The sequence below is a fragment of the Paracoccus mutanolyticus genome, assembly GCF_003285265.1.
GTDB lineage: Bacteria > Pseudomonadota > Alphaproteobacteria > Rhodobacterales > Rhodobacteraceae > Paracoccus > Paracoccus yeei.
On sequence record NZ_CP030239.1, the window covers coordinates 1068424 to 1295430 of the forward strand.

General features: G+C 68.8%; 186 protein-coding genes, 5 tRNA genes, 66 pseudogenes and 1 riboswitch (1 of these 258 only partly in view). Of the genes and pseudogenes, 103 read left to right on the top strand and 154 right to left on the bottom strand.

The window, feature by feature from the left end:
- Positions 1–123 precede the first annotated feature (123 nt).
- From mutS to DPM13_RS24875, 3 genes and pseudogenes are all read left to right on the top strand, one after another.
- Positions 124–1621 (top strand): annotated as a pseudogene (gene mutS, locus DPM13_RS24865) (DNA mismatch repair protein MutS); the annotation flags it as partial.
- 82 nt (positions 1622–1703) lie between these two features.
- On the top strand, positions 1704–2051 hold the full coding sequence (locus DPM13_RS24870) for a hypothetical protein (protein ID WP_262983381.1): 348 nt from the start codon (positions 1704–1706) through the stop codon (positions 2049–2051).
- A gap of 8 nt (positions 2052–2059) precedes the next feature.
- Positions 2060–2766, top strand: a pseudogene (locus DPM13_RS24875) (MutS-related protein).
- Here DPM13_RS24875 and DPM13_RS05795 read toward each other — a convergent pair.
- The 8 genes and pseudogenes from DPM13_RS05795 to DPM13_RS05830 all read right to left on the bottom strand — a co-directional run bounded on the left by DPM13_RS05795 (position 2755) and on the right by DPM13_RS05830 (position 10773).
- Complete coding sequence (locus DPM13_RS05795; RefSeq protein WP_189654855.1) at positions 2755–3327, bottom strand: glycosyltransferase 61 family protein; 573 nt, start codon at positions 3325–3327, stop codon at positions 2755–2757. The pseudogene DPM13_RS24875 and the gene DPM13_RS05795 overlap by 12 nt on opposite strands.
- Before the next feature lie 832 nt (positions 3328–4159).
- Positions 4160–4885, bottom strand: a complete 726-nt coding sequence (locus DPM13_RS05805; protein WP_028718395.1) for a proteasome-type protease — start codon at positions 4883–4885, stop codon at positions 4160–4162.
- 170 nt (positions 4886–5055) lie between these two features.
- Positions 5056–5853 (bottom strand): annotated as a pseudogene (locus DPM13_RS25805) (transglutaminase family protein); the annotation flags it as partial.
- A 13-nt stretch (positions 5854–5866) separates the two neighbouring features.
- Positions 5867–6835: an alpha-E domain-containing protein gene (locus DPM13_RS05815; protein WP_112887636.1), complete on the bottom strand. Its 969-nt coding sequence runs from the start codon at positions 6833–6835 to the stop codon at positions 5867–5869.
- Positions 6836–6848: 13 nt separating this feature from the next.
- Entirely contained in the window at positions 6849–8255 is a 1407-nt protein-coding gene (locus tag DPM13_RS05820) for a circularly permuted type 2 ATP-grasp protein (protein WP_112887637.1), read from the bottom strand.
- A 427-nt stretch (positions 8256–8682) separates the two neighbouring features.
- A pseudogene (locus tag DPM13_RS26710) lies at positions 8683–9033 on the bottom strand (calcium-binding protein); the annotation flags it as partial.
- A 4-nt stretch (positions 9034–9037) separates the two neighbouring features.
- Positions 9038–10402 (bottom strand): annotated as a pseudogene (locus DPM13_RS22350) (M10 family metallopeptidase); the annotation flags it as partial.
- A 26-nt stretch (positions 10403–10428) separates the two neighbouring features.
- Positions 10429–10773, bottom strand: a complete 345-nt coding sequence (locus DPM13_RS05830) for a hypothetical protein (RefSeq protein WP_112887639.1) — start codon at positions 10771–10773, stop codon at positions 10429–10431.
- A gap of 214 nt (positions 10774–10987) precedes the next feature.
- Here DPM13_RS05830 and DPM13_RS05835 point away from each other — a divergent pair, with 214 nt between their 5' ends.
- Entirely contained in the window at positions 10988–11347 is a 360-nt protein-coding gene (locus DPM13_RS05835; RefSeq protein ID WP_080621058.1) for an STAS domain-containing protein, read from the top strand.
- Between the two features lie 56 nt (positions 11348–11403).
- Positions 11404–11925, top strand: a complete 522-nt coding sequence (locus DPM13_RS05840) for an ATP-binding protein (RefSeq protein WP_223252381.1) — start codon at positions 11404–11406, stop codon at positions 11923–11925.
- An 18-nt stretch (positions 11926–11943) separates the two neighbouring features.
- Here DPM13_RS05840 and hspQ read toward each other — a convergent pair whose 3' ends face one another.
- From hspQ to DPM13_RS05860, 4 genes and pseudogenes are all read right to left on the bottom strand, one after another.
- Positions 11944–12276 (bottom strand): heat shock protein HspQ, encoded by a 333-nt coding sequence (hspQ, locus tag DPM13_RS05845; protein WP_028718399.1) that lies wholly within the window; start codon positions 12274–12276, stop codon positions 11944–11946.
- A 72-nt stretch (positions 12277–12348) separates the two neighbouring features.
- Complete coding sequence (locus DPM13_RS05850) at positions 12349–13095, bottom strand: metallophosphoesterase (RefSeq protein ID WP_112887640.1); 747 nt, start codon at positions 13093–13095, stop codon at positions 12349–12351.
- Positions 13096–13165: 70 nt separating this feature from the next.
- Positions 13166–14747: pseudogene (gene serA / locus DPM13_RS05855) on the bottom strand (phosphoglycerate dehydrogenase).
- A gap of 128 nt (positions 14748–14875) precedes the next feature.
- A pseudogene (locus DPM13_RS05860) lies at positions 14876–16018 on the bottom strand (phosphoserine transaminase); the annotation flags it as partial.
- A 207-nt stretch (positions 16019–16225) separates the two neighbouring features.
- Between DPM13_RS05860 and serB the strand changes: the two are divergent.
- The 3 genes and pseudogenes from serB to DPM13_RS05875 all read left to right on the top strand — a co-directional run bounded on the left by serB (position 16226) and on the right by DPM13_RS05875 (position 19362).
- Positions 16226–17100: pseudogene (serB, locus tag DPM13_RS05865) on the top strand (phosphoserine phosphatase SerB).
- A gap of 106 nt (positions 17101–17206) precedes the next feature.
- Complete coding sequence (locus DPM13_RS05870; RefSeq protein ID WP_223252383.1) at positions 17207–17899, top strand: CDP-alcohol phosphatidyltransferase family protein; 693 nt, start codon at positions 17207–17209, stop codon at positions 17897–17899.
- A complete protein-coding gene (locus DPM13_RS05875) occupies positions 17896–19362 on the top strand; it encodes an ABC transporter substrate-binding protein (protein WP_112887641.1) in 1467 nt (488 codons plus the stop codon). Before DPM13_RS05870 ends, DPM13_RS05875 begins: the two co-directional genes overlap by 4 nt.
- A gap of 107 nt (positions 19363–19469) precedes the next feature.
- On the opposite strand, the gene DPM13_RS05880 is transcribed toward DPM13_RS05875, so the two are convergent.
- From DPM13_RS05880 to DPM13_RS05895, 4 genes are all read right to left on the bottom strand, one after another.
- The gene (locus DPM13_RS05880; RefSeq protein ID WP_112887642.1) at positions 19470–20381 is read right to left on the bottom strand and encodes a lytic transglycosylase domain-containing protein; all 912 of its coding nucleotides are present in this window, start codon (positions 20379–20381) and stop codon (positions 19470–19472) included.
- 60 nt (positions 20382–20441) lie between these two features.
- Positions 20442–20933, bottom strand: coding sequence for a hypothetical protein (locus tag DPM13_RS05885; protein ID WP_080621065.1), 492 nt, complete (start codon positions 20931–20933; stop codon positions 20442–20444).
- 112 nt (positions 20934–21045) lie between these two features.
- A complete protein-coding gene (locus DPM13_RS05890; protein ID WP_112887643.1) occupies positions 21046–21894 on the bottom strand; it encodes a L,D-transpeptidase in 849 nt (282 codons plus the stop codon).
- Positions 21895–22068: 174 nt separating this feature from the next.
- Entirely contained in the window at positions 22069–23370 is a 1302-nt protein-coding gene (locus DPM13_RS05895) for a D-amino acid dehydrogenase (protein ID WP_112887644.1), read from the bottom strand.
- Positions 23371–23613: 243 nt separating this feature from the next.
- On the opposite strand from DPM13_RS05895, the gene DPM13_RS05900 reads away from it, so the two are divergent.
- From DPM13_RS05900 to DPM13_RS05920, 7 genes and pseudogenes are all read left to right on the top strand, one after another.
- Positions 23614–24966, top strand: coding sequence for an MFS transporter (locus DPM13_RS05900; RefSeq protein WP_262983264.1), 1353 nt, complete (start codon positions 23614–23616; stop codon positions 24964–24966).
- Positions 24966–25250, top strand: a complete 285-nt coding sequence (locus DPM13_RS24895) for an MFS transporter (RefSeq protein WP_262983265.1) — start codon at positions 24966–24968, stop codon at positions 25248–25250. The genes DPM13_RS05900 and DPM13_RS24895 overlap by 1 nt, the downstream gene beginning before the upstream one ends.
- A gap of 49 nt (positions 25251–25299) precedes the next feature.
- Positions 25300–25749, top strand: coding sequence for a hypothetical protein (locus DPM13_RS26715; RefSeq protein WP_397245826.1), 450 nt, complete (start codon positions 25300–25302; stop codon positions 25747–25749).
- Positions 25750–25842: 93 nt separating this feature from the next.
- Positions 25843–26151 (top strand): annotated as a pseudogene (locus tag DPM13_RS26720) (ABC transporter permease); the annotation flags it as partial.
- A gap of 70 nt (positions 26152–26221) precedes the next feature.
- Positions 26222–27034, top strand: a complete 813-nt coding sequence (locus DPM13_RS05910) for an ABC transporter permease (RefSeq protein ID WP_112887645.1) — start codon at positions 26222–26224, stop codon at positions 27032–27034.
- Positions 27031–28607: pseudogene (locus tag DPM13_RS05915) on the top strand (dipeptide ABC transporter ATP-binding protein). Before DPM13_RS05910 ends, DPM13_RS05915 begins: the two are co-directional and overlap by 4 nt.
- Positions 28608–28678: 71 nt before the next feature.
- Positions 28679–28903: a hypothetical protein gene (locus DPM13_RS05920; RefSeq protein ID WP_028718414.1), complete on the top strand. Its 225-nt coding sequence runs from the start codon at positions 28679–28681 to the stop codon at positions 28901–28903.
- 219 nt (positions 28904–29122) lie between these two features.
- Here DPM13_RS05920 and DPM13_RS05925 read toward each other — a convergent pair whose 3' ends face one another.
- Positions 29123–30079 carry an L-malyl-CoA/beta-methylmalyl-CoA lyase gene (locus DPM13_RS05925; protein ID WP_105291468.1) on the bottom strand — a complete coding sequence of 319 codons (957 nt, stop codon included), beginning with the start codon at positions 30077–30079 and terminating at the stop codon, positions 29123–29125.
- A 160-nt stretch (positions 30080–30239) separates the two neighbouring features.
- On the opposite strand from DPM13_RS05925, the gene DPM13_RS05930 reads away from it, so the two are divergent.
- Positions 30240–31100 carry a D-amino-acid transaminase gene (locus DPM13_RS05930; protein ID WP_028718416.1) on the top strand — a complete coding sequence of 287 codons (861 nt, stop codon included), beginning with the start codon at positions 30240–30242 and terminating at the stop codon, positions 31098–31100.
- A 37-nt stretch (positions 31101–31137) separates the two neighbouring features.
- Here DPM13_RS05930 and DPM13_RS05935 read toward each other — a convergent pair whose 3' ends face one another.
- The 60 genes and pseudogenes from DPM13_RS05935 to DPM13_RS24920 form a co-directional block, all read right to left on the bottom strand.
- The gene (locus tag DPM13_RS05935) at positions 31138–31980 is read right to left on the bottom strand and encodes a calcium-binding protein (protein WP_112887646.1); all 843 of its coding nucleotides are present in this window, start codon (positions 31978–31980) and stop codon (positions 31138–31140) included.
- Positions 31981–32154: 174 nt separating this feature from the next.
- Positions 32155–32931: pseudogene (locus tag DPM13_RS05940) on the bottom strand (amino acid ABC transporter ATP-binding protein).
- Between the two features lie 10 nt (positions 32932–32941).
- A pseudogene (locus DPM13_RS05945) lies at positions 32942–34385 on the bottom strand (amino acid ABC transporter permease).
- A 1-nt stretch (position 34386) separates the two neighbouring features.
- Positions 34387–35634, bottom strand: a pseudogene (locus DPM13_RS05950) (amino acid ABC transporter permease).
- Between the two features lie 105 nt (positions 35635–35739).
- Positions 35740–36693: pseudogene (locus DPM13_RS05955) on the bottom strand (amino acid ABC transporter substrate-binding protein).
- Positions 36694–36881: 188 nt separating this feature from the next.
- Entirely contained in the window at positions 36882–37616 is a 735-nt protein-coding gene (locus DPM13_RS05960) for an ATP12 family chaperone protein (protein WP_112887647.1), read from the bottom strand.
- The gene (locus DPM13_RS05965; RefSeq protein ID WP_223252384.1) at positions 37613–38125 is read right to left on the bottom strand and encodes an HAD family hydrolase; all 513 of its coding nucleotides are present in this window, start codon (positions 38123–38125) and stop codon (positions 37613–37615) included. The genes DPM13_RS05960 and DPM13_RS05965 overlap by 4 nt, the downstream gene beginning before the upstream one ends.
- A gap of 150 nt (positions 38126–38275) precedes the next feature.
- A pseudogene (locus tag DPM13_RS05970) lies at positions 38276–39316 on the bottom strand (RluA family pseudouridine synthase).
- On the bottom strand, positions 39313–39681 hold the full coding sequence (crcB, locus tag DPM13_RS05975) for a fluoride efflux transporter CrcB (RefSeq protein ID WP_028718425.1): 369 nt from the start codon (positions 39679–39681) through the stop codon (positions 39313–39315). Before crcB ends, DPM13_RS05970 begins: the two are co-directional and overlap by 4 nt.
- A complete protein-coding gene (locus tag DPM13_RS05980; protein ID WP_112887648.1) occupies positions 39678–41009 on the bottom strand; it encodes a replication-associated recombination protein A in 1332 nt (443 codons plus the stop codon). Before DPM13_RS05980 ends, crcB begins: the two co-directional genes overlap by 4 nt.
- 55 nt (positions 41010–41064) lie before the next feature.
- Positions 41065–41655, bottom strand: coding sequence for an acyl-homoserine-lactone synthase (locus DPM13_RS05985; protein WP_112887649.1), 591 nt, complete (start codon positions 41653–41655; stop codon positions 41065–41067).
- A 66-nt stretch (positions 41656–41721) separates the two neighbouring features.
- Positions 41722–42333 carry an autoinducer binding domain-containing protein gene (locus DPM13_RS05990; RefSeq protein WP_028718428.1) on the bottom strand — a complete coding sequence of 204 codons (612 nt, stop codon included), beginning with the start codon at positions 42331–42333 and terminating at the stop codon, positions 41722–41724.
- Between the two features lie 327 nt (positions 42334–42660).
- Positions 42661–43098, bottom strand: a pseudogene (gene rplQ, locus DPM13_RS05995) (50S ribosomal protein L17).
- 157 nt (positions 43099–43255) lie between these two features.
- Positions 43256–44273 (bottom strand): annotated as a pseudogene (locus tag DPM13_RS06000) (DNA-directed RNA polymerase subunit alpha).
- Positions 44274–44393: 120 nt separating this feature from the next.
- Positions 44394–44783, bottom strand: coding sequence for a 30S ribosomal protein S11 (rpsK, locus tag DPM13_RS06005; protein WP_028718431.1), 390 nt, complete (start codon positions 44781–44783; stop codon positions 44394–44396).
- A 12-nt stretch (positions 44784–44795) separates the two neighbouring features.
- A complete protein-coding gene (gene rpsM / locus DPM13_RS06010) occupies positions 44796–45164 on the bottom strand; it encodes a 30S ribosomal protein S13 (protein ID WP_112887650.1) in 369 nt (122 codons plus the stop codon).
- A 154-nt stretch (positions 45165–45318) separates the two neighbouring features.
- A complete protein-coding gene (locus tag DPM13_RS06015) occupies positions 45319–45981 on the bottom strand; it encodes an adenylate kinase (protein ID WP_028718433.1) in 663 nt (220 codons plus the stop codon).
- A gap of 26 nt (positions 45982–46007) precedes the next feature.
- On the bottom strand, positions 46008–47381 hold the full coding sequence (secY, locus tag DPM13_RS06020; RefSeq protein WP_028718434.1) for a preprotein translocase subunit SecY: 1374 nt from the start codon (positions 47379–47381) through the stop codon (positions 46008–46010).
- A 103-nt stretch (positions 47382–47484) separates the two neighbouring features.
- A complete protein-coding gene (gene rplO / locus DPM13_RS06025; protein WP_028718435.1) occupies positions 47485–47982 on the bottom strand; it encodes a 50S ribosomal protein L15 in 498 nt (165 codons plus the stop codon).
- A gap of 136 nt (positions 47983–48118) precedes the next feature.
- Positions 48119–48862 (bottom strand): hypothetical protein, encoded by a 744-nt coding sequence (locus tag DPM13_RS06030; protein WP_112887651.1) that lies wholly within the window; start codon positions 48860–48862, stop codon positions 48119–48121.
- 160 nt (positions 48863–49022) lie between these two features.
- Positions 49023–49211 carry a 50S ribosomal protein L30 gene (gene rpmD / locus DPM13_RS06035; RefSeq protein ID WP_011747117.1) on the bottom strand — a complete coding sequence of 63 codons (189 nt, stop codon included), beginning with the start codon at positions 49209–49211 and terminating at the stop codon, positions 49023–49025.
- A gap of 12 nt (positions 49212–49223) precedes the next feature.
- The gene (rpsE, locus tag DPM13_RS06040; RefSeq protein WP_028718437.1) at positions 49224–49790 is read right to left on the bottom strand and encodes a 30S ribosomal protein S5; all 567 of its coding nucleotides are present in this window, start codon (positions 49788–49790) and stop codon (positions 49224–49226) included.
- A gap of 115 nt (positions 49791–49905) precedes the next feature.
- Complete coding sequence (gene rplR / locus DPM13_RS06045) at positions 49906–50265, bottom strand: 50S ribosomal protein L18 (protein ID WP_036761961.1); 360 nt, start codon at positions 50263–50265, stop codon at positions 49906–49908.
- Positions 50266–50277: 12 nt separating this feature from the next.
- Positions 50278–50811, bottom strand: a complete 534-nt coding sequence (gene rplF, locus DPM13_RS06050; protein WP_028718439.1) for a 50S ribosomal protein L6 — start codon at positions 50809–50811, stop codon at positions 50278–50280.
- Positions 50812–50822: 11 nt separating this feature from the next.
- Positions 50823–51221 (bottom strand): annotated as a pseudogene (gene rpsH, locus DPM13_RS06055) (30S ribosomal protein S8).
- A gap of 9 nt (positions 51222–51230) precedes the next feature.
- Positions 51231–51536, bottom strand: coding sequence for a 30S ribosomal protein S14 (gene rpsN / locus DPM13_RS06060; protein ID WP_028718441.1), 306 nt, complete (start codon positions 51534–51536; stop codon positions 51231–51233).
- Between the two features lie 18 nt (positions 51537–51554).
- Positions 51555–52115 carry a 50S ribosomal protein L5 gene (rplE, locus tag DPM13_RS06065; protein WP_036761963.1) on the bottom strand — a complete coding sequence of 187 codons (561 nt, stop codon included), beginning with the start codon at positions 52113–52115 and terminating at the stop codon, positions 51555–51557.
- Positions 52115–52420, bottom strand: a complete 306-nt coding sequence (rplX, locus tag DPM13_RS06070; RefSeq protein WP_028718443.1) for a 50S ribosomal protein L24 — start codon at positions 52418–52420, stop codon at positions 52115–52117. The genes rplE and rplX overlap by 1 nt, the downstream gene beginning before the upstream one ends.
- Complete coding sequence (gene rplN, locus DPM13_RS06075; RefSeq protein WP_010400243.1) at positions 52420–52788, bottom strand: 50S ribosomal protein L14; 369 nt, start codon at positions 52786–52788, stop codon at positions 52420–52422. The genes rplX and rplN overlap by 1 nt, the downstream gene beginning before the upstream one ends.
- Before the next feature lie 65 nt (positions 52789–52853).
- Positions 52854–53105 (bottom strand): 30S ribosomal protein S17, encoded by a 252-nt coding sequence (rpsQ, locus tag DPM13_RS06080; RefSeq protein WP_028718444.1) that lies wholly within the window; start codon positions 53103–53105, stop codon positions 52854–52856.
- 12 nt (positions 53106–53117) lie between these two features.
- Positions 53118–53324 (bottom strand): 50S ribosomal protein L29, encoded by a 207-nt coding sequence (rpmC, locus tag DPM13_RS06085; RefSeq protein ID WP_028718445.1) that lies wholly within the window; start codon positions 53322–53324, stop codon positions 53118–53120.
- Between the two features lie 191 nt (positions 53325–53515).
- Entirely contained in the window at positions 53516–53929 is a 414-nt protein-coding gene (rplP, locus tag DPM13_RS06090; RefSeq protein ID WP_028718446.1) for a 50S ribosomal protein L16, read from the bottom strand.
- 12 nt (positions 53930–53941) lie between these two features.
- A pseudogene (gene rpsC / locus DPM13_RS06095) lies at positions 53942–54657 on the bottom strand (30S ribosomal protein S3).
- Positions 54657–55052: a 50S ribosomal protein L22 gene (gene rplV, locus DPM13_RS06100; RefSeq protein ID WP_036761965.1), complete on the bottom strand. Its 396-nt coding sequence runs from the start codon at positions 55050–55052 to the stop codon at positions 54657–54659. Before rplV ends, rpsC begins: the two are co-directional and overlap by 1 nt.
- 5 nt (positions 55053–55057) lie before the next feature.
- Positions 55058–55336, bottom strand: coding sequence for a 30S ribosomal protein S19 (rpsS, locus tag DPM13_RS06105; RefSeq protein WP_028713570.1), 279 nt, complete (start codon positions 55334–55336; stop codon positions 55058–55060).
- 3 nt (positions 55337–55339) lie between these two features.
- Positions 55340–56175: pseudogene (gene rplB / locus DPM13_RS06110) on the bottom strand (50S ribosomal protein L2).
- A gap of 94 nt (positions 56176–56269) precedes the next feature.
- Positions 56270–56566, bottom strand: coding sequence for a 50S ribosomal protein L23 (locus tag DPM13_RS06115; protein WP_112887652.1), 297 nt, complete (start codon positions 56564–56566; stop codon positions 56270–56272).
- Positions 56563–57183 carry a 50S ribosomal protein L4 gene (gene rplD, locus DPM13_RS06120; protein ID WP_028718451.1) on the bottom strand — a complete coding sequence of 207 codons (621 nt, stop codon included), beginning with the start codon at positions 57181–57183 and terminating at the stop codon, positions 56563–56565. Before rplD ends, DPM13_RS06115 begins: the two co-directional genes overlap by 4 nt.
- Positions 57180–58048 (bottom strand): annotated as a pseudogene (gene rplC, locus DPM13_RS06125) (50S ribosomal protein L3). Before rplC ends, rplD begins: the two are co-directional and overlap by 4 nt.
- 11 nt (positions 58049–58059) lie before the next feature.
- Positions 58060–58368 carry a 30S ribosomal protein S10 gene (gene rpsJ / locus DPM13_RS06130; protein WP_010400227.1) on the bottom strand — a complete coding sequence of 103 codons (309 nt, stop codon included), beginning with the start codon at positions 58366–58368 and terminating at the stop codon, positions 58060–58062.
- A gap of 1030 nt (positions 58369–59398) precedes the next feature.
- The gene (gene tuf / locus DPM13_RS06135) at positions 59399–60592 is read right to left on the bottom strand and encodes an elongation factor Tu (RefSeq protein ID WP_189654856.1); all 1194 of its coding nucleotides are present in this window, start codon (positions 60590–60592) and stop codon (positions 59399–59401) included.
- Between the two features lie 68 nt (positions 60593–60660).
- A pseudogene (gene fusA, locus DPM13_RS06140) lies at positions 60661–62783 on the bottom strand (elongation factor G).
- A 17-nt stretch (positions 62784–62800) separates the two neighbouring features.
- A complete protein-coding gene (gene rpsG, locus DPM13_RS06145; RefSeq protein WP_028718456.1) occupies positions 62801–63271 on the bottom strand; it encodes a 30S ribosomal protein S7 in 471 nt (156 codons plus the stop codon).
- A 12-nt stretch (positions 63272–63283) separates the two neighbouring features.
- Positions 63284–63655 carry a 30S ribosomal protein S12 gene (gene rpsL, locus DPM13_RS06150; RefSeq protein WP_022705687.1) on the bottom strand — a complete coding sequence of 124 codons (372 nt, stop codon included), beginning with the start codon at positions 63653–63655 and terminating at the stop codon, positions 63284–63286.
- Positions 63656–63901: 246 nt separating this feature from the next.
- On the bottom strand, positions 63902–64405 hold the full coding sequence (locus DPM13_RS24900) for a putative rhamnosyl transferase (RefSeq protein ID WP_262983266.1): 504 nt from the start codon (positions 64403–64405) through the stop codon (positions 63902–63904).
- A 34-nt stretch (positions 64406–64439) separates the two neighbouring features.
- Positions 64440–64754 (bottom strand): annotated as a pseudogene (locus DPM13_RS24905) (glycosyltransferase); the annotation flags it as partial.
- Positions 64751–65695 carry a DMT family transporter gene (locus tag DPM13_RS06160; RefSeq protein ID WP_112887653.1) on the bottom strand — a complete coding sequence of 315 codons (945 nt, stop codon included), beginning with the start codon at positions 65693–65695 and terminating at the stop codon, positions 64751–64753. The gene DPM13_RS06160 and the pseudogene DPM13_RS24905, both read right to left, overlap by 4 nt.
- A 214-nt stretch (positions 65696–65909) precedes the next feature.
- Positions 65910–70112: pseudogene (gene rpoC, locus DPM13_RS27625) on the bottom strand (DNA-directed RNA polymerase subunit beta').
- A gap of 53 nt (positions 70113–70165) precedes the next feature.
- A pseudogene (gene rpoB / locus DPM13_RS06170) lies at positions 70166–74302 on the bottom strand (DNA-directed RNA polymerase subunit beta).
- A 254-nt stretch (positions 74303–74556) separates the two neighbouring features.
- The gene (gene rplL, locus DPM13_RS06175) at positions 74557–74934 is read right to left on the bottom strand and encodes a 50S ribosomal protein L7/L12 (RefSeq protein ID WP_028718461.1); all 378 of its coding nucleotides are present in this window, start codon (positions 74932–74934) and stop codon (positions 74557–74559) included.
- Positions 74935–75001: 67 nt separating this feature from the next.
- Entirely contained in the window at positions 75002–75517 is a 516-nt protein-coding gene (gene rplJ / locus DPM13_RS06180; protein ID WP_028718462.1) for a 50S ribosomal protein L10, read from the bottom strand.
- A gap of 248 nt (positions 75518–75765) precedes the next feature.
- Positions 75766–76464 carry a 50S ribosomal protein L1 gene (rplA, locus tag DPM13_RS06185; protein ID WP_028718463.1) on the bottom strand — a complete coding sequence of 233 codons (699 nt, stop codon included), beginning with the start codon at positions 76462–76464 and terminating at the stop codon, positions 75766–75768.
- A 3-nt stretch (positions 76465–76467) separates the two neighbouring features.
- Positions 76468–76919, bottom strand: a pseudogene (gene rplK, locus DPM13_RS06190) (50S ribosomal protein L11).
- A gap of 89 nt (positions 76920–77008) precedes the next feature.
- On the bottom strand, positions 77009–77548 hold the full coding sequence (gene nusG, locus DPM13_RS06195; RefSeq protein WP_028718465.1) for a transcription termination/antitermination protein NusG: 540 nt from the start codon (positions 77546–77548) through the stop codon (positions 77009–77011).
- A 194-nt stretch (positions 77549–77742) separates the two neighbouring features.
- Entirely contained in the window at positions 77743–77964 is a 222-nt protein-coding gene (gene secE, locus DPM13_RS06200; RefSeq protein ID WP_223252385.1) for a preprotein translocase subunit SecE, read from the bottom strand.
- Positions 77965–77986: 22 nt separating this feature from the next.
- Positions 77987–78889, bottom strand: coding sequence for a hypothetical protein (locus DPM13_RS06205; RefSeq protein ID WP_112887654.1), 903 nt, complete (start codon positions 78887–78889; stop codon positions 77987–77989).
- A gap of 59 nt (positions 78890–78948) precedes the next feature.
- Positions 78949–79024: transfer RNA gene (locus DPM13_RS06210), tRNA-Trp, on the bottom strand.
- Positions 79025–79087: 63 nt separating this feature from the next.
- A pseudogene (locus tag DPM13_RS06215) lies at positions 79088–80334 on the bottom strand (glycerate kinase type-2 family protein).
- A 94-nt stretch (positions 80335–80428) separates the two neighbouring features.
- Positions 80429–81051: pseudogene (locus DPM13_RS24910) on the bottom strand (isocitrate/isopropylmalate family dehydrogenase); the annotation flags it as partial.
- Positions 81052–81087: 36 nt separating this feature from the next.
- Positions 81088–81541 (bottom strand): annotated as a pseudogene (locus DPM13_RS24920) (isocitrate/isopropylmalate family dehydrogenase); the annotation flags it as partial.
- A gap of 146 nt (positions 81542–81687) precedes the next feature.
- Between DPM13_RS24920 and DPM13_RS06235 the strand changes: the two are divergent.
- Positions 81688–82490, top strand: a pseudogene (locus tag DPM13_RS06235) (uracil-DNA glycosylase).
- Here the strand turns inward: DPM13_RS06235 and DPM13_RS22355 are convergent.
- Positions 82487–82648 (bottom strand): hypothetical protein, encoded by a 162-nt coding sequence (locus tag DPM13_RS22355; protein ID WP_223252386.1) that lies wholly within the window; start codon positions 82646–82648, stop codon positions 82487–82489. The pseudogene DPM13_RS06235 and the gene DPM13_RS22355 sit on opposite strands and share 4 nt — an antisense overlap.
- On the bottom strand, positions 82609–83265 hold the full coding sequence (locus DPM13_RS06240) for a protein-disulfide reductase DsbD domain-containing protein (protein WP_223252387.1): 657 nt from the start codon (positions 83263–83265) through the stop codon (positions 82609–82611). Before DPM13_RS06240 ends, DPM13_RS22355 begins: the two co-directional genes overlap by 40 nt.
- A gap of 109 nt (positions 83266–83374) precedes the next feature.
- On the opposite strand from DPM13_RS06240, the gene DPM13_RS06245 reads away from it, so the two are divergent.
- Positions 83375–83947 (top strand): YqgE/AlgH family protein, encoded by a 573-nt coding sequence (locus DPM13_RS06245; protein ID WP_112887655.1) that lies wholly within the window; start codon positions 83375–83377, stop codon positions 83945–83947.
- A gap of 7 nt (positions 83948–83954) precedes the next feature.
- Here DPM13_RS06245 and DPM13_RS06250 read toward each other — a convergent pair.
- Positions 83955–84903 (bottom strand): annotated as a pseudogene (locus DPM13_RS06250) (L-threonylcarbamoyladenylate synthase).
- Between the two features lie 113 nt (positions 84904–85016).
- Between DPM13_RS06250 and DPM13_RS06255 the strand changes: the two are divergent.
- The 4 genes and pseudogenes from DPM13_RS06255 (at position 85017) to DPM13_RS06270 (ending at position 88602) form a co-directional block, all read left to right on the top strand.
- Positions 85017–86706, top strand: a pseudogene (locus tag DPM13_RS06255) (acyl-CoA dehydrogenase).
- Positions 86703–87724: pseudogene (locus tag DPM13_RS06260) on the top strand (MBL fold metallo-hydrolase). Before DPM13_RS06255 ends, DPM13_RS06260 begins: the two co-directional pseudogenes overlap by 4 nt.
- A gap of 61 nt (positions 87725–87785) precedes the next feature.
- Positions 87786–87938, top strand: a complete 153-nt coding sequence (locus tag DPM13_RS06265) for an aa3-type cytochrome c oxidase subunit IV (protein WP_080621092.1) — start codon at positions 87786–87788, stop codon at positions 87936–87938.
- A 16-nt stretch (positions 87939–87954) separates the two neighbouring features.
- Entirely contained in the window at positions 87955–88602 is a 648-nt protein-coding gene (locus tag DPM13_RS06270; protein ID WP_028718477.1) for a hypothetical protein, read from the top strand.
- Positions 88603–88605: 3 nt separating this feature from the next.
- Here DPM13_RS06270 and DPM13_RS06275 read toward each other — a convergent pair whose 3' ends face one another.
- Together DPM13_RS06275 and DPM13_RS06280 are read right to left on the bottom strand one after the other, a co-directional pair.
- Positions 88606–88932, bottom strand: a complete 327-nt coding sequence (locus DPM13_RS06275; protein ID WP_028718478.1) for an AzlD domain-containing protein — start codon at positions 88930–88932, stop codon at positions 88606–88608.
- Positions 88929–89706, bottom strand: a pseudogene (locus DPM13_RS06280) (AzlC family ABC transporter permease). Before DPM13_RS06280 ends, DPM13_RS06275 begins: the two are co-directional and overlap by 4 nt.
- A 78-nt stretch (positions 89707–89784) precedes the next feature.
- On the opposite strand from DPM13_RS06280, the gene DPM13_RS06285 reads away from it, so the two are divergent.
- On the top strand, positions 89785–90384 hold the full coding sequence (locus DPM13_RS06285; RefSeq protein ID WP_112887656.1) for a GNAT family N-acetyltransferase: 600 nt from the start codon (positions 89785–89787) through the stop codon (positions 90382–90384).
- On the opposite strand, the gene DPM13_RS22360 is transcribed toward DPM13_RS06285, so the two are convergent.
- Entirely contained in the window at positions 90366–90749 is a 384-nt protein-coding gene (locus tag DPM13_RS22360) for a hypothetical protein (protein WP_223252388.1), read from the bottom strand. The genes DPM13_RS06285 and DPM13_RS22360 overlap by 19 nt on opposite strands.
- Before the next feature lie 107 nt (positions 90750–90856).
- Between DPM13_RS22360 and DPM13_RS22365 the strand changes: the two genes are divergently transcribed.
- Entirely contained in the window at positions 90857–90994 is a 138-nt protein-coding gene (locus DPM13_RS22365) for a hypothetical protein (protein ID WP_223252389.1), read from the top strand.
- Between the two features lie 398 nt (positions 90995–91392).
- Here the strand turns inward: DPM13_RS22365 and greA are convergent, their stop codons facing one another.
- Complete coding sequence (greA, locus tag DPM13_RS06295; protein ID WP_028718482.1) at positions 91393–91863, bottom strand: transcription elongation factor GreA; 471 nt, start codon at positions 91861–91863, stop codon at positions 91393–91395.
- 272 nt (positions 91864–92135) lie between these two features.
- Between greA and DPM13_RS06300 the strand changes: the two are divergent.
- The 11 genes and pseudogenes from DPM13_RS06300 (at position 92136) to DPM13_RS06350 (ending at position 104210) form a co-directional block, all read left to right on the top strand.
- Positions 92136–93781: pseudogene (locus DPM13_RS06300) on the top strand (4Fe-4S dicluster domain-containing protein).
- Between the two features lie 92 nt (positions 93782–93873).
- Positions 93874–95727 carry a tetratricopeptide repeat protein gene (locus DPM13_RS06305; RefSeq protein ID WP_223252390.1) on the top strand — a complete coding sequence of 618 codons (1854 nt, stop codon included), beginning with the start codon at positions 93874–93876 and terminating at the stop codon, positions 95725–95727.
- A gap of 27 nt (positions 95728–95754) precedes the next feature.
- On the top strand, positions 95755–96543 hold the full coding sequence (locus tag DPM13_RS06310) for a 4-(cytidine 5'-diphospho)-2-C-methyl-D-erythritol kinase (RefSeq protein WP_112887658.1): 789 nt from the start codon (positions 95755–95757) through the stop codon (positions 96541–96543).
- A 29-nt stretch (positions 96544–96572) separates the two neighbouring features.
- Positions 96573–97307, top strand: a complete 735-nt coding sequence (locus tag DPM13_RS06315; RefSeq protein ID WP_028718486.1) for a pyridoxine 5'-phosphate synthase — start codon at positions 96573–96575, stop codon at positions 97305–97307.
- A 43-nt stretch (positions 97308–97350) separates the two neighbouring features.
- Positions 97351–97773 (top strand): holo-ACP synthase, encoded by a 423-nt coding sequence (acpS, locus tag DPM13_RS06320; protein ID WP_112888709.1) that lies wholly within the window; start codon positions 97351–97353, stop codon positions 97771–97773.
- A gap of 54 nt (positions 97774–97827) precedes the next feature.
- Complete coding sequence (lepB, locus tag DPM13_RS06325) at positions 97828–98619, top strand: signal peptidase I (protein WP_112888710.1); 792 nt, start codon at positions 97828–97830, stop codon at positions 98617–98619.
- A gap of 41 nt (positions 98620–98660) precedes the next feature.
- The gene (gene rnc / locus DPM13_RS06330; RefSeq protein ID WP_080621102.1) at positions 98661–99350 is read left to right on the top strand and encodes a ribonuclease III; all 690 of its coding nucleotides are present in this window, start codon (positions 98661–98663) and stop codon (positions 99348–99350) included.
- Positions 99347–100256, top strand: a pseudogene (gene era / locus DPM13_RS06335) (GTPase Era). Before rnc ends, era begins: the two are co-directional and overlap by 4 nt.
- An 8-nt stretch (positions 100257–100264) precedes the next feature.
- Positions 100265–100600: a DUF1491 family protein gene (locus DPM13_RS06340; RefSeq protein WP_112887659.1), complete on the top strand. Its 336-nt coding sequence runs from the start codon at positions 100265–100267 to the stop codon at positions 100598–100600.
- A gap of 253 nt (positions 100601–100853) precedes the next feature.
- On the top strand, positions 100854–103292 hold the full coding sequence (gyrB, locus tag DPM13_RS06345) for a DNA topoisomerase (ATP-hydrolyzing) subunit B (protein ID WP_112887660.1): 2439 nt from the start codon (positions 100854–100856) through the stop codon (positions 103290–103292).
- A 219-nt stretch (positions 103293–103511) separates the two neighbouring features.
- Positions 103512–104210 carry an outer membrane protein gene (locus DPM13_RS06350; protein WP_112887661.1) on the top strand — a complete coding sequence of 233 codons (699 nt, stop codon included), beginning with the start codon at positions 103512–103514 and terminating at the stop codon, positions 104208–104210.
- 58 nt (positions 104211–104268) lie between these two features.
- On the opposite strand, the gene pdeM is transcribed toward DPM13_RS06350, so the two are convergent.
- The 7 genes and pseudogenes from pdeM to DPM13_RS06385 form a co-directional block, all read right to left on the bottom strand.
- On the bottom strand, positions 104269–104937 hold the full coding sequence (gene pdeM / locus DPM13_RS06355) for a ligase-associated DNA damage response endonuclease PdeM (protein ID WP_112887662.1): 669 nt from the start codon (positions 104935–104937) through the stop codon (positions 104269–104271).
- Positions 104934–107290: pseudogene (locus tag DPM13_RS06360) on the bottom strand (DEAD/DEAH box helicase). The gene pdeM and the pseudogene DPM13_RS06360 overlap by 4 nt, the downstream one beginning before the upstream one ends.
- Positions 107242–108864: a cisplatin damage response ATP-dependent DNA ligase gene (locus DPM13_RS06365; RefSeq protein ID WP_223252391.1), complete on the bottom strand. Its 1623-nt coding sequence runs from the start codon at positions 108862–108864 to the stop codon at positions 107242–107244. The pseudogene DPM13_RS06360 and the gene DPM13_RS06365 overlap by 49 nt, the downstream one beginning before the upstream one ends.
- Positions 108861–109853: a ligase-associated DNA damage response exonuclease gene (locus DPM13_RS06370; protein ID WP_112888711.1), complete on the bottom strand. Its 993-nt coding sequence runs from the start codon at positions 109851–109853 to the stop codon at positions 108861–108863. The genes DPM13_RS06365 and DPM13_RS06370 overlap by 4 nt, the downstream gene beginning before the upstream one ends.
- A gap of 98 nt (positions 109854–109951) precedes the next feature.
- A pseudogene (locus DPM13_RS06375) lies at positions 109952–110859 on the bottom strand (DMT family transporter).
- Positions 110860–110996: 137 nt separating this feature from the next.
- Positions 110997–111296 carry an HU family DNA-binding protein gene (locus DPM13_RS06380; RefSeq protein WP_028718499.1) on the bottom strand — a complete coding sequence of 100 codons (300 nt, stop codon included), beginning with the start codon at positions 111294–111296 and terminating at the stop codon, positions 110997–110999.
- Positions 111297–111446: 150 nt separating this feature from the next.
- On the bottom strand, positions 111447–112877 hold the full coding sequence (locus DPM13_RS06385; RefSeq protein ID WP_374384647.1) for an AMP nucleosidase: 1431 nt from the start codon (positions 112875–112877) through the stop codon (positions 111447–111449).
- A gap of 150 nt (positions 112878–113027) precedes the next feature.
- Here DPM13_RS06385 and DPM13_RS06390 point away from each other — a divergent pair, with 150 nt between their 5' ends.
- Entirely contained in the window at positions 113028–114029 is a 1002-nt protein-coding gene (locus DPM13_RS06390; RefSeq protein WP_080621108.1) for an LLM class flavin-dependent oxidoreductase, read from the top strand.
- Entirely contained in the window at positions 114026–114880 is an 855-nt protein-coding gene (locus tag DPM13_RS06395; RefSeq protein ID WP_112887663.1) for an SDR family oxidoreductase, read from the top strand. The genes DPM13_RS06390 and DPM13_RS06395 overlap by 4 nt, the downstream gene beginning before the upstream one ends.
- Here the strand turns inward: DPM13_RS06395 and DPM13_RS06400 are convergent.
- From DPM13_RS06400 to dapF, 7 genes and pseudogenes are all read right to left on the bottom strand, one after another.
- Entirely contained in the window at positions 114877–115707 is an 831-nt protein-coding gene (locus tag DPM13_RS06400; protein WP_223252392.1) for a COG3650 family protein, read from the bottom strand. The two genes, DPM13_RS06395 and DPM13_RS06400, sit on opposite strands and share 4 nt — an antisense overlap.
- Before the next feature lie 110 nt (positions 115708–115817).
- A pseudogene (gene dxs, locus DPM13_RS06405) lies at positions 115818–117743 on the bottom strand (1-deoxy-D-xylulose-5-phosphate synthase).
- A 24-nt stretch (positions 117744–117767) separates the two neighbouring features.
- Positions 117768–118630 (bottom strand): annotated as a pseudogene (locus DPM13_RS06410) (polyprenyl synthetase family protein).
- Complete coding sequence (locus DPM13_RS06415) at positions 118630–118866, bottom strand: exodeoxyribonuclease VII small subunit (protein WP_028718506.1); 237 nt, start codon at positions 118864–118866, stop codon at positions 118630–118632. The pseudogene DPM13_RS06410 and the gene DPM13_RS06415 overlap by 1 nt, the downstream one beginning before the upstream one ends.
- Positions 118863–119773, bottom strand: a pseudogene (locus DPM13_RS06420) (histone deacetylase family protein). The gene DPM13_RS06415 and the pseudogene DPM13_RS06420 overlap by 4 nt, the downstream one beginning before the upstream one ends.
- 146 nt (positions 119774–119919) lie before the next feature.
- Positions 119920–121167 (bottom strand): annotated as a pseudogene (mtaB, locus tag DPM13_RS06425) (tRNA (N(6)-L-threonylcarbamoyladenosine(37)-C(2))-methylthiotransferase MtaB).
- A 5-nt stretch (positions 121168–121172) separates the two neighbouring features.
- The gene (dapF, locus tag DPM13_RS06430) at positions 121173–121988 is read right to left on the bottom strand and encodes a diaminopimelate epimerase (protein WP_028718509.1); all 816 of its coding nucleotides are present in this window, start codon (positions 121986–121988) and stop codon (positions 121173–121175) included.
- A 97-nt stretch (positions 121989–122085) separates the two neighbouring features.
- Here dapF and DPM13_RS06435 point away from each other — a divergent pair.
- Positions 122086–122161: transfer RNA gene (locus DPM13_RS06435), tRNA-Lys, on the top strand.
- 187 nt (positions 122162–122348) lie between these two features.
- On the opposite strand, the gene DPM13_RS06440 is transcribed toward DPM13_RS06435, so the two are convergent.
- On the bottom strand, positions 122349–122999 hold the full coding sequence (locus DPM13_RS06440; protein ID WP_028718510.1) for a carbonic anhydrase: 651 nt from the start codon (positions 122997–122999) through the stop codon (positions 122349–122351).
- A 140-nt stretch (positions 123000–123139) separates the two neighbouring features.
- On the opposite strand from DPM13_RS06440, the gene DPM13_RS06445 reads away from it, so the two are divergent.
- The 5 genes and pseudogenes from DPM13_RS06445 (at position 123140) to DPM13_RS06465 (ending at position 128154) form a co-directional block, all read left to right on the top strand.
- Positions 123140–123517, top strand: coding sequence for a hypothetical protein (locus tag DPM13_RS06445; RefSeq protein WP_028718511.1), 378 nt, complete (start codon positions 123140–123142; stop codon positions 123515–123517).
- Between the two features lie 126 nt (positions 123518–123643).
- Positions 123644–125044: pseudogene (locus DPM13_RS06450) on the top strand (leucyl aminopeptidase family protein).
- On the top strand, positions 125041–125886 hold the full coding sequence (locus DPM13_RS06455; protein WP_112887664.1) for a C40 family peptidase: 846 nt from the start codon (positions 125041–125043) through the stop codon (positions 125884–125886). The pseudogene DPM13_RS06450 and the gene DPM13_RS06455 overlap by 4 nt, the downstream one beginning before the upstream one ends.
- Before the next feature lie 9 nt (positions 125887–125895).
- A pseudogene (locus DPM13_RS06460) lies at positions 125896–126769 on the top strand (saccharopine dehydrogenase); the annotation flags it as partial.
- A 215-nt stretch (positions 126770–126984) separates the two neighbouring features.
- Positions 126985–128154 (top strand): PQQ-dependent sugar dehydrogenase, encoded by a 1170-nt coding sequence (locus tag DPM13_RS06465; protein ID WP_112887665.1) that lies wholly within the window; start codon positions 126985–126987, stop codon positions 128152–128154.
- On the opposite strand, the gene DPM13_RS06470 is transcribed toward DPM13_RS06465, so the two are convergent.
- From DPM13_RS06470 to DPM13_RS22385, 11 genes and pseudogenes are all read right to left on the bottom strand, one after another.
- On the bottom strand, positions 128151–128522 hold the full coding sequence (locus DPM13_RS06470; RefSeq protein WP_028718515.1) for a DUF3775 domain-containing protein: 372 nt from the start codon (positions 128520–128522) through the stop codon (positions 128151–128153). The genes DPM13_RS06465 and DPM13_RS06470 overlap by 4 nt on opposite strands.
- A gap of 44 nt (positions 128523–128566) precedes the next feature.
- Positions 128567–130371: pseudogene (gene mutL, locus DPM13_RS06475) on the bottom strand (DNA mismatch repair endonuclease MutL).
- Between the two features lie 44 nt (positions 130372–130415).
- The gene (locus tag DPM13_RS06480) at positions 130416–131729 is read right to left on the bottom strand and encodes a M16 family metallopeptidase (protein ID WP_112887666.1); all 1314 of its coding nucleotides are present in this window, start codon (positions 131727–131729) and stop codon (positions 130416–130418) included.
- Positions 131726–133196: pseudogene (locus DPM13_RS06485) on the bottom strand (M16 family metallopeptidase). Before DPM13_RS06485 ends, DPM13_RS06480 begins: the two are co-directional and overlap by 4 nt.
- Before the next feature lie 94 nt (positions 133197–133290).
- The gene (locus tag DPM13_RS06490) at positions 133291–133857 is read right to left on the bottom strand and encodes a DUF3035 domain-containing protein (protein WP_028718518.1); all 567 of its coding nucleotides are present in this window, start codon (positions 133855–133857) and stop codon (positions 133291–133293) included.
- 31 nt (positions 133858–133888) lie between these two features.
- Positions 133889–134428: a signal peptidase II gene (locus DPM13_RS06495; RefSeq protein WP_189654857.1), complete on the bottom strand. Its 540-nt coding sequence runs from the start codon at positions 134426–134428 to the stop codon at positions 133889–133891.
- 226 nt (positions 134429–134654) lie between these two features.
- The gene (gene purH, locus DPM13_RS06500; RefSeq protein WP_112887667.1) at positions 134655–136244 is read right to left on the bottom strand and encodes a bifunctional phosphoribosylaminoimidazolecarboxamide formyltransferase/IMP cyclohydrolase; all 1590 of its coding nucleotides are present in this window, start codon (positions 136242–136244) and stop codon (positions 134655–134657) included.
- A gap of 38 nt (positions 136245–136282) precedes the next feature.
- Positions 136283–136858: a heparinase II/III domain-containing protein gene (locus tag DPM13_RS25815; RefSeq protein ID WP_317616437.1), complete on the bottom strand. Its 576-nt coding sequence runs from the start codon at positions 136856–136858 to the stop codon at positions 136283–136285.
- Between the two features lie 26 nt (positions 136859–136884).
- Positions 136885–137916 (bottom strand): annotated as a pseudogene (locus DPM13_RS25820) (heparinase II/III domain-containing protein); the annotation flags it as partial.
- 40 nt (positions 137917–137956) lie between these two features.
- Positions 137957–138724, bottom strand: coding sequence for an RsmB/NOP family class I SAM-dependent RNA methyltransferase (locus DPM13_RS22380; protein WP_223252394.1), 768 nt, complete (start codon positions 138722–138724; stop codon positions 137957–137959).
- Between the two features lie 126 nt (positions 138725–138850).
- Positions 138851–139051 (bottom strand): hypothetical protein, encoded by a 201-nt coding sequence (locus DPM13_RS22385; protein WP_223252395.1) that lies wholly within the window; start codon positions 139049–139051, stop codon positions 138851–138853.
- A gap of 294 nt (positions 139052–139345) precedes the next feature.
- Here DPM13_RS22385 and DPM13_RS06515 point away from each other — a divergent pair.
- The 12 genes and pseudogenes from DPM13_RS06515 to DPM13_RS06535 form a co-directional block, all read left to right on the top strand.
- A pseudogene (locus DPM13_RS06515) lies at positions 139346–139432 on the top strand (DUF1674 domain-containing protein); the annotation flags it as partial.
- Between the two features lie 125 nt (positions 139433–139557).
- A complete protein-coding gene (locus tag DPM13_RS22390; protein WP_223252396.1) occupies positions 139558–140214 on the top strand; it encodes an efflux RND transporter periplasmic adaptor subunit in 657 nt (218 codons plus the stop codon).
- Positions 140190–140432, top strand: a complete 243-nt coding sequence (locus DPM13_RS22395) for a hypothetical protein (RefSeq protein WP_223252397.1) — start codon at positions 140190–140192, stop codon at positions 140430–140432. Before DPM13_RS22390 ends, DPM13_RS22395 begins: the two co-directional genes overlap by 25 nt.
- Positions 140360–140764, top strand: a complete 405-nt coding sequence (locus DPM13_RS22400; RefSeq protein WP_223252398.1) for an efflux RND transporter periplasmic adaptor subunit — start codon at positions 140360–140362, stop codon at positions 140762–140764. Before DPM13_RS22395 ends, DPM13_RS22400 begins: the two co-directional genes overlap by 73 nt.
- A gap of 40 nt (positions 140765–140804) precedes the next feature.
- Positions 140805–141476: an efflux RND transporter permease subunit gene (locus tag DPM13_RS25825; protein ID WP_317616396.1), complete on the top strand. Its 672-nt coding sequence runs from the start codon at positions 140805–140807 to the stop codon at positions 141474–141476.
- A gap of 29 nt (positions 141477–141505) precedes the next feature.
- Positions 141506–141736: an efflux RND transporter permease subunit gene (locus DPM13_RS25830; RefSeq protein WP_317616438.1), complete on the top strand. Its 231-nt coding sequence runs from the start codon at positions 141506–141508 to the stop codon at positions 141734–141736.
- Positions 141733–141927: an efflux RND transporter permease subunit gene (locus DPM13_RS25835; RefSeq protein ID WP_317616397.1), complete on the top strand. Its 195-nt coding sequence runs from the start codon at positions 141733–141735 to the stop codon at positions 141925–141927. The genes DPM13_RS25830 and DPM13_RS25835 overlap by 4 nt, the downstream gene beginning before the upstream one ends.
- Positions 141928–141929: 2 nt before the next feature.
- Positions 141930–142817: an efflux RND transporter permease subunit gene (locus DPM13_RS25840; protein WP_317616398.1), complete on the top strand. Its 888-nt coding sequence runs from the start codon at positions 141930–141932 to the stop codon at positions 142815–142817.
- Positions 142751–143535 (top strand): annotated as a pseudogene (locus tag DPM13_RS25845) (efflux RND transporter permease subunit); the annotation flags it as partial. The gene DPM13_RS25840 and the pseudogene DPM13_RS25845, both read left to right, overlap by 67 nt.
- 115 nt (positions 143536–143650) lie before the next feature.
- Positions 143651–143842 (top strand): efflux RND transporter permease subunit, encoded by a 192-nt coding sequence (locus DPM13_RS25850; RefSeq protein ID WP_317616439.1) that lies wholly within the window; start codon positions 143651–143653, stop codon positions 143840–143842.
- Positions 143839–144882 carry a selenide, water dikinase SelD gene (gene selD / locus DPM13_RS06530; RefSeq protein WP_112888714.1) on the top strand — a complete coding sequence of 348 codons (1044 nt, stop codon included), beginning with the start codon at positions 143839–143841 and terminating at the stop codon, positions 144880–144882. Before DPM13_RS25850 ends, selD begins: the two co-directional genes overlap by 4 nt.
- Before the next feature lie 100 nt (positions 144883–144982).
- Positions 144983–145357 carry a hypothetical protein gene (locus DPM13_RS06535; protein WP_112887668.1) on the top strand — a complete coding sequence of 125 codons (375 nt, stop codon included), beginning with the start codon at positions 144983–144985 and terminating at the stop codon, positions 145355–145357.
- 152 nt (positions 145358–145509) lie between these two features.
- On the opposite strand, the gene DPM13_RS06540 is transcribed toward DPM13_RS06535, so the two are convergent.
- Together DPM13_RS06540 and DPM13_RS06545 are read right to left on the bottom strand one after the other, a co-directional pair.
- On the bottom strand, positions 145510–145947 hold the full coding sequence (locus DPM13_RS06540) for an RbsD/FucU family protein (RefSeq protein WP_028718526.1): 438 nt from the start codon (positions 145945–145947) through the stop codon (positions 145510–145512).
- A gap of 214 nt (positions 145948–146161) precedes the next feature.
- Positions 146162–146995 (bottom strand): aldo/keto reductase, encoded by an 834-nt coding sequence (locus DPM13_RS06545; protein WP_112887669.1) that lies wholly within the window; start codon positions 146993–146995, stop codon positions 146162–146164.
- Between the two features lie 116 nt (positions 146996–147111).
- Here DPM13_RS06545 and DPM13_RS06550 point away from each other — a divergent pair, with 116 nt between their 5' ends.
- Both DPM13_RS06550 and DPM13_RS24930 read left to right on the top strand, forming a co-directional pair.
- Positions 147112–148185 (top strand): zinc-binding metallopeptidase family protein, encoded by a 1074-nt coding sequence (locus DPM13_RS06550; RefSeq protein WP_112888715.1) that lies wholly within the window; start codon positions 147112–147114, stop codon positions 148183–148185.
- Between the two features lie 161 nt (positions 148186–148346).
- A pseudogene (locus DPM13_RS24930) lies at positions 148347–148529 on the top strand (PaaI family thioesterase); the annotation flags it as partial.
- 129 nt (positions 148530–148658) lie between these two features.
- Here the strand turns inward: DPM13_RS24930 and DPM13_RS06560 are convergent.
- Positions 148659–149357 carry a fumarylacetoacetate hydrolase family protein gene (locus DPM13_RS06560; RefSeq protein ID WP_099648226.1) on the bottom strand — a complete coding sequence of 233 codons (699 nt, stop codon included), beginning with the start codon at positions 149355–149357 and terminating at the stop codon, positions 148659–148661.
- 113 nt (positions 149358–149470) lie between these two features.
- On the opposite strand from DPM13_RS06560, the gene DPM13_RS06565 reads away from it, so the two are divergent.
- The 9 genes and pseudogenes from DPM13_RS06565 (at position 149471) to DPM13_RS06600 (ending at position 159569) form a co-directional block, all read left to right on the top strand.
- Entirely contained in the window at positions 149471–150124 is a 654-nt protein-coding gene (locus tag DPM13_RS06565; RefSeq protein WP_028718530.1) for a protein-L-isoaspartate O-methyltransferase family protein, read from the top strand.
- A gap of 25 nt (positions 150125–150149) precedes the next feature.
- Positions 150150–151547 (top strand): annotated as a pseudogene (locus tag DPM13_RS06570) (TolC family outer membrane protein).
- Positions 151548–151573: 26 nt separating this feature from the next.
- Positions 151574–152338: a hypothetical protein gene (locus DPM13_RS06575; RefSeq protein WP_112887670.1), complete on the top strand. Its 765-nt coding sequence runs from the start codon at positions 151574–151576 to the stop codon at positions 152336–152338.
- Positions 152339–152545: 207 nt separating this feature from the next.
- A pseudogene (locus tag DPM13_RS06580) lies at positions 152546–153918 on the top strand (mannitol dehydrogenase family protein); the annotation flags it as partial.
- 33 nt (positions 153919–153951) lie between these two features.
- A pseudogene (xylB, locus tag DPM13_RS06585) lies at positions 153952–155375 on the top strand (xylulokinase).
- A gap of 93 nt (positions 155376–155468) precedes the next feature.
- A pseudogene (tpa, locus tag DPM13_RS06590) lies at positions 155469–156844 on the top strand (hypotaurine--pyruvate aminotransferase Tpa).
- 150 nt (positions 156845–156994) lie between these two features.
- Positions 156995–157810 (top strand): annotated as a pseudogene (locus DPM13_RS26740) (aminotransferase-like domain-containing protein); the annotation flags it as partial.
- Between the two features lie 386 nt (positions 157811–158196).
- Positions 158197–158337: a hypothetical protein gene (locus DPM13_RS25855; protein WP_317616400.1), complete on the top strand. Its 141-nt coding sequence runs from the start codon at positions 158197–158199 to the stop codon at positions 158335–158337.
- Between the two features lie 210 nt (positions 158338–158547).
- Positions 158548–159569, top strand: a pseudogene (locus DPM13_RS06600) (AbrB family transcriptional regulator).
- Here the strand turns inward: DPM13_RS06600 and DPM13_RS06605 are convergent.
- Entirely contained in the window at positions 159566–161467 is a 1902-nt protein-coding gene (locus DPM13_RS06605; protein ID WP_028720003.1) for a potassium transporter Kup, read from the bottom strand. The pseudogene DPM13_RS06600 and the gene DPM13_RS06605 sit on opposite strands and share 4 nt — an antisense overlap.
- Before the next feature lie 194 nt (positions 161468–161661).
- Between DPM13_RS06605 and DPM13_RS22410 the strand changes: the two genes are divergently transcribed.
- From DPM13_RS22410 to DPM13_RS06615, 3 genes are read left to right on the top strand one after another with little or no spacing between them, the layout of a single operon-like run.
- The gene (locus DPM13_RS22410) at positions 161662–162378 is read left to right on the top strand and encodes a DUF4118 domain-containing protein (RefSeq protein WP_223252399.1); all 717 of its coding nucleotides are present in this window, start codon (positions 161662–161664) and stop codon (positions 162376–162378) included.
- Positions 162375–163130 (top strand): sensor histidine kinase, encoded by a 756-nt coding sequence (locus tag DPM13_RS22415; RefSeq protein WP_223252400.1) that lies wholly within the window; start codon positions 162375–162377, stop codon positions 163128–163130. Before DPM13_RS22410 ends, DPM13_RS22415 begins: the two co-directional genes overlap by 4 nt.
- Positions 163127–163807, top strand: coding sequence for a response regulator (locus DPM13_RS06615; protein WP_112887672.1), 681 nt, complete (start codon positions 163127–163129; stop codon positions 163805–163807). Before DPM13_RS22415 ends, DPM13_RS06615 begins: the two co-directional genes overlap by 4 nt.
- On the opposite strand, the pseudogene DPM13_RS06620 reads toward DPM13_RS06615, so the two are convergent.
- From DPM13_RS06620 to DPM13_RS25860, 3 genes and pseudogenes are all read right to left on the bottom strand, one after another.
- Positions 163804–164814: pseudogene (locus tag DPM13_RS06620) on the bottom strand (LLM class flavin-dependent oxidoreductase). The gene DPM13_RS06615 and the pseudogene DPM13_RS06620 overlap by 4 nt on opposite strands.
- Positions 164811–165479: a substrate binding domain-containing protein gene (locus tag DPM13_RS06625; protein ID WP_223252401.1), complete on the bottom strand. Its 669-nt coding sequence runs from the start codon at positions 165477–165479 to the stop codon at positions 164811–164813. The pseudogene DPM13_RS06620 and the gene DPM13_RS06625 overlap by 4 nt, the downstream one beginning before the upstream one ends.
- Before the next feature lie 187 nt (positions 165480–165666).
- Positions 165667–165876 (bottom strand): annotated as a pseudogene (locus DPM13_RS25860) (hypothetical protein); the annotation flags it as partial.
- Here DPM13_RS25860 and DPM13_RS06630 point away from each other — a divergent pair.
- A pseudogene (locus DPM13_RS06630) lies at positions 165875–166814 on the top strand (ring-cleaving dioxygenase). The pseudogenes DPM13_RS25860 and DPM13_RS06630 sit on opposite strands and share 2 nt — an antisense overlap.
- Before the next feature lie 33 nt (positions 166815–166847).
- Here the strand turns inward: DPM13_RS06630 and DPM13_RS06635 are convergent.
- On the bottom strand, positions 166848–167540 hold the full coding sequence (locus DPM13_RS06635; protein WP_028720009.1) for a gamma-glutamylcyclotransferase: 693 nt from the start codon (positions 167538–167540) through the stop codon (positions 166848–166850).
- 245 nt (positions 167541–167785) lie between these two features.
- Here DPM13_RS06635 and DPM13_RS06640 point away from each other — a divergent pair, with 245 nt between their 5' ends.
- Positions 167786–169414 carry a hypothetical protein gene (locus tag DPM13_RS06640; protein WP_145963317.1) on the top strand — a complete coding sequence of 543 codons (1629 nt, stop codon included), beginning with the start codon at positions 167786–167788 and terminating at the stop codon, positions 169412–169414.
- 168 nt (positions 169415–169582) lie between these two features.
- Here the strand turns inward: DPM13_RS06640 and DPM13_RS06645 are convergent, their stop codons facing one another.
- From DPM13_RS06645 to trpA, 3 genes are all read right to left on the bottom strand, one after another.
- A complete protein-coding gene (locus tag DPM13_RS06645) occupies positions 169583–171118 on the bottom strand; it encodes a VOC family protein (RefSeq protein WP_112887674.1) in 1536 nt (511 codons plus the stop codon).
- A gap of 10 nt (positions 171119–171128) precedes the next feature.
- Entirely contained in the window at positions 171129–171746 is a 618-nt protein-coding gene (locus DPM13_RS06650) for a glutathione S-transferase family protein (RefSeq protein WP_028720011.1), read from the bottom strand.
- 111 nt (positions 171747–171857) lie between these two features.
- Positions 171858–172655 (bottom strand): tryptophan synthase subunit alpha, encoded by a 798-nt coding sequence (trpA, locus tag DPM13_RS06655; RefSeq protein ID WP_028720012.1) that lies wholly within the window; start codon positions 172653–172655, stop codon positions 171858–171860.
- Between the two features lie 129 nt (positions 172656–172784).
- Between trpA and ychF the strand changes: the two genes are divergently transcribed.
- The 3 genes and pseudogenes from ychF to DPM13_RS06670 all read left to right on the top strand — a co-directional run bounded on the left by ychF (position 172785) and on the right by DPM13_RS06670 (position 175364).
- A complete protein-coding gene (gene ychF, locus DPM13_RS06660; protein WP_080621141.1) occupies positions 172785–173882 on the top strand; it encodes a redox-regulated ATPase YchF in 1098 nt (365 codons plus the stop codon).
- A 138-nt stretch (positions 173883–174020) separates the two neighbouring features.
- Positions 174021–174533, top strand: coding sequence for a c-type cytochrome, methanol metabolism-related (locus DPM13_RS06665; protein WP_028720014.1), 513 nt, complete (start codon positions 174021–174023; stop codon positions 174531–174533).
- Positions 174533–175364, top strand: a pseudogene (locus DPM13_RS06670) (quinoprotein dehydrogenase-associated putative ABC transporter substrate-binding protein). Before DPM13_RS06665 ends, DPM13_RS06670 begins: the two are co-directional and overlap by 1 nt.
- Positions 175365–175377: 13 nt before the next feature.
- On the opposite strand, the gene DPM13_RS06675 reads toward DPM13_RS06670, so the two are convergent.
- Both DPM13_RS06675 and DPM13_RS06680 read right to left on the bottom strand, forming a co-directional pair.
- A complete protein-coding gene (locus tag DPM13_RS06675) occupies positions 175378–176301 on the bottom strand; it encodes a YncE family protein (RefSeq protein ID WP_112887675.1) in 924 nt (307 codons plus the stop codon).
- On the bottom strand, positions 176298–176825 hold the full coding sequence (locus DPM13_RS06680) for an SRPBCC family protein (RefSeq protein ID WP_028720017.1): 528 nt from the start codon (positions 176823–176825) through the stop codon (positions 176298–176300). Before DPM13_RS06680 ends, DPM13_RS06675 begins: the two co-directional genes overlap by 4 nt.
- A 174-nt stretch (positions 176826–176999) precedes the next feature.
- On the opposite strand from DPM13_RS06680, the gene DPM13_RS06685 reads away from it, so the two are divergent.
- The 12 genes and pseudogenes from DPM13_RS06685 to DPM13_RS06735 all read left to right on the top strand — a co-directional run bounded on the left by DPM13_RS06685 (position 177000) and on the right by DPM13_RS06735 (position 185278).
- A complete protein-coding gene (locus tag DPM13_RS06685) occupies positions 177000–178205 on the top strand; it encodes an ABC transporter substrate-binding protein (protein WP_112887676.1) in 1206 nt (401 codons plus the stop codon).
- Positions 178202–179169: pseudogene (locus DPM13_RS06690) on the top strand (PQQ-dependent catabolism-associated beta-propeller protein). Before DPM13_RS06685 ends, DPM13_RS06690 begins: the two are co-directional and overlap by 4 nt.
- A 12-nt stretch (positions 179170–179181) precedes the next feature.
- On the top strand, positions 179182–179613 hold the full coding sequence (locus DPM13_RS06695; protein WP_112887677.1) for a cupredoxin domain-containing protein: 432 nt from the start codon (positions 179182–179184) through the stop codon (positions 179611–179613).
- Positions 179614–179737: 124 nt separating this feature from the next.
- Complete coding sequence (locus DPM13_RS22425; protein ID WP_223252403.1) at positions 179738–179878, top strand: hypothetical protein; 141 nt, start codon at positions 179738–179740, stop codon at positions 179876–179878.
- A gap of 49 nt (positions 179879–179927) precedes the next feature.
- Positions 179928–180635, top strand: coding sequence for an ATP-binding cassette domain-containing protein (locus DPM13_RS06705; protein WP_262983267.1), 708 nt, complete (start codon positions 179928–179930; stop codon positions 180633–180635).
- Positions 180632–181432 (top strand): ABC transporter permease, encoded by an 801-nt coding sequence (locus tag DPM13_RS06710; protein ID WP_223252404.1) that lies wholly within the window; start codon positions 180632–180634, stop codon positions 181430–181432. The genes DPM13_RS06705 and DPM13_RS06710 overlap by 4 nt, the downstream gene beginning before the upstream one ends.
- Entirely contained in the window at positions 181432–182037 is a 606-nt protein-coding gene (locus DPM13_RS06715; RefSeq protein ID WP_105291475.1) for a hypothetical protein, read from the top strand. The genes DPM13_RS06710 and DPM13_RS06715 overlap by 1 nt, the downstream gene beginning before the upstream one ends.
- 263 nt (positions 182038–182300) lie before the next feature.
- Entirely contained in the window at positions 182301–182792 is a 492-nt protein-coding gene (locus tag DPM13_RS20520) for a hypothetical protein (RefSeq protein ID WP_189654858.1), read from the top strand.
- Positions 182684–183580, top strand: a complete 897-nt coding sequence (locus DPM13_RS20525) for a sensor histidine kinase (protein WP_189654859.1) — start codon at positions 182684–182686, stop codon at positions 183578–183580. Before DPM13_RS20520 ends, DPM13_RS20525 begins: the two co-directional genes overlap by 109 nt.
- Complete coding sequence (locus DPM13_RS06725) at positions 183580–184272, top strand: response regulator transcription factor (RefSeq protein ID WP_080621148.1); 693 nt, start codon at positions 183580–183582, stop codon at positions 184270–184272. Before DPM13_RS20525 ends, DPM13_RS06725 begins: the two co-directional genes overlap by 1 nt.
- Positions 184269–184928, top strand: a complete 660-nt coding sequence (locus tag DPM13_RS06730; protein WP_112887681.1) for a hypothetical protein — start codon at positions 184269–184271, stop codon at positions 184926–184928. Before DPM13_RS06725 ends, DPM13_RS06730 begins: the two co-directional genes overlap by 4 nt.
- Positions 184929–184930: 2 nt before the next feature.
- The gene (locus tag DPM13_RS06735) at positions 184931–185278 is read left to right on the top strand and encodes a hypothetical protein (RefSeq protein WP_112887682.1); all 348 of its coding nucleotides are present in this window, start codon (positions 184931–184933) and stop codon (positions 185276–185278) included.
- A 73-nt stretch (positions 185279–185351) separates the two neighbouring features.
- Here DPM13_RS06735 and DPM13_RS06740 read toward each other — a convergent pair.
- The 8 genes and pseudogenes from DPM13_RS06740 to DPM13_RS06770 form a co-directional block, all read right to left on the bottom strand.
- Positions 185352–187155, bottom strand: a pseudogene (locus tag DPM13_RS06740) (methanol/ethanol family PQQ-dependent dehydrogenase).
- Positions 187156–187251: 96 nt separating this feature from the next.
- Positions 187252–188436, bottom strand: coding sequence for a BatD family protein (locus DPM13_RS06745; protein ID WP_112887683.1), 1185 nt, complete (start codon positions 188434–188436; stop codon positions 187252–187254).
- The gene (locus DPM13_RS06750; protein ID WP_223252405.1) at positions 188430–188915 is read right to left on the bottom strand and encodes a tetratricopeptide repeat protein; all 486 of its coding nucleotides are present in this window, start codon (positions 188913–188915) and stop codon (positions 188430–188432) included. The genes DPM13_RS06745 and DPM13_RS06750 overlap by 7 nt, the downstream gene beginning before the upstream one ends.
- A gap of 76 nt (positions 188916–188991) precedes the next feature.
- Positions 188992–189873, bottom strand: a complete 882-nt coding sequence (locus tag DPM13_RS06755; RefSeq protein WP_223252406.1) for a VWA domain-containing protein — start codon at positions 189871–189873, stop codon at positions 188992–188994.
- A 74-nt stretch (positions 189874–189947) separates the two neighbouring features.
- A complete protein-coding gene (locus DPM13_RS06760) occupies positions 189948–190889 on the bottom strand; it encodes a VWA domain-containing protein (protein WP_189654987.1) in 942 nt (313 codons plus the stop codon).
- Positions 190886–191260, bottom strand: a complete 375-nt coding sequence (locus DPM13_RS20530; RefSeq protein ID WP_189654988.1) for a hypothetical protein — start codon at positions 191258–191260, stop codon at positions 190886–190888. Before DPM13_RS20530 ends, DPM13_RS06760 begins: the two co-directional genes overlap by 4 nt.
- Positions 191257–192141, bottom strand: a complete 885-nt coding sequence (locus tag DPM13_RS06765) for a DUF58 domain-containing protein (RefSeq protein WP_223252407.1) — start codon at positions 192139–192141, stop codon at positions 191257–191259. The genes DPM13_RS20530 and DPM13_RS06765 overlap by 4 nt, the downstream gene beginning before the upstream one ends.
- Positions 192135–193097: an AAA family ATPase gene (locus tag DPM13_RS06770; RefSeq protein WP_397246297.1), complete on the bottom strand. Its 963-nt coding sequence runs from the start codon at positions 193095–193097 to the stop codon at positions 192135–192137. The genes DPM13_RS06765 and DPM13_RS06770 overlap by 7 nt, the downstream gene beginning before the upstream one ends.
- 437 nt (positions 193098–193534) lie before the next feature.
- Between DPM13_RS06770 and DPM13_RS06775 the strand changes: the two genes are divergently transcribed.
- Positions 193535–193624, top strand: a tRNA-Ser gene (locus DPM13_RS06775).
- Positions 193625–194379: 755 nt separating this feature from the next.
- Here DPM13_RS06775 and DPM13_RS06785 read toward each other — a convergent pair.
- A pseudogene (locus DPM13_RS06785) lies at positions 194380–195467 on the bottom strand (THUMP domain-containing class I SAM-dependent RNA methyltransferase).
- 262 nt (positions 195468–195729) lie between these two features.
- Here DPM13_RS06785 and DPM13_RS22430 point away from each other — a divergent pair.
- Positions 195730–196143 (top strand): VOC family protein, encoded by a 414-nt coding sequence (locus DPM13_RS22430; RefSeq protein WP_223252408.1) that lies wholly within the window; start codon positions 195730–195732, stop codon positions 196141–196143.
- Between the two features lie 444 nt (positions 196144–196587).
- Here the strand turns inward: DPM13_RS22430 and DPM13_RS06795 are convergent, their stop codons facing one another.
- Both DPM13_RS06795 and DPM13_RS06800 read right to left on the bottom strand, forming a co-directional pair.
- Positions 196588–197376, bottom strand: coding sequence for a metallophosphoesterase family protein (locus tag DPM13_RS06795; protein WP_028720036.1), 789 nt, complete (start codon positions 197374–197376; stop codon positions 196588–196590).
- Complete coding sequence (locus DPM13_RS06800; RefSeq protein WP_099648293.1) at positions 197373–198320, bottom strand: diacylglycerol/lipid kinase family protein; 948 nt, start codon at positions 198318–198320, stop codon at positions 197373–197375. The genes DPM13_RS06795 and DPM13_RS06800 overlap by 4 nt, the downstream gene beginning before the upstream one ends.
- 336 nt (positions 198321–198656) lie before the next feature.
- Here DPM13_RS06800 and DPM13_RS22435 point away from each other — a divergent pair, with 336 nt between their 5' ends.
- From DPM13_RS22435 to DPM13_RS06815, 4 genes and pseudogenes are all read left to right on the top strand, one after another.
- Complete coding sequence (locus tag DPM13_RS22435; protein ID WP_223252409.1) at positions 198657–199127, top strand: hypothetical protein; 471 nt, start codon at positions 198657–198659, stop codon at positions 199125–199127.
- Positions 199028–199855: an isochorismate synthase gene (locus DPM13_RS06805; protein WP_223252540.1), complete on the top strand. Its 828-nt coding sequence runs from the start codon at positions 199028–199030 to the stop codon at positions 199853–199855. The genes DPM13_RS22435 and DPM13_RS06805 overlap by 100 nt, the downstream gene beginning before the upstream one ends.
- A gap of 104 nt (positions 199856–199959) precedes the next feature.
- Positions 199960–200501 (top strand): annotated as a pseudogene (locus DPM13_RS06810) (isochorismatase family protein).
- Positions 200492–201256 (top strand): SDR family oxidoreductase, encoded by a 765-nt coding sequence (locus DPM13_RS06815; RefSeq protein WP_112887686.1) that lies wholly within the window; start codon positions 200492–200494, stop codon positions 201254–201256. Before DPM13_RS06810 ends, DPM13_RS06815 begins: the two are co-directional and overlap by 10 nt.
- A 4-nt stretch (positions 201257–201260) precedes the next feature.
- On the opposite strand, the gene DPM13_RS06820 is transcribed toward DPM13_RS06815, so the two are convergent.
- From DPM13_RS06820 to DPM13_RS06825, 3 genes and pseudogenes are all read right to left on the bottom strand, one after another.
- Complete coding sequence (locus DPM13_RS06820; protein ID WP_112887687.1) at positions 201261–201497, bottom strand: phosphopantetheine-binding protein; 237 nt, start codon at positions 201495–201497, stop codon at positions 201261–201263.
- Positions 201498–201521: 24 nt separating this feature from the next.
- Positions 201522–201743 carry an AMP-binding enzyme gene (locus DPM13_RS25865; RefSeq protein WP_317616440.1) on the bottom strand — a complete coding sequence of 74 codons (222 nt, stop codon included), beginning with the start codon at positions 201741–201743 and terminating at the stop codon, positions 201522–201524.
- 264 nt (positions 201744–202007) lie between these two features.
- Positions 202008–203140: pseudogene (locus tag DPM13_RS06825) on the bottom strand (AMP-binding protein); the annotation flags it as partial.
- Between the two features lie 190 nt (positions 203141–203330).
- Between DPM13_RS06825 and DPM13_RS24935 the strand changes: the two are divergent.
- Both DPM13_RS24935 and DPM13_RS06830 read left to right on the top strand, forming a co-directional pair.
- The gene (locus DPM13_RS24935) at positions 203331–203789 is read left to right on the top strand and encodes a condensation domain-containing protein (RefSeq protein WP_262983268.1); all 459 of its coding nucleotides are present in this window, start codon (positions 203331–203333) and stop codon (positions 203787–203789) included.
- The gene (locus DPM13_RS06830; RefSeq protein ID WP_262983326.1) at positions 203759–204751 is read left to right on the top strand and encodes a hypothetical protein; all 993 of its coding nucleotides are present in this window, start codon (positions 203759–203761) and stop codon (positions 204749–204751) included. The genes DPM13_RS24935 and DPM13_RS06830 overlap by 31 nt, the downstream gene beginning before the upstream one ends.
- Here the strand turns inward: DPM13_RS06830 and DPM13_RS06835 are convergent.
- Together DPM13_RS06835 and DPM13_RS06840 are read right to left on the bottom strand one after the other, a co-directional pair.
- Positions 204693–205112, bottom strand: coding sequence for a hypothetical protein (locus DPM13_RS06835; RefSeq protein WP_112887688.1), 420 nt, complete (start codon positions 205110–205112; stop codon positions 204693–204695). The genes DPM13_RS06830 and DPM13_RS06835 overlap by 59 nt on opposite strands.
- A 7-nt stretch (positions 205113–205119) precedes the next feature.
- On the bottom strand, positions 205120–205734 hold the full coding sequence (locus DPM13_RS06840; protein WP_112887689.1) for a DUF5671 domain-containing protein: 615 nt from the start codon (positions 205732–205734) through the stop codon (positions 205120–205122).
- Positions 205735–205919: 185 nt separating this feature from the next.
- Here DPM13_RS06840 and DPM13_RS06845 point away from each other — a divergent pair.
- Positions 205920–205994: transfer RNA gene (locus DPM13_RS06845), tRNA-Gly, on the top strand.
- 81 nt (positions 205995–206075) lie between these two features.
- On the opposite strand, the gene DPM13_RS06850 is transcribed toward DPM13_RS06845, so the two are convergent.
- Both DPM13_RS06850 and DPM13_RS24940 read right to left on the bottom strand, forming a co-directional pair.
- Positions 206076–206699 carry a LysR substrate-binding domain-containing protein gene (locus tag DPM13_RS06850; protein ID WP_262983269.1) on the bottom strand — a complete coding sequence of 208 codons (624 nt, stop codon included), beginning with the start codon at positions 206697–206699 and terminating at the stop codon, positions 206076–206078.
- A 162-nt stretch (positions 206700–206861) separates the two neighbouring features.
- A pseudogene (locus DPM13_RS24940) lies at positions 206862–206987 on the bottom strand (helix-turn-helix domain-containing protein); the annotation flags it as partial.
- 163 nt (positions 206988–207150) lie between these two features.
- On the opposite strand from DPM13_RS24940, the gene DPM13_RS06855 reads away from it, so the two are divergent.
- Positions 207151–207924 (top strand): SDR family oxidoreductase, encoded by a 774-nt coding sequence (locus DPM13_RS06855; protein ID WP_112887691.1) that lies wholly within the window; start codon positions 207151–207153, stop codon positions 207922–207924.
- Positions 207925–208008: 84 nt separating this feature from the next.
- On the top strand, positions 208009–208773 hold the full coding sequence (locus tag DPM13_RS06860; RefSeq protein ID WP_028720048.1) for an SDR family oxidoreductase: 765 nt from the start codon (positions 208009–208011) through the stop codon (positions 208771–208773).
- 202 nt (positions 208774–208975) lie between these two features.
- On the opposite strand, the gene DPM13_RS06865 is transcribed toward DPM13_RS06860, so the two are convergent.
- The 6 genes from DPM13_RS06865 to DPM13_RS06890 form a co-directional block, all read right to left on the bottom strand.
- Positions 208976–209650, bottom strand: coding sequence for a Crp/Fnr family transcriptional regulator (locus DPM13_RS06865; protein ID WP_112887692.1), 675 nt, complete (start codon positions 209648–209650; stop codon positions 208976–208978).
- A 641-nt stretch (positions 209651–210291) separates the two neighbouring features.
- Complete coding sequence (locus DPM13_RS06870; RefSeq protein ID WP_223252410.1) at positions 210292–210744, bottom strand: hypothetical protein; 453 nt, start codon at positions 210742–210744, stop codon at positions 210292–210294.
- Positions 210745–210852: 108 nt separating this feature from the next.
- The gene (locus DPM13_RS20535) at positions 210853–210999 is read right to left on the bottom strand and encodes a hypothetical protein (RefSeq protein ID WP_189654861.1); all 147 of its coding nucleotides are present in this window, start codon (positions 210997–210999) and stop codon (positions 210853–210855) included.
- Between the two features lie 76 nt (positions 211000–211075).
- On the bottom strand, positions 211076–212152 hold the full coding sequence (locus DPM13_RS06880; RefSeq protein ID WP_112887694.1) for a TfuA-like protein: 1077 nt from the start codon (positions 212150–212152) through the stop codon (positions 211076–211078).
- Entirely contained in the window at positions 212149–213390 is a 1242-nt protein-coding gene (locus tag DPM13_RS06885; protein WP_223252411.1) for a YcaO-like family protein, read from the bottom strand. Before DPM13_RS06885 ends, DPM13_RS06880 begins: the two co-directional genes overlap by 4 nt.
- Positions 213387–213881 carry a GNAT family N-acetyltransferase gene (locus DPM13_RS06890; protein ID WP_112887695.1) on the bottom strand — a complete coding sequence of 165 codons (495 nt, stop codon included), beginning with the start codon at positions 213879–213881 and terminating at the stop codon, positions 213387–213389. Before DPM13_RS06890 ends, DPM13_RS06885 begins: the two co-directional genes overlap by 4 nt.
- Before the next feature lie 164 nt (positions 213882–214045).
- On the opposite strand from DPM13_RS06890, the gene DPM13_RS22440 reads away from it, so the two are divergent.
- From DPM13_RS22440 to DPM13_RS06900, 3 genes are all read left to right on the top strand, one after another.
- Positions 214046–214957 carry an adenylate/guanylate cyclase domain-containing protein gene (locus tag DPM13_RS22440; protein ID WP_223252412.1) on the top strand — a complete coding sequence of 304 codons (912 nt, stop codon included), beginning with the start codon at positions 214046–214048 and terminating at the stop codon, positions 214955–214957.
- On the top strand, positions 214957–215808 hold the full coding sequence (locus tag DPM13_RS22445) for a tetratricopeptide repeat protein (RefSeq protein ID WP_223252413.1): 852 nt from the start codon (positions 214957–214959) through the stop codon (positions 215806–215808). The genes DPM13_RS22440 and DPM13_RS22445 overlap by 1 nt, the downstream gene beginning before the upstream one ends.
- A gap of 214 nt (positions 215809–216022) precedes the next feature.
- Positions 216023–217603 carry an amidohydrolase gene (locus DPM13_RS06900; protein ID WP_223252414.1) on the top strand — a complete coding sequence of 527 codons (1581 nt, stop codon included), beginning with the start codon at positions 216023–216025 and terminating at the stop codon, positions 217601–217603.
- A gap of 85 nt (positions 217604–217688) precedes the next feature.
- Here the strand turns inward: DPM13_RS06900 and DPM13_RS06905 are convergent, their stop codons facing one another.
- Positions 217689–217916 (bottom strand): aldehyde dehydrogenase family protein, encoded by a 228-nt coding sequence (locus tag DPM13_RS06905; protein ID WP_112887696.1) that lies wholly within the window; start codon positions 217914–217916, stop codon positions 217689–217691.
- Between the two features lie 88 nt (positions 217917–218004).
- On the opposite strand from DPM13_RS06905, the gene DPM13_RS06910 reads away from it, so the two are divergent.
- Positions 218005–218241 carry a recombinase family protein gene (locus DPM13_RS06910; RefSeq protein WP_262983327.1) on the top strand — a complete coding sequence of 79 codons (237 nt, stop codon included), beginning with the start codon at positions 218005–218007 and terminating at the stop codon, positions 218239–218241.
- 93 nt (positions 218242–218334) lie between these two features.
- Here the strand turns inward: DPM13_RS06910 and DPM13_RS19645 are convergent, their stop codons facing one another.
- Positions 218335–218538, bottom strand: coding sequence for a hypothetical protein (locus DPM13_RS19645; RefSeq protein WP_145963319.1), 204 nt, complete (start codon positions 218536–218538; stop codon positions 218335–218337).
- Between the two features lie 71 nt (positions 218539–218609).
- Between DPM13_RS19645 and DPM13_RS06920 the strand changes: the two genes are divergently transcribed.
- Positions 218610–219697, top strand: a protein-coding gene (locus DPM13_RS06920) for an IS3 family transposase (RefSeq protein WP_105291570.1) whose coding sequence is annotated in 2 segments (ribosomal slippage) — positions 218610–218859 and positions 218859–219697 — 1089 coding nt in all. Because the reading frame shifts where the segments join, the coding sequence is not laid out codon by codon here.
- A gap of 234 nt (positions 219698–219931) precedes the next feature.
- A complete protein-coding gene (locus tag DPM13_RS06925) occupies positions 219932–221311 on the top strand; it encodes a recombinase family protein (protein WP_112887499.1) in 1380 nt (459 codons plus the stop codon).
- A gap of 140 nt (positions 221312–221451) precedes the next feature.
- On the opposite strand, the gene DPM13_RS06930 is transcribed toward DPM13_RS06925, so the two are convergent.
- The 5 genes from DPM13_RS06930 to DPM13_RS06950 form a co-directional block, all read right to left on the bottom strand.
- Positions 221452–221527: transfer RNA gene (locus DPM13_RS06930), tRNA-Ala, on the bottom strand.
- A gap of 113 nt (positions 221528–221640) precedes the next feature.
- On the bottom strand, positions 221641–224472 hold the full coding sequence (gcvP, locus tag DPM13_RS06935; RefSeq protein ID WP_112887698.1) for an aminomethyl-transferring glycine dehydrogenase: 2832 nt from the start codon (positions 224470–224472) through the stop codon (positions 221641–221643).
- A 142-nt stretch (positions 224473–224614) separates the two neighbouring features.
- Positions 224615–224971 carry a glycine cleavage system protein GcvH gene (gene gcvH / locus DPM13_RS06940; protein WP_036763534.1) on the bottom strand — a complete coding sequence of 119 codons (357 nt, stop codon included), beginning with the start codon at positions 224969–224971 and terminating at the stop codon, positions 224615–224617.
- Positions 224972–224981: 10 nt separating this feature from the next.
- Positions 224982–226094, bottom strand: a complete 1113-nt coding sequence (gcvT, locus tag DPM13_RS06945) for a glycine cleavage system aminomethyltransferase GcvT (RefSeq protein WP_112887699.1) — start codon at positions 226092–226094, stop codon at positions 224982–224984.
- A gap of 132 nt (positions 226095–226226) precedes the next feature.
- Positions 226227–226315, bottom strand: a riboswitch (glycine riboswitch).
- Between the two features lie 37 nt (positions 226316–226352).
- A protein-coding gene (locus tag DPM13_RS06950) for an SDR family oxidoreductase (protein ID WP_080621170.1) crosses the window boundary here: on the bottom strand, positions 226353–227007 show its 3' portion. It continues 128 nt past the right edge of the window; the window shows 655 of its 783 coding nt (coding positions 129–783); its start codon lies off the right edge, out of view; the stop codon is at positions 226353–226355.

Here is a 227007-nt window from a genome sequence, read left to right on the forward strand (position 1 = left end):
GTTTTTGTCCACGATGCCGCAAGACGGCAATCCTGTCACCGTGAATTTATGGTCTGGTTTCGGGCGGCTTGCATCGCGCCGGTCATCGCCTAGAAGGGCTGGGCCGGCAGGACAGGGCAGCGCATGAACGACCAACCGACCCCGATGATGGCCCAGTATCTCGCGATCCGCGAGGCGAACCCCGGTGCGCTGCTGTTCTATCGCATGGGCGACTTCTACGAGATGTTCTTCGAGGACGCGGTGGCCGCCTCGGCGGCGCTGGACATCGCGCTGACCAGGCGCGGCACCCACCTGGGACAGCCGATCCCGATGTGCGGCGTCCCGGTCCACGCCGCCGAAAGCTATCTGCTGACGCTGATCCGCAAGGGCTTCCGCGTCGCCATCGCCGAGCAGATGGAGGACCCGGCCGAGGCCAGGAAGCGCGGCGCGAAATCCGTCGTCGCCCGCGACGTGGTGCTGGCTTGTCGACCCCCGGCACCCTGACCGAGGAATCCCTGCTCGAGGGCGGCGCCACAACTTCCTGGCGGCCTTTGCCACGGTGCGCGACGATTGCGCGCTGGCCTGGGTCGACATCTCGACCGGAGAGTTTCGCGTCATGCCCTGCCCCGGCCGCGGCTGGCCCCGGAACTGGCGCGCCACGCCCCGCGCGAATTGCTGGTGCCCCAGGGCGCCCGGCTGACCGAGATCGCGTCCGAGGCCGGGGCCGCGCTGACCGAACTGCCGCCGGGCAGTTTCGACAGCACCGCCGCGACGCGCCGGCTGGCCGCGCTGTTCGGGGTCGAGACGCTTGAAGGGTTCGGCAGCTTTTCCCGCGCCGAACTGGCCGCGATGGGGGCCATCGCCGATTACCTGGACCTGACGCAGAAGGGCCGCATGCCGCTGCTGCGCCCCCCGGTGCGCGAGGCGGCGGGCGGCGCCATGCAGATCGACGCGGCGACCCGGCGCAACCTGGAACTGACCCAGGCGCTGTCGGGCGGGCGCGAGGGATCGCTGCTGGCGGCCATCGACCGGACGGTGACAGCGGGCGGTGCGCGCCTGCTCGAACGCCGCATCAGCGCGCCGTCGCGCGATCTGGCGGTGATCCATGCCCGGCAGGCGGCGGTGGCGCATCTTGCGCGCGATCCGCGCCTGACCGCCGACCTGCGCGAAGCGCTGCGCCGCGCCCCCGACATGGACCGTGCCCTGTCCCGGCTGGCGCTGGATCGGGGCGGGCCGCGCGACCTGGCCGCGATCCGCGCCGGTCTGACCCAGGGCGCGGCCATCGCCGCCCTGCTGGGCGACGACAGCGTGCAGGTCCTGGCCGAGGCCGCGCGCGATCTGACCGGACATGACGCGCTGATCGACCTGCTGGACGACGCCCTGGTGGCCGAACCGCCGCTGCTGGCGCGGGACGGCGGCTTTGTCGCGACCGGCCACGACGCGGTTCTGGACGAAACCCGGCGCCTGCGCGACGAGGGGCGCGGCGTCATCGCCGCGATGCAGGCCGACTATATCGCGGAAACCGGCGTCACCAGCCTCAAGATCAAGCACAACAACGTGCTGGGCTATTTCATCGAGACCACCTCGACCCATGCCGAGCGGATGCTGGCGATGCCCGACCGCTTCATCCACCGCCGACTCATCGCGAACCGATCCGCTTAACACCGTTGCGCTGTCGCCGCTGGTTACGCGGCATCGAACGGTCCGCCTCCAGCCAGCCCTCGATGATCGGGATGAAAGGATCAAGCTTTGGCCGCCTGACCTCGGCCGTCCGTCGGTACCGCGCCGGACCCAACGGCCAGGCCGCCCGGGCACTGGCCGAGATCGACCTGACCGCGGGATTTGCCGATATCGCCGCGGGCGAGGGCTGGGTGCGCCCCGAGGTGGACGACAGTCGGGCCTTCCTGGTCGAAGGCGGCCGCCACCCGGTCGTGGAACACGCGCTCAAGCGCAAGGGCGAGGCGTTCGTGGCCAACGACTGCGCGCTGACCACCGGGGCCACGCCCGCCATCTGGCTGCTGACCGGGCCGAACATGGCGGGGAATCGACCTTCCTGCGCCAGAACGCGCTGATCGCCATCCTGGCGCAGGCCGGCGCCTTCGTCCCGGCGACGCGCGCCCAGTCGGGCTGGTCAGCCAGCTGTTCAGCCGGGTCGGCGCCGCCGACGACCTGGCGCGGGGCCGTTCGACCTTCATGGTCGAGATGGTCGAGACCGCCGCCATCCTGAACCAGGCCGACGACCATGCGCTGGTGATCCTGGACGAGATCGGGCGCGGCACCGCGACCTGGGACGGGCTGTCGATCGCCTGGGCGGTGATGGAGCATCTGCACGCGAAAAACCGCTGCCGGGCGCTGTTCGCCACCCATTACCACGAGATGACCGGCCTTTCCGCCAAGCTGCCGGGGGTCGAGAACGCGACCGTCGCCGTGCGCGAATGGGAAGGTGAGGTGATCTTTCTGCACGAGGTCAGGAAGGGCGCGGCGGATCGCAGCTATGGCGTGCAGGTGGCCCGGCTGGCCGGCCTGCCTGCGTCGGTGGTCGAGCGCGCCCGCGACATCCTGCACCAGTTGGAAAGCGGCGCGCGCGAAGGGGCGCGCCCGGTGGCCCTGCTGGATGACCTGCCGCTGTTTCGCGCGGCGCCGCCCGCCCCCCCGGCCCGCGCGCGGCCCCAGCCCGCCTCGGCGGTCGAGGAGCGGCTGCGCGGCCTGAACCCCGACGAGATGACGGCCCGCGAGGCGCTGGACCTGGTCTATGAACTGCGGGGGATGCTCGGCTCAGCCGGTTGAGGCGCGGGCCGTCTGCTTGCGGCGACGACGCTCCAGATCGCGGTCGATCAGCCGGATGATGCGGTCCGTCGCGCGCCGCCCCACATGCACCCCCAGCAATCCCTGGGAGATCGGCGGCACGGCATCGGGGTCCCCTGCCCCCGCGATATCGGCAAAGACCGTCGTGTAGTTGCAGCGCGAGACATGGGCCAGGGGCAGGAAGTCCCCCCAGCGGTACAGCTGGGTCTGGCGGTGGCCGATCTCGATCACGGTGGTGTCGGGGCGGGCATAGGCCATGTTGGCAAGCCCCGCCCCGTGCGGCGCGATCACGATGTCGGCACCCTGCATCGCCGCCACCTGTTCCAGCGGCCCCAGATGTTCGAAATTTACCACCTCGAACCCGCGGGCGCAAAGCTCCTCCAGCAGCGGCTCGTGCCCGGTCAGCGGGCGCAGCCGCGCGGCCTGGCCCGAGCTGTCCCGGCCCATCCAGACCAGACGGGGCATCGTGGCGGCCAGCCCAGCCGGAACCCGGCGCAGCGCATGGTCTCGCAGCAGGCGCAGGCTGCTGTCGAACGAGGCCATCGACACGGCCTTGCGATACATGGTTTCCGACGCAGCTCGGTCCGCGCGGATCCAGCGCCTGCGCCGTCGCCTCGCCTTCGGTGTCGCGCACATGGAACAGGTAATGGCGTGGTATAGCCGACCGGACCGCAGCGTAAGGCTGCGGCGCATGGACCAGGCGCACCCTGGGCGCGAGTTCGGGAAAGATCGCGGCGATGAAGCGGCCGACAAAACCGCGCAGCTCGCCCTCGGGCAGGTGCAGGTTGATGGGGCGGTCGCCTTGGTCCCGGGCGAAATGGGCCAGGCTGCCCAGCGTCTCGGCCGTGAAATGGAAGTAGTTGAAGCCGTTCTTCAACTGGATCGCGATGTCCAGATCGCCACTGTCCTGGCGCCAGACCGGAATCTGGAACGAGGCGCCGAACTGCGCGTGGCGAAAGGCGATGGTCGTGCGTTCCTGCCGCGCCTTGCCGGGATTGGCCAGGTCGTATTTCATCCGCAGCCGGTCGCCCGAGGCGCCGTTCAGCCAGTAACGGCCGGCGATCCGGGCATAGCTGCCCCAGAACTCGGCCCCGGTCAGCACGACGGGGCTTGCGTTGATTTCCATGGCGCTGCCCAGCAGGCGCGCCTCTTGCCCGTCGATGGTCGATTGCTGCAGTTCCAGCAGGGCGTTGCTGTCGCTGGCAGCGAACAGGCGCAGGCTGGCGGCGGGGGCGGGGCGGATGATCCAGCCCGGACGCGGCGGCAGGTAGAAGATGCCCGGATGCAGCGAAGGCATGTGGAATGCCTCCATCGGGGGACGGGCCAGATCCAATGCCATGAACGCCTTTCCTTGCTCGCCGCCCGGCCGGACCCCCTAGATCGTCACCTTCACGAAGCTTTCCCGCAGGGCCGCAGACCACGCGGCCGACATTTCCATGAAAGCGGGGTCGCCGTCCAGTATCCGGCGGCGGTGGGTCAGCCGCAGGTCGTCCCGTTCGATCACCGCAAGATCCAGCGGCATCCCCACCGACAGGTTCGACCGCAGCGTCGAATCCATCGACAGAAGCACCGCCTTTTGCGCATCGGCCAGCGAGGTGTCGGGCGTCACCACCCGGTCCAGGATGGGCTTGCCGTATTTGTGCTCGCCGATTTGCAGAAAGGGCGTGTCCTCGGTCGCCATGATGAAATTGCCCTGCGGATAGATCAGGAACAGCCGCATCTCGCCGCCCCGGCGCTGGCCGGCCAGGATCATGCTGGCGCTGGCCTGCTGTTCAAGGTCGCGGGTCTGTTCGGCGATCTCGCGCCGGGTGCGGTTCAGCGTGTCGCCGATGATCGTCGCCACCTGCAGCATCGAGCCGGCCTTCATGATCGAGGTGGTCTCGTCCGCCTCGGGGTCGTCGATCGCCTCCTGCAGGCGGCCCAGCGTGGTCTGGGTGACCGACAGGCTGCCCGCCGTCATGATGGCGATGATCCGGTCGCCGGGTTGTTCAAAGAAGAACATCTTGCGATAGGTCGAGATATTGTCCAGCCCGGCGTTGGTCCGCGTGTCGGACAACAGCACCAGCCCCGCCTTCAATTTCAAGCCCACGCAATAGGTCATCGCCCGCACCCTCCGGAATGGGCGACTGATAGGTCCGCGGGCGGTCCTTGGCAACCGGGCGAAAACGCCTATTGCTGGCGCTGGCCCGACTGCTGGTCCTGCCACTGGGCCTGGTCCTGCGACGCGCTTTCGCCCTGGCCTTGGGACTGGGCTTGGCCGGGGCCGGGGGGCACTTCCTCGACATGGACGCGGACGGCCAGCGCCTCGACACCCTGGCCGAAGGCCATGCCGCGCACCGGCGCCGCGTCCTGCGCATCCAGGCCCGAGCCCAGCCGCCATAGCGGTCGTCGGGGCAGCAGGCATTGGCCGCGTCAAAGCCCACCCAGCCCAGCGAGCCGACATGGATTTCGGCCCAGGCATGGGCGGCGTCGTGCGGCTCGCCATCCTCGCGCGAATGCAGATAGCCCGAAACATAGCGCGCGGGCAGGTTGCGGACGCGGGCGCAGGCGATCAGCGCATGGGCATGGTCCTGACAGACCCCCTGCCCCAATTCCAGCGCCTGCGCGGCCGAGGTCGCGGCCTCGGTCACGCCGGGGCGGTATTCGATGACCTGGTTCACGGCGGCGCAAAGCTTGTGGGCCAGGTCCAGCGCATCCTCGCCCTCGTCGCGAACGGGCCAGGGCGCGCAGCGCGTCGTCGGGCCGGGTGGCGGGCGTGTCGCGCAGATAGACCAGCGGATTGACCCATTCGCGGTGGCCGCGCAGCACGCCCGCCGTGTCGCGCGTCTCGACCAGCCCGTCGATGGTCACGGTCACAACCTCGACCGGGCCGCGCACGGTCCAGCCCTCGATCCAGTCGCCCGCCCCGTCGCGAAAGGCAGCGCCGCGCTGTCCCCCCGAAACCGAGATCTGCCAGTCGCCGACCCGCTGGCCTTCATAGACCGATGGCGTCAGCCGCAGGCTTTGGACCAGCGCCTGCACCGGGGTGTCGTAGCTATAGCGGGTTTCGTGGGTGATCTTCAGCTTCATGACGCTCCCCCCCTTACATTCGGCCGCTGAAATAATCGTCGTGCACCGCGTCCGAGACGGCGCCGATTTCGCCGATGAACCAGGTCAGGAATTCGTGCAGCCCTTCGTCGAAAATGGCGTCGATGTCGCGCGCCATCAGCGATTCCAGCGTCTGGCGCGCCTTGACCGAGGCGGTGGCCGGAACCCCCTCGCCATAGCGGCGCACCAGCCCGTCGAGGTTCCAGACCGCCTCGTACAGCGACGTCAGCAGAGACCGCGGGCTTTCTCCGTTCAGGATCAGGAAATCCGCGACCTGCTGGCGGTGATGTCGCCACCATAGGGCCATGGAACGACCCGATGCCCCGACAGCATCCGCAGGATCACCTGCGCATCCTTCGGATCGTTCTTGTCCCAGCTGTTGTGCAACGCCTCCCGCGTGCGAGCGAGCGACGAAATACTTGACGACCAGCAGCCGCGATGTGGCGTCCGCCCGTTCCAGCGAATAGCCCAGGTTGATGAAATGCCACCCGTCGCTGCGCAGTTGCGTGGCATTGATCGCCCCCCGCACGGTCGAGCCGTGGCGGGTGGTGAAGTCGGTCAGCATGGCGGTGTCCACCGTCTCGCGCGGCTGGCGGTTGAGATCGCGCAGCTCCTGATAGGCGGTGTTCAGTGCGTCCCAGACCTGGCTGGTCAGGGCGGTGCGCACGATCCGCCCGCCCTCGCGCGCGCGTTCGATGCAGGACGCGACCGAGGACGGGTTGTCGCAATCGAAGAACAGCCAGGAAACGATATTGTCCTGGTTGATCGCATCGCCATATCGGCTGGCGAAGGCGCCCCGGGCGCCCGCCGACCGCAGCAGCGATTCCCATTCGTTGCGATAACCTTCCTCGGTGTTCGGCAGCAAGGTGATGCGCTGGCCCACGTCCAGCAGGCGGGCGGCGGTTTCGGCGCGCTCCAGGTGGCGGCCCATCCAGAACAGGTTGGCGGCAGTGCGGCTGAGCATTGGCTGACCCTCCTTATTCCGACAGGACCCAGGTGTCCTTGACCCCGCCGCCCTGCGACGAGTTCACCACCAGCGACCCTTCGCGCAGGGCCACGCGCGTCAGCCCGCCGGGCACCAGTTCGATCCGGTCGCCGCACAGGCAATAGGGGCGCAGGTCGACGTGGCGCGGCGCGATGCCTTCGTCCACAAAGGTCGGGCTGGTCGACAGCGCCAGCGTGGGCTGGGCGATGTAGTTGCCGGGGTTGGCCTTGATCCGCTCGGCGAACTGGGCGATTTCCTCGGCGCTGGATCGCGGGCCGATCAGCATGCCGTAGCCGCCCGAGCCGTGCACCTCCTTGACCACCAGATCCTTGAGATTGGCCATGACGTATCGGTAATCCTCGTCCTTCCACAGGGTCCAGGTCTGGACGTTTTGCAAAAGCGGCTCCTCGCCCAGGTAAAAGCGGATCATCTCGGGGACGAAGGTATAGACCGCCTTGTCGTCGGCCACGCCCGCGCCGGGGGCCGAGGCGATGGAAACCCCGCCCGAGCGATAGACATCCATCAGCCCCGGTACGCCCAGCATCGAATCCTTGCGAAAGCACAAGGGGTCCAGGAACGGGTCGTCGATCCGGCGATAGATCACGTCGACGCGCTTCGGCCCCTGGGTCGTGCGCATGTAGACGAAGCCGCCGTCCACGAACAGGTCGCTGCCCTCGACCAGTTCGACGCCCATCAGATTGGCCAGGAAGCTGTGTTCGTAATAGGCGCTGTTGTAATGGCCCGGCGTCAGGATGACGATGGTGGGAGTACCGTCGCATTTCGCGGGCGCCACGCTGGCCAGGGTGCGGCGCAGCAGCTCGGGATACTGGTCCACCGGCTCGATCCGGTTGTTGCGGAACAGCGCCGGGAACATGCGCATCATGATTTCCCGGTTCTCCAGCATGTAGCTGACGCCCGAGGGGGTGCGGCAGTTGTCCTCGAGCACATAGAAATCGTCGCGGCCGGTGCGCACGATGTCGATGCCGACGATATGGGAAAACACCCCGCGCGGCGGCACGACGCCGACGACGGCCTTTTCATAGGCCTCGTTCTGATAGACCAGCCGGGCGGGGATGCGGCCGGCGCGGACGATCTCGCCCCGCGAATAGACGTCGCGCAGGAAGGCGTTCAAAGCCCGCGCGCGCTGCTTGATGCCGCGTTCCAGCTTGCGCCATTCGCTTTGCAGAAACACCCGCGGCATCATGTCGAAGGGGATCAGCCGGTCGGGGTCGCCCCCCTCGCCATAGACGGCAAAGGTGATGCCGATGCGGCGGAACAGCGCCTCGGCCTCGGCCTGCTTCATCTGGCGGATTTCGCGGGGCATCGTCTCGACCCAATCCGAGAGCATGGCATAGGGCGCCCGCACCTGCCCGCCTTCGATCATCTCATTATAATACATTCTATCCCCGGCTTCCCTCACCACTGCCCATGATGTTCGCAGTCGGGCAGACAGTGTCCACAGGGGCAACAGAAGTCCTGAGGTTCCAGTTCCTTAATGCCCGCGCGAAAGGCAGCCGTGCCTGAACAAAATGCAAGGCAAGGGGCGGCACAGAGATCCCGCCCCTGCCCCCGTCTCAGACGATGATCAGGTCGTCGGCGAGAAGCCCGGGGCGGGCAAGATCGGCGACGGTCAGCCGGTGCCCGCCGCCGAAGTCAAGGACCAGGTCGCCATCGCACACCGTCGCCATCCGCAGGACCTGCGCCACGCTGCGCGCCGCGCCGCCCCACAACGCATCGTCCACCCGGATCGTATCCAGATTGTCCTGGAAATCCAGGATCACGTCGGCACCGTGGTTGAAGATGAAATTGTCGGCCTCGGCCCCGCCGCTCAGCAGGTCCGAACCCAAGCCGCCCGACAGGATGTCGTTGCCGGCCCCTCCGAACAGGTGGTCGGCGCCCTGCTCTCCCGCCAGCCTGTCGGCACCGTTGCCGCCCCGCAGCGTGTCCGCGCCGCCGCCGCCGCGGAGGAGGTTGGCCAGGTTGTTGCCCGTCAGCACGTTCGCCAGCCCATTGCCGGTGCCGTCCCGGGCCGCGGCGCCGGTCAGGACCAGGTTCTCGAGATTGGCGCCCAGCACATAACTGCCGACAGGCGCTGACGGTGTCGCGCCCGCCGCCCGCCGCCTCGAGGATGGCGTCCTGCGCCTCGGCGACATAGGTGTCGTTCCCGGCGCCGCCATTCAGCGTGTCGCGCCCCGCGCCCCCCGACAGCCAGTCGTCGCCCAGCGCGCCCCACAGGCGGTCGTTCCCGGCGCCCGCCCAGATCCGGTTGTTTGCGGCGTTGCCGGTCAGCATGTCGTTGCCCGATCCCGCTGCCAGGTTCTCGATCACCGTGCCGGCCATGATCGAGATGTTCCCGCGCAGCCCGTAGGCATGGGATATGCCGCCCGAGACCAGGGTGACGACCTGGTTCGTGCTGTCCCCCGACAGGTCCAGCGTGTCCACGCCGCCCGTGTCGACGATGGTGAAGGCGATCTCGCGGCGCGCGCCGGTTTCCAGCAGGTTGGACACCCGCTGGTAGTTGCCGCCCGCAGTGCTGTTCTCGCCATAGATGGTATTGCCGGGTCGCAGGCTTGCCGCGCCGTAAAGCGTGCGCATGGCCGCGATGTCGGCCATCATCGGCGTCATCACCCAGGCGAAGCTGGCATCGACGAAGGTGTTCTGGTCCTGGTGGAAATAGGACATGATCGAGGCCTGCCAACTGTCGTTGACGTAAAGGTTGTCATACCCGTATTCGGCCCAGCCGTTGTAGTTGCCGGCATGGCCCAGGCCCAGGGCATGGCCGATCTCGTGGATGTAGGTCTGGAAGGAATAGCTGGCAAAGCCGGTGCCATAGGATGCCAGCCAGTCCTGCCCGACGTTGACTGACGAGCTTTCGATATCCCCGCCCAGCGTGAACGACTGCGAATAGGCGCCGCTGCTTGCATCATCCAGCGTGATGTGGACGGGCTGGCCGGCCGCCGGCGTGGTGTCGAAGCGGATCCCGGTCACGTCCGTCCACGCCTCGAGCGCGGCGCGGGCCAGCCGTTGCCCCGGCCCGTCCAGGCCCGAGATGTCCACGTTCAGCACCTGCCCCGGGGCAACGTCGAACGCACGCCGCGACGCCCCGATCGACTGCCAGTATCCGTCGGTCAGCTGCTGCGCGATCTGCGGGATGGTGTAAACGGCATCGGTCATCTTCAGGCTATAGGCCCCCGCTCGGCTCGCCTCATAGGACCCTGCCTCCAGATAATAGGTGCCGGCGGTGGCCACGGTCACCGTCAGGCGCGAATTCAGCCCCGAACCCGAATCGTCGTCCTGGGCGACAAGGGTGCCGCTGGCGTCGTAAAGGCGCAGGTAGGGGTCGCTTAGGGCCTGGGGGTCGGCGCCGTCAAGGGTGGCGATATAGGTGCCCGCCCTAAGGTCCACCCGCACCCAATCAGCGTCGCCCAGACGCAGGCTGCCCTGGAATTCGTCCCCCAGGGTCATGCGATAGGGCGTTCCGGCATGGGCCGGCGCATCCGCAACTTCCCGGTGCAGGGCCCGGGTCTGTGCTGTCGAATTGGTCATGAAAATGATCCTTGTCCATGGTTAACCTACAATCCCGCCCCCTTCAGCAGGGTGGCGGCAAAAGTCTCGATGCTGTCCTGTGGGATCGGCGTGCGATCCATGATCGTCAGTTCGGCCGGTCCGCGGGTCCAGGAACGACCGTCGCGCAGGATGGTCAGCGTGGCGCGCAAGTGGTTCGGGGCCACGTCCTCGGCCGTCAGGGTCAGCACGGCGGGCTCCTCGATCTGCCGGACGATCCCGGTCAGGGCATCGCACAGCCTGGTCGCCGCCGGCCCCGAGCTCTGACATCGCAGCTCGGCCGGATCGCCGGCCAGGGCCGCCCCCGCCGACAGGCAGGCCAGCGCCACGAAGGACAGATCGGCAGAGCGCATGAACCCCCCAGCGCCCGCCCCGAAAAATGCGGGACCGGCCCCTCTATACTAAGCCCCCGCGACAGGGGGATCAACGGACAACCCCAAAGCGGGCAGGCGGATAAAAGGCAAGGCATTTTCTGCTCGTCCCAAGGAAAAACTCGGGCCAGGCTTACGGAATGCTAACCTTTCACCCCTAAGCCTTGGACATGGAACAAGGACCCGGATCTTAACGATGCAACTGACCCTGCTGCCCCGTGAAAACGGCGTGATCATACGCGTCGAAGAAAAGCGCCTGGATGCCGCCGTGGCCACCGCCTTCAAGGACCGCGTCAGGAACCTGGTCGCCCATGCCGGGCCCTGCGTGACGCTGGACCTTGGGCCGGTGGACTTCATGGACAGTTCCGGCCTGGGCGCGGTGATCGCGATCTACAAGGCGATGCCGCCGGGCAGTTCGCTCGACCTCGTGGGCGTGACCCCGAACGTCGAACGCGTGTTCCGCCTGACCCGGATGGACACGATCCTGACCATTCATCTTGCCCCGCCCCCGGTCCCCGGGGCCGCGCCGGGCCATGTGGCGGGGCCGGCCGAATGACCCTGCGCCCTGAACATTTCCGGCATCTGCGCAGCGTGCCGCCAGGGCGCCATCCGATGTTCCATCACATCTTCCGGGCCGACCCCCTGACGGTGCGCGACGCGCTGGTCTACATGCGCCAGCGCTTTCTGGGCAGCGCCGCCGAGGAGGTGATCGCCAAGGTCGAACTCGCCCTGGCCGAGGTGCTGAACAACATCTGCAAGCACGGCGGCCAGGATGACGCCCCCCGCCCGGGCAGCGCGCTCCATCCGCCGTTGATCCACCTGTGCATCGTGCGCCATGTCGGCGGCATCGCCTGCGCGGTGACCGACGACGGCAAGCCCCTGCCCCCGCAGTGCCTCGACCCCCGCGACCTGCCCTTCGTCGGCGACGATCCCGCCGCACCCGAGGCGACGTTCCTTTTGCCCGAAGGAGGATTCGGCTGGTACCTGATCCAGGACCTGACCGCCTCGCTCAGCTACTTCCGCGAAGGCCGGCGCAACTTCCTGGCCTTCATCGTCCCCGTGGGCGACCCGCAGGGCGGCGAACCCGCGACCCCTGGATGGAAGGATGCCGTCCACACCGCCCGACCCAGCTGACGCGACGCGGCACGGCCGTCAGTTCAGCCCGAACTGCAGCGGATAGCGGCCATCCTGGAATTCGCCGAACATCTCGTCGACCTCGGGATGCTCCAGAGGCTCGCCCGAGATGTCGGGGACCAGGTTCTGCTCGGACACATAGGCGACGTAATAGGTCGCCTCGGTTTCGGCATACAGATGATAGAAAGGCTGGTTGCGGGACGGGCGCGATTCCTCGGGAATGGATTCGTACCATTCCTCGGTGTTGGCGAATTCGGGATCGACGTCGAACACCACGCCCCGGAACGGATGTTCGCGGTGCCGTACGACCTGGCCCAGACTGTATTTCGCCGTTTTGGACGGAATGCGCATCTCGATATCCTGCTTCGCCGCGCTCATACCCCGAAACGCGGGGGCCTGTCCACCGCGGGCGCGACGCCCCGTTCAGGCCGGCAGCGCCGTGCGATGGATCGGGACCCGGCCCTCCTCGGTCAGGTCATGCAGGCCGTCGTCGTCGAAAACGACCGCGCTCAGCGCCCCGCCATAGGCGGCGCCCGTATCGACGGCCAGACGATTGCCGAAATGGGTGACGCGGTCGACCGGGGAATGGCCATGCACGACCAGAACCCCGTGATCGCTGGCATCGTCCAGGAACCCCTGCCGGATCCAAAGCAGGTCATGCTCGGTCTGGCGCTCCAGCGGAACGCCGGGCCGCATGCCGGCATGAACGATCACCGCCTGCGGCAGCCTGTGGAACAGCGGCAGTTGGTCCAGCCAGCGCAGATGCGCCTCGGGCACCGCCTTCAGCGTGTCCTCCAGCACCGCGGCATGGGGCCTGTCGCCCCGTTCGACCCCATAGGAGGCCAGCGTCGGCCCGGCCCCCAGGGTCGTATGATCCAGCCAGTGCTGCCCCGAGGCCAACCCCGGGTCGATCCAGTCCGGCTGGGCCGCAAAGCGCGGCAGAAAGCGGTCGTGGTTGCCCTTGAGCACCGTCCAGGGCCGCCCCGCCATCTGGCCCCGCATCAGGTAATCGACGACCCCGCGCGAATCCGGCCCGCGGTCGATCAGGTCGCCGACATGGACCAGATGGCCGCCCCCGCCCCGGGCCGCGTCGTCGCGCGCGATCCGTTCGTGCAGGGCCTTCAGCAGTTCAAGCTGCCCGTGGATGTCGCCGATGACATAGGTGCGCATGATATCCCCCAAAAGAACGGCCCCCGGGACGTTACTCCCGGGGGCCACGAGTGCAAGCCGCAAGCCGCGCTCAGACCTCGAAGCTGATCGGACGCACCTGGATGAACTTGCCGGTCGCGTTCAGGGCGTCGACCACCTCGGGCTTCAGCGGCTCGTCCAGATACAGGATGGCGATGGCGTCGTCCCCCGACTTGGTCCGGCCCAGGGTAAAGTTCGCGATGTTGACGCCCAGATCGCCCAGCGTCGTCCCCAGCGCACCGATGACGCCCGGGACGTCCTTGTTGCGGGTATACAGCATGTGCTCGCCGATCTCGGCGTCGATGTTGATACCCCGGATCTGGATGAAGCGCGGCTTGCCGTCGCTGAAGACCGTGCCCGCGATCGAGCGCTCGCGCGTGTCCGTGACCATGGTCACCTTGATGTAGCCGTCGAACACGCCTGTCTTGGCCTGGGTCGTGGTCGCGACCTGAACGCCCCGCTCGGCCGCCATGACGGGTGCCGAAACCATGTTCACGTCCGGGTTCGTGGCCTTCATCACGCCCGCGATCACCGCGGCGTTCAGCGCCTTCAGGTTCATCTCGGCCGCCGTGCCGTCGTAAAGCACGTTGATCGCCTTGATCGGCTCGTCGGTCATCTGGCCGACGAAGGTGCCCAGGTGCCCGGCCAGCTTCAGCCACGGCCCCATGGTCGCGGCCTCCTCGGCCGTGACCGAGGGCATGTTCAGCGCGTTCTGCACCGCCCCGGTCAGCAGATAGTCCGACATCTGCTCGGCGACCTGCAGGGCGACGTTCTCCTGCGCCTCGGTGGTCGAGGCGCCCAGATGCGGCGTCACCACGACATTCGGCAGGCCGAACAGCGGGCTTTCGGTCGCGGGCTCGGTCGCGAAGACGTCCAGCGCGGCGCCGGCGACATGGCCCGACTTCAGCAGTTCGGCCAGCGCCTCCTCGTCGATCAGCCCGCCGCGCGCGGCGTTGACGATGCGCACACCCTTCTTGGTCTTGGCCAGGTTCTCGCGCGACAGGATGTTGCGGGTCTTCTCGGTCAGCGGCACGTGCAGGGTGATGAAATCGGCCTTGGCCAGCAATTCGTCCAGTTCGACCTTCTTCACGCCCAGTTCCTTGGCCCGCTCCTCGGACAGGAAGGGGTCATAGGCCAGCACCTTCATCTTCAGCCCCAGGGCCCGGTCGATCACGATCGAGCCGATGTTGCCGGCGCCGATGATGCCGAGCGTCTTGTTGAAGACCTCGACGCCCATGAAGCGGTTCTTCTCCCACTTGCCCTCATGGGTCGAAACGCTGGCCCGCTTGCCCGAGGGCGAACATCAGCGCCCGGTGATAGTTCCCAGTCGTGACCGAGTTCCCGAACGGCGTGTTCATCACGATCACCCCCTTTTTCGAGGCGGCCGGAATATCGACGTTGTCGACCCCGATGCCGGCGCGGCCGATCACCTTCAGATTGGTCGCGGCCTCCAGCAGCTTCGCCGTCACCTTGGTGGCAGAGCGGATCGCCAACCCGTCGTACTGACCGATCACCTCGGCCAGCTTTTCCTTGTCCTTGCCGAGATCCGGCAGGTAATCCACATCGACGCCGCGATCGCGAAAGATCTGGACGGCGGTTTCCGACAGCTTGTCCGAAACAAGAACCTTGGGCATCTTCTCTATCCTCTTGGATATGCGGGAACAGGCGGAGGCAAGACCGCCCCACGCACCATGTTTCTTTCTTCTAAATATCCCGGGGTCCGGTGGGCAGCGCCCCCGGTCCGGCGGTTCAGGCCAGGGACGGCCTGCGCCTCAAGCTCGGCGTTGAAGGCGTATTCGATCCAGGGCATCAGCGCCGCCACATCCGAGGTCTCGACGGTCGAGCCGCACCAGATCCGCAGTCCGGCCGGCGCATCGCGATAGGCGCCGGCGTCCAGCGCCACGCCTTCCTTCTCCAGCCGCTTGGCGACGGCCTTGGCGAAGGCGGCACCGTCCTTGATGCGCGCATCGGTGAACTTCAGGCAGACCGAGGTGGTCGAGGCGGTGGCCGGGTCCTCGGCCAGGTCGGCGATCCAGTCGCGCGTGGCGATGAAGTCGCGCACCGCCTTCGCATTGGCCTCGGCCCGCGCGATCAGGGCCTTGCGCCCGCCCAGGCCTTTCGCCCATTTCAGCGCCACCAGGTAATCCTCGACGCAGAGCATCGAAGGCGTGTTGATCGTCTCGCCCTTGAAGATGCCCTCGATCAGCTTGCCGCCCTTGGTCATGCGGAAGATCTTCGGCAGCGGCCATGCGGGCGTATAGCTCTCCAGCCGTTCCACCGCGCGCGGCGACAGGATCAGGATGCCATGCGCGCCCTCGCCGCCCAGCACCTTCTGCCAGGAGAACGTCACCACGTCGAGCTTGTCGAAGGGCAGTTCCATCGCGAAGGCGGCACTGGTCGCGTCGCAGATGGTCAGCCCGGCGCGGTCGGCCGGAATGGCATCGCCGTTCGGGACGCGCACGCCCGAGGTGGTGCCGTTCCAGGTAAAGACCACGTCGCTGTCGAAATCGACCTGCGCGAAATCCACGATCTGGCCATAGGGCGCCTTGCGCACCGTGGCGTCCAGCTTCAACTGCTTGACCACATCCGTGACCCAGCCCTCGCCGAAGCTTTCCCAGGCCAGCATCTCGACCGGGCGGGCGCCCAGCAGCGACCACAGCGCCATCTCGACCGCGCCGGTATCGGATGCGGGGACGATGCCGATGCGATAGTCCGCCGGCACGCCCAGGACCTCGCGGGTCAGGTCGATGGCCTCGGCCAGCTTCGCCTTGCCCACGGCCGCACGGTGCGAGCGGCCCAGCGGCGCGTCGGCAAGCATGTCCAGAGAATATTGGGGGATCTTGGCGCAGGGGCCCGAGGAAAAGCGCGGATTGGCCGGACGCGCGGCCGGGGCAGTCATGCTCATTATGTGTAGCCTTCCAGCTAGATAGCGCCGCGTTGGGGCGGCGTGTCCCAAGGACGCCTCTACAACCCGCCGCGGATTCCCGCAAGGAAAATGTGCAAGGGATGCTTGCGACAGGATCATGGCAGGATTCCGCCGCATTGATCCGGGCGGGCGCTTTGGCTAGTGCTGCGCGCAGAACCGGCGCAGAACCAATCCCTGAGGGTCCCCATGTTCACCATCACCGTCCTTGCCGCCCCCGGGCGCGCCGATCTTGGCACCGCCCTGGTCGAGGAACTGCGCCTGATCTGGGGCGGCGGCCACGCGATCTGGCTGAACCACGGCATCGCGGCCGAATTTCCCGTCGCCGTGCGCCCGGCGAATTTCTGGCAGGTCTGGGAAAACTTGCAGGCCAAGGGCTTCGACCTTGCGATCCAGCCCACGCAGGGTCGGCGCAAGGCGGTTCTGCTGGCCGACATGGATTCGACCATGATCCGCCAAGAATGCATCGACGAACTGGCCGATTTCGCAGGCGTGGGCGAACGCGTGGCCGACATCACCGCCCGCGCGATGAACGGAGAGCTGAACTTTCACGAGGCGCTGATCGCCCGCGTCGCGCTGCTGGCGGGCCTGGACGAATCAGCCATCGGCGCGGTGCTGGACGACCGCATCACGCTGCCCCGGGCGGGCGCGAACTGGTCGCGACCATGCGGGCGCAAGGGGCGTATACGGCGCTCGTCTCGGGCGGGTTCACGGTCTTTACCGGACCGGTGGCCGCCGCGCTGGGCTTTGACGAACACCGCGCGAACACGCTTTTGGCCGACCAGGGCGTGCTGACCGGCCATGTCGGCCTGCCTGTCCTGGGCCGCGAGGCCAAGATCGAGGCGCTGCAAGACATCACCGCCGCACGCGGCCTGACCCCGGCCGACGCCATCGCCGTGGGCGACGGGGCGAACGATCTGGGGATGCTGCAGCTTGCGGGCACCGGCGTCGCGCTGCACGCCAAGCCCGTCGTCGCGGCCCAGGTCGACCTGCGCATCAACCATGGCGATCTGACGGCGCTTCTGTATCTGCAGGGCTACGGGGTCGAGGAATTCGTGTCCTGATCGCCTGCCCCGCGCCATGAGGCCGCCGCTCGGCGCTCACGAACTTGCGAACATGACCTTTCAGTGACAGAACCATGGGATGAAACCTCGCGTCAAAGCCCTGTCCGTGCATCTTCTGACCGCCACCGGCGCGGTCCTGTCGATGCTTGCCCTGCTGGCCGCCGCCAATGCGGAATGGTCGTCGATGTTCCTCTGGCTGGTCATCGCGCTGATCGTCGACGGCGTGGACGGGCCGCTGGCTCGGCGCTACCAGGTCAAGAAGAACTGGCCGACCTATGACGGCGTCCTGATGGACCTGATCATCGACTACCTGACCTATGTGTTCATCCCGGCCTATGCGCTTTTCATGTCGGGGCTGCTGCCCGGCTGGACTGGCTGGATCGCGATCATCGCCATCACCTACGGCAGCGTGATCTATTTCGCCGACACGCGGATGAAGACGCGCGACTATTCCTTTGCGGGCTTTCCGGCCTGCTGGAACATGGTGGTGCTGGTGCTGTTCGCGCTGAAACCCAGCTTCTGGGTGATCCTGCTGATCGTGGTGGCGCTGACCGTGACCATGTTCACCAACGTCAAGTTCATCCATCCCGTCCGCACCCGCCGCTGGCGCGCGATATCATTGCCGGTCTGCGCGGCCTGGGTGGTCTTCGCTTTAGCGCTGTTGATTTCCACCCGGAACAGACTTTGCGCGTTGGGGCCTGCTTTTGACCTCGCTCTGGCTGCTTTGCGCGGGCTTTGTCCAGCAACTGACCGAAAAGCGCGCCTGAGCCGCGCATTGCTTGCGAAAGGCCTGCCATGACCATCCGTTTCATGTTGTCTCTGACCCTTGGCCTTGCTGCGGGCGGGGCCACGGCGCAAGACAGCATCACCCTGGGCATGGTGCTGGAACCCCCGAACCTGGACCCGACCGCGAACGCGGCGGCGGCGGTCGACGAGGTGGTCTATGGCAACATCTTTCAGGGCCTGACCCGGATCGCCCCTGACGGCACGGTCCAACCCGCCCTGGCCGAAGGCTGGGAGGTCCAGGACGGGGGTCGGACCTATGTCTTTCACCTGCGGCCGGGCGTGACCTTTCACGACGGCAGCGGCTTTGACGCGCAGGACGTGATCTTTTCGCTGGATCGCGCCCGCGCACCCGAAAGCACCAACGCGCAAAAGGCCCTGTTCGCGGGGATCAAGACCGTGACCGCGCCCGACCCGCAGACCGTGCGGGTCGCGCTTTCCGCCCCCGACGGCGCTTTCCCCTTCAAGATGGCTTGGGGCGACGCGGTGATGCTGGATCCCGCCACCGCCGCCCAGGCAGCGACGCGGCCCGTGGGCACCGGCCCGTTCCGCCTGGCCGAATGGAAACAGGGCGATCACGTCACGCTCGAAGCCTTCGACGGCTTCTGGGGCCCGAAGCCCGCGATCCGGCAGGCGACCTTCCGCTTCATCCCCGATCCCAGCGCGGCCTTTGCGGCGCTGATGGCGGGCGATATCGACGCCTTCCCGATCTATCCCGCGCCAGAGACGCTGCCCCAGATCCAGGCCGATCCACGCTTCAAGGTGCTCGTCGGCACGACCGAGGGCGAGACCATCCTGGCCATGAACCACAAGACCCCCGCCCTGGCCGACAGCCGCGTGCGCGAGGCCGATCGCCCATGCCATCGACCGCACGCGCTGATCGACGGGGCGATGCATGGCCATGGCACGCCGATCGGCAGCCATTTCGCCCCGCATCATCCCGACTACGTCGACCTGACGGGGCTTTCCGGCCATGATCCCGAACGCGCCAGGGCACTCCTGGCCGAGGCGGGCGCGACCGACCTGACCCTGCGCCTGGCCCTGCCGCCGCCGCCCTATGCCCGCCGCGGCGGCGAGATCATCGCCGCCCAGCTGCGCGCCGTGGGGATCGAGACCACGATCACCAACATGGAATGGGCGCAATGGCTGGAGCAGGTGTTCAAGAACGCCGATTACGACCTGACCGTCATCAGCCATGTCGAGCCGATGGATATCGGCATCTATGCCCGGCCGGACTATTATTTCAACTATGCCAATCCTGCCTTCAACGACACCATGGCGCGGCTTGACGCGGCGACCGACCCCGCCGCGCGCTCGGACCTGCTGAAACGGGCCCAGCAGATCCTGGCCGAGGACCAAGCCAACGCCTTCCTGTTCCAGCTGCCCAAGATCGGCGTCGCCAAGGCCCAGATCCAGGGCCTGTGGGAAAACGCGCCCATGCCGGCCAACGATCTCGGCGAGGTCCGCTGGAGCGACTAGCGGCACCGCCGGATTCGGGTATTTGAAGAACGGTGAAGACCGGGCGCGCGCCAGGTTCTCTCTGTTTTTCAAATTCCCATGCGATGCCGGCAACGGGTGCCGGGCGTTCAGTTCTTGAGCACGATGCAGCGGCCGCCAAAGCTGCGCAGCCGGGTGCAAAAGGCAAAGGCCTCGTTCTTGGACGAATAGCCGATCTGCGCCGTATAGACCTTGCGCGGCCCGCCCGAGACGCGCCGCCGCACATAGCTGACCCGCTTGCCCCCCAGGATCGGGCGAAGCACCTTGTTCAGCCGCGCCACCTGCCCCGTCACGCCGGACTGGCTGGCATGGGTGGCGACGATGACGCCCCAGGGCCAGGCATGGTCCGGGGTCTGGAACTCGCGCAGCTTGCGCCGCCCGGCCAGGTCCACGCAGGCTGCATAAAAGGGGCGCTCCTTGTCCAGGCGCAGGTCGGGGGTGCTGGCGGGCTTTTCGCGCCAGTTCCAGGCGGTCAGCCCGGTGATTGCCTGGACATAGTCCTGCGTTTCCCACGGCAGGTTGCCGCCTTGGGACAGGAAGCGCGCGGCCCGGTTCTCGCCGCCGTTATAGGCGACGGCGGCCAGCCCGACGCTGCCGAAGCCGTCTGCCAGCTTGCGCAGGTAGCGGGCCGAGGCGGCGATGGCCTTGGCCGGGTTGAAGGGATCGTCCAGCCCCACCAGATCGGCGGTGCCCGGCATGAACTGCGCGATGCCCATCGCGCCGACCGGGCTGACGGCATTGGCCTCGAACAGGCTTTCCTTCCACAGCAGGCGGGCAAAGAAATGCGGGTCCAGCCCGTTCTGACCCGCCGCCCGCTCGATGGTCGAGCAGACATCGGGAACATAGTTCGACACCGAGATGCAGAGCCGCGCATCGTCGGTGCAGCGGGACTTGGACGACGGGCGCGGCGCCGGGATGCCATGCAGGGCATCCAGCGCCTCATAGGCGGATGCGGGGGCGACGGACAGGGTCGCGATCAGGGCAAGGGCCAGACGGAGCATCGATTCCTCGGCGGCAGGTCTTGCCTTGCGATAGCAAAGGAAAGCGCGGTTGAAAACGCCTCAGGCGTCCTTCTGCGCCTTGCCGGCCTTGCCCTTCTTGCCGGGCTTGGCGGGCCCCGCCCCGGGCTTCGCGGTCTTGCGCTGCGCCTTTTCGGCCTGCTTGGCAGCCTTTCTTTCGGCGCGCTCGGCTGCGTTCACGCGTTTCTTTTCGGCGCGCTCGGCCTCCTTGCGGGCCTTTTCCTCGGCCTTGGCGGATTTGTCGGGCTTGCCTGGTTTGGCCGCCTTGGCGGCCGGCACCTTTGCCGGCTTGGCCCCGGCGGGTGCCGCATCGGCCTGGCGGCCGCGCTTTTCGTCGGCGGCGCGGCGAATCGCCTTGGCCACGGCCTTTTGCCGGGCAGGCTCGGCCGGGGCCGCTTTCAGGGCGCGCAGGTCTCGCAGCAGGGTGGCCAGCGCCTTGTCGTCCAGCAGGCGCAGCGCCGAAGGCTGGGTCCGTTCGTCGATGGCCGCCAAATCGGCCAAAGACGCGGGCTGGGAATCGGTCTGCTGGGACATCGGTCGCTCCTGTAGGATCTGTGCGAATGATCTGCCACGCCGGAACCCGTCCCGCCAGACGAAAACACCCCGGCCGCGCGGGCCGGGGTGCGATCGGGCCGGGTGCTGCCTGTCAGCGCGGCAGGCTCGCGGTCTGCGCCGCCCCGGCCGGTTGCAGATAGCCGTCCGGCATCTCGACCAGAGGACCCTCCAGCGCCAGGCTTTCGGCCTGGGTGCGGACCTTGACTGGGGTGCCGGTCGGCACTTCCTCGAACAGGTCCATGATGTCCTGGTTGAACATGCGGATGCAGCCGGCCGAGGTCGCCTTGCCGATCGAGGACGGATCCATCGTGCCGTGTATGCGATACAGCGTGTCGCGCCCGCCCTTGTAGAGATAGAGCGCACGCGAGCCCAGCGGGTTGTCGATCCCGCCGCCCAGGCCGTTCTTCAGCGGGCCGTAAAGGTCGGGCATGGTCCGCACCATGTTGGCGGTGGGCGTCCAGCTGGGCCAGGCCTGCTTGCGGTTGATCGTGGCCGTCCCCTGGAAGTTCTTGCCGGCCTGGCCCACGGCAACGCCATAGCGCATCGCCTCGCCCGGGGCGATGACGTGGTACAGGAAGCGCGCGTAGGGATCGACGACGATGGTGCCCGGCTCCTCGGGACCGTTGTAGGCGACGCGCTGGCGGGTGTTGCGGTCGGTCAGATAGGCCTTGCGGACGGCATGGATCTCGATCGGCTCGCCGGACGGGCCGCTGTCGGTGCGCGCACCGTAGACGCCCGAGGCGACCGCCGGGTCGATGTGACCGTCGGGGCCGAGGGCGCGCAGGCCGCCAGGCCCAGGACCGTGGCCAGCAGCAGCGAAGCTATTCGCATGGTTGTTCCCCTTTGTAAGGCGGCGCGGCGCGGGGCGCGCGCGACCGCTGGCAGCATTGCGATTCGTCGGGACGCGCAACACGGGGCCGAGCAGAGGCCCCTTGCGCATCGAATCCTCTCAACAGTCCTTCGCGGCCCGGTGGCGTCAAGGACAAGCCTTTGTGAACGCGCGCATTATGTCAGAACTGTTGCGCAATCGCTGGCTGCACGGGGGTTTTGGCCCGTTCCCGGCGCGGCTGCGGAACCCCCCGCGCCGGGCAGCGTTTCCTGCGGTGGTACGCCCTCAGGCGTGGGCCGGCTTCATCCGGGCGTTCAGGCGGGCCTTGGCGCCCCTGAGATAGCGGGTATAGCCCAGATCCTCGGATTCGATGTCGGGCGTACGCCCCGAGATCAGGTCGGCCAGCAGCCGCCCCGAGCCCGCCGACATGGTCCAGCCCAACGTGCCATGGCCGGTGTTCAGGTACAGGTTCGGGATCGGCGTCGCCCCCACGATCGGGGTGCCGTCGGGCGTCATCGGCCGCAGCCCGGTCCAGAACGTCGCCTGGGCCGGATCGCCCGCGCCGCCGAACAGTTCGGTGACGGACTTCGCCAGCGTCTCGCGCCGGCGAGGGTTCAGGCTCAGATCGTAGCCCGCGATCTCGGCCAGACCACCCACGCGGACGCGGTCGCCCAAGCGCGTGATGGCGATCTTGTAGGTTTCGTCCATCACGGTCGAGACAGGCGCGCGGCTTTCGTCCAGGATGTCGATGGTCAGCGAATAGCCCTTCAGGGGATAGATCGGCAGCTTCAGCCCCAAATGGCGCACCAGCTGCGGCGAATGGGGGCCCAGCGCCAGCACATAGCGGTCCGCGGTGATCCGGCCCTGGTCGGTCAGGACGCCGGTGATGCGCCCGGCCTCGGCCTCGAGCGCCCGGATGTCGACGCCCCAGCGGAAGGCGACGCCGGCCGCCGCTGCCATCTCGGCCAGGCGGTTGGTGAACTTGAAGCAATCGCCGGTCTCGTCGCCGGGCAGGCGCAACCCGCCGACGATGCGGTCGGCCGCGCCGGCCAGCCCCGGTTCGGCGGCGACACAGCCGGCGCGGTCCAGCACTTCGAAGGGAACGCCGTCGGCGCGCAGCACCTCGAGGTCCTTGCCGGCGCCATCCAGCTGTTCCTGCTTGCGGACCACCTGCAGCGTGCCCTGGGTGCGTTCGTCGTAATGGATGCCGGTTTCGGCGCGCAGCGCGCCCAGGCAGTCGCGGCTGTATTCGGCGATGCGGACCATGCGGCTTTTGTTCACCACATAGGCGTCATGGGTGCAGTTCGCCAGCATCCGGGCCATCCAGCCCAGCCGGTGCATGTCCAGCCGCGGTTGCAGGACCAAGGGCGCGTGGCGCTGGAACATCCATTTCAGCGCCTTCAGCGGCACGCCCGGCGCCGCCCAGGGCGAGGAATAGCCGGGCGAGATCTCGCCCGCGTTGGCATAGCTGGTTTCCAGCGCGGGACCGGCCTGGCGGTCGACGACCGTGACCTCGTGCCCCGCCTTGGCCAGATACCAGGCCGAGGTGACGCCGATGACGCCCGCTCCCAGAACAACGATCCTCATGTCCGCGCACCTTTCGCCAGAGATTGTCCCAAGGATAGCGCATGACAAGGAAATGAAATCCCGATCTGCGGCGTTCTGCCGCAGGATAGCGCATGATTGTTCGACGATTTACCATTTTCTTGAAAACTTCTTCGATGAACGCGCAACTAGCCGGGCAATGTGCGCTGTCCTGGGCCAGAATCGCCCCGGTTGCCCCCGCCGGCAGGCCTGCCTAAGGTCTGCTGCGCAGCCACGTTGGATCCGATGCAAGCCAAGCCCCGCAAAAGCGCCTTTGCCCCCTTTCGCCACGGCGACTTCCGCCTGCTGTGGAGCGCCACGCTGATCTCGAACTTCGGCGGTCTGGTGCAGGCCGTGGGCGCGGCCTGGATGATGACGCAACTGACCGATTCGGCCACGCTGATCGCGCTGGTGCAGGCATCGAACACGCTGCCGATCATGCTGTTTGCGCTGGCTTCGGGGGCGCTGGCCGACAATTTCGACCGCCGCACGCTGCTGTTGGGGGCGCAGTTCTTCATGGCGGCGGTCTCGCTGGTGCTGGCGGTGCTGACCTGGCAGGGCTGGATGACACCCGTTCTGCTGCTGACGCTGACCTTCCTGATCGGGGTGGGACAGGCGGTCTACAACCCGCCCTGGCAGGCCAGCATGGGCGACCTGGTCCCGCGCGAGGATCTGCCCGCCGCGGTCACGCTGAACTCGGTCGGCTTCAACCTGATGCGCAGCGTGGGCCCTGCGGCGGGCGGCATCATCACCGCGGCCTTCGGCGCTGCGGCGGCATTCGCGGTCAACGCGGCCAGCTATGTGCCGCTGCTGGGCGCGCTGCTGCGCTGGCATCCCCGCACGCCCGAACGGCTGACCACGCGCGAGCCCTTCCTGTCGGCCGTCGGCGCCGGGCTGCGCTATGTCGCGCTGTCGCCGAACCTGGTGCGGGTGCTGTCGCGCGGCGCGCTGTTCGGCTTTGCCGCGATCTCGATCCTGGCGCTGCTGCCCCTGGTCGCGAAAAGCCACCCCGAGGGCGGCTCGCTGCTGTTCGGCCTGCTGCTGGGTTGCTACGGCCTGGGCGCGATCTCGGGCGCGCTGGTCAACCCCCGCATCCGCGAGCGGCTGAACAACGAAAACATCGTCCGCATCGCCTTTGCCGGCTTTGCGCTGTCGGCCCTGGTGCTGGCTTTCACCGATCACGTCTGGATGCATGCGCTGGCCATGCTGCCCGCCGGGGCAAGCTGGGTGCTGGCGCTGTCGCTGTTCAACGTGACGGTGCAGCTTTCGACGCCGCGCTGGGTCGTGGCGCGGGCGCTGGCGCTTTACCAGACGGCGACCTTCGGCGGCATGGCCATCGGCAGCTGGGTCTGGGGCGCCATCGCATCGGACCAGGGCATCGACGCGGCGCTGGCCTGTGCCGCCGTGCCGCTGATCCTGGGCGCGATCCTGGGCCACTGGTTCCGGGTGCCCGAATTCGGCACGCTGGATCTGGACCCCGTGAACCGCTTTCGCGAACCGGAGCTCAAGCTGGACCTGCGCGGACGGTCGTGCCCGATCATGATTCTGATCGACTATCGCATCGACCAGAAGGACGTGGCCCGAATTCCTGCGACCTGATGGCCCGGCGGCGCGACATCCGCCGCCGCGACGGCGCGCGCAACTGGGCGCTGCTGCGCGATCTGGAGCACCCCGAGATGTGGTCGGAAAGCTATCACATCGCCACCTGGGACGAATACGTCCGCCACAACCTGCGCCGCACCAAGGCCGATTTCGAAAGCTACGAGGACCTGCACCGGCTGCACCGCGGCCCCGAGCCGCCGCAGGTCCACCGCATGATCGAACGCCACAGCGTCGATCCCGGCGACGACCTGCCGCTGATCGGCAAGCTGGAACTGCCCTGAAGGACAGCAGCCCGCTTTACCCGGCACGGCCGCACGTCTAGCCTGCCGCATGCGCCGCTATCTGATCCGCCGCCTGATCGTGCTGGGCCTCAGCCTTGCTGTGGCCTCGGCGGCGATTTTCGGCGTGGTGGCGCTGGTGCCGGGGGATCCGGCCAGCTTCATGCTGGGCACCGGCGCGCAGCCCGACACCCTGGCCGCGCTGCGCCAGCAGATGGGCCTGGACCTGCCCTGGCCGCTGCGCTACGCGCGCTGGCTGGGCGGCGTCCTGACCGGCGACCTGGGCCAAAGCCTGACCTACAAGACGCCGGTGGGCGGCATGATCCTGGAACGGATGCACGTCTCGCTGCCCCTGGCGCTGATGGCGCTGGCGGTGGCGGTGGCGATCGCCTTTCCCGTCGGAACCCTGTCAGCCGCAGGGACGCCGTTTCGTCGAACTGCCTTTCGCCGCGGGCGCAGATCGGCACCACCTGCCGAACTTCTGGCGCGATCATGCGGCTGAACGCCGGGGACGCTTCCTGGCGGCGGCGAGCGGCTCCAGGGCTGGGATCATCCGCTGGCCGCGCTGCGCGCGCTGATCCTGCCCAGCATCGCGTTGGCCCTGCCCCAGGCCGCGATCCTGGCGCGCGTGCTGCGCGCGGCCCTGGTCGAGACGCTGGGCCAGGACTATGTCCGCACCGCCCGCGCCAAGGGGCTGAGCCCGCGCCAGGCGCTGCTGCGCCATGCGCTGAGGAATGCGTCGATCCCCGTCCTGACCATCCTGGGGATGCAGTTCTCCTTTCTGCTGGCCGGCGCGATCATCATCGAGAACGTGTTCTACCTGCCCGGCCTCGGCCGGCTGATCTTTCAGGCCATCACCCAGCGCGACCTGGTCGTGGTGCAGGGCGCGGTGCTGGTGCTGGTCGCGGCCGTGATCCTGGTGACATTCCTGGTCGACCTGGCTTATGCCGCCGTCGACCCCGGCTGCGCCGCGCATGAGGGGGTCGCTGATCCTTGGCCTTGCGCTGACGGGGCTTGCGCTGCTGGCGGCGGGGCTCAGCTTCCTGTGGACGCCGGGGGACGTGACCCAGCTTGCCATCGCGGACAAGCTGCAACCGCCCTCGGGCCGGCACTGGCTGGGGACGGACCAGCTGGGCCGCGACATGCTGGTCGTGGTGATGGTCGGCGCGCGGGTGTCCATCGCGGTGGCCCTGGTCGCGGTGGGCATCGGGCTGGGCCTGGGCCTGCCGCTGGGCCTTCTGGCCGCCGCCCATCCCGGCACCTGGATCGACGAGGCGGTGATGCGCGCCAATGACCTGGTCTTTGCCTTCCCAAGCCTCGTCATCGCGATCCTGATCACGGCGGCGCTGGGACCATCCGCGCTGAACGCGATCATCGCCATCGGCATTTTCAACGTCCCGGTCTTTGCCCGCGTGGCGCGGGGCGCGGCGCTGCCCGTCTGGACGCTGGATTACATCCGCGCCGCCCGCGTGGCGGGCAAGGGCGCGGCCCGCATCAGCCTGCAGCACGTCCTGCCCAACATCGCCCCCGTGCTGATCGTGCAGGCCACGATCCAGTTCAGCCTGGGCATCCTGGCCGAGGCGGGCCTGTCCTATGTCGGCCTTGGCGCGCAGCCCCCCACCCCCAGCTGGGGCCGCATGCTGGCCGAGGCGCAGACCCTGACCGCGCTTGCCCCCCATGTCGCCATCGTGCCGGGCCTTGCCATCGTGCTGACGGTGCTGGGGCTGAACCTGCTGGGCGACGGGCTGCGCGACGCGCTGGACCCCCGGCGGGAGCGCGCCCGGTGATCCGGGTCCGAAACCTGGGCGTCACGCTGGGCGGGCAGGCGCTGCTGCAGGGCCTGGACCTGGACCTGGCGCCGGGGCGGATCACGGCGCTCGTCGGCGAAAGCGGCTCGGGCAAGTCGCTGGCGGCGCTGGCGATGATCGGCCTTTTGCCCCGCGGCATGACGCCCGAGGGCCGGGTCGAGATCGACGGCCAGGACATCCTGCCCCTGCCCGAACGCGCGCTGTGCCGCATCCGGGGCCGGCGCATCGGCATGGTCTTTCAGGAACCCAGACCGCGCTGAACCCGCTGATGACCATCGGCGACCAGGTCGCCAGACGCTGCGCCTGCACCTGGGCCTGCATCGCGACAAGGCGCTGGACAAGGCCCGGCTGACGCTGGACCGCGTGGGCATGCCCGGCCCCCGCTTTCCGCTGACGCTCTATCCGCACGAACTGTCGGGCGGACAGCGCCAGCGCGTCGCCATCGCGCTGGCCATCGCGCTGCGCCCCGACCTGCTGATCGCGGACGAGCCGACCACCGCGCTGGACGTGACGACCCAGGCGCGTATCCTGGACCTGATGGCCGGGCTGGTGCGGGACCAGGGCATGGGGCTGCTGCTGATCACCCTGATCTGGCCGTGGTCCAGGGACTGGCGCAGGACATCGCCGTGCTGGAACGCGGCCAGCTGGTCGAAACCGCCCCGGCGGCCGATTTCTTTGCCGGGCCCCGGCAGCGCTATTCCCGCGAACTGCTGGCGGCGGCCGCCCATCAGCCGCGGCTGGTGCTGACCCAGCCCGGCCCCCGGCCCCTGCTGGAGGTCCGGGACGTGGTGCGCGACTATGCCCTGCCCCGTGCCGGGCTGCGCGCCAGCGGGCCGGGCCGCCTTCGGGCCGTGGACGGGGCTAGCCTGACCGTGCCCGGGCGAATCCGTAGGGCTGGTCGGCGAATCCGGCTGCGGCAAATCCACGCTGGCCTGCGCGATCCTGCGGCCTCGAACCCGTGCAGGGCGGCCGCATCCTGCTGGACGGCCAGCCCGTCTCGCCCCGCATGCCCAACGCGCTGCGCGCCTGTGTCCAGGTGGTCCTGCAGGACCCGTTCGGCAGTTTCGACCCGCGCTGGCGCGTCGAGCGTCTGGTGGCCGAGCCCTTTCACCTGACCGGCCGCCCCCCCGACTGGCGCGAGCAGGTGGCCGAGGCGCTGTTCGACGTGGGCATCCCGGGCGATGCCATGCGCCGGCGGATCCACCAGTTTTCGGGTGGCCAGCGCCAGCGGATCGCGCTGGCCCGGGCGCTGATCATCCGGCCCAGCCTGATCGTGCTGGACGAGGCGGTCAGCGCGCTGGATGTCCGCGTCCGCGCCCAGGTGCTTGACCTGCTGGTGCGGCTGCGCGTGCGCCACGGCCTGTCCTATCTGTTCATCGGCCACGACCTGGCGGTGGTGCGCCAGATCACCGACAGGGTTCATGTGATGCGGCAGGGACAGATCGTGGAAAGCGGTCCGACCACGACGGTGCTGGACCGGCCCGCCCATCCCCATACCCGCGAGCTGCTGGCCGCGACGCCGCATCTCGTGACGCAGACCGTTCACGGATAGGTCAGACCACTTGCGGTTTCCCCCGCTTGCCCGTAACTGACCCGGCTTTCGAAGACGAAAAGGCGCCACGGATGAAAGACCTGCCCGATCCGGGGATTTTTTCCCCAGCCCGCCCGCTCGCCCGGTCGCGTGCCGGAGCGCTGATCGACCAGTGCCTGGCGGCCCAGACCGTCGCCCTGCCGGGGGCGCCCGAAGGCGTCAGGCCGGCCATGGCCGAATCACCCCTGCCGATTCGCCGGCCGCGGCCCGACCCGCGCGGCACCCCGCCCGCGCCGACAGCGCGCCGCCGCGACTAGGCCCGGCGCGACGGTCGGACGACGGCTTCGGGCAGGATGCGGCATCCTGTCGCAGGCCATTGTAACCGACAAATCAACGTTCTATGACAATCGCCCTGCGGGGCGGCGAACACCCGGCGGGACCAAAAACAACAGGCCCTGCTTGCGCAAGGCCTGCTGCTCCTCCCCTGGCATGGCGGCCAAGCCTCCCCGAATGGCCGCCCAGGTATTCCGTGGCGATCAGGCGCTGATCAACTCTGCCTGCCGCACGATCACTTGTGCCTGACGGATGGACGCTATGTCAACCAGTCTACCCTTGTACACCGTGGCGCCGGCCCCGGATGACCGGGCGTCCTCCATCGCAGCCAGGATCTCGCGCGCCTCGGCGACCGCCTTGTCGCTGGGCGAAAACACCTCGTTCGCCAGGGCGACCTGCTTGGGATGGATCGCCCATTTCCCGACCATGCCCAGCGTGGCCGACCGCAGCGCCTGCGCGCGGAACCCGTCGTCGTCGCTGAAATCGCCGAAGGGACCATCGACCGGCAGGACGCCATGGGTGCGGCAGGCCGCGACGATGGCGGCCTGCGCCCAATGCCAGGGGTCCGACCAATAGCGTGCCCCCTCATGCGCCATGTAATAGTTTTCCTGCGTGCCGCCGATGCCGGTCGTGGCCATGCCCATGCTGGCCGCGAAATCGGCCGCCCCCAGGCTCATCGCCTGCAGGCGCGGGCTGCTGGCGGCAATCTCCTCGACGTGGCTGATGCCGGCAGCGGATTCGATGATGACCTCCAGGCCGATGCGCTTTTGCCGGCCCTTGGCGGCCTCGACGGCGGTGACAAGGGCGTCCACGGCATAGACATCGGCGGCATTGCCTACCTTGGGGATCATGATCTGGTCCAGCCGCTCACCCGCCTGTTCCAGCAGATCCACCACGTCGCGATACCAGAAGGGCGTGTCCAGCCCGTTGATCCGCACCGACAGCGTCTTGGCCCCCCAGTCCACGTCGCCGATGGCCTGGATCACATTGCGCCGCGCCTGGTCCTTGTCGTCGGGCGAGACGGAATCCTCAAGGTCGAGGTTGATGACATCGGCCGCCGAGGCAGCCATCTTTTCGAAGAGCGCCGGGCGCGAGCCCGGGCCGAACAGCTGGCAGCGGTTCAGGCGCGCGGGGGGGCTTGGCTGGATACGGAAGGACATGGGCACCCTTTCGGCAATGATGTTTCAATCTCTCTAGGCAAATGGATAGATAATTGCTGCGCCTGCATCAAGCCCATTCTGCATCTGCATCCCAAGCGGCGCTTGACGCCCCGGCCCTTTCGGCGCAGGACGCCCCAAACCCCTGCGAAAGGAGATCAGGATGACCCGCACCGTCTATCTCAATGGCGACTACCTGCCCGAGGCCGAGGCCAAGGTCTCGATCTTCGACCGCGGCTTCGTCATGGCCGATGGGGTCTACGAGGTGACCAGCGTGCTGCAAGGCAAGCTCCTGGACTTTCCCGGCCACCTGGCGCGGCTCTCGCGCTCGCTCACGGAACTGGGCATGGGCAACCCGCTGTCGGACGAGGAATGGCTGGCGATCCACCGCAAGCTGGTGGACCTGAACGGCATCGACGAAGGCATCATCTATCTGCAGGTGACGCGTGGCAATGCGGGCGACCGCGACTTTGCCTTCCCGCCCCAGGACACGCCCCAGACGGTGGTGCTGTTCACCCAGTCCAAGCCGGGCCTCGCCGACAATCCGCAGGCCAGGACCGGGCTGCGCGTGATCTCGGTTCCCGATCTGCGCTGGTCGCGGCGCGACATCAAGACGGTGCAGCTCCTCTATCCCTCGATGGCCAAGATGGAGGCCAAGGCCCAGGGCGCCGACGACGCCTGGCTGGTCGAGGACGGCTTCGTGACCGAGGGCACCTCGAACAACACCTATATCGTCAAGGACGGCAAGATCGTCACCCGCGGCCTGTCCCAGGACATCCTGCACGGCATCACCCGCGCCTCGCTGCTGCGCTATGCGGCCGAGGCGCAGATGCAGATCGAGGAGCGCCCCTTCACCATCGCCGAGGCGCAGGCGGCGGACGAGGCCTTCTTCACCTCGGCATCGGCCTTTGTGCTGCCGGTGGTGGAAATCGACGGGGTGAAGCTGGGCAGCGGCACGCCGGGCCCCGTCGCAACCCGGCTGCGCGAGCTTTATCTCGAGGAATCGCTGAAATCGGCGATGTGACCGGACCAGGGGCGCCCGTGCGGCGCCCCTTTCCGTATCAGCCCAAGACCGCCTCTCGCACCAGGGTGACGGTGCCCACGTCCGCGACCAGCGTGTCGCGCAGCACGGCCAGGACCCTGCCGTCCACGACCAGCTGCACGTTGCTGCCGTCCTGCACCAGTTCATAATCCTCGGCGCCGGTGTAATCCTCGGCCAGGGTGACGGTCAGGCTGTCCGAACCGTCATAGGTCACGTCCGCGGCGCCGCCGGCATCGCTGCGCAGCATGATCAGGTCGCTGCCGTCCCCGCCGTCCACCAGGTCGTTGCCGCCGGCGTGGATCGTGTCGTCAGCGTCCCCGCCCAGCAGCGTGTCCCGCGCATCCGCCGTGGAATCGTCGGCCGACAGGATCAGGTCGTCCCCGTTCTCGCCGTCGATATGGACGGTCCCGCCGTTGTCGGTGATGCTGTCGTCGCCATCGCCGCCGGTGATCGAATGGTTGCCCAGGTTCGTCGTGATGGTGTCGTCGCCCGAGCCCCCGTCGATGGTGTCGTCGCCTTCGTCCGCACCCAGGTCCAGCGCGCCATAGACATCGCTGTCCCCGCCCAGAAAGACCTTGTCGTCGCCCGCATCGGCGCCGACGGTATCCGAGCCGTAGCCGGTCCAGATCCAGTCGTCGCCTTCGCCCCCGGATACGGAATCGTCGCCGGCAAAGGACTGGACCGCATCGTCCTCCGCCGTGCCGACGATGGTGTCGGCCTCGTCGGTGCCCTCGATGACGTCGCGCCCGCCAAAGGGATCGTCCGGCGCCTCGGGGCCTTCGTCATCGTCGTTGCTGGACACGAGCGAGCCGATGCCGGCCAGCCCAAGAACGCCCAGCAGCAGGAAAATGGTCTGGTTCATCCGCAGCCTCCAAGGTCTTCGCGGGGCAAGATAGACCGCCTGCCCCGCCTCCGACAACATGCGAAAACGCGCCCGCCCTTCGCGAACTTCTTTCGTGGCCAAATATCCCGCAGGGGGAGGCCGCCGCGTGGCGGCGGGCGGGGGACGCGAAGTCCCCCCGCGGCGGTGCCGCGCTCAATGCCCCAGGATCTGGCTCAGGAACAGCTTGGTGCGCTCGCTCTGGGGGTTGTTGAAGAACTCGCGCGGGGTGTTCTGCTCGACGATCTGGCCCTGGTCCATGAAGATCACGCGATGCGGCGACGGCCTGGGCAAAGCCCATTTCATGCGTGACGCACATCATGGTCATCCGCTCCTCGGCCAGTTCGATCATCGTGTCCAGCACCTCCTTGATCATCTCGGGGTCAAGCGCCGAGGTCGGCTCGTCGAACAGCATGATGCGCGGCTTCATGCACAGCGACCGGGCGATCGCCACGCGCTGCTGCTGGCCGCCCGACAGCTGGCGCGGGTACTTGTGCGCCTGGTCGGGGATGCTGGACCTTGGTCAGGAAATGCATGGCCGCGCCTCGGCCTCGGCCGGGGGATCTTGCGCCCCAGATCGGGGCCAGGGTGCAGGTTCTCCAGCACGGTCAGGTGCGGGAACAGGTTGAAGTGCTGGAACACCATGCCGACCTCGGAGCGCATCTTGTCGATGTTCTTCAGGTCGTTGGTCAGTTCGGTCCCGTTCACGATGATCTGGCCGGACTGATGCTCCTCGAGCCGGTTGATGCAGCGGATCAGCGTCGATTTGCCCGACCCCGAGGGCCCGCAGATCACGATGCGCTCGCCCCGCGCGACGCTCAGGTCGATGTCGCGCAGGACATGGAAGGTGCCGTACCACTTGTTCAGCCGGACGATCTCGATCGCGGGGCCGCCAAGCTGGGACTGCGACTGGGTCTGGGATTGGGTCTGCATGGGATGCTCCTCAGCGATGGTCGCGCTTCAGCCGGCGTTCCAGATACATCGAGTAACGCGACATGCCGAAGCAGAGGATGAAGAAGATCGCGCCGACGAAGATATAGGGCTCCCAATAGGCGCCCTTCCATTCGAAGCTGGCGCGGATGGTGTCGGACATGGCCTTCAGGGGATCGAACAGGCCGACGAAGACCACCAGCGTGGTGTCCTTGAACATGCCGATGAAGGTCGACACGATGCCGGGGATCGAGATCTTCAACGCCTGCGGCAGCACGATCAGCCGCTGCGCCTTCCAATAGTCCAGCCCCAGCGCGTCGGCGGCCTCGTACTGGCCCCTGGGCAGGGCGGCAAGGCCCCCCGGATCACCTCGGCCGTATAGGCGAAGCAAGACAGCGTCACCATGGTGATGCCCGCAGCTTGTGTCAAGCTCGTGCGCCGGGGGCAGGAACAGCGGCAACAGCGAGGCCACGAACAGGAGGTGATCAGCGGCACGCCGCGGATGAACTCGATGAACATGACCGCGACATCTTGACGACCGGCAGGTCGGACCGCCGCGCCAGGGCCAGGATGATCCCCAGCGGCAAGGACAGCGCGATGCCCGAGACGCCGATGGTGATCGACAGCACGAAGCCGCCGAACTGGTCGGAACTGACCGGCTGCAGCCGCAGCGGCACCAGCCCGGCCAGCGCCTGCGCCACCGGACCCGACAGCCAGAGCCACCAGACGACCGCCGCCGCCACCGCCGCGAAAAAGGCGAACACGCCGAACCGCGCCAGGGCCCGCCAGACGGCAAAGCCCAGGCCGAAGCCCGCCAACGCCATCGCCGGCCCCCAAAGCGAGCCGCCCCACAGCAGCCAGACGGCGGCAAAGGGATAGACGCAGCTTGCCAGCAGCGCCCAGGCCGGCCGCGTCTCGATCAGAAGCGCCCAGGCCAGCATCAGGACTGCCATGCCGGCCAGCGCCGCGGCGGGGGCGCCGAGGATCCAGGCGATGACGAAGCTCAGCACGACAGCCAGGCCCACGACCGTCCAGCGCGCCCGCCGGCTGTCGGAAAACAGCACCGGCGCCAGGGCCAGGAACAGCAGCCCGAAGGCCAGCACCGGCCGCCAGTACAGCGCCGGCGGATAGAAGCCGAAGACGAACTGGTTCCAGCGGTGCTTGATCAGCGCGAAACAGGCGCCGTGGGCATCCGGTCCCCAGGTTTCGGCGATGATCCGGCGGCAGTCGGCCATGCCCTCGGCGCTCCAGACCGAATGGGACAGCCAGGGACCGACGGTGCTGACGACCAGCCAGACGAGCCCCAGCCCGAGCACTGTCAGGACGATGTTCAGCGGGCCCGAGAACAGGTTCTCGCGCAGCCACTTGATGACGCCCCGCTCGGCCACCGGGGGCGGCGCCGGCGGCAGCATCGTGTCGCGCACGAAGGCCGCGGTCTGGGCGTGGGTCTCGCTCATCTCAACGCTCCTTCAGGCTGACGCGGGCGTTCAGGACGTTCATCCCGCCCGAGATGATCAGGCTGAGGATCAGATAGACCAGCATCATCAGGCGATGGCCTCGACCGCCTGCCCGGTCTGGTTCATCGTGGTGCCGCCCAGCGTTCGCCAGGTCCATGTAGCCCACGGCGATCGCCAGCGAGCTGTTCTTGATCAGGTTCAGGTATTGCGAGTCAGCGGCGGGATGATGACCCGCAGCGCCTGCGGCAGGACGACAGCGACATGGTGCGCCCCGGGCGCAGGCCCAGGGCGAAGGCCGCCTCGCTTTGCCCGCGGCTGACGGCCAGGATGCCCGCGCGCACGATCTCGGCGATGAAGGCCCCGGTATACAGCGTGAGCGCCAGCCACAGCACCACGAAGCTGTTGTCGAGGTTGATGCCTTCGGCAAAGTTGAAGCCGCGCAGCACCGGCGGGATCAGGTGCAGCCCGAACCACCAGGTCAGCGCCCCCAGCGGCAGGGCGAACAGCGCAAGCGTGATCCACCAGGTCGCGGGCCGCCGGCCGGTCGCGTCCTGGATGCGCTGCGCCCGCGCCCGCAGCAGATGTCGCCCGATCAGCGCGGCCACGATCGCCAGGGCATAGATCGGGACCGCCCACGATCGCCTCGCGCCCCATCTGGATCGAGCCCGGCGGATTCGTCATGCCGATCGAGGGGATCGCGGTATAGCGGTTCGTCGGCGCCACCATGTCGAACAGGATCATGCCGGCGGCCGGATTCTCGCCCCGATAGGCGTTCGGGGGCGGCATCACCTCGGTAAAGATCGCCAGGATCACCAGGATCCACAGAATCAGCGGGATGTTGCGGAAGATCTCGACATAGACGGTCATCAGCCGCGCGATCAGCCAGTTCGAGGACAGCCGCAGCACCCCCACCAGCACCCCCACGATCGGTGGCGGCGATGCAGCCCAGCACCGTCACCTGCAAGGTGTTCAGCAGGCCCACGACGGTCGCCCGCAGATGCGTGTCGTCCGAGGTATAGGGGATCAGCTGCTGGGGAATGTCATAGCCGGCACGCCGGAACAGAAAGTCGAAGCTGAGCGTCTTGCCCATGATGGCAAGGTTTCTCAGCGTATTGTCGATCAGCCAGCTTGCCAGCAGCATGACCCCGATGAACACCGCCGCCTGGATCGTCAGCGACCGATAGCGGCGGTCGTAAATCAGCATCGACAGACGAAAAGGCGGATTGGCCGCGCCCGGATAGGTTGCCATATGTTACCCCCTGTTGGCCGGCCGCCGGGTCTTGTGCCCGTATTCTTGCCGGCATCGGAATGAAACGGGCGGGGTCATGGCCCCACCCGTCCCGTTCGGCAGCAATCAGCGGAAGGGCATCGCGTACATCAGCCCGCCCTGGGTCCACTGCGCGTTCAGCCCGCGCGCCAGGCCGATGGGCGTCTGTTCGCCGATGGTGGCGGCAAAGATCTCGCCATAGTTGCCGCCGGCCTTGATCGCGCGCCGGGCCCATTCGGCGTCCAGCCCGATCATCTTGCCCAGGTCGTCCGTGGTGCCCAGCAGGCGCTGCACCTCGGGGTTCTGCGAGGACTTGGCCAGTTCGTCGATGTTGGCCGAGGTGACGCCGTATTCCTCGGCCGCGACCAGCGCGAACAGCGTCCAGCGCGCGATGTCGCCCCAGTGGTCGTCGCCCTGGCGGACGGCCATCGCCAGCGGCTCCTTGGAATAGATGCCGGGCAGGATGATGTGGTTTTCCGGGTCGGCGAAGGCCGCCCGCGTCGCCGCCAGCCCCGAGGCGTCGGTGGTATAGGCATCGCAGGCGCCGGCCATGTACTGCTGTTCACCCTCGGCGTTGCTGTCGATGTTGACCGGCTGGTAGGTCATGTTGTGGCCTGAAAAGTCGGCCACGTTGCAGTTCGGTCGTGATCCCGGTCTGGATGCAGATGGTGGCGCCGTCCAGCTCCTTGGCGAGGCACGCCCGGTCCTTGCGGACCAGAAGCCCGTGCCGTGTAAAAGACCGCGGACGAAGTTCAGCCCCAGGCGGTGTCGCGCCGAAGCGTCCAGCTCGAGTTGCGGGCCAGCACGTCCACCTCGCCCGAGGACGCGCGGGAACCGGGTCTGGCCCGTGGTCGGCACGAACTTGACCTTGGTCGCATCGCCCAGCACCGCCGCCGCCATGGCCTTGCAGAAGGCCACGTCAAAGCCCGACCAGTTGCCGTTCGCGTCGGGTGCGGCAAAGCCCACTAGGCCGGTATTCACGCCACAGTTCAGCACGCCGCGGGCTTTGACCTCTTTCAGCGTGTCGCCTTCAGCAGCCATGGCCCCGGACGCCGCAAGGCGAAGGCGGTGACAGTGCCGAAGAGGCAGATTTCTTCATGAGTCCTCACTGTTGTTCCTGCGCCCCTGGGATGGGGGTGCGCAGACGGGGCTGGACAGGCTAGCTCCGGCTGGCCGAGGGACAAGAGATTGCCCCCATAAGCGGCATTGTGCCGAAGCCGGGCAGGGCGTCAAGGAATAAGCCGAACCGCCGGGTTCACGCGGCTGAGTTGCCAGAACCGTTGCGAATGGCGCAGCGCGTCCAGCCGGGCCCGGGCCGCGGCCTCGGCCTCGTCGTCGCGGCCCCAACGTTCAGCCTGAAATTCCTCGTCAATTCGGGACAGGGCGTGGGCCTGATCGGCATCCAGCCGGCCGCGGATCACCGCAAGCCCCAGGATCAGCGAACCCGGCAAGGTGACCAGATCGTGCAGCGCCGTCAGCCCGAACGGGTCCAGCGCCGAAACCTCTGCCCGCAATTTCAGCAGCGCGCCTTCGTCCTGGGGCACGGGCAGGACGCCGTGGGTGATGCGCAAGGGCGCGCCCAATTCGGTCGCGGCCCAGTCGATCAGCGGGTCCCAGCCCCGGGCCTGGGCCTCGACCAGGGCCTCGGGCGCCTCGGCGCGATAGGACAGAAGGTCGGTGCCGCCATAATCCGACAGCATGGCCACCACCGCGTCGAACTGGGGCGTCACCCGTTCGATGGCGGAATTGGCCGAACGGGTCAGCGGCATGGTGTTGGGGTCGATCACCGAAGCCTGCGCGTCCCATTCCGCCGCGACCGCCCGGGCCAGGCCCTCGGTCGGCAGCACCAGAGGCTGCTTGCCCGGGGTGCGCAGCGCCCGGTCGTCCAGCCGGACCTCCCAGCCCGCGCCGGTGTCCTGCACATCGGCGGCGGTCCAGAACCGCCGGGCCTTCCATTCGCTCATGCGGCGCGCTCCTCGGCCCAGTCCAGCAGCGCGGCGGTCAGCGCGGGATAATCGGGCGCGACCAGCACGGCCCCGGTCGCGTGCAGCCGCTCGGCCGGGTGATAGCCCCAGTCGACGCCGAAGCCCGTCATGCCGGCGGCCTGCGCCATCTCCATGTCGAAGCTGGTGTCGCCGACCTCACCGCCCGCCCCGCCGGCACCCCGTTCGGCCAGCGCGCTTTCCAGCCGCCGGATGGGTTTCGAGGGATGCCCGTCCGCCGACTGCCGGGTCGCGAAGCGCCGCTCCAGCCCATGCGCCGCCAGGATCGCCGTCAGCCCGCGCATCGGCTTGCCGGTGGCGATGCCCAGGGTCACGCCGGGCAGCGCGGCCAGCGCATCCAGGCAGTCCAGCGCGCCGGGATAAAGCGGCGGATGCCGGCCCGCCGCCCGCGCCGCGACAAAGGCGGCGCGATAGCCCTCGACCACGCGGTCGTGCAGGTCCGGCCCCGCGCCCGGCAACAGCTGCGCCACCGCGACCGGCAGCGACAGGCCGCGATGGACAGGATCGCCTCGGGTGCAAGCTCGGGCAGGCCCGCGCCCGAGATGCCCAGGTTCATCGCTTCACGATCTCGTGCTGGCTGTCGACCAGCGTGCCGTCGACGTCGAACAGGACCAGGCGCATCATGCCTCCTCGAACGGGTCTTCGGGCACGTCGCTTTCGGACCAGCCCAGGGTCTGCCAGGTGCGCGCCATGTGGTCGGGCAAGGGGGCGGTGACGGTGACCAGCTTCTTGGTGATCGGATGCTCGAACCGGATCAGCCGGGCGTGCAGGTGCAGCTTGCGGCTGATCTCGCCGCCCAGTTGGGCGCCCCAGCCGTCGCCCAGGTTTTCCTGCCCCGAGCCGCCGTACTTGCCGTCCCCGACGATGGGGTGGCCGATCTCGGCCATATGGGCGCGCAGCTGGTGGGTGCGGCCGGTGACAGGCACCATCGCCACCCAGGATACGCGGCCACCCAGGGCCGACAGCACGGCGTAGTCGGTACGGGCGCGCTTGGCGCCCTCGGTCGCGGCCACCTCCGAGGGGTGGACGGCGACCATCTTCTCGCCCTCGCCCATGCGGCCGCGGCCCGGCGCCTTGACCAGGCCGTACTTGATCGAGCCCATGCGCGGATGCGGCACGCCCGCGACGGCCGCCCAATAGATCTTGCGGGTCAGCCGGTGCCGGAACGCCTCGGACAGGGATCGGGCGATGCGGTCGGTGCGCGCCAGCAGCAGGACGCCCGAGGTGTCCTTGTCCAGCCGGTGCACCAGCTTCGGCCGGTCCTTGTAGCCGAACATCAAGGCCTCGGTCAGCCCGTCCACATGCCGGTCGCCCTGGCCCGAGCCGCCCTGCGAGGGCAGGCCCGGCGGCTTGTTCAGCGCGATGATATGGTCGTCGCGCCACAGCACGGCCGACTGGATCATCTCGGCATCCGAGGGCTTGACGCGGGGCTTCGCCGCCGGCGGGGGCGCGCTGCCCTCGGGGATCGGCGGGATGCGCACCTCCTGCCCGGCCTCGATCCGGGTGTTGGCCTTGACCCGGCCGCCGTCGACGCGCAGCTGGCCGGTGCGGCACATCTTGTCGACCGCGCGCTGGGTCAGCAGGGGAAAGCGCTACGTCAGCCAGCGGTCCAGGCGCTGCTCGCCCTCGTCCGCGCCGATGCGGATCACCTGCACGCTCATGCGAAGATCCCCCGGCCAAGGGCCAGGCCCGCCGTCACCGCCATCAGCGACAACAGGACCGAGGCCGCGACATAGCCCAGGGCCAGCGCCGCGGCGCCCCGTTCCCACAGGGTCAGCGTGTCCAGCGAAAAGGCCGAAAAGGTGGTATAGCCGCCCAGCACGCCGGTCAGCAGCAGCGGCGCCAGGTGCTGGCCGCCCCGGAACGCCAGGCCCGCGGCCAGCAGCCCCATGGCGAAGCAGCCCGTGACGTTCACCGCCAGCGTGCCCAGGGGCAGCGTGGTCAGCCGCCCGGCCAGGATTGTCACGCCGTAGCGCGCGGTCGCGCCGACGGCCCCGCCGACGGCCACTTGCAGAAAATTGTTCATGTCTTGCCCTCTGTCCGCCGCTTCTGGCGCAGACCGGCGAACCATTCAACGCGCTTTTTCAGGTCGCGTTCAAAGCCGCGCTCGACCGGAGCATAAAGCACGGGACGCCGCATGCCCTCGGGGAAGTAATCCTGGCCGGAAAACGCATCCTCGGCGTCGTGGTCGTACTGATAGCCCGCGCCATAGCCCTGATCCTTCATCAGCCCGGTCGGCGCGTTCAGGATATGCGCGGGCGGCATCCGGCTGCCCGTGCGCCGCGCCAGGTCGCGCGCGGCCTTGTAGGCGACATAGCCGGCGTTGGATTTCGGCGCGAGCGCCAGATAGATCAGCGCCTGGGCCAGCGCGAGCTCCCCCTCGGGCGAGCCCAGCCGTTCGTAGAGGGCCCAGGCATCCAGGCAATGGCGCTGCGCCGCCGGGTCGGCCAGGCCGATGTCCTCGACCGCCATGCGGGTGATGCGGCGGGCAAGGTATCGGGGATCCTCGCCGCCCTCCAGCATCCGGGCGAACCAGTAAAGCGCCGCGTCCGGGTCGCTGCCGCGCACCGATTTGTGCAGCGCCGAGATCAGGTTGTAATGTTCATCCCCCGACTTGTCGTATTTCGCCGCCCGCCGCATCAGCCGCTGCGCCAGCTGGTCGGTGTCGAGCTTGCCCTGGACCTTCCAGGCCATCACCTGCTCGATCAGGTTCAGGGCGGCGCGGCCGTCGCCATCGGCCATCTCCAGCAGCCGTTCGCGCGCCTGGGCGGTCAGGGGCAGCGCCCGGCCCAGTTCGCGCTCGGCCCGCTGGGCCAGACGCTCCAGGTCGGCCAGGCTCAGCCGTTCCAGCACGATCACCTGGGCGCGCGACAAAAGCGCGGCGTTCAACTCGAAGCTGGGGTTTTCCGTGGTGGCGCCCACCAGGACGATGGTCCCGTCCTCCATATGCGGCAGGAAGCTGTCCTGCTGCGCCTTGTTGAAGCGGTGGATCTCGTCGACGAACAGCAGCGTGCCGCGGCCCTGGCTGCGGCGCAGCCGGGCGGCGTCGAAAACCTTGCGCAGTTCCGGCACGCCCGAGAAGATGGCCGAGATCTGCACGAAGGCCAGGTCGGTTTCCTGCGCCAGAAGCCGCGCGATGGTGGTCTTGCCGACCCCCGGCGGGCCCCACAGGATCAGCGAGGACAGGCTGCCCGACCCCAGCATGGCGCCCAGCGGCCCCTCGGGCCCCAGCACCTTGCCCTGGCCCACGACATCGGACAGGCGCGCCGGCCGAATGCGATCGGCCAGCGGGCGGTTCGCCTCGCGCGGGGCGGGGGGGCCCTCGTCGGGCGCGGTGTCGAACAGGTCAGCCATGCGGCCGGCAGTCTACGCCGCCCGCATGACCGGCGAAAGCCCCCGCATCCGCGACCTAGTGCATCTTGGTCGCAAGATTGATCGACACGCACTGGAAATAGCCGTCGTCGATCCAGACCACCGGGCCCATCGCCTGCGCACCAAGGCCGCAGGGCGAGAGCCAGCGCGGCCAGGTCGAGGCGACCAGGCAGACCAGCCGGGTCGCCCCCAGCGCACGCGCGGAATTGGTCATCTCATGGACCAGGTTCAGGTGGACGCGGCGGCGTTCGCGCTGCGCGATGCTGTGATCGACGAACAGGCGGCTGGCTTCCCAGGTGCCGGGATCGACCGGGGCCGGTCCGTCCAGCAGGTTCTGGGGAATCGAGCCGCCCAGCAGGTCAAGCTGCGCATCGCGGATCATGTAGGAATACATGCCGCATTTCGCCGTGGTGGGCGTCAGACGGACTCCGGCAAGGACCTGGCCGTTCTGGTGGATGGCGACCCACCGGCTCATCGGGGTGTCGTATTGGTCGAACTCCATGTCGTCCGTCTGGGGCAGGTCCCAGCGCTTCTGGACGATGAAGCTTTGTTTCCGCGCGCGGAAGATATTTGCAAAAAGCTCGCCGTGGTTATGCAGGTTGGCGAAGGAAAGCGTGGTGGTCTGCATGGTAGTCTCCTGGGGTTGTGGTGGGTGGTGGCCCCCAGGTGGTACCGCAGTCAGGGCGGACCGTTTTTATAGCAAGCGGTAATCCTTGGCCCTTTGCAGCGCCTCGGCAGTCGTACGCGCCATGAGACGTTCGCGCGCCGATATGAGACGTGCCTTGAATGCGCTTTCCGTGATACCAAGTTTGGCAGCCGCCGCTGCGTGACGATCACCCTCTGCGATGCACCGAAGGGCCTCTTGTTGAGCCTTGGTCAGGCTCTCCGGCGGCTCTGTGATGTCGTGGAGCCGTCGTATCGTTGCCGAGATCACCTCGATCTCGTCATCCGTGAATTCCCGCTTGTCATGCGCAAAGGCCGCGATCGTGCGCGACTTGATCGGACCGTAGGCGACGGCCAGCCCGTATTTCAGGCCGTGGTCGGCGGCGTCCTGCAGGATCGAGAACGGGTCCGGGATCGGCAGCACGCTCCAGCGGCAGGCGCCGGTCGTCGAGAAACCCCAGGCGATGGTGGGGTCACGCAGGGCATAGGCCCGCTCGGCGTACCGATTCGACCATTCCTTGTTGTAGGTCTGGAACTGCATCAGAGGTGCAGCAAAACGGATGTGCAGGCCGACAAAATAGCCGGCCGGCGCCAGCTTCTTGAGCTTGGCTAGGGCTGCATTGATTTCCGCGCGAGACGACATGACTAATGATACAGATTGAGTTTTTCGGTGCTTAGGGCCAAAATGGCATAGCCATTACTGTATTCAAGCATTGCCTGTCTGGCGAGGGGTGTTTTAACCCTTCTCTACTCTGGGGTGAATTTGGCTTGACCAAGGCCCGGAATCCGGACCTGGACCCCGCAGGGGGCCGCTGGCGGTGTTTTCCTTGCAAAACCTGGCTCATACCCATCCTTGTCGCGTCCTTTCCCTGGCATTGACCGTCGAATTCCTGCGCGAAGGTACAGCGCACTGTTGCAAAAAAGCCCGCGACCGGGGTCGCCGGTCACGGGCATCATAGCTTGGGTAACCCTATGCAAGCCATTCAGAACTCACGATCTGCGGGAACTGACCTCGGCCGAATTGGCCGCGGTCGGCGGCGCCTGGAGCATCGGGGCGCGGGAGACCAGCGCGATGATCGCCATCGGCGCCATGTCGCCATAGCGGAAGCCGGCCTTCAGGATGCGGACATAGCCGCCCTGACGGTCCTTGTAGCGGGCGCCCAGCACTTCGAACAGCTTCGCAACATGCTGATCTTGCTTGAGTTGCGCGTCGGCCTGACGGCGGGCGTGCAGGTCGCCGCGCTTGGCCAGGGTGATCAGCCACGACGATCGGGCGCAGTTCCTTGGCTTTCGGCAGCGTGGTCTTGATCTGCTCGTGCTCGATCAGCGAGCCGGCCATGTTGGCGAACAGCGCCTTGCGGTGTTCGTGGGTACGGTTCAGGCGGCGGTATCCGCGGGCGTGACGCATGATGATTCTCCTATGACGTCTTTTGCTTTGTCCGGCGGCCCATGCGTGGCGGGCCACTCTCCTTGGGGCGGAATTGCCCAGTGCCTTGCGGCGTTTCCGGGGGCATGCCAGGCGTGCACCGTGCGTACACAGGCCGTATGCCGCCCCCGGTCTTCGATCAGAACTGGTCGTCGAAACGCTTGGCCAGATCCTCGATGTTCTCCGGCGGCCAGTCCACGACATCCATGCCGAGGTGCAGGCCCATGCCCGAGAGCACTTCCTTGATCTCGTTCAGCGACTTGCGGCCGAAGTTCGGGGTCCGCAGCATCTCGGCCTCGGTCTTCTGGATCAGGTCGCCGATATAGACGATGTTGTCGTTCTTCAGGCAGTTCGCCGAACGCACCGAAAGCTCCAGCTCGTCGACCTTCTTCAGCAGGCGCGGGTCGAACTCCAGCCCGTCCTCGGCCTCGGAGCGGGTGGCGCTTTCCGGCTCGTCGAAGTTCACGAACACCGAAAGCTGGTCCTGGATGATGCGCGCGGCATAGGCCACGGCGTCCTCGGGCGTCAGCGAGCCGTCGGTCTCGACCTTCATGGTCAGCTTGTCATAATCCAGCACCTGGCCTTCGCGGGTGGGCTGGACTTCATAGCTGACGCGCTTCACCGGCGAGAAGATCGCGTCGATCGGGATCAGTGCCGATGGGCGCATCCTCGGGACGGTTCTTGTCGGCCGCAACATAGCCCTTGCCGTTCGCGACGGTCAGTTCCATGTGCAGCTCGGCGCCGTCGTCCAGGTGGCAGATCACATGGTCGCGGTTCAGGATGGTGATGCCGGCGGTTTCCTGGATGTCGCCGGCCTTGACCTCGCCCGGGCCCTTGGCCGACAGGGCCAGGCGCTTGGGCGCGTCCACGTCCATCTTCAGCGTGACGCCCTTGAGGTTCAGGACGATGTCGGTCACATCCTCGCGCACGCCCGGCACCGAGGAAAACTCGTGCAGCACGTTGTCGATCTGCACCGAGGTGATGGCCGCGCCCTGCAGCGAGGACATCAGCACGCGGCGCAGCGCGTTCCCCAGCGTCAGGCCGAAGCCGCGCTCGAGCGGTTCCGCGATGACGGTCGCGACGCGGGACGAATCGGCCCCCGGCTTGATTTCAAGCTGGGTGGGCTTGATGAGTTCGGCCCAGTTCTTGTGGATCATGCGTTTGCCTCCATACCTGTTCCCAGCCCATGACCGGTGGCCGGAAACGCCCGAGGTGAAATGCGAAAAGCGCGCCCGCACGGGACAGCCCCGCGCGGAACGCGTCAAAATCCCGAAGGTTCAGACCCGGCGGCGTTTCGGCGGGCGGCAGCCGTTGTGCGCGATCGGGGTGACGTCGCGGATCGCGGTGATGTTGAAGCCGACGGCGGCCAGCGCGCGCAGCGCCGATTCGCGGCCCGAGCCGGGGCCCTGGACTTCGACTTCCAGCGAGCGGACGCCGTGTTCCTGGGCTTTCTTGCCCGCGTCCTCGGCGGCCATCTGGGCGGCGTAGGGGGTCGACTTGCGCGAGCCCTTGAAGCCCATGGTGCCGGCCGACGACCAGGCGATGGCGTTGCCCTGCACGTCCGAGATCAGGATCTTGGTGTTGTTGAAGGACGAGTTCACATGCGCCACACCGGTGGCGATGTTCTTGCGTTCCTTGCGCTTGATGCGGGTTTTATCGCGTGCCATGTCCGTTCCCCCTTATTTCTTCTTGCCGGCGATGGGCTTCGCCGGGCCCTTGCGGGTGCGGGCATTGGTGTGGGTGCGCTGGCCGCGAACCGGCAGGCCGCGACGGTGGCGCAGGCCGCGATAGGAGCCGAGGTCCATCATGCGCTTGATGTTGATCGGCGTTTCACGGCGCAGGTCGTCTTCGACGGTCAGGTTCGCGTCGATGTATTCGCGGATCTGCAGGACTTCGGCGTCCGACAGGTCGTTCACGCGGCGGGCCGGGTCGATGCCGACGGCCGAGATGATTTCATCGGCGAACTTCGGGCCGATCCCGTGGATATAGGTCAGTGCGATCGGGACGCGTTTCCCGGTCGGAATGTTGACGCCAGCAATACGAGCCACGCGTTCTTCCTTTTCAAAGTTGCGATTCCGTAACGCCGGAACCTTTTTTCACAACCAAAGACCCGAAAGCATCGCCTTCGGGCCTTCAACGGCCACCTGAAGTCAGGTGATTCTCATGCGAGATGCTGCGGATTAAGGGATTCGCAGCCTGTCGTCAACCCTTGGCCGGGAGGTCGTCGAGGACCCGGGCCACGTCCGAGGCGACCTCGTCGATTTCGGCCAGGCCGTCGACGACGTGCAGATTGCCCTTGCACCAATAGTAGCCGATCAGCGGCGAGGTCTTCTTGTAATATTCCATCAGCCGGGTCTTGAGGCTGTCGGCATTGTCGTCGGCGCGCCGGCGCAGGTCGTGCGAGCCGCAGACGTCGCAGGTGCCCTCGACCTTGGTGGGCTTGGTCACGTCGTGATAGACCTCGCCGCAGTCGTGGCAGGTGAAACGGCCCGAGATGCGGCTGACCAGCGCCCCGTCGTCCACCCGCATCTCGATCACGGCGTCGATCTGCTGGCCTTCCTCGGCCATCAGGCTTTCCAGCGCGTCGGCCTGCGGCAGGGTGCGCGGGAAGCCGTCGAAGATGAAGCCCTTGCCGCCCTGCCCGATCTTTTCGCGGATCAGCCCGATGACGATGTCGTCCGTCACCAGTTCGCCCCGGTCCATGACCTTGGCGACGCGCTGGCCCATCTCGGTCCCCGAGTTGCGGGCCTCGCGCAGCATGTCGCCGGTCGACAGCTGCACCAGCCCGCGCTCCTCGATCAGCCGGCGGGCCTGGGTGCCCTTGCCGGCACCCGGGGGCCCCAGCAGAATGATGTTGATCGCCATGTCGGTCCCTCTTCCCTTTCAGCGGCTTAGCGGCGGGCTGGCGCCTTGCGGGGCTTGGCCGCCCCGGTCTTTCCACGCTTGCCCCGCAATTGCGACTTTTCGATCAGACCTTCATATTGATGGGCAAGCAAGTGGCTTTGCACCTGGTTGATCGTATCCATCACCACGCTGACCACGATCAGGACCGAGGTGCCGCCGAAATAGAACGGGATCGACAGCTGGTGGCGGATGATCTCGGGCAGCAGGCAGACGGCGGCCAGATAGGCCGAGCCGATTACCAGAACGCGGCTGACGACATAGCTGAGGTAGTCCTCGGTCCGCTTGCCGGGACGGATGCCGGGGATGAAACCGCCCTGGTTCTTGAGGTTCTCGGCCACATCGTCGGTCTTGAAGCTGACGTTGAACGTGTAGAAATACGCGAAGAACACGATCATCGCGCAGAAGAACACCAGATACAGCGGCTGGCCGGGACCGAAATAGGCCAGGATCGTGGACATGACCGGGCCGGTCTGGTTGCCCGAGAAGGTCGAGATCGTGACCGGCAGCAGCAGAAGCGAGCTGGCGAAGATCGCCGGGATCACGCCGGCCGGGTTCACCTTGATCGGCAGGTGCGACGACTGGCCGTCATAGATCTTCATGCCCACCTGACGGCGAGGATACTGGATGTGGATCTTGCGCAGCGCGCGTTCCATGAAGACAACGAAGGCGATGACGGCCGCGACCATCACGATCACGCCCAGGATCACCGGGGTCGAGACCGCGCCCGAGCGGCCCTGCGCCAGGAACTGCGCCAGGTGGCCCGGGATTTCCGCGACGATGCCGACGAAGATGATCAGCGAGATGCCGTTGCCGATGCCGCGCGCGGTGATCTGTTCGCCCAGCCACATCAGGAACATGGTGCCGCCGACCAAGGTGATGACCACCGAGGCGCGGAAGAACAGCCCCGGCTCGTGCGCGAGGTTGCCGTGTTCCAGGCTGACCGCGAGGCCCCAGGCCTGGAACAGCGCCAGCGCCACGGTGCCGTAGCGGGTATACTGGTTGATCTTCTTGCGGCCGGCCTCGCCTTCCTTCTTGAGCTGTTCCAGCGAGGGCACCATCGAGGCGAGAAGCTGCACGATGATCGAGGCCGAGATATAGGGCATGATCCCCAGCGCGAAGACGCCCATCCGTCCCAGCGCGCCGCCGGTGAACATCGAGAGGATCCCCCCGATGCCGGCCTGCGCCTGGTCCATGAAGTTGCGCAAGGCCGCGCCGTCGATGCCCGGCACCGGGATATAGGTGCCAAGGCGGTAGATGATGAGAAGTCCGAGGGTGAACCAGATCCTCTGGCGCAGCTCGGTCGCCTTGCCGAGCGCGCCCCAGGACAGGTTCGCGGCCATCTGTTCTGCGGCTGACGCCATATCGTGCCCCTTCGTGGCAGCGCCGCAGGATCGTTTCCCGATCCCGCGGCGCCTTGGAAAACTTGCCAGCTATCTATGCGGCGCGGGCGCGCCCTTCAACAGCTTATTCGGCCGAGGCGGTCTCGGCGGCGTCTTCTTTCGCGGGGCGGGTCAGGGTGATCTTGCCGCCCGCCTTCTCGATCGCCTCGACGGCCGCCTTCGAGGCGCCGGCGACGGTCAGGGTCAGGGCCGCGGTCAGTTCGCCCTTGGCCAGCACCCGGACGCCGTCCAGCTTGCGGCGGGTGACGCCGGCGGCGACCAGCGCGTCCTCGGTCACTTCGGCTTTCGCATCCAGCTTGCCCGCGTCGATGAAGGACTGGATCTGGCCCAGGTTCACCACCGCGAAGTCCAGGCGATTCGGCTTGGTGAAGCCGCGCTTGGGCAGGCGGCGGTACAGCGGCATCTGGCCGCCTTCGTAGCCATTCAGCGCGACGCCCGAACGCGAGGTCTGGCCCTTGATGCCGCGGCCGGCGGTCTTGCCCTTGCCCGAGCCGGGGCCGCGCGCGACGCGTTTCTTCTTGCGGTTGGCGCCTTCGTTGTCGCGCAGTTCATGCAGTTTCATATCGCTTCTCCTGAAGCCGGAAGCGCCCCATGAAGCGAAGGGGGCGGACACGGCGTTTCTTGCTTGGCTTGAGTCGGATGCCCGCAAGGGCACCGGCGGCTTCTAGCGGCTGCGCGCCCCTGGGTCAAGCCAGGGGTCAGAACTCGAACCAGGTGCCGATCTTGATGGCCTGTTCGCCCTGTCCCGACAGGGGGCCGATCACCCCCAGCTCCAGCTTGGCCGGCCCCAGCAGGTCCCCCACCACCGACACCACCAGCTTCGAGGAGAAGCCGGTGTCGTCGCGTTCCTCGAGCCGCAGCTGGTTCACCAGCATCAGCCCGTCGGTCGCGTGCCAGCCCAGCGTCAGTTCGGCCTTGGCGACGGTTTCCGGCGTCAGGTAGCTGAGCAGGCCTGCGCCCTGGGCAGCCAGCGCCTCGATCTCGGCCTGGTCCTTCATCGCGCCGGCGACCTTGACGCGGGCGTCCACCGCCAGCCAGCCGCCGCCGGGAATGCGGCGCAGGCCGGGCACGCTGCCCAGGCCCCTGCCCCAGGCCGCGCCGACCTGAGCCTGGGGAATCAGTTCGCCGTCGCGCCGGATGGCGCCCGTCCCGGTCGAAAGGACGATGCGATCCGCCCCCCTGCCACGGTCCAGCGCGCGCTGGAACCAGACCATGGCGCTGGTTTCGCCCGCGTTGCCGTGGCCCAGTTCGAAGCCCAGCGTGCTGCGGGGGCTGAGCCCGTATTCGGCATAGAGGCTGGAATAGCTGTTGTCGTCGCGGTCACGTTCGGTCGACAGCGCGACAAAGACCGCATCCTCGGCCCGGGGCCAGGGACCGGCGGCCGCAGCCTGGGCCAGCAGGGCCAGGATAAGCGACAGGCAACAGGCGACTCTGCGCGACACGGCCGACCTCCTATGCGGGGCGCGATCCGGCCGAGCCTAGCGGCGATCCCTTAGCAAAGGGTTAACGGGCCCGGGGACCTCCGCCCGGTCATGAAAAACGCGCGCCCCGGAGAACCCGAGGCGCGCATTCTGTTCTTCGACGAACCCGAAGGGCGGCGGCTCAGCCGCGCTCTTCGATGATGACCGCCAGATGCGGGATCTTGGCGACCATGCCGCGCACGGCCGGGGTGTCTTCCAGCTCGCGGGTGCGGTTCATCTTGTTCAGGCCCAGGCCTTTCAGCGTCTCGCGCTGGATGGCGGGGCGGCGGATCGGCGAGCCGATCTGCTTGACGACGATGGTTTTGGCCATGTGTCCTCTCCCTTACGCTTCGACGGCGGCTTCAGCCGGCTTGTTGTCCTGCGGCAGGATCTCGGCCACCTTCTTGCCACGACGCTGGGCGACGTTGCGGGGCGAGGCTTCCTTCTTCAGGCCGTCGATGGTGGCGCGGATCATGTTGTAGGGGTTCTGCGAACCCTGCGACTTGGCCACGACGTCCTGGACGCCCAGCATCTCGAACACGGCGCGCATCGGACCGCCGGCGATGATCCCGGTGCCCGGGACGGCGGTGCGCATGATGACCTTGCCGGCGCCGTGGCGGCCTTCGATGTCATGGTGCAGCGTGCGGCCGTCGCGCAGCGGGACGCGGATCAGGCCGCGCTTGGCCTGCTCGGTCGCCTTGCGGATCGCCTCGGGGACCTCTTTGGCCTTGCCCTTGCCGAAGCCGACGCGGCCGCGCTGGTCGCCCACCACGACGAGCGCCGCGAAGCCGAAGCGCTTGCCGCCCTTGACGGTTTTCGAGACGCGGTTGATCGCGACCAGACGGTCGGCGAATTCCGGGGTTTCCTCGCGCTCTTCGCGACGGCCCCGGCGGTTTTCACGTTCTGCCATCAGGCATTCCTTATACGATGGCGCGCGGTCCGCGCCCGTTGAGTCCAATCCTGGTGGGCGAAAGCCCCCGGATCATCGGGGCGGCGCGCCCTTTCGGAACGCGCCGCCCGCAAGATCAGAACTTCAGGCCGCCTTCGCGGGCTGCGTCGGCAAGCGCCTTGATCTTGCCGTGGAACAGGAAGCCGCCCCGGTCGAAGATGACTTCCTCGACCCCGGCCTGCTTGGCCCGCTCGGCGATCGCCGCGCCGATCTTGGCGGCGGCCTCGACGTTGTTCTTGCCGACCACGCCCAGGTCCTTTTCAAGGGACGAGGCCGCAGCCAGGGTGATCCCCCGAATGTCGTCGATCAGCTGGACGCTGATGTTCTTGGACGACCGGTGGACCGACAGCCGCGGGCGGCCGTTGGCGATGGCCCGCAGTTTGTTCCGCACGCGCAGGCGGCGCTTCTGGAACAGCTCTTTCTTGTTCAGTGCCATTTCATGCGCCCCTTACTTCTTCTTGCCTTCCTTGCGGAAGACGACCTCGCCCTTGTAGCGGATGCCCTTGCCCTTGTAGGGCTCGGGCTGGCGCCACTCGCGGATGTTCGCGGCGACCTGGCCGACCAGCTGCTGGTCAATGCCTTCCACCACGATCTCGGTCTGCTTCGGCGCCGTGATCGTCACGCCTTCCGGCGTTTCGAAGTTCACGTCGTGCGAATAGCCCAGAGCCAGCTTGAGGGTCTTGCCCTGCATCGAGGCGCGGTAGCCCACGCCCTGGATTTCAAGCTCTTTCTTGAAGCCGGTGCTGACGCCGACAGTCAGGTTCTCGACCATCGAGCGGGTCATGCCCCACTGCTGGCGGGCCCGCTTGGAGGCGCCGCGCGGGGTCACCTTCACCGAACCGTCTTCCAGCGCCAGGGTCACGTCATCGGTCGCGGTGAAGCTGCGGGTGCCTTTCGGCCCCTTCACCTCGATCGTCTGGCCCTTGATCTCTGCGGTCACGCCCTTGGGGAGAGCGACCGGCTTTTTACCAATCCGAGACATCTCTGCCCTCCTTAGAACACGGTGCAGAGCACTTCGCCGCCGACATTGGCGTTGCGTGCTGCTGCGTCCGACATGACGCCCTTGGGCGTCGAGACGATGGAGACGCCGAGGCCGTTGCGGACCTGCGGGATGTCCTTGACCGAAGCGTAGACCCGGCGGCCGGGCTTCGAGACGCGGGCCAGTTCGCGGATGACCGGAGTGCCTTCGTAGTACTTCAGGCTGATTTCCAGTTCCTGTGACCGGCTTCGGTCGTGGTTTCCTCATAGCCGCGGATGTAGCCTTCGGCTTTCAGCACTGTCCAGAACCCAAGCGCGCAGCTTGGACGCAGGCGTGCGGACGGTCGACTTGCCGCGCATCTGAGCGTTGCGGATGCGGGTCAGCATATCGCCGAGCGGATCGTTCATCGACATGTTGCCCCCTTACCAGCTCGATTTGACCATGCCGGGGATCTGACCGAACGAGCCGAGCTCGCGCAGCATGATCCGCGACAGTTTCAGTTTACGGTAATACGCGTGCGGACGACCGGTCAGTTCGCACCGGTTGTGCAGACGCGTGGCCGAGGAGTTGCGCGGCAGCTCAGCCAGTTTCAGGCTGGCCTTGAAGCGCTCTTCCATCGGGCGGGACTGGTCGTGGATCACCTCGTTCAGGGCAGCGCGCTTGGCGGCGTATTTCTGAACCAGACGCTCGCGCTTCTTCTCGCGCTCGACCATGGATTTCTTAGCCATATCTTCTTCCCTCCGCGATCAGTTGCTGAACGGCATGTTGAAATGCTTCAACAGCGACTTCGCTTCCGCGTCGGTCTTCGCGGTGGTGCAGATGATGATGTCCATCCCCAGAACTTCGTCGACCTTGTCGAAGTTGATTTCCGGGAAAACGATGTGCTCCTTCAGGCCCATGGCATAGTTGCCGCGGCCGTCGAAAGCCGTGCCCTTGACGCCGCGGAAGTCGCGGACGCGGGGCAGCGCGATGTTGATCAGGCGGTCCAGGAATTCATACATCCGGTCGCCGCGCAGCGTCACCTTGGCACCCAGCGGCATCTCCTCGCGGACGCGGAAGCCGGCGATGGATTTCTTGGCCTTGGTGATGACGGCCTTCTGGCCGGCGATGAGCGAAAGCTCCTCGGCGCCCTGCTTGACCTTCTTGGTGTCCTTGACGGCCTCGCCGATGCCCATGTTCAGGACGATCTTGTCCAGACGCGGGATCTGCATGTCGTTCTTGTAGCCGAACTCTTCCTTCATCGCAGCGCGAATCGTTTCGCGGAACTGCGCTTTCAGGCGCGGCGTGTAGTTGGCTTGGTCCAGCATCAGATCACGTCTCCGGTGGTCTTGGCGAAACGGACCTTGTTGCCGTCTTCCACGCGGAAGCCGACCCGGGTCGCTTTGCCGTTCTTGTCCAGCAGCGCGAGGTTCGACAGGTCGATCGGCATGGCTTTCGCCACGCGGCCGCCCTGCGAGGTCTGGCTCTGGCGGGTGTGACGGATAGCGATGTTGATGCCGTCAACGACCGCCTTGTTCTCTTTCGGGAACACTGCGGTGATCTCGCCCTGCTTGCCCTTGTCCTTGCCGGCCAGCACGACGACCTTGTCGCCCTTTTTCAGCTTGGCAGCCATTACAGCACCTCCGGCGCGAGCGAGATGATCTTCATGAAGTTCTTGGCGCGCAGCTCGCGCACGACCGGCCCGAAGATCCGGGTGCCGACCGGCTCGCCCTGGTTGTTCAGGATGACGGCGGCGTTGCGGTCGAAGCGGATCGAGGTGCCGTCCTCGCGCTTCACTTCCTTGGCGGTGCGCACGACGACGGCCTTGCGGACGTCACCTTTCTTCACGCGGCCGCGCGGAATGGCTTCCTTGACGGAAACGACAATGATGTCGCCCACCGACGCATAGCGACGGTGCGAACCACCCAGGACCTTGATGCACTGCACCCGGCGAGCGCCGGAGTTGTCAGCGACATCCAGATTGGTCTGCATCTGGATCATTGGGTTACTCCCGACCTTTGGGGACCGGAAGGACCGGCCCCAGGGTTTCGATTAATCTGGTCAGATCAGGCCTGGGCCGCTTCCGCGGTCTCGGTCAGAACGGTCCAGCGCTTGGTTTTCGAGATCGGCGCGCATTCGACGATGCGAACGGTGTCACCGACCTTGAACTGGTTCTCCGCGTCGTGGGCGCGGTATTTCTTGGACGACCGCACGGTCTTGTGCAGCAGCGGGTGCTTGAAGCGACGCTCGACCAGGACGGTGATGGTCTGTTCGTTCTTGTCGCTGACGACCTTGCCTTGCAGGATGCGTTTGGGCATGGACCGGGCTCCTTAGTTCGACGCCGCGGCATCGGCCGCTTTCTGGTTCAGAATGGTTTTCACACGGGCGACGTCACGGCGGACGGCGCGCATGCGGGCGGTCGATTCGAGCTGGCCGGTGGCCTGCTGGAAGCGCAGGTTGAACGCTTCCTTTTTCAGCGACAGCAGCTGTTCCTTCAGCTGATCCGGCGTCTTGTCTTTCAGTTCCTGCGCTTTCATGCGCCTAATCCTTTCAACATCACCGGAGGGCCCCTGCTGCCAGGGCAACCCTGATTCCGGTGGAGTTTCGTGATGAAGGCTTGCCCATACAGGCCCGGGCCCGTCTTGGCAAGCGGATTCGCGTATTTCCCAAGGAAAACGCCCCGCCGGTTTCCCGGGCGGGGCGCTGATCTGACATGGCCGCGACGGGCTTACCAGTCTTCGCGGGCGACGATGCGGCTCAGCACCGGCAGCTTGTTCGCCCCCAGGCGCAGGGCTTCACGCGCGATCTCTTCGGACACGCCGTCGATCTCGAACATGATGCGGCCGGGATGGACGCGGGCCGCCCAGTAATCGACCGAACCCTTGCCCTTACCCATCCGCACTTCGGTCGGCTTCGAGGAAACCGGCACGTCCGGGAAGATCCGGATCCAGACCCGGCCCTGACGCTTCATGTGGCGGGTGATCGCGCGGCGGGCCGCTTCGATCTGGCGGGCGGTGACGCGCTCGGGCTCGGTGGCCTTCAGCGCGAACGAGCCGAAGTTCAGGGCGAAACCGCCCTTGGCCTCGCCGTGGATCCGGCCCTTGTGCTGTTTGCGGAACTTGGTCCGTTTCGGTTGCAGCATTTTGACTACTCCTTAGCGCGCGTCGCGGTCACGACGCGGACCGCGCGGAGCCGGACCGTCCTGCGCCTCGGTGGCGCGGCGGTCGCGGGCCTGCGGGTCATGCTCCATGATCTCGCCTTTGAAGATCCAGACCTTCACACCGATGATCCCATAGGGGGTGGTCGCTTCCGACAGCGCATAGTCGATGTCGGCGCGCAGGGTGTGCAGCGGCACACGGCCTTCGCGATACCATTCGGTGCGCGCGATCTCGGCACCGCCCAGACGGCCGGCGACGTTCACGCGGATGCCCAGGGCGCCCATGCGCATCGCGTTCTGCACGGCGCGCTTCATGGCGCGGCGGAACGACACCCGGCGTTCCAGCGCTGCGAGATCGACTCGGCGACCAGCTGGGCGTCCAGCTCGGGCTTGCGGACCTCGACGATGTTGAGGTGCAGTTCCGAGGCGGTGAAGTTCGCCAGCTTCTTGCGCAGGGTCTCGATATCGGCGCCTTTCTTGCCGATGATGACACCCGGGCGCGCGGCATAGATCGTGACGCGGCACTTCTTGTGCGGACGCTCGATGATGACGCGGCTGACGCCGGCCTGCTTGGCTTCTTCATGGATGAAGTCGCGGATCTTCAGGTCTTCCAGCAGCAGATTGCCGTAGTCCTTGTCGTCCGCGTACCAGCGGCTGTCCCAGGTGCGGTTGACCTGAAGACGCATCCCGATGGGGTTGACTTTCTGACCCATTACGCACGCTCCCCGGCTTCGATGGTCTCGACCTGACGCACCTTGATGGTGATTTCTGAAAACGGCTTCATGATCTTGCCGTAACGACCACGGGCGCGCGGACGGCCACGCTTCATGACCAGGTTCTTGCCGACCCAGGCCTCGGCGACGATCAGGTTGTCGACGTCGAGGTTGTGGTTGTTCTCGGCGTTCGCGATGGCCGACTGCAGGCACTTCTTGACGTCGACGGCGATGCGCTTGTGCGAGAAGGTCAGGTCGGCCAGGGCCTTCTCCACCTTCTTGCCGCGGATCAGCGCCGCGACCAGGTTCAGCTTCTGCGGCGAGGTGCGAAGCATCTTGGTCTTGGCGAACGCCTCGTTCTCCGCCACGCGGCGCGGATTTTGTTCCTTACCCATGACGATTACTTCCTTTTCGCTTTCTTGTCGGCGGCGTGACCGTAATAGGTCCGCGTCGGCGAATATTCACCAAACTTCTGGCCGATCATCTCCTCGGTCACGGCGACCGGGATGTGCTTGTGGCCGTTGTAGACGCCGAAGGTCAGGCCGACGAACTGCGGCAGGATGGTCGAGCGACGCGACCAGATCTTGATGACATCCGACTTGCCGGATTCGCGGGCCTTTTCCGCCTTGCGAAGCACATAGGCGTCGACAAAGGGGCCCTTCCAAACTGAACGTGCCATGGATTAACGCCCCTTCTTCGCGTGACGCGACCGCAGGATATATTTGTCGGTCGCCTTGTTCGTGCGGGTCTTGTTGCCCTTGGTGCCCTTGCCCCAAGGGGTGACCGGGTGACGACCGCCCGAGGTCCGGCCCTCACCACCACCATGCGGGTGGTCGATCGGGTTCATCGCGACGCCGCGCACGCTGGGACGGATGCCCTTGTGGCGGTTGCGACCGGCCTTGCCGAGGTTCTGGTTCGAGTGGTCCGAGTTCGACACGGCGCCGATGGTGGCCATGCATTCCTGACGGACCAGGCGCAGTTCGCCCGAGCTGAGGCGGATCGAGCATAGCCGCCGTCACGGCCGACGAACTGGGCATAGGTGCCCGCCGAACGCGCGATCTGGCCACCCTTGCCGGGCTTCAGCTCGACGTTGTGGACGATCGTGCCGATCGGCATGCCGCTGAAGGGCATCGCGTTGCCGGGCTTCACGTCGACCTTGGCACCGGCGATGACCTTGTCACCGACGGCCAGACGCTGCGGGGCCAGGATATAGGCCTGCTCGCCGTCTTCGTATTTGATCAGCGCGATGAAGGCGGTGCGGTTGGGATCGTATTCGATCCGCTCGACGGTCGCCGAAACATCGAACTTGGTGCGCTTGAAATCGACGATGCGATAAAGACGCTTCGCGCCCCCGCCCTTGCGGCGCATCGTGATCCGTCCGGTGTTGTTCCGGCCGCCGTTCTTGGTCAACCCTTCGGTGAGGGATTTGACCGGGCGCCCTTTCCAAAGCTCCGAACGGTCGATCAGAACCAGCCCACGCTGGCCAGGCGTCGTCGGCTTATACGACTTGAGTGCCATGCTCTCTGTCTTCCGTTGCTTTGGACCGTAGCTGGTCCGTTTCAGTCAAAATTGAACGGCCCCGCTGCCGGGGCCGTCGATTCGCAGGCTTCTATCAGAGGCCGGTCGACACGTCGATGCTGTTGCCAGCCTCCAGCGTCACATAGGCCTTCTTGACGTCCGAGCGGACGCCGGGGCGGCCGCGGAAACGCTTGGTCTTGCCCTTGGTGATGGTCGTGTTCACGGCCTTCACCTTGACGTTGAACAGGGCTTCGACAGCCTGCTTGATCGCGGGCTTGTTCGAATCCTTGGCCACCTGAAAGACATAGGCGTTGGCGTCGGACACCAGCGTCGCCTTTTCGGTGATCAGCGGCTTGACGATCACGTCGTAATGTTCGGGTTTCACGCTCATTTCAGGCGAGCCTCCAGAGCTTCGACACCGGCGCGCGTCAGCACGAGCGTGTCGCGACGCAGGATGTCATAGACGTTTGCACCGATCGAGGGCAGCACGTCGACGCCCTCGATGTTGCGGGCGGCGCGGGCGAAGTTCTCGTTCACTTCGGCACCGTCGATCACCAGCACGCGCTTCCAGCCGTTTTCCTTGACCGCTTTCGCGACGGCGGCGGTCTTGGCGTCGGCCAGGTTCAGGCTGTCCAGGATGACCAGCTCACCCGCCGAGGCTTTCGCCGACAGCGCGTGCTTCAGACCCAGGGCCCGAACCTTCTTGGGCAGGTCGAAGGCGTGGCTGCGCGGGGTCGGGCCCTTGTAGGTGCCGCCGTGACGGAAGGTCGGCGCCTTGCGGGAACCGTGGCGGGCGCCGCCGGTGCCTTTCTGGCGATAGATCTTCTTGGTCGAGTAGCTGACATCCGACTTGCCCAGCACCGAATGGGTGCCCGCCTGCGCCTTCGCGCGCTGCCAGCGCACGACGCGGTGCAGCAGGTCCGCACGCGGTTCCAGCCCGAAGATGTCATCGCTCAGGTCGATGTCACCGGCCTTGCCGGCATCGAGCGTGATCACATCGAGTTTCATTTCTCATCTCCTTCGGGCGCGGCGTTCGGATCGGCAGCAGCCTTGTCGGCCTCGATCGAAGCCTGGGCTTCGGCCTCGGCAGCGGCCTGGGCCGCGGCTTCCGCCTCGAGCTGGGCCTTGCGGGCGGCTTCTTCCTCGGCGGCAGCGGCAGCGGCGGCTTCTTCGGCCAGACGCGCGGCTTCCTTGGCCTTCGAGCGGGTCGCGGCGGGGAAGATCGTGGTTTCGGCCAGCGGCTTCTTCACGGCGTCCTTGATCGTGACCCAGCCACCTTTCGAACCGGGAACCGAGCCCTTGACCATGATCAGGCCGCGCTCGGCGTCGGTGCGCACGACTTGCAGGTTCTGGGTGGTGACTCGCACGGCACCCAGGTGGCCGGCCATCTTCTTGCCCTTGAACACCTTGCCGGGGTCCTGGCACTGGCCGGTCGAACCGTGCGAGCGGTGGCTGATCGACACGCCGTGCGAGGCGCGCAGACCGCCGAAGTTGTGGCGCTTCATCGCGCCGGCAAAGCCCTTACCGATCGAGGTGCCGGCGATGTCGACATACTGGCCCGCGAAATAGTGGTCGGCGATGATCTCTTCGCCCACGTTCACGAGGTTTTCGGCCGCAACGCGGAATTCCGCGATCTTGCGCTTGGGGGCGACGTTCGCCTTGGCGAAGTGGCCGCGCAGCGCGGCGGTCGTGCGCTTGGCTTTCGCCTCGCCTGCGCCAAGCTGCAGCGCGACATAGCCGTCTTTCTCGGCTGTGCGCTGGCGATGACCTGCACGTTGTCCACGTGCAGGACGGTCACGGGCACCTGACGCCCGTCTTCCAGGAACAGCCGGGTCATGCCCAGCTTCTTGGCGATTACACCAGTCCGCAGCATGTCCAGCCTCCTTACACCTTGATCTCGACGTCCACGCCGGCGGCGAGGTCGAGCTTCATCAGGGCGTCCACGGTCTGGGGGGTCGGGTCGACGATGTCCAGCAGACGCTTGTGCGTGCGGATTTCCCACTGATCGCGGGATTTCTTGTCGATGTGCGGGCCGCGCAAAACGGTGAATTTCTCGATCTTGTTGGGCAGCGGAATCGGGCCACGGACCTGGGCGCCGGTGCGCTTGGCGGTGTTCACGATTTCCTGCGTGCTGGCATCCAGAACGCGGTAATCGAACGCCTTCAGTCGGATGCGGATATTCTGACTTTGCATAGTCATCCCTCTGACGGGGAGTTCCAGTCGAGAGGCTGACAGCGCACCATGCCCCGCCAGCGTCGGACCGTATAAAACGAAGGCAGGCCGCCTTGGTTGGCGGCCCGGCCCAGGATGCCGCCCGATTCTCGAGAAACCGGCGGCGATGCGGTCCTATGCAGGAAAACCGCCGGCGCGTCAAGCGCCCTCAGAGCGGCAGTCCGCGATGAGGCCCCCGGCCTGGAGAGACCGGATCGGCCGGCAAAGGAGCACCGGATCGCCACCAAGGGAAACCAGCCGGGCCAGAGGCAGGCGCTCGGGTCAGCTTACAAGAATTGTTCCCCAACCTTCCGCAATGCCTGGGCACCCGAGAGTCAGGTGTTCGCGGACAAACCGCAATACAGAACCTATTGCAATGGCGTTCAACAGTTTTGATGCGCGTTTGACAAAGCTCGACGATGACGCCCATGGTCCCGATACTAGAACGATTTCCGGTCTGTCGAGGCGGAGCGGAACTTGTCTTTTCTATATATTCTGTGTAGCGTTGTCCAGTAACTTTCGAGCGACGAAATCCTGCCGCAGGTTGTGCGCGGCGGTATCTTTGCTCAGAGCGAAGAATAAACGATTCGTTGAACAAGGGACTGCAAACAGAATTCTGCGTTGCGGGACGGCAGCGAATATCTCTACAGCGGCGCTGCTGTCAGGATCAGCCAACGGACTGGAAGGCTTACGATGAGGATCATATGTGCGCAGATCGCAACGAGGGAATTGTGGTTGCGAGAATTAACCACAAGCATCTGATAGATGATCTTAGCGAGTTTACACCATTCTTTAATCGCCTGACTGGACAACCCACACCCGACCGCTCACCCCCCACCCGGGGCTTCCTCCCCCAGCCCACATTCTCTCTGGAAAAATACCCCGGGGTCCGGGGCAGCGCCCCGGTCCGGCCGCGTGGTGAGGCGCAGCGCCCGGCCCCTCCCCCCCGCAAAAAGCCCGCCCCCTGCGCAGGGGCGCGATGGCCTGCGATACAGCCTTTTCAGCGCGAATGTCATTGTTTCCCGAAGAAGAACAGCCAGACCGGGACAGCCTTGGTTTTCAAGCTGCCATACGTCGCTTGCCCGACGTGTATTCTGGCGAAGCGCAGCTTCCTTCTGGCGAGGGACTGCCTCCCGTATCGCAGCCTGCCCTGCCCGGCATGGATCATCTCGGTGCCCTCGGGCAGCTTCACCGTCCCGGTCACGTCCGTGGTGCGGAAGTAGAACTGCGGGCGATAGTTCGCGAAGAACGGCGTGTGGCGGCCGCCCTCTTCCTTGGTCAGGATATAGGCCTCGGCCTCGAAGGTCGTGTGCGGCTTGACCGAGCCCGGCTTGCACAGCACCTGGCCGCGCTCGACGCCGTCACGGTCCACGCCGCGCAAGAGCGCGCCGATGTTGTCGCCGGCTTCCCCGCGGTCCAGCAGCTTGCGGAACATCTCGACGCCCGTGCAGGTGGTCTTGCGGGTGTCGCGGATGCCCACGATCTCCAGTTCGTCGCCCACGTTCACCGCGCCGCGCTCGACACGGCCGGTCACCACGGTGCCGCGGCCCGAGATCGAGAACACGTCCTCGATCGGCATCAGGAACGGCTGGTCGATGGCGCGCTCGGGCGTCGGGATGTATTCGTCCACCGCCTTGATCAGCGCGCGGATCGAGTTCTCGCCGATTTCCGGGTCGCGGCCTTCCAGCGCGGCCAGCGCCGAGCCCTTGATGATCGGGATGTCGTCGCCGGGGTAGTCGTAGGAGGACAGAAGCTCGCGCACTTCCATCTCGACCAGCTCCAGCAGTTCCTCGTCATCCACCTGGTCGACCTTGTTGAGGTAGACGACCATGTAGGGGATGCCGACCTGGCGGCCCAGCAGGATGTGTTCGCGCGTCTGCGGCATCGGGCCGTCGGCGGCGTTCACCACCAGGATCGCGCCGTCCATCTGCGCCGCGCCGGTGATCATGTTCTTGACGTAGTCGGCGTGGCCGGGGCAGTCGACATGCGCGTAGTGGCGGTTCTCGGATTCGTATTCCACATGCGCGGTCGAGATCGTGATGCCGCGCGCGCGTTCTTCCGGCGCACCGTCGATCTGGTCATAGGCCTTGAATTCGCCGAAGTATTTCGTGATCGCCGCCGTCAGCGTCGTCTTGCCGTGGTCAACGTGCCCGATCGTCCCGATGTTGACGTGCGGTTTCGTCCGTTCAAACTTTGCCTTTGCCATGAGCAGGGCTCCTTAGGATTCTTGTTGTCTCAACGTGGAGAGGCGGGGCCGGGGCCCCGCCGTTCCGATCAGGCGTACTTCTTCTGGATCTCGTCCGAGATGTTCTGCGGCACGGCCTCGTAATGGTCGAACTGCATGGTGAACACCGCCCGGCCCGAGGACATCGAGCGCAGGTTGTTGATGTAGCCGAACATGTTGGCCAGCGGCACGAAGGCGTCGATGACGTTCGCGTTGCCGCGGGTGTCCTGGCCACGAACCATGCCGCGACGGCTGGTCAGGTCGCCGATGATCGAACCCGTGTATTCCTCGGGCGTCACCACCTCGACCTTCATAATCGGCTCCAGCAGCTTGGCGCCGGCCTTCTTCAGACCTTCGCGCATTGCGGCGCGCGAGGCGATCTCGAAGGCCAGGACCGAGGAGTCGACATCGTGGAACGCACCGTCAAGCAGCGCGACCTTGAAGTCGATCACCGGGAAGCCGGCCAGCGGGCCCGAGTCCATGACGGACTTGATACCCTTTTCCACGCCCGGGATGTATTCCTTGGGCACGGCACCGCCGACGATCTTGCTTTCGAACGAATAGCCCTCGCCCGGCTCGGTCGGGGTGATCTGCAGCTTCACGCGCGCGAACTGGCCGGTACCGCCGGTCTGTTTCTTGTGCGTGTAGTCGATCTCGGCCGGCTGGCTGATGGTTTCGCGGTAGGCCACCTGCGGCGCAGCCGAGGGTCGTCAGGCTCGTATTCGCGCTTCATGCGGTCATCCAGGATGTCGAGGTGAAGTTCGCCCATGCCCTTCATGATGGTCTGGCCCGATTCGAGATCGGTTTCGACGCGGAAGGACGGGTCCTCGGCCGACAGGCGCTGAAGGGCGAGGCCCATCTTTTCCTGGTCGGCCTTCGACTTCGGCTCGACGGCGATCTCGATCACCGGCTCGGGGAAGGTCATGGTTTCCAGAACCACCGGCTTGTTCGGGTCGCACAGCGTGTCGCCCGTGGTGGTGTCCTTCAGACCCGCCAGCGCGATGATGTCGCCGGCGAAGGCTTCCTCGATTTCCTCGCGGTTGATCGCATGCATGATCATCATGCGGCCGACGCGCTCGCGCTTGCCCTTGGTCGAGTTCAGCATCTGGTCGCCCTTCTTGAGCGAACCCGAATAGATGCGCGTGAAGGTCAGCGAACCGACGAAGGGGTCGTTCATGATCTTGAACGCCAGGCCCGAGAAGGGCTGGTTGTCATCGGCCGAACGCTCGATGTTGCGGGTCTCGGTCTCGTCGCCCGGAGCAAAGCCCAGGTAGGCGGGAACGTCGGTCGGCGCCGGCAGATAGTCGACCACGGCGTTCAGCAGCGGCTGCACGCCCTTGTTCTTGAAGGACGAGCCGGCGGTGACCGGGAAGAAGGACAGCGACAGCGTGCCCTTGCGGATCAGCGCGCGCAGGGTCGCCTCGTCGGGCTCTTCGCCCTCGAGATAGGCTTCCATGGCGGCGTCGTCCTGCTCGACGGCAAGCTCGATCATCTTGCCGCGCCATTCCTCGGCCAGGTCCTGGAGTTCCTCGCGGATCGGCTGACGGACCCAGCTTGCGCCGAGGTCTTCGCCCTTCCAGACCCACTCTTCCATCTTCACCAGATCGACGATGCCTTCCAGCTTGTCCTCGGCGCCGATCGGCAGGGCGATCGGGCAGGGGGTGCCGCCGGTGCGGTCCTTGATCATGCGCACGCAGTTGAAATAGTCCGCGCCGATCTTGTCCATCTTGTTGACGAAGACGATGCGCGGAACCTTGTAGCGGTCAGCCTGACGCCACACGGTTTCGGTCTGCGGCTCGACGCCGGCGTTGGCGTCCAGAAGGCAGATCGCGCCGTCCAGAACCGCCAGCGAGCGCTCGACCTCGATGGTGAAGTCGACGTGGCCGGGGGTGTCGATGATGTTGAAGCGGCAGCGCTGCGACTGGTCTTCGACATAATCGGTGTCTTCGTGGCGCTGCCAGAAGGTCGTGGTCGCGGCCGAGGTGATGGTGATGCCGCGTTCGGCTTCCTGCTCCATCCAGTCCATGGTCGCGGCGCCGTCATGGACTTCGCCGATCTTGTGGGACTTGCCGGTATAGAACAGGATGCGCTCGGTCGTCGTGGTCTTGCCCGCGTCGATGTGGGCCATGATCCCGAAGTTCCGGTAGCGCTCCAGCGGATATTCGCGTGCCATTAAGGGCTTTCCTTCCGTTACCAGCGGTAGTGGCTGAACGCCTTGTTGGCGTCGGCCATCTTGTGGGTGTCTTCCCGCTTCTTCACGGCGGTGCCGCGGCCATTGACGGCATCGGCCAATTCACCGGCCAGACGCTCTTCCATGGTGTGCTCGTTGCGGTTCTTGGCCGCGGTGATCAGCCAGCGGATGGCCAGGGCCTCGCGGCGGGTCGGGCGAACCTCGACCGGAACCTGATAGGTGGCACCGCCGACGCGGCGCGAACGCACCTCGACCGAGGGCTTCACGTTGTCGAGGGCTTCGTGGAAGACCTCGATCGGCTCGCGCTTCAGCTTGCCCTGGACGCGGTCCAGCGCCGAATAGACGATGCGCTCGGCGACCGATTTCTTGCCGTCGACCATCAGGTTGTTCATGAATTTGGTCAGCACGCGATCGCCATACTTGGCGTCGGGCAGAACTTCGCGCTTCTCAGCGGCGTGACGACGTGACATGTCGGACTCTCCTTACTTCGGACGCTTCGCGCCGTATTTCGAACGGCGTTGACGGCGGTCTTTGACGCCCTGGGTGTCCAGCACACCGCGCAGGATGTGGTAACGGACACCCGGAAGGTCTTTCACACGGCCGCCACGGATCAGCACGACGCTGTGTTCCTGCAGGTTGTGCTTTTCGCCCGGGATGTAGGAGATGACCTCGAAGCCATTGGTCAGCCGCACCTTGGCGACCTTCCGCATGGCGGAGTTCGGTTTCTTCGGCGTCGTGGTATAGACGCGCGTGCACACGCCGCGCTTCTGCGGGCACCCTTGCAGGTGCTGCGACTTCGAGCGCTGCACTTTCGGCTGCCGCGGCTTGCGGATCAGCTGTTGGATCGTCGGCATTCGGTTCCCCGTCTTGCTTTCGTCAATACTCGCAGCGATTGCTGCGCCACTTCTCGACGACGTTCGCGCCCATCGCGAAACGCCACGACCCATCCTGTTCCCTGGGGAAAGGACGGGTCGAATTTCCAGAGGATCGGGGCAAATCCGGCCCGGATCGTCACCATGATGGTTCTGGGCTACCCGGGCGGAATCCCGCCGGGTGTGGGGCGTATAGGGGGAATCGCGGGACGAGTCAACAGCGCCCGCCTAGCGCCCCCAGTGCGGGCGGGCCGCGCCGGGCAGGCCGAAGTCGCGCGCCGCCCGGTCGAGCGTCGGCAGGTCGATGCGGAACCGGTCGGCCAGCAGCGCCTGCCAGGTATCGGGGTCGCCCTCCCAGGCATAGCCCGCGCCGATGGCGCCGGAATCGTTGTCGTGGTTCAGGAAGCGCACGAACATCACCTTGCCGGGCAGGGTCACGCCGGGCATCGACAGGCCGATCTTCCAATGCGGGAAATGCATGATGCTGCGTTCGGCATCAGGCGGCAGATAGACGGTCAGCCCGGCCACGGCATTGTAGATCATGCGCGGCTCGACCGAGATCCCCTGCCCCGTCGCCTTCAGCACCAGCCCGCGGGAGTAGTCGCAGGACAGGCGCCGCCGCGCCTTCCACAGGGGCCGCATCATGGCGAAATCGCGGCGTGCGTGCTGGATGTAGTCGACCGCCACCGCGTCGTCGTCGTCCTGAGCGGAAATGGCCGACGATCTCGGCATCGGGGTCCAGGTGCGGGCGGATCGCCGCCATGCAGGCGTCCAGGTGCCGGTCCATCGGCGGCACCAGGGCCAGCTTGAACTGCGGCATCAGCTCGGTCAGTTCGCGCAGGCGCGACAGATAGGGTTCCGGCAGGTCCGGGCCCGTCATCAGCACCAGCGTGAAATCGGGATCGGTCTGCGCCACCAGCCCGGGCAGCGTGACGTTTTCGAACCAGAACCAGCGCCGGGCCAGCCGCTCGTGGTCGTAAAGGAACGCCCGCCGGTCCTCCAGGCTCTCGTGTTCGACCTGAAAGCCGCGCCCGCCCAGGTAGGAAAAGCGGCACAGGCCCAGCATCTGTATCCGTGTCATCCCCTGCCCCTCAACTGCCGCTCGCGCAGGATCGCGTATAGCCCCGCCCCCACCACCAGGGCCGATCCCGCCCAGGTCCAGCCGTCCGGCCACTCGCCGAACAGCGCCAGCCCCAGCAGGATCGCCCAGACGAGCGAGGTATAGCGGAAGGGGGCGACAAAGGAAATCTCGCCCACCCGCATCGTGGCGACGGCGGTCAGATACCCCACGGTCAGGAACCCGGCCGAAAGCAGCAGCAGCGCCGCCTCGGGCAGGTCGGGCATCCGCCAGTCCTCGCCCACGCCCAGAACGAACCCCGACAGCATCACCGCAAGCGCGGCATGAAAGGCGATGGTGCCGCTGCCGACCTGCCGCGAGAAATACCGCGTGGCGATGTCGCGCACGACGATCAGCAGCATGGAGAGCAGCGCCACCGCCGACCATGTGTCGAAGGCCCCGGTTCCCGGCCGCAGGATCAGCAGGACCCCCAGGAAACCGACCCCGATGGCCGACAGCCGCCGCCAGCCCAGCCGTTCGCGAAAGAACAGCGCCGCGGCCAGCGTCACCGCCAGCGGCAGCGCCTGCATGATGGCCGACAGATCGGCCAATGCCATCTGCCGCAGCGCCAGCAGGTAAAGCAGGGTCGAGACGATGTCGGCCGCGGTGCGGATCACCAGCGCCGCCACATCGCCCCGGGGCACCGTCAGCCGCAGCCCGTCGCCCTGCACCAGCGCAGCGGCCACCATCAGCGCCAGCACCGCCATGCCCCGCAACGCGACGGATTCGTACAGCGGCAGGGTCTGGGTCACAGCCTTCATCACCGCGTCGTTGCAGGTGAATGCCGCCATGCTGAGCACCATCAGCATGGTCCCGCGCAGATTGTCGGACGGCCCGGCCCGAACGATGCGCGGCTCGGACGGCGGCCGGGTCTTGCGAAAGGGGGAAAGCAGAGGGGTGCGCATGCTCGTTCCGGCCGTTTCGCCCAGCGATAAGCAAGCCCGCGACAAAACACCAGAACCCACGATGGTGTCCGCGCCACGATGCGCCCCCGCGCCACCACGCAAGGCCTCGGCAGTTCACCGTTTTCCAAATACCCATGGAACCGTGCCACCCGTGGGCACGCCATGAAAAAAGGCCCGGGCTGCGCACCCGGGCCTTTCGATCATGTCGGGGCGATCACTCGCCGGCCTGCTCGGCCGAGGACTCCTCGGGCGCGATCAGCGCGGCGGCGGCCTCGGCCTCGGCCCGGCGGGCCTCGATCACCTCGTTGTCGCGCTCGGTCGCGATCCGCTTGATGCGGGCGGTGGCGCCACCGGTCCCGGCCGGGATCAGCCGGCCGACGATGACGTTTTCCTTCAGCCCCACCAGCTTGTCGCGCTTGCCCTGCACGGCGGCTCGGTCAGCACGCGGGTCGTTTCCTGGAAGGACGCGGCCGAAATGAAGCTGCGGGTCTGCAGGCTCGCCTTGGTGATGCCCAGAAGCACCGGCTCGCCCGCAGCCGGACGGCCGCCCTTGGCTTCGATCTTGGCGTTTTCTTCCTCGAACTCGTCGCGATCGACGTGCTCGCCCTTCAGCAGCGTGGTGTCGCCGCTGTCGAGGATCTCGATCTTCTGCAGCATCTGGCGAACGATCACCTCGATGTGCTTGTCGTTGATCTTCACGCCCTGCAGTCGATAGACGTCCTGCACCTCGTCGATGAGATAGTCGGCCAGGGCCTCGATCCCCATGATGCGCAGGATGTCGTGCGGCGCCGGGTTGCCGTCCATGATGTAGTCACCCTTCTGCACGAAGTCGCCTTCCTGCACCGGGATGTGCTTGCCTTTCGGCACCATGTATTCGACGGCATCCAGCGTGTCGTCGGCGGGCTCGATGGTGATGCGGCGCTTGTTCTTGTAGTCCTTGCCAAAGCGCACATAGCCATCCAGTTCGGCGATGATCGCGTGATCCTTGGGACGACGGGCCTCGAACAGTTCCGCCACGCGGGGCAGACCCCCGGTGATGTCCTTGGTCTTGGCGCCTTCGCGCGGGATCCGCGCCACCACGTCACCGGCCTTGATCTCCTGCCCGTCCTCGACCGACAGAATCGCGTCGACCGACATCGGATAGGTGACCGGGTTGCCCTGTTCGTTCCGCACCGGCTCGCCATCGGCATCGACGATGATGATCTCGGGCTTCAGCTCGTTGCCCTTGGGGGCCGAGCGCCAGTCCGTGACGATCTTCTGCGTCATGCCGGTGGCATCGTCGGTCTCGTCCCGGACGGAAAGCCCGGTGAACAGGTCGACGTATTTCGCCACACCCGCCTTCTCGGCGATGATCGGCAGGGTATAGGGGTCCCATTCGAACATCTTCTGACCGCGCGTGACCGCATCGCCGTCGCGCACGAACAGTTTCGAGCCGTAGAACAGCTTGTGGCTGGCCAGGGTGTCGCCGGTTGCCGACTTGATGTGCAGCTGCATGTTGCGGCTCATCACGATCAGCTCACCATTGGCGTTTTCCAGCGTGCTTTCGTTCTCGAAAGCCACCGTGCCTTCCTGCGCCGCGGCGATGAAGGACTGCTGGCCACCCTGCGCGATGCCGCCGATGTGGAAGGTCCGCATCGTCAGCTGGGTGCCCGGCTCGCCGATCGACTGCGCCGCGATGATGCCCACCGCCTCGCCGATGTTGACCAGCGTGCCGCGCGCCAGGTCGCGGCCATAGCAGAGCGCGCAGATCCCGTCCTCGGATTCGCAGGTCAGGGCCGAGCGGATGCGCACGTTCTGCACGCCCGCCTGCTCGATCTCGTCGGCCTTGCGCTCGTCGATCAGCTCGTTCTTGCGAACGATCACCACATCCTCGCCGGGAACCAGGACATCCTCGGCCGCGACGCGGCCCAGAATGCGTTCCGACAGCGGGCTGACCACCTCGCCATCGTTGACCGCGGCCGAGGCGGTGATCGCCCGGTCGGTGCCGCAGTCATGTTCGCGGATGATGCAGTCCTGCGCCACGTCGACCAGGCGGCGGGTCAGGTAGCCCGAGTTCGCCGTCTTCAACGCCGTGTCCGACAGGCCCTTCCGGGCACCGTGGGTCGAGTTGAAGTATTCAAGAACGGTCAGGCCTTCCTTGAAGTTCGAGATGATCGGCGTCTCGATGATCTCGCCGTTCGGCTTGGCCATCAGGCCGCGCATGCCGCCCAGCTGCTTCATCTGGCTGACCGAACCCCGGGCACCCGAGTGCGCCATCATATAGACCGAGTTCGGCTCGAGCTCCGCCCCGTTCTCGTCCTTCTTGGTGGCCGAGATGGTCTTCATCATGGCGTCGGTCACGCGGTCGTTGCACTTGGACCAGGCGTCGACGACCTTGTTGTATTTCTCGCCCTGGGTGATCAAGCCGTCCAGGTACTGCTGCTCAAGGACTTCACCTGGTCCTGGGTCTCCTCGACCAGCTCCCATTTCGCGGCGGCACGACCATGTCGTCCTTGCCGAAGGAAATGCCGGCGCGGAACGCCTCGCGGAAGCCCAGGCCCATGATCTGGTCGCAGAAGATCACCGACTCTTTCTGACCGCAGTAGCGATAGACGGTGTCGATGACGTTCTGGATGTCCTTCTTGCGCAGCAGGCGGTTCACCAGCTCGAAGGGCGCCTTGGCGTTCTTGGGCAGCAGCGCGCCCAGCCGCAGGCGGCCCGGCGTGGTTTCGAAGCGCTTGATGACCTCGTTGCCGTTCTCGTCGATCTGGGGCAGGCGCGCGGTGATCCTGGCATGCAGGTGCACCGAACCCGAGGCGAGCGCGTGCTCGACTTCCTCGAGGTTGGTGAACACCATGCCCTCGCCCTTCATCCCTTCGCGTTCCATGGTCGTGTAGTACAGACCCAGAACCATGTCCTGCGACGGCACGATGATCGGCGCGCCGTTGGCGGGCGACAGAACGTTGTTCGTCGACATCATCAGGACGCGGGCCTCAAGCTGGGCTTCCAGCGAAAGCGGGACGTGCACGGCCATCTGGTCGCCGTCGAAGTCGGCGTTGAAGGCCGAGCAGACCAGCGGGTGCAGCTGGATCGCCTTGCCCTCGATCAGGATCGGCTCGAAGGCCTGGATGCCCAGGCGGTGCAGCGTCGGCGCGCGGTTCAGCAGGACCGGATGCTCGCGGATCACCTCGTCCAGGATGTCCCAGACCTCGGGACGTTCCTTTTCGACCAGCTTCTTGGCCTGCTTGACGGTGGACGACAGCCCCTTCGCCTCGAGCCGCGAATAGATGAACGGCTTGAACAGCTCGAGCGCCATCTTCTTCGGCAGACCACACTGGTGCAGCTTCAGCTCCGGCCCGGTCACGATGACCGAACGGCCCGAGAAGTCGACCCGTTTCCCCAGAAGGTTCTGGCGGAAACGACCCTGCTTGCCCTTCAGCATGTCCGAGAGCGATTTCAGCGGGCGCTTGTTGTTGCCGGTGATGACGCGGCCGCGGCGGCCGTTGTCGAACAGCGCATCGACCGACTCCTGCAGCATCCGCTTTTCGTTGCGCACGATGATGTCGGGCGCGCGCAGCTCGATCAGCCGCTTCAGGCGGTTGTTGCGGTTGATGACGCGGCGATACAGGTCGTTCAGGTCCGAGGTCGCGAAGCGGCCGCCGTCCAGCGGCACCAGCGGGCGCAGTTCCGGCGGGATGACCGGAATGACGGTCAGTACCATCCACTCGGGCCGGTTGCCCGACTCGAGGAACGACTCGACGATCTTCAGCCGCTTGATGATCTTCTTGGGCTTCAGTTCGCCGGTTGCCTCCTTCAGCTCCTCGCGCAGCTGCTCGGCGGTGGCGGCCAGGTCGATGTTGGCCAGCATCTCGCGGATCGCCTCGGCGCCGATATTGGCGGTGAAGGCGTCGGCGCCGTACTGGTCCTGGGCGTCCAGGAACTCCTCCTCGGTCAGCAGCTGACCATAGGACAGGTCCGTCAGACCCGGCTCGATCACGACGTAGTTTTCAAAGTACAGGATGCGTTCCAGATCGCGCAGCGTCATGTCCAGCATCAGGCCGATGCGCGAGGGCAGCGACTTCAGGAACCAGATATGCGCGACCGGGGCGGCCAGTTCGATATGGCCCATGCGCTCGCGCCGGACCTTCTGCAGGGTGACCTCGACGCCGCATTTCTCGCAGACCAGGCCGCGATACTTCATGCGCTTGTACTTGCCGCACAGACATTCGTAGTCCTTGATCGGACCGAAGATGCGCGCGCAGAACAGACCGTCACGCTCGGGCTTGAACGTGCGGTAGTTGATGGTCTCGGGCTTCTTCACCTCGCCATAAGACCAGGCGAGGATTTCCTCGGGCGAGGCCAGCGAGATCTTGATTTCGTCGAACTGCCGCGGCGCAGCCAGCGGGTTCAGCGGATTATGGGCAAGTTCCTGGTTCATTTTCTATTCCTGACTAGGGGCGCAAAGGGGCGAAGTGGGGCGCTGGCGCGCCCTCACTCGTCATCCTCGGCATCCAGGAGTTCCATGTTGAGGCCCAGACCCCGGACCTCCTTGACCAGCACGTTGAACGATTCCGGCACGCCGGCCTCGAAGTTGTCCTCGCCCTTGACGATGCTTTCATAGACCTTGGTCCGGCCGGCCACGTCGTCCGACTTGACCGTCAGCATCTCCTGCAGGGTATAGGCGGCGCCATAGGCTTCCAGCGCCCAGACCTCCATCTCACCCAGACGCTGACCGCCGAACTGCGCCTTGCCGCCCAGCGGCTGCTGGGTCACGAGGCTGTAGGGGCCGGTCGAACGGGCATGCATCTTGTCGTCGACAAGGTGGTGCAGCTTCAGGACGTATTTCATCCCGACGGTGACCGGGCGGGCGAACTGCTCGCCGGTGCGACCATCAAAGACGATGGACTGGCCCGAGGTGTCGAAGCCCGCCCGGCGCAGCGCGTCGTTCACGTCGCCTTCCTTGGCGCCGTCAAAGACGGGCGTGGCGATCGGAACGCCGCCGCGCACGGCATCGGCATGCTCGATCAGGGTTTCGTCATCCATGTCCGAGAAGGTCTCGGCATAGAACTCGTCGCCATAGCCGATCTTCATCGCCTCGCGCACCGGGGCCATGTCGCCATTGCGGCGATAGTCCTGAAGCGCCTCGTCGATCTTGATGCCAAGGCCGCGCGACGCCCAGCCCATGTGGGTTTCCAGGATCTGCCCGACGTTCATGCGCGACGGCACGCCCAGCGGGTTCAGGACCAGGTCGACCGGGGTGCCATCCGCCAGGAAGGGCATGTCCTCGATCGGGACCACCTTGGACACGACACCCTTGTTGCCGTGACGACCGGCCATCTTGTCGCCCGCCTGCAGCTTGCGCTTCACGGCGACGAAGACCTTGACCATCTTCATCACGCCCGGGGGCAGGTCGTCGCCCTGACGGACCTTTTCGACCTTGTCCTCGAAGCGGTTGTCCAGCGCGCGCTTGAGGCTGTCGAACTGCTGGTTCAGCGCCTCGACCTCCTTGGCGGTTTCCTCCTCGGCGACCGCAAGCTGCCACCACTGCCCGCGCGACAGCTGACCCAGCACATCCTCGTCGACGGTGACGCCGGCGCGGATGCCCTTCGGCCCCTTGACGATCTCCTTGCCCAGGATCAGCGACTTCAGGCGCGCATAGATGTTGCGCTCCAGGATCGCCAATTCGTCGTCGCGGTCGCGCGCCAAGCGCTCGACTTCCTCGCGCTCGATCTGCAGGGCGCGCTCGTCCTTGTCGACGCCGTGGCGGTTGAACACCCGGACCTCGACGATGGTGCCATAGGCACCCGGCGGCAGACGCAGCGAAGTGTCGCGCACGTCGCTGGCCTTTTCACCAAAGATCGCGCGCAGCAGCTTTTCCTCGGGCGTCATCGGGCTTTCGCCCTTGGGCGTGATCTTGCCCACCAGGATGTCGCCCGGACCGACTTCGGCGCCGATATAGACGATGCCGGCCTCGTCGAGGTTGCGCAGCGCTTCCTCGCCGACGTTGGGGATGTCGCGGGTGATCTCCTCCGGGCCCAGCTTCGTGTCGCGGGCCGCCACTTCGTATTCGTCGATATGGATCGAGGTGAACACGTCGTCGCGGTGGATCCGCTCGGAAATCAGGATCGAGTCCTCATAGTTGTAGCCGTTCCAGGGCATGAAGGCCACGACCACGTTGCGGCCGATCGCCAGTTCTCCCTGGTCCGTCGACGGACCGTCGGCCACGACCTGGCCCTTGACCACCTTGTCGCCCACCTTGACCAGCGGGCGCTGGTTGATGGTCGAGGACTGGTTCGAACGCTTGAACTTGCGCAGACGATAGATGTCCACGCCCGCGTCGCCCGCGCCCAGATCCTCGGTCGCGCGGATAACGATCCGCTGCGCGTCGACCTGGTCGATGATGCCGCCTCGGCGCGCCATGATGGCCGCACCCGAGTCGCGCGCCACGGTCGCTTCCATGCCGGTGCCGACGAAGGGCGCCTCGGCCCGCAGCAGCGGAACCGCCTGACGCTGCATGTTCGAGCCCATCAACGCGCGGTTGGCGTCGTCGTTTTCCAGGAACGGGATCAGCGCCGCGGCGACCGACACCAGCTGCTTGGGCGAGACGTCGATCAGATCGACGGCATCGACCGGGTTCAGCATGAAGTCGCCCGCCTGCCGGGTCGAGATCAGTTCGTCCACGAACCTGCCTTCCTCGTCCAGGGTGGCGTTCGCCTGGGCGATGGTGTGGCGCATCTCCTCGGTCGCGGACATGTAGACCACGTCGTCGGTGACCTTGCCCTCGATGACCTTGCGATAGGGGGTCTCGATGAAGCCGTACTTGTTCACGCGGGCAAAGGTGGCCAGCGAGTTGATCAGGCCGATGTTCTGGCCTTCCGGCGTCTCGATCGGACACATCCGGCCATAATGGGTCGGGTGAACGTCGCGCACCTCGAAGCCGGCGCGCTCGCGGGTCAGACCGCCCGGGCCAAGCGCCGACAGGCGGCGCTTGTGCGTCACCTCGGACAGCGGGTTGGTCTGGTCCATGAACTGCGACAGCTGCGAGCTGCCGAAGAACTCGCGCACCGCGGCCGCGGCGGGCTTGGCGTTGATCAGGTCCTGCGGCATCACGGTGTCGATCTCGACGCCCGACATGCGCTCGCGGATCGCGCGCTCCATGCGCAGCAAGCCGATGCGGTACTGGTTCTCCATCAACTCGCCGACCGAGCGCACCCGGCGGTTGCCCAGGTGGTCGATGTCGTCGATCTCGCCCTTGCCGTCGCGCAGTTCCACCAGCCCGCGAATACAGGCGATGATGTCTTCGTGACGCAGCGTGCGCTGGGTGTCCGGCGCGTCAAGGTCCAGGCGCATGTTCATCTTGACCCGGCCGACGGCCGAGAGGTCATAGCGCTCGCTATCGAAGAACAGGCTGTTGAACAGGGTGGAGGCCGCCTCGACGGTCGGCGGCTCGCCCGGGCGCATGACCCGGTAGATGTCCATCAGCGCGCCTTCGCGGTTCATGTTCTTGTCGGCGGCCATGGTGTTGCGGATGTAGGGACCGACGTTGACATGGTCGATGTCCAGCACCGGGACCTCCTCGATGCCGTTGTCCAGCAGCACCTTCAGCAGACCGCCCGCCAGTTCGCCGTCGCGGTCGTATTCGGCGGTGATCTCGTCGCCCGCCTCGGCATAGATCAGGCCGGTCTTTTCGTTGATGATGTCTTTCGCGACAAAGCGGCCGACGATCTTGTCGAAGGGCAGAAGCAGGTTGATGTCGCCCTGCTCGGCCAGCTGCTTGACCAGGCGCGGCGTCACCTTGTCGCCGGCCTTGGTGATGATCTCGCCGGTCTCGGCGTTCACCAGGCCATGCTCGGACGATCGCGCACGCCCAGGCATGAGCGGGTGATTCAGACTGGTCCTGCCCCGCCGCGCGCTGCAGCTTGTAGTCCTGCGGGTCGTGGAAGGCATCCATGATGCCCTCCTGGTCCATGCCCAGGGCGTAAAGCAGCGTCGTCACCGGCAGCTTGCGACGGCGGTCGATGCGCGCGAACCCAGGTCCTTGGCGTCGAATTCGAAGTCCAGCCACGAGCCGCGATAGGGGATGATCCGGCAGGCGAACAGCAGCTTGCCCGAGCTGTGCGTCTTGCCGCGGTCATGGTCGAAGAACACGCCGGGGCTGCGGTGCATCTGGCTGACGACGACCCGCTCGGTCCCGTTCACGATGAACGTCCCGTTCTGCGTCATCAGGGGCATGTCGCCCATGTAGACGTCCTGTTCCTTGATGTCCTTGACCGACTTGGCGCCGGTGGTCTCGTCGACATCGAACACGATCAGGCGCAGCGTGACCTTCAGCGGCGCGGCATAGGTCATGTCGCGCGCCTGGCATTCGTCCACGTCGTATTTCGGGCGCTCGAGTTCGTATTTCACGAATTCCAGCGTCGCCGTCTCGTTGAAGTCCTTGATCGGGAACACCGACTGGAACACGCCCTGAATGCCTTCGCCATCCTGGTGGCCCTCGGCCTCGCCCGACCGCAGGAACAGGTCATAGGACGATTTCTGAACCTCGATGAGGTTCGGCATCTCAAGAACTTCGCGGATATTGCCATAGTAACGCCGGATGCGTTTCTGGCCGACATAAGCTTGCGCCATCAGGGGTCTTACCTTTCGTCTTTCGCTTGCAGCGGCCGTCGGGGCCCGACCGGCGCAAGGCGGCGAATGAGGGGTGGGGTTCCATTCGTGCCGCCCGTCCCACCGCGCGGCTCCCGAACCCCGAACATGCCCTGAAGGAAGGTCTGATGGGCAAACCGTCCTTCAAGACAGGTTCGGCAGGGACCGGGAAAGCCCCGGACCCTGCCTGTTTCGTTCCGAAACTAATCGGACAGCACCATGCGGTGCGGCCCGGATTACTTCAGCTCGACCTTGGCACCAGCCGCTTCGAGCTTCTTCTTCATTTCCTCGGCGTCGGCCTTGGACACGCCTTCCTTGACCTTGCCACCAGCTTCGACCAGGTCCTTGGCTTCTTTCAGGCCCAGGCCGGTGATGCCGCGAACTTCCTTGATCACGTTGATCTTGTTCGCGCCGGCGTCGGTCAGGACGACGTCAAACTCGGTCTTTTCCTCGGCGGCTTCAGCAGCGCCACCGGCGGCCGGACCGGCCATCATGACGGCGCCACCGGCGGCCGGCTCGATGCCGTATTCGTCTTTCAGGATGGTTTTCAGTTCCTGGGCTTCCAGCAGGGTCAGGCCCACGATTTGTTCGGCGAGTTGTTTCAGGTCAGCCATTTTTCCGTTCTTTCCATTAAGTGTTCCAACGTCGGGGTTTCAACCCCACGCGGGAATGGGGATTGCCTCAGGCGGCCTCGCGCTCTTCCAGAGTCGAGAGGATGCCCGCGATGTTGGAAGCAGGAGCGCCAATCGCGCCCGCGATGTTGGCAGCAGGGGCACCGATGCAGGACACGATCGAAGCGATAAGCTCCTCGCGCGACGGCATCTGGGCCACGGCTTTCACACCGGCAGGGTCAAGCGCCGTGTCGCCCATCGCACCGCCCAGGATCACGAACTTGTCGTTGCCCTTGGCGTACTTGTCCGCGACCTTGGCCGCAGCCACGGGGTCCTCGGAGAAGGCGAGCACGGTCATGCCCGTCAGATAGTCGGCGATGCTGGCGCAAGGCTTTCCATCCAGGGCGATCTTGGCGAGCCTGTTCTTGGCAACGCGTACGGACCCGCCAGCTTCGCGCATCTGCGCGCGCAGGTCCTGCATCTGGGCAACCGTCATTCCCTCGTAGTGGGCAACCACCACGACGCCAGAGGCTTCGAAGATCTGGCCGAGTTCCTCGACCAACTGCTCTTTCTGCGCTCTATCCACGGTTTCACTCCAAGTATGGGGGTTTCCCCCCGGCTCTCACTTTCCTGTCGCCAGAACAGCGGCAGGAACGGGTCCGTGACAGTCCCAAGATCCCCCGGAGCGAGCCCGGAAAATGGTCTTGATCCCGTCTCGGGAAGGACATTAAGCCGGCCAGATAGCGTATCGGGTCGGCACCCTCCGTCTCGGACAGGACGGGGCATCGCTGCCCCGCCATCCGCCGGGATCGCTCCCGGCGAAATTCTTGCCGCTTACTGCGCGGCGGTCGAGGTCAGGTCCAGCGACACGCCCGGACCCATGGTCGAGCTGATCGAGACCTTCTTGACATAGGTACCCTTGGCGCCCGAGGGCTTCGCGCGGTTCACCGCATCGACGAAGGCGCGGATGTTCTCGACCAGCTTGGCGGCGTCGAACGAGGCCTTGCCGACGCCGGCGTGCACGACGCCCGCCTTCTCGGCCTTGAACTGCACTTCACCGCCCTTGGCAGCTTCGACGGCCGCCTTCACGTCCATCGTCACGGTGCCGACCTTGGGGTTCGGCATCAGGTTGCGCGGGCCCAGGATCTTGCCCAGACGGCCGACCAGCGGCATCATGTCCGGGGTGGCGATGCAGCGGTCGAATTCGATCTTGCCGGACTGGATGGTTTCCATCAGGTCCTCGGCACCCACGATCTCGGCGCCGGCAGCCTTGGCTTCATCGGCCTTGGCGCCACGGGCAAAGACGGCCACGCGAACGTGCTTGCCGGTGCCGTTGGGCAGGGTCACGACGCCGCGGACCATCTGGTCGGCGTGGCGCGGGTCGACGCCCAGGTTCATCGCGATCTCGACCGTCTCGTCGAACTTGGCCTTGGTGTTGGCCTTGACCAGCGCCACGGCTTCCTCGATGGGCAGGTTCGACTTGCCGGCGAAAGCGGCGCGGGCGGCGGCCTTGTTCTTGGAAATCTTAGCCATGACTTAGCCTTTCACCTCGATGCCGATGGAACGGGCCGAGCCGAGGATGATCTGCATCGCGGCTTCGATGTCGTTCGCGGACAGGTCCTTCATCTTGGCTTCGGCGATCTCGCGCACCTGCTTGGCGGTCACGGTGCCGGCGGTCGTGCGACCGGGCTTGTCCGAACCCTTGGCGCGGTTGCGCTGCCGACCGGCTTCAGGCCAGCGGCCTTCTTCAGCAGGAACGAGGCCGGGGGCGTCTTCATCTCGAAGGTGAAGGACTTGTCGGCGTAATAGGTGATCACGACCGGAACCGGCGAGCCGGCTTCCATTTCCTGCGAGCGCGCGTTGAACGCCTTGCAGAATTCCATGATGTTGATGCCGCGCTGGCCCAGGGCGGGCCCGATCGGCGGGGACGGGTTCGCCTGACCCGCCTTGACTTGCAGCTTGAGGCTGCCGACAACTTTCTTGGCCATCTGGCCTTCTCCTTATCATCACGCCCGGGTTCGGGCCGACTTAGCGGTTGCGGCCTTGCCCCTTGGGGGACGCAGCCTCCCGCGAACAATCACGCGGTCTTGGCGACCTGCGTGAACTCCAGTTCGACCGGCGTCGGCCGGCCGAAGATCGAGACCGTGACCTTGATGCGGCTTGCCACCTCGTCCACTTCCTCGACCATGCCCGAGAAGCCCTCGAAGGGGCCGTCGGTCACATTCACCTTTTCGCCCACGTCGAACCGGATCAGGTTGCGCGGCGCGACCTCGGCCCCACCCTCGCCCGAGCGGTGCAGGATGGCGTTCACCTCGTCGTCGCGCATCGGCATCGGCTTGCCCTGGGCGCCCAGGAAGCCGGTGACGCGATTGATCGAGTTCACCAGGTGATAGGTCCGGTCCGACAGGTCCATGTGCACCAGCACATAGCCCGGCATGAAGCGCCGTTCCGACGTTACCTTCTTGCCGCGACGAATCTCGATCACCTCTTCGGTGGGGACCAGGACCTCGTCGATCTGCTCTTCCAGACCCTTTTCGACGGCCGCCTGCCGAATCGCCTCGGCGACCTTCTTTTCGAAGTTCGACAGGACGCTGACCGAATACCAACGCTTTGCCATGTCTCGATCGACCCCTGTTCTTCCCGTCGGGCTTGCGCCAGACCCTTGAATTTCCACGCTGCCCGGTCCGTCATCCGGATCAGGGCCGATGCTTTCGGCCCAAATTGAAATCGGCGCGCACGACCGAATCGATGCACGCCGCGTTTCGGGCAGGTCGGGCGGACATACCCCCGGATGGCGTTCGATGCAAGCCCTTAGCCGACCAGGTGCAGGATTCCCGACAGGCCGGACTTGATCGCCAGGTCCACCAGGAAGAAGAAGATCGAGGCCAGCGTCGCCATGACAAAGACCATGATCGTGGTCGTGATGACCTCGCGGCGGGTGGGCCAGCTGATCTTGCCGACTTCGGCGCGCACCTGGCTGATGAACTGGACGGGGTTGGCCATGACGATCCCTTCGGTCTTGCAGCGCGTCATCTAGCCCGGGGACGCCCCCATTTCAAGCGTCGTCTTGGTCGCGGCGCGCGGCCGGCTCCAGGAACTCGACCTTCGGCAGGGCGCGCAGGCGCTGGATCTCGGCGGCATAGAACGCCTGCGACCGGGCATGGACCGCCTCGCCAAGCAGCCGCAGCGGCGGATGGCCGGCCGAGCGGGGAAAGCGCCGCCGCGCGCGCTGCACCAGGATGCGCAGGTCGGCGTCGCTGTCGGCCATGGCCTGACGCCGGAACCAGAGATAGCCCGGCTGGGTCAGGCTTTCGTTGGCGGGCGCCGGGTCCGGCACGGCCCGGGCCAGATCCTGCGGCAGCATCCGCGCCAGGATCTGCGGGCGCAGCGCGGCATAATCCTCGTAGCGCCAGACGACCAGCCGCGCGACCTCGGGGATCTCGGCCAGGCGGCGGACCAGCCCGGCCCAGCCCAGCCGCGCCGGGTTGCGGCCGCCCAGATAGTCCGACAGCACGATCTCGTTGCCGAAGGACAGTTGCAGCGCAAAGGCCGAGACCAGAAAGCGCGGGAAGCGCAGACCCAGGAACAGCGTCGCGGGCCCGCCCCCTGCAAGGGCGATGACCTGGCGCACCCGCCGCACCGCAAAGGGATAGATCAGCCCCCGGGGCGAAAACAGCTTGCCCCGGGCGGTGCCGCCCAGGATGTTTTCCTCGGAGATCAGCAGATGCGGGCAGGCGTCGCGCAACCGCGCCAGCGCCTCGCGGCTGGCCTTGTCGCCCGCGCGCCCCGGCCCTTCGGCCAGGGCCTGCGCCAGGGGAATCGGCCCCTCGTCGCGCAGCATCGAGGGGTCGGCCAAGGACACGCCGCCGGCCTGCAGCGCATCCCGCGCGACTTTCAGCGATTGCTGCAGATGGGTCGAGGCGGTCTTGTGCGCGCCAAGATGGATCGTCAGGGCCATGTCCTGGTTTCGGCTCCGGGTTTCACGGTGCGGGGATCATCCTGCGACGGAAAACCGGCTGGCAGGGGTTGGGGGACTCGAACCCACGACCCTCGGTTTTGGAGACCGATGCTCTACCAACTGAGCTAAACCCCTGTGCCTGCGCTTCCATAGAATTTGCGGCGGATGCCGTCAAGCATGGAAAAACCCCGGCCCCCCTTACCCGACCAGGACCGCCCTGAAGTCGTTGACGTTGGTCAGGGTGGGCCCGGTGCTGACCAGATCGCCTATCCGCGCCAACAGGCTGTAGCTGTCGTGCCCGGCCAGCATCGCGCGCGGATCAAGCCCCGCCGCACGGGCCCGGGCCAGCGTGTCGGGGGTGACGATGGCGCCCGCCGCATCCTCGGACCCGTCGATGCCGTCGGTGTCGCCCGACAGCGCGTGGATGCCCGGCTGGCCATCCAGCGCCACGGCCAAGGCCAGCAGGAACTCGGTATTCCGCCCACCCTTGCCGGGCTTGGCCGAACCGATAGTCACGGTCGTCTCGCCCCCCGACAGCAGCACCGCCGGCGCTCCGACCGGCAGCCCGTGCAGGGCGGCCGAACGCGCGATCCCGGCCATGACCTGTCCGGCGGCAGACGCCTCGCCCTCGATCGCGTCGCCCAGGATCAGGGGCGTCACGCCCTCGGCCCGCGCCACCGCAGCCGCCGCCTCGAGCGCCATCAGGGGCGTCGCGATCAGCCGGTAATCGGCCTGGAATTCCGGCAGGGGCGCGGGCGCTTGCAGCAGCAGGCGCCGCGCCGCCTCGGGCAAGTCGGGACCAAGCAGCGCCACAACGTCTGACAGATCAGACCCCGCCTCGGGGTCCCAGACCGTCGGCCCCGAGGCGATGGCCAGCGGATCGTCGCCCGGCACGTCCGAGATCGCCAGCGTCACCACCCTTGCCGGGGCCGCTGCCAGCGCCAGCCGCCCGCCCTTGACCGAGGACAGCCTGCGCCGCACCCGGTTCATGACCGAGATCGGCGCCCCCGAGGCCAGCAGCAGCCGGTTCACCTGCATCTTGTCGTCCAGCGTCAGGCCCGGCGCCGGCGCCGTCATCAGCGCCGAGCCGCCGCCCGGACCAGCGCCAGCACCAGATCGTCGGGCCCGAGCCCCCGCACCGCCGCCAGGATGCGCTGCGCGGCCTCGGCCCCCGCCTGGTCGGGAACGGGATGGGCGGCCTCGATGACCTCGATGCTGCGTGTCGGCACGGCGTGGCCGTAGCGGGTCACGACCACGCCGGTCACGTCGGGCCATTCCGCCTCGACCGCACGGGCCATGGCGGCGGCGGACTTGCCCGCCCCCACCACGACCACCCGGCCCCGAGGCCGCTCCGGCAGATGCCGCGCCAGAACCCGCGCCGGATCGGCGCTCTCAACTGCCGCGCGGAAAAGGCGTCGAAGGAAACCGTCTGGATCGACCGCCATCACATCCCCCATTCAGATAGCCGCGCCGGACAGGCGCAAATGCAAGGCCGCTTTCCGGCGCAGGCCCCTGCCCGAGGACCGGCGCCGGGGCGGATCACAGCGCCGCCAGCGCCTCGACGATGCGGTCGCCCATCTGTGCGGTGGACACCGGGGTGCCGCCCTCGGCCCCCATCAGGTCGGCGGTGCGCACGCCGTCGGCCAGCACCTTCTCGACCGCGCGCTCCAGCAGGTCGGCCTCGGCCCCCAGGTCGAAGGAGTAACGCAGGCACATGGCAAAGCTCAGGATGCAGCGATCGGGTTGGCCTTGCCCTGCCCCGCGATGTCGGGGGCCGAGCCGTGCACGGGTTCATACAACGCCTTGGGCCGGCCGTTCGCCATCGGCGCGCCAAGGCTGGCCGAGGGCAGCATGCCAAGGCTGCCGGTCAGCATCGCCGCCGCGTCGGACAGAATGTCGCCGAACAGGTTGTCGGTCACGATCACGTCGAACTGGCGCGGATTGCGCACCAGCTGCATGGCGCCGTTGTCGGCATACATGTGCGACAGTTCGACCTCGGGATATTCGTTGTCATGCACCCACTGGACTTCCTCGGACAAGGCATAGCCCTTGTGTCGAGTGGTTCGTCCGTCGATTGCCGAATGCCGCGCTTTTTGGGTGACATGCGGAGTGACGCAGGCCCCGCGCAGATCGGCCACGAAGCCAGCGGCATAGGCCTTGTCCGACGCGGCCGCCCTCGTTCTCGGGGTTGTTGTCATCGGCGTGGATGCCGCGCGGCTCGCCGAAATAGACGCCCGAGGTCAGTTCGCGCACGATCAGGATGTCGAGGCCCGCCACCACCTCGCGCTTCAGCGACGAAAAATCGGCCAGCGCGTCGAAGCATTGCGCCGGGCGCAGGTTGGCGTAAAGGTCCATCTCCTTGCGCAGGCGCAGCAGGCCGCGCTCGGGTTTGACGCTGAAATCCAGGTTGTCGTATTTCGGCCCGCCCACGGCGCCCAGCAGGACCGCATCGACGGCCTGGGCCTTTTCCATCGTCTCGTCCGCCAGGGGCTTGCCGTGCTTGTCATAGGCGGCGCCGCCCACCAGATCCTCGCTGACGTCAAAGGCGATGCCCTTGTTCGTCTGGAACCAGCCGATGACCTTGCGCACCTCGGCCATGACTTCGGGACCGATGCCGTCGCCGGGCAGGATCAGCAGGGAATGGGTGGTCATCTCAGGCATCCTCTTGTGCAGCTGGCGTTTCGCAAGATCGCCTATCCGGGGCGTCCCGCTGCGTCAAGTTCAAGCCCCCGGCGCAAAGGCCGGCGCCAAATGCGATGCGCCTTGCCCGGGACGGCCGCGCGCCCTAGCTTGCGCGCATGACGGCCGATCCGACCTATCGGGGATTCGCGCTCGACGCGGAAACCGCGCTGGCTCTTCTGCAATGGCAGGCCGAGCTGGGCGCGGACGAGCCATGCCTGGACGCCCCCATCGACCGCTACGACATGCCCGACCGCGCCGCGCCCCCCGCGCCGGCGGCGGCCGTTCAGGCCCCCCTGGCCTTGCCCGAGGATCCGGCCCAGGACCACGCCGCCCTGGCCGAGGCGATGGCCGCCGGCGCCCGGACCCTGGCCGAGCTTGCCGCCGCGCAAGAGGCCTTCGACGGCATCGACCTGAAAAAGGGGGCGCGCAACTTCTGCTTCGCCGACGGCAATCCGGGCGCCCGCGTGATGATCATCGGCGAGGCCCCGGGCGAGGAGGAGGACCGCCAGGGCCGGCCCTTCGTCGGGCGCGCGGGCCAGCTTCTGGACCTGATGTTCGGCGCCATCGGCCTGTCGCGTCAGGCCGTCGATGCCGAGCGCGCGCTTTACATCACCAATGTGCTTCCCTGGCGGCCGCCGGGCAACCGCCGCCCCGAGGCGGCCGAGATGGCGATGATGCTGCCGTTCCTGCGCCGCCATGTGGAGCTGATCCAGCCCGACCTGCTGGTGCTCATGGGTAACACGCCCTGCATGGCCGCGCTGAACCGGCAGGGCATCCTGAAGCTGCGCGGCCAGTGGACCGAAGCCTTCGGCCTGCCCACCCTGCCGATGGCCCATCCCGCCTATCTGCTGCGCACGCCGCTGGCCAGCGCGAGGCCTGGGCCGACCTTCTGTCCATCGCGGCGCGGCTCGAGCCCTAGCCGGGCGTGCAGCCGCGGTATTCGACCGCCGTGTCCGGGGCGATCAGGGTCAGGCGCAGGTCCGCAGGGTCCAGCGCAAAGGGCTTGCCGGTCTCGGCCACGAAATCGGCCTCGGCGGTCAGGATATCGCCCTGCCGCGACAGTTCGGGCTGCGACACCCAGACCGGGGCGCCCCCCGGCTCTCCCTCAAGCTCCATCGCAACCTCGGGGGCCGTCGCGTCGAACCGGGCGGTGACGCGCATCCCGTCGCGATGGGCTCGATCCGGCAGGGCGGCTGGTCTGGGGCCTGATCCGGCATCCGCTCCAGCGCGGCCTGGATCACCGGGTCGGGGCCGGGACCGGGGGGCGGCGCCCGCAAGGCCACCTCGGCCGGAACGCAGATGTCGTCGCACAGGCCGAAATCGACCCGGGCATGCAGGACGACCGGCCGTGCCGGATCCTGCGGCGCGACCTCGATCGGCAGGACCAGTTCGTCGTGATAGCCCAAGGTGCGCTCTCCGCCCGATTCAAAGGCTTCGGGGCGCGGCCAGTGCAGATCCACCCGGCCCAGGTTCTGCGACTGTCCCCAGTCGAAGCGCGGCGGCACGCCCGCATCGCCGGGGCTGCGCCAATAGGTCTTCCATCCCGGCTCCAGCCGCAGGCGCAGGGCGGTCATGCGGTGCCCCTGGGGCGTGACCCAGCCCGCCATCAGCTCGGCCGAGGCAAGGCCGGGGGGCGGGACATCCTGGGCCAGGGCGGAACAGGGTATGAGGAGCAGCAGGGCAAGGGCTTTCATGCTGCATTCATAGGCGCCCCCGGGGGCGGGGGTGAAGTCACAAATCCGGCAGGGTCTTGCGAAAACGGTCCTCTGCGCCGATCTTTGTTGCAAGCGTAAAGGAGTTCCCGTGCACCCTTCCAGCAATCTGACCGGCAAGCTGCTGATCGCCATGCCCGGCATGCGCGATCCGCGTTTCGAGCATTCCGTGATCCTGGTCTGCGCCCATTCCGACGAAGGGGCGATGGGGCTGGTGGTGAATCGCGCGATGCCCGACGTGGGGTTTTCGGACCTTCTGGCGCAGCTTGGAATCGACGCCGGCCCCGATGCGATGGACATTCCCGTCCGCTTCGGCGGCCCGGTGGAGCCGGGGCGCGGCTTCGTGCTGCACCGCGTCTCCGAGGGCACCGAGTTGGGCGAGAACCGGATGCGCATCGGCGCGACGCTGGCCATGTCCACGACCCGCGACATCCTCGAGGATTTCGCCCAGGGGCGCGGCCCGCAGCCGGCGATGCTGGCCCTGGGTTACGCGGGCTGGGGGCCGGGGCAGCTTGACAGCGAGATCCTGGACAATGGCTGGCTGACCTCGGACCAGTACGATGAGATCATCTTTGGCACCGACAATGCCGCCAAGTGGCGCGCGGCGCTGATGGGCATGGGGATCGACCCGCTGGCGCTGTCGCCGAACGCCGGCCACGCCTGAACCCGCCCTAGCGCGGCGCCGCCGCCCGCCGCAGCCGGTCGTTGATCGCGGCGCCGAGGCCCGTTTCGGGCACCGGCGCGACGGCGATGGGCCGACCCTGGGCATCGGCCTGGTGCAGCAGCTCGAACAGCCGCGCCGCCGCCTCGGCCAGGTCGGCCCCCTCGCTCAGGCTCATCGCTCCGGCAACGGGGCCATGCCGATCAGCAGCTCGCCCGGGCGCGCCGCAGTGGCGTTCAGCCGCAGGCTGGCGCGCGTGGCGTAATGGCTGGTCAGCTGGCCCGGGCATTCGGCCCGCGGGGTCCAGCCGGGGAGTGGCCGCCGCGCCCACCCAGCGCGGCGGCGATCGCCTCGGCGGGCAGGCCGCCGGGGCGCAGCAGCACGGGCCGGCCGTCCTGCCAGCCGATGATCGTCGATTCCACCCCGACCGGGCAGGCGCCCGCGTCCAGCACGGCCGCGATGCGCCCGCCAAGGCCCGTGACGGGATCGGCCACATGCGCCGCCGTGGTCGCGCTGATCCGTCCCGAGGGGTTGGCCGAGGGCGCCGCCAGGGGCCCGCCGAAGCGGCGCAGCAGCGCCTGCGCCACGGGATGCGCCGGCACCCGGATCGCCACCGTGTCCAGCCCCGCCGTCACCAGGGGCGCGATGCCCGACCCGGGCCGCAGCGGCCGCACCAGCGTCAGCGCGCCCGGCCAGAAGGCATCGGCCAGGTCGCGCGCGGCATCGTCCAGCACCGCGATGCGTTCGGCCGCCTCCAGGTCGGGCAGGTGCGCGATCAGCGGGTTGAAGCTTGGCCGGCCCTTGGCCTCGTAGATGCGGGCGACCGCCCGGCCGTCGCGGGCGTCGCCCGCCAGACCATAGACCGTCTCGGTCGGCATGGCGACCAGTTCGCCCCGCGCCAGCAGCGCGCTGGCCTCGGCCAGGCCCTGATCGTCCGGGACAAGAAGGCGGGTCTGCATCGTTACGTCGGGTTCGGGTTGCTGGCGCAGGGCGCGCCCATAATATGGTTCCGGGGACCAGTTACGCGCCCGGGGCCGATTTGCCAAGGCGCCAGAGGGGGAGAAAGCCAGCCATGACCTATCGCGCGCCCGTCGATCAGATCGCCTTCATCCTGAACCGGGTCGTGGCCTTTCCTCAGCTTGCGCAAACCGAGCGTTTCGCCGAGGCCACCCCCGAGACGGTCGAGGCGATCCTGACCGGCGCCGCCCGGCTGGCCACCGACGTGATCGCGCCGGTGAACCGGGCGGGCGACCTGCACCCGGCGCGGCTGGAAAACGGCGCGCTCCGCTCCAGCCCCGGGTTCGCCGAGGCGTTCCGTGCGCTGGCCGAAGGCGGCTGGATCGGGCTGTCGGCGGACCCCGACCATGGCGGCATGGGCCTGCCGCAGGCGCTGAACATGGCGGTGAACGAAATGGTCGCCTCGGGCTGCCTGGCGCTGCAGCTGAACCCGCTGCTGACCCAGGGCCAGATCGAGGCGCTGGAGCATCACGGCAGCGACGAACTGAAGGCCTTGTATCTGCCCAAGCTGACCTCGGGGGAATGGTCGGGCACAATGACCTGACCGAGCCGCAGGCCGGTTCCGACGTGGGCGCGCTGACCACAAGGGCCGAGCGCGCCGGGGACGGGACCTATCGCATCACCGGGCAGAAGATCTTCATCACCTGGGGCGACAGCGACGTGACGGAAAACGTCTGCCACCTGGTCCTCGCCCGGCTGCCCGACGGCGCCCCCGGCACCCGCGGCATCAGCCTGTTCATGGTGCCGAAGTTCATCCCCGACGAAAACGGCAGACCCGGCGTCCCGAACGACCTGCGCGTCGTCAGCCTGGAACACAAGCTGGGCATCCACGGCTCGCCCACCTGCGTGATGAGCTTCGAGGGCGCCAAGGGCTGGCTGGTAGGCCAGGAACACAAGGGCATGGCGGCGATGTTCACCATGATGAACTGCGCCCGCCTGGGCGTCGGCATCCAGGGCGTGGCGCAGGCCGAGGCGGCCTTGCAGCAGGCCGTCGCCTATGCGGCCGAGCGCAACCAGATGGGCCCGATCATCCGTCACCCGGACGTGCGCCGGATGCTGGCCGAGGCGCGGGCCGAGGTCTTTGCCGCCCGCGCGATCTGCCTGGGCTGCGCCGTCGCCATCGACATGGCGCGGGCGACCGGCAGCGCGGACTGGGCGGCGCGGGCGGCCTTCCTGACCCCCATCGCCAAGGCCTATGGCACCGATGTCGGCATCCGCGTGGCCGACATGGGCGTCCAGGTCCACGGCGGCATGGGCTATATCGAGGAAACCGGCGCCGCCCAATACCTGCGCGACGTGCGCATCACCGCGATCTACGAAGGCACGAACGGCATCCAGGCGATGGACCTGGTCGGCCGCAAGCTGGCCGACGGCGGGGCCGCCGCCACGGCGCTGCTGGACGAGATCCTGGACGGCGCCAAGGCCGCACAGGCCCGCAGCCCGATCTGGCGCATGAGGTCTGGCAGGCCGCCGAGACCCTGCGCGAGGCGACGCTGGACCTGCTGGAGCTTGCACCCGAGGACCGTTTCGCGGGCGCCGTGCCTTATCTCATGGCCTTCGCCCGGGTGCTGGGCGCGCATTACCACCTGCGCGCGGCGGTGGAGGGGGGCCCAGCCACGCTGGCGCGGGTCCATGTCAACCGCATCCTGCCGCAGTTCTGCGCCGACCTGGCGGCGGTGCGGGCCGGGGGCGCGGATCTCGGAGCTCTTGACGATGCCCTGCTGGCGGGCCAGATGGCCGGGTGATCCGCAGCGAACCCCATATCCCCCCGGCCGAAGGCGAGGCGCGAGAGATCGCGCCGGGCGTCCTGTGGATGCAGATGCCCCTGCCCTTCAATCCTTATCACCATTCTCTTGCTGTTCTTGGCGCTCACGCTCCTTTTCGTTTCTAACGGCCAGCAATCAATGAGGCGTGTTTGCCGCATACAGGCGCTGATGCAGGTCGGCCGCTGGCCGGCGCGCCGGTCACGCGGCTGATCGCCACCCATCACCATCTGGACCACATGGGGCTGGCCGGCTGGTTCCGTTCAAGCCACGGGGTCGAGCTGTGGACCTCGCGCACCGTCTGGCTGACGGCGCGCATGTCGATCCTGGACGTGCAGGACCGCCCGACGCCGCAGGCGCTGGCGTTCTGGCGCCAAGCCGGGATGCCGCCCGAGATGATCGCCGAGCGGGCCGCGGAACGGCCCTTCAACATGGCGGACCTCTCGGCCCCCCTGCCGCCCGGCTATCGCCGCCTGGCCGAGGGGCACGAGATCGCCTTCGGCGAGCGGCGCTGGATCGTCCGCATGGGCGAGGGGCACGCCCCCGAACATGTCACCCTGTGGTCGCAGGACGACGATCTGGTGATCGGCGGCGATCAGCTTCTGGCCTCGATCTCGCCCAATCTCGGCGTGCATCCGAACGAGCCCGAGGGCGACCCGATCGGCGGCTGGCTGACCAGTTGCGCCCGGCTGGCCGAGCACGCCCGGCCCGACCAGCTGATCCTGCCCGGCCACCGGCTGCCCATCGCGGGCTGCCGACCCGGCTGCGCCAGCTGATCGACAACCAGCGCGCCGCGCTGGAGCGGCTGGCCGCCGGGCTGGCGGGCGCGCCGCGCACCACGGTCGGCTGCTTCGACCTGCTGTATCGCCGGGTGATCGGCAAGCCCGAGTTCGGGCTGGCCCTGGCCGAGGCGGTGGGCCACATCAACCACCTGCGCGCGGCGGGCCGGGTGTGGCCCGTGGGCCAGACCGAGCAGGGCGCCACCCTTTGGGGGGCGTGACAGCCCCCCCGGCTTGGGCTATCCAAGGCGCGACGCAGCGCAGAATCCCGGGGGAGGAACCATGGCCTCGCATCACGAAGTCACCGAACACAAGCACGGCTCGATGGACATCAGCGATCATCAGAAGACGTTCGCGGGCTTCATCCGGCTCTCGACTTGGGTCGTGGGACTGGCGATCGCGGTGCTGATCTTCCTGGCGCTGGCGAACAGCTGATCCTTCGGAGCATTCGATGCAAAGACGTGCCTTCCTCGCGCTGGCCCTGCCGGCTGCGCTAGCAGCCTGCGGCGCCGACAATGTCTGGGACACAGACGAGGCGATCCGCAAGGCGCGCTATGTTTCGAACGAGCCGCCCTCGATCTCGCTCTTGACGGTGATCGGCATCCCGCGCGGCGAAGGCGGCCATTCCGCGCTGCTCATCAACGGCAGCCAGCGGGTGATCTTCGACCCGGCGGGCAGCTGGAACCATCCGGCGATCCCGGAACGCAACGACGTGCTTTACGGGATCACGCCGAACTTCAAGAACTTCTACATCGACTACCACGCGCGCGAAACCTTCTGGGTGGCCGAGGATACGGTCCAGGTGCCGCTGGCCGTGGCCGATGCCGCGATCCGCGCCGCCGAACAGCACGGTTCGGTCAACAAGAGCTTCTGCGCGGTCGCGACCGGGCAGGTGCTGCGCCAGGTGCCGGGGTTCCAGGGCGCGCCCACCGGCTTTTCGCCGCTGAAGCTGCGGCGCTGGTTCCTGACCCTGCCGGGCGTGACCAGCAAGAAGCACATGGACGGCGATCCGGCCAACAACCACAACGTCCTGCTGCGGCAGAAGAACGGCGTGATCGCGGGCTATGGCCCCGACGGGCAGTTGCACGCCCGGAACTAGGCCCTAGCCCATCAGGGCGAGCATCCCGAACAGCGTGGCCATCCCCGCCAGGATGGCCGCCAGCATGTTGCGCGTCAGAACGCCCACCGCCAGCGTGACGATGGCCGCGGTCAGCCGGGCGGGGTCGGGCCGCCCGCCGGTCGCCGCCGGAAACAGCGCCAGCGGAACCGCGATGGCCGGCAACACCGCCACCGCCGTATAGCGCAGCGCCCGCGCCGCCCAGGACGGAATCGGCCGGCTGCCGATGGCGCCCAGAAACGACCAGCGGATCAGATAGGTGCCGGCCCCCAGGGCCAGGATCACCAGCCAGATCTTGGCGTCGAAGCTCATGCCGCGGCTCCCTTGCGTTCCATCCGCCACTCGACCCAGGCGCCCGTCGCCATCGCCAGGGGCGCCGCGACCAGGATGCCCAGCCCCGAGGGCAGCACGCTGAAGACCAGCGCGCCCAGGATCGACACTCCGGCGGCCGCGATATGGGCGGGGCTGCGCAGCATGGGCGCCACCATCGCCAGGAAGGTGATCGGCACCGCGAAATCCAGCGCCCAGCTTTCCGGGATCGCCCGGCCCAGCGTGAAGCCAAGCGCCGTGGCCAGGAACCAGGGCACGCAGCAGCCGATGGCCGTGCCGGTGAAATAGGCCATCCGCTGGTCCAGCCGCAGGCGGGGATTGGCCTCGTAATGCTGGATCGCCAGGGCATAGGTCTGGCCGATCAGCACATAGGACAGGAACGCCCGCCAGCGGGTCGGCGCCTGGCCCAGCCAAGGCACCAGCGAGGCCGAATACATCGCCAGCCGCAGGTTCACCGCCAGGGCCGACAGAATCACCACGATGGTCGGCGCGTGATCGGCGATCAGCTGCACCGCGGTGAATTGCGAGGCGCCCGCCAGCACCAGCACGGAAAAGCCCATGACCCGGCAGATCGAACCCCGCCGCGTCCGACACCACGCCGAACAGCAGGCCGAAGGGCACCAGCACCAGCAGAAAGGGCAGCGACTGGATCAGCCCGTGGCGCAGGCATTGCCCCGGGGTGCGGGCCAGGACGCGGCGCGCCTCGGGCGTCAGGACCGGCGCGGGGCTGTCCGGGTCTGGGGAAGCTTTGGTCATTGTCTGGCTGCGTGCACTGCGGGCATAAGGATCGGCGCCAGATTGGACAAAGCGCGCCCCCTGCGCAAGAGAGGGATCATGCCCACCCCGCCCGCCTTTCGCATCCTGACGGGCGTGCCGACGGCCCTGCAGGGCGCGGCGGCGCGGCTTTACTGGCGGCAGTTCGGCCACCTGCTGCAACCGCTGCCCACGCGGCCCGCGCGGGGCGTGGCGCTGGTGCGGGCGCTGATGCGGCCGGACCTGGGGCTGGTCGCGCTGGCGCCGTCAGGGCGGCTGGTCGGAATGGCGGGACTGGTGGACGGCCGCGGCGCCTTTCTGGAAGGCCGGGCCGCGGGCTATGCCGAAGCCTTCGGGCCCGTGGCGGGGCGGCTGCGCGCGCTGTGCGCCCGTCTGTATCGCGGCGGCCCGGCGACGACGGATCTGATCATCCAGGGCTGCGCCGTAGCGCCGGGGTGGCGCCGGCGGGGCGTGGCCCGTGCCTTGGCGGCAGCCGCCGAAGCCCATGCCCGGGCGCGCGGCCATCCCGCCCTGCGGGTCGAGGTCGAGGCCGGAAACAAGCCTGGCCTCGCGGCCTGGCAGGCAATGGGCTTTCGCCCCGTCGCCCGCCAACGGCTGGGCTGGCCCTGGAGCCCGCCCGCCCATGTGCTGCGCCGCCCGGTTCAGGAGGCGGCGGGCTGATCCCCGCCTGCCTCGGGCGCGGGCCCGGGCGTGCCCAGAACCCCGGCGATCTGGCCCAGCAGGGTAAAGGCCCGGCCCGAACGCGTCTCGGCAAGGACGGCCAGGACGGTGTCGCCGTCGGTTTCGGCGCGTTGGCCCAGCAGGCGGTCGAAATGGCGCATGAAATGCTGCGCCACGTCGCGAAACACCGCATCCGTGCGCATCATCTCGGCAGCGCCGGCCAGGGCCTGGGCATCGTCGACCACGGCCAGCCCCGCCACCGCCTCGCCGCGCGCGCCCTGGACAAAGGCGCGCCACAGCGCGGGGTCGGTTTCGGGCACCTGGATGTCGTCCATATAGATGCCGCGGCTGGCCAGCAGCGTCACCACGTCCTGGGCGGCACGGATCAGCCGGGCAAGCTCGGGGTGCGCCAGCCCAGGCGCAGGCAGCGAATCGCCTCGTGGTGACGGAGTCGTCGGGAAAGTGCAGCGCCATGAAGACCTCGGCCGCGGACAGCTCGGGCGCGGGGGGCGTCTCGGCCGGCCGCGGGGCCTGGGCGGCCAGGGGCTGGGCCGCGGGGCGGCGGGGCGGAACCGCCGCCGGGCGCGGCACGGGGCGCGGCTGGGGCTGAGAGTGGGCCTGAGAGTGGGACTGGGCCAGGGGCTGCGTCCGCATCTCGGGCAGCGGCTCGTCGCCCGGCTCCGAGGTGCGCATCTGCCCAAGCAGCGCGCGCAGCTCCTCGGCCTCCGCGCGCAGCAGGGCCAGGCTGCGGGCGGACCAGACGGCGAACCAGATCAGCGCCAGGGGCAGCACCACGCCCAGGGCGCGCAGCAGCCAGCCGCCAAGGGACGGCCCGGCCGCCTCGGCCGTCGCCTCGCCCCCGCCGGCCCAGGCCAGGATCGCGACCAGCGCCAGCCAGACGAGGCTTGCGGCGGCGCCCAGGGTCACCAGCCGGTCGCGGCCCTGTCCGGCGGCAAGCCGGCTCAGCGATTGCAGCCCGTTCATGCGGCCATCCTTGCGCTGCGGGTCTCAGACATAGCGGATCGCGATGATCTCATAGGATTTCCCCCCGCCGGGCGTGACGACCTCGACGCTGTCGCCCTCGTCCTTGCCGATCAGGGCGCGGGCCAGGGGCGAACGGATGTTGAGCAGGCCGCGTTCCAGGTCGGCCTCGGATTCGCCGACGATCTGGTAGGTCCGCTCTTCCTCGGTGTCCTCGTCCAGCAGGGTGACGGTGGCGCCGAACTTGACGCTGCCCGACAGGCGCGACGGGTCGATCACCTCGGCGCGCGAAATGATCATCTCGAGTTCCTTGATGCGGCCCTCGACAAAGCTCTGCTTTTCGCGGGCGGCATGGTATTCGGCGTTCTCGGACAGATCGCCATGCTCGCGCGCCTCGGCGATGGCGCGGATCACGGCGGGACGCTCGACCGCGCGCAGTTCGCGCAATTCCTCGTCCAGCTGGTCGTAGCCCGCACGGGTCATCGGTATCTTTTCCATTCCGGTCCTTCCGCCGCCCCCAGGGCAGCCCCAATCTGCGCGATCCTCAAGGTGTGCGGACGCCCCCGCCCGTCGGCCGGGGGCGTCCGCTGAAACCGGATGCATCGTGGCGCGATTGGCCCAACGTTTCAAGACCCGCCGTCGCCGCCTTGCCCGGCCCCGCGCGAAAGCGTCGCAACCCGGTCATGGAGCGTCGCGTTTTCATTGCCCAGCCCGGCGTTCCGGGATAGGGATTGCCCCCGAACGCGAGCTAGGAGCAGGGGGACCAAGCCATGTCGGAGATCGTCCGGGAGTCGATGGATTACGACGTCGTGATCGTTGGGGGCGGCCCGGCGGGGCTGTCTGCGGCGATCCGGCTGAAGCAGGTCAACCCCGAACTCTCTGTGGTGCTCTTGGAGAAGGGCTCCGAGATCGGCGCGCATATCCTGTCGGGCGCGGTTCTGGACACCGTGGGCCTTGACCGGCTGATCCCCGACTGGAAGGCCAAGGGCGCCCCCGTCACCACCGAGGTCACGACCGACAATTTCTTCATCCTGGGCGAACAGGGCCAGGTGCGGGTGCCGAACTGGCCGATGCCGCGGCTGATGTCGAACCACGGCAAGTATATCGTCAGCATGGGCAACGTCTGCCGCTGGCTCGCCGAACAGGCCGAGGCGCTGGAGGTGGAGATCTTCCCCGGCATGGCCTGCTCGCAGCTGGTCTACGAGGGCGAGCGGGTCGTGGGCGTCGTCGCGGGCGAGATGGGGCTCGAGGCCGACGGCACCCCCGGCCCGGCCTATGAGCCCGGCATGGAGCTGCGCGGCAAATACGTCCTGATCGCCGAGGGCGTGCGCGGCAGCCTCGCCAAGGAGCTGATCGGCAAATACGACCTCTCGGCCGGGCACGAACCGCAGAAATACGGCATCGGCATGAAGGAGATCTGGGAGATCGACCCCGAGAAGGCCCGCCCCGGCACCGTCACCCACACCATGGGCTGGCCCCTGGGCAAGAACGCCGGCGGCGGCAGCTTCATCTATCACCTCGAGGGCAACCAGGTGCTGGTCGGCTTCGTCGTCCACCTGAACTATGAAAACCCCTATCTTTACCCCTACATGGAGTTCCAGCGCTTCAAGCACCATCCGCTGGTGGCGGATCTTCTGGAGGGCGGCAAGCGCGTGGCCTATGGCGCGAGGGCGATTTCCGAAGGCGGCTGGCAGTCGATCCCCAAGCTGACCGTTCCGGGGGCGGCGCTTTTGGGCTGCTCGGCCGGCATGGTCAACGTGCCGCGCATCAAGGGCAACCACAACGCCATGCTCTCGGGCATCGCCGCGGCCGAGGCGGCGGCGGCGGCCATCGCCGCGGGGCGGACGGGCGACGAGCTGACCGATTACGAAACCGAGGTCCGCAGCGGCGCCATCGCCAAGGACCTCAAGCCCGTGCGCAACGTCAAGCCGCTCTGGTCGCGGCTTGGCCTGTCGGCAAGCCTGGCGCTGGGGGCTTTGACATGTGGGTGGCGGGCCTGACCGGCTGGAACCCGATGGGGACCTGGAAGCACGGCAAGACCGACGCGCAGGCCACCGGCAAGGCCGCCGATTTCAAGCCCATCGACTACCCCAAGCCCGACGGCAAGCTCAGCTTCGACCGGCTGACCAATGTGGCGTTTTCCTTTACCAACCACGAGGAAAGCCAGCCCTGCCACCTGAAGCTGAAGGACCCCTCGATCCCCATCGCGGTGAACCTGCCGCTTTATGCCGAGCCCGCCCAACGCTATTGCCCGGCCGGGGTCTATGAGGTGCTGGAGGGACCCGAGGGCCCGCGCTTCCAGATCAACTTCCAGAACTGCGTGCATTGCAAGACCTGCGACATCAAGGATCCGTCGCAGAACATCAACTGGACCACGCCCCAGGGCGGAGACGAGCCGAACTACCCGAATATGTGATCGCAAGGCGCGGGGCATGCCGACCGGCGGCGTTGCCCTGCCCCGCCATCGGGGCTAGGTTCACGCAAATTGCCGGAATGTGGGCCGTTGCCGTGACGAAAAGACTGATCCCCCTGGCGCTGATCGCGCTGACCGCCGCGCCGCTGATGCCGACGGCGGCGCCAGCCGCCCCGGTTCTGGCGCAAGAGGCGCCCTTGCCCCGCCCGGCCCGCGCCACGACCGCCCCAACGCCTCCCACGCCCGAGGTGCGGGGCCTTTCCGGTCCCTATCTGGCGGCGCGGCAGGCAGCCATTGCCAACGACTATCGCAGCGCCGCGAACTATTACCTGCAGGCCTTGGCGCAGGACGACACCGATCCCTTCCTGCAGGACAGCGCCCTGGTCGCGCTGATTTCCGCCGGAGAGATGGAGCGCGCCGCGGCGCTTGCCGTGACCATGGCCGACCAGGGCCGCGCGACCGAACTGGCCGGGCTGATGCAGCGGACCAAGCTGGCGCGCACCGAACGCTGGCAGGATCTCGTCAACGCCATCGACCGCGCCCCGCCCCCCGCGCCCGACGACGGCATGGCCGAGGCGACGCCGGGCGGCGCGGTCCTGCTGGACAAGATGATCCGGGCCTGGGCGCTGCTTGGGGCCGGCAACGCGCGGCAGTCGCTCTCTGCCTTCGAAGAACTGGGCAAGGTGCGCGGCGCCCGGCCCATGGTCAACTATCACCTGGCGCTGGCCAAGGCCAAGGTCGGCGACTACGAAGGCGCCGAGGCGCTGCTGTCCGATCCCCAGACCGGCGCCCATATCCTGGGCGTGGTCGCCCGGGCCCAGATCCTGTCGCAGCTGGAACGCAATCGGGATGCCGTCGCCCTGCTGGAAGGCACCCCCGGCTTTGCCGAGGAGCCGCAGCTCGTGGCGCTGCGCGACCGGCTGGCGCAGGGCCAGACCCTGCCCTTCGATTCGATCCGCAGCCCGGCCGACGGCATCGCCCAGGTGTTCCTGACCTTCGCCAGCGTGCTGGCCACGAACGAGGAGCCCGACCCGCTGGCGCTGATCCACGCGCGGCTGGCCGCCTATCTGTCGCCCGACCTGGGCGAGGCGCATCTGCTGTCGGCCCAGCTTCTGCAGGGTTTCGGCCAGTTCGACCTGGCCGAGCAGGAATTCGAGGCGCTGCGCGACCTGGGCGACATGCGCCCCATCGCGGAACTGGCGCGGATCGACGCCCTGGCCCGGGCCGAGCGTCTGGCCGATGCGGAAAAGGCCGCGCTGGGGCTGACCGCCGCACATCCCGAACTGGCGCAAGGCTGGATCGCGCTTGGCGACCTCCTGCGCCAGCAGGACAAGTTCAGCCAGGCGATCCCGGCCTATGACAAGGCCCTGTCGCTGATCGGTCCCGGTGCGGGCGAGGCGCGCTGGTTCCCGCTTTACGCGCGCGGCATCGCGCTGGAACGCGCCGGCCAGTTCGACAAGGCCGAAGCCGATTTCCGCGAAGCGCTGAAGCTGCGCCCCGACAGCGCGCAGGTGCTGAACTATCTGGGCTACAGCCTGGTCGACCGGGGCGAAAAGCTGGACGAGGCGCTGACCCTGATCCAGCGCGCGGTCGATCTGCGCCCGGACGACGGCTATATCCTGGATTCGCTGGCCTGGGCCTATTACCGCATGGGCCGCTATGCCGAGGCCGTGGCCCCGATGGAAAAGGCGGTCGCCGCCATGTCGGACGATTCGCTGGTCAACGACCACATGGGCGACATCTACTGGATGGTCGGCCGCAAGCGCGAGGCCGAGATCCAGTGGCACCGCGCGCTGAGCCTGGAGCCCGAGACCGAGGCCGAGGCGCACCGCATCCGCGCCAAGCTGGACCGGGGCCTCGACGCCGTCCTGGCCGAGGAAAAGGCCCATGGCGGCAAGCTGCCCGCGCCCGACCCCGTTCCCTCCGAGGCCGCGCAGCAACAGGAATGATGCGCCGCGAAAAGGCTCCCCGCCAAGCTGAACCTGACCCTGCATGTCACCGGCCAGCGGGCGGACGGCTATCACCTGCTGGATTCGCTGGTGGTGTTCCTGGACCTGGGCGATGTGGTGACGCTGGCGCCGGGCCCCCTCTCGCTGACCGTCACCGGCCCCTTTGCCCAAGGGCTCGACGACCCCGACAACCTGTGCCTGCGCGCGGCGCGGCTGGCCGGGCACGAGGTGGCGATCACGCTGGAAAAGAACCTGCCCGTCGCCTCGGGCATCGGCGGCGGCTCGGCCGACGCGGCGGCGGTGTTGCGGGCGCTCGGTGCGCGGGTGCCGCGACCCGAGGTCCTGGGCGCCGACGTTCCGGTCTGCCTGGCCGGGGTGCCCTGCCGCATGCAGGGCGTCGGAGAGAAGCTTTCTCCCCTGCCCCCGCTGCCACCCCTGCACCTGGTGCTGGTCAATCCTCGCGCGGGGCTGGCCACGCCGGCGGTGTTCCAGCGCCTGGAACGCCGCGACAACCCGCCCATGCCCGCCGCGCTGCCGGAGTTTCCCGACGGCGCGGCGCTGGTCGATTTCCTCGCCACCTGCCGGAACGACCTGCAGGCGCCCGCCATCGCGCTGATGCCCCGGATTGCCGATTGCCTGGCCGCGCTTGGCGACGCGGGCGCCCTGCTTACGCGCATGTCGGGATCGGGCGCGACCTGCTTCGGGATCTTTCCCGACGGGACGGCCGCGCGGGCGGCCCGCGACCGGATCGCCGCCGCGCGCCCGGACTGGTGGGTCGCCGCATCGGGACTCGCACCCGCGCCCGCAACGGTCTAGACCTGCGGCAGGACCACAAGGGGGAAACCATGCTGCGCCTCGGCGTGAACATCGACCATGTCGCCACCATCCGCAACGCGCGCGGCACGCCCTGGCCGGACCCGGTCCGCGCCGCGAAGCTGGCCGAGGAGGCGGGCGCCGACGGCATCACCGCCCACCTGCGCGAGGATCGGCGCCATATCTCGGACGCCGACATCGACCGGCTGATGGACAGCCTGCGCCTGCCCCTGAACCTGGAAATGGCGGCGACGGCGGAAATGCAGGCCATCGCGTTGCGCCACCGTCCCCACGCCGTCTGCATCGTCCCCGAAAAGCGCGAGGAACGAACGACCGAAGGCGGCCTCGACGTGGCGGGCAACGAATCCATGCTGTCCGACTTCATCGCCCCGCTGCGCGAGGCGGGCTGCCGGGTGTCGCTGTTCATCGGCCATGAGCCCCGCCAGATCGAAGCCGCGGCCCGCATCGGGGCCGCCGTGGTCGAGCTGCATACCGGCGCCTATTGCGATCTCGACACCGAAGGCCGGCTGCCCGAACGCGACGCCGAGCTGGCGGCGCTGCGCCAGGGCGCGGCCCAGGCCCATCTGCTGGGGCTCGAGGTCCATGCCGGCCACGGCCTGACCTTCGACACCGTCGGCCCCATCGCCGCCATCCCCGAGCTGCGCGAACTGAACATCGGCCATTTCCTGATCGCGGAATCGGTCTTTCTGGGCCTCGGCCCGGCAATCCGCGAAATGCGGCGCTGCATGGATGCGGTGCGCCCGTGATGTCTCTGTTTTCCAAAGACCCATGCGGCGGCGCGACCCGGCGATGATCCTGGGCATCGGCACCGACCTTGCCAACATCGACCGCATCGCGGGCGTGCTGGCGCGCCACGGCGACCGCTTTCGCCACCGCGTCTTTACCGAGCGCGAACTGGCGCTGGCGGCGCGCCGCCATCTGGAGGCGCCGACCCTGGCCAAGCGCTGGGCCGCCAAGGAGGCCTGCTCCAAGGCCCTGGGCACCGGGCTCGCCATGGGCATCGCCTGGCGCGACATGGCGGTGGCGAACCTGCCCGGGGGCCAGCCGACGATGCAGCTGACCGGCTGGGCGGCGGAACGGCTGGCCGCGATGACGCCCCCAGGCCATGTCGCCCGCGTCCACGTCACGCTGACCGACGATCACCCCTGGGCGCAGGCCTTTGTGGTCATCGAAGCCGTTCCCGACGCTGTGAGCGACGGCGCGACGGCTTGACTTTGGCCGCCGCCGCGCCCCATGAACGCGCGACTTTCGCAGGAAGGAACGGCCATGACCAAAAGCGACGCCCGCAAGGATGGCGGCATCTGGGAAACCGTCAAGACCATCTTCTGGGCCCTGCTGATCGCAGGCGTCTTTCGCACGCTGTTCTTTCAGCCGTTCTGGATTCCCTCGGGGTCGATGAAGGACACGCTGCTGATCGGCGATTTCCTGTTCGTCAACAAGATGGCCTACGGCTATTCCGCGGTATCCTGCCCGTTCGGCCTGTGCCCGATCACCGGCCGCATCCTGGCCTCCGAGCCCGAGCGCGGCGACGTGGTGGTGTTCCGCCACCCGACCCGGGGCGACGACTTCATCAAGCGCCTGATCGGCCTGCCCGGCGACCGCATCCAGATGAGGGACGGCGTCCTCTACATCAACGGCGCGGCCGCGCCCCAGGTCCCGGCGGGCGAGTTCACCGAGGAACAGCGCCCCCAGGGCCCGCAGGGCAGCCAGCCCTGCCCCGCGCAGATCCGCCCGGCCCAGGACGGGCTTTGCGTGGCCGAGCGCCTGACCGAGACGCTGCCGAACGGCGTCAGCCACGACGTGCTGAACCTGACCGACAACGGGCCCGGCGACAACACGCCGGAATTCGTCGTCCCCGAGGGGCAGTATTTCTTCCTGGGCGACAACCGCGACAATTCGGGCGACTCGCGCTGGCCGGCCTCGGCTGGCGGCGTCGGCATGGTGCCGGCCGAATACCTGATCGGCCGCGCCGACCGGATCATGTTCTCCTCGGCCGGCAAGTCGCTGCTGTATTTCTGGACCTGGCGGGGCGACCGCTTCTTCAAGGCCGTGAACTGACAAGATTGCGCCGCTCCCCCGGCCCGTGGCAGTATTGAACGATGAAGATATCCGCCGAATTGCGCGCCTTTACCGAAAGGCTGGGTCATGAATTCGCCCGGCCCGAACTGCTGGTGCGCGCGCTGACCCACGGCTCGATCTCGACCGCGACGCGGCCCGACAACCAGCGGCTGGAATTCCTGGGCGACCGCGTGCTGGGGCTGACCATGGCCGAGGCGCTGTTCTCGGCCGACCGGGCTGCGACCGAGGGCCAGCTTGCGCCGCGCTACAACGCCCTGGTCAAGGGCGAGACCTGCGCCGCCGTCGCCCGCCAGATCGGCCTGGGCGAGGTGCTGAAACTGGGCCGGTCCGAGATGATGTCGGGCGGCCGGCGCAAGGAGGCGCTGCTGGCCGACGCGATGGAGGCGGTGATCGCCGCCGTCTATCTGGACGCGGGCTTCGAGGCGGCGCGGCGGGTGGTGCTGCGGCTTTGGGCGGACCGGCTGGAGAACGTCGACGACGACGCCCGCGATGCCAAGACCGCGCTGCAGGAATGGGCGCAGGCCCAGGGCATGGGCCCGCCGCGATACGTCCAGGCCGCCCGCTCGGGGCCCGATCACGCCCCCGAGTTCGAGATCGTCGTGCGGCTGGACGACGGGCGCGAGGCCACGGCCAGCGGCAAGGGAACGAAACGCAGCATCGAGCAGGCCGCCGCCGCGGCCATGATCGAGCAGATCGAAGGAACCACATGACCGAAACGCGCGCGGGCTTCGTCGCCCTGATCGGCGAGCCGAATGCCGGGAAATCCACCCTGCTGAACCAGATGGTCGGGGCCAAGGTCTCGATCGTGACGCACAAGGTGCAGACCACCCGCGCCCGCATCCGCGGCATCGCCATGCAGGAGGGTCGCAGGTGGTGTTCGGGATTCGCCCGGCATCTTTCGCCCGCGCCGCCGGCTGGATCGCAGCATGGTCAAGGCGGCCTGGGGCGGGGCGGCCGACGCCGACGTGATCCTGTTGCTGATCGAGGCCCATCGCGGCCTGACCGACGGCGCCCGGGCGATCATCGACCAGCTGCGCGAGCATGCCGGGAAGACCCCTGTCGCGCTGGTCATCAACAAGATCGACCGCGTCAAGGCCGAGGCGCTGCTGGCGCTGTCGGCCGAGGTCAACCAGACCTTCGGCTTTGCCAGGACCTTCATGATCTCGGCCGAGAAGGGCTATGGCTGCGGCGACCTGATGGACTGGCTGGCCGCAGAGGTGCCCCAGGGTCCCTGGCTTTACCCCGAGGACCAGGTGGCCGACCTGCCCATGCGCATGATCGCCGCCGAGATCACCCGCGAAAAGCTGACGCTGCGCCTGCACGAGGAGATCCCCTACCAGTTGACGGTCGAGACCGAGCGCTGGGAGGAAAAGAAGGACGGCTCGGCCCGCGTCGACCAGATCGTCTATGTCGCCCGCCCCGGCCACAAGGGCATCGTGCTGGGCAAGGGCGGCGAGACCATCAAGGCCGTGGGCCAGGCCGCCCGCGCCGAACTGATGGAGTTCATGGGCCGGCCCGTGCACCTGTTCCTGCAGGTCAAGGTGCGCGAGAACTGGCTGGACGAGGCCGAGCGCTATGACGAGATGGGCCTTGATTTCCGCGACGGCGATGCCTGAGGCCAGGGATGGCTGAAGCCCGGCTGGCCGCGGGCATCTGGGTCGCGGCCTATCTGCGGCGGCTGGGGCTGGCAGGCATCCCGGCCTATGTCACCCGGCACGGCGACGACACCGCAGGCAGCGTCATGGTCAAATGCGCCACCCTGGACGGACAGGCCAGCCTGTGGGGCCGGGAATGGGACTTCGAGACGGACCGGCGGCCCTGGCAGCGCCTGTCCGAAGGCCCCGAGCCCGAGGTCGACGCCCGCATCGCCCGCGACGTGGCCCGCGACCCCGACCTGTGGGTGATCGAGATCGAAAGCCGCGACGGCCGCACCCTGCTGGATCAGGATGGCCTAGACTGACTGTCGTTTCCTTGTTGCCCAAATACCCAAATGCCACCGCGCCGCCGCCGCTGCTGCATGAGTATTTGCGAAACCGCGAAGGCACCGACGGGGGCGCTTGTGGGAACTGTCGCCACGGGTATTTGGACAACAAGGAAGCTGGGCGTCCTGTCCCGGATGACAAGACTGGCAGATACCAAATCCTGTGGCTTTCCCGTGACATTCCCCGGCTTTGCCCCTATAAGATGCAAGCCCAAGGCAGGATAAGAAGACCATGAACGAACCCGCCCCCCAGCCCTCCGAATACGGCGCCGATTCCATCAAGGTTCTCAAGGGCCTGGAAGCCGTGCGCAAGCGTCCCGGCATGTATATCGGCGATACCGACGACGGCTCGGGCCTTCATCACATGGTCTATGAGGTCGTGGACAACGGCATCGACGAGGCGCTGGCCGGTCATGCCGATTTCGTGCGCGTCAAGATCCACGCCGACAGCAGCGTTTCGGTGCGCGACAACGGGCGCGGCATCCCGACCGACCTGCATCCCAGCGAAGGCGTCTCGGCGGCCGAGGTCATCATGACCCAGCTGCACGCGGGCGGAAAGTTCGACCAGAACAGCTACAAGGTCTCGGGCGGGTTGCACGGCGTCGGTGTTTCCGTGGTCAACGCGCTGTCGGACTGGCTGGAATTGCGGATCTGGCGCAATGGCAAGGAACATTACGCCCGCTTTGAAAACGGCGACACGGTCGAGCATCTGCGCGTGGTCGGCGATGCCGCGCCCGGCGACAAGGGCACCGAGGTGCGCTTTCTGGCCTCGTCCCGCGAAGAGCGCGAGGACGGCACCTTTTCCAACCGCGACTTCGTGTTCAAGACGCTGGAAAACCGGCTGCGCGAACTGGCCTTCCTGAACTCGGGCGTGCGCATCATCCTGGAGGACGAGCGCCCGGCCGAACCCCTGCGCACCGAGCTGTTCTATGAAGGCGGCGTGCGGGAATTCGTGAAATTCATCGACCGATCCAAGACTCCGGTCATGGCCGACCCGATCTTCATCACCGGGGAGCGCAACGGCATCGGCGTCGAGGTGGCGATGTGGTGGAACGACAGCTACCACGAAACTGTGCTGCCCTTTACCAACAACATCCCGCAGCGCGACGGGGGCACCCATCTGGCGGGCTTCCGGGGCGCGCTGACGCGGGTCATCAACACCTATGCCCAGACCAGCGGCGCGGCAAAGCGCGAGAAGGTCGATTTCACCGGCGACGACGCGCGCGAGGGATTGACCTGCGTGCTGTCGGTCAAGGTGCCCGATCCCAAGTTCTCCAGCCAGACCAAGGACAAGCTGGTGTCCAGCGAGGTGCGCCCGGCGGTCGAGGGGCTGGTGGTCGAGAAGCTGTCCGAGTGGTTCGAGGAAAACCCGGCCGAGGCGAAATCCATCCTGGGCAAGATCATCGAAGCCGCCCTGGCCCGCGAGGCCGCCCGCAAGGCGCGCGAGCTGACCCGGCGCAAGACCGCGATGGACGTGGCCAGCCTGCCCGGCAAGCTGGCCGATTGCCAGGAAAAGGACCCCGCACTGTCGGAGCTGTTCATCGTCGAGGGCGACTCGGCCGGCGGCTCCGCGAAGCAGGGCCGTTCGCGCCAGAACCAGGCCGTGCTGCCCCTGCGCGGCAAGATCCTGAACGTGGAACGGGCGCGCTTTGACCGCATGCTGTCGAGCGACCAGGTCGGCACCCTGATCACCGCGCTGGGAACCGGCATCGGCCGGGACGAATTCAACCTGGGCAAGCTGCGCTATCACAAGATCGTCATCATGACCGATGCCGATGTCGACGGCGCCCATATCCGCACCCTGCTGCTGACCTTCTTCTTCCGGCAGATGCCGGAGTTGATCGAGGCCGGGCATCTTTATATCGCGCAGCCGCCGCTTTACAAAGTCTCGCGCGGGCGGTCCGAGGTCTATCTGAAGGACGAGGCGGCGCTTGAGGATTACCTGATCGAGCAGGGTATCGACGGCGCCACGCTGCGGCTGGGCAACGGCGACACCATCGCCGGCGCGGACCTGGCGCGCGTGGTCGACGAGGCCCGGACCGCGCGGCGCATCCTGCGCGCCTATCCGACGCACTACCCCGCCCATATCACCGAGCAGGCCGCCATCGCCGGCGCGCTGGTCCCGGGCCGGGTCGATGCCGATGCGCAGGGGGTTGCCAATGCCATCGCCGCGCGGCTGGACATGATCGCCGAGGAATACGAACGCGGCTGGTCTGGCCGCCCGACCCAGGACGCCGGCATCCGCCTGACCCGCCTGCTGCGCGGGGTCGAGGAAAGCCGCACCCTGGACGGGCCGATGCTGCGCAGCGGGGAAAGCCGGCGGCTGGGCGCCATGACCGAAGGCCTGACCGAGATCTATGGCCAGACCGCGCATCTGATCCGCAAGGATCGCGACATCCCGATCCATGGCCCGCTGAGTCTGCTGCAGGCCATCTTCCTGGAAGGCGAAAAGGGCCTGTCGTTGCAACGCTACAAGGGTCTGGGCGAAATGAATCCCGAACAGCTGTGGGAAACCACGCTCGACCCCGCGGCGCGCACGATGTTGCAAGTGCGAATCGAGGATCTGAGCGAGGCTGACGATATTTTCACCAAGCTCATGGGCGATGTCGTCGAACCGCGCCGGGATTTTATTCAACAAAATGCGCTGAGTGTCGAAAACTTGGACATCTGAACCGGTTCGTTCAAATTTCACGTTTTAGTCGCGATTTTGTTATGCAACCAGGGCGAGAATGTTGCAGTTTGGACGCGCCTCGGATCTTGGATTCGATCTCAGGTTCGTGCCTTGTTGCACCCGGGCGGAGGCGGGACTACCTCCGTATGAAAAGAAGCCCAGCACATATGCGCGCCGGCCCGACGATTCGCAGGCGCACGCGACCCAGGAGATGACAAGATGACGATGAAATCCGTTGCCCTTGCGGCCTCGACCCTGATCCTTGGAACGGCGGCAGCGCATGCCGGTGGCTATGTTCCCCCGGTTGTCGAAACCGCTCCGACGCCGGTCGTCATCGAAACGCCGGTCGGCTCGTGGGAAGGCGGCTATGCCGGTCTCACCCTGGGCTATGCCTTCAGCGGCAAGGATGAGGTCGGGTTTGGCGGTGCAGGTCTGACTGACAGTCTGGGTGAGTTGGACCTGAATGGTGCGAACGCCGGCGTTCGCATTGGTTACCGCTGGCAGCGCGGGAACTGGGTCATTGGCCCGGAGCTTGGTATCGAAGGCGGCGACATCAAGGACAGCTTTTCGTCCGAAGGCTATGATGTCGAATCTCAGATCAAGCACATGATCGCTCTGCGCCTAAAAACCGGCTATGCTATGGACAATGGCATGTTGGTTTATGGTATCGCCGGTGTTGGTCGCGCCAAGGTTGACTATTCGATCATCGGTGCTGCGGCCGAGCTTGACGACAGCTTCAGCAAAACCGGCTACATTGTGGGTCTGGGCGTGGAAAAGCAGATCAACGAGAAGTGGTCTGTGACCGGAGAATACGAATATGCCAATTTCGGCAGCGAAAATCTGTCGAACGGCGTCAACGACACCAATGCGACCGCGAAATACAACAACGTCAAGCTGGGCGTGAACTTCCGGTTCTGATCCCTTAGCGTTTTGACGATCAAAGGGCCGCCTCGCCGCGGCCCTTTTTCTTTGCCGCTCAGCGGCGCAGACGGCGCTGCGGGGACAAGCCGACCGGCAGGACGATGGGCCGGGGACCGCAGGCAATCGCCAGCCCGCGCGGGACCAGCGCGGTCAAGGCCGGATCGTCGCAGGCCAGCCCGCCGGTATAGGCCCCGAAGGCCGGCAGGATCAGATGATCCGCCCCCAGCAGAAAGGCCCGCCGCCGTTCGCCTGCCAGGCGGACCGCCGGGTGATAATGGCCGCAGATATCGGGGCCCGGCCCCGGTTCGTGGCGCAAGGCGACGCGGCCGAGGCGCAGCGCCTCCTGCGCCTGCCCCGGCAGGCCGGCCGGCGCCTCGGGATCGTGGTTGCCCAGCACCCAGATCCAGTCCCGGCCCCGTGCCAGGTCCGCAAGCCCCCTGGCGATCGCCTCGTCCAGCGCGCCCGCCGCCGCCATGTCGTCGAACCCGTCGCCGAGGCTCACGATCGCGGCGGGCTCAAGCGCCGCCACCTCAGCCGCCAGCCGCTCTAGCGTTGCGAGCCCTTCATAGGGGGGCAGCAGCGGCCCGCCGCGCCGGGCCATGCGCTCGGACTTGCCCAGGTGCAGGTCGGCGACGACCAGCCAGCGCCCTTTGGGCCACCAGAGTGCGCCCGAGCCGCGGGCCACCAGCCGCAGGCCGTGATACTCGAACCCATATCCGCTCACGTCAGGGCCTCCAGCCCGGCCTCACGCATCAGCGCCTCGGCCTCGATCCGCGCCAGCCGCTCGTGCCCCTCGCCCCGGATCGGCACACGACCGCGTTCCAGCATCATCGGCGCGGCCAAGGGCGAGACGCGGTCCAACACCCGATGTTCGCGCAGGGGCGAGCGGGCCAGCATCTCCTCGACCCGGCCGAAATCCACCAGGCCCCGGCCCGCCTCCTCCGCCGTCACGCGCAGCATCAGGTGGCCGGGATCATAGCGGCGCAGCGTATCGTAAAGGATGTCGCTGGAAAAGGTCGCCTGCCGGCCGCTCTTGCGCAGGCCGGGGCTGTTGCGCTGGATCAGCCCGGCCACGGTGGCGACATTGCGAAACGTCCGCTTCATCACCGCGTTCTCGCCCAGCCAGTCGCCCAGGCCCGCCCGCAGCCGGCTGACGTCCAGCAGCGGGTCCGGGTCCAGCACCGGGTCTAGCGACCAGGCCAGCAGGGCGTAATCGGTGGACAGGAACCCCAGGGGGCCCAGCCCCTCCTCCTCCATCTCGCGGGTGACCAGCAGGCCCAGCGTCTGCAGCGCATGACGGCCCGCAAAACCGTAAAGCGCGAAATAGTTGCGGCCCGCGTGGGGAAAGCTTTCCGACAGCAACAGGCCCGGGCGCGGCAAGCGGCTGAAGCGGGCCTGCAAGGCCAGCCAGTCGCGGGTGTCGGGCGGCAGGACCGCATGGCGGGCCGGATCGCCGATCAGCGCCAGGACGCGATGGGCAAGCTGGGTGGACATGGCGGGCTTCAGCCCGGAATAGACGGCGATCTTGGGCTCGCGCCGGGGATCGGGCGTCACCTCGACCACCATCTCGCGCAGCGCGCCATGCGCACGACGCTGCCGCCGATCAGGAAGCTGTCGCCGGGAACAAGGCTCGAGGCGAAGGACTCCTCGACCTCGCCCAGATGGGCGGTCAGTTCGGCCCCCAGCATCCGTTCCATCAGCCGGACCTTCAGCTCTTTCATCAGCCCGGCATCGCCCAGCAGATCCTCAGGCCGCTTGCAGCCCTTCAGCAACTCGTCCAGCAACTCGTTGGCGCGCAGCGCATAGCCGCCGGTCGCCGCGAAATCCAGGCAGGCGTCGAAGTCGGGCCGGCTGAGGCAGCGATAAGGACCGGCGGTCACCACCTCGGCATAAGGCATCGGCCTCGAAGGGCCCCGCGCAGGCAGTCAGCAGGATATCTGGCAGAGCACGTCCAGCGGCCCCGGCCCGCGGGGATCGCCGTCCAGCGCGCGCGCGCGCACCGCCTCCAGCGCGGCGATGCATTCGATCTGCTCGAAGCGGTTGGCCGGCACGATCCGCGCCCTGGAGGGCGCGTTGTAGCGGTGGTTCGCCCGGCCGATGCGCTGCACCAGGCGCTTGACGTTCTTGGGCGCGCCGATCTGGATCACCAGGTCGACCGCGCCCCAGTCGATGCCCAGATCCAGGCTGCCGGTCGCCACCACGGCCCGCAATGCGCCCGCCGCCATCGCCGCCTCGACCCGGGCGCGCTGTTCGCGCGCCAGGCTGCCGTGATGCAGCCCGATGGGCAGGTTCTCCTCGTTCGCGGCCCAAAGCGCCTGAAAGAACACCTCGGCCTGGGCGCGGGTGTTGATGAAGATGATGGTGGTGCGCGCCGCCTTGACCGCCTCGAGCACCTCGGGGATGGCATAGCGCCCGCCGCTGCCGGCCCAGGGCGCGGGCCGGGCGGTCGCCAGCATGGCGATGTCGGGGTCGGGGCCGGGATCGGCCTCGACGATCTCGACCGGACGCGCGCCCGCCATGAAGCCCGCCAGCGCCTGCGGATCCTCGACCGTGGCCGACAGGCCCGTCACCCGCAGCGCAGGCGACAGCCGCCGCAGCCGCGCCAGCCCCAGCATCAGCTGGTCGCCGCGCTTGCTTTCGGCCAGGGCGTGCAATTCGTCCAGCACCACCCGGCGCAGGCCGCCAAAGATCGCCGGCGCCTCGGGATAGCTCAGCATCAGGGCCAGGCTTTCGGGCGTGGTCAGCAGCACATGCGGCGGGTCCACGCGCTGGCGGCGGCGCTGGGTCTGGCCAGTGTCGCCGGTGCGGTCCTCGACGCGGATCGCCAGCCCCAGCTCGGCCACCGGACGCGCCAGATTGCGCCGGATATCCGCCGTCAGTGCCTTCAAGGGCGAGACGTAAAGCGTATGCAGCCCGCCCCTGCCGCTTTCACCGTTTGCCAAATACCCATCCGGCCCCGCCGCCTGCGCAAGCTCCACCAGCGAGGGCAGGAACCCCGCCAGCGTCTTGCCGCCGCCGGTCGGCGCGATCAGCAGGCTGTCGCCTTGCGCCGCCAGCAGCAGCCAGCTGATGCGGATGGGTGAAAACCACTTATAACCAGCTTGGCAATGCGGCGACCCAGAACATCCGCCGCGAGAGCCGGTCGGCCTCGACAGTCGACGGGCGCACGCAGCACTACGAATGGGAAACGCATGGCAACGCCAGAACGGTGGCGGGTCGAGCGGTTCAGCCCCTCGAACGCTACCTCGACCACCAACTTGGGCGCCAGCGCCCGGACCGGACCGAAGCGCTCGGTCGTGTTGGCGCGTACGAACCGATCCAGTTCGCGCAGTTCGGCGTCGGTAAAGCCGAAATAGGCCTTGCCGACGGGCACCAGTTCGTCGCCCGCCCACAGGCCGAAGGTAAAGTCCGAATGAAAGCCCGATCGCTTGCCGTGCCCGCGCTGCGCGTAAAGCAGCACGGCATCGACGACCATCGGGTCGCGCTTCCATTTGAACCAGGGCCCGCGCGGCCGCCCGGCGACATAGGTGCTGTCGCGGCGCTTGATCATCACGCCCTCGATCACTGCCGCCGGCGGATCGGCGCGCAGCGCCGCCAGATCGTCCCAGGTCGCGAACGCCAGGCAGGGCGAGATGTCGATGCGCTCGCCGAAATCCAGGCTTTCCAGCACTGCCCGCCGCTCGGCCAGCGGCAGGCCGCGCAGGTCGCGGCCCTGCCAGACCAGCAGGTCGTAAAGCCGCAGGCCCGCCGGATGGCTCGCCAGCAGCGCCCGGCCCACTGCCTTGCGATTCAGCCGCTTTTGCAGATCGCCGAAGGGCGCCACCTGCCCGTCGCGGCGCACCAGCAGTTCGCCATCGGCCGCGCCCTCGAACGCCATCGCCTCGACCACGTCGGGAAAGGCGTGCGAGATATCCTCGCCGGTGCGGGAATAAAGCCGCCGGACGCCGCCTTCGCTGACCGCCTGCACGCGGATGCCGTCCCATTTCCATTCGGCGACATGATCGGCCGGGTCCAGCGCGCGCAATTCGTCAAGGTCGGTCGGCGTCGACAGCATCACCGGCCGGAACGGTGCCAGCGCCGCGCTTTCGGGCCGCGCGCCACCGCCGATCCAGGAAAACAGCGGGCCATAGGGCGGCGCGAGCCCGTGCCAGATCTCCTCGAGATCCGCGACCGAGGGGCTGCCCATCCCGGCCAGCGCCATCCGCGCCATCCGTGCCGACAGGCCGACGCGCAGGTTGCCGGTGGCGAGCTTCAGGAAGGCCAGCCGCTCGGACGGTCCCAGCCGGTCCAGCATGGCCGCGATGGCGCCGGGCAATCCGGCCTTGCCGGTGGTCTGCAGCAATTCGACCGCCTGGGACAATGGCGGATCGTCCTCGGCCCCTTCGGGCCAGACCAGGGCGATGGTCTCGGCCAGGTCGCCCACGAAGTCATAGGACAGCGCCAGAAGCTGGTCGTCGATGCGCTCGGCCGCCAGCCCCCGCAGCAGCGAGGGGGTGACGCGGCGCAGTTCCAGATCGCCGGTCAGCGCCGCCAAGGCCCAGCCCCGGTCGGGGTCGGGCGTGCGTTCCAGGTAATGCTGCAGGTGCTGCAATTTCGCATTCCGCGCGGGCGTGAAGGCCAGGCGCTCCAGCAGGGCGGCGAAAGCCTTCATTCCTCGGCCTCGTCCTCGTATCCGACCAGCCGCAACGGGCGGGCGGGAATCTGCGCCAGCTCGCACCAGCGGATGACGCCGTCCTCGGTGCCATGGGTGACCCAGACCTCGGCCGGGGCCAGTTCGGTCAGGGTGCCCGTCAGCATGGGCCAGTCGACATGGTCGCTGAGGATCAGGGGCAGTTCGACCCCGCGCTGGCGCGCCCGTGCCCGCACCGTCATCCAGCCCGAGGCAAAGCCGATCACCGGGTCGCGGAACCGCTGCACCCAGAGGCTCGCGAAGGCCGAGGGCGGGGCGATCACCAGTTGTGCCGGCACCGCGTCGGCCGTGGCGGGGATCAGCTCGCCCAGTTCCACCCCCTGGGCGGCATAATAATCGCACAGGACCTTCAGCGCGCCGTGGATGGCGATCGGCGCGTCATAGCCCGCCTCGCGCATCAGCGCGATCAGATGCTGGGCCTTGCCCAGCGCATAGGCGCCGATCAGATGCGGACGGTCGGGGAACTCGGCCATGCTGGCGATCAGCTTTTCCACCTGCGTCGCCGGGTCTGGAAAGCGGAACACCGGCAGGCCGAAGGTCGCCTCGGTCACGAAGATGTCGCAGGGAACGGGCTCGAACGGCGCGCAGGTCGGGTTCGGCTGGCGGGTGTAGTCGCCCGAGACGACGATCCGCTGGCCCTGCCCCGTCACCGCGATCTGGGCCGAGCCGAGCACATGGCCCGCAGGATGAAAGGCGACCTCGACCCCGCCTATGCGCATGGCGCCCTGCGCCTCCTGCATCGAGCCGGCGCAATCCTCGCCCATGCGCAGGCGCATGATATCCAGCGTCTGGCGCGTGGCCAGGACGGCGCCATGGCCCCAGCGGGCGTGGTCGGAATGGCCGTGGGTGATCAGCGCCCGCTCGACCGGCTTCACCGGGTCGATGTGGAATCCGCCCTCGGGGCAGAACAGACCGGCCTCGGTCGGGAACAAAAGGGGTTCGGCGCGCATCATGCGAAGATGTGGAACATTGCGTGAAAATCAAGCCTGCTGCCGGGCACAACGCACCGGCCCGGGGCCTGGGTCCACGGGCGCCTGGGATCGCGGCGTCAGCGCCGCGGCTGCGCCGCCCCGCCGGGCACCGCCGCCGGCTGCGGGATGCTGGCCAGCTGGACCATCAGGATGCCCGCCGCCACAATCACCGCGCCGATCACGTCCGATGCCCCGAGCGTTCGCCCAGCAACGCCGCCGCGATGGCGACGCCGAAGATCGGCGACAGGAAGTGAAAGGTCGCGGCCCGCACCGCGCCCACCCGGTTGACCAGCAGGAACCAGATCCAGGTGGCGCCGATGCCGGGCGCCAGCACGGTATAAAGGAAGGACCAGAGCAGCGCCGCGCTCCACTCTACGGGCCGGCCCGCCTCGAGGACGAGGGCCGGGACCAGCAGGGCCGCCGCGCCCACGGCCATCTGCATGGCCACGATGGTCATCATGTTCCGGCTGCCACCCGCGCCCCGCGCGGCCAGCGTCGCCACGGTCAGCGCGACGACCCCCGCCAGGCACAGCAGCAGGCCGGGGATGTCCAGCCCGTGGCGCAGCCGCACCCCCATGATGATGGTGACGCCCAGGACGCCGGCGACAAGCCCCGCCACCGCGATCGGCCGCAGCCGCTCGGAGTACAGCAGCCAGCCCAGGAAGGCCACGATCAGCGGCATCATCGAGGCGATGATGGCTGCGGCCGACGCCTCGACATGCTGCATCGCGACCCAGTTCAGCCCCAGGTACAGCGCGTTCTGGCAGATGCCGAAGATGATGACGGTGCGCCATTCCGCCCGGTTCAGCCGCAGGCTTTGCCCCATGGCCAGCGCCAGCGGGATGGCAACCACGGCGGACAGGGCAAAGCGGATGACCAGCGCGGTCAGCGGGGGCGCGGCGGTGACGATGATGCGCGTCGTGGTGAAGGCCGAGGCCCACATCAGCGCAAAGCCGAAGCCCATCAGAATGGCCTTGAAGTCCATGCCCGCCCCCTGCGTTTCCCTTCGGGCTAGCAGATGGCGGCGCGGGCGCAAGGGGAAAGGCGGCAGCCGCCGCGCGGCGCAAATGAAAAGGACCGCGCAATGCTGCGCGGCCCCTTCTGGATGCGGATGCCGGGAAATCAGGCGTTCACGCTGTCCTTGAGCGCCTTGGCGATGGTGATCTTGACCACCTTGTCGGCGGGCTTGGTCATCATTTCCTGGGTCTGGGGATTGCGCACCTGGCGTTCGGGCCGTGCGCGGCAGGCGACCTTGCCGATGCCGGGCAGGGTAAGGGCGCCGCCTTCGGCGACGGTTTTCGAGACGACGGCCGAAAGCGCGTCCAGCGCGGCGGCAGCGGTTTTCTTGTCGCTGCCCATTTCCTCGGCCAGGGTGGCCACGAGCTGGGTCTTGGTCATCGGTTTCGAAGCGGCCTGAGCCATGTTCTGTCTCCTCGGTTTTTCCCGTTGGGGGAAATTTCGGACGCCACCTTGGCGGCACGAATGCCGCTACACAAGCTTTTCGCGCGCATTTCAAGAGTTTTCGGCGGTTTTCCCCAGCAAACGCGGCGAAATGGCAAGCCTGGGCCGATTCTAAAGGAAGGCCGTCTCGTTGAACGACCTCAACTTGCGCGAGTGGATGCGTTCCAGGGGGGTCGCGCGCAGCTTTTCCATGGCCCGGATGCCGATCATCAGGTGGTTCGCGACCTGCGTACGATAGAAATCCGTGGCCATGCCCGGCAGTTTCAGTTCGCCGTGCAGGGGCTTGTCGCTGACGCAGAGCAGCGTGCCATAGGGAACCCGGAACCGGAAGCCGTTCGCCGCGATGGTGGCGCTTTCCATGTCGAGCGCCACGGCGCGCGACTGCGACAGGCGCTGGACGGGCCCGGACTGGTCGCGCAGTTCCCAGTTGCGGTTGTCGATGGTGGCGACCGTTCCCGTGCGCATGATCGCCTTCAGGTCATAGCCGTCCAGCCGCGTGACCTCGGCCACCGCCTCCTGCAGCGCGACCTGGACCTCGGCCAGCGCGGGGATCGGCACCCAGACCGGCAGGTCGTCGTCCAGCACGTGATCCTCGCGCAGATAGGCATGGGCCAGGACGAAATCGCCCAGGGACTGGCTGTTGCGCAGCCCGGCGCAATGGCCGACCATCAGCCAGGCATGGGGGCGCAGCACGGCGATGTGGTCGGTCGCCGTCTTGGCGTTCGAGGGGCCGACGCCGATATTGACCAGGGTGATGCCGTCGCCGTCCGGGCGCTTCAGGTGATAGGCCGGCATCTGCGGGGTCTTGGCCCCCGTCGCAATCACGTCCTCGGGACGTTCGAGGATCTGGTTGCCGGGCGCGATGAAGGCGGTATAGCCCGAGCCCGGGTCGGCCAGCACACGGCGGGCGAAAGCCTCGAATTCGTCCACATAGAACTGGTAATTGGTGAAAAGGACGAAGTTCTGGAAATGCTCGGGCAGGGTGGCGGTGTAATGGGACAGCCGCGCCAGCGAATAGTCCACGCGCTGCGCGGTAAAGGGCGCCAGCGGCTGGCTGCCATCAGGGTTCGTGCCCCCGGTCCCGTTCACGATGTCGTCGTTCATCGTGTTCAGGTCCGGCACGTCGAAGACGTCGCGCAGGGAAAAGTTCAGCACCCCTTCCTGCGGCACGTTCAGGTCGCTTTTCGTGGCGACGGCGAAATGCACCGGCATCGGCGTCTCGCTTTCGCCGACATGGACGCCGATACCGTGGTTCTTCATCAAAAGGCCGATCTGTTCGGTCAGATAGCCCCGGAACAGGTCGGGCCGGGTGATCGAGGTGGCATAGACCCCCGGCACCGCGACATGGCCAAAGGACAGGCGCGAGTCGGTCTTGGTGTGGCTGGGGACGACCATCCGCACCTCGGGGTAAAAGGCGCGATAGCGCGCCCGCGGCGGCTGGCCTTCGAGCGTCTTCAGGAAGCGGTCCAGCAGGAAGCCCGAGGCGCGGTCGTAAAGCGCCACCAGCCGCTCGACCGCTTCCGCCGGATCGTCGAACAGCATCCGCTCGACGGGGTCCGGGGTTTCGACGGGCAACTGCCGGTTGGCGATCGTCATGCGCATTCTCCTGTTTCGGGGCAGAGTGCCAGCGCCGCGCAGGGCTGGCAAGCCGGGGCGCGCGTCCCTATCTGTCAGGACAAAGGAGCATTCGCCATGCAATTCTCGATACTTGATCTGGCGGTCGTCGCCGAGGGCTCGGACGCGCGGCAGGCCATCGCCAATTCCGTCGCGCTGGCCCAGGCGGCCGAGGGCTGGGGCTATCACCGTTTCTGGCTGGCCGAACACCACAACATGCCGGGCATCGCCAGCGCCGCGACCGCGGTGCTGATCGACCATGTGGCAGGGCATACGAAATCCATCCGCGTGGGCGCCGGGGGCATCATGCTGCCCAACCACGCGCCGCTGGCGATTGCCGAACAATTCGGCACGCTAGCGACGATCCACGGCCCCCGCATCGACCTGGGGCTGGGGCGCGCGCCCGGCGGCGACGGCGCCGTCATGCACGCGCTGCGCCGCGGCCAGTCGCGGAACGAGGACTTTCCGAACGACGTGGTGGAACTGCTGCGCTATCTGGGCCCACACCGCCCCGGCGCCCCGGTAGCGGCGCATCCGGGCGAGGGCACGAACGTGCCGGCCTGGATCCTCGGGTCTTCGCTTTACGGGGCCAGCCTCGCGGCCGCGCTGGGGCTGCCCTATGCCTTCGCCAGCCATTTCGCCCCGGGCGATCTGGACGAGGCGCTGGCGCTGTACCGCGCGCGGTTCCAGCCGACCGAGTTCGGCGAACGGCCGCGGTTCATGCTGGCGGTGAACGTGATCGCCGCCGACACGGACGAACAGGCACAGCGGCTGCGGACCAGCCAGATGATCAGCTTCGCCCGGCTGCGGCTGGGAATGCCGGGGCTGCTGCCGCCCCCGGTCGACGACATCCTGGACGCGGTGCCGGTGCGCATCCTGCCCACGGTCGAACACGCGCTGTCGGTCAGCGCGGTCGGTTCGCCGCAGACGGTCGCGGCCGAACTGGACCGGCTGATCGCCCGCCACCGCCCGGACGAGGTGATCCTGGTCGGCAACATCTACGACCGCGCGGCGCGGCACCGATCCTTTGCCATCGCCGCCGAGATCCTGCGCGCCCGCGCCGAGACCGCCCCGGCATGAGGGCGCTGGTCCTGGGCCACGGCTATTCCGCCGGCTTCCTGACGCCCATGCTGCGGGCCGAGGGGTGGGAGGTCCTGGGCACCACCCGCGCCGCGCCGCGCCGGGTCCGCGACGCCGGGGCCGAGCCCCTGCTGTGGGACCGCGACGCCGCCCGAATCGCCGACGAAATCGGCCGCGCCGATGCGATCCTGGTTTCGGCCGGGCCGGAACAGGGGCGCGACCCCACGCTTGCCGCCTTTGCTCCGGCCTTTGCCCGCGCCCGCCCGGCATGGCTCGGCTATCTCTCGACCACCGGGGTCTATGGCGACCATCGGGGCGGCTGGGTGGACGAGGATACGCCCCTGACGCCCAGCACCCGGCGCGGGCACGAGCGCGTGCAGGCCGAAGCCGACTGGCAGGCGCTGGCGCGCGCCCACGGCCTGCCCCTGCACATCTTTCGCCTGGCGGGGATCTATGGGCCCGGGCGCGGTCCCTTTGCCAAGGTGCGCGACGGCAGCGCGCGACGCATCGTGAAACCGGGGCAGGTGTTTTCGCGCATCCATGTCCAGGACATCGCGCGGGCGCTGATGGCCTCGATCCAGGCACCCTGCCCGGCGGCGGTCTACAACCTGTGCGACGACGACCCCGCCCCGCCCGAGGAGGTCATCGCCCATGCCGCCGCCCTGCTGGGCCGCCCCCTGCCCCCGGCCGAGGATTACGCCACGGCCGAGATGACGCCGATGGCGCGGTCCTTCTATGCCGAAAGCAAGCGCGTCTCGAACCGCCGGATGCGGCAGGAGCTGGGGGTCGATCTGCTGTTTCCCGATTACCGCAGCGGCCTGGCCGCGCTGCTGGCGGCCGAGACGGCCTAGCGCGCGATCGAGCAGCAGCCCATCAGCATCCGGGACGGCGATTCGGCCCCGTCCAGGATGACCGACACGGCCAGCGCGAAGGCCCGGTCCGACATGCCGTCCGAACATTGCTCGGGCCGCAGGAAGGCGGTGACGCGGCCCTTGTCGTCGCCGGCGATCAGGCCGCGGGTCGGCTCTCCGTCGATGCCGCGGTCCATGACCTTGCGCAGTTGCAGCGCGCGGTCGGGCCGGTCGGGCTCGGCGAAGGTCAGGCCGGATTTCGTCGCGCCAAGCGACCAGAAGGGCTCGGTCCCGGCGCAACGCAGGCTTTGCGGCAGGGCGGCGGCCTGCCAGACCCCCGTCTGCTGCTTCAGGAACCGCAGCGCGACCCAGCCGGTCTGTTCGCCCGAATTGACCTTGCCCCATTTGCCCGAGGGATCGCGTGCGACCAGTTCAATGCCCTTGGCGGTCGCGGGCAGCGTGGCGATGACCTTGGCCTGACCGTCCGGCGCCTGCCGGACGTTCAGCGTGTCCCAGGTATCGACCACCGTCACGTCGAAAAGGTTCGGCAGGAACGGCGCGGGCTTTTCCGCAGGCTTCTGGGCGGCCTCGGCGGGCTGCTCTGCCGGCGCAGGGCTTGCGGCGGTCGCCGGGGCCTGGGTGTCGGGCGTCCCCGCCTCGGCCGGTTCGGCAGGGGCTGCCTCGGTCGCGGCGGGCTTGGCGGGTTCGGGCCGGGGCGCGGGCTCGGCGCCCTCGGCGGCCGGAGCCTGCGGCTTGTCGGCGGGCTCTTGCGCCATGGCAGCAACGGGCAGCGACAGGGCCAGGCCGGTCAGCAGGGTTTTCAGCATGATCGTCACCTCTTGCGCGGCGGCTTCGGACCCGCCGGCGGTATGGAAAGAATAGCACTGACCGGAAGCGTCACCTAGATGCCGCAGCAACCCGCCCGGGCCGCCTGGCCTCAGGCCCGCTTGCCCTGAAGCCGGGCGACGCCCAGCACCTCAAGCACCTTGTCGCGGATGTCGGAGGCGGACATGCCCGCCGCGCGATACATCGCCTCGGGGCTGGCGTGGTCGATGAAGGTATCGGGCAGCACCATCTGGCGGAACCGCAGCCCGCCGTCGAACACGCCCTCATCCGCCAGAAGCTGCGCCACGAGCGAGCCGAAGCCGCCGACGGCGCCTTCCTCGATGGTGATCAGCGCCTCATGCGTGCGGGCCAGGCGCAGGATCAGGTCGCGGTCCAGCGGCTTGGCAAAGCGGGCATCGACCACGGTGGGCGTGACGCCCAAGGCCTGCAATTCCTCGCGCGCGCGCATGACCTCGCCCAGGCGCGTACCCAGGGACAGGATGGCGACGCGCTTGCCTTCCGCGATGACGCGGGCCTTGCCGATTTCCAGCGGTTCGGCGCGCTCGGGCATCTCGACCCCCATCCCCTCGCCGCGCGGATAGCGAAAGGCGATGGGACCGGCATCATGGGCGGCGGCCGTCGCGACCATGCGGGCCAGTTCCGCCTCGTCGGCGGCGGCCATGACGACCATGCCGGGCAGGTTCGCAAGGAAGGCGATGTCATAGGCGCCGGCGTGGGTCGCGCCATCGGCGCCGACCAGCCCGGCCCGGTCGATGGCGAATCGCACAGGCAGCCGCTGGATCGCCAAGTCATGACGCCTGGTCGGAGCCGCGCTTCTGGTAGGTCGAATTAAAACGCGCATGAAGTGCTGATCGCGGTGCCCGGCAAGGCCCGCCGTCAAAGGTCACGGCATGCTGTTCGGCGATGCCCACATCGAAGCAGCGGCGCGGAAAGCGTTCCGCGAACAGGTTCAGCCCGGTGCCGTCCGGCATGGCAGCGGTCACCGCCACGATCTTGTCGTCCCGCGCGGCCTGATCGACCAGGGCGTGGGCAAAGACCGAAGTATAGCTCGGCGCATTCGATTTCGCCTTGGCCTGGGTGCCGGTCGCCACGTCGAATTTCGCGGTGGCGTGGCCCCTGTCGGCGGCGCGTTCGGCCGGGGCATAGCCCTTGCCCTTTTTCGTCACGGCATGGATCAGCACCGGGCCGGTGGCGCGGGCCTTGACCGTGCGCAGCAAGGGCAGAAGCTGGTCCAGATCGTGGCCATCCACGGGGCCGATATAGGAAAAGCCCAGTTCCTCGAACAGGGTGCCGCCGACGGTCAGGCCCTTCAGCATCTCCTTGGCGCGCTTGGCGCCCTCCTGCATGGGGGGCGGCAGCAGGCTGACAGCCCCCTTGGCGGCGGCCTTGAGTTCCTGGAACGGGCCGCGCGTGTAAAGCCGGGTCAGATAGGTCGACAGCGCCCCGGTCGGCGGCGCGATGGACATCTCATTGTCGTTCAGGATGACGAACAGCCGCTTGCCCAGATGGCCGGCGTTGTTCAGCGCCTCGAAGGCCATGCCGGCACTCATGGCACCATCGCCGATGACCGCCACGGCGTCGCCAGGACGCCGCCCAGCTCGCGCGCCATGGCAAAGCCCACCGCCGCGCTGATCGAGGTCGAGGAGTGCCCCGCCCCGAACGGGTCATAGGCGCTTTCGCTGCGCTTGGTGAAGCCCGAGAGGCCGTCCTCCATCCGCAGGGTGCGGATGCGGTCACGCCGTCCGGTCAGAATCTTGTGCGGATAGCACTGGTGGCCGACGTCCCAGATGATCTTGTCGCGCGGCGCGTCGAAAACCGCGTGCAGCGCCACGGTCAACTCGACCACGCCCAGGCCCGCGCCCAGGTGGCCGCCGGTGACGGAGACCGCGCTGATCGTCTCGGCCCGCAGCTCGTCGGCCAGCTGGCGCAGTTCGCGGTCGCTCAGCCCTTTCAGGTCCGAGGGCAGGCCGACCCGGTCCAGGACCGGCGTTGCGGGGCGATGGTCGTCTTGGGTCATGGCTTGCCCCTTTCCGGGCGGGCTTCAGGCGTCGCGCTGGATAACGAAACGCGCCAGCGCGCGCAAGTTTCCGGCGGCCTCTCCATAGGGGTCCAGCGCCGACTCGGCGGCGCGGACCAGCTTGCGGGCCTTGTCCTGCGCGCCCTCCAGCCCCAGCAGCGACACGAAGGTCGCCTTGTTCGCATCGCCGTCCTTGTGCAGCCGCTTGCCGGTTTCGGCCTCGTCTCCGGTCACGTCCAGAATGTCGTCCTGGATCTGGAAGGCCAGGCCCAGGTTACGGGCGTACTCCGTCAGCGGGCCCGCGTCCTCGCCGGCCATGATGGCCCCGGCGGTCGCCGAAAAGACGATCAGCGCGCCGGTCTTGGCGCCCTGCAGCCGCTTGACCGCGACCAGGTCCAGGGGTTCCACCGCGGTCTCGGCGGCGATGTCCAGCGCCTGGCCCCAGACCATGCCGCGCGCGCCCACGGCATCCGAGAACAGCCGGATCAGCGCCAGCCGCGCGTCGGGCGCGCCGATCGCGGGATCGGTCAGCAGCCCGAAGGCCAGCGATTGCAGCGCGTCGCCGGCCAGGATCGCCGTCGCCTCGGACCATGCACATGGACGGTCGGCAGGCCGCGGCGCAGGTCGTCGTCATCCATCGAGGGCAGGTCGTCATGGACCAGGCTATAGGCGTGCAGCGCCTCGACCGCCGCGGCGACGGGCAGCGCCTCGCGGTCGCGCAGGCCGAACAGCCGGGCCGATTCCATGACCAGGAAAGCACGGATGCGCTTGCCGCCGATGCAGGCATAGCGCATCGCATCGGTCAGGTCGCCGTCGGGCAGGCCGGCCATGGCGCCGTCCAGCGCGGCCTGGACCTGCGCCCGGACATCCTCAAGGCGGTCCTGCATCACAGCCCCTCGGCGGGGGTGGTTCCGGTGGGTTGGCCGCTCGCCGCCAGGGTGATCTTCTCGACCCGCTCCTCGGCCGCGCGCAGCACCTTGTCGCAATGCGCCCGCAGCGCGGCGCCGCGTTCGTAAAGCGCGATGGATTCCTCCAGCGTGGCCTCGCCATGCTCAAGCTTGCCGACGGTGGCCTCCAGCTCGCGCATCGCCTCCTCGAAGGAGAGTGTTTCGATTCCGGTCATGCCGTCGTCTCCCGTAGAACCTCGACATGGGCGCGCACCGAGCGGCCCAGGGCGGCCAGATCATAGCCGCCTTCCAGGACCGAGACCATCGGGGCCGATAGATGAGATTGCCACGGGCATCATACGCCATCTGGATCGTGATGGCATCCGCCTGTTTGCTAGTACTTCCCGACGTGGCCGTCTTATAAACCCGGCCGAGACCATCGAACCATTGCGGCCGCCACGCCAGAACCCGGTCGCAGATGCCGCGCCAGGCGGCGCGCGCGGGGTCGCCTCCGGTCCCGGCCTGCAGCGGGACGTTCAGGATCTGGCCATGCGCGCCGCGTTCGCCGGCCGCGCCGGTGCCGGGATACAGCGGATGCTGGTGGGTCGAGGCAAACAGCGCCCGCGGCTCGTTCCACAGCAGGTCCTGGGTGCCGTTGCCGTGGTGCACGTCGAAATCCAGCACCGCCACCCGGTCCAGCCCGTGGTGGTCCAGCGCCCGCAGCGCCCCGATGGCGATGGCGTTGAAGATGCAGAACCCCATCGCCCTGGCGCGCTCGGTATGGTGGCCGGGCGGGCGCATGGCGACAAAGGCATTGGGCGCCTGCCCGGCCAGCACCGCGTCGACCGCCGCGCAGACCCCGCCCACCGCATGGCGCGCGGCCGCAAGGCTGCCCGGCGACAGATAGGTGTCGGCATCCAGCATCGTCCAGCCCTGGTCTGGCAGCTTGCGCCGCACCAGCGACAGATAGCTGGCCGGATGGCAGCGCAGGATCTCGTCGTCGGGGGCCTCGGGCGCCTCGCGGCGGTCCAGGTCCATTCCTTCCAGCGCGGCAAGAACAGCCTCCAGCCGCGCCACCTGCTCGGGATGGCTCGGTGGCGTTACATGCTGAAATCCGGACGGGTGCGTATAAAGAAGCGTCATCGCCAAACGATTATGCGCGCAGGTTTCCCCCGGCAAGAAAATGTTCGGTAGCCTGTCCAAAACGACGACCCGGACGGCCCGCGGTTTCCACGTTGCTGAAGTACCCTCGGGGGGTCCGGGGGGCGAAGCGCCCCCGGCGGGGCGGCTCAGGCCGACAGCCGCTGACCGTCATGCCCCGTGATCGCCACCGGCATCAGCGCGCCCTCGGGCATGTCGCGGTCAAAACCCACCTCGGTGAAATGCTCGGTCCGGCCCAGGCGCGGGCCTTCGGTCAGGATCATGCGGGTCTGGCCGACCTCGGCGCCCAGATGGGCGGCCAGCGCCGCATCCCCCGCCGCCCGCAGCCGCGCCGCGCGCTCCTTGATGGCCGGACCCGGCACGCGCGGCATCCGCGCCGCCGGCGTGCCCTTCCGCGCAGAATAGGGGAACACATGCAGGAAGGTCAGGCCGCAATCCTCGACCAGCTTCAGGCTGTTCTCGAACATCGCCTCGGTTTCGGTCGGAAAGCCCGCGATGATGTCGGCGCCAAAGACGATGCCGGGGCGCAGCTTGCGGGCATCCTCGCAGAAGCGGATCGCGTCGTCGCGCAGGTGGCGCCGCTTCATCCGCTTCAGGATCATGTCGTCGCCGGCCTGCAGGGACAGGTGCAGGTGCGGCATCAGGCGCGGTTCGAGGCGATGGCCAGATCAGGTTCTCGTCCGCCTCGATGCTGTCGATGCGCTGATGCGCAGCCGCGGCAGATCCGGCACCAGCCGCAGGATGCGCATGACCAGATCGCCCAGTGCGGCGTGCCGGGCAGATCGGCGCCCCAGCTGGTCAGGTCGACGCCGGTCAGCACCACCTCGTTGAAGCCGCGGTCCCGCGCCGCTTGATCTGGTCCACGACCACGCCCGCCGGAACGGAGCGCGAATTGCCGCGGCCATAGGGGATGATGCAGAAGGTGCAGCGGTGGTCGCAGCCGTTCTGGACCTGCACATAGGCGCGGTGCCGGCCGAAGCCGTCGATCAGGTGGCCGGCGGTTTCCCTGCCGACATGATGTCGTCGACCTGCACTCGCTCGGTCTCGCCGATCAGGTCGGGCGCCTGGATCGCGGCCCAGGTCGCGGGCTGCATCTTTTCGTGGTTGCCGATGACGCGGGCGACCTCGGGCATGGCAGCGAAGGTCTCGGGCTCGGTCTGCGCCGCGCAGCCGGTGACGATGACCGGGGCGCCGGGGTTTTCGCGCGACAGCCGGCGGATTTCCTGGCGCGCCTTGCGCACCGCTTCGGCCGTCACCGCGCAGGTGTTCACGATCACCGCGCCTTGCAGGCCGGCGGCCTCGGCCATCTCGCGCATCGCCTCGGTCTCATAGGCGTTCAGCCGACAGCCGAGGGTCGCGAACACGGGCGCCTTCAGATCCTTCATCCGCGCCAGACCCCGTCGAAGACATGCGCGGTCGGGCCGGTCATCCAGACCCCATCCTCGCGCCAGTCGATGTCCAGTTGCCCGCCGGGCACGTTGACGCGCACTCGCCGCCCGGTCAGCCCGCGCCGGGCGGCTGCCACCACCGCCGCGCAGGAACACGAGCCCGAGGCCAGCGTGATGCCCGTGCCGCGTTCCCAGATGCGCAGCACGATCTCGCTGTCCGAAAGGACCTGCACGACCTCGACATTGGTGCGCTGCGGATACAGCGGGTGATGCTCATGCGCGGGGCCGAAGCGCTCCAGATCCACCGCCGCCGCGTCGGGCACGAAGAAGGTCATGTGCGGATTGCCCATGCCGGTCGCCACCGGATCGCCGTCGATCGGCAGGTGCAGCAGGTCAACCCTCTCGGCCAGCGGCACCCCGGCCCAGTCCAGCACCGGCGCGCCCATGTTCACGCGCGTCAGGCCCCGGCCCGCGTCCTCGGCCGACAGCACCGCATGGTCGGTCGCCAGCCGCAGCGCGGATTTGCCGCCCTGGTCCATCAGAAACCGCGCGACGCAGCGCGTGGCATTGCCGCAGGCCCCGGAAACCGAGCCGTCGGCGTTGTAGAAGACCAGCCGCGCGTCGGCATTCTCCCCCGGCAGGATCACCGCCATCTGGTCGAAGCCCACGCCGCGATGCCGGTCCGCCATGGCGGCGACCAGCCCAGGCTCGGGCATCCGCCCCGAGGCGCGGGCGTCCAGCACGACGAAATCATTGCCAAGCCCATGCATCTTCATGAAGGGCAGGCCGGGGTTTTGCTGCGTTTCCATGCGCCTCCTTTACCCCCGCCCGCAAGATTTTGCCAGAGGCCCCGATTTTTCCGCTTGACCCCACCCGCCGCCGACCGTAGTTAGCCCCCCGTGCGATGGGCCCGTAGCTCAGTTGGTAGAGCAACTGACTTTTAATCAGTGGGTCACAGGTTCGAATCCTGTCGGGCTCACCACTTTTATCCTTGGCGATCATGTTCTTATGAAATGGCGCCAAGAGGTGGTGATCACATCCCCTCACCGAGCCCCTTACTGCCGTTCGAACATGCTTGTGTGGCGTCCGAGCCGTTCCACGGACGCCGTCGCCCTAGGGAAACGGCGGCCGATCATTGGCATCGGGAACGGACGGGGCGGTGCCCCGCCTCAGGCCACGGGCACGAAGCTGTCGCTGGCGGGCTCATAATGGGTCAGGGTGCCTTCGCCGATGTCGTGCAGCACGCCGTGCAGGGACAGGTCGCCCGCCTCGACCTTGTCGCGGACAAAGGGAAAGCTCATCAGGTTTTCCAGCGACACCAGCACTGCCTGACGCTCAAGCGCGCGGATCTGCGCATCCTCGGGCAGGGACGAGACGCGCTCGTAGCCGGGGCGCAGGATGTCCATCCAGCGGCCGACGAAGCTGGTCTTTTCCTCAAGCTCGGGGGCCGCGCCCGAACACATGGCATGGCACCCCTGCACGCCGCCGCAATTGGTATGACCCAGCACCACGACATGCGCGACCTTCAGCGCATTGACCGCGTATTCGACCGCCGCCGAGGTGCCGTGCTGTTCGCCGTCCGGGGAATAGGGCGGCACCAGGTTGGCGATGTTGCGGTGAACGAAGAACTCGCCCGAATCCGCGCCGAAGATGGCGGTGACATGGACGCGCGAATCGCAGCAGGCGATCACCATGGCGCGGGGACGCTGTCCGTCCTCGGCCAGGCGGCGATACCAGGCGCGGTTTTCGTTGAAAGCCGTGGCGCGCCATCCCTGATAGCGCTGGACAAGGTAATGGGGCAGCGGTCGGGCCTGATTCATGGGGATCCTCTCTACCGTTCGGGGCTTGATACCGTCCCGACCGATAAAGTTCGAGAGGTTTAGCGCGCCACCCTCAACCATTTCTTGAGAGGTTGCTGCCAGTTTCCCAGAACGGGAACGAATGCGCGCAAGAGGATCAGATGGGGAAAATCGCAAGCCTGGCGGTCGAGGAGGTGGTCAACATCGACCTGCATCGCGTCGAGCAGATCGTCACCGAATTGGGCGAGGACGCGGCGGCCCAGGTGATCGGCGCGGCGCTGGAGCAGCTTGCGCTGTGCCTGACCCATACCGTGACCGCCGCCGACCGGGGCGAACTGGCGGGCGTGGTCAGCCATGCCGACCGCCTGTCCCGGCTGGCCTGGCAGGTCGGGCTGGTGACGCTGGCGGGGGTGGCGGTCGATGTCGGCGGCTGCGCCGAACGCCGCGACGCCGGCGCCCTGGCCGCGACCGTCGCCCGGCTGCGCCGCATCGGCAACCAGTCCCTGACCCGGATCTGGGACCGCCCCGATACCGGCTGAGCCGCCATTTGGCCGCCAGGAACCTTAACGCAGGTCTGTCCGGGCCGGCGGCCGGGCGGAACAGGTCGGGGCTTGCGGCGGGCGCGCGGCGCGATACCTTGCCCCAAGACCAATGGAAGGCCCGCCATGACCCAAGCCCCCGCATTCGCCCCCGCCTCGGACAAGACCCTGCCGCTGTGGCTGGTGCGGCCTGGGGCCCAGGGCGGGGCGGACCTGCCGCCTGGTCTGGACGCCATGGCGCAGACCTGGGCCCGGTCGCAGGGCTTTGCAGGCAAGTCCGGGCAGCTTTGCCTGCTGCCCGATGCGCAGGGCGGCCTCCGGCGCGCTTTACGGCATCGGCGGTGCCGACCGGGCGGGGCGCGACCGCTGGCTGCTGGGCCGCGCCGCCGAAACCCTGCCCGCCGGCGACTGGCGGCTGGCGGCGGTGCCGGCGGACGTGGATCCGGCGCTGGCATCCCTGGGCTGGCTGCTCGGGCAATACCGCTTTACCCGCTACAGGCCCGCCGAGGCCCCGCCTGCCCGGCTGGTCGCCCCGGACGGCATCGACGCGGCGCATGTGCTGGCCCTGGCGGCGGGCGAGTATCTCGCGCGCGACCTGATCAATACCCCGGCCTCGGACATGGGCCCGGCCGAACTTGAGGCCGCCGCCCGCGACCTTGCCGCCCGCCACGGCGCCGCGGTCGAGGTGACGCTGGGCCCGGACCTGCTGGACCGGAACTTTCCCATGATCCACGCCGTCGGCCGCGCCGGCGCGCAGGCGCCACGGCTGATCGACCTGCGCTTTCCGGGCGAGGGCCGGCGCTGACCCTGGTCGGCAAGGGGGTCTGCTTTGACACCGGGGGGCTTGACATCAAGCCCGCCGCCTCGATGGCGCTGATGAAAAAGGACATGGGCGGGGCCGCGAACGTCCTGGGCCTGGCCGAGACCCTGGCCCTGACCGGCGCCACCCAGGGCATGCGGCTGCGCATCCTGATCCCCGCGGTCGAGAACGCCATCGCGGGCGACGCCTTTCGTCCCGGCGACATCCTGACCAGCCGCAAGGGCCTGACGGTCGAGGTGAACAACACCGATGCCGAGGGCCGGCTGGTCCTGGCCGATGCCCTGGCCCTGGCGGACGAGGACTCGCCCGACCTGCTGATCTCGATGGCGACGCTGACCGGGGCTGCGCGGGTGGCGCTGGGACCGGACCTGCCGCCGTTCTTCTGCGACGACGACGCCGTCGCGGCGGCGATCCACGACGCCGGGCGCGACCAGGCCGACCCGGTCTGGCGCCTGCCCTTCTGGGAGCCCTACGAGACGATGATCGAGCCGGGCATCGCCGATCTCGACAATGCGCCGGGCGGCGGCTTTGCCGGGGCGATCACCGCCGCGCTGTTCCTGCGCCGCTTTACCGGACAGGCGCGGCATTACGTGCATTTCGACATCTACGGCTGGCAGCCCAGCGCCGCGCCGGGCCGGCCCAAGGGCGGCGCCGGACAGGGGATGCGGGCGATCCTGAACGCGCTGCCCCGGATCCTGGGGCGATGACCGCCCCCGACCGCCGTCTGACCCCCGCGACCAACCGTGTCGCGCTGGAGCGCCTGCGCGGGCAACTGGACCGCCCCGCCTATACGGCGGGCCGGGCCGCGCGGCTTGCCGTGCCGCTGGCGGATCTGTGCCGCAGCCCGGCCGGCGCACGCGACCGTCAGGTGAATTACGGCGCCGACCTTCTGGTGGTGGACGAGGTGCCGGGCTGGGCCTTCGTCCAGGCCGCCGCCGACGGCTATTGCGGCTGGATCAGGGCCGAGGCGCTGACCGGCGCGCTGCCGCCCGTCACCCACCGCGTCGCCGCCCCCGCCACCCATGTCTATCCCGAACCCGACATCAAGACGCCCGAGATCATGGGTCTGTCGCTGGGCGCACGGCTTTCGGTGGTGGAGCAGCAAAACGGTTTCGTCCGGCTGGCCCAGGGCGGCTGGCTGCCGGCGCAGCATGTCGCGGCGCGTCCCGCCGCCGATCCCGGCGCGGTGGCCGAGGGGCTGCTGGGCACGCCCTACCTGTGGGGCGGGAACAGCCGCGGGGGGATCGACTGCTCGGGCCTGGCGCAGGCGGCGCTGGCGGCCTGCGCCGTGCCCTGCCCGGGCGACAGCGACATGCAGCGCCGCACCTTTCCCGCCGCCCCCGACATCCGCCGGGGCGACCTGCTGTTCTGGCCGGGCCACGTCGCGCTGGCGCTGGACGCGGCGCGGATGATCCATGCCACCGCCTTTGCCATGGCCGTGGTGATCGAACCCATCGCCGGGGCCATCGCCCGCATCGACGCGGCGGGCCAGGGCCCGTTTCTGGGCGCCCACCGCCCGCCCCCGCCCCAGACCGCCGCCTTTCCGTAGGAGGGAACCATGGTCCATCTCTGGCTTCGCGCCGAAAGCCGCCCGAACGAACGCCGCGCCGCCCTGACCCCGGACGGCACGCGCGCCCTGGTCGCCCGCGGCTTTCGCGTCACGGTCGAGGAAAGCCCCCACCGCATCGTTCCGCTGGACGCCTATGTCCAGGCCGGCGCAGACACCGCGCCTCGGGACAGCTGGCCCGAGGCGCCACCCCAGGCCTTCATCCTGGGGCTCAAGGAACTGCCGCAGGACGACGGCCCCCTGACCCACCGCCACATCATGTTCGGCCACGCCTACAAGGGCCAGGCCGCCGGCGCGGCGCTGCTGGAGCGGTTTCGGCGGGGCGGCGGAACGCTTTACGATCTGGAATACCTGACCGACGATGCCGGCCGGCGGCTGGCGGCCTTTGGCCATTGGGCGGGCTTTGCCGGCGCGGCATTGTCGCTGAAGGCCTGGGCGGCGCAGCGCCGGGGCGGGATCTGCGGCCCGGTCGCGGGCTTCGCCACCCAGACCGCCCTGACCGAGGACGTTGCGCGCCGAACTGGACGCGACCGGCGCGCCCCGGCCCCATGCCATCGTGGTGGGCGCCCTGGGGCGGGTCGGCACCGGCGCCACCGAGTTGCTGACGCGCATGGGGGTGCGGGTCACGAAATGGGACAAGGCCGAGACCGCGGCGGGCGGCCCCTTTGCGCAGATCCTCGCGCATGAGATCCTGGTGAACTGCATCCTGGCCGGGCCGGACAGCCCCATGCTGGTCGGGCGCGGCGCGCTGAACCCCGGACGGACGCTCTCGGTCATCGGCGACGTGGCCTGCGACCCGACCAGCGCCTTCAACCCGGTGCCGCTTTACGACCGCCCGACCGACTGGGACCATCCGGTCCGCCGCTGGCCTTGGATCTCATGCTGGACCGTTTGGCGAAGAGCGACACATCTTTTTGCAAAATCTCGAGGAGACAGCGTAAAGGCTGAAGGAACTGGAAGCTGCCGAACGCAGTGCTTTGGAGCGGTTGCTGACGAACTGGCAAAAGCGAACGAGTGGAAGCTGCAGGCAACGCACAGGGTTGATCCGTTCCCGTCGGAACATCCTGACGGAGCGCAACCATGAAAACCGCGATTGCCCTTGTCGCCGTCTTGGCCGCCACGCCGGCGCTGGCCCAGGTGAACCAGGCCCCGCCGAACGCGCCGAACCAGAAACCCGCCTTCGAAAACCAGACCCGGGCGCCCGAGCTGTCGGATGGCGTGGCGGTCCGGCAGCAGGTGGTGATCCGGGGGCTGGACAGCCCCTGGGGCCTTGCCCTGCTGCCCGATGGCGCCTGGCTGATCACCGAAAAGCCGGGGCGGATGCGCCTGTTCGCGGATGGTGCCCTGTCCGAGCCGCTGAAGGGCCTGCCAAAGGTCGATGCGCGCGGCCAGGGCGGGCTGCTGGACGTGGCCGTGGCGCCCGACTTTGCCCAGTCCCGCCGGGTCTGGTTCAGCCATGCCGAACCGCGCGAGGGCGGCAAGAACGGCACCGCCGTCGCCACCGGCACGCTCTCGGCCGACGGCACCGCGCTCGAAGGGGTCGAGGTCATCTTCCGGCAGGACCCGGCCTGGGCCTCGGACAAGCATTTCGGCTCGCGCATCGTGCCGGACGGCAGGGGCGGGATCTTCGTCACCACCGGCGAACGCTCGGTGATCGACGCGCGGCCGCTGGCGCAGGACGTGAACACCCATCTGGGCAAGGTTCTGCACATCGATGGCAAAACCGGCGCGCCGCTCTCGGGCAACCCGTTTGCCCAGGGCGGCGGCAAGCCCGAGATCTGGTCCTGGGGCCATCGCAACATCCAGTCGGCGGCGCTGGACGGCCAGGGCCGGCTCTGGACCGTCGAGCACGGCGCCAAGGGCGGGGACGAATTGAACCGCCCCGAGGCCGGCAAGAACTACGGCTGGCCGGTCATCACCTATGGCGTCGAATACAGCGGCAAGACCATCGGCAAGGGCCTGACCCAGGCCGAGGGGATGGAACAGCCGGTCTATTACTGGGACCCGGTGATCGCGCCCAGCGGCATGGCGATCTATGACGGCGCCATGTTCCCCGAGATGCGGGGCGACATCCTGATCGGCGGGCTCAAGTCGGCGTCGGTGGTGCGGCTGAAGCTGCAGGGCGACCGGGTGGCGGGCGAACAGCATCTGGCCCAGGGCATCGGCCGGGTGCGCGACGTGGCGGTGGCGCCCGACGGGGCGCTGATGGTCCTGACCGACGAAGGCGCGCTGGTGCGGCTGGAACGCTAGACCGGCTTTTGCAGCTCGTCCTCGACCTCCTCGGGCGAGAGGCCAAGCGCCTCCATCCCGGCCTCCAGATAATCGGCCAGTTGCGGCTCGCCCATCAGGTAATCCTCGGTGGGCGTGCGGCGCTCACGCTTGGCGGTCAGGATCGCCTCGGCCAGGTCCTCGGCGCCAAAGGTGTCGCGCCCGATCCACATGACGGCGACCAGGCTGGCCTGTTCATCCTCGTTCAGCGCGGCGATGAATTCGGCCAGTTCGGTTTCCGTGCCGTGGCCCCGGCGCTGCCCGCTGTGCGCCCAGGCGTTCACGCCGGAGTCATATTCGCGGGCGCGGATGATCACATGGGCGATCTTTTCGGGACTGATTTCCAGCATGGCGGCACCTCTTTTCGCCAGTGTCGCCCCAGGCGCGGGCCGGGTCAACGGCCGAAAAGGCGCTCGATGTCCGACAGCTTCAGTTCGATCCAGGTCGGGCGGCCGTGGTTGCACTGGCCCGATTTCGGGGTGCGCTCCATCTCGCGCAACAGCGCGTTCATTTCCTCGGCCGTCATGCGCCGGCCCGAGCGGACCGAGCCGTGGCAGGCCATCGAGGACAGCACCGCATCGACCCGCGCCCGCAGCCGGTCCGAGGCGCCCTGATCGGCCAGGTCGTCCAGGATGTCGCGGATCAGCCGGGGCGCGCGATCGCCGCAGCAGCGCCGGCACCTCAGCACGGCGATGGCGCCGCCGCCGAAGGGTCGATCACCAGCCCCAGCGCGGCCAGTTCCTCGGCGATCGCCAGGATGCGCTGCGCGTCGGCATCGGAAAGCGCGACGATCTCGGGGATCAGCAGCGCCTGGGAGGCGATGCCGCTGGCCTCGGCCTGCGCCTTCAGCCGCTCATAGACCAGGCGTTCATGCGCGGCGTGCTGGTCCACGATGACGATGCCGGTCGCGGTCTGGGCGACGATCCAGTTTTCATGCAGCTGCGCGCGGGCGGCACCCAAGGGGGCGTCCTCGGGCGCGTCCTCGGGCACGGGCTCGACGCGGGCAGTGGGGGTTTCGGCAAAGCCGGGGGCCTGAAAGGCCAGGCTTGCCGCGATGGCCGGGGCCGAAGGGCGCTGCGGAGCGTAGGCCGCCTGATAGGCGCGGGACGGCTGAGCCTCGGGCCGCGCCGCCGCCAGCGCCGCATCGGCCACGGTCGAGGACGCCCGGTGCCCCGCCCCGGCCAGCGCATGGCGCAGCGCGCTGACCACCAGGCCGCGCGCGATGTCGGGGTCGCGGAAGCGCACCTCGGCCTTGGCCGGGTGGACGTTCACGTCGACCGAATGCGGGTCGCAGGCCAGAAACAATACCGCCGCCGGATGCCGGCCCTGCGCCAGCACGTCCATATAGCCCGCGCGCAGCGCCCCGGTCAGCAGCTTGTCGCGCACCGGACGGCCGTTCACATAGACATGCTGCGCCACCGCCGCCCCGCGCGAATAGGTCGGCAGCGCGGCAAAGCCGGTCAGCGTCAGCCCGTCCCGTTCCGCGTCAAGCGCCACGGCGTTGTCGATGAAATCGCGCCCCATCACCCGGGTCAGCCGGGTCTGCAGGGCGCCGAACAGTTCGCCCTGCTCGGCATCGGCGCGAAACAGGACACGGCCCTCGTCCTCGTCGGTCAGGGTGAAGCCGACAAAGGGCTCGGCCATGGCCAGGCGGCGGATCACCTCGGCCACGGCCTGGGTCTCGGCCCGGTCGCTGCGCAGGAATTTCAGCCGCGCGGGCGTGGCGAAGAACAGGTCGCGCAGTTCCACGACCGTGCCGCGGTTGCCGGCGGCGGGCTTCACCGCGCCGATGCGCCCACCCGAGACCGCGATCTGCGCCGCATCGAACCCCTGCGCGCGGCTGGTGATGGTCAGCCGGCCCACCGCACCCAGGCTGGGCAAGGCCTCGCCGCGAAAGCCGAAACTGCGGATGTCCAAGAGGTCGCTGCCGTCGATCTTGCTGGTGGCATGGCGTGCCAGGGCCAGAGGCAGGTCGTCCGCCGTCATGCCGCAGCCGTCGTCCGTGACGCGGATCAGCGCCTTGCCGCCCTTGGCGATGGCGACATCGACCCGCGCAGCGCCGGCGTCCAGTGCGTTCTCGACCAGCTCCTTGACGGCCGAGGCCGGACGCTCGACCACCTCGCCCGCCGCGATGCGGTTCGCGGCGGCCTCATCCAGTTGCCGGATGATGGGGCGCATGTTGGGGGCATGGGTGTTCATGCCCCCAGATCTAGCATCCTGCCCCCCGCATCGGCAAGGATTCGTCAGTTGGTCGCGGCGATCCCCTGGGGCCGGCCCACCAGGACGAACCGGATCTGGTCGGCATGCAGCAGCCGGCGCGAGACGCGCTGCACATCGGCCGCCGTGACCGCCTCGACCCGGCTGTTGCGGGTGTTGACGTAATCCGCCGGCAGGCCGATCAGCTGCATCCCGGCCAGAATGCCGGCGATCTTGGCATTGCCGTCGAAGCGCAGGGGATATTCGCCGGTCAGATAGGTCTTGGCATTGTCCAGTTCCGCCTGGGTCACGCCGTCCCGGGCAAAGCGGTCCCATTCGCTGCGGATCAGGCCCACGGCCTCGGCCACCTTCTCGTTCGCGCTGGCCATGCCGCCCTGCCAGGTCTGGCCGAACAGCCCGTTGGCAAGGCCCGTGCCCACGCCATAGGTCAGCCCGCGCTTTTCGCGGATCTGGTCCATCAGGCGCGACGAAAACCCGCCCCCGCCCAGGATATGGTCGGCGACCACCGCCGCGAAATAATCCGGGTCCGAGATCGGCAGCCCGGCCTGGGCGAATGTCACCACCGTCTGCGGGCTGTCCCAGTCGATCACCGTGACGCCCCCGGTCAGGTCCAGCGTCGCCGGTTCCGGCAGCGGGGCCGTGCCCTTCGCGGGCAGATCGCCCAGTATGCGGTCGATCAGCAGGCCCAGGTCCCTGGCGTCGATGTCGCCGGCGGCGGCGATCACCACGCGGTCGCGGGCCATGACGCGGGCGGCGGCGTCCACAAGGTCGTCGCGGGTCAGCGCGGCGACCGATTCCGCCGTGCCGTTGATCGAGGTCGCATAGGGGTGGTCGCCCCAGGCCTGCCGCGCCAGCTCCTTCGAGGCGATGGCCTGCGGGTCGGTCGCCTCGGACCGGATCACCGATTGCACCTGGGCACGCACGCGCTCCACCGCATCGGCGTCAAAGCGCGGCCGGGTCAGGGCCTGGTGCAGCAGATCGGCGGCCTGGTCGCGGTTTTCGGTCAGCATCCGGGCACTGACCGTCAGCGCATCGTCGCCCACGTCAAAGCCGAAGCGCGCGCCCAGCGCCTCGACCGCCTCGGCATACTGGACCGAGTCGCGCTCGCCCGCGCCTTCCTCGAGCAGCGCGGTCATCAGGTTCACCGCGCCGCGCTTGTCCGGGGCGTCCAGGCTGGCGCCGCCCTTGAACATCAGGGACAGCGCGGTGAAGGGAATCGAATGATCCTCGACCAGCCAGGCCTTGATGCCGCCGGGCGAGGTGATCTGCTGGATGTCGATGGCCCGCGCCGGCAGCGTGGCAAGGGCCAGGAAAACAAGGCTGACGAAGGCGCGGATCATGGCTGGTCCCCGGTCTGGGCCGCGTCTGCGGCAGGTTCGGCGGCGGTGGGTCCGGCGGCGGCGTGGTCAGCCGGCGCAGGCCGGGCGGCGGCAGGTTCGGACGCAGGCGGTTCGGAGGCGGGCGGTTCGGGCAGCAGCCAGCCGGTGACGCTGGCGCGGCTGTCCAGCACCAGGCGCGCGGCCGAGACGATGTCGTCGGGCGTCACGGCGGCCAGGATGTCGGGCCAGTCGTTCACGTCCTGCACCGTCAGGCCCACCGACAGGCCCTGGCCATAGTCATAGGCCCGGCCATGCGCCGAATCCTGGGCATAGACGCGGGCCGCGCCGATCTGGGTCTTGACCCGTTCCAGCTGCGCGGCATCGGGGCCCTCGCGCAGGAACCGGGCCAGCGCCGCGTCCAGCGCCGCCTCGGCCTCGGGCTGCGAGACGCCGGGCGCGGGCACCAGGGACAGGCCGAAGGTGGTCGGATCGACCGTCGTTCCGTCATAAGAGGCATCGACGTAAAGCGCCTTGCCGGGCAGCACCAGATCGCGCGCCAGAACCGAGGTCTGCGGCGAACCGCCCAGCAGCGCCGCAAGGACCGTCAGCGCCGCCGCCGTCTTCTGATCGCCGGGGTTGCGTTCGGGGGCCAGCACCGTGCGCAGCAGCACGGGCTGGGCGACGCGCGGATCGACCCGCTCCATCCGGCGGGGCGCGCGCTGTTCGGGCTCTTGCGGGCGCGGCGCCCTTGTGGCGTCGGGCTTGGGCGGGATCGGGCCGTAATAGCGCTCGGCCAGGCCGCGCGCCTGCTCGGGCGTCACGTCCCCCGCGAGGATCAGCACGGCATCGTTCGGGGCATAATGCGCGTCGTACCAGGCGATGGCGTCCTCGCGCGTCAGGCCCTCCATCTCCTGGCGCCAGCCGATGACGGGGCGGCCATAGGGGTGGTTGTAGAACTGGACCGCGCTGCGTTCCTCGGCGAACTGGGCGCCGGGGTCGCTGTCGGTGCGCTGCGAGCGCTCCTCCAGCACGACCTGGCGCTCGGCCTTCCAGTCGTCCTCGCCGATGCGCAGGTTCTGCATCCGGTCGGATTCCATCTCCATGACCAGGGGCAGGCGGTCGCTGGCGATGCGCTGGAAATAGGCGGTGTAGTCGTAGCTGGTAAAGGCGTTGTCGCTGCCGCCGTTGGCGGTCACGGTCTTGCTGAACTCGCCCGGGCCCAATTTGCCGGTGCCCTTGAACATCAGGTGTTCCAGGTAATGCGCGATGCCGGACTTGCCCGGCGTCTCGTCGGCCGAGCCGATCTTGTACCAGACCATCTGCACCACGACCGGGGCGCGGTGATCCTCGCTCGCGCACGGTTTCCAAGCCGTTCGGCAGGGTGAAATGGCTGATGCCCGGCGGCATGTCCGCGAAGGCCGGGACGGCCGCGCCCAGGGCCAGCGCCAGGGCGGCAAGGCCGGGGACAGGACGGAAGAATGGGTTCATGGCAGGCTCCGGTTCCGGTTCGCGGCCCCGACCCTGCCCGCAAGGTCACGGCCGCGCAAGAGCGCCGCCCGTCATCTTGGCGTGAACGCCGCCCCTAGTCGCCCTGCAGCTTCGGCGCCTGATCCGCCGGGCTGGCGGCCGTCCCGCCCTGGTCGCGGGGCGCGGGCGGCGCGGTCGGGACCTGCACCCCGGTCGGGCGCCAGCGCTCCAGCTCGGCCCGGCTGTCCAGGGTCATCGGCTCATAGGCGCGATAATAGACGTTGGTGCGCGCCACCACCTCGAGCAGGCGGCGGCCGTGGCGGGCGCGCCAGTCCACGTCCTCTTGCGCGGTGGCCTGGCGGATCGCCGGATCGCGGCCCAGGCGCGAGGCATAGGCGACCAGCCCCAGGTCCGCGGCCCCCACGCCCTGCACCGACAGCTGCGCGGGATTGCCCCCCAGCGCCGCCACGGCATCGGCGCGCGGCGTCGGGTCTGTCAGGTTGCCGCCGCCTGGCGTGGGGCTGGGCAGCGCGCTCAGGTCGGTGGGCATGCTCAGCGGCTTGGTCGGCACGATGGCGAATTCATCGGGCGAGGTCTGGCCGGCACTCGTGTTCATCAGATGCGGGTCAGAGCTGCAGGCGGCAAGCCCCAGCATGGTCATGGTCAGCGCGATCGCCCGCATCTTCCGTCCCTCTTGTTCGTCCGGGGCCGTTCTAGCCTGTCTTGCGGCCCGCGTCACGCCTTGTCGTCGCGCGGCCGTTCGTCCAGCAAAAGCTCGCCCTGCTGGCCCGGAGAGGCGGGGGGCGACGGTCCGGGGAGCAGCCGGCGCGGGCTGAGGACCCGGACGCGGCCGGACGGGGCTGCGACCTGGCCTCGTCCGCGGCGGGTGCCGCGGCAGACCTGGCCGCCGCACCCGGGGCCTTGCGCTTCTTCGGGGCAGGCTTTTTCTCGGGCGGTTGCAGGACCAGCCCCATTGCGCCCAGAAAGATCGCGATATCGGCCACGTTGAAGCTGTAGGGGTTGCGCCAGCCCGGCAGCGACATGTTCAGGAAATCGGCGACCGCCCCGTAAAGCAGCCGGTCGACCACGTTCCCCAGCGCGCCCCCGATCAGCATCCCCGCCGCGACCTGGGCAAAGCGCGAGGGCTTGGCCCGGCCGATCCAGATCGCCACCCACAGGCAGACGGCCAGGGCGATGCCGATCAGCACCCAGCGCATCACGTCGGTTTCGCTGGAAAACAGGCCGAAGTTCATGCCCTGGTTCCAGGCCTGGCAGGTTCGGCCGGGTCCAGCACGTCGATCTCGCGCACGCGGTCCAGGGCCAGGACGTGCACGGCCGGTACTTCAGCGCCTGATCAGCGAAAGACCAGCCCGGCCGTCAGAAGGACCGCCCGCCAGATGCGGGGGGGCGGGGCCTTGGCGGGCCGCCGCCGGGGGGCCGCGGCGGATTTGCGTGGCTTCGGGGTCGCGGCGTCGGCCATCAGTGCCGGAAATGCCGCTGGCCGGTAAAGACCATCGCCAGGCCCAACCGGTCGGCCGCCGCGATCACCTCGGCGTCGCGCATCGAGCCGCCGGGCTGGATGACTGCCTTGGCGCCTGCCTCGGCCAGGGCCTCGATCCCGTCGGCGAAGGGGAAGAAGGCGTCGGAGGACACGACTGAGTCGATGGTCGGCGCCTGCGCCAGGCCCAGGGCCTCGGCCATGTCCTGGGACTTGCGCTGGCCGATGCGGGTCGAATCGACCCGGCTCATCTGGCCGGCGCCGATGCCGACGGTCGCCAGGTCCTTGGCATAGACGATGGCGTTCGACTTCACATGCTTGGCGACGGTCCAGGCGAACAGCAGGTCGTCAAGCTCGGCCTCGGTCGGCTGGCGCTTCGTCACGACCTTCAGATCGGCACGCAGCACCCGGCCATTGTCGCGGCCCTGCACCAGGAAGCCGCCCGCGACCTGGCGGAAGGCCAGCCCGGGCGCCGCCGGATCGGGCAGCCCGCCGGTGGTCAGCAGGCGCAGGTTCTTTTTCGCGGCAAAGATCTCCTTCGCCTCGTCGCTGGCGGCGGGGGCGATGACGACCTCGGTGAAGATCTCGGCGATGGCGCGGGCGGTGTCGCCGTCCAGTTCGGTGTTCAGCGCCACGATGCCGCCGAAAGCCGAGGTGCGGTCGCAGTCATAGGCGCGCCTGTAGGCCTCCAGCGCCGTCTTGCCGCGCGCCACGCCGCAGGGATTGGCGTGCTTGATGATCGCCACCGCCGGACCCTCGGCCGGGTCGAACTCGGCCACCAGTTCGAAGGCGGCGTCGGTGTCGTTGATGTTGTTGTAGCTGAGTTCCTTGCCCTGCCACTGCTTGGCCGTGGCGACGCCGGCGCGGTCGCTGCCGTCCTTGTAGAAGGCGGCCGACTGGTGCGGGTTCTCGCCATAGCGCAGGCTTTGCGCCAGGGTGCCGGCAAAGGCGCGGCGGCGCGGCGTCTCATTGCCGATCGCGCCCGCCATCCAGGCGCTGACCGCCGCGTCATAGGCGGCCGTCCGGGCATAGGCGATCTGCGCCTGCCGCTGGCGGAAGGCATAGGTGGTGGTGTCGTCGTTCGCATCCAGTTCCGCCAGCACGGCGGCATAGTCCTCGACATCCACCACCACGGTGACGAAGGCGTGGTTCTTCGAGGCCGCGCGGATCATTGCCGGGCCGCCGATGTCGATGTTTTCGATGCAGTCGTCATAGCCCGCGCCCCTGGCGACGGTTTCCTCGAACGGATACAGGTTCACCACCAGCAGGTCGATCATGCCGATGCCGTGGGATTCGGCGGCGGCCATGTGTTCGTCGTTGTCGCGCAGCGCCAGCAGCCCGCCGTGCACCACCGGATGCAGGGTCTTGACGCGCCCGTCCATCATCTCGGGAAAGCCGGTCACCTCGGCCACGTCCTTGACGATCAGCCCGGCCTCGCGCAGCGCCTTGGCGGTGCCGCCGGTAGACAGGATCTCGACGCCCCGCGCCTCCAGCGCCCGGGCAAAGTCCAGCAGGCCCGTCTTGTCGGACACGGAAATCAGCGCGCGCTTCAGCGGAATGCGGTCGGTCATCGGTCGGGCCCCATGCGGTGGATGGCGGATTTGGCCCGTCACCTAACCCCGGATCGCGCCAAGGTCCAGCCGATCTGGATGGCGCGGCCGTGAAGCCGCCCGGAAACCACGATCTGCTGCGAGGGGCGCGGCTCGGCCGAGGTGCGGTCCAGAAGGCAGCTCGGCTCAAGCGCCAGGCGGCCCACCCGGTCGTGCTCGAAGGTCCAGGCCTCGCCGCCGGGCAGGGAAAGATGCACCCTGTCGCCGTCAAGCCGGGCCTGGATGTCGGGATGCAGATGAAAGCGGATGTCGAAGCCCAGACCCGCCTCGGGGCGCAGGTGGTCCAGCCTGCCGTGGGCGCTGGCATCCAGCGCCGCCGCGAACCTCGCCCGCTTGCGGGTGCCGTCGGGCAGCGATCGTTCGCGCACAAGGCAGGCCGTCGTTGTCCAGCCAGCCGACGGGGCCGCGCCGCAGAACGCGGAAAGGCATGGATGTGGCCGCAGTCGGGCGGCATCAGGTTGCCCAGGGCATCGCAATCGCCGGCCCAGACCAGGGTCGGGCGTTCGGTCAGCACGTCGGGCTCGCCTTCCAGCCGGGCGGGGTTCAGCCGCGACGACGACAGCCCGTCCAGGCACAGCGCCGAATGGCAGGGCGTGGCGCGACTGGCGCTGGCCCAGAGCGGGCCGAACCCGTCGCCCGGGCCGCAGTTCACGATCAGCGGCTGGCGCGCCACGGTCAGCTCGAACGCCAGGGTCGAGGCATGGGCCCGGACCGCCGCCGGGCCGCCGGGGGGCGCGGCCGCGTCCAGGATCAGCGTCGTGCGGCCGCGCGCCATGCGGGCAAAGCCCATCGCCAGCCCATGCGCGGGCAGCGCCGCGCCCGTCGCCGCGCGCAGGCAGCGGTCGAGCCGCCCCGCAGGCCCGCGCCCGCCGCCGTGAAAGGCCGGAAGGCCGCCGTCGGCATGGCGCAGCGCGCGCAGCACGGGGGCGATGGCCGCGATGATGGCGCGCAGTTCGGCCGGGGTCTCTTGCCCGGCCTCGTCGGCGACCTCCTGCGCCCAGACCAGCAGGGCCATGGCATCCAGCAGCGTCTCGGGCGCGCGGGACTGCGCGAGCGTCTCGACCCCCATGGCGTCGGCCTCCTCGGCCAGGGCGATCAGCGCCGGCAGGGCCACGGTCTGGCGGTCGCGCAGCGACAGGGCGCCGATGGCCAGCCCGGCCAGCGCCTCAAGCCGCGGCACCCCGTCCTCGGCATCGTACCAGGTGCCGCGCAGATGGGTCAGGTGCAGGTCCAGCGCCCTGAAATAGGGCTCGGCCCCGTCGCGGTCGAGGCCCGGCAGGATCATGCCGGCGTGAAAGATCCAGCGCAGCACCCGCCGCCCGGCGACCGCAGGCGCCCATTCGGGCGTCTCGGGGCGCGCGGCAGGATGGCGGCGGATCCAGCCCAGCACATGGCCCTGCGCCACGGCGCGCGCTTTCGGCGAACCCACCGCCGCCACATCGTCCAGCCAGCCGAAGCCGTGCAGGTCCGCCGCGACCGAGGGCGGCACCTCGGCCGCCAGGATGTCGCCGGTCAGGGTCATCCCGCCCAGGTGCAGCGTGCCCGCGACGATCTGTTCGCCCCTGCCGGCATGGCCGATCGCCTTCGGCTCGGGCCGGCGCAGAAAGCCACGGGGGGCGGGCGTTTGGTTCATGGTCAGCCGCACTCGCTGGGACGGTGCAAGCTTAGGACCGTCAAGCGGATTTTCGCAAGCGCGCGATGAAGAACCCGTCCATCCCGCCGCGTTCGGGCCACAGGTCGGGGCGCAGCCGCAGACCGCCCTGCGCCGTCCGCCAGGCGGGATCGACGCCGGGCGCCGAGGCGGGTTCGGCGGCGACGCCCGGATGGCGGGCCAGCGCGGCAGCCAGCTGGTCCTCGCCCTCGGCCGGCAGCAGCGAACAGGTGGCATAGACCAGCCGCCCGCCCGGCTTCAGCAGGGACAGCGCATGGTCGATCAGCCGCGCCTGCAAGGCCACCAGCCCCGGCAGGGCCGCGCCGTCGCGGATCAGCGGCAGCTCGGGATGGCGCCGGACGGTGCCGGTGGCCGAACAGGGCGCGTCCAGCAGGATGGCGTCCAGCGGGTGGTCCGGCCGCCAGTCCAGCGCATCGCCCGCGACCAGCCGCGCCGTCAGGCCGCAGCGGTCGAGGTTCTGCGCGACCAGCGCCAGCCGGCTTTCCGAAATGTCCAGCGCCGTCACCCGGGCTCCGGCGGCGGCCAGTTGCAGCGTCTTGCCGCCCGGCGCGGCGCAAAGGTCGGCGACGGCCTCGCCCGGTTGGGGGTCCAGCACCCGCACCGCCAGCGCGGCGGCGGCGTCCTGCACCCACCAGTGCCCCTCGGCATAGCCCGGCAGGGCCGAAACCTGCGTGCCGGCGGCCAGCCGGTGCGAGCCGGCGGGCAGCGCCTCGCCCGGGGTCGCGCCGTTCGGGGTCAGGCCAAGGGCGCGCCGGATTCGCGGCGGCACGATGGCAGCGCGCTGACCACCAACCTGACGGCGGCCTATCTGGGCGCGCGCAGCCAGATACCCGCCATGCTTGCGCGTGGCGGCGGCTCTATCGTCTTCACGCCGGCAGCCTTGCGCAGAACAGCGTCAGCATCCCGGCCGCGGCCTGGCCCTTGCCGCCCAGCGTCCGGCACAGGGTGACGGCGGCATTGACCGCGCCAGGGGCGCTTCGCCCAGCGCCAGCATCTCGACCACGGCCAGGCGCAGGATGCGGCGGATCTCGGGGCGCGGGCGGCGGGCCAGCATGGGCGCCAGCAGCGCATCGGCCCGCCCGCCCCGGCGCAGCACCTCGAGCGCAAGGCGGCGGGCGCGGGCACGCCGGGCGCGGTCAGCCGGTCCAGTGCCCCGGCCGCCTCGTCCAGCGTCGCGCCGTCCTCGACGGCGGCCAGAAGGCGCAGCGCGCCCTGGCGGGCGGCGTCCCCCTGCGGTTTGCGCGGCTTGTCCAAATCCGTCCCCATGCCTAGATTGTCTCAGCAGTGCGATGCAGGGAAAACGCGCTGCATTTTTATTAGAGTTGAAAATGGACTTGGCGTAAACGACGTGCCGGTTACCGCCATTTATCAGTCCATGCGAGGTGCTGCCGTGCCGCCGGAACTGGGCGGCCGCGACGGGCCCGAGCCGGTGCGCTACGGCGATTACGAGAAAAAGGGCCTTTGCGTTGATTTCTAGGCGCGCGCGCATCGCTGTGCGGGTGACGAATCCGTGAACGGGGATGGCGGTGCCGTTTACCCTGTGTTGGGGTTGGAGGCCTAAGACATGGGCCCAGGACCAAGGCCCAGGACCAGGAACGGCAGATGCGCTTTCTCAACCGGATTCCGACATGGGCGGCCCTGTGCCTTGTGCTGCCGTTCGCCTCGGAATCGCTGGCGCAGGCGCGGCGCGGGCCCGACGGGCCGACCCCGGTCGGCGTCGTCACCACCGCCGAGGAGGACGTGCCCCGCACCGTCACCCTGCCGGGCCGCGCCATTGCCTATCAGCAGACCGCGATCCGCCCCCAGGTCGGTGGCGAGATCCTGGACATCGTCTATGACCCCGGTCGCCCGGTGCGGGCCGGGGACGTCTTGTTCCGCATCGACCCCGAAACCCTGGCCGCCGCGCTGGCCGCGGCCGAGGCCAGCGTCGCCGGGGCCGAGGCGAGCCTGACCCAGGCCCAGAACACCGTCACCCGCTATCGCCGGCTGGAAGGGTCGGGCGTCTCGGCCGTGGACCGCGCCAATGCCGAGGTCGCGCTGAAGCAGGCCGAGGCCGACCTGGCCGCCGCCCGGGCCGCGCGCGACGCGGCGCAGCTGTCGCTGGACCGGACCGCGATCCTCAGCCCGCTCGACGGCCTGGCCGTCGGTGCGGCGGTGTCGGTGGGCGATCTGGTCACGGCCGGGCAAAGCGATGCGCTGGCCACCGTCACCCAGCTTGACCCATCGACGTGGACATGTCGGAATCCTCGGCCCGGCTGATGCGCAGCCGCGCCGGCGGCAGCGCCGGCCAGCTGATCCGCACCGGCGCCGTGCAGACCCGGCTGACCCTGGAAACCGGCGAGGAATACCAGGGCGAGGGCCGGCTGGTCAGCCCCGGCATTGCCGTGTCGCCGCGACCGGGACGGTGCCGATCCGGCTGCGCTTCGACAACCCCGACCTGCGCATCCTGCCCGGCCAGTTCCTGCGCGTGCAGATGACGCTCGGCTCGACCCGGGCGGTGCTGGTGCCGCAGCGCGCGACCAGCCGGGCCTCGGACGGGACGCTGACCGCCTTCGTCGTGCGCGACGGCCGCGCCCAGCAGGTGGTGCTGAGCGAACAGGGCAGTTACCGCAACAACTGGATCGTGACGCAGGGCATCAGCCCCGGCGAACAGCTGATCCTGGACGGGCTGGACGACCTGCGCGCCGGAACCGAGGTCGCCCCGGTCCCGGTCCAGATCGACGCCCAGGGCGTGGTGCGCGAGATCGCGGCGCCGGGCCCGGCCTCCGACACCCCGGCCGCCCCCGCCGTCCCCGCCGGGACCGACTGATGGCGCGCTTCTTCATCCACCGCCCGTCTTTGCCTGGGTCTTGGCGATCATCACCATGCTGGCGGGGGTGTTCGGCCTGCAGCTGCCCATCGCGCAATATCCCGACATCGCGCCGACCACGGTGCGCATCAGCGCGACCTATACCGGCGCCACGGCGCCGGCGGTGCAGAATTCGGTCACGACCCCCATCGAGGACGCGCTGACCGGCCTTGACGGGCTGCTTTACACCACCTCGATTTCCTCGACTGGGCGGGCGGCGCTGGTCCTGACCTTCGACGACAGCGTCGAGCCGATGGACGCGCTGAACGAGGTCCAGACCAAGGTCCGCTCGGTCGAGGGGCGCCTGCCCGGCCCGGTCCAGAACGACGGGGTGGACATCACCCGGACCTCGACCTCGACGCTGCTGGTGGGGGCGCTGACCTCGACCGACGGCAGCCATACTTCGCTGGAACTGGGCGACCTGGTCAGCCAGATGATCGAGGATCCGGTCAAGCGCACCGCCGGGGTCGGTTCGATCAACGCCTTCGGCTCGGGCTATGCGATGCGCATCTGGATCGACCCGCTCAGGCTGGCGCAGTTCCAGCTGACGCCCACGGACATCACCACCGCCGTGGCCCAGCAGAACAGCACGGTGTCCGTGGGCTCGCTCGGGGCGCAGCCGGTGGCCGAGGGCCAGCAGTTCACCGCCACGTCACCGCGCAAAGCCAGCTGACCTCGGTCGACGATTTCCGAAACATCCTGCTGCGCACCGACAGCGACGGCGCCACCATCTTCCTGGGCGACGTGGCCGACATCGAGATCGGGCAGGAGGACTACGGCAGCGCCTCGCGCTTCAACGGGATGCCGGCCGCGGGCTTCGGCGTGAACCTGGCGACGGGGGCGAATGCGGTCGACACTGCGGCGGCCGTGCGCCAGGTGCTGGACGGGCTGCAGGCCTCGCTGCCCGCGGGGGTCGAGGTTCTGTCCCTATGACACCGCGCCCTTCGAGGAAGTCGATCGAAAAGGTCTGGCACACCCTGGCCGAGGCCGTGGTGCTGGTGTTCCTGGTCATCCTGATCTTCCTGCAGAACTGGCGCGCGACGCTGATCCCGACCTGGCGATCCCGTGGTGCTGCTGGGCACCTTCGCCATGCTGGCGGCGCGGGATTTCGATCAACACGCTGACCATGTTCGCCATGGTGCTGGCCATCGGCCTGCTGGTCGACGACGCCATCGTGGTGGTCGAGAACGTCGAGCGGGTGATGGAGGAAGAGGGTCTTGGCCCCGTCGAGGCCACCGAGAAGAGCATGGGCCAGATCATCGGCGCGCTGGTCGGCATCGCGCTGGTCCTGTCGGCGGTGTTCCTGCCGATGGCCTTCATGTCGGGCTCGACCGGGGTGATCTATCGCCAGTTCTCGATCACCATCATCACCGCCATGGTGCTGTCGCTGCTGGTCGCGCTGATCCTGACGCCGGCGATGTGCGCCAGCCTGCTGAGCCCCGGCCACGGCGCCCCGCGCCTTGCCCCCGCGCGCTGGTTCAACCGGGGGCTCGACCGCTGCGCGCGGCTATCCGGCCACGGTGCGCCGGACCCTGCGCCGCCCGATCCGGTCATGCTGGTCCTGGCCGGCATCGGCTGGGGCGCCTGGGACCTGTTCGGGCGCATGACCACGACCTTCATCCCCGCCGAGGATCAGGGCGTGCTGCAATCGCGCATCAACCTGACCGAAGGCTCGACCGCGCAGCAGACTGCCGCCGTCGTGCAGGAAATCGAGGATTACATGCTGACCCGCGAGAAGGACGCGGTCGGGTCGGTCTTCGTCGCCATGGGCTTCGGCTCGCAGGGGACGGCGCAGAACCGGGCGACGATCTTCGTGCGGCTGAAGCCCTTTGCCGAACGCGACGACCCGAACCTGTCGGCGCGGGCCGTCCAGCAGCGCGCGAACCGCCATTTCGCGGGCCATCGGGCGGGCGGATCTTCTTCGACCAGCCGCCGCCGATCCCGCGGCTGGGCGACGCCTCGGGCTTTACCATGTATCTGCTGGACCAGTCCGGCGGCGGAATCGCGGGACTGACCGAGACCGCCGAACTGCTGGAGCGCCGGGCCGCCGACGATCCGCGGGTCCAGAACGTGGAAAACCAGGGCTCCGAGGACGATGCCGCGCTGCGCATCGACATCGACCAGCAAAAGGCCGAAAGCTTCGGCGTGTCGGTCCCGGCGGTCAATTCGATGCTGTCCACCATCTTCGCCGGGACCGAGGTGAACGATTTCGCCCTGGGCGCGCAGCTGCGCCCGGTCATCGTGCAAAGCCGGGCCGAGGGGCGGATGCAGCCCGAGGACGTGGACAGCTGGTATGCCCGCAATGCCGGGGACGAAATGGTGCCCTTCAACGCCTTCATGACCACCCGCTGGGAGCCGGTCGAGCCGCGCCTGTCGCGCATCGACGGCATCGACGCGGTCGAGTTCAAGGGCGAGCCCGCCGCCGGCGCCAGTTCCGGCACCGCCATGGACGCGATGGAGGAGATGGTGGCGGACCTGCCCGGCGGCTACGGCATGGCCTGGACCGAGCTGTCCTATCAGGAACGCCAGGCCGGGAACCAGGCGCCCATGCTGTTCGCCCTGTCCGCGCTGGTCGTGTTCCTGGCCCTGGCCGCGCTTTATGAAAGCTGGTCGGTCCGATCTCGGTGATGATGACGGTGCCCATCGGCATCGTCGGCGCGATGGCGGCGGCGCTGGTCTTCGGGCAGTCGAACGACGTCTATTTCAAGGTCGGGATGCTGACCACCATCGGCCTTGCCGCCCGGAACGCCATCCTGATCGTCGAGTTCGCCCGAGACCTGCAGGCCGCAGGCCGCTTTGCCTCGAGGCGGCGGTCGAGGCCGCGCGCAGCGGCTGCGGCCGATCCTGATGACGTCGCTGGCCTTCATCCTGGGCGTGCTGCCGCTGGCCATCGCGCGGGGCGCCGGGGCGGGCGCGCAGAACTCGATCGGCATCGGGGTGATGGGCGGCATGATCGCCGCGACCTTCCTTGGCATCTTCATGGTTCCCGCCTTCTACGTTACGGTGCGCAGGCTGACGGAATGGAGGACGCGCAGATGAACGAGCAACCCAGGCTGACCTCGCTGGCGCATGGCGGCGGCTGCGGCTGCAAGCTGGCGCCTTCGGTGCTGCGGGAATTGCTGGCGGGCCAGCCGCTGGCGCAGGCCTTTCCGCAACTGCTGGTCGGGACCGAGACCTCGGACGACGCGGCGGTCTATCAGGTGGACGAGAACACCTGCGTCATCGCCACGACCGATTTCTTCATGCCCATGGTGGACGACCCGCGCGCCTTCGGCCGCATCGCCGCGACCAACGCGATTTCAGACGTCTACGCCATGGGCGGCCGGCCGATCATGGCGCTGGCGATCCTGGGCATGCCCATCGACAAGCTGCCCCCCGACCAGATCCGCGAGATTCTGGAGGGCGGGCGCGACATCTGCCATCAGGCCGGGATTCCTGTCGCCGGCGGCCATTCCATCGACGCGCCCGAGCCGATCTATGGCCTGGCGGTGATCGGCCTTTGCCACCCGTCCGAACTGCGGCGCAATGCCGATGCCCGGCCGGGCGACGCGCTGATCCTGACCAAGGGGCTGGGCGTCGGCATCTATTCCGCCGCCATCAAGAAGGGCGCGCTGGACCAGGCCGGCATCGACGAGATGATCGCCTCGGCCACCACGCTGAACCGGGTCGGCGCGGATCTGGCGAAACGCGCCGATGTCCACGCCATCACCGACGTGACCGGCTTCGGCATCCTGGGGCACGGGCTGGAAATCGCGCGCGGCGCCGGGCTGCGGCTGCGGCTGTCCTTGGGCGCGCTGCCCTGGCTGTCGCGGGCGCAAGAGCTTGCGCAGGCAGGCTATTTCACCGGCGCCTCGGTGCGGAACTGGGCCGCCTATGGCGCCGAGCTGGCGCTGCCCGACGGCACGCCCGACTGGCAGCGCCACCTGCTGACCGACCCGCAGACCTCGGGCGGGCTGCTGGTCGCGGTCTCCCCCGAGGCGGCGGATGCGGTGCTGGCGCTGATCCGGGACGCCGGCCTGCCGCTGGCCGCCATCATCGGCCGGGCCGAGGAAGGCCCCGCCGGGATCGTCGTGGCCTAGACCGCAAGGCATTGCCTGGCAACGCTTTTTCAACCCCGGTGCGGTGGTGGGAACCCCGCCCCCGCCCGGGCGTTGGACCCTGTCGCCACAGGAGCCCGCCATGCGCCCGTCCCTTGCCCCCCTTGCCCTGATCGCCGCCCTGGCAACGGCGCCCGCCCTGCCCGGCTTGGCACAGACCCCCCCCACGCCGTCCGGGCCCGCGCAAACGCAGGAAGCCGCCACCAGGACGGCGCAGAAGGGCACCACCGACTGCCCGCCCGCCGCCTCGCAGGCCACGCCCGCGACCCAGCAGGGCAATGCGGCCGATGCCACGGCGCCCTCGAACCCCGCCTCGACCGGATGGAGCGGCGGCTTGGGCGGGTCGATGGAGGGGACGAATCCCTCGGGCGCGACGGTCCATACCAAGACCTGGCATCCCCCGACGGCGCGCGGCCTCGACCTGACCGGCCGACCCGAGCCCGCCCCCCTCTGCTAGACGCAACAGGGCGCGCGTTGCGCGCTGGATGCCGCGACGGGATCACGGCATCCTCGGCCAGCAAATCCTGGCATTTCCGGCGTGACCGGCGTGCAGCACACGTGCACCGGGCGTACACCGGAAACCAGGACGCGCCCGAAGGCCCAGGACCCTCACCCCACCGGGATGACGCCCTTCTTCAGGATCACATTGCCGTAAAGCCGGCCCTCCTGGGTCTGAAGGACCGCAAAGCAGGACCGGGTCATCTCGTAGAAATCGAAGCGTTCGACCGATTGCAGGCTCGAACCCGCCTGCTCGATGATCGGGATGATCTCGGCCACCGGGGCGGGAACGGCCTCGGGGTCGCCCACCACCTGCATGGTGGTCGCGGCGGCGGGGACGAAGCGGTCCAGCGGCAGCAGCGTCAGCACCGTCTGGACCGCACCCGGCAGGCGGCCGGCAAAATGCAGCACCCGGTCATGGGGCAGATGGCGCGCCAGCGCATAGGCCGGAAAATTCGCGTCCACGATGGCCAGATCGTCGCCATGGCCCATCTGCGCCATGACATAAAGCATTTCGGGCGTAATCCGGGGATTGATTCCCTTGAGCATGTCTTCCCTTTCCTTGACGGCCGCCAGAAAACGCCCGCCCGGACCGAAAGGTCAATGCCCCGCCGCGCTACGCGGCGCAGGCCGCTCCGCACCGGCCGCGCCCGGGCCAAGGGCGAAACGCACAGGCTTTCACCGTTTTCCAAATACCCATGCAACGCGCGCCGCAGGCACAAACGCCGCCCCGCTCGCCCCCCTCCCCCCGGCCTTAGGATCCTCAGATCATCTCCAGCGGCCGGGGCGCGCGCGGGGCCGGGAACAGGGCGTCCAGCTCGGCCATGATGGCGGGGGTCAGGCCCAGTTCGGTGGCGCGCAGGTTCTGGGCGACATGGGCGGTCCGGGCGGCCTTGGGGATGGCGACCAGCCCGGGGCGGTTCAGCACCCAGGCCAGGGCCAGCTGCGCCGCGCTCAGCCCCAGCGTCGCGCCGATGCGGCGCAGTTCGGGATGGGCGGCCAGGCGGCCCTGCTCGATCGGGCTGTAGGCCATGGCGGGGATGCTGCGCGCGGCCAGCCAGGGCAGCAGGTCCCATTCCGGCCCGCGCCGCCCGAGGTTGTAAAGCACCTGGTTCGCCGCGCAGCGCCAGCCGCCGGCGGCGAGCAGTTCCTCCATGTCGGCCAGCGCGAAATTGCTGACGCCCCAATGGCGGATATGGCCGGCGTCGCGCAGCCGCTCCATCGCCTCGACCGTCTCGGCCAGGGGCACGTCGCCGCGCCAGTGCAGCAGGTAAAGGTCGATCCGGTCGGTCCCGAGCCGGCGCAGGCTGGCCGCGCAGGCCAGCGGCAGCGCCCTGGCCGAGGCGTTCCAGGGACAGGCCTTCGACACCAGGAAGACCTCGTCCCGGCGGCCGGCGATGGCCTCGGCCACCAGCGTCTCGGCGGCGCCCTCGCCATACATCTCGGCGGTGTCGATCAGCGCCATGCCCAGATCGAGGCCCCGGCGCAGGGCCGCCACCTCCTCGGCGCGGCGGGCGCGGTCGCCGGCCAGCATCCAGGTGCCCTGCCCCAGCACGGGAACCGTTTCGCCATCGGGAAGGTTTGTGCGTGGGATCATGCCTTCCTCCTTGTTCCTGCCGCGCCCTGGAACCGGGCCAAGGACCGGATCGATTCTGTGCCAGCCCCGGCGAAGGATTGCCCCATCCCAAGCCCATCAACAACGAGCCATATCCGATGCAGCGTCTTGAGTGCCCAAGTTGTGGACAGCGTGTCTACTTTCATAACATCGCCTGCGCCTGCGGGACCCCCCTGGTCTTTGACCCCGAGGCCGGCCGCTTTGCCGAGGGGCTGGTCCCCTGCGACAAGCTGGGCGAACTGGGCTGCAACTGGGCGGCCCAGCCCGGGACGACGCGGTGCCGGTCCTGCACCATGACCACTACCATTCCCGACCTGTCGGTCGAAGGCAACCTGGAGCTTCTGACCCGCAGCGAGGCGGCCAAGCGCTGGGTGCTGGCGAACCTGGCGCGCTGGGGCTGGTTCACCGATGCCGACCCGGGGCCGCGCATGGTCTTCGAGATGCTGTCCGAACGTGCTGGCGAGGCCGAGGTCAAGGTGATGATGGGCCATGACAACGGCCTTATCACCATCAACGTGGTCGAGGCCGACGACGCCGTGCGCATCGAGCGCCAGCGCCAGCTGGGCGAGCTGTACCGGTCGATGGTGGGGCACATGCGCCACGAGATCGCGCATTTCCTGTTCGAGCGGCTGGCCGTGCTGCCGGGGTTCCTGGACGAATTCCGCGCCATGTTCGGCGACGAGCGCGCCGACTACGGCGAGGCGCTGCAGGCGCATTACTCCAGCCCCAAGGCTCCGGGCGAGGATTACATCAGCGAATATGCGACCATGCACCCGCACGAGGACTGGGCCGAGACCTCGGCCCATGTGCTGCATCTGGTGGACATGACCGACAGCCTGATGGCGACCGGGCTGACCGGCCCCGAGCTCCCCGAACCGGGCTACGACCCCTATGCGGATACCGACCCTGACCATCTGCTGACGGTGGCGACCGCCGTGGCCCTGGCCGTGAACGAGATCAACCGGGCGCTGGACAATCCCGACGTCTATCCCTTCGTGCTGAGCGACATGACGCGGCGCAAGCTGGCCTTTGCGCATCGCTGGCTGTCGCAGGGCGCGACCATGGCCCCGGCGCTGTCCGACGCAGCCCCGGCCGACGCAGCCCCGGCCGCCCCGCCGGCGCCCCCCGCCTCGGCCGCGGCGGGCGAGCCGAGCGCGGTCCGGGGCGGCTGACCCGCCCCGCGCCGCCCCCCAGCATGGCCCGGCCGCAGTCCTTCGGAGAAAGCCATGCCCGCCGACGCCCAAGCCCATCCGCTGCAGCCGAACAGCCGCCCTTCGCCGCCTACATGGGCATCCGCATCCTGCATGCCGACCGCGACGCCGTCGCGGCGACGATGCCCGCCGTCGAGGGCCTGTCGAATCGCAACGGCGTCCTGCACGGCGGCGCGATCATGGGCCTGGCCGACCATGTCGGCGGGACCGCCGCGACGATCAACCTGGGTCCGGGCCAGGCCACCACGACGCTTGAAAGCAAGACGAACTTCCTGCGCCCGATCCGCATCGGCGACACCGCCCATGCGCGCTGCGTGGCGCTGCACCGAGGCCGCACCGCGATGATCTGGCAGACCACGATCCACCCGCGACGACGGCAAGGTTGCGGCGATCGTGACCCAGACCCAGATGATCCTGGAGTGGCGCGACGGCGGCTAGGGCCGCTCGGCCGGGGCGATGGTCAGGCGGACGGGCTCGAGCCCCTCGACAAGCCCCTCGAGCCGGTCGCCGGGGACCACCGGGCCCACGCCGGCGGGCGTTCCGGTCATGATCAGGTCGCCGGGTTGCAGGTGGTAGAACCGCGACAGGTCCGCGATCAGCGCATCGACCGGCCAGACCATCTCGGCCAGGGTGGCGTCCTGCCGCGTCTGGCCGTTCACCATCAGCCGGATCGCCGCATCGGGGCGCGGCAGCGGGCCGGGCGTCAGGGCCGAGATCACGGCCGAGCCCTCGAAATCCTTGCCGAGATCCCAAGGCCGCTGCTTGGCCTTGGCCGCGCCCTGCAGGTCGCGCCGCGTCATGTCGAGCCCGGTGCCGTGGCCCCAGACCAGCGCCGGCGCCTGTTCGACGGAAACCTGAAAGCCGGGCGCGCCGATCGCCACGACCATCTCGATTTCGTGATGCAGGTCCGCGGTGCCGGGGGCATAGGGCAGCGCCGCCCCGCTTTGCGCCAGGCTGGCGGGGGACTTGATGAAATAGAAGGGCGCCTCGCGGTCGACCTCATTGCCCATCTCGGCGGCATGGGCGGCGTAGTTTCGCCCCACGCAGAAGATGCGGTTCACGGGAAAAAGCCCCGTCCTGCCGGCGACGGGCAGGGTGGCTTGCGGCGGCGGGGGAAGGACGAATTCGCTCATGCCCGGTGTTCTGCCATGGACACAACGCCGCGGCAATGGATCGGGCGGCGTTGCCCACCCCGATTTTTCGTGGCAAGCGGACGCAAAAGCCATCCGAAAGCTAGGGCTCGCACATGACCGATTTCGCGCAACGGCGCACCATGATGGTCGACACCCAGGTCCGTCCGAACGAAGTGACCAGTTACCCCGTGATCGAGGCGATGCTGCACGTCCCGCGCGAACAGTTCGTCCCCGACACCCGCCGCGACGTGGCCTATGCCGGCGAGGACATCGCCCTGGCCCCCGGCCGCGTCCTGCTGGAGCCGCGCACGCTGGGCAAGATGATGGACGTGCTGGACCTGCAGTCGGACGATCTGGTGCTGAACGTGGGCTGCGGCCTTGGCTATTCCGCCGCCGTCATCGCCCGCATCGCCGAGGCGGTCGTCGCGCTGGAGGAGGACGAGGCCCTGGCCGCCGAGGCCCAGTCCCGGCTGGCCGCGCAGGACGTCTTCAACGCCGTGGTCGTGACCGGCCCGCTGGCCGAGGGCTGCGCCAGCCAGGCGCCCTACGACGCCATGCTGATCGAGGGCGCGATCGAGGTCATGCCCGAGGCCCTGGCCCGGCAGCTGCGCGAGGGCGGCCGCGTCGTCGCCCTGTTCCGGGAAGGCAACCTGGGCGTCGTGCGGCTGGGTCGCAAGATCGAGGGACATATCAACTGGCGCTTCGCCTTCAACGCGGCGGCGCCGGTGCTGCCGGGCTTTGCCGCGCCGCGCGGCTTCGTATTGTAAACCCGGACCAAAAAGGGGACAGGGCATGTTTCGCAACGGGCTGAAGACTTTGCGGCGGCCGATCCTGGCGGCGCTGCTGGCCGGCGCCACTGCCCTTCCCGCCAGCGCCGAGACATTGGCCGACGCGATGGTGTCGGCCTATCGCCATTCGGCGCTTCTGGACCAGAACCGCGCCGTGCTGCGTGCCGCCGACGAGGATGCGGCCTCGGCCCTGGCGGCGCTGCGCCCGGTCCTGCAATGGGTGGCGCAATACACCTATCAGAACATTGAGGGGTTCGACGCCAATTCCGCCAGCATCGGGCTGCAGGCCTCGCTGACGCTGTACGACTGGGGGCGCAGCGCCATTGCCATTGACATCGCCAAGGAATCGGTCCTGGCGACGCGGGCGGCGCTGGTCGGCGTCGAACAGGACGTGATCCTGGGGGCGGTCGAGGCCTATCTGAACGTGCGCAGCGCCACCGAGCAGGTCGAGCTGCAGGCCAACTCGGTCCGCGTCATCGGCGAGGAACAGCGCGCCGCCTCGGATCGCTTCGAGGTCGGCGAGATCACCCAGACGCGACGTTTCCCAGGCCGATGCCGCCCTGGCGGCGGCCCGGGCCAGCCTGGCGACCGCCGAGGGCGATCTGGCCATCGCGCGCGAGACCTATCGCACCCAGACCGGCCGCGCGCCGGGCACGCTGGCGCCGCCGCCGCCGACGCCCAGGCTGCCCGCGACGCTGGAAACCGCGCGCCAGATCGGGTTGCGCACGCATCCGCTGATCCAGCAGGCCCGGCGCGAGGCGGCGGCCGCCGAACTGGCCGTGGCCGCGGCCCAGGCCGAGCGCAACCCCGAGCTGACCGCATCGGCCGCGCTGACCAAGCAGCGCAGCAAGACGCCCAGCACCGGCGGGCTGACCAGCCGGACCGATTCGGGCTCGGTCTCGCTGAGCCTGTCGCAGACGATCTATTCGGGCGGGCGGCTGCCCTCGGCGCATCGGCGGGCGATGGCGAACCGCGACGCGGCGCGGGCGGCGCTGCTCAACACCTCGCGCCAGGTCGACCAGGCGGTGGGCACGGCCTGGGCCGGGATCGACGTCGCCCGGGCCCAGATCCGGGCCATCGACGAACAGATCGTGGCCGCGCAGCAGGCCACAACGGCGTGCGCGAGGATGCGACGCTGGGCGCGCGCACCACGCTGGACGTGCTGGACGCCGAACAGTCGCTGCTGGAGGCGCGGGCCAACAAGATCACGGCCGAGGCCAACCTGCAATTAGCACATTATCAACTTTTGTCCGCTATGGGTCTGTTGACGGTAGAAAACCTGAAACTGGGGATCCCGACCTATGACCCATCGGCCTATTACAACGCGGTGCGCGACGCACCCTTCACCAGCCGCCAGGGCGAAAGCCTGGACCGCGTCCTGCGCGCCATCGGCAAGGACTGAGGCGCCCGGCGCCAGGGGGGCGTGCCATGCAGCATGAACCCCTGCGCCAGCCGCTGCTGGCGGAAAACGCGGGCGACGTGCTCGCCTCGATCCGGCGGCTGATCGCCCAGGACGACACCGGGCGGCCGCTGCCCGGCCGCCCCTTCGGGGACCATCCCTTCCACCGCGCGCCCCGGCCCGGGGCGCAGGACATGCCGCTGGTCCTGGGCCAGTCCGACCTGGTGGCCGGGGACGCGCCGCGCCCCGCGCCCGCCGTGCCGCCGGCGGTCGAATGGCAGCCCGCGATCATCGCCGAATGGCCCCATGCCCGCATCCTGGGCGGCGGCGCGGCGCCGGCAGAGGCCGGGCCCGCGCCGCAGGCGGCCGGCCCTGTCACCGCTCCGCCCGCCGCTGCCGTCGCCATTCCGGCCGGGGGCGAGCCCGGCTGGTTCGACCTGAGCCCCGAGGAGCAGGCCGAGTTCGCCGAGGCCGAGGCCGTGCTGGCGCGCATGACCGCCGGGGTCCGGCCGCCGGGCCTGTCCCCCGCCCAGACCGCCGAGATCGTCGAGTTTCCGCTGGCCGAACCGGCGCAGGACGCGGCCCCCGCGCCCGCCCCGGAAGCGGCTGCGACGGCGGCCCCGAACCTGTTCGCCCCGGCCGATGACGGGGAACAGGATCTGCGCCAGCAGGTCCGCGCCCTGATCCGCCACGAGCTTGAGGGCGCGATGGGCGAGCGTTTCAGCGCCAACCTGCGCCAGCTGATCCGGGCCGAGGTCGAGACGGTCATCCGCGGCCTTTGCGCGCAGGGGTGAAGGCCGGCGCGCGGGTCCCGCGCGCGCGGCAGGCCCCGGCCCCGCCCCCGAAAACGGGGGCTTGCGCGCTGCCCCGCGCGGTATCACGCTGGGGCGGCGCCCGCCGGCCCGGGCCGGCCCACCGGATCATTGAAGCTGTAAGCAAACCGGTTCGTCCCGACGCCCGGCTTGGTAACATCGAGCCACTGCGGGGAGGGATAGGCTGATTTCGGGGTGGGTAATTTGCACCGCGCCCATCAGGCGGTCTATCGGACCGGCTGATGACCCTGGGCCAGGGCCAGGATTTCGCCATCGTCGGCGCGGGGGTCATGCCCTCGGACGCGCGGATGCGCGACGTGCTGGCGGGGCAGGATTATCTGTACACGGTGGTCGAGCAATCGGCCGAAGCCTCGCGGGCGCGGGTGATCGGGGCGATGATCGACCACCTGCCCGCCGCTGACGGTGCCGCCATCGTGGCAAGGCTGGCCGACCCGGCGATCCGCATCGCCAGCCTGACCATCACCGAGGGCGGCTATTTCATCGACGCCAAGACCGGCCATTTCGACCCCGCGCACCCCGCCATCGCGGCGGATGGCGCGGCGCCGGATGCGCCAAGGACCGTGTTCGGGATGCTGGTCGCCGGGCTGAAGGCGCGCCGCGACGCGGGCGTGCCGCCCTTTACCGTGATGTCTTGCGACAACATCCCCCACAACGGCCATGTCACGCGCGAGGCGGTGGTGGAAACCGCGCGCCTGTCGGACCCGGCGCTGGCCGACTGGATCGCGGCGAACGTGGCCTTTCCGAACGGCATGGTCGATCGCATCACCCCCGCGACCAGCGACCGCGAGCGCCGCATGGTCCGCGAGGATTTCGGCGTCGAGGACGCGAGCCCCGTCTTTGCCGAGGATTTCATCCAATGGGTGCTAGAGGACGACTTTCCCCAGGGCCGCCCGCCGCTGGAGCAGGTCGGCGTGGAATTCGTCGACGACGTGACGCCCTGGGAGATGATGAAGATCCGCATCCTGAACGGGGGCCATGCGGTCATTGCCTATCCCTCGGGGCTGATGGACATCCATTTCGTGCACGAGGGGATGCAGAACCCGCTGGTCCGCGCCTTTCTGGACAAGGTCGAGGCCGAGGAGATCATCCCCGTGGTCCCGCCCGTCCCCGGCACCGACCTCAACGCCTATTACGCCAAGGTGGCGGAGCGCTGCGCCAACCCCAAGATCGGCGACACCATCCGGCGGCTGTGCCTGGACGGCTCGAACCGGCAGCCCAAGTTCATCATCCCGACCATCGCCGACCGGCTGGCCCGCGATCTGCCGGTCGAGGGCCTGGCCTTGGAATCGGCGCTGTGGTGCCGCTATTGCGCGGGCACGACCGATTCGGGGGCCGAGATCGCCCCGAACGATCCGAACTGGGACCGGCTGACCGCGGCGGCACGGGCGGCGCGGTCCGAGCCCGCCGCCTGGCTGGGCATGGCCGAGATCTACGGCGAGACCGGCCGCGACCCGCGCCTGGCCGAGCCCTTTGCCCGCTGGCTGGCGATGCTGTGGGACCAGGGGACCGAGGCCACGCTGCGCCATTACCTGCGTGGCTGAGCCGGGCCATGTCCAAGCAAGGGGAGGAACGGGATGTATCTGGGCATTGATCTGGGCACCTCGGGCGTCAAGGCGACGCTGATCGACGCGGGCCAGCGGGTGCTGGGCTCGGAAACCGCGCCGCTGACGGTCAGCCGGCCGCATCCGAACTGGTCCGAGCAGGACCCGGCCGACTGGATCGCCGCCACGGAAGCGGCGATCCGCGATGGCCCGGGGGCAGGACCGTCCGGCCTGCGCGGCATCGGCCGACCGGGCAGATGCACGGGTCGGTGCCCTGGACGCGGGCGGCGCCGTGCTGCGCCCGGCCATCCTGTGGAACGACACGCGCGCCCATGCCGAGGCGGCGGCGATGGATGCCCTGCCCGACGTGCGCCGGCTGTCGGGCAACATCGTCTTTCCGGGCTTCACCGCGCCCAAGCTGGTCTGGATGGCGCGCCACGAACCCGCGCTGTTCGACCGGGTCGCCTGCGTGCTGCTGCCCAAGGACTACCTGCGGCTGTGGCTGACGGGTGAGCGGGTCAGCGAGATGTCGGACGCCTCGGGGACCAGCTGGCTGGACGTGGCGGGGCGCGACTGGTCGAACCGCTGCTTGCGGCGGGGGGCATGCGGCGCGACCAGATGCCGGCGCTGCGAGGGCAGCGCGCCCTGGGGCACTTGGCCGCGCCGGCCGAGCGCTGGGGCATCGCCGGCCCGGACGTCGTCGCCGGCGGCGCGGGCGACAATGCGGCGACGGCCATCGGCGCGGGCACCGTGGCCGAGGGGCAGGGTTTCGTCAGCCTGGGCACCTCGGGCGTGGTCTTCGCGGCCTCGGACCGCTTCCTGCCGGCGCCGGAACGGCGGTCCATGCCTTCTGCCACGCCCTGCCGGCGACCTGGCACCAGATGGGGGTGATCCTGTCGGCCTCGGCCGCGCTGGAATGGCTGGCGGGCGTCCTGGACGCGCGCGCGGCCGACCTGACGCAGGACCTGGGCCCCCTGCAGACGCCGGGGACGGCGCTGTTCCTGCCCTATCTGTCGGGCGAGCGGACGCCGCACAACGATGCCCTGGCCAAGGGGGTGCTGGCCGGCCTGACGCCCACCACCGACCGCGCCGCCCTGACGCGCGCCGTGCTGGAGGGGGTGGCCTTTGCCCTGGCCGACAACCTGACCGCGCTGCGCGCCGCGGGTGCCGATCCGGGCGCGCTGCTGGCGCTGGGCGGGGGCGCGCGGTCGGATTACTGGCTGCGGCTGATCGCCAGCACGCTGAACCTGCCGATCCTGCTGCCGGTGGGCGGCGATTACGGCGCGGCCTTTGGCGCGGCGCGGCTGGGGCTGATGGCCGCGACCGGGGCCGACCCGGCCGAGGTCTGCACCATGCCCGGCATCGCCGCGCGGATCGAGCCCGACGCTGCACTGGTCCCCGCCTTCGCCGAAGGGCTGGCCCGGTTCCGCGCGCTGTATCCCGCCAGCCGAGGCTAGGGCGCTGGCTCTATCGAACCGCCCGGGCTGGATCTATCGCCCCCCGCTGCCCGGGCGTAAGGTCGCGCCAGAACCCATCACGCGAGGCACCCCATGAACGACCTGAGCCCGAACGACCTGAGCCCGGTCATCGCCGCCGACAAGGCCCATGTCTGGCACCACCTGAGCCAGCACAAGCAATACGAGACCATCGACCCGCGCGTCTTTGTCGAGGGCAAGGGGCTGACGCTGTGGGATGCCACCGGGCGCGAGTTCCTGGACGGGCTGTCGGGCGGGGTCTGGACGGTGAACGTGGGCTATGGCCGCGAAAGCATCGCCAACGCGGTGCGCGACCAGCTGCTGAAGCTGAACTATTACGCGGGTGCGGCCGGTTCCGTGCCGGGCGCGCTGTTCGCGCAGGCGCTGACCGCGAAGATGCCGGGGATGACGCGGGTCTATTACTCGAACTCGGGCTCGGAGGCGAACGAGAAGGTCTACAAGATGGTGCGCCAGATCGCGGCGCGCCAGCACGGCGGCAAGAAGTGGAAGATCCTGTTCCGCGACCGCGACTATCACGGGACCACCATCGCCACCCTTGCGACCAGCGGGCAGGACCAGCGGGCGATGCAATACGGCCCCTATCCCGACGGGTTCGTGCGCGTGCCGCATTGCCTGGAATACCGCAAGCAGTGGGATGTGGAAAACTATGGCGAGCGCGCCGCCGACGCCATCGAGGAGGTGATCCTGCGCGAAGGCCCCGACACCGTGGGTTGCCTGGTGCTTGAGCCGGTGACCGCGGGCGGCGGGGTCATCACCCCGCCCGAGGGATACTGGCAGCGCGTACAGGAGATCTGCCGCAAATACGAAATCCTGCTGCACATCGACGAGGTGGTCTGCGGCCTTGGCCGCACCGGCACCTGGTTCGGATACCAGAACTATGGCATCCAGCCCGATTTCGTGACCATGGCCAAGGGCGTCGCCTCGGGCTATGCGGCGATTTCCTGCACCGTGACGACCGAGCGCGTCTTCGACATGTTCAAGGACGACGCCAGCGACGATGGCGCTCTTTCCGCGACATCTCGACCTTTGGCGGCTGCACCTCGGGACCGGCGGCGGCGCTGGAGAACATGCGCATCATCGAGGAGGAGGGGCTGCTGGAGAACACCGTCGCCATGGGCGAGCGGCTGGTCGGCAACCTGCGCGCGCTGATGGAGAAGCACGCCGCCATCGGCGACGTGCGCGGCAAGGGCCTGTTCTGCGGCGCCGAACTGGTCGCGGATCGGGCGACGAAGGAGCCGGCGGACGAAAAGCAGGTGCAGGCCGTGGTTGCCGACTGCCTGGCGCAGGGCGTCATCATCGGCGCGACCAACCGTTCGATCCCCGGCTTCAACAACACGCTGTGCCTGGCGCCGGCGCTGCTGGTGGACGCGGACCAGATCGACCGCTTCAGCGACGCCATCGACGGGGCGCTGACTCGGGTCTTCGGTTAGGGCAGTATGGCGGCCTGACGAAAGGCCGCCATGCAGATCCCGCCCGAGACCTTCCTGATCGACCGCGCCGCCGCCCTGCCGCTGCAAGTTCAGTTGCGGCGGCAGATCGTTCTGGCGGTGCACGAAGGCCGGTTGCGGCCGGGCGAGCGGATGCCGTCGAGCCGGGCGCTGGCCGCGCATCTGGGGGTCGGGCGGATCACCGTCAGCCAGGCCTACGGCGATCTGGTGGCGACCGACTACCTGGTGGCGCGGGGGCGGTCGGGCTATTTCATCGGCGACCGCGTGGGCGCGCCCGAGGCGGCGCCCGCCGGCCCGGCCGACGGTCCGGGCCTGGACTGGGGCGCGCGGCTGGACGGGCGCTATACTGCTGCGCGGCGCAAGGACCGTCCCCGCGACTGGCGCAGCTATCCCTGGCCCTTCCTTTACGGCCAGACCGACGACCGGCTGATCGACCATGCCGCCTGGCGCGAATGCGCGGTGCGCGCGCTGGGGCGGCGCGACCTGGGCGCGCTGTCGGACGATCAGTATGACGGCGACGACCCGGAGCTGATCGACTTCATCATCCGCCACCTGCTGCCCCGGCGCGGCATCCGCGCCCGGCCCGACCAGGTGCTGCTGACGCTGGGGGCGCAGAATCCGTTGTGGCTGATCTGCCAGATCCTGCTGCACCGGGGCCAGACCTGCGCCATCGAGGAGCCGTTCTATCCCGGCCTGCACGAGATCCTGGCCGTGCACGACGCCCGCGTCCTGCCGGTGCCCATCGACCACGGCGGCCTGCCGCCCGAGGCGGTGCCCGAAGGGGTTTCGGTCGTCTTCACCTCGCCCAGCCACCAGTGCCCCACGAACCGCACCATGCCGCGCCCCCGGCGCGAGGCGCTGCTGCGGCTGGCGGCGGCGCGCGGCTTTGCCGTGGTCGAGGACGATTACGAATTCGAGATCAGCTTTGCGGGCGCGACCTCTCCGGCCTTGAAGGCGATGGACCGGCACGGGGCGGTGATCTATGTCGGCTCGTTTTCCAAGTCGGTCTTTCCGGGGCTGCGGCGGCTATACGATCATCAAGGACTACATTCGGGAGCGGGAACGGCGGGGCCAGGAGGTATTTGTGCCGCTGTCGCATCCGCCGGGCCATGCTCAGCGCTCCATGGCCTAGGTCCGGTCTCGGGGCCATTACGACGCCAGCTGAACCGGATGCGCGAGGCCTATGCCGCGCGGCGCGCCGCCACCGCCCAGGCGCTGGCCCGGCACGGGCTGGACGCGGGCGCGGCCGTGGCGCCGGCGGGTCGAGCTTCTGGCTGCCCACACCGCGGGGCCTGGACAGCGACGCCCTGGCGCTGGCGCTTCGCCCCGAGGGCGTGCTGATCGAACCGGGCCGGCCGTTCTTTCGCGACCGGCCCCAGGGCGCGGGCTTCTATCGGCTGGCCTATTCCTCGATCGCCGAGGCCGAGATCGACGAAGGGATCCGGCGCATCGCGGCGGTCGGCGCGCGGCTGTGAGGAGGGGCCGGCTATGAGGGCAAGGGGGGACTTCGCGTCCCCCATCCTTCGCTGGCGCGAAGGATTCCCCCTGCGGGATATTTTTCCACGAAAGAACCGAGGGGAGCCGCAATGCGCCCTTGCCGCCGGGCCGGCAGCGGGCCGTTTGACATCCGCCCGCGCCCGCGTGACAGAGGGGCCGCGATCTGCCCTGCCTGAACGAGCCTTTCCATGAGCCTGACCGGACGCCGGACCCTGACCTTTGCGCTTGCCGCCATCGGCGCCGCGCTGTTCCTGTGGCTTGGCCTGCCCCTGCCCTTGCTGCTGGGGCCGATGCTGGCCTGCCGATCGCCGCGCTGGCCGGCGCACCGCTGGCCGGGGCGGGCTGGCTGGGCGTCCTGATGCGCACCATCCTGGGGGTGGCGGTCGGCGCCTCGATCACGCCCGCGGTGCTGGCGGGGCTGCCCGACATGGCGGCGTCCCTGGCGCTGGTCCCGGCCTTCATCGCGGTGATCGCGCTGGTCGGCTATCCGCTGTTCCGGCGCGGCTTCGGCTTCGACCATCCGACCGCCTGGTACGGGGCGATGCCGGGGGGACTGCAGGACATGCTGGCCTTTGGCGAGGAGGCGGGCGGCGACATCCGCGCGCTGTCGCTGATCCATGCCACGCGCGTCCTGGTCATCGTGACCGTGGCGCCGCTGATCATGACCGCCTATTGGTCGGTCGACCTGACCCAGCCGCCGGGAGCGCCGCTGTCCTCGGTCGCGCCGCTCGAGCTGGTGCTGATGGGGCTGTGCGGCCTGGTGGGCTGGCAGGTGGCCGAGCGGATCGGGCTGTTCGGCGCCTCGATCCTGGGGCCGATGATCCTGACGGCGGCGCTGTCGCTGGCCGGGCTGATCCAGCACCGTCCGCCGGCCGAGATGATCCAGGCCGCGCAGTTCTTCATCGGCATCGCGGTCGGGTCGAAATATGCCGGCATCACCTGGCGCGAACTGCGCCAGGCCGTCGTCGCGGGGCTGGTCTATTCGCTGCTGCTGGCTGCGATCAGCCTGATCTTTATCGAACTGATCGTGCACCTGGGCCTGGCGCCGGGGCTGGACGCCTTCCTGGCCTTCCTGCCGGGCGGCCAGGCCGAGATGATCGTGATCGCCATCATCGCCGGGGCGGACCTGGCCTATGTCGTCAGCCATCACCTGCTGCGCATCGTGCTGGTGATCCTGCTGGCGCCCATCGTGGCGCGGCTGTTTCGCTAGATGTTCATCTGGGTGCCGATTTCCACCACGCGGCCGGCCGGGATGCGGAAATAATCCGAGGCCCCGGCCGCGTTGCGGGCCAGCGCGATGAACAGCTTGCCCTGCCAGCCCGGCACGCGCGAGCGGGTCGAGATGCGGATGCGGCGGCGCGACAGGATGAACGAGGTCGCCATGATGTCGAATTTCCACCCCTGCTTGCGGCATTGCAGCAGGGCCTGAGGCACGTCGGGGTCCTCGGCATAGCCGTAAAGCAGGGTGACGCGGCGGAAGCGGTCGTTGATGTCCTCGATCCGCACGCGGTCGCGGATGGGCACGCGCGGCACCTCGGCCGTCTGGATCGTCAGGATGACGTTCTGTTCGTGCAGCGCCTTGAAGTGCTTGAGGCTGTGCAGCATGGCCGCCGGCGTCAGGTCCGGGTTCGAGGTCAGGAACACCGCCGTCCCCGGCACGGTGCCGATCGAGGCCGATTTCTCGATCTGGCCCAGCAGCGTGTCCAGCGGCAGCTCGGCCTCGCGGTCCTTGCGGGCGATGATGGCACTGCCGCGGATCCAGCTCGCCATGACGATCAGCATGATGCCGGCGATGCCCAGGGGGACGAAGCCGCCCTCGGCCACCTTGATCAGGTTCGCGCCCAGGAAGGTCAGGTCCAGCGCCAGAAAGGGCAGCATCATGCCCACCGACAGCCACAGCGGCAGCTTCCAGTGCTTGCGCGCCACGATCATCGCCAGGGTGGCCGTGATGACCATGGTGCCCGTGACGCTGATCCCGTAGGCCGAGGCAAGGCTGGAGGAGGAGCCGAAGCCCACGACCAGCGCCAGCACGGCGAACATCAGCCACTGGTTGACGCCCGGCAGATAGATCTGGCCCTGGTGCTGGTCCGAGGTGTGGCGGATCTTCATGCGCGGCAGCATGTGCAGCTGCACCGCCTGCTGGGTCAGGGAAAAGGCGCCGGTGATGACGGCCTGGCTGGCGATGATGGTGGCCAGCGTCGCCAGCACCACCACCGGCAGCAGCGCCCAGGCCGGGAACAGCAGGAAGAAGGGGTTCTCGATCGCCTCGGGGCGCGACAGGACCAGCGCGCCCTGGCCGAAATAGGTCAGCAGCAGCGCGGGGAAGGCCACGAACAGCCAGGCGAGCTGGATCGGTCTTTTGCCGAAATGGCCCATGTCGGCATAAAGCGCCTCGGCCCCGGTGACGGCAAGGAACACCGCGCCCAGCACGATCAGCCCCAGCTTGCCGTTTTCCAGGACGAAGCGCAGGGCGTGGACCGGGTTGATCGCCGACAGCACCTCGGGGTCCTGCATCATCCAATGCGTCCCCGCCGCCGCCATGACCAGGAACCAGACCAGGGTGATCGGGCCGAAGAACCGGGCCACGGCCTCGGTGCCCCGGTTCTGGACCAGGAACAGCACCACGATGATGGCGATGGCGATGGGCTCGATGAAGGGCTCGACCTCGGGTGTGACCAGCTTGAGCCCCTCGACCGCCGAGAGGACCGAGATCGCGGGCGTGATCGCGGCGTCGCCGTAAAACAGCGCGGCGCCCACCATGCCCAGGATCAGGATGGCGCGGTTCGGTCGGCCCATGGCGCGCTGCGCCAGGGCCAGCAGCGACAAGGTGCCGCCCTCGCCCTCGTTGTCGGCGCGCAGAAGGATCAGGACGTATTTCACCGTCACGATCAGGATCAGCGCCCAGACGATCAGCGACAGGACGCCCAGCACGTCCTCGCGCAGGACCTGGCCGTGGCGGGCGCCTGCGGCCAGCATCGCCTCGCGGAAGGCGTAAAGCGGCGAGGTGCCGATGTCGCCATAGACCACGCCGATGGCGGCCAGCGACAGCGGCAACAGCCCCGGGCGATGCGCCGTCGTGTCCTCGGCATGGGTGTCCAGACTGGCCATGTGATCCATCCTTGGAACCGGGTCCGTCCCCGGCAAGGGCGCAGGATGCCGCGAGGCGGCGTAAAGGTTCGAGGGGGATTTCGCCCCGCCGCGTAAGGAATTCGTAAAGACGGTGGACAAGCGGCCCGGCTTGCCGCCAGATCGCGGGCATGGACCGCATGGAGCCGCCCCGCCTGCCGGAGGATCGCTACCGGATGACCGCGCCCACCCTGGGAGGGTTCGCGGGGGCGGCGGCCATCCTGATGGCGGCGGCGGTGATCGTCGGTTCGGCCCGCCATGTGCTGCCCGAATCGGTCGCGATCCTGCTGTTCCTGACGGCGGTGCTGATCTCGGCCGCGGGCTTCGGCTTCTGGGTCGGGATCATCAGCGCGGTGGGGGCGCTGGCCGGCTTCAACTTCATGATGGACCGTTTCGGGCTGTCGATCCCCTCGGCGCAAATGATGCTGTTCATCTTCCTGCTGGCGGCAGCGGCGGGGGCGCTGATCTCGGGGCGGCTGCGCGAGCAGGTGGACGCGGCGCAGGGCCGGGCCGCCGCGCTGGAGGTGCTGTCGCGCGTCTCGACCGACCTGGCGCTGGCCGGATCGCAGGCCGAGGTGGCCAGGGTCGCCGTGCGCCACCTGAACGCCCTGGCGCACGGGCCCGCCGTGGCCTTGGCCCCGGTCGGGGGCCAGTTGCGCCTGATCGCGGCCGAGCCGCAGGACTATCTGCCCGAGGCGAGCGAGCTTGAGGCCGCGGACGTGGCCTTCCGGCGGGGCCGGCCCGAATTCGCCTCGGCCCAGGGCTGGAGCGGGTCGCGGCTGACCTTCTATCCGGTGGGGACGGGCGGGCCAGGGCATGGCCCGGTGCTGGGCCATGCCCGCATCCCGCAGGACCAGCGCGACCACGGCTGGCGCGAACAGGCCATCGGGTGATCCTGCGCCAGACCGGCCAGGCCCTGCAGCGCCTGGCCCTGACCGAGGAGGCCGAGGCCGAGCGCCGCCGCGCGACCAGCGAGGAGATGCGCGCCGCCCTGCTGGCCTCGCTGTCCCACGACCTGCGCACGCCCCTGGCGACGATCCTGGGATCGGTGACCACCCTGCGCGAACTGGGCGGAACGCTGTCGCCTTCGGCCCGGACCGACCTGCTGGCCGCCATCGAGGAGGAGGCCGAGCGGCTGGCCCGCTATGTCGAGAAGCTGTTGCAGCTGACGCGGCTGCAATCGGGGATGGAGGTCAACATGGCCTGGGTGGATGCCGGCGACGCGGCCCAGGCCGCCGTCGCGCGCGCCCGTCGGTCCTGGCCCCAGGCCCGGATCGAGGCCGAGGTCCCGCCCCTGCCGATGCTGCGGGCCGAGGCCGGGCTGCTGGAACAGGCGATCTTCAACCTGATCGAGAACGCGGTGAAATACGCGCCCGGCCCGATCCGGGTGTCGGCCGGGGTGCAGCCGGATGGCTGGCTGGCCCTGTCGGTCGCGGACCAGGGGCCGGGCCTGCCCGGGCCGGTGGCGGAATGGCTGGCCTCGGACGCGATGGCGCGCCCGCCGCAGGGCGCGGGGCTGGGCCTGCCGATCAGCAAGGGCATCGCCGCCGCGCTGGGGGGCCGGCTTGTCGCCCGGCGCGGTCCCGGCGGTGCCGGGGCGGTGATCGAGATCCTGTTGCCGGTGCCGCCGGCGCGCGGCGCATGACCCGGCAGACGGTCCTGATCGTCGACGACGAGCCCCAGATCCAGCGGTTCCTGGGCCACGCGCTGACGGCCGCCGGCTATGACACGCTGTCGGCCGCGAACGGGCACGAGGCCCTGGCGCTGGCCGACAGCCAGGACCCCGACCTGATGATCCTGGACCTGGGCCTGCCCGACATGAACGGCAAGGAGGTGATCGAGCGGCTGCGGCTGCGGTCCGACATGCCGGTGATCGTGCTGTCGGCCCACGACCAGGAGATGGAAAAGATCATGGCGCTGGACCTGGGCGCCGACGACTTCGTCCCCAAGCCCTTCGGCATCGGCGAGTTGCTGGCCCGGCTGCGGGTCAGCCTGCGCCCGCGCCGCGCCGCCCGGCCCGAGGCGATCCGCCAGGACGGGCTGGTCATCGACCTGGACGCCCACCAGGTCAGCCGCGACGGCGAGGTGCTGCGCCTGACCCCCAAGGAATTCGACCTGATGGCCGCGCTGGCGCTGAACGCCGGCCGGGTGATGACGCACCGCAAGCTGCTGGGCCAGGTCTGGGGACCGGCGCATGTGGACGATGTGCCCTATCTGCGGGTGTTCATCGGCCAGCTGCGCCAGAAGCTGGAACGCGACCCGGCCCGGCCGGAACTGATCCTGACCGAGCCGGGTGTCGGCTATCGCTGGGCCCAGCCCTAGCGCCAGCCAAGCGCCGGGGCGACGTGTTTCAGGATGCTTTCCAGCACATGGGTGTTGTAGTCGACGCCCAGCTGGTTCGGCACGGTCAGCAGCAGGGTGTCGGCCTCGGCGATGCCTTCGTCGGTGCGCAGTTCCTCGATCAGCTTGTCCGGCTCGGCCGCATAGCCCCGGCCAAAGATCGAGCGGGTCTGCTCGATGAAGCCGACCTGGTCCTGTTCCTTGCCGCGGCCGAAATACATCCGGTCCATGTCGTTCATCAGCGGAAAGATCGAGCGGCTGACCGAGACGCGGGGCTGGCGTTCGTGGCCGACCTCGGCCCAGGCCTCGCGATAGGCGCGGATCTGCTCGGCCTGCTGGACGTGGAAGGGCTTGCCGTTCTCGTCGTCCTTCAGCGTCGAGCTTTGCAGGTTCATGCCCATCTGCGCCGCCCAGCGGGCGGTGGCGTTCGACCCCGCGCCCCACCAGATGCGGTCGCGCAGGCCCGGGCTGTAAGGCTCCAGCCGCAGCATCCCGGGCGGGTTCGGAAACATCGGGCGCGGGTTCGGCTCGGCAAAGCCGTGGCCCGGATGACGTTCAGGAACACCTCAGCGTGGCGCCGCCCATGTCGGCATCGCTTTCGACCTCGGCCGGCTGATAGCCGAAAAGGTGGTCAGCCGACGCCTGCCGGGCGAGCCGCGCGAGATTCCAAGCTGCAGCCGCCCGCCAGAGATCAGGTCGGCGCTGCCGGCGTCCTCGGCCATGTACAGCGGGTTTTCATAGCGCATGTCGATGACGGCGGTGCCGATCTCGATCGCCTTGGTGCGCGTGCCGACCGCCGCCAGCAGCGGAAAGGGCGAGCCGAGCTGGCGGGCAAAGTGATGCACCCGGAAATAGGCACCGTCCGCGCCCAGTTCCTCGGCAGCGATGGCCAGGTCGATGGATTGCAGCAGCGTGTCCTGGGCGCTGCGGGTGGCCGAGCCACGGTCGGGCGACCAGTGGCCAAAGGACAGGAAACCGATTTTCTTCATGATCTTTCCTTGGCTTCGCCCTGCCAGGGCGGCGTCTTCAGTTCGGCCGCCAGGTGGTCGATGAACCGGCGCAGCTTGGCGGGCATGGGGGATACGGGGGGCCAGACGGCGACGATGGGCATCCGGCGGGCCGGATAGCCGGGCAGCACGCGTTCCAGCGTGCCCTGGGCCAGCGCGGGGGCGGCGATGAAGCCGGGCAGCATCGCCAGCCCCAGGCCCTGGATCGCCATGCAGCGGATCGCCTCGCCATTGTTCAGCGACATCCGGCCGGTGACCAGGGGCGAGACGAAACGGTCGCGGTCCTGAAACTGCCAGAGCTGGCTGTTCGGCATATGGCTGTAGCCGATCACCGGATGGTCGCGCAGGTCGGCCAGGGTCCGCGGGCGGCCGTGGCGGTCCAGATAGGCGGGGCTGGCGACGGCCAGGCTTTCGTCCTCGCACAGCTTCCTTTGCATCAGGGCCTTGTCGCGCATCTTGCCGATGCGGATGCCGACGTCGAAGCCCTCGCGCGCCAGGTCGCGGGTGCGGTCGTCGTAATCGACGGTGATTTCCAGATCGGGGTTGGCCTCGGCAAAGCGGGCGATGATCGGGCCCAGGTGCAGCACGCCGAAGCTCATCGGCGCGGCGATGGACAGGCTGCCGCGCAGGGGCGTCAGGCCGTCCATGTCCCAGGCCGTCGCCTCGGCCGCGGCGACCAGTTCGGTCAGCGCGGGGCGCAGCCGTTCGGCCAGGCGCTGCGCCGCCTCGGTGGGCGTGATGCGGCCCGCGTTGCGGCGAAACAGGGCAGCGCCCAGCGTGGTCCAGATCGGCGATGCGCTTGCTGACCACCGATTTCGAGAGGTTCAGCCGCGCCGCGGCGGCGGTCACGGTGCCCAGTTCCATCACCGTCAGGAAGGTTTCGAGGTCGTCGAGATCGTAGCGCATGGCCCCAAGATAGGGTGCCCGGGAACCCGCCGGAAGCCCCTGATGTTCGGCTGGACCGAACGCGAGGTTCGCATCCGCCGCGCTGGCGGAAACGGCCCGGGTGCCCAGATTGGTCGCAACGAAAGGAGGAGCCATCATGCAGCTCACCGGAATACACCATCTGACGGCGATCACCGCCAAGGCATCCCAGAACAAGCGGTTCTATACGGACACGCTGGGCCTGCGCCTGGTCAAGAAGACCGTGAACCAGGACGATACCAGCGCCTATCACCTGTTCTATGCCGACGGGCTCGCCTCGCCCGGCACCGACCTGACCTTCTTCGACTGGCCGGCGGCGCGCGAACGGCGCGGCACCCGCTCGATCAGCCGCACCGGGCTGCGGATCGGCAAGGACAGCTTCGACTTCTGGGCCGGCCGGCTGAACGACGCGGGGCTGACGGTCGGAACCGTGGGTCAGCTCGATGGCCGCACCAGCCTGGATTTCGAGGATCCCGAGGGCCAGCGTTTCCGCCTGACCGAGGACGACAGCACTGCGGCGAACCCCTGGGCGAAATCGCCCGTGCCGGCGGATCACCAGATCCACGGGCTGGGGCCGATCACCATCTCGGTTCCCGACCTTGCCCCGACCGAAGCGGTGCTGACCCGGGTCATGGCCATGCGCAGGACCCGCGACTATGCCAGCCCCGACGGGCAGGGCACCGTCCATGTCTTTGAGATGGGCGCGGGCGGCCCGGCGGCGGAATTGCATGTGGCGGTCCAGCCCGACCTGCCGGTGGCCCGCCAGGGTGCGGGCGGCGTCCACCACGTCGCCTTCCGGGTGCCCGATCATCCGACGATCCACCAATGGGCCGAGCGGCTCAAACAGATGCGGGTGCCGAGTTCGGGCGAGGTCGAGCGCTACTATTTCGCTCGCTTTACTTCCGCGAACCGGCGGCAACCTGTTCGAGATCGCGACCGACGATCCGGGATTTGCCGTGGACGAACCGCTGGACGCCCTGGGCGAACGCCTGTCGCTGCCCCCCTTCCTGGAAGGCCGGCGCGACCAGATCGAGGCCGGGCTGAAGCCGCTGGACTGAACGAACGCAGGGCCGCCGGACCGACCGGCGGCCCTATTCCGCGGCCTGGCAGGTCCGGTGCAGCCGTTCGATCTCGGCCGCGACCAGCTTTTGCAGGTGCCACAGGTTGCGGTCGTGGATGCCGAATTCCTCGAGATGGCGGACGGTGTTGAACAGGTATTCCGCGCAGGATCCCACCGGCCCGCAGGCCGGGGCCAGGATGCCCGCCACCTGCTCCAGCGGCAGCCGGCTGAGGATGCGCGGCCCGTGCGGCCCGGCCCAGAACACCATGACCCGGCGCGGCCCCTCGGCCGTGCGGACCCGGATCCAGCGCACCATGTCGCGGTTTTCGCGGAAGCGGATCTCGCGCCGCAGCATGCGGCGGATCTGGTCCAGCCGGTCCTCGGCGCGCACGCGATAGATCACCCCGTCGCAGCGCCCGCCGCGTTCCAGCGCCATCATCAGCCCCATGTGCTGGGGCGAGCCGCGCCAGCGGTGCATCTTGAGGCAGAACGAACGGTGCCAGCCATAGGCGCTGGCGCGGCAATGATCCTCGGCGTCGAAATCGGGCTTCCAGATCAGCGAGCCATAGGCAAAGACCCACAGCGGGTCCGCGCCGCACTGGCGGTCGTAGTCCTGCGCCAGGGCGTCCAGCTCGGCCTCGGTCATCTCGGTCCAGCCGGGTTCGTGGCCAAGGTCCGGTTCCGGGCGCAGGGTCAGGGCGACCAGTTCGGGTGTCAGCGTCATCCGCCGCCGGCCGGGTCCGTGGTCTGCTGGGCGCGTCATCGTCGAATTCGTCCTGGATCGGGTCGTGCGGGGCAGCAGGGCCCCGCCCCCAAGGGAAGGTCATGCGCGCGCCGGTTTCAACCCTTTTCGCGCGTTTTCGCCCCTCACATTCCTGCGCTGCGGCGGAAACGGTCATTCCCGGCCTTGCGGGGCCCGCATCGGCTGGGGCAGCCTTGAACGCACGGTCTTTCCTGCACGAGGCGCCCATGACCCTTCCCGGCACGCTGACCAACCCGCCGCTGGCCGTGGGACTGGCCGGGCTTCTGGACTGGAGCACGGCCCAGCCCCTGCTGGACCATTTCAAGCTGGCACGACCCTGGACCGGGACCGTGGGCGGCCGGTTCGGCGCGCTGTCCTTCGACGATCTGCGCGCGCAGGGGGTCATCGACCCGCAGGGCTGGCCGCTGGCCGTGCCCGAGGGGGTCGAGGCGGTCTCGACGGTGCTTCTGACCGAACTGCACGCGGGCGCGCAGGACCTGGCCGGGCGCTACCTGCTGACCTGGCAAGGCGAGGGCGAGATCGCGCTGAAGGGCGCAACCGCGCAGGCGCCGCAGGACGGCGGCATCGCCTTCGATTTCCGGCCCGACCCCCAGCGCGCGCTGGGGCTGGACATCACCCGGATCACGCGCGGGCCGATCCGCGACATCCGCGTGGTGCAGCTGGACAACCTGTCCCGCCATCGCGACGGGCAGCTGTTTCGCCGCGAATGGCTGGACCGGGTGCGCAACTATCGCCTGCTGCGCTTCATGGACTGGATGTTCACCAACAACTCGGTGCAGGCGGAATGGGCCGACCGGCCGCGCCTTGAGGATGCCTTCTATACCTGGCGCGGCGCCCCGGTCGAGGTCATGGTCGCGGCGCTGAACGAGGTCGGGGCGGACGGCTGGTTCTGCGTCCCGCACCTGGCCTCGGCCGACTGGCTGCGGCGCTTTGCCACGGTGGTGCGCGACGGGCTGAACCCGGGGCTGCGCGCCTGGTACGAATATTCGAACGAGATGTGGAACATGCAGTTCGGCCAGACGCAATGGGCCATCGAACAGGCGCGCGGGCTGTGGCCCGCGCAGGGCGACGGGTTCATGCAGCTTTATGCCGCGCGGTCCGTCGCCATGGCCGAGGAACTGGACCGCATCCACGCCGCCGATCCGGGACGCTGCGTCAAGGTGATCTCGACCCACACCCATTGGCTGGGGCTTGAGGGGGCGGCGCTGGACGCCCCGGACTGGCGCGCCGACCATCCGCTGAAGCCCCCGCCCTACCGGCATTTCGACGCCTATGCCGTCTCGGGCTATTTCGACGGCGGCATCGACCGCGCAGAGAACGTGCCCGCGATCCGCGCGTTGCTGGAGCGGGGCGAGGCCGCCGCCCGCACGGCGCTGCGCGACCAGATGCTGCACGGCGGCTGGCCCGAAAGCGGGCGGACCATCGCCAGCCTGCGCCAGACCTGGGATTACCACGCCGAGATCGCCCGCCGCCGCGGCCTTGCCCTGGTCATGTACGAGGGCGGCAGTCATATCACGCCCCCGGCCCCGGCGCTGGCCGATCCGGCGCTGGCCGAATTCTACCAGCGTTTCAACTATTCGGCCGAGATGGGGCAGGTCTATACCGCCGCGCTGGACGAATGGGCCGCCGCCGGGGGCAGTCAATTCAACCAATTCGTGGAAAGCGACCGACCCAGCCCCTTCGGTTACTGGGGCCTGCAGCGCCACCTGGGCGACGAAAATCCCCGCTGGGCGGCGGTCGACACCTGGAATCGCGGCCATCAGGGCCAGGACGACCGGGGCGGGTCGGATTTCGTCGGAGGATACGAAATGGACAATAACTCATCCGGAGGTTGACTGTCGGGCGAGCGAAAACACGCCCGCCCGAATTGTAATATCGTCAACACTCAACTAGTTACGGCAAAAAACATGCTACCGCTTAACCACATGCACCGTATGCACCATGTTCGCGGAATGCGGTAGTTGACCTTTTGGACAGTTCGCCTTCCCTGATGCCTTTTGACGTTACGTCGTTTCGGCAGACAGCCACTTTCGCGCCTGTACAAGGTCATCCTGCGACAGTTCGTGGCCGGCCGGCAGCCTTTGCACCGCAAGATCGGCGCCGCCCTGGCGTAGCGCGCTTTCCAGCGCCGGGGCCATGCGCCCGAACATGTCGCGCGCGCCCGTCAGCATCAGCACATGGCTGCCCGCAAGCGCGTCGGGGGCAAGCTCGGGCGGGGCCTCCAGCGCCTGGACGGCGCGCAACAGAATCGCCCGTCCGATCACGCCGGGATGCAGTTGCAGGATCGCACCCAGAAGATTCGCGCCGTTGGAATAGCCCAGAAAGACCAGCCGCTGCCGGTCCAGCCCATAGGCCCGCACCGCCTCGTCGATGAAGGCGGCAAAGGCCTCGGTCTCGGCGCGAATGTCGGCCTGGTCATAGGTCACCGCGTCGAAGCGGCGGAACCAGCGGTTGATCCCCTCCTCGGTCGAGCGGCCGCGCACGCCCAGGGCCGTGGCGCGGGGCGCCAGTCGGGCGGCAAGCGGCATCAGGTCCGATTCGTTGCCGCCGGTCCCGTGCAGCAGGACGATGGTGCTGCCGTCGGGATCGTCGGGCCGGTGAAAGCGGTGGATGAAGTGCAGTTCGCGCATCGGGGTCCTTTCCTCACCCGGCAGAGCGAATTGCGGCAGCATCACGCGCAGATCCCGCGCGCGCGCCGCGTCATGGGGCGGGACGAACAGCGTCCGGCCCAGGTCCTCGGGCGCCTCGTCCAGGGTGAACCCGGGCCCGTCGGTCGCATATTCCAGCAGTGTGCCGGCCGGTTCGCGGACATAGAGCGACCGGAAATACCTGCGGTCATGGACATGGGTCACGTCGCTGCCCGCCAGGGTGGACTGCATGGCATCGACCGCATCCGCGTCCGGGGCGCGGAACGCCACATGGTCCAGGACGCCGGTGCCCGGAATGCCGGGGAAAAAGCCGCCGGCATCGCGGATATCGACGGCATCGCTGTCCGAAACCAGCCGCGTGATCGCCCCGTGCACCCCTTCGATGCGATAGCCGAAGCGGGCCAGGAAGGCGGCGGTCCCGGAGGGGTCCTCGCTCCAGACCGTGACGCCGCGCAGTCGGGTCGGCGCGACCGGATCGGCCAGCGGCGCGGCGGCGGGCAGGTCCGCACCCACCAGCTTGACGATAACCCCGTCGGGGTCCTTCAGGCGCAGGACCGTCTCGCCCATCTCGCGGCTGGGGCCTTCGACGGGGATATGGGCGGACATCGCGCGGGTCAGCCAGTCGCCGATGCTGGCGGGCGGCACGGCCAGGGCGATCTCGGTCACCTGGCCATGGCCCACGCGGCCCGGCGCGCCGTCCTCCCAGACCAGGAAGGTGACGAGCGAGCCGGGCGAGCCCAGCGCGTCGCCATAGAACAGGTGCAGCTGCTCGGCATCCTCGAAGCCGGCCGTGCGCTTGACCAGGCGGAGGCCCAGGAAGCCGGCGTAGAAATCGACATTGGCCTGGACCCGGCGGGTGATGCCGGTGACGTGATGGATGCCGCTGGGCATGGCTTGCTCCTTATTCGCCCTCTTCGCGGGCCAGGACGCGTTGCACGGCGGGGTCCGCCGCGATCCGGTCGTGCAGGGCCTGGACGTTCGGCCAGGCCTGGATCCCCTCGGGCAGCAGGTTCGCGGCCCAGCGGATCATGGGGAAGGCATAGGCATCGACGACCGAGCGGCGGCCCAGGATGAAGTCGCGCCCGTCCAGCTGCGCGTCCAGCAGCTTCAGCCGCTTGCGCACCAGCTTGCGCCCGGCCTCTTGCACCGCGTCGCGGGCGGCGGGGTCGGCGCTGGTCGTATAGCGCTGAGGCATGAAGATCGGGTAGAAGCTGGGGTGCAGGTCGCCGGTGAAGAAGCTGGACCAGCGGTCAAGCTCGGCCGCGGCCCGCGCATCGTCGCCGCCCGCCAGATCGGCCTGCGGGTGCTTGCGGGCCAGATAGTGCAGGATCGCGCCGCATTGGGTCAGGGTCCAGCCGTCGTCCTCGATCAGGACGGGCACGGCGCCGGCGGGGTTGGCGGCCAGCAGGTCGCGGTCGCCGAATTCGACCGCCTGTTCCTCATAGGGCGCGCCGATCCATTCCAGCACGACATGGGGCGCAAGCGAACAGGCGCCGGTGTGGTAAATCAGCTTGGGCATGGGATCCTCCCTCCGTCACGCGTCCAACATAGCCGGCCGCCGCGTTTTCCCAAGCGCGTGGCGCGGGAACGCGGCGTTCGGCCAAGGCGAACGCATGGAGGGCGGAGCGGTTCAGCCGCCGTGGGCGCCGCGTGCAAGGTCGGCGACGAAATCCAGCACCTCGGGCACCGGCCGGCCTTCGCCGATCTGCTTGACGATGGCGCTGCCGACGACGCAGCCATCGGCCACGCCCGCCACCGCCTGCGCCGCATCGGGGGTCGAGATGCCGAAGCCCACCACGACGGGCAGGCCGGCCGCCGCGCGGATGCGGGCGACCTCGGGGGCGACCTCGGCCGCGTCGGCCGCCGGACCGCCGGTGATGCCGGTGACGCTGACGTAATAGACGAAGCCGCTGGTGTTCTTCACCACCGCCGGCAGGCGGCGGTCGTCGGTCGTGGGCGTCGCCAGCCGGATGAAGTTGATGCCGGCCTCGCGCGCGGGAAGGCACAGCTCGGCGTCCTCCTCGGGCGGAAGGTCGACGACGATCAGCCCGTCGATCCCCGCCTCCGACGCCTCGGCCAGAAAGCGGGTCACCCCGCCGTCGCGGGCATAGATCGGGTTGTAATAGCCCATCAGCACGATGGGCGTGCGCCGGTCCTCGGCGCGGAACGCCCGCACCATGTCCAGCACGCGGCTGACGCTGCCGCCCGCCGCCAGCGCGCGCTGGCCGGCGGCCTGGATCGTGGCGCCGTCCGCCATCGGGTCGGTGAAGGGCATCCCCAGTTCGATGATGTCAACCCCCGCGCCCGGCAGGCCGCGCATGATCTGCAGCGCGGTGTCATAGTCCGGGTCGCAGCCCATCATGTAGGCGACAAAGGCCTTGCCGCCGGTCTCGGCCAGCCGCGCGAAGGTGTCGTCGATTCTGCTCATGCGCCCCGTCCCCCTGATGGTCGGCCAAAGCCCTATCGCGGGACAGGGGGCAAGATCAACGCCCGGCACTGGACTTGCGCGTCACCGGCTCATAAAAGGCGCGCAAATCCGGGCAAAAAGGGGTGCATCATGGGCTTTCGCATGGGGATCGTCGGCTTGCCGAACGTGGGCAAGTCGACGCTGTTCAACGCGCTGACGAAAACCGCCGCCGCCCAGGCCGCGAATTTCCCGTTCTGCACCATCGAACCCAACGTGGGCGAGGTCGCGGTGCCCGACCCGCGCCTGGACACCTTGGCCCAGATCGCCGGGTCCAAGCAGATCATCCCGACCCGCATCACCTTCGTCGATATCGCGGGCCTGGTCAAAGGCGCCAGCAAGGGCGAGGGCCTGGGCAACCAGTTCCTGGCCAACATCCGCGAGGTGGACGCCATCGCCCATGTGCTGCGCTGCTTCGAGGACGGCGACGTCACCCATGTCGAGGGCCGCGTCGATCCCATCGCCGACGCCGAGACCATCGAGACCGAGCTGATGATCGCCGACCTGGAATCGGTCGAGCGCCGGCTGGCCAACATCGCCCGCAAGCTGAAGGGCGGCGACAAGGACGCGCTGGCGCAGGAAAAACTGCTGAAGGCCGCGCAGGCGGCGCTGGAATCGGGCAAGCCCGCCCGCACCGTCGCGGTGGCCGAAGACGAGCGCCGCGCCTGGGACATGCTGCAGCTTTTGACCGCCAAGCCCGTCCTGTTCGTCTGCAACGTCGAGGAGGACAAGGCCGCGACCGGCAACGCCCAGTCCGACCGCGTGGCCGAGATGGCGCAGGCGCAGGGCGCCGGCCATGTGGTGATTTCCGCCAAGATCGAGGAGGAGATCAGCCAGCTGCCCACTGAGGAGGCCGCCATGTTCCTCGAGGAGATGGGCCTGCACGAGGCGGGCCTGGATCGCCTGATCCGCGAGGGCTACAAGCTTCTGGGGCTTGAGACCTATTTCACCGTCGGCCCCAAGGAGGCCCGCGCCTGGACCATCCACAAGGGCACGCTGGCCCCGGCCGCGGCGGGCGTCATCCACGGCGATTTCGAACGCGGCTTCATCCGCGCCGAAACCGTCGCCTATGACGATTACGTTACCTACAAGGGCGAGGCCGGCGCGCGCGAGGCCGGCAAGTTCCGGGTCGAAGGCAAGTCCTATGTCGTCAAGGACGGCGACGTGCTGCACTTCCTGTTCAACGCCTGATCCAGCGCCTGCAGGGCTTTTTTTCCGGCGCCCCGGCGAGTTTCGCCGCGGGCGCCGCCGTCATTCCGCAAGACTTAAGTTTGATTGGTGTTGTGCCGGAATGTGCATAGTATCCCGCCAACGGGAGGAAAAAATACCATGAAAGCAGCCGTGCCCTTGCTGGCATTCGCCACGTTCTTTGCCACAGCCGCCCTGGCCCAGGACAAGCCGAACGTCGAAGCCGTCAATACCGATGGCGTCCGCTGGTTCAACTCGGACGAGACGCCCACCTACAAGATCGCCGAGGACGGCACGATCGACTGGCCGACGTTTTCGGGCTATCGCCGCTATCACGCGGAATGCCACGTCTGCCACGGCCCCGACGGCGAGGGGTCGAGCTATGCCCCCGCGCTGAAGAACTCGGCCCTGCGCATGGACTATTACGACTTCTATGCGGTGGTCGCGGACGGGCGCCAGAAGGTGGGCCAGGCCGAAAACCAGGTGATGCCGGCCTTTGGCGCGAACCCGAACGTCATGTGCTATCTGGACGACATCTATACCTATCTGCGCGCCCGCGGCACCGACGCCGTGCCGCGCGGCCGGCCCGCCAAGAAAGAGGCCAAGTCCGAAGCCTATGCCGAGGCCGAGAAAAGCTGCATGGGGGGCAGCTGATGCGCCCTGCCCTTGCGGCGGTGGTGATGCTGGCGCTGGCCCCGCTTGCGGCCCCGGCGGCGCGGGCGCAGGTGGCGGACCTGGTCGATCACACCGCCTTCCGGGTCTGCGCGGACCCGGCGAACCTGCCGCTGTCGTCGCAGGACGGCACCGGGTTCGAAAACCGCATCGCCGAGCTTTTTGCGGCCAAGCTGGGCGTGCCGGTGCAATACACCTGGTTCCCGCAGGTCATCGGCTTTGTGCGCCAGACGCTGGATCCGGGCTTATGTCCACGACGTGGTGATCGGCTGTCGGGGCGACGAGCTGGTCCTGAACACGAACCACTACTATACCTCGACCCATGTGCTGGTGGTGCGGGCGGATGGCGATCTGACGGGGGTCGATCACCTGTCGGACCCCGCGCTCAAGGGGCGCAAGATCGGCGTGGTGGCGGGCGCGCCGCCCGCGACCCATGTGGCCCGCCTGGGGCTGATGAAGGATGCCAAGCCCTATGACCTGATGACCGACCGCCGGGTGGAAAACCCCGCCGGCGACATGCTGCACGATGTCGAGACCGGGGCGACCGACGCCGCGCTGATGTGGGGACCGATCGCGGGGCCTCTGGCCAAGGACAACCCCAAGCTCAAGGTCATCCCGCTGCTCAGGGAAACGACGACGCCGCGGCTGTTCTTTCGCATCACCATGGGCGTCCGCCCCGGCGAGGATGTCTGGAAGCGCGAGTTGAACAGCATGATCCGGCGCAACCAGGGTGAAATCGACGCCATCCTGCGCGATGCCGGCGTGCCGCTGGTGGACGATTACGGCAAGCAGCTGAAACCCGTCGCGCCCTGAGGCTTACGGGGCCTTACGGGCGGCCGATGAACTGGCCGAAGGCGCGCGGCCCCTCGGGCATGCCCAGCGTCTCGACCACCGCCATGCCGGCGGGGTCGATCGCCTGCACCGTGTCGGAAAACCAGTTGGCGACCAGGATGCGGTTCCCGTCCGCCGTGGCGGCGATGCCTTCGGGGTATTCGTCCGTCTCGATCCGGCCAAGGACGGACAGGCTGGCTTCGTCGAACACCGTGACGCTGGCGTCGTACTGGTTCGTGACAAAGCCCCGCCCGGCCGCGAAGGCCACGGCATAGGGCCGCTCGCCCGTGGCGATGGTCGCGACGACCCGGCCGGTTTCCAGGTCGATCACGCTGACGCTGTCGGACAGGACATTGGTGACAAAGGCCCGGCCGCCCCGAAGGGTGACGCCGAAGGGGTGATGGCCGACCGCGACCCGCACCACGCCCCCCGGCCGGATGATCGTCACGCTGTCCGCGTCGCGGTCGGCGGCGACGATGACCCCCCGCCCCGCCGCGACGCCCGAGGGCGTGGCCCCGGTCGCCCAGCGGCGCAGCGCGCGGCCGTCCGCCGGGTCGATCTCGCGCAGGGCGCCGCCCCAATCCGTCACCAGGGCGTGCCCGCTGGCCGGGTCCACCGCCAGGCCGAAGGGCGCCCCGCCCAGCCCATGCGCGGCCTGTTCGCGGCCGGACAGGTCCAGCACATGCAGCCGCCCATCCTCGACCGAGATCGCCATGATCCGCCCGCGCGGCCCGTCGACGGCCACGGCCGCCGGCTTGCCCGGCAGCGGCACCGAACCGATCAGCCGCATCCCGTCGGTGTCGATCAGGCTGAGCATCCCCGCGTTCTGCGAGGTGACGGCCGCGATATCGGCCAGGCCGGGCGTTCCCAGCATCAGGGCCAGGGCGGCGGCCCGGCACCCCGCCGCCAGTCCGCTCATTCCGCCTTGCCGAAACGTTCGACCAGCGCGTCGATGCCCTTCTGGTGCGCCGCCTCGACCGAGGCCGCCGAGGCTTCGTCGTTCTGGTCGGCGGGCGGGTTGTTGTTGGGATAGGCCCGATAGAACGCGCCCTTCCAGTCCAGCAGCGTCTTGCCGCCCTGGTCCTTCAGCGTGATGTGCGAGGCATAGTTGGTCGCCTTGACGGCCTCGAGGTTGTCCTCGGTGAAGCGGACCGAAATGGCGTGGCGTTCGTCGTCGCGCTTCAGCAGCTCCTCGTGCAGGACCTGGCCGTCCTCCATGGTGCGCACGCGGGTCGCGCCCTTGTCGTTGCCGGTCGCCTCGACCTTGGCGACGCCGGGATACCAGCTCATGTCCGTGAAATCGCCGACGACGGCCCAGACCTCGTCGGGAGATGCGTTCAGCGTCACGCTTTGATCGGTTTTCAGCCGCGAGGGGCCGTGCGCCTCGGCCGCCCCCGTCATGGCGGCCAGCCCCACCGCCAAGGCCATCGCAAGCTGTCGCATCGTGCAGTCCTTCCTGTTCCATCTGACAGGGCCGAGATGAAACCTCCGGCGGGCCCGGGACAATCATCCTTAGGTATGGCTTTGGAAAGGAACCTTATTATTTATCTTTTATTAGGGGATAATCCTTTGCGAACAAGGCGGGTCGTGCATCATCCGGTATGGGAGGAGATGACAATGCACCGGATCCGCTGGCCCGCCTTGGCGGGGCTTCTTCTTTGCACGGCCGCTGCCATGCCCGCCTGGGCCGAGGTGGAATACCGCGCCGCCGTGCTGCGCGTCGATGCGCCCGCAGGGCCGCTGCCGATCTCGCGGCTGGACCTCAAGCCCGTCGACCTGGGCTTTGCGGGGGCCGAACTCGGCACCGCCGACAATGCCACCACCGGCAGCTTCATGGGGCAAAGGTTCACGACCCAGACCGTCGCCGCCACGCCCGACACGGCCGAGGCCGAGTTGACGAAGCTGCTGGACGCGGGCGTGCCCTATATCGTGGTCATGGCCGATGCGCCGACCGTCGTGCGGCTGGCCGATCTGGCGGGCGACCGGGCGCTGATCTTCAATGCGACCGCGACCGACGACAGCCTGCGGGCGGCCGACTGCCGGGCGAACCTGCTGCATGTGGCGCCGTCCGACGCGATGCTGGCGGATGCGCTGGCGCAATACCTGGTCTGGAAGAAATGGACCGACTGGTTCCTGATCGAAGGCAGCCACCCCGAGGACCAGGCCCTGGCCGCCGCCTATCGCCGCGCCGCCGAGAAGTTCGGCGCCCGGATCGTCGAGGAGCGCGTCTATGAGGACACCGGCGGCGCCCGGCGCACCGACAGCGGCCATGTCCAGGTGCAAAAGCAGATGCCGGTCTTTACCCAGCGCGCCGCCGATCATGACGTCGTGGTCGCCGCCGACCGGGCCGGGGTCTTTGCCGACTGGCTGCCCTATCACACCTGGGACGCGCGGCCGGTGACGGGCTCGGCCGGGCTGGTCCCGGAAAGCTGGCATCCCGCGCAAGAGGCCTGGGGCGGCACCCAGTTCCAGAGCCGCTTCGAGAAACTGGCGAACCGCCCCGCCCGGCCCGAGGATTACCAGGTCTGGATGGCGCTGCGCGTCATCGGCGAGGCCGCGACCCGCACCAAGGGCGGCGACGACAAGACCGTGCATGACTTCATCCTGTCGCCGAACTTCGACCTGGCCGCGTTCAAGGGACAAAAGCTCAGCTTCCGCGACTGGGACGGGCAGCTGCGCCAGCCCGTGCTGCTGGCGGCCGATCGGGTCGTCGCCTCGGTCAGCCCGCAGGACGAATTCCTGCACCAGGTCAGCCAGCTGGACACGCTGGGCATCGACCGGACCGAATCCGAATGCCGACGTCAACAGGGAGGTAAGGAATGAGAACCGCCGTTCTGGGCTGCCTGGCCGCGCTGTGCGCCGGTCCGGCCCTGGCAGACAAGATCTTCGTGTCGAACGAAAAAGGCAACACGATCAGCGTGCTGGATGCCACCAGCCTTGAGGTGATCCACACCATCGAAGGCATGCAGCGGCCGCGCGGCATCACCGCCTCGCCCGATGGCAAGCACCCGCAGTCACAGAGCCGGAAAGCAAGGGCTGGATCGGTGAGCGCTACGATGCCGATGCAGGGCTGCAATACCTCAACGCTCGCTACTACGACCCCGAACTGTTCGTGCTGCACCCGTCCGGGAACCCGCTGTTCATCGCGAATGAGGACGACAACATCGTCACCGTGGTCGACGTGAACACCCGCCAGGTCCTGGCCGAGGTTCCCGTGGGGGTCGAGCCCGAGGGCATGGGCGTCAGCCCGGACGGCAAGATCGTGGTCAATACGTCCGAAACGACGAACATGGCCCATATGATCGACACCTCGAGCTATGAGATCGTGGCGAACGTGCTGGTCGACTCGCGCCCCCGCTTTGCCGAATACACGCCGGACGGCAAATTGCTGTTCGTCACGGCCGAGATCGGCGGCACGGTCAGCGTGATCGACACCGCCACGAACGAGGTCACGAAGAAGATCACCTTCGAGGTGCCGGGCGTGCTGCCCGAGGCGCTGCAGCCCGTGGGCTTGCGGGTGACGGCGGACGGGACCAAGGCCTATGTGGCGCTTGGGCCGGCGAACCGGGTAGCGGTGCTGGATCTGGCCGGCCTCGAGGTCAAGGATTACCTGCTGGTCGGGCAGCGGGTCTGGCAACTGGCCTTCTCGCCCGACGGCAAGTTCCTCTACACGACGAACGGCAATTCCAACGACATCTCGGTCATCGACACGGCGACCGACGAGGTGACCGTCTCGGTCCCGGTGGGCGAACAGCCCTGGGGGGTCGTTGCGGTGAAATCCGACTGAAGGGAGGCGAAGATGAAGGCATGGATCCTGGCCGCGGCGCTGATGGCCGCAGGCACGGCGGGGGCGCAGCAGTTCGATTACGGCTTTGCGGGGCTGATGGGCAAGGCGAACCGGGTCGAACTGGCGCCGCTGACGCTGGGCTCGGGCAAGCCGGTGGCGGAAAAGCCCTATGACCTGAAATCGGGCGCCTATTACAAGATGAAGATCGTGGCCGACGGCTCGGCGGAACTGGCGCTGTCGGGCGGCGATTTCTTCCGCGCCGTCTGGATCAACGAGATCGTCATCAACAACATCGAGGTGCGCCCCATGGGCGTCCATTCGCTGGAATTCGACGCCGCCGGCGAGGCCGAGATCAGCTTCATCGCGATCATGCCCGGCACCTTCGAACTGGCCATTCCCGGATCGCACGGGGACAGCCAGAAAGCCGTCTTCAACATCCGCTGACCCAGGGAGAGACCATGAAACGCATCCTGCTGCCTCGACGCTGATCGCCTTCGGCGCCCCGGCCTTTGCCGACACCGATCCGACCGCCGACCAGGTCGCCAAGATCGACGAGGCGCTGGCCGCCATGACCTGCGAGGTCGATGCCGACAATATCGACGTCGAGGATGACGGCAGCTTCGACCTGGACGACGTGATCTGCGCCGATGGGCAATATGACATCAAGCTAAACGCCGATTTCACCGAAAAAGAGCGGCGCAAGGAATGATCCTGCCCGCGGGCGCGGGGGACCTTCCCCCGCGCTTGACATCCAGGGCGTGAGCCACCGCTTTGGCGCCGTCGAGGCGCTGCGCGACGTCAGCTTCACGGTCCGGCCGGGCAGCTTCTGCGCGCTGCTGGGGATCAACGGCGCGGGAAAGACCACGCTGTTCTCGCTGGTCACACGGCTTTACGATTCGACCTCGGGCCGGATCGCCGTGGCGGGCTTCGACGCCCGGCGCCAGCCCGGCCGGGCGCTGTCGCGGCTGGGCGTGGTGTTCCAGTCCCGCGCCCTGGACGGCGACCTGACGCTGCGCCAGAACCTGGCCTATCACGCGGCGCTGCACGGCATTCGCCGCCGCGACGCCCTGCCCCGCATCGCCGAGGTGCTGGCGCTGGTCGACCTGTCCGACAAGGCCGGCGCCCGCGCCTCGACCCTGTCGGGCGGCCAGCAGCGCCGGGCCGAGATCGCCCGCGCCCTGCTGCACCGCCCCCAGCTTTTGCTGCTGGACGAGGCGACGGCGGGCCTGGACCTGCGCGCCCGGGCCGAGGTGCTGGCCCTGACCCGCCGCCTGATCGCCGAGGAGGGCGTCTCGGCGCTTTGGGCCACGCATATCTTCGACGAGATCACGCCGCAGGATCATGTCGTGCTGCTGCATCGCGGCCGGGTGCTGGCCGACGCGCCCGCCGCCGAGCTGATGGACGGGGAAACCCTGCCCGCCGCCTTCCTGCGCCTGACCGGCACCGATGCGGAGACCCTGGCATGAAGGGCTGGACCACTGCCTTTGGCGGCATCGTGCGGCGCGAGTTCCTGCGCTTTACCCGCCAGCGGGAACGGTTCCTGGCCGCGCTGGTCCGGCCGCTGGTCTGGCTGTTCATCTTTGCGGCCGGCTTCCGCTCGGTCCTGGGGCTCTCGATCACGCCGCCCTATCGCACCTATGTCCTTTACGAGGTCTACGTCACCCCCGGCCTGTGCGGCATGATCCTGCTGTTTTCCGGGATGCAGTCGTCGCTGTCGATGGTCTACGACCGCGAGACGGGGGCCATGCGCAGCCTGCTGGTCAGCCCCTATCCGCGCTGGTTCCTGCTGGGGTCCAAGCTGGTCGCCTCGGTCATGGTGGCGGTGATGCAGGTCTATGCCTTCCTGCTGATCGCCTGGCTCTGGGGCATCCGCCCGCCGTGGCACGGCTATCTGACGGTGCTGCCGGCCTTGGTGCTGGCGGGGGTGATGTGTCATCGCAAATTAGCTATTTTAAGGAGATTCCGTCGATTATTGGAGATTTCAATGGCGACGGATTGGATGATGTCTCACATAAAGGGGCTGTCTTTGCCTCGACCGTGCTTTGTCCGTTGTGGCGTTGCGCGTCCAGCACCCTTCTCCGAGATCTGCGCACTGAACCCGTTCACCCACGCGGTCGGACTGATCCGCTTCGCGCTTTACGGCCAAGTCGAGCCGGTGTCGCTGGCCGTCACGCTGGGCTGCATCCTGGTCTTTTTCGGGGGGACCGTCTTCATGTATGATCCGGCCAAGGGCCTGTGGCGCGGCCGCAAGGGAGGGGTGTGATGATGCGCAGCATTCTGTCGGGGGTGATCCTGTCGGCCTTGGCCGCCACGGCAGGCCATGCGGCGGGCCCGGTCGATCCCGACTGGCCCTGCGTCCAGCGCCGCCAGCCCGCGCTGTCGGTCGGCCAGATCTGGGGCGGCCCGCCGCCCGACGACGCCGCGCAGGCGCATGTCGAGGATCCGGACGTGCAGCAGCTGGCCCAGGTCATCGCGCTGCGCCGCACCCCCTTGCCCGAGGCCGAGGGCCTCGTGCGCGACTTTGCCGGCGCCCATGACGCATCGGCGCTGGTCGGGCTGTTCCTGGCGGCCTTCGATCACATCCAGCACCAGCGCAACCGCGTCATGGAGGGCATCACCCGCTATGCCCACAAGCAGGAGGCGCTGGAGGTCCGGATCGAGGATCTGCGCCATGAATTCGCGCGGCTCGATCAGGCCGAGCCCAAGGATTTCGACGCGCTCGACAAGATCGAGGAACAGATCGACTGGTCCACCCGCATCTTCCAGGACCGCCAGCAGTCTCTGACCTATGTCTGCGAAACGCCGGTGGTGCTGGAACAGCGCGCCTTTGCCCTGGGCCGGATCATCGCGGCCCAGGTGCCGCGCTGACCGCTTGGCCGCCCGCCTTCCGCCCCGGCCGAGCCGCATGACCTGCCGTCCCAGCCTGCGGTTCCGGCTGTGGCTGGGCGCCCTGCTGCTGGCGGGGCTGGCGGTGACGGCGGCGGGGCTGGCCGCCTGGGGCCTGATCCGCACCCAGGCCCTGCGATCGAGGCGATGGCCGCGCAGACCGGATCGAGGCCGATGGCGCGCTGTCGGCCCGGCTGAACGAATGGCTGCTGGCCTGGGTCGGCGCGCCGGGGATGGTCCCGGGCATGCCCGGTCCCGACAGCCGGCCCGTGGTCCAGGCGCTGGACCGGCTGGACCGGCTGCTGGCCGAGGATGTGAAGGCTGCCCCCGATCCGACCGAAGCCACCGTCCGCGCCCGGCAAAGCATGACCCCGGCCCGGCTGCGCGGCCTGTTCAACCAGCTGGAAAGCACCTTTCGCACCACCCCTCCCGACACGCCCGCCGGACAGGCGGCGCTGGCCTTTCACGCCGCCCAGGCGCCCGGCGCCATCGCCCGGCAGATCGACCACGAAATGCACCGCCGCGAAGCCGCCCTTGCCGCCATGCAATCCTTGCGCCGCCCGCTGCTGACCGGGGCGGCGCTGGTCGCGCTGGCCGCGCCCCTTGTACAGGCGCGCTGTACCTGCTGGTGCTGGGCCCGCTGTTCCGCCGGCTGCGGCAGGGCACTGCCTTTGCCGCGACGCTCTCGGCCGCCGACCTTCCGCACGGGGCGGGCGGGCACGACGAACTGGGGCTGATGTTCGCCCGCCTGCGCCAGATGGCGGCGCGCATCGACCGCCGCCGCGCGCGGCTGGAGGCGGCGATCGAGGAGCGCACCGCAGCGCTTTCCGCCGCGAACGACCGGCTGGCGCTGATCGACCGCAACCGACGCCGCTTTTTCGCCGATGTCGGCCACGAGCTGCGCACCCCCCTGACCGTCATCATGGGCGAGGCGGAACTGGGCGAGGCCCATCCCGACCCCGAAGCCCGCGCCGCCTTCCAGACCATCGGCGCCCGCGCCGCCCGCCTGTTCCGCCGGATCGAGGACATGCTGCGCATCGCCCGGTCCGAAAGCGGCCGGCTGGAGCTGGCGGCCGAGCGCGTGGACCTGGGCGCGGCGGTTCGGGGGGCGCTGGCCGACCTTGCCCCGGCGCTGAAGCGGGCGGGCGTCTCAGCGCAGGTCGACCTGCCCCCGCTGGCCGTGCGGGGCGATCCCGACTGGCTGCGCCAGGTCTTTGCCGGCCTGTTCGAGAACGCCGCGAAATACGCCGGCCGGGGCGCCGAGGTCACGGTCTCGGGCCGGGCCGACGGGCGGATGGCCCTGGTCCGGGTCGCCGACACCGGACGCGGCCTGCCCGAGGGCCTGGGCGCGGCGGTGCTGGACCGCTTTACCCGCGACGCCCAGGCGGATCAGGGCGGCGGCTTCGGCGTGGGCCTTGCCCTGGCGCGCTGGGTCGTGGAAACCTTGGGCGGCAGCCTGGTGCTGGCGCCCTCGGCCACCGGCCTTGCGCTGGACCTGCGGCTGCCCCTTTGGGAGGAGGAGTGATGGCGCATATCCTTGTGGTCGAGGACGATCCCGACATCGCCTCGCTGCTGTCGCGGGGCCTGGGCGCGGCGGGGCACCGCGTCGACTGGGCCGACACGGTCGAGGCGGCCGCCGACCGCATCGCGGCCGCCAGCTTCGACGCGGCGATCATCGACATGATGCTGGGCGACGACAGCGGCGCAAGCCTGCTGGCCGACCTGCGCGCGCAGGGCAACCGGATGCCCGCGATCATGCTGTCGGCCCTGGCCCGCGTCGAGGACCGGGCAGAGGGGCTCGAGGCCGGGGCGCAGGATTATGTGGTCAAGCCCTTCCAGCTGTCCGAACTGCTGGCCCGGCTTGAGGTGCAGCTGCACCGCGCGGCCCCCCGGCAGGGGCCGATCGCCCTCGGCCGGCTGGTCTATGACCCCGACACCCGCACCGCCTCGGCCCTGGGCGGCACCGGCCGCGCGGTCGTCATGACCGAACGCGAGGGCGAGCTGCTGGCCTATCTGATGGCGCGCCCGGGCCAGGTCCTGACCCGGGGCGAACTGTTCGACGCACTCTGGGCCCAGCACGGCGGATCGACCGACAATGTGGTCGACGTCTATCTGGGCTATATCCGGCGCAAGCTGGACAATTTCACACCCTATGGGCTGGCGCTGCGCACCCTGCGCCGGCGCGGCTTTGTCCTGACGCAGGAGATTTCGGAATGAAGGCACCTGTCCTGGCCCTGCTTCTGGGGCTGGCTTTCCCCTTGTCCGCCCCGGCGGGCGGGCTGACCGACCTTCTGATGGCGCCGGGCCTGCTGACCCAGGCCCCGGCGGGGGCGGATGGCGCGATCCTGCGCTATGCCCATGAACGCCGGCTACCCGCGCCGCGGCAGGCGGACCCTTCGGCGCAGGCGGCGGGGGGCATCCTGCCCACGCGGCCGGTCGAGCGCGGCCGGGCGGTGCTGTCCCTGTCCCAGGACGACAGCCTGCTGGCGCTGAGCCTGTCGGACGACAAGACGCCCGCCCATGTGGTGGCCGAGTTCCCGCGCTCGGGTCCCAATCCCATCCTGCTGTTCTTTCTGGAAAACGTGGTGCGCAGCATGGCGACGCAGACCGGCGGCAGCCCCTATTACATCCGCAACCGGATCCGCGACAGCCTGGTGGCCTTGCCTGCCGGGACGGCGCGGGACGGCGTGGCCGAGGTCGCGCTGCAGCCCTTCGCCGGCGACCCCAACGCGCCGCGCATGGGCGAATTCGCCAAGCTGCGGCTGGCGATCCGCTATGACCCCGCCCGGCCCGGCGCCCTGGTCGGGCTGGACGCCGATACCGGCGACGCCGGCGGCTATCACGAGACCCTTGGCCTGATCGCGGAGAAATGACGATGCGTTCCCAAGCCCTTGCCCTTGCCCTGCTGACCTGCGGCGGGACCGCCGCCGCCCAGCCGCCGGCGGTCAACGACTATCCGACCGACGCCCGGGCCGAATACGTCTTTGCCTGCATGGCGACCAACGGCCAGACCCAGGACGCGCTGCGGCGCTGTTCCTGTTCGATCGACGCCATCGCCTCGATCCTGCCCTATGACCGCTATGTCTCGGCCGAGACGGTGCTGCGGATGCGCCAGGGCGCGGGCGAGCGCGCCGCCATGTTCCGCGGCGGCACGCCCGCGACCAGCGCCATCCTGGCCGACCTGCGCCGCGCCCAGGCCGAGGCCGAGATGCTGTGTTTCTGACCCCCTGGCCAAGGCCGGACATGAAAAAGGCTGCCCCGAGGGGCAGCCTTTCGTCTTGCAGGGATTGCGCCGATCAGTCGGGCAGCTTGAACATCGTCAGCTGGCCGCCCAGGGCGGTATAATCCGACAGGGCCGCATAGCCGCCCACGGCGCCCAGGCCGTCGTTGGCATTGGTCAGGCCCGCCGCAAGGCCGATGCCGGCCCAGCCGCCGATCCCGGACAGCACGCCCACATACTGCTTGCCGCCGTGTTCATAGGTGAAGACGTTGCCGATGATGCCCGAGGGGGTCTTGAACCTGTAAAGCTCCTTGCCCGTCTCGGCGTCCACCGCCTTCAGATAGCCTTCCAGCGTGCCATAGAACACGATATCGCCCGCCGTCGCCATGGCGCCCGACCAGACCGAGAACTGCTCGGGCAGCGACCACTTGATCTTGCCCTCGACCGCGTCCCAGGCAATGAAGTTGCCCATGCCGCCGTGGCTGTCGGGGGCCGGGAACATGGACAGGGTCGCGCCGACATAGGGCTGGCCCGCCGCATAGCTGACGCGGAACGGTTCGTAGTCCATGCAGACGTGGTTCGTCGGCACATAGAACAGGCCGGTCTTGGGCGAGTAGGTCGAGGGCTGCTGGTCCTTGGACCCCAGCGCCGCCGGGCAGACGCCGGTGGTGTTCACGTCCTCGCCGTTCTGTTCGGTCGAATATTCGGCGACCACCTGCGGCCGGCCGTACTGGTCCGAATTCGGGTCCATCTCGACATGCGTGGCCCAGTTGACGGCGGGGTCGTATTTCTCGGCCACCAGCAGTTCGCCCGTCTCGCGGTCCAGCGTATAGCCGAAGCCGTTGCGGTCGAAGTTGACCAGCAGCTTGCGCATCTTGCCGTCGATTTCCTTGTCGACCAGCAGGTTTTCGTTCACGCCGTCAAAGTCCCATTCGTCATGCGGCGTCTTCTGGTAGAACCACTTGGCCATGCCGGTGTCGGGATCGCGGGCCATGATCGTCATCGACCAGCGGTTGTCGCCCGGACGCTGGCTGGGGTTCCAGGTCGAGGGGTTGCCGGTGCCGTAATAGATCAGGTTCAACTCGGGGTCATAGGTGGTCCAGCCCCAGGTGGTGCCGCCGCCGATCTTCCACTGGTCGCCTTCCCAGGTCTTGAGCGAGCTGTCCTTGCCGATGGGCTTGCCCAGATGCGTGGTCTTTTCGGGATCGACCAGCATTTCTTCGTCCGGGCCGGTCGAATAGGCGCGCCAGACCATCTTGCCGTCGGCAATGTTGTAGGCGGTCAGGTGGCCGCGGACGCCGTATTCGCCGCCCGAGATGCCGACGATGACCTTGTCCCGGATCACGGTGACGGTGGCGGTGTTCGTCTCGCCCTTGGCGGGTCGCCGTTCACGACCGACCATTTGACCTTGCCGGTCTTGGCATCCAGCGCCAGCAGCGTGGTGTCGGCCTGGTGCAGGAAGATGGTGTCATCGCCATAGGCCAGACCGCGTAGACGGTGTCGCAGCACATCACGCCGATCACGTCCGGGTTCTGTTCCGGGTGATAGCGCCACAGGATCTTGCCGTCGTTGTTCAGGTCCAGCGCGTAGACGATGTTCGGGAAGGGCGTGTGCAGATACATCACGTCGCCGATCACCAGCGGCGAGCCCTCGTGCCCGCGCAGCACCCCGGTCGAGAAGGTCCAGGCAACCTGCAGGTCGCCCACGTTGTCCTTGTTGATCTGATCCAGTTCCGAATAGCGGGTGCCGGCATAGTTGCCCAGCTGCATGACCCACTGCTTGGCATCGCTCTGACCGGCCATGACCGAATCGTTGGCGATTGCGGGTACGGCCACCGATACCGAGAACGCGGCCAGCAGCCCGAAAATCCGCTTCTTCATCGTCATTCTCCTCCCCTGAGAAACGATTGAGGCAGGAACCGGGCGTCATTGCCTCCGCCATATCGGCCCGGTTCTTATATATGTTTTATAAAACGTTCAGTTGATCCGCCTTGTCAACGACAGGAACCCGCCCCTGAACAAAAGTATGAGGCCGGCCCTGCCCGCCGCCTCAGGGCGAAGGCCGCGCCGCGCGGGGGTCGTAGATTGCCCGTTCCAGCGCCGCCAGCCGATCGCCGGCAGGCCGATGCGCCCGGCCAGGCGGCGCGCCGCCAGCAGGTCGCCCCGCGCCAGGGCCCGGCGATAGGCCAGCCGCAGCAGGGGCGACCAGCGGTCGCGGATGCGCCGCCACCCCGCCCCCACCCCGTCGGGCGCCAGCCGGACAGCAGCAATGCCCAAGCCCAGCAGCAGGCCCAGCACCACGCTGCCCGCCAGTTCGGCGACCTGCCAGGCGCCCAGCCGCCCGGTCGGCACCTGGCCGGTATAGAAGCTGGCGTAGCCGATGGTCAGGGCCGGGATCCGGGCGTTCTCGATCCGGCGGGTCTGGGTGTTGAACCAGGGAATGTCGACCGGCTCCAGCACGCCCGGCTCACCCGTGTGGGGGCGGAACTGCCAGGCCCAGACGGCTTCGGCCACGGGCCCCTCGGCGGTCAGGATCAGGTTGCGCTCGACCGGCTGGGCAAAGGTGATCAGCCAGTTCTCGGACACCACCGGACGGGGCGGCAGCTGCTCGGGCAAGGCGCCCAGCACGCGCAGCGTGACGCGGCGGGTCAGGATCTGGCCGTCGGCCAGCCGCGCTGGATCGGCCGAGAGGCTGTCGGTCAGCTCCAGCGCGCGGCCGGTGAAATGCCACCCCCGCTGGGCGGGAAACTCGCCCACCGACAGGGACAGGGGCTTGGCCTCGACCACCACGTCGCGGCGCTGGCTTTGCGTGTCGATGATGGTCAGCCGATGCCGGGCCGGGCCGAACTGCAGGGGACCGGCCCGCTTGGGCCAGATCGCCAGATGGCGCTCCATCACGATCCAGCGCAGCCCGTCGATCATCTCCTCGTGCCAGTCGTCCGGGCCGGTCTGGATCCAGTCGAAACTGTCGCTCGGGGCGATTTCCAGCTTTTCGTTGGCGATCTTGCGGTCGTAGACGGCGCGGATGACGACCGGGACCATCTCGCCAACGACGGGATGGGGGTTGCCCTGGGCGGTGATCGTCAGCCGCAGGTTGCCCTCGGCCCAGCCGCAGGCGGGGAACAGCGCCAAGGCCAGCAGGGTCAGGATCAGCCTTACCACGGGTCGCCCTCCTCTCCGGTGGCAAGGCCCATGGCGATGCGGCGCTTCTGTTCGGCCTCGAGGCGCAGCCGCAGGAACTCGCCCGGGTTGTCGGGCAGGGTTTCCAGCCATTCGGCATCGGCGACCCGGCGGCCCTCGTCCAGCGGACGGCCCAGCCGCTTGATCTCGTCGACCGGAGAGCCGCCGACGGCGGCAATCACCGTCACCGCGATGCGCCCGGCCGCATTGCCCTGACCCATGGTGGGCGGGATCAGCGCGTTCACCACATTGCGGTTCTCGCGCGCCTGGCTGTCGGCGGGGTTGGCAAACAGCACGGCGTCGAAATAGTCGCGCGACAGCGGCAGGTTTCCGGTCACCGCCAGCGACAGGCCCCGGTTGTAGGTCGATCCGCGCCCGGCTTCGCGGAACGCATCGTCCGCCCCCGCGTAATCGCCCGCCTGATACAGCGCCACGCCCCGGACGGCGGGGTCGTCCAGCATGATCGCGGCGAGGCCTGGCAGGCCCGCCGCAAGCGCCAGCTTGGCCCGGGCGTCGCCCCCGGCCAGGACCAGCGCGTCACGACTGGCCGAACAGGGCGGCGGCCATCCGCGATGCCCCTCCGCAACAGAACCTGGATCGCCAGCAACGCCAGGGGCAGCAGCCAGGGGCCAAGGTCCAGAAAGCATGCCCGGCGGTGTCGTCGCGCGCCAGCCGCGCGGTGCGGCGGGCGGCGATGCGGGCCATCAGGGCCGGCGGATCGGCGGCGGGCATGGCCTCGCCGCCGCCGGCGCGGGCCAGGTCGGCCAGCGGGCCGGGCGCGGGCGGCGGCGCGCCCGCGGCCGCGACGGGCAGGACCAGCGCCCAGACCCGGGCGCCGTCGCTGGCCAGACGCGCGGCCTCCTCGACGGCGCGGGGACGCACGCCGCCGCCGTCCGTCACCAGAACCAGGTCGGCGCCGCCCAGGCCCGGTCCGTCGCGGCCGCCGAACAGGTCGCGCGCCATCGACAGCGCGATGTCAGGACGGCTGCCCGCGACGGGCATGGTGTCGCGCGACAGGACCGCGATCAGGTCCGACAGGGTCGCCGCGTCCGAGGTGGGCGCCGAGGCCAGATAGGCGTCGCCCGCGTAAAGCATCAACCCGACCGGGCGGCCCTGCGCCAGGGGCAGCAGCATCGCCGCCGCCGACCGCGCCTCGTCCAGCACGCGCTGGTCGCCGGCGACCGAGGGCGACAGGTCCATGGCCAGGATCAACGGGTCCAGCGCGCGGTATTCGACCGCGCCGGGTCGCAGCACCGCCGGTCCCGACAGCGCCAGCACCAGCGCCAGCGCGGCCAGAAAGGGCAGCGCCACGTCGGGCGTGTGGCGGCCGTCCGTCAAAAGACCCAGGCGGCGCAGCGCAGGCATCAGCGCGGGGTCCAGGACCGCCGTCCATTCGCCCGCCGCGCGCCGCTGCCGCACCAGCCCAGTCCCGCGCGATCAGCGGCAGCGCCGCCAGCCACCAGGGCCGCAGCAGTGATCAGGCTCGCCCAGCGTCATTCCCGCGCCCCCATGCCCCGCGCCAGGGCCAGGACCAGCGCCATGATCGCCGGCCAGATCCACAGCGCCCGCGCCTGCGCCACTGGCGGGCGCTCGGAAGGGTTCGGCTCGAGCCGGTCCAGCTCCTCGGCCATCGCGCGCAGATCGTCCATGCTGCGCACGCGGAAGGTCTGCCCGCCCGCCGCCCCGGCGATGGCCCGCAGCGTCGCCAGGTCCACCGCGTCGCGGGCGGCCGGGCGGGACTCCAGGTCCTCGGGGCCCAGCGCGACGGTATGGATGCGGACGCCGCGCTCGGCCGCGAGCCGGGCGACCTGCGTCGCGTCGAGCAGCGCCGAGGTGTCGCGCCCGTCCGACAGAAGCACGATCACGTTCGAGCGCGAGGATTCCGCCAGCACCCGCCGGATCGCCAGCCCGAGCCCGTCCGAGATGTTCGTGGAGCGCCCCGTCAGTCCGATTTGCGCATCCGCCAGCGCCAGCGCCACGGCCCGCAGATCGTGGCTGAGCGGCGCGGCCACATAGGCGCGGTCGGCAAACAGGACCAGCCCGATCCGGTCCCCGGTGCGGGCGCGGATGAAACCCTCGGCCACCTGCTTGACGGCGTCGAGGCGGGTCACCGTCTGCCCCTCCAGCGCGAAATCGGGCGTCGCCATGCTGCCGGACATGTCCAGCGCGATGACGATGTTGCGCCCCGAGGCGCTGCGGTCGGGCACCATCTGGATGCGCTGCGGCTGCGCCAGGGCCAGGCACAGCCCCAGCCAGACGCCCGCAACCAGGGCAAGCCCGCGCCAGCGCCGGGGCCCGGGCGCGGGGACCGCCAGCGCCGCGACGCCCTGCGGCAGCGCCATCGCCTGGGCGGTCGCCGCGCGCGCCGGCCAAAGCCGCGCCAGCAGCGGCAGCGGCAGCAGCAGCAGGGCCAGCGGCTGGGCCAGTTCGATCACCGCGCCGCCCTCCGCCGCAGCCGTTCCCGCGTGCCGGAACGGATCAGCGCCTCGACCGCGTCGGGGTCGCCCGGCTCGCCGCGATACAGCGCCCGGCGCTGGTCGGGCGGCAGGGCCCTGCCCTGTTCGGCCAGGATGCGGGCCAGCGCCAGCAGCCTGTCGGCCGGCGGCAGACCCGCGGCCAGCGCCAACCGGTGGGACAGGCGCGGCGGACGGGCGCGGCGGCGCAGCGCCGGCATGGCGATGGCCACCAGCAGCGCCGCCAGCATCAGGCCCAGCCCGGCGGCTGCCAGGAAATCGTCCCAGCCGGGTGCGGTGAACGGCGCGGGCAGGCGCGGCGGATGCAGGTCTGCGACGATGTCGGGGATCATTCCGCGGCCTCGGGCTCGGCCGTGGTGGACAGGCGGCGGACCCGCAGCCCCGGCCGCGCCAGCCGCGCCGCGCGCGCCGCACGATCGGCCGGCAGGCCGGCGAAGCGGGCAAATGCCGCGCCCTCGGGCAGGGCATGGGGCAAGGCGCGGGCGGGGGGCGCGACCTCGAACGGGTCCTCGACCAGGATCAGTTGCAGGGGCCCACGCGCGGCCAGGATGGCCAGTGCCGCGTCGAACCCCTCGCCCGGATCGTCCATCACCGTGGCCACGCACGATCGCCGCGCCGGCAGCGCCGACGAGCGTCGCGGACCAGATCGGCAGCGAGCGGCCTGACCGGCGCCGCCTGCCAGCGCCGCCGCGCGTTCCGCCGCCGCCAGCGCCGCGGCATGGGCGCGCGCCAGGCACGCCGTGACCATCGCCATGCCCCGGTGGCGCGGGCGCGGCGGCTGGCCGTCCGGGCCATCGTCGGTCAAGGCGACCACGCCGACCGCGCCGCCATGCAGCGACGCCTGCCAGCCCATCAGCGCCAGCACCTCGGCCGCCGCGACCGAGCGCAGCCGGCCCGCCGTGCCCCACAGCATCGGCCGGCGGAAATCCGCGATCAGCAGCAGGTTGCGCTCGCGGTCCTCGTGAAAGCTGCGCACCTGAAGGCTGCCGCTGCGGGCGGTCGCGGCGGCGTCGATGTGGCGCGGCTCGTCACCCTCGGCAAAGGGCCGGATCTCGCGGATCTCATGGCCTTGGCCGCGCCGACGGGTGGCGGTCGTGCCGGGACGCTCGGCCAGGGCGGATGCCTCGCGCCCGGCGCGGGCCGCGCGCGGCTCAAGCGCCATCAGCCCCGCCACGCTGACGGCCGCGGGATCAGGCGCCCGCGCCCCTACCACGGCCGCACATGGTCCAGCAGCCGCGCCACCAGGTCGCGCGGGCCCAGCCCCTCGGACGTGGCGCGCCAGCTGGGGATCATCCGGTGGGACAGCGCGTCGGCGGCCAGCGCCTCGACATCCTCGGGCAGGCCATAGTCGCGGCCCCGCAGCGCCGCCCGCGCCCGGACCGAGGCGGCCAGCGCCAGCGTTCCCCGGGGCGAGACCGGATGTTCCACCAACCCCTCTAGCGGCGTCCCCTGCGCTTCGCGCGTGGCAACGACCAGCCGAACGATGAAATCCTTCAGCGCCGGGGCCAGCGTCACCCGCGCGACCGCCGCGCGCGCGGCATGGATCGCCCCTGACCCCAGCCTGTGCGCGGGCGGGACAGGGGGGGCGCGGTCCTCCTGCTCGACCAGGTCCAGGATCGCGCGCTCCGCCTCGGCCCCCGGCAGGGACAGGTTCAGGTGCAGCAAAAAGCGGTCGAGCTGCGCCTCGGGCAGGGGAAAGGTGCCCTCGTGTTCGATCGAGTTCTGGGTGGCGACGACCATGAACGGATCGGGCAGCTTCCGCGTCACCCCGCCGGCCGTCACCTGCGCCTCGGCCATCGCCTCGAGCAGCGCGGACTGGACCTTGGGCGGGGCGCGGTTGATTTCGTCGACCAGCACCAGTTCGTGAAACAGCGGCCCGGGCAGAAAGTCGAACCGCCCGCTGTCGGGGCGAAAGACCTGGGTGCCGGTCATGTCCGAGGGCATCAGGTCGGGCGTGCACTGGATGCGGGCGAAGCTGCCCGCCAGCCCCGCGGCCAGCCGCTTGACAGCCCGCGTCTTGGCCAGTCCCGGCGGCCCCTCGATCAGCACATGGCCGCCGGCGAGCAGCGCGATCGCCAGCCGCTCGACCAGATGTTCATGCCCGATCAGCCCGGTTGCGACCTGATCGGCAAGCGCTGCGACCGGGCCGAGGGCGTCGGCCGGCTCGATGGTCTGAATGTCCTCCACCTCGCTCCTCCCCGAGCGGCGGTCCCGGCGCGCGGAACCGCCGCCAGCTTGGCAGGATTTTCGCGGCCGATCCAGCCGGTCGGGCGTCACACTTTGGGATGAGGCCGCGCACGGGCCTTGATTGCGTGGGGCGTTCGGCCGCCGGTCGTGGCAGATGGGGGAAGGCCCTTTGACAGTGAGGCCAAGCAGAGGCCTGGACCCCCCGCCTGGCAGACCCGGACCTTCGGACACCGGCTGCCTGGACAAAGACAGGAACCTCTTGCGCGCACCCGTTCCGAGGGAGCGTTCCGTTCTGTTCGGACCAGGCAGGGACGCCCTGTTTCCTGGCGCGGAATTGCGGTTCACCCCCCGCGCCCACCTTGGCCGATCCCACGAAAATCCCCTTGTTTCCCCGTTCCCCGCCCCCTATACGGGGCGGCGGAGACGTGGCCGAGTGGTCGAAGGCACACCCCTGCTAAGGGTGCAGACGGGAAACCGTCTCGAGGGTTCGAATCCCTTCGTCTCCGCCATGATCTATTGTTATATATAGAAATCTCTGACTGACTACACCCGTCAACCGCCCACGTTATCATGCACGCACTTCGAAGCCGTTCCTCAAGCACCCTTCCCGCCGGCACCCTTAGCGGGGAGGTTCAGGATATTCCAGAGGTCGGACCCATGAAAACGACGATTGCCCCGCTCGCTGCCGCCATGTTTCTTGCCGCATGTGAAGCCCCGGTTGCGACGGCGCCTGTCCCTGCAGAGCCTGAGCGACCCATGGACGAGGTTCCTGTGCAGATGACCCTGCCAAACGGCGACAGGCATTACAGTTTCAAGAGTGGCTGCGTCGTTGTCCTGGAGCCGCAGCGCGCGGTCGTGAGGTCTGAGACGGGGGCCTGCGAACTCCACCACCGGGATATAGCCCTGCTTTATGCATCGGGGGATTGAGGGCCCGGCTCGCGGTAAGCCCCACGTCGCCAGAAGCATTGCGCCCGCCATGAGAGATGGAAATGGCCGGGAAAGGTGCACTAGCCTTCTCGTTGAGCCGGCCGTTGACACTCAACAGACAGGCACGGATTCCAGGGTAGGCCCAAGCCCTGAGGTGCCGTGACCGCACTGGCTTGGCCGGAGTGGTAGGAAGCACCCGAAATGGTGTCGCCGTTCGTCGGGGTTCATGGTGGCGCGTACGTCGCGGCGGGGCCCTGGTTGCCTCGATTCGGCTGCCTGCAGGGGGGCTTGCGGCAACAAAGGGCGGGCGTCCCCCCGAGAGCGCCCGCCTTGGCGTTCAAAGCGGCCCGGTCTGCCATAGCCGGATCTTCAGCCCGCCATGCGCGATGTGGGGGCCGGGTTCGCGGAACGGCAGGCGGGTGGCGCGCGCCAAGGCGGCATCGGTGGTGACCAGCCCCACGCGCCAGCCCTGGAAGCGGGCGCGCAGCACCTCGCCCATCGCGGCATGCAGGCCGAACAGGGGCCCCTTGTTCCCGATCCGCGCCCCATAGGGCGGGTTGATGATGACCAGGCCCGGCGGCCCCTCGGGGCGGGACAGGTCGGCGAAGGCAAGGTTTTGGAAATCGGTCCAGGCGGCGACGCCGGCGCGCTCGGCGTTCTCGCGGCTCATGCGGATGGCGCCGGGGTCGCGGTCGCTGCCGTGAAACAGCAGCGCGGGCGCCGGGGCCGCGGCAGGGCGCAAGGCGTCGAAGGCGGCGGCGTCGAAGCCGGGCAGGTGCTGGAAGGCAAAGCCGCGCAGCCGCCCCGGGGCGAGGCCGGCCGCGATCTCGGCCGCCTCGATCACGAAGGTGCCCGATCCGCACATCGGGTCCAGGACCGGCTCGCTCCCGTCGAACCCGCATTGGCGTAGAAACATCGCGGCCATGGTCTCGCGCATCGGCGCCTTGCCGACCGCCTGTTTGTGGCCGCGCTTGTGCAGGCTTTCGCCCGAGGTATCCAGGCTGAGCGTGCACAGGTCGTCCTCGATCCGCACCTTCAGCGTGACCGGCGCATCCTCGGCGATGGGGGCGCCCAGGGTGTCGCGGATCGCCGCCTCGATCCGCTGAGTGATGGCGCCGGCGTGATAGATGCGCGACTTGCGGCTGGTGGCCTCGATCCGCAGGGGCACGTCGGCGCGCAGCCAGTCGGCCCAGGGAAAGCGGCGCGCCCGCTTGTCCAGCTGCGCCGGATGCATGGCGCGAAGGCGCCGATCCGGGCCAGCACCCGGGTCGCGCCGCGCAGCATCAGGTTCGCGCGCCAGACCTCGGGCCAGCCGCCGTGAAAGACGACCCCGCCCGGCTGGACCAAGGCGTCGAAGCCCAGCGCCCGCGCCTCGTCGGCCAGGGGCTGCTCAAGGCCGGGGGTGGCGACCAGAAAGACCTCCATCCGGCGCGGATCGGCGGCCAGGGGCGCGGCTTCGGGACGCGCGCCCGGATCGGTCGCGGGCTGCGGCCGGGGACAGGCGGGCTTGGGTCTGGGTTTCATCTCGCGGGTCCGTCGAAAAGGGCAGCGCATCATGCGGCGTGGCGCGCCCGAAGGCAACCGGCGGAATTGTCCACGTACCGGAGACGATCTTCCGTTTTCATCGCCGTTTCAACGAAGGCGTGGCGCGCCTAGATTGGCGGGGAACTGAACACAGGAGGATATCATGGCGACCAGCGATGCCCCCATCCGCATCGGCCGGGTGGCGCTGACGGTGAACGACCTTGCCACCGTCGGGGATTTCTACCAAAGGGTCGTCGGCCTGCGCAGGCTGTCGCAGGACGGCGGGACGATGGTGCTGGGGGCGGGCGACCGCCCGCTGCTGGAATTGCGCGAGGACCGCGCGGCGCGGCACCGCCCGGCCGAGGCGGGGCTGTTTCACACCGCCTTCCTGCGCCGGGCCGCATCGACCTGGCGGACTGGCTGGGGATGGCGGCGGCGCGGGGGCTGGCGCTGGACGGCGCCTCGGACCACCGGGTCAGCGAGGCCGTCTATCTGCGCGACCCCGAAGGCAACGGGATCGAGATCTATGCCGACCGCCCCCGCAGCGCCTGGGCCTGGCGGGATGGCGAGGTGCTGATGGATACCACGCGGCTGGACTTCCCCGACCTGCTGGCCCAGGCGCGGCCGTGGCAAGGCGCGCCCGAGGGCACGGTCGTGGGCCACGTCCACCTGCAGGTGGGCGATCTGGCGACGGCCGGGGATTTCATGACCGGCGCGCTGGGGCTTGACCGCACCCTGCAATACCATGGGGCGAGCTTCTTTTCCTGGGGCGGCTATCACCACCATCTGGCGGGCAATATCTGGAACAGCCGCTGCGTGGGCCCGCGCAGCCCCGATGCGACAGGGCTGGCCGAGATCGTGCTGACCGCCGATCCCGGGGCTGCCCTGCCCCTGGGCGCGACCGAGGCCGTCGATCCCTGGGGCACCCGGCTGCGGCTGGAGCACTGAAGCGAAGGCGGGGGCTCTGCCCCCGTCCCTGCGGGACTCCCCCCAGGGTATTTGGAAAACGGTGAAGGCCCGATCAGGTCCGGTGCCAGCGGCGGTCGCGGCGGGTGAAGCGCAGGTGTTCGGGCGGGCGGAAGCCCGGCTCGTCCATCGGCGCGACATGGCGTTCGATCAGCAGGTCGGGGCCCTGGAAATCCAGGACGGCGAATTCGTTCTGGCGGTCGTCCAGCCGCGCGCAGAGCGCCGTTCCGCCCTGGATCTGCAGCACGCTGCGACCCTCGGGGGGCAGGAAGGCGCCGGCCGACCAGATGTGCAGATGCCCGCTGAGCACGACCTGCACGCCCTGAAGCTCGAACAGGGCCATCGCCTCGCGCGCGCCGCGCATCAGCTGCTTGTCAACCTCGGGACGCTGCTGCATCGGATGGTGCAGGGCCACGATGTTCACGCAATCGGGGTCGATGCCTTCGACCACGCGGCGCATCTGGGCGGCGCTGATGACGCCGCGCTGCCAGGCCATCGGATCGACGCTGTTGATGCCCTGCACCCGCACCTGGCCGACATGGCCCACGGGCTCCATGTTCTGCGCGATGATGCGGCGATACCGGCGATAGGGCTTCATCATCCGGTCCGCCAGCTTGTAGAGCGGGATGTCGTGGTTGCCGGGGACGGCGATCAGCGGCACCTCGATCCGGCGCAGGAAGGCCGCGGCCTGCGCGAACTGCGCCGAACGCGCGCGGTGGGTCAGATCGCCCGTCACCACCACCAGATCGGCGCCGGCGCGGTTCACCCGGTCCAGCAGCGGTTCGATCAGCGCCGTGCGGTCGAAGCCGAAATGCAGGTCCGAAAGATGCACCAGCCGCGTCATGCCCTGTCGCGACCCCCGCTGCCCTGCGGCACCAGAACCTTGAGGTCATGGGCCCGCACACGGACCCGGAAGGGCGAATCCATCCAGTCCTTCTCGCCGTCATGGGCGACGTATTCGTGGCGCGGCACGGTTTCGAGTTCCATCTCGGAGGCGCTGATCAGGTCGAAATCGTGATAACGCGCGGATTTCCCCATCGCCAGCCGCAGGGCCGAGCGGATCAGGGGGCCGGGATGACGGGCGCGGGCGACCAGCAGCGCCAGCTTGCCGTCGCGGATGCAGTCGGCGCCTTCCAGCCCGAAGCTGTCGAGCTGGTAGGCGCTTTTGGCGACGAAGGCCAGGGCGGTGGTGAACTGGCGTTCCTCTCCGTTCGCGCGCACGGTCAGCGTCAGTGGCCGGCGCAGGGTCCAGAGCGCCGCCGCCGCCGACCAATAGGCCGCGACGCGGGACCGGCCCCAGCGGCGATAGATGCTTTCGCGCCGCTTGAGGATCTCGGGGTAGGCCCCGAAGCTGACGTTGTTCAGAAAGATCATGCCGTTCATTTCGCCGACATGGATGCGGCGCAGGACGGGGGTGTCGAAGATCTTCATCGCCTCCTCGACCGTCTCGCCCGAACCGAGGTCGCGGGCGAAATAGTTGAAGGTGCCGCCCGGGATCACCACCATCGTGCTGTCGCTGCCCGCGACGGCGCTGGCGACCGCCGCCTGGGTGCCGTCGCCCCCCGCCGCCACGATCAGATCGAACCCCTCGGCCACGGCCTGGCGCGCCGTTCCGGGCAGGTCCGCACCCTTGTCGATGCGCCGCACCTCGAGGCTGGCGACGCGGTCCCGCAGCCGGTCCTGCAGCAGGTCGGCGATGCTGGCCCCCGCCTTGCGCCCCGAGCCGGTGTTCGCGATCACGCAGCAGCGCGCCTGCGACAGGTCGTAAGGCTTGCCGGCATCGTCCATGAATCCCCCGGGAAATCGTTTCACTGGCCCCTGTGCAAACCCGCGCAGGCCCGCCCGGTTCCGCAGCGCGGCAATCCTGAGTTTTTTACTTGCTCCGGCTGGCGGGCTCTGGCAGGTTGCGCGCGGGCAGCCGGCGGATTGACCACCCCCCTCCCGCTTGTTCCGCATCCTTGGCGGACAGGCGCGCCACCCATGAGCCGTCACAGCAGGAGATGTCTGCCGCTCACGACAGAAACGCATCCTTGCCGTTTCGTGACACGCTGTTTGTCGACCCTGGCCTGGTTTCCAGGCCGCCGGGGCGCAAAGCCATTCGATGAGAGACGCATGAATATTCGCATGTCAGAGGCACCCGAAATCCTGGCTCCGCTGGACGACGACCCGGTCCTGTTCGCCTTTCAGGGCCCGCATGGGCGTGTGCAGGGCCGGGGCGCGCCGGTGCAGGTGCCGCGCGGCGGTGCCGATACGGTGGCCGCGCGCGTCGGGCAAGCCCTGTCCGGGGCGCTGCCGGGGGCGATGATCGGGGGCGCCCTGCCCTTTGACCGCACGCAGGCGGATTGCCTGTGGCTGTGCAACCGCGCCGCGCCGCAGCCGGCCGCCGGAGCCCGGCCGGAGGCGGTGCCCGGCGCCGACCAGCGCCCCGACTGGCGGCTGTCGCCGAACTCGAGCCCGCCGCCTATGCCCGCGCCGTGGCCCGCGCGCTGGCCATCATGCAGGACGAGGCGGGTCGTGCCGGCGCGCTGGAAAAGATCGTGCTCGCGCGCAGCCTGCGGGCCGAATCCGGGGCCCCGATCGCCGTCGAGGCGCTGATGGAGCGGCTGGCGCAGGATGCCTCGGTCACCGCCTTTCGCGTGGCGCTGCCACCGCGCGGGCGCCAGACCCGCCAGTTGTGCGGGGCAACGCCCGAGCTGTTGTTGTCCAAGGCCGGGGCCCTGATCGCCTCGCATCCGCTGGCGGGATCGGCCCGCCGCCTGGCCGACCCCGAGGCCGACCGCGCCGCGGCCCAGGCGCTGGCACGTTCCGACAAGGATCAGCGCGAACATGCGCTGGTCGTCGAAAGCATCCTGGACGTGCTGTCGCCCTGGTGCCGCAGCCTGAGCGCCCCCGAGGGCACGCAGCTGACCACGACGCGCAGCATGTGGCACCTGGGCACCCGGATCGAGGGCATGCTGAAGGACCCCGAGATGCCCTCGGTGGTGCTGGCGGCGCTGCTGCACCCGACGCCCGCCGTCTGCGGCGTGCCGATGGCGCGGGCCAATGCGCTGATCCACGACCTTGAACCCGTGCCGCGCGACTTCTATGCCGGGGCGGTGGGCTGGTGCGACGCGCGCGGCGACGGCGCCTGGTACGTGGCGATCCGCTGCGCCGAGATCGCGGGCGCGACCGCCCGGCTTTACGCCGGCGCGGGCATCGTCCCCGGCTCGGACCCGATGGCCGAGGCGGCCGAAACCGGCGCCAAGTTCGGCGCCTTCCTGGCCGCGCTTGGCCTGCCCCCGGACGCGGGGCTGGCCGGGCTGGCCCCGAACGAGGTGGAATGATGGGACTGCCCGGTATCCCCGGCTATACGCTGCCGACCGACCTGCCCCAGCCGCGCGGGCCCTGGCGGGCCGAACGCGACCGGCTGGCGCTGCTGGTCCATGACATGCAACGCTATTTCTGCCGCCCCTTCCCCGCGGGCGCGCCGCTGGAGCCGGCCGTCGCCAACATCGCCCGGCTGATCCAGGCCGCGCGGGCGGCGGGCGTGCCGGTCTTCTACACCGCGCAGAAGGGCGACCAGTTCCGCCCCGACCGCGGGCTTCAGGCGGATCTGTGGGGCCCCGGCATGCAGGCCATCCCCGAGCATGAGGAGATCCTGCCCGAGCTTGCTCCGGCGGCGGGCGCATCGTGCTGGTCAAGCACCGCTACAGCGCCTTCCAGCGTTCGAACCTGGAACATCTGATGCGGGCGCGGGGCCGCGACCAGCTGATGGTCTGCGGCATCTATGCCCATATCGGCTGCCTTGCGACCGTGGCCGAGGCGTTCCAGCGCGACATCGAGGCCTTTGCCGTCGCCGATGCCCAGGCCGATTTCTCAGCCGAGAAGCACGCCATGGCCATGTCCTGGATCGCCGCGACCTGCGGCGTGCCGATGCTGACCGAACAGGCGCTGGCCGCGCTGTCGGGAAAGGTCGCGCAATGCGCCTGACCGGGTTTCAGGACCGCACCGCCATCGTCACCGGTGCCGCCGGCGGCATCGGCCGCAGCGTGGTCGCAGCACTGGTCGAGGCCGGCGCCCGCGTCATCGCCACCGATACCGAGGCCGCCCTGCAGGCCGCGCCGGTGCCGGGGGCCGAGAACCGCGCGCTGACGTCCGCGACGCCGAGGCCACCAGCGCTGGTCGCCATGATCGCATTTCTCGACGATCACCGTGGCGTCTTTGGTGTCGGGCCGATCTGCCGGGTTCTGGGGATCGCCACGACATCGACAGCTCCGCAGGATGGGAAGGGTGTGGAGCGTGATCCCACCGGCACCTGCATCGGACCCGCGCCAGGCCGGGCCATGGCGCGCCAGGGGCGCGGCGCGATCGTCGCGGTCAGTTCGAACGCGGCCGGCATCCCGCGACTGAACATGGGCGCCTATGCGGCGTCGAAGGCGGCGGCCACGATGTTGGTGCGCTGCCTGGGCCTGGAACTGGCCGCGCAGGGGGTGCGCTGCAACATCGTCGCGCCGGGATCGACGCTGACGCCGATGCAGACGGGCATGTGGGCCGAGGATGGCGGCGCCGGCGAACGCGCGGTGATCGAGGGCAGCCTTGAAGCCTATCGCACCGGCATCCCCTTGAAAAAGCTGGCGACGCCCGAGGATATCGCGGGCGCCGTGATGTTCTTGCTGTCCGACCAGGCGGGCCATGTGACCATGGCGGACCTTTATGTGGACGGGGGCGCGACGATGCGCGCCTGAGGCGTCACAGCCGGGGCTGGATCAGCGCCCACCAGGCGTCCAGCGTCGGCTCGCGGGCCAGTTCCTCGAAGCTGGCCTCGACGCCCATCTGCTTCAGCTCACTGGAGAAGGTCATCACCGCGATGGAATCGAGGCCGTAGAGCACCAGGTTCTCGGCCGGGTCGATGTCGCAATCATCCTCGATCATCCTCTGCACGCGGGCGGCCAGCCAGGCGGGGCTGAGGTCGGTCTTGACGGTCATGGGTCTTGGTCCTTTCAGGCGTCGTCAGGCGGGGGCGGCCAGGCTGTCGCGCAGCCGGCGCTTGTCGATCTTGCCCACCGGCGTCAGCGGCAGCGCATCGACGAAACGGAAGCGGTCGGGCAGCTTGTATTCGGCCACGCCGAGGTCCAGCAGGTGGCGGCGCAGCGCCGGCGGGCTGAGCTTGCCCGCGCCCGCCCGCAGCACCAGGAAGGCGCAGCTTTTCTCGCCCAGGGCCTCGTCCTGCATCGCCACCAGCGCGGCATGGGTGATGTCGGGGTGGCGCAAGAGCAGGTTCTCGATTTCCTCGGCGGCGATCTTTTCGCCGCCCCGGTTGATCTGGTCCTTGATCCGGCCGACCACGCGCAGATAGCCGCCCTGACGCACCACCACATCGCCCGAATGATAGAAGCCGTCGGCGTCGAAGGCCTTCGCATTATGCTCGGGGCTGCGGTAATAGCCTTGAAATGTATAGGGTCCGCGGGTTGCGAGCGCGCCCGGCACGCCGTCGGGGACGGGCTCGCCGGTGTCCTCGTCCAGAACCCGGATCTCGTCGTCGGGGCTGATCGGGCGGCCTTGCGTCGCGAACACGATCTCGGGCGGATCGTCGAGGCGGGTGTAGTTCACCAGCCCCTCGGCCATGCCGAAGACCTGCATCAGCCCGCAGCCCAGCACCTCGGGGACGCGCCGGGCCGTCGCCTCGGCAAAGCTTGCGCCGCCGACCAGCATCAGTTCGACCGTGTCCAGAAGGGCGCGGCGGGCGGGGTCTTCCTCGACCGCGCGCAGCCACAGGGCGACGGCGGGCGGCACCAGCGGCACCATGGTCACGCCTTCGCGGGCGATGATCTGGAAGCAGGTCAAGGGCTCGGGGCTGGGGCCAGGACGACGGTGCCGCCGGCGTGAAAGACGCCCAGCGCGCCCGGCGAGCTCATCGGATAGTTATGCGCGGCGGGGATCGCGCAGAGGAAGCGCGTGGCCTGGGAACAGCCGCAGATCTCGGCGCTGGCGCGGATGCTGTAGTCGTAATCGTTATGCGTGCGCGGGATCAGTTTCGGGGTTCCGGTCGAGCCGCCGGAGAGCTGGAAGAAGGCGACCTCGGACGCCGGCGTCGGGCCGGCGCCGGGCGGCAGGGGTTCGCCCGGGGTCAGCCAATGGGCGAGATCCCGGCCCGGATCGGGGTCGTCCAGAGCCAGCACAAGGCGTACACCGCCCGTACACAGGTCGTGCACAAAGGCGTCGTCCCGGAACAGCTCGTGCCCGCGCGCGGCGATGACCATGGCGGGGGCGATCTGGCGGGCGTATTCGGACAGTTCCAGCCGCCGATGGCTGTAAAGCGCGTTGACCGGCACCACGCCGATGCGCAGCAGCGCAAAGAAGGCGACGTAGAATTCGGCGACGTTCGGCAACTGCACCAGCGCGGTGTCGCCGTGGCCCAGGCCCCGGGCCGCCAGCCGCCCGGCCAGGTTGCGCGACTGCCGGTCAAGATCGGCATAGCTCAGCCGGCGGTCGCCGCAGACGATGGCCGTGGCCCCCGGGCGGGCGGCGACCGCCTCGTCCAGGATCCGGGTCAGCGGCCGGTCGATCCAGTAGCCGCGCGCGCGATAGCGCTGGGCCAGGTCATCGGGCCAGGGCGTGAACTCGATCATGGGGCCACCTTTTCATCCTTCGGACCGGCCGGGTTTCGCCCATGGGGCGAGCGGCGCTTGACGGGTTGCAATAGTTTAGTATTTTTATCCAGCTTTCTTTCCCGAGGCAAGCAGGGCGCCTCCGAACCCGCCCAGGCCAGCATTTCCCACAGACACCCCCTTTCACACGCCTCGCACCCGAGGACGGATCATGACCCATCATCACAGCCTGAATACCGCCCAACCGCTGACGCTGGCGCAGCTTGATTTCTGGGAGGAGTTTCGCCTGCACCCCGGCGAGGCCGTCTCGACCGTGGCCCATGCGCTGGAGCTTTGCGGCCCGGTCGATGGGGACGCGCTGGCCCGCGCCATAAGGACACTGCTGGCCGAGGCCGATGTCCTGTCGCTGCGCCTGTCGGTGGGGCCGGACGGCGCGCCGCGCCAGACCGTGGACCCGGCCCGTCGCCCGGTGCTGCGCCGGATCGACCTGGCGGACGAGCCCGACCCGATGGGCCGGGCCATGGCGATGATGCGGCAGGACCTGACGGCGCCGCTGGACCTGCTGGACCAGCCGATTTCGGCGCAAGGCTGCTGCGGCTGGGGGCGGATCGCTGGGTCTGGTACAGCCGGGGCCATCACATCGCGCTGGACGGCTATGCGATGGGGCTGATCGAGGCGCGGGCGGCCCGGCTGTACGCGGCCGCGCTGGGACTGGCGGACGCGGGCGCGCCGCTGGCGCCGCTGGCCGCCTATCTGCAGGAAGAGGCCGAGTATCGGGCCAGCCCGCGCCACCAGGCGGACGGGCGCCATTGGCAGGGGATGCTGGCCGCCCTGCCCGCGCCCCGGGTCCTGGCCAAGGGCTCCGAGGATTACGCCGAGGCCCCGCTGGCGCAGGAGACCGACCTGTCGCCGTTGCGCGGCCCGCTGCTGGCCACGGCCGAGGCGGCCGGAATCGGCTGGCCCGACCTGCTGACCGTGCTGTGCGGCGCCTGGTGCGCCCTGGCGCTGGAGGACGGGTCAGCGGCGCGGCGGCGGGACGGGGCGGGCCGCGTCTCGGTCCCGGTCTGGCTGCCCTATCTGAGCCGGATGGGCAGCGTGGCGATCCGGGTGCCGGCGCTGGTGGTCAACATCCTGCCCTTCGACGTCACGCTGGCGCCGTCCGAGCCCGTGGGCCCGGTGCTGGTGCGGCTGGCGGGGCAGTTGCGGCGGCTGCGCCGGCACGGCCGCTACCGCATCGAGCAGATCGGCGCGGACCACGGGCTGGGGGCGCAGCAGCGCTTTTTCTTTTCGCCGCTGATCAATGTGCTGCCGTTCGAGCAGGCGCGGTTCGCGGGCTGCGACACGCGGCGGCACGTCCTGTCGAACGGTCCGGGCGACGGGTTCAACATCACCCTGCGCGCCGATCCCGAGGCGCGCGGCCTGCACCTGGACATCGAGGCCGACCCGGCCCTGACCCCCGCCGCGGCCTTTGCCCGCCATGCCCGGGGCCGCCGGCGTTTCTGGCCCGCGCGCTGGAGCCCGGCGCGGGCAGCCGGCCCATCGGCGCGCTGTGCGCCCTGGCGGCCGAGCCCGCCTAGCGCCGCCAGGGGATGGTGGCGTTGCGCGCCGGGGCGGGGTGGAAATCGCGGATGATGCAGCCCTGCGCGTCGCGCCCCCAGGGATCGTCCGGCCGGTCGGGCGGCAGTTCGAAGTCGGCGCACAGCCGATAGCGGCGCGGGTCCAGCACCTGATAGCGATAGGGGGTGCCGCTGTGCGGATCGCTGACGCGCAGCCGGCGGTCGCATTGCCGCGTCGGGTCCAGCGATGTCGGCAGGGCGTTGGCCTCGGTCGCCAGGCAATCGACGAAGGAGGCCAGCGCCATCAGGTCCTGTTCCCGGTCGCGGTCGCGGTTCTGCTTGCGCGCCGTGCCGGGCCCGCCGGTCAGCGCGAGGCCCGCCACGATGGCCAGGGCCGACAGGATCGCGATGGCCGCCGCCGCCCAGCCCTTGCGCATCGGCCCCCTAGGCATCGAGTTCGTCCCGGTAATAGGCAAAGACGAGCCCCGCCACCGCCGCGACCAGCGCGGCCTTGATCGCGAAGCGCAGCGTCAGGTCGCCGTTCAGCAGCGCATAGATCACATAGATCGCATCCGCCAGGAACACGAGCGAGGCGACCATCAGCGTCATCGAGGCGAACCACTTGCGCACCAGCGACCGCCTGCGCCCGCCGTCCCCCTGGCTGAGCCGCGCGACCCGGCGGTTCAGCACCCAGAAGAGCGGCGTGAAGGCGATGAGCGAGGCGATGGACCAGCGCTCGGCCCCGCCGGGGCGCTGGGTGCGGCCGGCGGCATCGGGGATCAGGTAGTCGACCAGTTCGATCCCCAGCTGGCACAGGTGCCAGGCGATCACCCCCAGCGACAGGAACAGCAGGCCGTACATCGCGCCTCTTGCGCCGGACATGGGGCGCGGGCGCGGCACCGGCGGCAGGCCGGGCGCCGCCTGCCAGCCCGACAGCGCCTCGGCGATCTCGGGGGCGGACCAGCCGGCGTCCTGCAGCGCGTCCCGGATCGCGTCGGGCGTGCCGCCCCGCGCCATGGCCGCGCGCACGAATTCGGCAAGCTGATCGGATGGTTTCACGCGCCTGTCCCCTGCTGCATCGGGGCAGGGTTTCGCGATCGGCGGGCCGGGTCAAGCCCGGCCGGGGGGTGGTGCGGGGCGGGTCCAAGATTTTTCGCCGGGGGTGCATTTTTCCTCTTGCACCCCCCCGCCCGGTCCCATAAATGACCCCTCACCGAAGGCCAAGGCGCCGACGGTTGCGGAGCGCGGGCGTAGCTCAGGGGTAGAGCATAACCTTGCCAAGGTTAGGGTCGTGAGTTCGAATCTCATCGCCCGCTCCAGATTTCCGAAGGGAAATCAGACGCTGAAAGAAGGCCGCCGCGAGGCGGCTTTTCTTTTTTGCGCCGCCTGGGCGGAAGGCGTCATGCGCCCGGCGTCCCGTGCAGCGCGTCCCGCAGCAGCGCCTCGAGCCATTCGGCAAAGACCTGGACCCGCCGCGACAGATGCTGGCGGTGCGGATAAAGCAGGGTCGCGGGCAGCGGCTCGGCCCGGTGATCGCGCAGGACCTCGACAAGCTCCCCCGCCTCAAGATGCGGGCGCACATCATAGGCCGGGATCTGGATGAGCCCGAGCCCCGCCAGGCAGCAGGCGATATAGGCTTCGGCGCTGTTGACCGTCACGCGGCCGCGCGTGGGGGTCGCGCGAAGCGCGCCCTGGTCGACCCACTCCCACGGCTCGACCCGGCCCGTCGAGGGCGAGGCGTAGTTCACCGCCCAGTGGCGACCAAGATCGGCCGGCGTTTCGGGGGATCCGTGCCGCGCCAGATAGTCCGGGCTCGCGACATTGATAAGCGGCAGGGTGCCGATGGCGCGGGCGATCAAGCCGGAATCGCCCAGGGGGCCGACGCGCAGGACGCAATCGACGCCTTCGCCGACCAGGTCGACGGCGCGGTCGGTCACGCCAAGCTCGATGTCGATCTCGGGGTAGGCCTCCAGGAACGAGGGCAGCGCGGGCGCCAGGATCAGCCGCCCGATCCGGCCCGGCACATCGACCCGGAGCCGGCCGGAGGGCTGGGCGGTCTGGCGGAACAGCCCCTCGGTTTCCTCGACATCGGCGATGACGCGAAGGCAGCGTTCGTAGAAGGCGGCCCCGTCCTGGGTGGGCGCGACCTTGCGCGTGGTGCGGTTCAGCAGCCGCGCGCCGACCCGGCCTTCAAGCTCGGCGACGGCCGCCGAGACCGAGGAGCGCGGCAGGCCGAGCGTATCGGCCGCGCGGGTGAAGCTCGCGGCGTCGACGACGCGGGTGAAGATGCGGAAAAGGTCGATCCGGTCCAGCGTCGATCCTGCCGATTGTTCGGCATTCCTGACATGTCATGTCAGAATGCCGGTCTTTATTGGAACAATCCAGACGATACCTTGCGCCTCGGGATGCCGCAAGCCGGCACGGCAGGGCCGATCAACCGCTGCCTTTCAATCCTTCATCGCACAGGAGAACGCCATGACCGACCACGGAATCAAGGGCAAGGCGGCGCTGATCGCCGGCGGCGCCAAGAACCTGGGCGGGCTGATCGCCCGCGACCTGGCCGCGCAGGGCGCGAAGGCCATCGCGATCCACTACAACAGCGAAGGCACCAGGGCCGATGCCGACGCGACCGTCGCGGCGCTGAAGGCCGCCGGGGCCGAGGCGGTCGCCTTTCAGGCCGACCTGACCACGGCCGCCGCGATGGAGAAGCTGTTCGCCGACACGGTCGCGGCGATCGGCCGGCCGGACATCGCCATCAACACCGTCGGCAAGGTGCTCAAGAAGCCGATGATCGAGACCTCCGAGGCCGAATACGACGAAATGGACGCGATCAACGCCAAGGCCGCCTTCTTCTTTCTCAAGGAGGCCGGGCTCAACGTCAACGACAACGGCAAGGTGCTGACCATCGTGACCTCGCTGCTGGGGGCCTATACGCCCTATTATGCCAGCTATGCCGGCATGAAGGCGCCGGTCGAGCATTTCACCCGCGCCGCCTCGAAGGAGTTCGGCACGCGCGGCATCTCGGTCAACGCCATCGGACCGGGGCCGATGGACACGCCCTTCTTCTATCCGGCCGAGGACGCGGACGCGGTCGCCTATCACAAGACCGCGGCGGCGCTGTCGAAGTTTTCCAGGGCCGGCCTGACCGATATCGAGGATATCGTGCCGTGGGTGCGCCTGCTGGTGTCGGACGGCTGGTGGATGACGGGCCAGACCATCCTGGTGAACGGCGGCTACACCACCAAGTGATCCCGGCGCGCCGGCCCTTGCAGGCGGCCGGCGCGCGGTTTCGAATGCTTTGGACCACCTATCCCTTTTGAAAGGCCGACCCCCATGAAACAATCAGGCAACACCATTCTTGTCACCGGCGGCGGCTCGGGCATCGGCGCGGCGCTGGCGCACCGCTTTCATGACCTTGGCAACACCGTCGTCATCGCCGGGCGCCGGCAGGAGGCGCTTGACCGCGCCTGCGCGGGACGGGCCGACATGCATGCGCTGACCCTGGACGTGGACAGCGCCGAGGGCGTCGCCGATTTCGCGCGCCGCCTGCTGGCCGCCCATCCGGCGCTGAACGTTCTTGTCAACAATGCGGGCATCATGCGGTTCGAAAGGCTCGACGGCGCCCGCGACCTGTCGGATGCCGAGGAAACCATCGCCACCAACCTGCTGGGGCCGATCCGGCTGACCAATGCGCTGATCGACCACCTTGTCGCCCAGCCCGATGCAGCCATCGTCAACGTGACCTCGGGGCTGGCCTTCGTGCCGCTGACCACGACGCCGACCTACAACGCCACCAAGGCGGCGATCCATTCCTATACCGTCGCCATGCGGGAGGCGTTGAAGGGAAAGGTCGAGGTCATCGAACTGGCCCCGCCGGCGGTCCAGACCGGCCTGACGCCGGGGCAGGAAAGCCGCCAGGGCTATCTGCCGCTGGAAACCTTCGCCGACGAGGTGATGGCGCTGTTCCGGCAGCAGCCGACGCCGAGCGAAATCCTGGTCGACCAGGTCCGGTTCCTGCGCTTTGCCGAAGCCGAGGGCCGTTTCGACGAGACCCTGGCCCAGCTCAACGCCTTCGTCGCGAAGGTGAGCGGCCCGTGACGGCGTGACCGGCGCAAGGCGCGTCCGCCCGGACCGGCGGAGCTGCTTTCCGGTCCAGCGTCCCGGCGGTCGGCGGCCTCTGGCGTGAACGGCGCGGCAGGCTGGCCCGGAAGCGGGTTTGGCCGCCGTGACGAACCGCCGATTGACGACATGGCCGGTGCTGCCGCCCCCGGCGTCGCAGCGCCCGGCGGCGCAGCGCCCGTCAGCCTTCGTCCAGCCGCATCAGCGCGTCGGGTTTCAGGATGCGCAGGAAGCGGCGGCCGGACTGGATGACGCCGCGCCGGTTCAGCGCGGCCAGGCTGCGGCTGATCGCCTCGCGGTTGGCACCGACGATATTGGCGATCACGGCATGGGTCGGCAGGTTGCCCAGCGTCAGCCCCGGCTTCAGTTCGCCCTGCTCCAGCGCCGTGCGCAGAAGATAGGCGCGGAGCCGATCCTCGACCCCCAGCACGGTCAGTTCCTGCACCCGCTCGGTCAGGTCGTAGACGCAGCGCACCAGGCCGCGCATGACCGCCTGGCGAACCTCGGGCCGGGTGTCGATCAGTTCCAGCAGCAACGGCCCCGGCATTTCCAGCACCGTGCAGTCGGTGCGGGCGTACAGCGACAGCGACCGGGGCGCGCCCGAGATCACCGACAGCTCGCCAAAGGGGGCGCCGGGGCCGATGTCCTTGTAGACGATTTCGCGCCCGCCCTCGGTCCATTGCACGGCAAGGACATGGCCGGACAGCACGAACAGGACCGTCTGGCCCGGATCGCCGCGTTCGATGATGCGCTGGCCCTGTTCGAAACTGCGGCTGAGGCAGGCCGCCTGGATGCGGTCAAGCTCGGGCGCGGGCAGGCCCTGGAACCAGTCCAGATCACAAAGCTGGATCAGCATGGCCGTCCCCCGGCCCGCAGGTGATATTTTTTTGCGAAGCGACCCCGGTTTGTGCGTTTGCGCACAGAATCGCCGGGGCAAAGCGCGTAGATGGAGGGCAGGATCTTACCAATCATGTCAGCGCGTCATTACAAGTAGCAGGTTTTCGGTTCACCATTTCCAGCGCGAACGATCTCTTTCTCGGGGATTGGGGATCCTGGCCAGGCAGGCACGACGGTGCCGCGCCTGCTGGTAAAGGGGCGGCGGCATGGCTGACATGCAGGGCCGCCCCTTGCCGAAACCGCCGGCGTCGTGTGGGCCAGTCCTGCGGCCCGGCCGCCGGGTTCAGGCATCTCTAAGGATGCGATCCTTTGTTGGCTTGATATGCTTTTTTGAGCGGCTTCCAAACGGCAGGTCCCAATGAAAGGGCGGTCCCGGCTCGGCGTCCGTAGACGATGCCGCATTCGGCCGGGGCCCGATTGCCGTCGAGCGGATCGTTTGCCGTAGAGCGGATCGATGCCTTTCGCCATGTAAAGCTTCTTGCCCTCAGGATTGGTGGCGTCGGCGATATGAAGGGGGCCGGCATCGTCGTCAGTCCTTGTCGCCACCGCGCAGGCTCATGCCGCGAAAGCTCATGCCCCGGACGCTCATGCCCTGCACGCTCATCCCGCGGGTCTGGGGGCCGTCGGGGCCGCCGCCCAGCAGGAGCTGTTCGACGAGCCGGTCTGGACATCCAGGCGGATGGTGTAATCGGCCTTGTCATAGGACCAGGCGACCAGATCCTCGGGCAGCAGGGCGCCGGCGGGAACCGGCGCGCGGTCCTTGTCCCCGGCCTCGGGCGGGGAGGAGGGGTTCAGCCCGGCCAGCAGCGTCGCGGCGGGCGCGCCCGGCCCGTGGACCAGGAACAGCGCAGGCGTGGGCAGCAGGTGATAGACCCCGGCCAGGCCGAAGCCATAGACCCGGGCCAGCCTTGGATCCTTGGCCGCAAGCTGCTGGGCCAGATGGCCCGGCGCGCCGCTGTGGGCCGGGTCCGAGGCATTGGGGTCGATCCGCAGGTCCTCGACCACGCGCCCGAACAGCAGGATGGCCGAGGTGTTCAGCAATGTTTCGGTCATGGGACAGCCTTCCCGCATGCGCCTGGGCCAAGATCGGGCCCTTGCGGCGCGTCCCGCCGCAGGCCCTGCCGCGCAGCATGGCGAGGTTTTCCAGTATTGACAAGGATGTCACGAGACCCGCGCCAGCAGGAAGGCGTATTCGGCGGCCAGGATGCGGTGAAAGCGGTCGGCATCGGGCAGGCCAAGCGCCGCCGCATGGTCGGGGATGCTGTCGGGCAGCGGCCGGTTCAGCCGCGTTTCGAAATACCAGGCCACCAGCAGCGGCAGCGGCAGCCCGGGCTCCGCAGCGGCCGCCTGCCGCTTGGTCCGGGCCCGGCGCGCATGTGCGGCGTTATCGCCTGCAGCCGCAGCCGGTCTCAGCCTCGCGGCGCCCAGCGCGGGATCGCGGCGCCGCCCCGCCGCCAGCAGCGCGGCCTGGCCCTGCATCAGGCGCCGGGCCGGCCGTGTCCAGGTCGTTTCGCGCCATCCAGGCCTGCAGATCGGCCTGCCGCAGCAAGCCTTGCGCCATGCGGAATTCGTGGACGACCTGGGCCAGGGCTTCGTCCTTGTCGCCCGGGTCCGCCCCAGGGTCGGTTCCGGGCGCGCCTTCGGCCAGGACCTGCAGCAGGGCCGCGTCGCGAACCCGGCCATAGGCGTCGGGGTCCAGCCGCAGCTCGTCCAGGATCGCCTCGGCCACCGGGTCGGGGTCGGCGTCGAGCCAGGGGGCGCTGGCCCAGGCCTCGGTCGGCTCGAAGAAGAAACCGGGCGCGGGGGCCGGGGCCGGGCCGTCCCGGTCCAGATGGTCCTGCACGGCGTCCAGCAGCGCCAGCGCATCCTGGCGCTTGCGGTTCACGCGGCCCTGCGCCAGCCAGGCGGCCAGGGCGCTGCGGGCCGCCGGGTCGGGCAGGGCCGGCAGCAGGTTTTCCCAGAGGCGGTCGGGATAGAAACGGCCCTTGGCCGCCGCCAGGATCGCCCCCGCCCCCGGCGCGTCCAGCATGCCTTCGGCCAGGGCGCGTTCGACGGTGGCGCGGATGTTCACCATCGGCTCGCTGAGGCCCAGATAGCCGGTTTCGGCCGGGCCGTGCAGCAGCGCGACCTCGTCATCGTCGCGCAGGGTGCCGTCGCGGAAGTCCCGAAAGATCCCGCCGACCCCGATCATGCCGAAGGGGGCAAGCTCGGCCGCGCGCAGCGCGCCCATGCTGGCCGCGCCAAAGACCGCGATGCCCTGCGATAGGGCCCACAGGATTTCCTTGTGCCAGACGGCGGGCTGGCCGTCGAAGAAGCCGTCGATCATGCCGATCGCCCGCGGCCCGCGCCGCGCGGCGGCGTAAAGCGCGCCCTGGGCTACGGGCGGCAGGAAGGTCAGGCCGGGAAACCGTGCCCGGTCCTCGGCCCGAAGCGAGGGGCCGGCGAAGATCACCGCGGTCATCGGGCGCGCTCCATGCGCCGCCGGGCCCTTGCGCCGGGACGATAGCGCGGGTGGTCGTCCGGCCCCTCAAGCCCCGGGATCACCACCCGCACGACATCGAGGCCCAGGTCGGGCTTGCTCAGGTCGACCGCGACGACCTCGGTCGCGCCGACGCCGGAGAGCCGGTCCAGCAGCCAGCCGAGATCCTGCCCGAAACGGTCCGAGACATGCTGCGCGATTCCGCCGAAATCGCGCGCCGGGCGGTGCTCGGCCCGCATCCGCGCGGCCCAGGCCGCCTTGCGCGCCCGCTCCGCCGCGCCGTAGTCGCGATGCGTCAGGTCGTCCCTCGCGCCCGAGATATAGGTGGTGCGGACCTGGATCGCCTCGGTCAGGGCGCGGGACAGGGCGATGGCGCGCGCGGGATGGGCGCCCGCGCCCAGGCCCATGTGCTGCATCGGGTCGCGCCGGTCGGTGATGAGGCAGGAAAAGGCGGGCACGCCGATGTCGCTGGCGATGTCCCAGACGGCCACGTCGAAATCGGCGCCCTCCAGCCGGGCCAGAAGGTCGCGGCAGGACGGGTCGTCCACGCCCGCCAGGTCCAGCCCCGTCGCGCCCCGCTCGCCCCCCGCGTTCCACAGCGCGATGGCGTCGCGCTCGATTACCTCGCAGATGGCGTGGCAGAGCGCCTCGGCCATGCTGTTGCCTGAGGCGAGGCCGTTGCTGCTGCAATCGAAACAGCCGCTGCCGGGCGGCGGCGGCAGGGTGAAGTTCGCGCGCACCGATTCGAAGGGCAGCCAGCGCGGCTCGCCCGAGACCAGGTCCCGCCCCTCGATCCACAGGGTAACGAGATGCGGGTGGAAGGCGTCCGAGATGAGCGGCAGCCGGGCGATGTCGGCAAAGGGCAGCGCGCCCGACAGTTCGGCCAGCGATCCCAGCCGCAACGGGCGGTCGATGTGTTCGGCGTGGTAGAGCTCGGCCGCCTCCATCAGGCCCGAGGCGGTGGCGGCGGCCAGGTCGCAGCCCTTGCCCTGCGACACCGCAAGCGACCGGGCGTTCGGCCGGCAGACCATCACCACCGGCACGCCGATGCGGTCGAGCCCGGTGACATCGGCGACCCGGGTGATGCCCATGCGCGCCATCAGCGGCGTGACGCGGGCGACCGTCTCGGCCGGGGACAGGATGCGGTGGGTGCCTAGCCGGTGGCGCTTGGCCCCGTCCGGCAGGTTCGGGCGCCCCGCCCCGCCCGGGCCGGGGGTCACGACGACCGGCGGGCGGGCGTCCAGACCATGTCGATGATCGGCGACGCGTCGGGGTCGATGATGCGGAATCCCAGCCTTTGATACAGCCCGATGGCGCGGTTGGTGCGGACCGCCGACAGCGACACGGTCCGCCCCTGCCGCGCCGCCTTGTCCAGCAGGTCGCGGATGATCCGCGTGCCGATGCCCAGGCCGCAGTATTCCTCGAGGATCTGGATCTGGGCCAGGTTGTAGTCGGCGTCCCGTTCGGTCACCTGCATCCAGCCGATGTCGCGCCCGCCAAGGGTGATGATGCAGGAATCGGCCGCCTTGAACGACCGCCGGATCGCGGCGCGGCGCAGCGGCTCGTCCCAGGCGTCCAGTTGTTCCATCAGGGGGCGCATCGCATTGATGTAAATCGCCTCGGCAAAGGCGAATTCATCGGGACGGGCAGAGCGCAGGCCGAATTCCAGACATTCCTTCATGGTCCGGACTATAGGGCGTGAATCGGGCATGTCACGGATCCTGATCGATCGTTCAGGCGATTTTCAGCCGGATTTCCTGTATCAGGAAGGCGTGCCGACCGGATGGACTTGACGCCGCAGCCGGGTGCGCCTTTGTTCCGCCCGATCCGGCGTCGGGCAACCGGCCCGGCCAGGAAAAGGAGACCAGGGCAGGCATGATCGCCCAGACCAGTTTGACCGGACCGCGGCTGATGACCGTGCTGTATGCCGACATCCACGGCTACACCGGCCTGATCGAGCGTGACGAGCAGGGCACGCTGGCGCGCCTGACGCGGTCGCTTGCGCTGATCCGCAGCCTGACGGGCGATTACGGCGGCTCGGTCGTCAACACGGCGGGCGACGGGCTGGTGGCGGTGTTTGAAAGCGTGCAGCAGGCGCTGCATTTCGCGCTGGAGATGCAGCGCGAACTGGCCCGCGAACAGGCCTGGACCGAGGACGGGCAGCCGATCCTGTACCGGGTCGGCATCTCGGTCGGGGACACCTTCGCGGGGCAGGACGGGGTCTATGGCCACAGCGTGAACCTGGCCGCGCGGATCCAGAGCTTTGCCGAGCCCGGCGGCATCTGCGTCACCGACGCCGTCTATCGGATGCTGCGCCCGAACGACGAGGTGCGGCTGCGCTCGATCGGGACGAAGCGGCTGAAGAACATCTCGACCCCGGTCGAGGTGTTTTCCGTCGAGATGCTGCCCACCGTCCCCGCCGCGGCGCAGGAGATCCTGCCCCTGCGCCCCGCGCCCCCGGCCGAGACCCTGCCCGATGCCTCGGTCGCGATCCTGCCGATGGAGAACATCTCGGCCGATCCGGGCGACCTATACCTGTGCCAGGGCATCGCCGCCGACCTGATCACCAGCCTCAGCCGGTTCCGCAACCTGATGGTGATCGCCCGCCATTCGGCGATTCTGGCCGCCGCCAACTCGGGCTCGCTGCGCGAGATCGGGCAGCGGCTGGGGGTGCGCTATCTGCTGTCGGGCAGCCTGCGGCGGTCGGGCAACCGCATCCGCGTCACTGCCGACCTGATCGAGGCGCGGCCGAGAACATCATCTGGTCGGAACGCTACGACGGGGTGATGAACGAGATCTTCGACTTTCAGGACGATGTCGCCGCGATGACCGCCGCCCGCGTCGCCATCCAGATCGACGCCGCCGAGCGCCAGCGCCTGGCCGCCCAGCAGCACCCCGCGCTTTATGCCTATGGGCTGGTGCTGCGCGGCCAGGACATGGGGTTCCGCTTTCTGCGCGACGCCAACCTGCACGCCCGCCGCCTGTTCGAACAGGCCCGCCAGCTGGACCCCGCCTATGGCCGCAGCTATGCCGCCAAGCGGACCTTCAACGTCGAATGGCGCTACAACTGGACCAGCGACCCGGCCGGGGCGCTGAACCAGGCGCTGGTCCTGGCCAAGCGGGCGGTCGAGTGCGACAACCTGGATTCGCGCGGCTATTCCGAAATGGGGCTGGCGCATCTTTACCTCAAGCAGCACGACGAGGCGCTGGCCGCCTATGAACACGCCATCGGGCTGAACCCGAACGACGCCGACCTGCTGGCCTATATGGGCGACTGCCTGGCCTATGTCCGCCAGGGGCCGCGCGCCGTGCAGATGCTGGAACGGGCGATCCGGCTGAACCCCTATCATCCCGATTCCTACCTGTGGTTCCTGGGCGACGCCTATTTCCACAACGGCCAGTATCCCGAGACGATCCAGACCCTGAACCGGATGCGCGACCGGTCCGAGGCGCACCGGCTGCTGGCCGCGAGCCATGCCATGCTGGACCAGATGCCCGAGGCCCGCCACCACGCCGCCGAGGTCATGCGCGTCCATCCGAACTTCACCATCGAGCACTGGCGCAAGGTCCCCCCGCTGCGCCACCCCGAGGACCTGGAGCTTTACATCCACGGGCTGCGCAAGGCGGGGCTGAGCTGAGGCGAAAGGCCCCGTGCGGCGGCGCGGGGGCTGAGCTGAGGCGAAAGGCCCCGCGCGGCGGCGCGGGGGGCTGAGCTGAGGCGAAAGGCCCCGCGCAGAGGCGCGGGGCCGGGGCCGGCGCGGCGCGGCAGTTGCGCCAGGGCCGGGTTTCCTGTCTTCTGGTCCTGGCGACAACCATCCGGCACCGCTGCCGAAACCCTGGATGAGGTCCAAGATGCATGACGATCAGACCCTTGCCCCGCCTGTCGGGATGTCCCGCCGCGCACTGATGCTGAGTTCGCTGGCGACGGCGGCGCTGTGGCCCGTCGGCGCCGATCTGGCGCTGGCGCAGGACGCGCCGCCCGCCGGCCCCGCCCCCGAATCGGCCGCCGCCGCCCGCGACGCGGTCGAGGCGATCCGCGACCAGATCCTGCGCATCTCGCGCGAGGTCTGGGAAACCCCCGAACTGTCGCTGCACGAGGAGATCTCGCACCAGATCCATATCCGCGAGCTTGAAGCGGCGGGATTCACGATCACCAGCCGGGGCACGTCGAACATCCCGACCGCCTTCGTCGCGGAATGGTCGCAGGGCGAGGGCGGGGCCAAGGTCGGCTTCCTGCCCGAATATGACGCGCTGCCGGGCCTTGGCAACGCCGCCGAGCCGCGCCAGGCCCCCGGCCCGAAGGGAACCGAGGTCGGCCACGGCTGCGGCCACAACCAGCTGGGCGCGGGCTGCACGGGCGCCGCCATCGCGCTGAAGGCGATGATGACGGCCGACGGCACGCCCGGCCTGATCCGCGTCTATGGCTGCGCGGCCGAGGAAACCCAGGGCGCCAAGGTCTATATGGCGCGCGACGGTCTGTTCGACGACCTCGATGCGGCGCTGGCCTGGCATCCGGGGCCGATGAACGCGACCGGCATGCTGCGCACGGCGGCGGTCAACATGCTGCGCATCACCTTCACCGGCCGCACCGCCCATGCCGGCGTCGACCCCTGGGAGGGGCGCAGCGCGCTGAAGGGGGCAGAGCTGTTCGGCACCGGCATCCAGTTCATGCGCGAACACCTGCAGCCGACCACCCGGCTGCATTACGTCTACGAGGCGGCGGGCGAGACGCCCAACGTCGTCCCCGACCATGCCGCGGTGCTGATCATGATCCGCGACGAAAGCCGCGCCTCGGTCGAGGCGGTCACCGAATGGGTGCGCGACGTGGCCAAGGGCGCCGCCCTGACCACAAGGACCGAGGCCGAGGTGGACCTGTTCTTCGGCATGCACGACCTGCTGCCGAACGAGCCCCTGCTGCAGCGCGTCCACCAGCACATGGGCGCCGTCCCGATCGAGTGGAGCGCCGAGGAGCAGGATTTCGCCAAGACCTGCCAGCGCGAGATGGGCCTGCCCGAACAAGGGCTGATGCCGATCCTGATGCCGCTTCTGCCCGAGATCACCACCGGCGGCGGCACCGATGTCGGCGATGTCAGCTACATCACCCCGACGGCGCTGTTCGCCTGGGTGTCGATGCCCATCGGGGTCGGGCTGCACACCTGGCCGGTGACCGCCTGCGGCGGCATGAGCATCGGCGACAAAAGCGCCATCGCCTCGGCCACGATCATGGCGGGGGTGGGCCACGACCTGATGACCGACCCCGAACTGCGCGCGGCCGCGCGGGCGGATTTCGACCGGCGCAGGGGGGACCGCGCCTTCGTCTCGGCCCTGCCCAAGGACAAGGTCCGCCCCGAGGGCATCCCGCCGCATCTGCTGATCCGCGACGGCTCGGACGAGATCCCCGCCGGATACGACCCCGCGCACGAGGTGCATTGACCGGACGGGCGCGCGCGCCTTGCGGGGACGCGCGCCTTCCCGCGACGGTTCGCGGGTCACCCGGGCCCAAGGGCCCGGGTGGCCTTCAGCCGAAGACCACCTGCGCGGTGGTGTTCTCCTTCAGCCCCTCCAGCCCGAACTGCAGGCCGATGCCGGATTGCTTGACCCCGCCGAAGGGCGCGTTCGGCTGGACCGCCCCGTGCTTGTTGATCCAGACCGAACCGCTTTCCAGCCGCCGCGCCACCGCCCGCGCGGCATCAACGTCGCTGCCCCAGACCGAGGCGCCAAGACCGTTCGGGTTGTCGTTGGCCATCGCGTGGCCGGGCTGATGAAGACGGCGCGAACATTCGGACTGGCCCGCACAACGCGCTCGATCGCCGGGCGGCAAGCTGGTCTATCATCTGTTCTCAGCCTTCGCCGAGTTCCAGCGCGATATCATCGTGGAAAACACGATGGCGGGCCTCGATGCCGCCCGTAAGAACGGCGCGCGCCTTGGCCGTAAACCCGTTCTCGACATGGAAACGGTCATGGCGGCGCAGCGCGCCATCGCGCAGGACGGCTTGAGCGTGGCCGAGGCCGCGCGGCGCTTCGGGGCTGATCGCTCCACCCTGCGCCGCTCTCTGGAACGGGTGGGATAAACCGACATATGGGGAGTACTCGGTAAAATGGATATTGATGTTGTCCGCGCAGAAATTGGCGATGAGGAACTCGGAGTCCATATCCTGCTCGTCTCAGGCCGCGTAGATGAAGAAACCCTGCGCTCCGAATTCACCTTCACGCTTTACCGGCAGGATGATCCTGCCGGGGAGCATCGTCTGACCGTCATTTACGATTTTGCGCGGCGCGATTATGCCCTCAAGATGGCTGGCGTTACCGGGATTGACGATCTGATCCTGTGCGCCTTGCAGAAACTGGCACTCTACGGCGCGGTGCATGGGTAATCCTCCCCGTGGTTAATGGGATGCGAAGGTAGAGTTTTCTCGGCAAGATGGACGAGGAGATTCCGATGAAGAAGAGCCGTTTCACTGAAGCCCAGATCATGAGCGTGCTGCGCCAGGCGGAGGGCGGGCTGCCCGTTTCCGAGCTTTGCCGCGAGCATGGGATCAGCAGCGCGACGTTTTACAAATGGCGCGCGAAGTTTGGCGGCATGGATGCATCCATGATGAGCCAGATGAAGGCCCTCGAGGATGAGAACAGGCGACTGAAGCGCATGTTCGCCGATCTCAGCATGCAGGCCGATCTGCTTCGAGAGGCTCTGGGAAAAAAGTGACGCGTCCAGCTCAGCGCCGGGAGCTGGCCGAGAAGGCGGTGGCGACGAAGGGGGTTAGCATCGCGCTGGCCTGCCGGGCGTTCGGCGTCAGCGAGACCTGCTTTCGCTATAGTCCGAAGCGTGACGACGAGAACGAGATGATTGCCGATCTGCTGGTCGGGCTGACGAATGTCCACGAGACCTGGGGTTTCGGCCTGTGTTTCCTACACCTGCGGAACGTCAAAGGACATGTCTGGAACCACAAGCGGGTCCACCGGATCTACTGCGAGTTGGAGCTGAACCTGCGGATCAAGCTGCGGCGCAGGCTGAAGCGGGAGAAGCCCGATGAACTGGCAGTTCCAGAAGCCCCGAACCTGGTCTGGTCGATGGATTTCATGGCCGATCGGCTGGCCGACGGGCGGCAGTTCCGGCTGCTGAATGTGCTGGACGACTTCAACCGCGAGGGGCTGGGTATCGAGGTCGATTTTTCGCTGCCCGCCGAGCGGGTCGTCCGAGCCCTGAACCAGATCATTGAATGGCGCGGCAAACCGCTGGCGATCCGGGTCGATAACGGCCCGGAATACGTCAGTGCCACGCTGACAATCTGGGCCGAGAAGCAGGGCATCGCCCTGACCTACATCCAGCCCGGAAAGCCGCAGCAGAACGCCTATGTCGAGCGCTACAACCGGACGGTTCGGCACGAATGGCTCGACCTCTACATCTTTGAAACCATCGAGGAGGTGCAGCAGATCGCCACCGAATGGCTATGGACCTACAACAACGAACGCCCGAACATGGGCATCGGCGGCGTCACACCCGCCATGAAGCTGAAAATGGCCGCGTGAGTTCTACGGTCGCGCCCCGTTAAAACGGGGAGGATTACCATGGTGGCTTTTGTCGATCTAGGCTTTGGCGTCCATCCCGTCCAACAAGCCTGTGGACAAGTCGAAAAATCCCTTGATCCACGCGCACAGGCCGATTCCGATGGGCTAAACTCAAGCAAACCCAACATACGCGAACACTTCAATGATGCCCCGGACGGGGGCTGACCCCGCAGCGGCATCGGAAAGGCAGGATACATGAACACACACTCCACCCCTCCCTTAGAGCCGCTCACGGCACTCATCTATTGCCGCGTGTCTTCCACCAAGCAGAAGCTGGAAGGCAGCGGACTGGCCTCGCAGGAACATCGCTGCCGCCAATATGCGGATGGCAAGGGCTATGCGGTCGAGGCAGTCTTCCCCGACGACAGTTCCGGCGGCGGTGATTTCATGAAGCGCCCCGGCATGCGGGCGATGCTGGCCTATCTCGATGCACAGAAGGGAACGCCCTATGTCGTCATCTTCGATGACCTCAAGCGTTTCGCCCGCGATACGGAGTTCCACATCAAGCTGCGCCGCGAATTCGCGCAGCGCGGGGCACGGATCGAATGCCTGAACTTCAATCTGGAAGACACGCCCGAAGGCCGCTTCATCGAAACCATCATCGCCGCCCAAGGCCAGCTTGAGCGCGAGCAGAACCGCAGGCAGGTGGTGCAGAAGATGAAGGCGCGAGTCGAGAAGGGTTATTACGTCTTCCACCCGCCCGTGGGCTATCGCTACGCCCGCAACTGTGAGCATGGCAAGCTACTGGTGCCGGATGAGCCTGTGGCCTCCATCGTCCGCGAAGTCCTGCAAGGCTTCGCCAGCGGGCGGTTCACCTCGCAATCCGAAGTGATGCGTTTTCTCGAAGCCAAGCCGGAATTCCTGAAAAGCCGCCAGACAGGTGAAGTGCGCCTGACCACGGTGCGCGAGCTTCTGGCTCGTCCCACCTATGCGGGCTATGTCGAGGCCCCGAATTGGGGCATATCCCTGCGCAAGGGCTTCCATGAGCCGCTGATCGACCTCGCCACGCATGAGCGCATACAGGCGCGTCTGCGCGGCTCTGCGGTGGCTCCGGCCCGCAAGGACATCAACGAGGACTTCCCGTTACGCGGTTTCGTCCTCTGCGATGATTGCGACCAGCCCATGACTTCCTGCTGGTCAAAGGGCCGGAACAAGCATTACGCCTATTATCTGTGCGACACGCCCAATTGCGCTTCGCACAGGCGTTCCATCCCCCGCGCCGATATCGAAGACGGCGCGGAAGCCATCCTGCGCTGCATGCGTCCCGCACGGCAATTCTTCGCGCTGGCCCGCGCCATGTTCACCGACATCTGGAATGCGCGGCAGGCCGAGGCGCAGCGGGCGCGCGCCGCTCTGTCCGACCAGATCAGGGATATCGAAAAACAGATTGAGGGCCTGCTTGACCGGATCATGGAGGGAGCCAGCCCGACCGTCGCAGCCGCCTATGAACAGCGGATCGAAAAGCTGGAACGCCGGAAGCTGGTGCTGGCCGATCAGGCGGTAAATGCCGCGCCGCCAGAGGATAGGTTAGAGGAGCTTATCGAACCGGCCCTGACCTTCCTGTCAAACCTTTGACAACTCTCGAAAAGTAATTACCCTTACAACCAGTAGCACAGGAGTGGTCAGAATGGCTGGTCAGAATGAAGCAGGCGATCCTGCCACTATTTGCGTTAACTTCTGGATTTAAATCGTAAAAAACTAGAAGCAGGAAAAACTGGTGGAGCCGAGGGGAATCGAACCCCTGGCCTCATCATTGCGAACGATGCGCTCTACCAACTGAGCTACGGCCCCACACTGGCGGGGTATCTGGACCGCGCCGAAAGGAAAGTCAAGAGGGGTCGCCGCGCCTTTCCGTGAGACGGGCGGGCGGGGGCGGGATCGGTTCCGTCGCGCCCCCGTGCCGGTCATTCGGCCGCCTGGGCGTAGTCCTCGACCGGCGGGCAGGTGCAGACCAGATTGCGGTCGCCATAGGCGTTGTCCACCCGCCCCACCGGAGGCCAGTACTTGTCCACCCGGAAGGCGCCGGGCGGAAAGCAGCCCTGCTCGCGCGAATAGGCCCTGTCCCAGTCGGCGACCAGGTCCTCGACCGTATGGGGGGCGTGGCGCAAGGGGCTGGCCTCGGGGGCGATGCGGCCCTCGGCGACCTCGGTGATCTCGTCGCGGATCGCCAGGAAGGCGGCGATCAGGCGGTCGATCTCGGCCTTGGTCTCGGACTCGGTGGGCTCGACCATCAGCGTTCCGGCGACCGGCCAGCTCATGGTGGGCGCGTGGAAGCCGTTGTCGATCAGGCGCTTGGCGATGTCGTCCACGGTCACGCCATGGGCGGCAAAGGGCCGCATGTCCAGGATGCACTCATGCGCGACCCGGCCGCGATTGCCCATGAACAGGACCGGATAGGCCGCGGCGAGCCGGCTGGCGATATAGTTGGCGTTCAGGATCGCCACCCGCGTCGCCTGGGTCAGACCCGCGCCCCCCATCATCAGGATATAGGCCCAGGAGATCAACAGGATCGAGGCCGAGCCCCAGGGCGCCGCCGACACCGCGCCCTCCTCGCCGGTGCGCGGATCGGCCGGCAGGAAGGGCGCCAGATGCGCCTTGACGCCGATCGGCCCCATGCCGGGGCCGCCGCCGCCATGCGGAATGGCGAAGGTCTTGTGCAGGTTCAGGTGGCTGACATCGCCACCGATCTCTCCGGGCTTCACCAGGCCGACCAGCGCGTTCATGTTCGCCCCGTCGATATAGACTTGCCCGCCGTGGCGATGGGCGATGTCGCAGACCTCGCGGACGGTATCCTCGAAGACGCCATGCGTGCTGGGATAGGTGATCATCACCGCCGCCAGCCTGTCGCCGGCCTTCGCGGCCTTCTCGGCGAAATCCTCCAGGTCGATATCGCCGTTCGGGGCAGACTTGACCACCACCACCCTCATGCCGCACATCTGCGCGCTGGCCGGGTTGGTGCCATGCGCCGAAACCGGGATCAGGCAGATGTCGCGGGCCTCGCCCCGCGCACGGTGATAGGCGGCGATGGTCAGCAGCCCCGCATATTCCCCTTGCGCGCCGCTGTTCGGCTGCAGCGAGAACGCGTCATAGCCGGTGATCCGGCACAGCTTTTCGGTCAGGTCGGCAAAGACCTCGTGATAACCCGCCGCCTGGTCCTCGGGCGCAAAGGGATGGATGGCGGCGAACTCGGGCCAGGTGATCGGCATCATCTCGGCCGCCGCGTTCAGCTTCATCGTGCAGCTGCCCAGCGGAATCATCGCCCGGTCCAGCGCCAGGTCGCGGTCCGACAGGCGGCGCATATAGCGCATCATCTCGGACTCGGCGCGGTTCATGTGGAACACGGGATGGGTCAGGTAGTCGCTGTCGCGCAGCAACGCCTGCGGTATCGCCGGCGCCCTCGCGGGAACCGCCGCATCCGAAATCCCGAACGCATCGAGCACCCGCGCGATCACCTCGGCATCCGTGGTCTCGTCGACCGAGATCCCGACCCGGCCGCGCCCGACCTTGCGCAGGTTGATGCCGCGGTGCCGGGCGGCGGCCAGGATGCCCGCCTGCCCCACCCCCACCCGCACGGTCACGGTGTCGAAGAACGCCTCCGGCTCGACCTGGGCCCCGGCCGCGCGCAGCGCATCGGCCAGCGTCACCGCGTTCAGATGCACCCGCTGCGCGATGGCGCGCAAGCCTTCGGGCCCGTGGAAGACGGCATAGAACGACGCCATCACCGCCAGCAGCGCCTGGGCGGTGCAGACGTTGCTGGTCGCCTTCTCGCGGCGGATATGCTGCTCGCGCGTCTGCAGGGACAGGCGATAGGCGCGGTTGCCCTTGGCGTCGATCGACACGCCGACGATGCGGCCCGGCATCGCGCGCTTCATCTCGTCCCGGCACGCCATGAAGCCGGCATGCGGGCCACCATAGCCCATGGGGACGCCGAACCGCTGGGCGCTGCCCACGGCGATGTCGGCACCCATCGCGCCCGGCTCCTTCAGCACGCAAAGCGCCAGCAGGTCTGTCGCGACGATGGCGACCGCGCCCGCCGCGTGCAGGGCGGCGCAATCCGCCGACAGGTCGCGGACATGGCCATAGGTGCCGGGATATTGATAAATTGCCCCGAACACCTGCGACGGGTCGCAGTCCCCGCCGCGAACGATCTCGATCCCCAGAGGCGCGGCGCGGGTTTCGATCACGGCGATGGTCTGCGGGTGCAGGTCCTCGCTGACGAAGAACCCGCGCGCTTTCGACTTCGCAAGCCGCTGCGCCATGGCCATGGCCTCGGCCGCGGCGGTGGCCTCGTCCAGCAGGCTGGCATTGGCGACCGGCAAGCCGGTCAGGTCGGCGACCATGGTCTGGAAGTTCAGCAGCGCCTCCAGCCGGCCCTGGGCGATCTCGGGCTGGTAGGGCGTATAGGCGGTGTACCAGGCCGGGTTCTCCAGGATGTTGCGCTGGATCGCCGGGGGTGTGACGGTGCCGTAATAGCCCTGCCCGATCAGGCTGGTCATCACCCTGTTGCGCCCCGCCACCGCACGCATCCGGGCCAGCAGCGCGGCCTCGGACAGCGCGGGCCAGTCCAAGGGCGCGGCCTGTCGGATGCCGGCGGGCACGGTCTGGTCGATCAGCGCCTCCAGGCTGTCCACGCCCACCGCCTTCAGCATCTCCGCCATCTCGGCCGGGGACGGGCCGATATGGCGCCGGTTCGCGAAATCGTCAGGGTTATAGTCGGTCGGCGTCCACGTGCCCATCGTCTGCCTCGATCAGGAAAATCCGCTGGCTGCAGGCCGCGACCATGCGTGCGCCCCGCCCTTCACGTTTTGCAAATGACCCTCGGCGGTCCGGGGGGCGAAGCGCCCCCGGCGCGCGCCGGGCCATCAGGCCCGGCACCGCTCAGCCGATCAGCGCCCGATAGCCTGCCTCGTCCATGAAGCCCGACAGGTCGACCGCAGCGGGCTTGATGCGAAAGAACCAGGCGCCCATCGGGTCCTCGTTCACCGCGCCGGGCGTGTCGGGCAGCGCCTCGTTCACCGCCGTGATCACGCCCGCGACCGGGGCCACGATGTCGGATGCGGCCTTGACCGATTCGATCACCACGATCTCCTCGCCCGCCTCGACTGTGCGGCCGACCTCGGGCAGTTCGATGAACACCACATCGCCCAGCTGCTCGCTGGCATGTGCGGTGATGCCGACGGTGATCTCGTCGCCCTCCTGTTTCAGCCATTCGTGGTCTTCTGTGTATTTCAGCATCTCTGGCCTCTCAGCGCTTGTAGCCGGGTTTGTGGAAAGGAAGCGGGGTCAGGGTGACGGGGATGCGCTTGCCGCGCAACTCGGCCCACAGGGTCGCGCCCTCGGGCAGGTCGGGGGGCAGCAGCGCCATCGCCACAGGCCCGCCGACCGAAGGGCCGAACCCGCCCGAACAGACCCGGCCCAGGGCCGCGCCGCCCTCGGGCGCGGCAAAGATCTCGACCCCTTCGCGGATCGGGGCGCGGCCCTCGGGGCGCAGGCCCCGGCGCAGGCGCGCGGGACCATCGTGCAGTTCGCGCAGGATGCCGCCATCGCCGGGAAAGCCGCCCGCACGGGCACCGCCCAAGCGGCGGACCTTGGGAATGGACCAGCCCAGGCCCGCCTCGGCGGGGCTGGTGTCGCGATCCATGTCATGGCCGTAAAGCGGCATCCCGGCCTCGAGCCGCAAGCTGTCGCGGGCCCCAAGGCCGATGGGGGCGACGCCGGGCTGGTCCAGCAAGGCGCGCGCCAGCGCCTCGGCCCGGTGGGCCGGGACGGAGATCTCGAACCCGTCCTCGCCGGTATAGCCCGAGCGGCTGACCCAGAGCCGCGCCCCCTGCCAGTCGAAATCGCCCACGTCCATGAAGCGCATCGCCGCCGCGCCCGGCACCAGCGCCGAAAGCGCCGCCTCGGCCCCCGGCCCCTGCAGGGCCAGCAACCCGCGATCCGTCACCGGCTCGACCGAGACGCCGGCCGCTTCCAGCTGGCGCAGGTGGGCGATGTCCTGTTCGGCGCAGGCGGCGTTCACCACCAGCAGCAGGTGATCGCCCTTGTTCGCGATCATCAGGTCGTCCAGGATGCCGCCCTCGGGCTCGGTGAACAGCCCGTAGCGCTGCCGCCCGGCGGCCAGACCGGCGATATCGGCCGGAACCAGCGTTTCCAGCGCCGCCGCCGCATCGGGCCCGCGCAGAATGACCTGCCCCATGTGGCTGACGTCGAACAGCCCGGCCTGGGCGCGGGTGTGCAGATGCTCGGCCAGGACGCCCATCGGATATTGGACCGGCATCTCCCAGCCGGCAAAGGGCACCATTCGGGCACCCAGAGACAAATGCAGGTCGTAAAGCGGCGTGCGCGCAAGCTCAGCCATGGGCATCCCCTGTTTCGCGGGCGGACCGATTCCGCCCGTTCCAGATGCCCCCTCTGTCCTTACCCCATCAGGGGCGCCTGAGATCGTTATCCCTTCGGCGGGCGGGGTCGAGCCGCCACTCTCCAGAACGTTCGGCGGAAAACGGTCCCTGTGCCTGAGAGATTCCCGGGGCGGTTGCTCCTTCGGCCCTGGCTTGCGCCAGCGTCTCCCGATTTCCGACCTAAGTCGTAGCGGGGGGCGACCCGCCTGGCAAGCCCCCTAGATGGTGATGTTCGACGCCCCGCCGTCCAGCAGGACGTTCTGGCCCACGATGAAGCGCGCCTGCTGGCTGCACAGGAAGGCGCAGGTCGCGCCGAAATCCTCGGGCCGGCCATAGCTGCGGGTCGGGATGGTGGCCTCGCGCCGCCTGCGGGCCTCGTCGATGCCGATGCCTTCGGATTTCGCGACACCCGCGTCCAGGCTGTCCGCGCGGTCGGTCGCGTGGATGCCGGGCAGCAGGTTGTTGACCACCACGCCATGCGGCGCCACCTGCCGCGACATGCCGGCGACGAACCCGGTCAGCCCGGCGCGCGCGGTGTTCGACAGGCCCAGGATCGCGATGGGGGTCCTGACCGATTGCGAGGTGATGTTCACGACCCGGCCCCAGCCGCGCTCCATCATGCCCGGCACCAGCGCCTGCATCAGGGCCACGGCGGTCAGCATGTTGGCGTCGATGGCCTTGATGAAATCCTCGCGCGACCAGTCGGTCCAGGTGCCGGGCGGCGGGCCGCCGGCGTTGGTGACCAGGATGTCGGCCTGTCCCCCCAGCGCCTCCAGCACGGCGGCGCGGCCGTCCTGGGTGGTGATGTCGGCCGCGATCGGCGTGACCGAGACGCCGTGCTTCTCGGCGATCTCGCGCGCGGTCCGTTCCAGC

Coding starts and splice junctions, on each gene's coding strand:
- DPM13_RS06575 (WP_112887670.1), top strand. CDS start 151,574: ATGCAGCATGAACCCCTGCGCCAGCCGCTGCTGGCGGAAAACGCGGGC.
- DPM13_RS06680 (WP_028720017.1), bottom strand. CDS start 176,825: ATGCGACAGCTTGCGATGGCCTTGGCGGTGGGGCTGGCCGCCATGACG.
- DPM13_RS05900 (WP_262983264.1), top strand. CDS start 23,614: ATGCAAGCCAAGCCCCGCAAAAGCGCCTTTGCCCCCTTTCGCCACGGC.
- DPM13_RS06905 (WP_112887696.1), bottom strand. CDS start 217,916: ATGGCCAACGACAACCCGAACGGTCTTGGCGCCTCGGTCTGGGGCAGC.
- DPM13_RS06625 (WP_223252401.1), bottom strand. CDS start 165,479: ATGGACGGCCTGACGCCCCTGCGCGGCAGCCTGTCCATCGCCGCGCCG.
- nusG (WP_028718465.1), bottom strand. CDS start 77,548: ATGGCAAAGCGTTGGTATTCGGTCAGCGTCCTGTCGAACTTCGAAAAG.
- gcvP (WP_112887698.1), bottom strand. CDS start 224,472: ATGGGCACGTGGACGCCGACCGACTATAACCCTGACGATTTCGCGAAC.
- DPM13_RS06890 (WP_112887695.1), bottom strand. CDS start 213,881: ATGCCCGATTCACGCCCTATAGTCCGGACCATGAAGGAATGTCTGGAA.
- tuf (WP_189654856.1), bottom strand. CDS start 60,592: ATGGCAAAGGCAAAGTTTGAACGGACGAAACCGCACGTCAACATCGGG.
- DPM13_RS22425 (WP_223252403.1), top strand. CDS start 179,738: ATGACCTGCGAGGTCGATGCCGACAATATCGACGTCGAGGATGACGGC.
- DPM13_RS05960 (WP_112887647.1), bottom strand. CDS start 37,616: ATGAGCGAATGGAAGGCCCGGCGGTTCTGGACCGCCGCCGATGTGCAG.
- DPM13_RS05925 (WP_105291468.1), bottom strand. CDS start 30,079: ATGTCCTTCCGTATCCAGCCAAGCCCCCCCGCGCGCCTGAACCGCTGC.
- DPM13_RS05890 (WP_112887643.1), bottom strand. CDS start 21,894: ATGCGCAAGGGGCCTCTGCTCGGCCCCGTGTTGCGCGTCCCGACGAAT.
- DPM13_RS22430 (WP_223252408.1), top strand. CDS start 195,730: ATGGCGACCAGCGATGCCCCCATCCGCATCGGCCGGGTGGCGCTGACG.
- DPM13_RS06265 (WP_080621092.1), top strand. CDS start 87,786: ATGGCCTCGCATCACGAAGTCACCGAACACAAGCACGGCTCGATGGAC.
- DPM13_RS06380 (WP_028718499.1), bottom strand. CDS start 111,296: ATGGCTCAGGCCGCTTCGAAACCGATGACCAAGACCCAGCTCGTGGCC.
- DPM13_RS24900 (WP_262983266.1), bottom strand. CDS start 64,405: ATGCCGAGATCGTCGGCCATTTCCGCTCAGGACGACGACGACGCGGTG.
- DPM13_RS05985 (WP_112887649.1), bottom strand. CDS start 41,655: ATGCAGACCACCACGCTTTCCTTCGCCAACCTGCATAACCACGGCGAG.
- DPM13_RS22445 (WP_223252413.1), top strand. CDS start 214,957: ATGAACGAGATCTTCGACTTTCAGGACGATGTCGCCGCGATGACCGCC.
- DPM13_RS06370 (WP_112888711.1), bottom strand. CDS start 109,853: ATGCGCGCCGAACCCCTTTTGTTCCCGACCGAGGCCGGTCTGTTCTGC.
- DPM13_RS06275 (WP_028718478.1), bottom strand. CDS start 88,932: ATGAGCTTCGACGCCAAGATCTGGCTGGTGATCCTGGCCCTGGGGGCC.
- rplR (WP_036761961.1), bottom strand. CDS start 50,265: ATGGCACTGAACAAGAAAGAGCTGTTCCAGAAGCGCCGCCTGCGCGTG.
- rpsE (WP_028718437.1), bottom strand. CDS start 49,790: ATGGCAGAACGTGAAAACCGCCGGGGCCGTCGCGAAGAGCGCGAGGAA.
- DPM13_RS20520 (WP_189654858.1), top strand. CDS start 182,301: ATGCCCGGTCCCGACAGCCGGCCCGTGGTCCAGGCGCTGGACCGGCTG.
- DPM13_RS05820 (WP_112887637.1), bottom strand. CDS start 8,255: ATGTATTATAATGAGATGATCGAAGGCGGGCAGGTGCGGGCGCCCTAT.
- DPM13_RS06390 (WP_080621108.1), top strand. CDS start 113,028: ATGCAATTCTCGATACTTGATCTGGCGGTCGTCGCCGAGGGCTCGGAC.
- DPM13_RS06715 (WP_105291475.1), top strand. CDS start 181,432: ATGATGCGCAGCATTCTGTCGGGGGTGATCCTGTCGGCCTTGGCCGCC.
- DPM13_RS06685 (WP_112887676.1), top strand. CDS start 177,000: ATGCACCGGATCCGCTGGCCCGCCTTGGCGGGGCTTCTTCTTTGCACG.
- DPM13_RS06695 (WP_112887677.1), top strand. CDS start 179,182: ATGAAGGCATGGATCCTGGCCGCGGCGCTGATGGCCGCAGGCACGGCG.
- DPM13_RS24870 (WP_262983381.1), top strand. CDS start 1,704: ATGATCGGGATGAAAGGATCAAGCTTTGGCCGCCTGACCTCGGCCGTC.
- DPM13_RS06880 (WP_112887694.1), bottom strand. CDS start 212,152: ATGACCGCGGTGATCTTCGCCGGCCCCTCGCTTCGGGCCGAGGACCGG.
- DPM13_RS06465 (WP_112887665.1), top strand. CDS start 126,985: ATGAAAACCGCGATTGCCCTTGTCGCCGTCTTGGCCGCCACGCCGGCG.
- DPM13_RS06495 (WP_189654857.1), bottom strand. CDS start 134,428: ATGAACTTCGGCCTGTTTTCCAGCGAAACCGACGTGATGCGCTGGGTG.
- selD (WP_112888714.1), top strand. CDS start 143,839: ATGAACGAGCAACCCAGGCTGACCTCGCTGGCGCATGGCGGCGGCTGC.
- DPM13_RS06550 (WP_112888715.1), top strand. CDS start 147,112: ATGCAGCGTCTTGAGTGCCCAAGTTGTGGACAGCGTGTCTACTTTCAT.
- DPM13_RS06240 (WP_223252387.1), bottom strand. CDS start 83,265: ATGAAAGCCCTTGCCCTGCTGCTCCTCATACCCTGTTCCGCCCTGGCC.
- acpS (WP_112888709.1), top strand. CDS start 97,351: ATGATCCTGGGCATCGGCACCGACCTTGCCAACATCGACCGCATCGCG.
- DPM13_RS05885 (WP_080621065.1), bottom strand. CDS start 20,933: ATGTCCCAGCAGACCGATTCCCAGCCCGCGTCTTTGGCCGATTTGGCG.
- crcB (WP_028718425.1), bottom strand. CDS start 39,681: ATGAACAATTTTCTGCAAGTGGCCGTCGGCGGGGCCGTCGGCGCGACC.
- DPM13_RS06615 (WP_112887672.1), top strand. CDS start 163,127: ATGACCCGGCAGACGGTCCTGATCGTCGACGACGAGCCCCAGATCCAG.
- DPM13_RS06445 (WP_028718511.1), top strand. CDS start 123,140: ATGGGGAAAATCGCAAGCCTGGCGGTCGAGGAGGTGGTCAACATCGAC.
- DPM13_RS06800 (WP_099648293.1), bottom strand. CDS start 198,320: ATGGACGATGCCGGCAAGCCTTACGACCTGTCGCAGGCGCGCTGCTGC.
- DPM13_RS06900 (WP_223252414.1), top strand. CDS start 216,023: ATGCATGACGATCAGACCCTTGCCCCGCCTGTCGGGATGTCCCGCCGC.
- DPM13_RS05840 (WP_223252381.1), top strand. CDS start 11,404: ATGTTCCATCACATCTTCCGGGCCGACCCCCTGACGGTGCGCGACGCG.
- DPM13_RS06805 (WP_223252540.1), top strand. CDS start 199,028: ATGCAGGACGAGGCGGGTCGTGCCGGCGCGCTGGAAAAGATCGTGCTC.
- rplE (WP_036761963.1), bottom strand. CDS start 52,115: ATGCTGGACCAAGCCAACTACACGCCGCGCCTGAAAGCGCAGTTCCGC.
- DPM13_RS05880 (WP_112887642.1), bottom strand. CDS start 20,381: ATGCTCCGTCTGGCCCTTGCCCTGATCGCGACCCTGTCCGTCGCCCCC.
- DPM13_RS06925 (WP_112887499.1), top strand. CDS start 219,932: ATGAACACACACTCCACCCCTCCCTTAGAGCCGCTCACGGCACTCATC.
- rplA (WP_028718463.1), bottom strand. CDS start 76,464: ATGGCTAAGATTTCCAAGAACAAGGCCGCCGCCCGCGCCGCTTTCGCC.
- DPM13_RS06735 (WP_112887682.1), top strand. CDS start 184,931: ATGCGTTCCCAAGCCCTTGCCCTTGCCCTGCTGACCTGCGGCGGGACC.
- DPM13_RS06415 (WP_028718506.1), bottom strand. CDS start 118,866: ATGACCGGAATCGAAACACTCTCCTTCGAGGAGGCGATGCGCGAGCTG.
- trpA (WP_028720012.1), bottom strand. CDS start 172,655: ATGAGCAGAATCGACGACACCTTCGCGCGGCTGGCCGAGACCGGCGGC.
- DPM13_RS06535 (WP_112887668.1), top strand. CDS start 144,983: ATGCGCCCGTCCCTTGCCCCCCTTGCCCTGATCGCCGCCCTGGCAACG.
- DPM13_RS05935 (WP_112887646.1), bottom strand. CDS start 31,980: ATGAACCAGACCATTTTCCTGCTGCTGGGCGTTCTTGGGCTGGCCGGC.
- DPM13_RS06205 (WP_112887654.1), bottom strand. CDS start 78,889: ATGGCCCTGACGATCCATCTTGGCGCGCACAAGACCGCCTCGACCCAT.
- rpsJ (WP_010400227.1), bottom strand. CDS start 58,368: ATGCAAAGTCAGAATATCCGCATCCGACTGAAGGCGTTCGATTACCGC.
- DPM13_RS06835 (WP_112887688.1), bottom strand. CDS start 205,112: ATGCGCAAGGGCTGGGCGGCGGCGGCCATCGCGATCCTGTCGGCCCTG.
- DPM13_RS06645 (WP_112887674.1), bottom strand. CDS start 171,118: ATGCCCAGCGGCATCCATCACGTCACCGGCATCACCCGCCGGGTCCAG.
- rplF (WP_028718439.1), bottom strand. CDS start 50,811: ATGTCTCGGATTGGTAAAAAGCCGGTCGCTCTCCCCAAGGGCGTGACC.
- DPM13_RS05910 (WP_112887645.1), top strand. CDS start 26,222: ATGAGGGGGTCGCTGATCCTTGGCCTTGCGCTGACGGGGCTTGCGCTG.
- gcvT (WP_112887699.1), bottom strand. CDS start 226,094: ATGGCTGAGCTTGCGCGCACGCCGCTTTACGACCTGCATTTGTCTCTG.
- DPM13_RS05815 (WP_112887636.1), bottom strand. CDS start 6,835: ATGCTCAGCCGCACTGCCGCCAACCTGTTCTGGATGGGCCGCCACCTG.
- DPM13_RS06385 (WP_374384647.1), bottom strand. CDS start 112,877: ATGCTGTTCGACGATCCGGCGGAAGCGGTCGAGCGGCTGGTGGCGCTT.
- secE (WP_223252385.1), bottom strand. CDS start 77,964: ATGACGCGCTGCAAGACCGAAGGGATCGTCATGGCCAACCCCGTCCAG.
- DPM13_RS05920 (WP_028718414.1), top strand. CDS start 28,679: ATGAAAGACCTGCCCGATCCGGGGATTTTTTCCCCAGCCCGCCCGCTC.
- DPM13_RS06395 (WP_112887663.1), top strand. CDS start 114,026: ATGAGGGCGCTGGTCCTGGGCCACGGCTATTCCGCCGGCTTCCTGACG.
- rpsS (WP_028713570.1), bottom strand. CDS start 55,336: ATGGCACGTTCAGTTTGGAAGGGCCCCTTTGTCGACGCCTATGTGCTT.
- DPM13_RS05805 (WP_028718395.1), bottom strand. CDS start 4,885: ATGACCTATTGCGTGGGCTTGAAATTGAAGGCGGGGCTGGTGCTGTTG.
- rplX (WP_028718443.1), bottom strand. CDS start 52,420: ATGGCTGCCAAGCTGAAAAAGGGCGACAAGGTCGTCGTGCTGGCCGGC.
- DPM13_RS22410 (WP_223252399.1), top strand. CDS start 161,662: ATGACCGCGCCCACCCTGGGAGGGTTCGCGGGGGCGGCGGCCATCCTG.
- rpsQ (WP_028718444.1), bottom strand. CDS start 53,105: ATGCCCAAACGCATCCTGCAAGGCAAGGTCGTCAGCGACAAGAACGAA.
- DPM13_RS06160 (WP_112887653.1), bottom strand. CDS start 65,695: ATGCGCACCCCTCTGCTTTCCCCCTTTCGCAAGACCCGGCCGCCGTCC.
- DPM13_RS06665 (WP_028720014.1), top strand. CDS start 174,021: ATGAAAGCAGCCGTGCCCTTGCTGGCATTCGCCACGTTCTTTGCCACA.
- rplO (WP_028718435.1), bottom strand. CDS start 47,982: ATGAAACTGCATGAACTGCGCGACAACGAAGGCGCCAACCGCAAGAAG.
- DPM13_RS19645 (WP_145963319.1), bottom strand. CDS start 218,538: ATGCACCGCGCCGTAGAGTGCCAGTTTCTGCAAGGCGCACAGGATCAG.
- DPM13_RS05930 (WP_028718416.1), top strand. CDS start 30,240: ATGACCCGCACCGTCTATCTCAATGGCGACTACCTGCCCGAGGCCGAG.
- DPM13_RS06350 (WP_112887661.1), top strand. CDS start 103,512: ATGACGATGAAATCCGTTGCCCTTGCGGCCTCGACCCTGATCCTTGGA.
- DPM13_RS06470 (WP_028718515.1), bottom strand. CDS start 128,522: ATGCTGGAAATCAGTCCCGAAAAGATCGCCCATGTGATCATCCGCGCC.
- DPM13_RS06480 (WP_112887666.1), bottom strand. CDS start 131,729: ATGATCCGCGCCTTCGTCAGCCTTGTTTTCCTGGCCCTTGCCACGCTG.
- DPM13_RS20530 (WP_189654988.1), bottom strand. CDS start 191,260: ATGATCCCCGACATCGTCGCAGACCTGCATCCGCCGCGCCTGCCCGCG.
- DPM13_RS06440 (WP_028718510.1), bottom strand. CDS start 122,999: ATGAATCAGGCCCGACCGCTGCCCCATTACCTTGTCCAGCGCTATCAG.
- DPM13_RS06710 (WP_223252404.1), top strand. CDS start 180,632: ATGAAGGGCTGGACCACTGCCTTTGGCGGCATCGTGCGGCGCGAGTTC.
- rpmC (WP_028718445.1), bottom strand. CDS start 53,324: ATGAAAGCGCAGGAACTGAAAGACAAGACGCCGGATCAGCTGAAGGAA.
- DPM13_RS06820 (WP_112887687.1), bottom strand. CDS start 201,497: ATGACCGTCAAGACCGACCTCAGCCCCGCCTGGCTGGCCGCCCGCGTG.
- DPM13_RS06675 (WP_112887675.1), bottom strand. CDS start 176,301: ATGAGCGGACTGGCGGCGGGGTGCCGGGCCGCCGCCCTGGCCCTGATG.
- DPM13_RS06340 (WP_112887659.1), top strand. CDS start 100,265: ATGGCTGAAGCCCGGCTGGCCGCGGGCATCTGGGTCGCGGCCTATCTG.
- DPM13_RS06455 (WP_112887664.1), top strand. CDS start 125,041: ATGACCGCCCCCGACCGCCGTCTGACCCCCGCGACCAACCGTGTCGCG.
- DPM13_RS06285 (WP_112887656.1), top strand. CDS start 89,785: ATGCCCACCCCGCCCGCCTTTCGCATCCTGACGGGCGTGCCGACGGCC.
- DPM13_RS05830 (WP_112887639.1), bottom strand. CDS start 10,773: ATGCGCTCTGCCGATCTGTCCTTCGTGGCGCTGGCCTGCCTGTCGGCG.
- DPM13_RS06400 (WP_223252392.1), bottom strand. CDS start 115,707: ATGCTGAAAACCCTGCTGACCGGCCTGGCCCTGTCGCTGCCCGTTGCT.
- DPM13_RS06315 (WP_028718486.1), top strand. CDS start 96,573: ATGCTGCGCCTCGGCGTGAACATCGACCATGTCGCCACCATCCGCAAC.
- gcvH (WP_036763534.1), bottom strand. CDS start 224,971: ATGCTGAAATACACAGAAGACCACGAATGGCTGAAACAGGAGGGCGAC.
- DPM13_RS06540 (WP_028718526.1), bottom strand. CDS start 145,947: ATGCTCAAGGGAATCAATCCCCGGATTACGCCCGAAATGCTTTATGTC.
- DPM13_RS05875 (WP_112887641.1), top strand. CDS start 17,896: ATGACCATCCGTTTCATGTTGTCTCTGACCCTTGGCCTTGCTGCGGGC.
- rpsG (WP_028718456.1), bottom strand. CDS start 63,271: ATGTCACGTCGTCACGCCGCTGAGAAGCGCGAAGTTCTGCCCGACGCC.
- gyrB (WP_112887660.1), top strand. CDS start 100,854: ATGAACGAACCCGCCCCCCAGCCCTCCGAATACGGCGCCGATTCCATC.
- DPM13_RS06815 (WP_112887686.1), top strand. CDS start 200,492: ATGCGCCTGACCGGGTTTCAGGACCGCACCGCCATCGTCACCGGTGCC.
- secY (WP_028718434.1), bottom strand. CDS start 47,381: ATGGCGTCAGCCGCAGAACAGATGGCCGCGAACCTGTCCTGGGGCGCG.
- DPM13_RS06545 (WP_112887669.1), bottom strand. CDS start 146,995: ATGATCCCACGCACAAACCTTCCCGATGGCGAAACGGTTCCCGTGCTG.
- rplV (WP_036761965.1), bottom strand. CDS start 55,052: ATGGGTAAGGAACAAAATCCGCGCCGCGTGGCGGAGAACGAGGCGTTC.
- ychF (WP_080621141.1), top strand. CDS start 172,785: ATGGGCTTTCGCATGGGGATCGTCGGCTTGCCGAACGTGGGCAAGTCG.
- DPM13_RS05850 (WP_112887640.1), bottom strand. CDS start 13,095: ATGCGCACCTATGTCATCGGCGACATCCACGGGCAGCTTGAACTGCTG.
- DPM13_RS25865 (WP_317616440.1), bottom strand. CDS start 201,743: ATGCAGGACGAGGCCCTGGGCGAGAAAAGCTGCGCCTTCCTGGTGCTG.
- greA (WP_028718482.1), bottom strand. CDS start 91,863: ATGGAAAAGATACCGATGACCCGTGCGGGCTACGACCAGCTGGACGAG.
- rplD (WP_028718451.1), bottom strand. CDS start 57,183: ATGAAACTCGATGTGATCACGCTCGATGCCGGCAAGGCCGGTGACATC.
- DPM13_RS06115 (WP_112887652.1), bottom strand. CDS start 56,566: ATGAGCGTGAAACCCGAACATTACGACGTGATCGTCAAGCCGCTGATC.
- DPM13_RS06490 (WP_028718518.1), bottom strand. CDS start 133,857: ATGCGGGCGATCGCGCTGACCATGACCATGCTGGGGCTTGCCGCCTGC.
- DPM13_RS06855 (WP_112887691.1), top strand. CDS start 207,151: ATGACCGACCACGGAATCAAGGGCAAGGCGGCGCTGATCGCCGGCGGC.
- DPM13_RS26715 (WP_397245826.1), top strand. CDS start 25,300: ATGCGCCGCTATCTGATCCGCCGCCTGATCGTGCTGGGCCTCAGCCTT.
- rpsN (WP_028718441.1), bottom strand. CDS start 51,536: ATGGCTAAGAAATCCATGGTCGAGCGCGAGAAGAAGCGCGAGCGTCTG.
- DPM13_RS22395 (WP_223252397.1), top strand. CDS start 140,190: ATGTCGGAATCCTCGGCCCGGCTGATGCGCAGCCGCGCCGGCGGCAGC.
- DPM13_RS06270 (WP_028718477.1), top strand. CDS start 87,955: ATGCAAAGACGTGCCTTCCTCGCGCTGGCCCTGCCGGCTGCGCTAGCA.
- DPM13_RS06560 (WP_099648226.1), bottom strand. CDS start 149,357: ATGAGCGAATTCGTCCTTCCCCCGCCGCCGCAAGCCACCCTGCCCGTC.
- DPM13_RS05835 (WP_080621058.1), top strand. CDS start 10,988: ATGCAACTGACCCTGCTGCCCCGTGAAAACGGCGTGATCATACGCGTC.
- DPM13_RS06870 (WP_223252410.1), bottom strand. CDS start 210,744: ATGACCGAAACATTGCTGAACACCTCGGCCATCCTGCTGTTCGGGCGC.
- DPM13_RS25850 (WP_317616439.1), top strand. CDS start 143,651: ATGACGTCGCTGGCCTTCATCCTGGGCGTGCTGCCGCTGGCCATCGCG.
- rnc (WP_080621102.1), top strand. CDS start 98,661: ATGAAGATATCCGCCGAATTGCGCGCCTTTACCGAAAGGCTGGGTCAT.
- DPM13_RS06565 (WP_028718530.1), top strand. CDS start 149,471: ATGACCGATTTCGCGCAACGGCGCACCATGATGGTCGACACCCAGGTC.
- rpmD (WP_011747117.1), bottom strand. CDS start 49,211: ATGGCCAAAACCATCGTCGTCAAGCAGATCGGCTCGCCGATCCGCCGC.
- DPM13_RS25840 (WP_317616398.1), top strand. CDS start 141,930: ATGTTCGCCATGGTGCTGGCCATCGGCCTGCTGGTCGACGACGCCATC.
- DPM13_RS06865 (WP_112887692.1), bottom strand. CDS start 209,650: ATGCTGATCCAGCTTTGTGATCTGGACTGGTTCCAGGGCCTGCCCGCG.
- DPM13_RS06635 (WP_028720009.1), bottom strand. CDS start 167,540: ATGACGCTGACACCCGAACTGGTCGCCCTGACCCTGCGCCCGGAACCG.
- rplN (WP_010400243.1), bottom strand. CDS start 52,788: ATGATCCAGATGCAGACCAATCTGGATGTCGCTGACAACTCCGGCGCT.
- DPM13_RS06795 (WP_028720036.1), bottom strand. CDS start 197,376: ATGACGCGGCTGGTGCATCTTTCGGACCTGCATTTCGGCTTCGACCGC.
- DPM13_RS06015 (WP_028718433.1), bottom strand. CDS start 45,981: ATGGCGATCAACATCATTCTGCTGGGGCCCCCGGGTGCCGGCAAGGGC.
- DPM13_RS24935 (WP_262983268.1), top strand. CDS start 203,331: ATGACCCATCATCACAGCCTGAATACCGCCCAACCGCTGACGCTGGCG.
- lepB (WP_112888710.1), top strand. CDS start 97,828: ATGACCAAAAGCGACGCCCGCAAGGATGGCGGCATCTGGGAAACCGTC.
- DPM13_RS06750 (WP_223252405.1), bottom strand. CDS start 188,915: ATGCTGGACGACCCCGCCGTCCGGGGCGTGGCGCTGTATCAGGCGGGC.
- DPM13_RS22440 (WP_223252412.1), top strand. CDS start 214,046: ATGATCGCCCAGACCAGTTTGACCGGACCGCGGCTGATGACCGTGCTG.
- DPM13_RS22390 (WP_223252396.1), top strand. CDS start 139,558: ATGCGCTTTCTCAACCGGATTCCGACATGGGCGGCCCTGTGCCTTGTG.
- DPM13_RS06650 (WP_028720011.1), bottom strand. CDS start 171,746: ATGCCCAAGCTGATTTACCACACCGGCGCCTGTTCGCTTGCGCCCCAT.
- rplL (WP_028718461.1), bottom strand. CDS start 74,934: ATGGCTGACCTGAAACAACTCGCCGAACAAATCGTGGGCCTGACCCTG.
- dapF (WP_028718509.1), bottom strand. CDS start 121,988: ATGGAAACGCAGCAAAACCCCGGCCTGCCCTTCATGAAGATGCATGGG.
- DPM13_RS06365 (WP_223252391.1), bottom strand. CDS start 108,864: ATGAAGGCTTTCGCCGCCCTGCTGGAGCGCCTGGCCTTCACGCCCGCG.
- rpsK (WP_028718431.1), bottom strand. CDS start 44,783: ATGGCACGCGATAAAACCCGCATCAAGCGCAAGGAACGCAAGAACATC.
- DPM13_RS06725 (WP_080621148.1), top strand. CDS start 183,580: ATGGCGCATATCCTTGTGGTCGAGGACGATCCCGACATCGCCTCGCTG.
- DPM13_RS06605 (WP_028720003.1), bottom strand. CDS start 161,467: ATGGCCAGTCTGGACACCCATGCCGAGGACACGACGGCGCATCGCCCG.
- DPM13_RS05980 (WP_112887648.1), bottom strand. CDS start 41,009: ATGGCTGACCTGTTCGACACCGCGCCCGACGAGGGCCCCCCCGCCCCG.
- DPM13_RS06640 (WP_145963317.1), top strand. CDS start 167,786: ATGACCCTTCCCGGCACGCTGACCAACCCGCCGCTGGCCGTGGGACTG.
- DPM13_RS06730 (WP_112887681.1), top strand. CDS start 184,269: ATGAAGGCACCTGTCCTGGCCCTGCTTCTGGGGCTGGCTTTCCCCTTG.
- DPM13_RS05895 (WP_112887644.1), bottom strand. CDS start 23,370: ATGAGGATCGTTGTTCTGGGAGCGGGCGTCATCGGCGTCACCTCGGCC.
- rpsL (WP_022705687.1), bottom strand. CDS start 63,655: ATGCCGACGATCCAACAGCTGATCCGCAAGCCGCGGCAGCCGAAAGTG.
- DPM13_RS05990 (WP_028718428.1), bottom strand. CDS start 42,333: ATGTCGTCTCGCGCGGAAATCAATGCAGCCCTAGCCAAGCTCAAGAAG.
- DPM13_RS06860 (WP_028720048.1), top strand. CDS start 208,009: ATGAAACAATCAGGCAACACCATTCTTGTCACCGGCGGCGGCTCGGGC.
- DPM13_RS22435 (WP_223252409.1), top strand. CDS start 198,657: ATGTCAGAGGCACCCGAAATCCTGGCTCCGCTGGACGACGACCCGGTC.
- rplP (WP_028718446.1), bottom strand. CDS start 53,929: ATGCTGCAACCGAAACGGACCAAGTTCCGCAAACAGCACAAGGGCCGG.
- DPM13_RS05795 (WP_189654855.1), bottom strand. CDS start 3,327: ATGGCCTCGTTCGACAGCAGCCTGCGCCTGCTGCGAGACCATGCGCTG.
- hspQ (WP_028718399.1), bottom strand. CDS start 12,276: ATGCGCATTCCGTCCAAAACGGCGAAATACAGTCTGGGCCAGGTCGTA.
- purH (WP_112887667.1), bottom strand. CDS start 136,244: ATGACCGACCGCATTCCGCTGAAGCGCGCGCTGATTTCCGTGTCCGAC.
- DPM13_RS22365 (WP_223252389.1), top strand. CDS start 90,857: ATGAAGACCTCGGCCGCGGACAGCTCGGGCGCGGGGGGCGTCTCGGCC.
- DPM13_RS25835 (WP_317616397.1), top strand. CDS start 141,733: ATGACACCGCGCCCTTCGAGGAAGTCGATCGAAAAGGTCTGGCACACC.
- DPM13_RS24895 (WP_262983265.1), top strand. CDS start 24,966: ATGGCCCGGCGGCGCGACATCCGCCGCCGCGACGGCGCGCGCAACTGG.